Origin of the sequence: Streptomyces boetiae (genome assembly GCF_031845405.1) — a bacterium.
GTDB classification, from domain to species: Bacteria; Actinomycetota; Actinomycetes; order Streptomycetales; family Streptomycetaceae; genus Streptomyces; species Streptomyces boetiae.
The window spans coordinates 56894-263478 of sequence record NZ_JAVREN010000001.1; the positions used below are offsets into that span (position 1 = coordinate 56894).

Annotated in this window: 190 protein-coding genes, 1 tRNA gene, 5 pseudogenes and 1 riboswitch (1 of these 197 cut by a window edge); of the genes and pseudogenes, 93 read left to right on the forward strand and 103 right to left on the reverse strand. The window is 74.7% G+C overall.

Annotation, left to right across the window (positions count from 1 at the left end; all coding sequences use genetic code 11):
- Positions 1-983 carry the 5' portion of an ATP-binding cassette domain-containing protein gene (locus RM780_RS00255; RefSeq protein ID WP_311628496.1) on the reverse strand. Its footprint begins 211 nt before the window's first position, so only the first 983 of its 1194 coding nucleotides appear in the window; its start codon is at positions 981-983; its stop codon lies off the left edge, out of view.
- A gap of 118 nt (positions 984-1101) precedes the next feature.
- Here RM780_RS00255 and RM780_RS00260 point away from each other — a divergent pair, with 118 nt between their 5' ends.
- Together RM780_RS00260 and RM780_RS00265 are read left to right on the forward strand one after the other, a co-directional pair.
- On the forward strand, positions 1102-1932 hold the full coding sequence (locus tag RM780_RS00260; RefSeq protein ID WP_311628313.1) for a TetR/AcrR family transcriptional regulator: 831 nt from the start codon (positions 1102-1104) through the stop codon (positions 1930-1932).
- 181 nt (positions 1933-2113) lie between these two features.
- The gene (locus tag RM780_RS00265; RefSeq protein WP_311628314.1) at positions 2114-3355 is read left to right on the forward strand and encodes a lipase family protein; all 1242 of its coding nucleotides are present in this window, start codon (positions 2114-2116) and stop codon (positions 3353-3355) included.
- 10 nt (positions 3356-3365) lie between these two features.
- Here the strand turns inward: RM780_RS00265 and RM780_RS00270 are convergent, their stop codons facing one another.
- Positions 3366-4043: a TetR/AcrR family transcriptional regulator gene (locus RM780_RS00270; protein WP_311628315.1), complete on the reverse strand. Its 678-nt coding sequence runs from the start codon at positions 4041-4043 to the stop codon at positions 3366-3368.
- Between the two features lie 317 nt (positions 4044-4360).
- Here RM780_RS00270 and RM780_RS00275 point away from each other — a divergent pair, with 317 nt between their 5' ends.
- The gene (locus RM780_RS00275) at positions 4361-4921 is read left to right on the forward strand and encodes a TetR/AcrR family transcriptional regulator (protein ID WP_311628316.1); all 561 of its coding nucleotides are present in this window, start codon (positions 4361-4363) and stop codon (positions 4919-4921) included.
- A gap of 29 nt (positions 4922-4950) precedes the next feature.
- Here RM780_RS00275 and RM780_RS00280 read toward each other — a convergent pair whose 3' ends face one another.
- Genes RM780_RS00280 through RM780_RS00290 form a run of 3 tightly spaced genes read right to left on the reverse strand, consistent with a single transcriptional unit; the run spans position 4951 to position 6926 of the window.
- On the reverse strand, positions 4951-5490 hold the full coding sequence (locus tag RM780_RS00280) for a hypothetical protein (protein WP_311628317.1): 540 nt from the start codon (positions 5488-5490) through the stop codon (positions 4951-4953).
- A gap of 10 nt (positions 5491-5500) precedes the next feature.
- Positions 5501-5797: a hypothetical protein gene (locus RM780_RS00285; protein ID WP_311628318.1), complete on the reverse strand. Its 297-nt coding sequence runs from the start codon at positions 5795-5797 to the stop codon at positions 5501-5503.
- Positions 5798-5852: 55 nt separating this feature from the next.
- Entirely contained in the window at positions 5853-6926 is a 1074-nt protein-coding gene (locus tag RM780_RS00290) for a hypothetical protein (RefSeq protein ID WP_311628319.1), read from the reverse strand.
- A 157-nt stretch (positions 6927-7083) separates the two neighbouring features.
- Between RM780_RS00290 and RM780_RS00295 the strand changes: the two genes are divergently transcribed.
- Positions 7084-7641, forward strand: coding sequence for a hypothetical protein (locus RM780_RS00295; protein ID WP_311628320.1), 558 nt, complete (start codon positions 7084-7086; stop codon positions 7639-7641).
- A gap of 100 nt (positions 7642-7741) precedes the next feature.
- Entirely contained in the window at positions 7742-8740 is a 999-nt protein-coding gene (locus tag RM780_RS00300) for an aldo/keto reductase (protein WP_311628321.1), read from the forward strand.
- Between the two features lie 85 nt (positions 8741-8825).
- Here the strand turns inward: RM780_RS00300 and RM780_RS00305 are convergent, their stop codons facing one another.
- Positions 8826-9899 (reverse strand): alkene reductase, encoded by a 1074-nt coding sequence (locus RM780_RS00305; protein WP_311628322.1) that lies wholly within the window; start codon positions 9897-9899, stop codon positions 8826-8828.
- Positions 9900-10049: 150 nt separating this feature from the next.
- Here RM780_RS00305 and RM780_RS00310 point away from each other — a divergent pair, with 150 nt between their 5' ends.
- A complete protein-coding gene (locus tag RM780_RS00310; RefSeq protein WP_311628323.1) occupies positions 10050-10466 on the forward strand; it encodes a MerR family transcriptional regulator in 417 nt (138 codons plus the stop codon).
- A 193-nt stretch (positions 10467-10659) separates the two neighbouring features.
- Here RM780_RS00310 and RM780_RS00315 read toward each other — a convergent pair whose 3' ends face one another.
- Entirely contained in the window at positions 10660-12009 is a 1350-nt protein-coding gene (locus RM780_RS00315; protein WP_311628324.1) for an MFS transporter, read from the reverse strand.
- Positions 12010-12070: 61 nt separating this feature from the next.
- Positions 12071-12568: a MarR family winged helix-turn-helix transcriptional regulator gene (locus RM780_RS00320; RefSeq protein WP_394812848.1), complete on the reverse strand. Its 498-nt coding sequence runs from the start codon at positions 12566-12568 to the stop codon at positions 12071-12073.
- A gap of 72 nt (positions 12569-12640) precedes the next feature.
- On the opposite strand from RM780_RS00320, the gene RM780_RS00325 reads away from it, so the two are divergent.
- On the forward strand, positions 12641-12925 hold the full coding sequence (locus RM780_RS00325) for a DUF2530 domain-containing protein (protein ID WP_311628326.1): 285 nt from the start codon (positions 12641-12643) through the stop codon (positions 12923-12925).
- A 36-nt stretch (positions 12926-12961) separates the two neighbouring features.
- Here the strand turns inward: RM780_RS00325 and RM780_RS00330 are convergent, their stop codons facing one another.
- The 3 genes from RM780_RS00330 to RM780_RS00340 form a co-directional block, all read right to left on the reverse strand.
- Positions 12962-13756, reverse strand: coding sequence for an endo alpha-1,4 polygalactosaminidase (locus RM780_RS00330; RefSeq protein ID WP_394812849.1), 795 nt, complete (start codon positions 13754-13756; stop codon positions 12962-12964).
- Positions 13744-16866, reverse strand: a complete 3123-nt coding sequence (locus tag RM780_RS00335; protein WP_311628328.1) for a sacsin N-terminal ATP-binding-like domain-containing protein — start codon at positions 16864-16866, stop codon at positions 13744-13746. Before RM780_RS00335 ends, RM780_RS00330 begins: the two co-directional genes overlap by 13 nt.
- A 607-nt stretch (positions 16867-17473) precedes the next feature.
- Positions 17474-18301 (reverse strand): DUF3027 domain-containing protein, encoded by an 828-nt coding sequence (locus RM780_RS00340; protein WP_311628329.1) that lies wholly within the window; start codon positions 18299-18301, stop codon positions 17474-17476.
- Positions 18302-18592: 291 nt separating this feature from the next.
- On the opposite strand from RM780_RS00340, the gene RM780_RS00345 reads away from it, so the two are divergent.
- From RM780_RS00345 to RM780_RS00360, 4 genes are read left to right on the forward strand one after another with little or no spacing between them, the layout of a single operon-like run.
- Positions 18593-20020: an MFS transporter gene (locus RM780_RS00345; RefSeq protein WP_311628330.1), complete on the forward strand. Its 1428-nt coding sequence runs from the start codon at positions 18593-18595 to the stop codon at positions 20018-20020.
- A gap of 27 nt (positions 20021-20047) precedes the next feature.
- Positions 20048-20629, forward strand: a complete 582-nt coding sequence (locus RM780_RS00350; RefSeq protein WP_311628331.1) for a hypothetical protein — start codon at positions 20048-20050, stop codon at positions 20627-20629.
- A gap of 33 nt (positions 20630-20662) precedes the next feature.
- The gene (locus RM780_RS00355) at positions 20663-21478 is read left to right on the forward strand and encodes a futalosine hydrolase (protein WP_311628498.1); all 816 of its coding nucleotides are present in this window, start codon (positions 20663-20665) and stop codon (positions 21476-21478) included.
- A complete protein-coding gene (locus RM780_RS00360) occupies positions 21459-22319 on the forward strand; it encodes a 1,4-dihydroxy-6-naphthoate synthase (RefSeq protein WP_311628332.1) in 861 nt (286 codons plus the stop codon). The genes RM780_RS00355 and RM780_RS00360 overlap by 20 nt, the downstream gene beginning before the upstream one ends.
- 24 nt (positions 22320-22343) lie before the next feature.
- Here the strand turns inward: RM780_RS00360 and RM780_RS00365 are convergent, their stop codons facing one another.
- Complete coding sequence (locus RM780_RS00365) at positions 22344-22727, reverse strand: cold-shock protein (protein ID WP_311628333.1); 384 nt, start codon at positions 22725-22727, stop codon at positions 22344-22346.
- Positions 22728-22926: 199 nt separating this feature from the next.
- Here RM780_RS00365 and RM780_RS00370 point away from each other — a divergent pair, with 199 nt between their 5' ends.
- Positions 22927-23181, forward strand: coding sequence for a hypothetical protein (locus RM780_RS00370; protein WP_311628334.1), 255 nt, complete (start codon positions 22927-22929; stop codon positions 23179-23181).
- Positions 23182-23530: 349 nt separating this feature from the next.
- On the opposite strand, the gene RM780_RS00375 is transcribed toward RM780_RS00370, so the two are convergent.
- A complete protein-coding gene (locus tag RM780_RS00375; RefSeq protein ID WP_311628335.1) occupies positions 23531-24169 on the reverse strand; it encodes an HAD family hydrolase in 639 nt (212 codons plus the stop codon).
- Positions 24170-24256: 87 nt separating this feature from the next.
- On the opposite strand from RM780_RS00375, the gene RM780_RS00380 reads away from it, so the two are divergent.
- From RM780_RS00380 to RM780_RS00390, 3 genes are read left to right on the forward strand one after another with little or no spacing between them, the layout of a single operon-like run.
- Positions 24257-25273 (forward strand): FecCD family ABC transporter permease, encoded by a 1017-nt coding sequence (locus tag RM780_RS00380; RefSeq protein ID WP_311628336.1) that lies wholly within the window; start codon positions 24257-24259, stop codon positions 25271-25273.
- Positions 25270-26364, forward strand: coding sequence for a FecCD family ABC transporter permease (locus tag RM780_RS00385; protein WP_311628337.1), 1095 nt, complete (start codon positions 25270-25272; stop codon positions 26362-26364). The genes RM780_RS00380 and RM780_RS00385 overlap by 4 nt, the downstream gene beginning before the upstream one ends.
- 8 nt (positions 26365-26372) lie before the next feature.
- A complete protein-coding gene (locus RM780_RS00390; RefSeq protein ID WP_311628499.1) occupies positions 26373-27257 on the forward strand; it encodes an ABC transporter ATP-binding protein in 885 nt (294 codons plus the stop codon).
- On the opposite strand, the pseudogene RM780_RS00395 reads toward RM780_RS00390, so the two are convergent.
- A pseudogene (locus RM780_RS00395) lies at positions 27254-28465 on the reverse strand (RNA-guided endonuclease InsQ/TnpB family protein). The gene RM780_RS00390 and the pseudogene RM780_RS00395 overlap by 4 nt on opposite strands.
- 192 nt (positions 28466-28657) lie before the next feature.
- Between RM780_RS00395 and RM780_RS00400 the strand changes: the two are divergent.
- From RM780_RS00400 to RM780_RS00410, 3 genes are all read left to right on the forward strand, one after another.
- The gene (locus RM780_RS00400) at positions 28658-29620 is read left to right on the forward strand and encodes an ABC transporter substrate-binding protein (RefSeq protein ID WP_311628500.1); all 963 of its coding nucleotides are present in this window, start codon (positions 28658-28660) and stop codon (positions 29618-29620) included.
- Between the two features lie 140 nt (positions 29621-29760).
- Positions 29761-34341 carry a DUF6531 domain-containing protein gene (locus tag RM780_RS00405; RefSeq protein ID WP_311628338.1) on the forward strand — a complete coding sequence of 1527 codons (4581 nt, stop codon included), beginning with the start codon at positions 29761-29763 and terminating at the stop codon, positions 34339-34341.
- Positions 34341-34952 carry a hypothetical protein gene (locus RM780_RS00410; RefSeq protein WP_311628339.1) on the forward strand — a complete coding sequence of 204 codons (612 nt, stop codon included), beginning with the start codon at positions 34341-34343 and terminating at the stop codon, positions 34950-34952. The genes RM780_RS00405 and RM780_RS00410 overlap by 1 nt, the downstream gene beginning before the upstream one ends.
- A gap of 25 nt (positions 34953-34977) precedes the next feature.
- Here the strand turns inward: RM780_RS00410 and argS are convergent, their stop codons facing one another.
- The 9 genes and pseudogenes from argS to RM780_RS00455 all read right to left on the reverse strand — a co-directional run bounded on the left by argS (position 34978) and on the right by RM780_RS00455 (position 43047).
- Positions 34978-36777, reverse strand: coding sequence for an arginine--tRNA ligase (gene argS / locus RM780_RS00415; protein ID WP_394812853.1), 1800 nt, complete (start codon positions 36775-36777; stop codon positions 34978-34980).
- Between the two features lie 79 nt (positions 36778-36856).
- Positions 36857-37690 carry an SAM-dependent methyltransferase gene (locus tag RM780_RS00420; protein ID WP_311628341.1) on the reverse strand — a complete coding sequence of 278 codons (834 nt, stop codon included), beginning with the start codon at positions 37688-37690 and terminating at the stop codon, positions 36857-36859.
- A gap of 32 nt (positions 37691-37722) precedes the next feature.
- Positions 37723-37950 carry a hypothetical protein gene (locus RM780_RS00425; RefSeq protein WP_311628342.1) on the reverse strand — a complete coding sequence of 76 codons (228 nt, stop codon included), beginning with the start codon at positions 37948-37950 and terminating at the stop codon, positions 37723-37725.
- A gap of 113 nt (positions 37951-38063) precedes the next feature.
- On the reverse strand, positions 38064-38264 hold the full coding sequence (locus RM780_RS00430; protein WP_311628343.1) for a DUF397 domain-containing protein: 201 nt from the start codon (positions 38262-38264) through the stop codon (positions 38064-38066).
- 199 nt (positions 38265-38463) lie between these two features.
- Positions 38464-38847 (reverse strand): annotated as a pseudogene (locus RM780_RS00435) (AAA family ATPase); the annotation flags it as partial.
- 200 nt (positions 38848-39047) lie between these two features.
- Entirely contained in the window at positions 39048-40388 is a 1341-nt protein-coding gene (locus tag RM780_RS00440; RefSeq protein WP_311628344.1) for a hypothetical protein, read from the reverse strand.
- Between the two features lie 112 nt (positions 40389-40500).
- Positions 40501-40890, reverse strand: coding sequence for a cupin domain-containing protein (locus tag RM780_RS00445; RefSeq protein WP_311628345.1), 390 nt, complete (start codon positions 40888-40890; stop codon positions 40501-40503).
- A gap of 43 nt (positions 40891-40933) precedes the next feature.
- A complete protein-coding gene (locus RM780_RS00450) occupies positions 40934-41830 on the reverse strand; it encodes an SDR family NAD(P)-dependent oxidoreductase (RefSeq protein WP_311628346.1) in 897 nt (298 codons plus the stop codon).
- Positions 41827-43047: an acyl-CoA dehydrogenase family protein gene (locus RM780_RS00455; RefSeq protein ID WP_311628347.1), complete on the reverse strand. Its 1221-nt coding sequence runs from the start codon at positions 43045-43047 to the stop codon at positions 41827-41829. Before RM780_RS00455 ends, RM780_RS00450 begins: the two co-directional genes overlap by 4 nt.
- A gap of 99 nt (positions 43048-43146) precedes the next feature.
- Between RM780_RS00455 and RM780_RS00460 the strand changes: the two genes are divergently transcribed.
- Entirely contained in the window at positions 43147-43797 is a 651-nt protein-coding gene (locus tag RM780_RS00460; protein WP_311628348.1) for a TetR/AcrR family transcriptional regulator, read from the forward strand.
- A 32-nt stretch (positions 43798-43829) separates the two neighbouring features.
- Here the strand turns inward: RM780_RS00460 and pstS (RM780_RS00465) are convergent, their stop codons facing one another.
- From pstS (RM780_RS00465) to RM780_RS00490, 6 genes are all read right to left on the reverse strand, one after another.
- Positions 43830-44972, reverse strand: coding sequence for a phosphate ABC transporter substrate-binding protein PstS (gene pstS, locus RM780_RS00465; protein WP_311628349.1), 1143 nt, complete (start codon positions 44970-44972; stop codon positions 43830-43832).
- A 25-nt stretch (positions 44973-44997) separates the two neighbouring features.
- The gene (gene pstB / locus RM780_RS00470; protein WP_311628350.1) at positions 44998-45777 is read right to left on the reverse strand and encodes a phosphate ABC transporter ATP-binding protein PstB; all 780 of its coding nucleotides are present in this window, start codon (positions 45775-45777) and stop codon (positions 44998-45000) included.
- Between the two features lie 62 nt (positions 45778-45839).
- Positions 45840-46937: a phosphate ABC transporter permease PstA gene (pstA, locus tag RM780_RS00475; RefSeq protein WP_311628351.1), complete on the reverse strand. Its 1098-nt coding sequence runs from the start codon at positions 46935-46937 to the stop codon at positions 45840-45842.
- Complete coding sequence (gene pstC / locus RM780_RS00480) at positions 46937-47890, reverse strand: phosphate ABC transporter permease subunit PstC (protein WP_311628352.1); 954 nt, start codon at positions 47888-47890, stop codon at positions 46937-46939. Before pstC (RM780_RS00480) ends, pstA (RM780_RS00475) begins: the two co-directional genes overlap by 1 nt.
- A gap of 144 nt (positions 47891-48034) precedes the next feature.
- Complete coding sequence (locus RM780_RS00485) at positions 48035-49141, reverse strand: phosphate ABC transporter substrate-binding protein PstS (protein ID WP_311628353.1); 1107 nt, start codon at positions 49139-49141, stop codon at positions 48035-48037.
- A 255-nt stretch (positions 49142-49396) separates the two neighbouring features.
- Positions 49397-50248 (reverse strand): response regulator transcription factor, encoded by an 852-nt coding sequence (locus RM780_RS00490; protein ID WP_311628354.1) that lies wholly within the window; start codon positions 50246-50248, stop codon positions 49397-49399.
- A 311-nt stretch (positions 50249-50559) separates the two neighbouring features.
- Here RM780_RS00490 and RM780_RS00495 point away from each other — a divergent pair, with 311 nt between their 5' ends.
- Positions 50560-51777 carry a hypothetical protein gene (locus RM780_RS00495; protein ID WP_311628355.1) on the forward strand — a complete coding sequence of 406 codons (1218 nt, stop codon included), beginning with the start codon at positions 50560-50562 and terminating at the stop codon, positions 51775-51777.
- Here the strand turns inward: RM780_RS00495 and RM780_RS00500 are convergent.
- Both RM780_RS00500 and RM780_RS00505 read right to left on the reverse strand, forming a co-directional pair.
- A complete protein-coding gene (locus RM780_RS00500; RefSeq protein WP_311628356.1) occupies positions 51738-52100 on the reverse strand; it encodes a DUF397 domain-containing protein in 363 nt (120 codons plus the stop codon). The genes RM780_RS00495 and RM780_RS00500 overlap by 40 nt on opposite strands.
- Positions 52101-52114: 14 nt before the next feature.
- Complete coding sequence (locus RM780_RS00505) at positions 52115-52969, reverse strand: helix-turn-helix domain-containing protein (protein WP_311628357.1); 855 nt, start codon at positions 52967-52969, stop codon at positions 52115-52117.
- Between the two features lie 216 nt (positions 52970-53185).
- On the opposite strand from RM780_RS00505, the gene RM780_RS00510 reads away from it, so the two are divergent.
- The 8 genes from RM780_RS00510 (at position 53186) to RM780_RS00545 (ending at position 63929) form a co-directional block, all read left to right on the forward strand.
- Positions 53186-55714 carry a helicase-associated domain-containing protein gene (locus RM780_RS00510; protein WP_311628358.1) on the forward strand — a complete coding sequence of 843 codons (2529 nt, stop codon included), beginning with the start codon at positions 53186-53188 and terminating at the stop codon, positions 55712-55714.
- Positions 55715-55777: 63 nt separating this feature from the next.
- On the forward strand, positions 55778-56683 hold the full coding sequence (locus tag RM780_RS00515) for an aminoglycoside phosphotransferase family protein (RefSeq protein WP_311628359.1): 906 nt from the start codon (positions 55778-55780) through the stop codon (positions 56681-56683).
- A 101-nt stretch (positions 56684-56784) separates the two neighbouring features.
- Complete coding sequence (locus RM780_RS00520) at positions 56785-58452, forward strand: DNA repair helicase XPB (RefSeq protein ID WP_311628360.1); 1668 nt, start codon at positions 56785-56787, stop codon at positions 58450-58452.
- 179 nt (positions 58453-58631) lie between these two features.
- Positions 58632-60755: a HelD family protein gene (locus tag RM780_RS00525; RefSeq protein WP_311628361.1), complete on the forward strand. Its 2124-nt coding sequence runs from the start codon at positions 58632-58634 to the stop codon at positions 60753-60755.
- Positions 60756-61067: 312 nt separating this feature from the next.
- Positions 61068-61733, forward strand: coding sequence for an HD domain-containing protein (locus RM780_RS00530; protein WP_311628362.1), 666 nt, complete (start codon positions 61068-61070; stop codon positions 61731-61733).
- Between the two features lie 89 nt (positions 61734-61822).
- Positions 61823-62482: a class I SAM-dependent methyltransferase gene (locus RM780_RS00535; protein ID WP_311628363.1), complete on the forward strand. Its 660-nt coding sequence runs from the start codon at positions 61823-61825 to the stop codon at positions 62480-62482.
- Positions 62483-62514: 32 nt separating this feature from the next.
- Positions 62515-62928 carry a MerR family transcriptional regulator gene (locus RM780_RS00540; protein ID WP_311628364.1) on the forward strand — a complete coding sequence of 138 codons (414 nt, stop codon included), beginning with the start codon at positions 62515-62517 and terminating at the stop codon, positions 62926-62928.
- Positions 62929-63017: 89 nt separating this feature from the next.
- Complete coding sequence (locus RM780_RS00545; protein WP_311628365.1) at positions 63018-63929, forward strand: alpha/beta fold hydrolase; 912 nt, start codon at positions 63018-63020, stop codon at positions 63927-63929.
- Here the strand turns inward: RM780_RS00545 and RM780_RS00550 are convergent.
- The 8 genes from RM780_RS00550 to RM780_RS00585 all read right to left on the reverse strand — a co-directional run bounded on the left by RM780_RS00550 (position 63835) and on the right by RM780_RS00585 (position 72658).
- Positions 63835-64398: a dihydrofolate reductase family protein gene (locus tag RM780_RS00550; RefSeq protein WP_311628366.1), complete on the reverse strand. Its 564-nt coding sequence runs from the start codon at positions 64396-64398 to the stop codon at positions 63835-63837. The genes RM780_RS00545 and RM780_RS00550 overlap by 95 nt on opposite strands.
- A gap of 115 nt (positions 64399-64513) precedes the next feature.
- Entirely contained in the window at positions 64514-65107 is a 594-nt protein-coding gene (locus tag RM780_RS00555; RefSeq protein WP_311628367.1) for a hypothetical protein, read from the reverse strand.
- 303 nt (positions 65108-65410) lie between these two features.
- On the reverse strand, positions 65411-65779 hold the full coding sequence (locus tag RM780_RS00560) for a hypothetical protein (protein WP_311628368.1): 369 nt from the start codon (positions 65777-65779) through the stop codon (positions 65411-65413).
- Between the two features lie 175 nt (positions 65780-65954).
- Positions 65955-66173, reverse strand: coding sequence for a hypothetical protein (locus RM780_RS00565; RefSeq protein WP_311628369.1), 219 nt, complete (start codon positions 66171-66173; stop codon positions 65955-65957).
- Positions 66170-70636 (reverse strand): RHS repeat-associated core domain-containing protein, encoded by a 4467-nt coding sequence (locus tag RM780_RS00570; RefSeq protein ID WP_311628370.1) that lies wholly within the window; start codon positions 70634-70636, stop codon positions 66170-66172. Before RM780_RS00570 ends, RM780_RS00565 begins: the two co-directional genes overlap by 4 nt.
- Before the next feature lie 92 nt (positions 70637-70728).
- Positions 70729-71541, reverse strand: a complete 813-nt coding sequence (locus RM780_RS00575; RefSeq protein WP_311628371.1) for an SAM-dependent methyltransferase — start codon at positions 71539-71541, stop codon at positions 70729-70731.
- 41 nt (positions 71542-71582) lie between these two features.
- Positions 71583-71843 (reverse strand): DUF397 domain-containing protein, encoded by a 261-nt coding sequence (locus RM780_RS00580; protein ID WP_311628372.1) that lies wholly within the window; start codon positions 71841-71843, stop codon positions 71583-71585.
- Positions 71840-72658 (reverse strand): helix-turn-helix domain-containing protein, encoded by an 819-nt coding sequence (locus RM780_RS00585; protein ID WP_311628373.1) that lies wholly within the window; start codon positions 72656-72658, stop codon positions 71840-71842. The genes RM780_RS00580 and RM780_RS00585 overlap by 4 nt, the downstream gene beginning before the upstream one ends.
- A gap of 242 nt (positions 72659-72900) precedes the next feature.
- Between RM780_RS00585 and RM780_RS00590 the strand changes: the two genes are divergently transcribed.
- Positions 72901-73230, forward strand: coding sequence for a hypothetical protein (locus tag RM780_RS00590; RefSeq protein ID WP_311628374.1), 330 nt, complete (start codon positions 72901-72903; stop codon positions 73228-73230).
- On the forward strand, positions 73227-73478 hold the full coding sequence (locus tag RM780_RS00595) for a hypothetical protein (protein WP_311628375.1): 252 nt from the start codon (positions 73227-73229) through the stop codon (positions 73476-73478). The genes RM780_RS00590 and RM780_RS00595 overlap by 4 nt, the downstream gene beginning before the upstream one ends.
- Positions 73479-73490: 12 nt before the next feature.
- Here the strand turns inward: RM780_RS00595 and RM780_RS00600 are convergent, their stop codons facing one another.
- Complete coding sequence (locus tag RM780_RS00600) at positions 73491-73757, reverse strand: DUF4031 domain-containing protein (protein ID WP_311628376.1); 267 nt, start codon at positions 73755-73757, stop codon at positions 73491-73493.
- The gene (locus RM780_RS00605) at positions 73754-74128 is read right to left on the reverse strand and encodes a hypothetical protein (protein ID WP_311628377.1); all 375 of its coding nucleotides are present in this window, start codon (positions 74126-74128) and stop codon (positions 73754-73756) included. The genes RM780_RS00600 and RM780_RS00605 overlap by 4 nt, the downstream gene beginning before the upstream one ends.
- A gap of 99 nt (positions 74129-74227) precedes the next feature.
- Between RM780_RS00605 and RM780_RS00610 the strand changes: the two genes are divergently transcribed.
- Positions 74228-75172, forward strand: a complete 945-nt coding sequence (locus RM780_RS00610; RefSeq protein ID WP_311628378.1) for a MurR/RpiR family transcriptional regulator — start codon at positions 74228-74230, stop codon at positions 75170-75172.
- Positions 75173-75229: 57 nt separating this feature from the next.
- Entirely contained in the window at positions 75230-76153 is a 924-nt protein-coding gene (gene murQ, locus RM780_RS00615) for an N-acetylmuramic acid 6-phosphate etherase (RefSeq protein ID WP_311628379.1), read from the forward strand.
- Positions 76154-76938: 785 nt separating this feature from the next.
- Here the strand turns inward: murQ and groL are convergent.
- From groL to thrC, 4 genes are all read right to left on the reverse strand, one after another.
- The gene (gene groL, locus RM780_RS00620; protein ID WP_311628380.1) at positions 76939-78567 is read right to left on the reverse strand and encodes a chaperonin GroEL; all 1629 of its coding nucleotides are present in this window, start codon (positions 78565-78567) and stop codon (positions 76939-76941) included.
- 1240 nt (positions 78568-79807) lie between these two features.
- Entirely contained in the window at positions 79808-80011 is a 204-nt protein-coding gene (locus RM780_RS00625; protein ID WP_004986573.1) for a cold-shock protein, read from the reverse strand.
- Positions 80012-80449: 438 nt separating this feature from the next.
- Entirely contained in the window at positions 80450-80725 is a 276-nt protein-coding gene (locus RM780_RS00630; protein ID WP_311628381.1) for a MoaD/ThiS family protein, read from the reverse strand.
- Positions 80722-82056 carry a threonine synthase gene (thrC, locus tag RM780_RS00635; RefSeq protein ID WP_311628382.1) on the reverse strand — a complete coding sequence of 445 codons (1335 nt, stop codon included), beginning with the start codon at positions 82054-82056 and terminating at the stop codon, positions 80722-80724. The genes RM780_RS00630 and thrC overlap by 4 nt, the downstream gene beginning before the upstream one ends.
- 17 nt (positions 82057-82073) lie before the next feature.
- Positions 82074-82217: riboswitch (SAM riboswitch) on the reverse strand.
- A gap of 310 nt (positions 82218-82527) precedes the next feature.
- On the opposite strand from thrC, the gene RM780_RS00640 reads away from it, so the two are divergent.
- The 3 genes from RM780_RS00640 (at position 82528) to RM780_RS00650 (ending at position 86226) form a co-directional block, all read left to right on the forward strand.
- The gene (locus RM780_RS00640; RefSeq protein WP_311628383.1) at positions 82528-83493 is read left to right on the forward strand and encodes a glucosyl-3-phosphoglycerate synthase; all 966 of its coding nucleotides are present in this window, start codon (positions 82528-82530) and stop codon (positions 83491-83493) included.
- Positions 83494-84056: 563 nt separating this feature from the next.
- Positions 84057-85529, forward strand: a complete 1473-nt coding sequence (locus RM780_RS00645) for an alpha,alpha-trehalose-phosphate synthase (UDP-forming) (protein WP_311628384.1) — start codon at positions 84057-84059, stop codon at positions 85527-85529.
- A gap of 4 nt (positions 85530-85533) precedes the next feature.
- Positions 85534-86226, forward strand: a complete 693-nt coding sequence (locus RM780_RS00650; protein ID WP_311628385.1) for an RraA family protein — start codon at positions 85534-85536, stop codon at positions 86224-86226.
- Positions 86227-86654: 428 nt separating this feature from the next.
- Here RM780_RS00650 and RM780_RS00655 read toward each other — a convergent pair whose 3' ends face one another.
- The 3 genes from RM780_RS00655 to RM780_RS00665 all read right to left on the reverse strand — a co-directional run bounded on the left by RM780_RS00655 (position 86655) and on the right by RM780_RS00665 (position 89140).
- Positions 86655-87881: a serine hydrolase domain-containing protein gene (locus tag RM780_RS00655; RefSeq protein WP_311628386.1), complete on the reverse strand. Its 1227-nt coding sequence runs from the start codon at positions 87879-87881 to the stop codon at positions 86655-86657.
- Between the two features lie 130 nt (positions 87882-88011).
- Positions 88012-88863, reverse strand: coding sequence for a trehalose-phosphatase (otsB, locus tag RM780_RS00660; protein ID WP_311628387.1), 852 nt, complete (start codon positions 88861-88863; stop codon positions 88012-88014).
- Between the two features lie 4 nt (positions 88864-88867).
- The gene (locus RM780_RS00665) at positions 88868-89140 is read right to left on the reverse strand and encodes a DUF3263 domain-containing protein (RefSeq protein ID WP_311628388.1); all 273 of its coding nucleotides are present in this window, start codon (positions 89138-89140) and stop codon (positions 88868-88870) included.
- Between the two features lie 443 nt (positions 89141-89583).
- Here RM780_RS00665 and RM780_RS00670 point away from each other — a divergent pair, with 443 nt between their 5' ends.
- Together RM780_RS00670 and nagA are read left to right on the forward strand one after the other, a co-directional pair.
- Positions 89584-90573 carry an ROK family protein gene (locus tag RM780_RS00670; RefSeq protein ID WP_311628389.1) on the forward strand — a complete coding sequence of 330 codons (990 nt, stop codon included), beginning with the start codon at positions 89584-89586 and terminating at the stop codon, positions 90571-90573.
- 65 nt (positions 90574-90638) lie between these two features.
- Positions 90639-91766, forward strand: a complete 1128-nt coding sequence (gene nagA, locus RM780_RS00675; protein ID WP_311628501.1) for an N-acetylglucosamine-6-phosphate deacetylase — start codon at positions 90639-90641, stop codon at positions 91764-91766.
- A gap of 24 nt (positions 91767-91790) precedes the next feature.
- Here the strand turns inward: nagA and RM780_RS00680 are convergent, their stop codons facing one another.
- Both RM780_RS00680 and cdgB read right to left on the reverse strand, forming a co-directional pair.
- Complete coding sequence (locus RM780_RS00680; RefSeq protein WP_311628390.1) at positions 91791-92729, reverse strand: carbohydrate-binding protein; 939 nt, start codon at positions 92727-92729, stop codon at positions 91791-91793.
- A 104-nt stretch (positions 92730-92833) separates the two neighbouring features.
- Positions 92834-94444 (reverse strand): diguanylate cyclase CdgB, encoded by a 1611-nt coding sequence (gene cdgB, locus RM780_RS00685; RefSeq protein WP_311628391.1) that lies wholly within the window; start codon positions 94442-94444, stop codon positions 92834-92836.
- 213 nt (positions 94445-94657) lie between these two features.
- Between cdgB and RM780_RS00690 the strand changes: the two genes are divergently transcribed.
- Positions 94658-95221 (forward strand): flavin reductase family protein, encoded by a 564-nt coding sequence (locus RM780_RS00690; protein WP_311628392.1) that lies wholly within the window; start codon positions 94658-94660, stop codon positions 95219-95221.
- Positions 95222-95333: 112 nt separating this feature from the next.
- Here the strand turns inward: RM780_RS00690 and arfB are convergent, their stop codons facing one another.
- On the reverse strand, positions 95334-95777 hold the full coding sequence (gene arfB / locus RM780_RS00695) for an alternative ribosome rescue aminoacyl-tRNA hydrolase ArfB (RefSeq protein WP_311628393.1): 444 nt from the start codon (positions 95775-95777) through the stop codon (positions 95334-95336).
- A gap of 147 nt (positions 95778-95924) precedes the next feature.
- Between arfB and RM780_RS00700 the strand changes: the two genes are divergently transcribed.
- Both RM780_RS00700 and RM780_RS00705 read left to right on the forward strand, forming a co-directional pair.
- Positions 95925-96500 (forward strand): TerD family protein, encoded by a 576-nt coding sequence (locus tag RM780_RS00700; protein ID WP_311628394.1) that lies wholly within the window; start codon positions 95925-95927, stop codon positions 96498-96500.
- A 149-nt stretch (positions 96501-96649) separates the two neighbouring features.
- Positions 96650-97474 carry an SDR family NAD(P)-dependent oxidoreductase gene (locus RM780_RS00705; RefSeq protein ID WP_311628395.1) on the forward strand — a complete coding sequence of 275 codons (825 nt, stop codon included), beginning with the start codon at positions 96650-96652 and terminating at the stop codon, positions 97472-97474.
- A gap of 237 nt (positions 97475-97711) precedes the next feature.
- On the opposite strand, the gene RM780_RS00710 is transcribed toward RM780_RS00705, so the two are convergent.
- On the reverse strand, positions 97712-98404 hold the full coding sequence (locus tag RM780_RS00710) for a pentapeptide repeat-containing protein (RefSeq protein WP_311628396.1): 693 nt from the start codon (positions 98402-98404) through the stop codon (positions 97712-97714).
- Positions 98405-98537: 133 nt separating this feature from the next.
- Here RM780_RS00710 and RM780_RS00715 point away from each other — a divergent pair, with 133 nt between their 5' ends.
- Positions 98538-99542 (forward strand): zinc-binding dehydrogenase, encoded by a 1005-nt coding sequence (locus RM780_RS00715; protein ID WP_311628397.1) that lies wholly within the window; start codon positions 98538-98540, stop codon positions 99540-99542.
- Positions 99543-99634: 92 nt separating this feature from the next.
- On the opposite strand, the gene RM780_RS00720 is transcribed toward RM780_RS00715, so the two are convergent.
- Positions 99635-99711 (reverse strand) — tRNA-Thr (locus RM780_RS00720).
- 283 nt (positions 99712-99994) lie between these two features.
- Here RM780_RS00720 and RM780_RS00725 point away from each other — a divergent pair.
- From RM780_RS00725 to RM780_RS00735, 3 genes are all read left to right on the forward strand, one after another.
- Positions 99995-101131: an ABC transporter ATP-binding protein gene (locus RM780_RS00725; RefSeq protein WP_311628398.1), complete on the forward strand. Its 1137-nt coding sequence runs from the start codon at positions 99995-99997 to the stop codon at positions 101129-101131.
- Positions 101132-101344: 213 nt separating this feature from the next.
- A complete protein-coding gene (locus RM780_RS00730; protein WP_311628399.1) occupies positions 101345-101746 on the forward strand; it encodes a hypothetical protein in 402 nt (133 codons plus the stop codon).
- An 84-nt stretch (positions 101747-101830) separates the two neighbouring features.
- Positions 101831-102562: a nucleotidyltransferase family protein gene (locus RM780_RS00735; RefSeq protein ID WP_311628400.1), complete on the forward strand. Its 732-nt coding sequence runs from the start codon at positions 101831-101833 to the stop codon at positions 102560-102562.
- A gap of 695 nt (positions 102563-103257) precedes the next feature.
- On the opposite strand, the gene RM780_RS00740 is transcribed toward RM780_RS00735, so the two are convergent.
- The 6 genes from RM780_RS00740 to RM780_RS00765 form a co-directional block, all read right to left on the reverse strand.
- Complete coding sequence (locus tag RM780_RS00740) at positions 103258-104841, reverse strand: DoxX family membrane protein (RefSeq protein WP_311628401.1); 1584 nt, start codon at positions 104839-104841, stop codon at positions 103258-103260.
- Positions 104842-104968: 127 nt separating this feature from the next.
- The gene (rlmB, locus tag RM780_RS00745; RefSeq protein ID WP_311628402.1) at positions 104969-105925 is read right to left on the reverse strand and encodes a 23S rRNA (guanosine(2251)-2'-O)-methyltransferase RlmB; all 957 of its coding nucleotides are present in this window, start codon (positions 105923-105925) and stop codon (positions 104969-104971) included.
- A 19-nt stretch (positions 105926-105944) separates the two neighbouring features.
- Positions 105945-107339, reverse strand: a complete 1395-nt coding sequence (gene cysS, locus RM780_RS00750) for a cysteine--tRNA ligase (protein ID WP_311628403.1) — start codon at positions 107337-107339, stop codon at positions 105945-105947.
- Positions 107340-107414: 75 nt separating this feature from the next.
- Positions 107415-107942 carry a 2-C-methyl-D-erythritol 2,4-cyclodiphosphate synthase gene (gene ispF / locus RM780_RS00755; RefSeq protein ID WP_311628404.1) on the reverse strand — a complete coding sequence of 176 codons (528 nt, stop codon included), beginning with the start codon at positions 107940-107942 and terminating at the stop codon, positions 107415-107417.
- Positions 107932-108726, reverse strand: a complete 795-nt coding sequence (gene ispD / locus RM780_RS00760) for a 2-C-methyl-D-erythritol 4-phosphate cytidylyltransferase (RefSeq protein WP_311628405.1) — start codon at positions 108724-108726, stop codon at positions 107932-107934. The genes ispF and ispD overlap by 11 nt, the downstream gene beginning before the upstream one ends.
- Before the next feature lie 326 nt (positions 108727-109052).
- Positions 109053-109535, reverse strand: coding sequence for a CarD family transcriptional regulator (locus tag RM780_RS00765; RefSeq protein WP_049563928.1), 483 nt, complete (start codon positions 109533-109535; stop codon positions 109053-109055).
- Between the two features lie 406 nt (positions 109536-109941).
- Here RM780_RS00765 and RM780_RS00770 point away from each other — a divergent pair, with 406 nt between their 5' ends.
- Positions 109942-110742, forward strand: a complete 801-nt coding sequence (locus RM780_RS00770) for a DUF461 domain-containing protein (protein WP_311628406.1) — start codon at positions 109942-109944, stop codon at positions 110740-110742.
- A gap of 616 nt (positions 110743-111358) precedes the next feature.
- Here the strand turns inward: RM780_RS00770 and RM780_RS00775 are convergent.
- Positions 111359-112039 carry a response regulator transcription factor gene (locus RM780_RS00775; RefSeq protein WP_311628407.1) on the reverse strand — a complete coding sequence of 227 codons (681 nt, stop codon included), beginning with the start codon at positions 112037-112039 and terminating at the stop codon, positions 111359-111361.
- A complete protein-coding gene (locus RM780_RS00780) occupies positions 112036-113349 on the reverse strand; it encodes a sensor histidine kinase (RefSeq protein ID WP_311628408.1) in 1314 nt (437 codons plus the stop codon). The genes RM780_RS00775 and RM780_RS00780 overlap by 4 nt, the downstream gene beginning before the upstream one ends.
- A 180-nt stretch (positions 113350-113529) precedes the next feature.
- Between RM780_RS00780 and phoU the strand changes: the two genes are divergently transcribed.
- Together phoU and RM780_RS00790 are read left to right on the forward strand one after the other, a co-directional pair.
- Complete coding sequence (gene phoU, locus RM780_RS00785; protein WP_311628409.1) at positions 113530-114204, forward strand: phosphate signaling complex protein PhoU; 675 nt, start codon at positions 113530-113532, stop codon at positions 114202-114204.
- 136 nt (positions 114205-114340) lie between these two features.
- Entirely contained in the window at positions 114341-114496 is a 156-nt protein-coding gene (locus tag RM780_RS00790; protein ID WP_311628410.1) for a hypothetical protein, read from the forward strand.
- A gap of 79 nt (positions 114497-114575) precedes the next feature.
- Here the strand turns inward: RM780_RS00790 and RM780_RS00795 are convergent, their stop codons facing one another.
- Together RM780_RS00795 and RM780_RS00800 are read right to left on the reverse strand one after the other, a co-directional pair.
- Entirely contained in the window at positions 114576-115862 is a 1287-nt protein-coding gene (locus RM780_RS00795; RefSeq protein WP_311628411.1) for a sensor histidine kinase, read from the reverse strand.
- A 61-nt stretch (positions 115863-115923) separates the two neighbouring features.
- On the reverse strand, positions 115924-116682 hold the full coding sequence (locus RM780_RS00800; protein WP_311628412.1) for a phosphoglyceromutase: 759 nt from the start codon (positions 116680-116682) through the stop codon (positions 115924-115926).
- Between the two features lie 74 nt (positions 116683-116756).
- Here RM780_RS00800 and RM780_RS00805 point away from each other — a divergent pair, with 74 nt between their 5' ends.
- A complete protein-coding gene (locus RM780_RS00805; protein ID WP_311628413.1) occupies positions 116757-119453 on the forward strand; it encodes a SpoIIE family protein phosphatase in 2697 nt (898 codons plus the stop codon).
- A gap of 453 nt (positions 119454-119906) precedes the next feature.
- Here RM780_RS00805 and RM780_RS00810 read toward each other — a convergent pair whose 3' ends face one another.
- Positions 119907-120431 carry a type III secretion system chaperone family protein gene (locus RM780_RS00810; protein ID WP_311628414.1) on the reverse strand — a complete coding sequence of 175 codons (525 nt, stop codon included), beginning with the start codon at positions 120429-120431 and terminating at the stop codon, positions 119907-119909.
- A complete protein-coding gene (gene mshA / locus RM780_RS00815) occupies positions 120424-121683 on the reverse strand; it encodes a D-inositol-3-phosphate glycosyltransferase (protein WP_394812854.1) in 1260 nt (419 codons plus the stop codon). Before mshA ends, RM780_RS00810 begins: the two co-directional genes overlap by 8 nt.
- A gap of 311 nt (positions 121684-121994) precedes the next feature.
- On the opposite strand from mshA, the gene RM780_RS00820 reads away from it, so the two are divergent.
- Positions 121995-122726 carry a class I SAM-dependent methyltransferase gene (locus tag RM780_RS00820; protein WP_311628502.1) on the forward strand — a complete coding sequence of 244 codons (732 nt, stop codon included), beginning with the start codon at positions 121995-121997 and terminating at the stop codon, positions 122724-122726.
- A 62-nt stretch (positions 122727-122788) separates the two neighbouring features.
- On the opposite strand, the gene RM780_RS00825 is transcribed toward RM780_RS00820, so the two are convergent.
- The 3 genes and pseudogenes from RM780_RS00825 to RM780_RS27785 all read right to left on the reverse strand — a co-directional run.
- The gene (locus RM780_RS00825; RefSeq protein WP_311628416.1) at positions 122789-123259 is read right to left on the reverse strand and encodes an NUDIX hydrolase; all 471 of its coding nucleotides are present in this window, start codon (positions 123257-123259) and stop codon (positions 122789-122791) included.
- Between the two features lie 592 nt (positions 123260-123851).
- Positions 123852-126074 carry an RNA degradosome polyphosphate kinase gene (locus RM780_RS00830; RefSeq protein WP_311628417.1) on the reverse strand — a complete coding sequence of 741 codons (2223 nt, stop codon included), beginning with the start codon at positions 126072-126074 and terminating at the stop codon, positions 123852-123854.
- 51 nt (positions 126075-126125) lie between these two features.
- Positions 126126-126305 (reverse strand): annotated as a pseudogene (locus tag RM780_RS27785) (transposase); the annotation flags it as partial.
- 159 nt (positions 126306-126464) lie between these two features.
- On the opposite strand from RM780_RS27785, the gene RM780_RS00835 reads away from it, so the two are divergent.
- The 6 genes from RM780_RS00835 (at position 126465) to RM780_RS00860 (ending at position 134722) form a co-directional block, all read left to right on the forward strand.
- A complete protein-coding gene (locus RM780_RS00835) occupies positions 126465-127055 on the forward strand; it encodes a hypothetical protein (protein ID WP_311628418.1) in 591 nt (196 codons plus the stop codon).
- A 6-nt stretch (positions 127056-127061) separates the two neighbouring features.
- Positions 127062-131726 carry a putative T7SS-secreted protein gene (locus tag RM780_RS00840; protein ID WP_311628419.1) on the forward strand — a complete coding sequence of 1555 codons (4665 nt, stop codon included), beginning with the start codon at positions 127062-127064 and terminating at the stop codon, positions 131724-131726.
- Entirely contained in the window at positions 131723-132220 is a 498-nt protein-coding gene (locus tag RM780_RS00845; RefSeq protein ID WP_311628420.1) for a hypothetical protein, read from the forward strand. The genes RM780_RS00840 and RM780_RS00845 overlap by 4 nt, the downstream gene beginning before the upstream one ends.
- 53 nt (positions 132221-132273) lie before the next feature.
- The gene (locus tag RM780_RS00850) at positions 132274-132462 is read left to right on the forward strand and encodes a hypothetical protein (RefSeq protein ID WP_311628421.1); all 189 of its coding nucleotides are present in this window, start codon (positions 132274-132276) and stop codon (positions 132460-132462) included.
- 136 nt (positions 132463-132598) lie between these two features.
- Entirely contained in the window at positions 132599-133552 is a 954-nt protein-coding gene (locus RM780_RS00855; protein ID WP_311628422.1) for an esterase/lipase family protein, read from the forward strand.
- A gap of 312 nt (positions 133553-133864) precedes the next feature.
- The gene (locus tag RM780_RS00860) at positions 133865-134722 is read left to right on the forward strand and encodes a DUF3800 domain-containing protein (RefSeq protein ID WP_311628423.1); all 858 of its coding nucleotides are present in this window, start codon (positions 133865-133867) and stop codon (positions 134720-134722) included.
- A gap of 82 nt (positions 134723-134804) precedes the next feature.
- Here the strand turns inward: RM780_RS00860 and mshD are convergent, their stop codons facing one another.
- Positions 134805-135707 (reverse strand): mycothiol synthase, encoded by a 903-nt coding sequence (gene mshD / locus RM780_RS00865; RefSeq protein WP_311628424.1) that lies wholly within the window; start codon positions 135705-135707, stop codon positions 134805-134807.
- Between the two features lie 128 nt (positions 135708-135835).
- Between mshD and RM780_RS00870 the strand changes: the two genes are divergently transcribed.
- A complete protein-coding gene (locus RM780_RS00870) occupies positions 135836-136072 on the forward strand; it encodes a type II toxin-antitoxin system VapB family antitoxin (RefSeq protein WP_311628425.1) in 237 nt (78 codons plus the stop codon).
- Positions 136069-136485: a PIN domain nuclease gene (locus RM780_RS00875; protein ID WP_311628426.1), complete on the forward strand. Its 417-nt coding sequence runs from the start codon at positions 136069-136071 to the stop codon at positions 136483-136485. Before RM780_RS00870 ends, RM780_RS00875 begins: the two co-directional genes overlap by 4 nt.
- Before the next feature lie 50 nt (positions 136486-136535).
- Here the strand turns inward: RM780_RS00875 and RM780_RS00880 are convergent, their stop codons facing one another.
- The gene (locus RM780_RS00880) at positions 136536-136850 is read right to left on the reverse strand and encodes a hypothetical protein (protein ID WP_311628427.1); all 315 of its coding nucleotides are present in this window, start codon (positions 136848-136850) and stop codon (positions 136536-136538) included.
- Between the two features lie 397 nt (positions 136851-137247).
- Positions 137248-137304 (reverse strand): annotated as a pseudogene (locus RM780_RS27790) (hypothetical protein); the annotation flags it as partial.
- Between the two features lie 160 nt (positions 137305-137464).
- On the opposite strand from RM780_RS27790, the gene RM780_RS00885 reads away from it, so the two are divergent.
- From RM780_RS00885 to RM780_RS00895, 3 genes are all read left to right on the forward strand, one after another.
- On the forward strand, positions 137465-137935 hold the full coding sequence (locus RM780_RS00885) for a DUF5753 domain-containing protein (protein WP_311628428.1): 471 nt from the start codon (positions 137465-137467) through the stop codon (positions 137933-137935).
- A complete protein-coding gene (locus RM780_RS00890) occupies positions 137919-138203 on the forward strand; it encodes a DUF397 domain-containing protein (protein ID WP_311628429.1) in 285 nt (94 codons plus the stop codon). Before RM780_RS00885 ends, RM780_RS00890 begins: the two co-directional genes overlap by 17 nt.
- 184 nt (positions 138204-138387) lie before the next feature.
- Positions 138388-138711: a DUF4333 domain-containing protein gene (locus RM780_RS00895; RefSeq protein ID WP_311628430.1), complete on the forward strand. Its 324-nt coding sequence runs from the start codon at positions 138388-138390 to the stop codon at positions 138709-138711.
- Positions 138712-138773: 62 nt separating this feature from the next.
- Here the strand turns inward: RM780_RS00895 and RM780_RS00900 are convergent, their stop codons facing one another.
- From RM780_RS00900 to RM780_RS00915, 4 genes are all read right to left on the reverse strand, one after another.
- Complete coding sequence (locus RM780_RS00900; RefSeq protein WP_311628431.1) at positions 138774-139208, reverse strand: DUF7919 family protein; 435 nt, start codon at positions 139206-139208, stop codon at positions 138774-138776.
- 15 nt (positions 139209-139223) lie between these two features.
- Complete coding sequence (locus RM780_RS00905; RefSeq protein ID WP_311628432.1) at positions 139224-139847, reverse strand: hypothetical protein; 624 nt, start codon at positions 139845-139847, stop codon at positions 139224-139226.
- The gene (locus RM780_RS00910) at positions 139848-142748 is read right to left on the reverse strand and encodes an RHS repeat-associated core domain-containing protein (RefSeq protein ID WP_311628433.1); all 2901 of its coding nucleotides are present in this window, start codon (positions 142746-142748) and stop codon (positions 139848-139850) included.
- A gap of 85 nt (positions 142749-142833) precedes the next feature.
- Complete coding sequence (locus RM780_RS00915) at positions 142834-144036, reverse strand: DUF6531 domain-containing protein (RefSeq protein ID WP_311628434.1); 1203 nt, start codon at positions 144034-144036, stop codon at positions 142834-142836.
- 266 nt (positions 144037-144302) lie between these two features.
- On the opposite strand from RM780_RS00915, the gene RM780_RS00920 reads away from it, so the two are divergent.
- Positions 144303-146108: a bifunctional metallophosphatase/5'-nucleotidase gene (locus RM780_RS00920; protein WP_311628435.1), complete on the forward strand. Its 1806-nt coding sequence runs from the start codon at positions 144303-144305 to the stop codon at positions 146106-146108.
- Between the two features lie 95 nt (positions 146109-146203).
- Here the strand turns inward: RM780_RS00920 and RM780_RS00925 are convergent, their stop codons facing one another.
- Complete coding sequence (locus RM780_RS00925; RefSeq protein WP_311628436.1) at positions 146204-146986, reverse strand: 4'-phosphopantetheinyl transferase family protein; 783 nt, start codon at positions 146984-146986, stop codon at positions 146204-146206.
- Positions 146983-147852: a metallophosphoesterase family protein gene (locus RM780_RS00930; protein WP_311628437.1), complete on the reverse strand. Its 870-nt coding sequence runs from the start codon at positions 147850-147852 to the stop codon at positions 146983-146985. Before RM780_RS00930 ends, RM780_RS00925 begins: the two co-directional genes overlap by 4 nt.
- A gap of 79 nt (positions 147853-147931) precedes the next feature.
- Between RM780_RS00930 and soxR the strand changes: the two genes are divergently transcribed.
- Entirely contained in the window at positions 147932-148513 is a 582-nt protein-coding gene (gene soxR, locus RM780_RS00935; RefSeq protein WP_311628438.1) for a redox-sensitive transcriptional activator SoxR, read from the forward strand.
- Between the two features lie 33 nt (positions 148514-148546).
- Here the strand turns inward: soxR and RM780_RS00940 are convergent, their stop codons facing one another.
- The 6 genes from RM780_RS00940 to RM780_RS00965 all read right to left on the reverse strand — a co-directional run bounded on the left by RM780_RS00940 (position 148547) and on the right by RM780_RS00965 (position 157549).
- On the reverse strand, positions 148547-151453 hold the full coding sequence (locus tag RM780_RS00940; RefSeq protein ID WP_311628439.1) for a SpoIIE family protein phosphatase: 2907 nt from the start codon (positions 151451-151453) through the stop codon (positions 148547-148549).
- A 262-nt stretch (positions 151454-151715) separates the two neighbouring features.
- Positions 151716-153161, reverse strand: coding sequence for a HAMP domain-containing sensor histidine kinase (locus RM780_RS00945; RefSeq protein ID WP_311628440.1), 1446 nt, complete (start codon positions 153159-153161; stop codon positions 151716-151718).
- Positions 153158-153940: a response regulator transcription factor gene (locus tag RM780_RS00950; RefSeq protein ID WP_311628441.1), complete on the reverse strand. Its 783-nt coding sequence runs from the start codon at positions 153938-153940 to the stop codon at positions 153158-153160. Before RM780_RS00950 ends, RM780_RS00945 begins: the two co-directional genes overlap by 4 nt.
- A 27-nt stretch (positions 153941-153967) precedes the next feature.
- The gene (locus tag RM780_RS00955; protein ID WP_311628442.1) at positions 153968-155047 is read right to left on the reverse strand and encodes a S1C family serine protease; all 1080 of its coding nucleotides are present in this window, start codon (positions 155045-155047) and stop codon (positions 153968-153970) included.
- 549 nt (positions 155048-155596) lie between these two features.
- Positions 155597-156622 (reverse strand): LacI family DNA-binding transcriptional regulator, encoded by a 1026-nt coding sequence (locus RM780_RS00960; RefSeq protein WP_311628443.1) that lies wholly within the window; start codon positions 156620-156622, stop codon positions 155597-155599.
- Between the two features lie 168 nt (positions 156623-156790).
- Entirely contained in the window at positions 156791-157549 is a 759-nt protein-coding gene (locus RM780_RS00965; protein ID WP_311628444.1) for a winged helix-turn-helix transcriptional regulator, read from the reverse strand.
- 326 nt (positions 157550-157875) lie between these two features.
- On the opposite strand from RM780_RS00965, the gene RM780_RS00970 reads away from it, so the two are divergent.
- The 5 genes from RM780_RS00970 (at position 157876) to RM780_RS00990 (ending at position 161607) form a co-directional block, all read left to right on the forward strand.
- On the forward strand, positions 157876-158142 hold the full coding sequence (locus RM780_RS00970; protein ID WP_311628445.1) for a MoaD/ThiS family protein: 267 nt from the start codon (positions 157876-157878) through the stop codon (positions 158140-158142).
- Positions 158139-158933 (forward strand): hypothetical protein, encoded by a 795-nt coding sequence (locus RM780_RS00975; protein WP_311628446.1) that lies wholly within the window; start codon positions 158139-158141, stop codon positions 158931-158933. Before RM780_RS00970 ends, RM780_RS00975 begins: the two co-directional genes overlap by 4 nt.
- Before the next feature lie 407 nt (positions 158934-159340).
- Positions 159341-160063, forward strand: coding sequence for an LmeA family phospholipid-binding protein (locus tag RM780_RS00980; protein WP_311628447.1), 723 nt, complete (start codon positions 159341-159343; stop codon positions 160061-160063).
- A gap of 374 nt (positions 160064-160437) precedes the next feature.
- The gene (locus RM780_RS00985; RefSeq protein ID WP_311628448.1) at positions 160438-161277 is read left to right on the forward strand and encodes a sulfurtransferase; all 840 of its coding nucleotides are present in this window, start codon (positions 160438-160440) and stop codon (positions 161275-161277) included.
- Between the two features lie 45 nt (positions 161278-161322).
- A complete protein-coding gene (locus tag RM780_RS00990) occupies positions 161323-161607 on the forward strand; it encodes a DUF1416 domain-containing protein (protein ID WP_311628449.1) in 285 nt (94 codons plus the stop codon).
- Between the two features lie 157 nt (positions 161608-161764).
- Here RM780_RS00990 and RM780_RS00995 read toward each other — a convergent pair whose 3' ends face one another.
- Positions 161765-162127: a DsrE family protein gene (locus RM780_RS00995; RefSeq protein WP_311628450.1), complete on the reverse strand. Its 363-nt coding sequence runs from the start codon at positions 162125-162127 to the stop codon at positions 161765-161767.
- A gap of 435 nt (positions 162128-162562) precedes the next feature.
- Between RM780_RS00995 and RM780_RS01000 the strand changes: the two genes are divergently transcribed.
- From RM780_RS01000 to RM780_RS01010, 3 genes are all read left to right on the forward strand, one after another.
- A complete protein-coding gene (locus RM780_RS01000) occupies positions 162563-163141 on the forward strand; it encodes an FABP family protein (protein WP_311628451.1) in 579 nt (192 codons plus the stop codon).
- Between the two features lie 76 nt (positions 163142-163217).
- Positions 163218-163937 carry a response regulator transcription factor gene (locus RM780_RS01005; RefSeq protein WP_311628452.1) on the forward strand — a complete coding sequence of 240 codons (720 nt, stop codon included), beginning with the start codon at positions 163218-163220 and terminating at the stop codon, positions 163935-163937.
- Positions 163934-165334, forward strand: a complete 1401-nt coding sequence (locus tag RM780_RS01010; protein WP_311628453.1) for a sensor histidine kinase — start codon at positions 163934-163936, stop codon at positions 165332-165334. Before RM780_RS01005 ends, RM780_RS01010 begins: the two co-directional genes overlap by 4 nt.
- Positions 165335-165554: 220 nt before the next feature.
- On the opposite strand, the gene RM780_RS01015 is transcribed toward RM780_RS01010, so the two are convergent.
- Positions 165555-166313, reverse strand: a complete 759-nt coding sequence (locus RM780_RS01015) for an SDR family oxidoreductase (protein WP_311628454.1) — start codon at positions 166311-166313, stop codon at positions 165555-165557.
- Positions 166314-166419: 106 nt separating this feature from the next.
- Between RM780_RS01015 and RM780_RS01020 the strand changes: the two genes are divergently transcribed.
- The 6 genes from RM780_RS01020 (at position 166420) to ygfZ (ending at position 171617) form a co-directional block, all read left to right on the forward strand.
- Positions 166420-166995 carry a hypothetical protein gene (locus RM780_RS01020; protein WP_311628455.1) on the forward strand — a complete coding sequence of 192 codons (576 nt, stop codon included), beginning with the start codon at positions 166420-166422 and terminating at the stop codon, positions 166993-166995.
- On the forward strand, positions 166992-168065 hold the full coding sequence (locus RM780_RS01025; protein WP_311628456.1) for a peptidoglycan-binding domain-containing protein: 1074 nt from the start codon (positions 166992-166994) through the stop codon (positions 168063-168065). Before RM780_RS01020 ends, RM780_RS01025 begins: the two co-directional genes overlap by 4 nt.
- A complete protein-coding gene (locus RM780_RS01030; RefSeq protein WP_394812850.1) occupies positions 168062-168820 on the forward strand; it encodes an ABC transporter ATP-binding protein in 759 nt (252 codons plus the stop codon). Before RM780_RS01025 ends, RM780_RS01030 begins: the two co-directional genes overlap by 4 nt.
- On the forward strand, positions 168817-170043 hold the full coding sequence (locus RM780_RS01035; protein ID WP_311628457.1) for an ABC transporter permease: 1227 nt from the start codon (positions 168817-168819) through the stop codon (positions 170041-170043). The genes RM780_RS01030 and RM780_RS01035 overlap by 4 nt, the downstream gene beginning before the upstream one ends.
- A 98-nt stretch (positions 170044-170141) precedes the next feature.
- Positions 170142-170624, forward strand: a complete 483-nt coding sequence (locus RM780_RS01040) for a Fur family transcriptional regulator (protein WP_311628458.1) — start codon at positions 170142-170144, stop codon at positions 170622-170624.
- A gap of 9 nt (positions 170625-170633) precedes the next feature.
- On the forward strand, positions 170634-171617 hold the full coding sequence (gene ygfZ / locus RM780_RS01045) for a CAF17-like 4Fe-4S cluster assembly/insertion protein YgfZ (protein ID WP_311628459.1): 984 nt from the start codon (positions 170634-170636) through the stop codon (positions 171615-171617).
- A gap of 408 nt (positions 171618-172025) precedes the next feature.
- On the opposite strand, the gene RM780_RS01050 is transcribed toward ygfZ, so the two are convergent.
- Positions 172026-173477 (reverse strand): cation:dicarboxylate symporter family transporter, encoded by a 1452-nt coding sequence (locus tag RM780_RS01050; RefSeq protein ID WP_311628460.1) that lies wholly within the window; start codon positions 173475-173477, stop codon positions 172026-172028.
- Positions 173478-173712: 235 nt separating this feature from the next.
- Here RM780_RS01050 and RM780_RS01055 point away from each other — a divergent pair, with 235 nt between their 5' ends.
- Positions 173713-174669 carry an alpha/beta hydrolase gene (locus RM780_RS01055; RefSeq protein WP_311628461.1) on the forward strand — a complete coding sequence of 319 codons (957 nt, stop codon included), beginning with the start codon at positions 173713-173715 and terminating at the stop codon, positions 174667-174669.
- Between the two features lie 19 nt (positions 174670-174688).
- On the opposite strand, the gene RM780_RS01060 is transcribed toward RM780_RS01055, so the two are convergent.
- Positions 174689-175174, reverse strand: coding sequence for a D-aminoacyl-tRNA deacylase (locus tag RM780_RS01060; RefSeq protein WP_311628462.1), 486 nt, complete (start codon positions 175172-175174; stop codon positions 174689-174691).
- Between the two features lie 153 nt (positions 175175-175327).
- Between RM780_RS01060 and RM780_RS01065 the strand changes: the two genes are divergently transcribed.
- The 3 genes from RM780_RS01065 (at position 175328) to RM780_RS01075 (ending at position 178365) form a co-directional block, all read left to right on the forward strand.
- Positions 175328-175969: an RsiG family protein gene (locus tag RM780_RS01065; RefSeq protein ID WP_311628463.1), complete on the forward strand. Its 642-nt coding sequence runs from the start codon at positions 175328-175330 to the stop codon at positions 175967-175969.
- A gap of 53 nt (positions 175970-176022) precedes the next feature.
- Complete coding sequence (locus RM780_RS01070) at positions 176023-176997, forward strand: asparaginase (RefSeq protein ID WP_311628464.1); 975 nt, start codon at positions 176023-176025, stop codon at positions 176995-176997.
- Between the two features lie 102 nt (positions 176998-177099).
- Positions 177100-178365, forward strand: a complete 1266-nt coding sequence (locus RM780_RS01075; protein WP_311628465.1) for a GNAT family N-acetyltransferase — start codon at positions 177100-177102, stop codon at positions 178363-178365.
- Between the two features lie 130 nt (positions 178366-178495).
- Here the strand turns inward: RM780_RS01075 and RM780_RS01080 are convergent, their stop codons facing one another.
- Positions 178496-178681 (reverse strand): hypothetical protein, encoded by a 186-nt coding sequence (locus RM780_RS01080; protein WP_311628466.1) that lies wholly within the window; start codon positions 178679-178681, stop codon positions 178496-178498.
- A gap of 173 nt (positions 178682-178854) precedes the next feature.
- On the opposite strand from RM780_RS01080, the gene RM780_RS01085 reads away from it, so the two are divergent.
- The 3 genes and pseudogenes from RM780_RS01085 to RM780_RS01095 all read left to right on the forward strand — a co-directional run.
- Positions 178855-179757, forward strand: coding sequence for a winged helix-turn-helix domain-containing protein (locus RM780_RS01085; RefSeq protein ID WP_311628467.1), 903 nt, complete (start codon positions 178855-178857; stop codon positions 179755-179757).
- Positions 179758-180450: an HAD family hydrolase gene (locus RM780_RS01090; RefSeq protein WP_311628468.1), complete on the forward strand. Its 693-nt coding sequence runs from the start codon at positions 179758-179760 to the stop codon at positions 180448-180450. It abuts the gene before it with no gap.
- 294 nt (positions 180451-180744) lie between these two features.
- Positions 180745-181299: pseudogene (locus tag RM780_RS01095) on the forward strand (phosphotransferase family protein); the annotation flags it as partial.
- Between the two features lie 280 nt (positions 181300-181579).
- Here RM780_RS01095 and RM780_RS01100 read toward each other — a convergent pair.
- The 3 genes from RM780_RS01100 to RM780_RS01110 form a co-directional block, all read right to left on the reverse strand.
- Positions 181580-183862, reverse strand: a complete 2283-nt coding sequence (locus RM780_RS01100) for an MMPL family transporter (protein ID WP_311628469.1) — start codon at positions 183860-183862, stop codon at positions 181580-181582.
- A gap of 173 nt (positions 183863-184035) precedes the next feature.
- Positions 184036-184725 (reverse strand): response regulator transcription factor, encoded by a 690-nt coding sequence (locus RM780_RS01105; protein ID WP_311628470.1) that lies wholly within the window; start codon positions 184723-184725, stop codon positions 184036-184038.
- A 49-nt stretch (positions 184726-184774) separates the two neighbouring features.
- Positions 184775-185938 carry a sensor histidine kinase gene (locus tag RM780_RS01110; RefSeq protein ID WP_311628471.1) on the reverse strand — a complete coding sequence of 388 codons (1164 nt, stop codon included), beginning with the start codon at positions 185936-185938 and terminating at the stop codon, positions 184775-184777.
- Between the two features lie 66 nt (positions 185939-186004).
- Between RM780_RS01110 and RM780_RS01115 the strand changes: the two genes are divergently transcribed.
- Positions 186005-186421 (forward strand): ankyrin repeat domain-containing protein, encoded by a 417-nt coding sequence (locus RM780_RS01115; RefSeq protein ID WP_311628472.1) that lies wholly within the window; start codon positions 186005-186007, stop codon positions 186419-186421.
- Between the two features lie 27 nt (positions 186422-186448).
- Here the strand turns inward: RM780_RS01115 and RM780_RS01120 are convergent, their stop codons facing one another.
- Together RM780_RS01120 and RM780_RS01125 are read right to left on the reverse strand one after the other, a co-directional pair.
- Positions 186449-187723 carry an amidohydrolase family protein gene (locus tag RM780_RS01120; RefSeq protein WP_394812851.1) on the reverse strand — a complete coding sequence of 425 codons (1275 nt, stop codon included), beginning with the start codon at positions 187721-187723 and terminating at the stop codon, positions 186449-186451.
- 242 nt (positions 187724-187965) lie between these two features.
- Positions 187966-189294 (reverse strand): glutamine synthetase family protein, encoded by a 1329-nt coding sequence (locus RM780_RS01125; RefSeq protein WP_311628473.1) that lies wholly within the window; start codon positions 189292-189294, stop codon positions 187966-187968.
- A 307-nt stretch (positions 189295-189601) separates the two neighbouring features.
- Between RM780_RS01125 and RM780_RS01130 the strand changes: the two genes are divergently transcribed.
- Positions 189602-191515, forward strand: a complete 1914-nt coding sequence (locus RM780_RS01130) for an FAD-dependent monooxygenase (RefSeq protein WP_311628474.1) — start codon at positions 189602-189604, stop codon at positions 191513-191515.
- A gap of 42 nt (positions 191516-191557) precedes the next feature.
- On the opposite strand, the gene RM780_RS01135 is transcribed toward RM780_RS01130, so the two are convergent.
- Both RM780_RS01135 and RM780_RS01140 read right to left on the reverse strand, forming a co-directional pair.
- Positions 191558-191812 (reverse strand): hypothetical protein, encoded by a 255-nt coding sequence (locus tag RM780_RS01135; protein ID WP_311628475.1) that lies wholly within the window; start codon positions 191810-191812, stop codon positions 191558-191560.
- Positions 191809-191964 (reverse strand): hypothetical protein, encoded by a 156-nt coding sequence (locus tag RM780_RS01140; RefSeq protein WP_311628476.1) that lies wholly within the window; start codon positions 191962-191964, stop codon positions 191809-191811. The genes RM780_RS01135 and RM780_RS01140 overlap by 4 nt, the downstream gene beginning before the upstream one ends.
- Positions 191965-192068: 104 nt before the next feature.
- On the opposite strand from RM780_RS01140, the gene RM780_RS01145 reads away from it, so the two are divergent.
- Entirely contained in the window at positions 192069-192692 is a 624-nt protein-coding gene (locus RM780_RS01145) for a TetR/AcrR family transcriptional regulator (RefSeq protein WP_311628477.1), read from the forward strand.
- A gap of 22 nt (positions 192693-192714) precedes the next feature.
- Here RM780_RS01145 and RM780_RS01150 read toward each other — a convergent pair whose 3' ends face one another.
- A complete protein-coding gene (locus tag RM780_RS01150) occupies positions 192715-194361 on the reverse strand; it encodes a phosphatase PAP2 family protein (RefSeq protein WP_311628478.1) in 1647 nt (548 codons plus the stop codon).
- A 459-nt stretch (positions 194362-194820) separates the two neighbouring features.
- Between RM780_RS01150 and RM780_RS01155 the strand changes: the two genes are divergently transcribed.
- From RM780_RS01155 to RM780_RS01175, 5 genes are all read left to right on the forward strand, one after another.
- A complete protein-coding gene (locus RM780_RS01155; RefSeq protein ID WP_311628479.1) occupies positions 194821-195255 on the forward strand; it encodes a helix-turn-helix domain-containing protein in 435 nt (144 codons plus the stop codon).
- A complete protein-coding gene (locus tag RM780_RS01160; RefSeq protein ID WP_311628480.1) occupies positions 195255-195851 on the forward strand; it encodes a hypothetical protein in 597 nt (198 codons plus the stop codon). The genes RM780_RS01155 and RM780_RS01160 overlap by 1 nt, the downstream gene beginning before the upstream one ends.
- A gap of 134 nt (positions 195852-195985) precedes the next feature.
- A complete protein-coding gene (locus tag RM780_RS01165; RefSeq protein WP_311628505.1) occupies positions 195986-196333 on the forward strand; it encodes a DUF2516 family protein in 348 nt (115 codons plus the stop codon).
- A gap of 137 nt (positions 196334-196470) precedes the next feature.
- Positions 196471-197091, forward strand: a complete 621-nt coding sequence (locus tag RM780_RS01170; RefSeq protein ID WP_311628506.1) for a DUF47 domain-containing protein — start codon at positions 196471-196473, stop codon at positions 197089-197091.
- 7 nt (positions 197092-197098) lie between these two features.
- Entirely contained in the window at positions 197099-198115 is a 1017-nt protein-coding gene (locus RM780_RS01175) for an inorganic phosphate transporter (RefSeq protein WP_311628481.1), read from the forward strand.
- Positions 198116-198131: 16 nt separating this feature from the next.
- Here the strand turns inward: RM780_RS01175 and pstB (RM780_RS01180) are convergent, their stop codons facing one another.
- Genes pstB (RM780_RS01180) through pstS (RM780_RS01195) form a run of 4 tightly spaced genes read right to left on the reverse strand, consistent with a single transcriptional unit; the run spans position 198132 to position 202160 of the window.
- Entirely contained in the window at positions 198132-198911 is a 780-nt protein-coding gene (pstB, locus tag RM780_RS01180; protein WP_311628482.1) for a phosphate ABC transporter ATP-binding protein PstB, read from the reverse strand.
- Between the two features lie 44 nt (positions 198912-198955).
- The gene (gene pstA / locus RM780_RS01185) at positions 198956-199990 is read right to left on the reverse strand and encodes a phosphate ABC transporter permease PstA (RefSeq protein WP_311628483.1); all 1035 of its coding nucleotides are present in this window, start codon (positions 199988-199990) and stop codon (positions 198956-198958) included.
- Positions 199987-201015, reverse strand: a complete 1029-nt coding sequence (pstC, locus tag RM780_RS01190; protein ID WP_311628484.1) for a phosphate ABC transporter permease subunit PstC — start codon at positions 201013-201015, stop codon at positions 199987-199989. The genes pstA (RM780_RS01185) and pstC (RM780_RS01190) overlap by 4 nt, the downstream gene beginning before the upstream one ends.
- Positions 201016-201038: 23 nt before the next feature.
- Positions 201039-202160, reverse strand: coding sequence for a phosphate ABC transporter substrate-binding protein PstS (gene pstS / locus RM780_RS01195; protein WP_311628485.1), 1122 nt, complete (start codon positions 202158-202160; stop codon positions 201039-201041).
- Between the two features lie 205 nt (positions 202161-202365).
- Here pstS (RM780_RS01195) and RM780_RS01200 point away from each other — a divergent pair, with 205 nt between their 5' ends.
- Positions 202366-202731, forward strand: a complete 366-nt coding sequence (locus RM780_RS01200; RefSeq protein WP_311628486.1) for a metal-sensitive transcriptional regulator — start codon at positions 202366-202368, stop codon at positions 202729-202731.
- Positions 202732-203317: 586 nt separating this feature from the next.
- Here RM780_RS01200 and RM780_RS01205 read toward each other — a convergent pair.
- The gene (locus tag RM780_RS01205) at positions 203318-204202 is read right to left on the reverse strand and encodes a hypothetical protein (protein ID WP_311628487.1); all 885 of its coding nucleotides are present in this window, start codon (positions 204200-204202) and stop codon (positions 203318-203320) included.
- A 125-nt stretch (positions 204203-204327) separates the two neighbouring features.
- On the opposite strand from RM780_RS01205, the gene RM780_RS01210 reads away from it, so the two are divergent.
- Positions 204328-204513, forward strand: a complete 186-nt coding sequence (locus RM780_RS01210) for a hypothetical protein (protein ID WP_311628488.1) — start codon at positions 204328-204330, stop codon at positions 204511-204513.
- 45 nt (positions 204514-204558) lie between these two features.
- Here RM780_RS01210 and RM780_RS01215 read toward each other — a convergent pair whose 3' ends face one another.
- Positions 204559-205218: a phosphatase PAP2 family protein gene (locus tag RM780_RS01215; protein WP_311628489.1), complete on the reverse strand. Its 660-nt coding sequence runs from the start codon at positions 205216-205218 to the stop codon at positions 204559-204561.
- Between the two features lie 238 nt (positions 205219-205456).
- Complete coding sequence (locus RM780_RS01220) at positions 205457-206461, reverse strand: C40 family peptidase (RefSeq protein WP_311628490.1); 1005 nt, start codon at positions 206459-206461, stop codon at positions 205457-205459.
- Positions 206462-206585 lie beyond the last annotated feature (124 nt).

Sequence of the window (206585 nt, forward strand, 5' to 3'; positions counted from 1 at the left end):
TTGCGGTGCCGGCCGCGCGGGTCGACGGGCGGGGGCTTGGGCACGGCCCGGCCGGTCAGCCGCAGGAAGACCTCGTCCATGGTGGGCCGGCGCAGGCCGATGTCCGCGACGCTCGCGCCGGCTTCCTGGAGGCGGCGCGCGACCTCGGTGAGCGCGCTCACGCCGTCGCTGACCGGCGCGTGCACGCGCAGCGCCTCCTCGTCCACCACCGGGGCGACCCCGCGCGCCACCGCCCCCACGGCCGCGACGGTGGCCGGCAGGTGGGCCGGCTCGTGCAGAACGACCTCCACGCGGTCGCCGCCGACCGCGCGCTTGAGCCCGGCCGGGGTGTCCTCGGTGATCTTGCGGCCCTGGTCGATGACGACGATCCGGTCGGAGAGGCGGTCGGCCTCGTCCAGGTAGTGGGTGGTGAGGAGCACGGTCGTGCCCTGGTCGGTGAGCCCGCGCACCACCTCCCAGACCTCCGCGCGGGCGCGCGGGTCCAGGCCGGTGGTCGGCTCGTCGAGGAAGAGCACCTCGGGGGCCAGGATCATCGCGGCGGCCAGGTCGAGCCGCCGCCGCATGCCGCCGCTGAAGCCCTTGACCTGCTTGTCCGCCGCAGCGGTGAGGCTGAAGCGGGCCAGCAGCTCGTCCGCCCGCCGCCGGGCCGTCGCGTGGTCGAGGTGGAAGAGCCGCCCGAAGAGGCAGAGGTTCTGGCGGGCGGTCAGGATCTCGTCCACGGCCGGGTGCTGCCCGGCCAGGCCGATCCGCCGGCGCACCGCGCGGGGCTGGGTGCGCACGTCGCAGCCGGCCACCTCGGCGCGGCCCCGGTCGGCGCGCAGGAGGGTGGACAGGATGCGGACCGAGGTGCTCTTGCCCGCGCCGTTCGGCCCGAGCACGCCGCAGACCGTGCCGCGCGGCACGGCGAGGTCGAGGCCGTCGAGGGCCGCCGTGTCGCCGAAGCGCTTGCGCAGGCCCTCGGTGATCACCGAGTACTCCGCCATGTCGTCCGCCGCCTCCCCAGCAACCGAGTACGATGTACTCACCTTAGCGTACGGCGTACCCAGTAAAAGTGTTCCCCTGCTCACCCCGGGACCTGGAACGAGACGGAGGGACCCCGGCATGACGAACCCGCCCGCCGGCCGCCACCGCAGCGACATCGGCCGCAGCCTGGAGCTGATGTGGCGGGGCCCCGAGCGGTCGGGCCGGGGCCCGAAGCCGGCGCTCACGCTGGAGGGGATCGTCGGCGCGGCCGTTCACCTGGCCGACCGGGAGGGCCTGGCGGCCCTGTCGATGCGCCGGGTCGCGGCCGAGCTGGGCGTGGGCACGATGTCGCTCTACCGGTACGTCCCCGGCAAGGGCGAGCTGCTCGACCTGATGGTGGACCACGTCTCGGGGCCCCCGGCCGAGGTCCGCGCCGCCCGGGAACAACGCGAGGGGCGGGCCGGGAAGGACTGGCGGGCCGTGCTCCAGCTGATCGGCGAGACGACCTACCGCCTCTACCGCGCCCACCCCTGGCTCCTCCAGGTCAACCAGTCCCGCCCGCTGCTGGGCCCCAACACCCTCCTCGGCCTGGACTTCGCGCTCGGCGCCCTGGACGGCCTGGGCCTGGGCAGCCGGGAGCGGATCAGCGTGATCATGACGCTTGACTCGTTCATCACGGGGATCGCGCGCCAGCACGTCCTCAGCCGCCTGGCCGCGGAGGAGACCGGCATCAGCGACGAGGACTTCTGGGCCGCTCAGGTTCCCCTGATGGAGTCCGCGATGGCCTCCGGCGCCTACCCGCACGTCTTCTCCCTCACGGAGGACGCCTTCTCGGTGGCCGAGGAGGACATGCTCCGCTTCGGCCTGACCCGCATCCTGGACGGCATCGAGACCTTCCTCGGGAACGCGGCGGCCGAACGCCAGGCGTCCGGGCCCGAAGCGGGGGCGGGCGTGCGCGCCCGCGGATGAACGCGGCGGGGCGGAGTTCCGCCGGGTGAGCAAAGAACCGGGCCGTGGCACGGGGGCGTTGACAGCCCGGGAGGCGGGGGCCAGTCTTTTCGCTCACCATGGAGGGAAATATCGCCGGCGCACCCCCGTCCGGCCCCCTCCGCTCTCGGCTCTCGTCGGCGGCTGAGCAAGGAGTGTGCGGATGTCCGGAGTGATACGGCGCGGCCTGGCCGCCACCCTGGCCTCGGTCTGCGTCGCGGCGGGGGCGGTGGTGGCCGTGGCCGTCGCCGGTCCGGCGGCCGGCGCGGCCGGGGACTTCTACCAGCCGCCCGCGCCCCTCCCGGCCGGGCGGGACGGCGATGTGATCCGGTCCGAGCCCGTCTCCTACGTGGACGGCGGCGCCCAGGCCACCCGCGTCATGTACCTCTCCCGGGACATCGACGGCGCCCCCGTCCCCGTGACCGGCACCGTCCTGGTCCCGGACGAGCCGTGGCCAGGGCCGGGACCGCGGCCCATCGTCGCCTACGGCTCCGCCACCGTCGGCGCCGGCGACGAGTGCGCGCTCTCCCGCACCATGGCCGGCGAGGGCCGCTCCGACGCCCTGGCCATCCAGCGCGGCGTCTTCGTCAACCCCCTCCTAGAGCGCGGCTTCGCCGTCGCGCAGACCGACTTCCAGGGCAGCGGCACCCCGGGCGACCCCACCTTCATGGCCCGGCTCCCCCAGGCCCGCGCCATGCTGGACGTCCTCCGCGCGGCCCAGCGCCTGCCCGGGGCCGGCCTGGCGGACGACGGCCCGGTGGGCATCACCGGCTATTCACAGAGCGGCGGCGCCTCCGCCGCAGCCGCGGAGCTGGCCCCCGACTACGCCCCCGAACTGGACCTGCGCGGCGTGTACGTCGGCGCCGCGCCCACGGACATCACCGAGGTGGCCCGGAAGACCGACGGCGGCTACGCCGGCGGCATCCTCTCCCTCGCCCTCCTCGGCGCCAACGCCGCCTATCCGGAACTGGACGTGGACGGCAGCCTGCTCAACGACCGCGGCCGGGGCATCCTCGACAGCGTCCGCGGCCTGTGCACGATGGAGATCGGCTTCCGCTACCCCTTCCTGCGCACCTCGTCGATCACCGCCGACGGCCGCCCCCTCGCCGACCACCTCACCGCGGGGCCGTTCCGCAGGCTCGCCGACGAACAGCGCATCGGCACCCTCACGCCGGACGCTCCGGTCCTCATCGAGCACCCCCTCACCGACGACCTGGTCCCCTACCGGCTCGGCACGCGGCTGGCCCGGGACTGGTGCGCGCGGGGCAGCACCGTCGAGTTCCGGACGCTGCACACCTTCCCCTTCGTGCTCTCCCACGTCGCGGCGACCGGGGACGCCGCCGAGCACTCGGGCGCCTGGCTCGCGGACCGGTTCGCCGGCCGCACGCCCCGCAGCACCTGCTGACCGGCCCCGTTCACCCGGCGGCGCCGGGCCGGAGCCTGGCGAGGGCGTCGGGTGCCTCGACGGCCAGCCGGATCAGGCCGCCCGCGGTGAACTCGGTGAGGAGGTTGATCACATCCTCGTCCTCCGGCCTGGCGCCGGGCCACTTCAGCTTGACCGCCGCGTCGGTCATGGCGGAGTACAGGGCCATGAGGAGGACGTCGACCCGGCCGATGTCGATGCCCGCCTCGGCCCAGCGCCGGCGGCTGGCCGCGCCGACCGCCTCGGCGTAGCGCCCGCGGAGGTACTCGGAGACCGGGTGGCCCAGCTCCTCCGCCAGCTCCCCGATCGCCCGGGCCTCAGGGTTCTCCGCGAGGAACCTGAACAGCCAGCGATAGCCGTTGCGGACCCAGTCGGTGAGCTCCATCTCCCGGTCGTCGGCGAAGGCTTCGCCGATCGCCCGGTCCGCCCGCTCGCGCAGGTCCTCCAGCACGTGGCCGAACAACGCCCGCTTATCGCCGAACTGCTCGTAGACCGACCGCCGTGACACCCCGGCGTCGCGGGCGATGCCCTCCACGCTCGCCTGCATGCCGTGGACGGCGAACGCCCGGCGCGCCGCCGCCAGGACCCGGACGCGGAACTCCTCGGCCGGGAGGTTGCGCGGCCGGCCGCGCCCGCGTGGGCCCGCGGCCGGCGTCGGTCCGGTGGGCATGGGCTCAGTTCTACCACCCGTCTCTCCCGCCGGCCGGGGAGAGCGGTCCGCGGACCTTGGCCCGCGGCCGGGAATCGCGGGCGGGGGACGGGCCGGGGTCCGGCGTGGTCTCATCTGCGGGCCGAGTCGTCGGAACGAGCCCAGCGCGGTCACCGTCAGCACGCGGCGCGGGTGGGGAGAGAAGGGCGCGGAACCGGAGCGCCGCTCCGGACCCTGCGGGGCACCACCCTACGGAGCACTGCTCCGATTGATCGGGGCCCGGCGGGGCAGGGGCCCGGGGCACGCATCGAGAAGGACCGACACCGGGAGGACCGCACATGCCGGACGCGGGCACGGAGCTGCGCGCCGACGCGCGGCGCAACCGCCAGACGCTGCTGGACGTCGCGCGGCGCGTCATCGCCGAGCAGGGCACCGACGTGTCCCTGCGCGAGGTGGCCCGGCGCGCCGGGGTGGGCATCGGCACCCTCTACCGGCACTTCCCCAGCCGGGAGGCGCTGCTGGAGGCCGCCCTCCAGGAGGGCCTGGACGCGCTGCGCGCCGAGGCCGAGGCCGCGCTGGACGCGCCGGACCCCGCCCGCGCCCTGTCCGACTGGCTGGAGCGCTTCTCGCTGCGCTCCAGCGCCTGGTGCGCAGTCCCCGGCACGGTGCTGAACGCCATGGAGAACGCCGACTCCGAGGTGCACGCCGCCTCCGCCGCGATGGCCGCCTCGCTCGGCCGGCTGCTGGCCCGCGCGCAGGAGGCGGGCGCGGTCCGCGCGGACGTGGACGCCGAGGACCTGCTCACCGCCGCCAAGGCCGTGGGCTGGCTCGCGGAGTGCGCCCCGCCCGAACGCACGGCCCGGGTGATGGCGGTCCTGCGCGACGGGCTGGCAACCTGAACGTCCCGCGCAGGGAGGGTCGTTGCGGCTCAGGTGGTGCGCAGCACCTCGCGCGCCACCTGGATGAACCGCTCGAACGCCTCCCAGTACGGCCCGTAGCACTCCTGGAACTCCCGCTCCGCGGCGGCCAGTTCCTCGCCCGTGACCGCGTCGTCGGCCAGGGCCCGCAGCGCCACCCAGAACGACCGCGCGTGCTCCCGCAGTTCGCGCGCCGCCTCCGCGGCCTGCGGCGGGCCCTCCAGGTCGATCAGCCGCACGCAGCGCCGGAAGCGCGCGTACTCCTGGCGTTCGCGGATCAGCAGCTCCTTGCGCGCCGCGCGCCGCTCCCCCGGGTCCTGAAGCTTCAGCGTGTCCGAGACGACCCAGTAGAACTCGGCCATCTCATGCACCCGTTCGATCAGGTCCAGGTAGGCGGTGCGGCGGCTGTCGCGCTGCTCCGAGCGCCGCTGGGTGTCGGCCGCCGCGTTCGCCTGGATGCGCGCGGCCCGGGCGTTGCCCCGGTTGGTGACCCAGCTCGCCAGGATGGCGGTGGCCCCGGTGAGGGCGGCGACCCAGACCGCGGTGTCCACCGGCCGCCCGTCAGCCGCGGCGCCGGGTGGCGACCGTGACGCAGGCGCCCGCGAGCAGGGCGAGCGCCGCCAGCAGGGCGAACGCCGGGAGCGCCGCCGGCAGGCCCGTGTCCGCCAGCTCGGGGCGGGGCGCGGGCGCGAACTCGGGGCTCGCCTCCGGCACTTCGGGGGCCCCTACGCGGAACTCCGCGTGGTGGGAGGCCGGGAGCGATGGCCCGGGCAGCGAGTCTGCGCGCGCCACGGCCGCGGGCAGCAGCACGAGCGGCAGCGCCAGGGCGCCGGTGGCCAGACGGCGGGCGTACGTCATGGGTCACCTCGGGGCGGTAACGGGCGGGGCGGCGTAGCGCGTTGCCCGAAGCATGTCACGAGGACCGGCGCCGCCGCAGGGAACGGGCCCCGAGTACCACGACAGCGGCAAGTATCACAGCGGTGGTGACGGTGACCGAGACGCCGCCCTCCCCGTCCCCGCCCCCGTCGCCGCTCCCGGCCTCCGCGCGGTCCCGGCCCTCCCGGCCGTCCTCCCGCCCCGGCGGCGTCTCCTCCGCCGCCTCGTCCTCGGCGGCCACCGAATCGGGCCGCGTCTGCCCCGTCAGCGGCGCCGGCTCGACCTCGCTGCCCGCCCCCTCGCCGCCGAAGAGCAGCGTCCGCCCGTCCGGGGAGAACGCCACAGCCTCGCCCTGCGTCGGCCCGCGCGGCACGATCCGCTGCGCCAGCGGCTCCGGATCCTCGCCGTCCCCGCGCCACCGGTACATCTGCGTGGTGAAGTACCCGCGCAGCATCAGCCGGGAGCCGTCCGGGGAGAACGCCCCGTCGGTGACCCAGAGGTCGATGTCCGCGACCGGCTCGAAGACGTTCACGCCGGAGGCCGACAGCTCCTCGGGCCCGGCGTACAGCGCGCCGGTGCCGTCGTCCTGCTTATCGGCGATCCAGACCCGGCCGGTCCCGGGGTGGACCATCAGCGCCTCGGCGTCGCGCGGGCCGTCGGCGTAGCGCACCGTGAACACCTCGGGCGTCACCGTGGCGTCGGCCAGCTCCTCCGGCTCGGGCAGCCGGTAGATCCACACCTCCGGCCACTCCACCCCGTCGTTGTCCCCGATGTCCCCGACGTACAGCGCCCCGTCAGGCCCCCGCGATATCGCCTCCATGTCGCGGCCGGTCACCCCGGCCAGCGTCACGGTGGCCACGGTCTCGCCGGTCGCGCTGTCCACGGCGTAGAGGTTGGGGGCCACGTCCTGGTCGTTGTGCGTCCAGTACACCCCCGGGTGCAGCCCGCTCGCGACCAGGCCGCTGGCCTCCGTGATCCGCGGATCGCTGATCGTGAACTCCTCCGGCGCGCCGCCCTCCTCCTGCTCCTGGGAAACGGCCGCGGCGGGCGCGGCGAGACACAGGGCGGCGGCGGCACCCACGGCGGCGGAGAGGAACGAACGCGACGGCATGCGGACAAGCCTGCCACTGCCCCGGTCACGATCCGCTGACGGCCATGGTCTTCCTGAGCCCGCGGCACGGCCGTTTCGCGAAGATATATCCGCCATTGGGCACAAAGCAGTCACGCGTGTTGCGGCCGGTAACCGCCCGTCCCTAGGTTCTCGCGGCATGAGTGACTTCGGACAAACCCCGCAGCAGCCGGGCCAGGCGCCCGGCTTCCCGCCCCCGCCCCCGGCCCCGGCCGGGCCCGGCGCCGGCATCAGCCAGCAGCTCCGCACCCTCCTGATCGTCGGCCTGGCGGGCTCCGCCCTGGCGTTCCTGGGCACCTTCCTGCCCTGGATCACGGCGGAGGCCCCGGAGGACCTGGGCGGCGGGTCGGATTCCGCCAACGGCATGGTGGGCGACGGCGTCTTCACGCTGATCGCCGCGATCCTGGCCGTGGCCCTGTTCGCCGCCGCCTTCCAGCAGAAGAAGATCGTCCTCGCCGCCGCGGCCGGCATCCCGGCCCTCATCGGCGCGATCTTCGCGTTCCTCAACGTCTTCGACCCCGAGCGGCTGGCCCGCGCGGACCTGGAGGACCAGGGCGCGACCTCCGAGCAGATCGACATGGCCCTGGAGGTGTTCGACCTCTCCTCCGGCATCGGCATCTACCTGGTGACCCTCGGCTTCCTCGCCGCCCTGGTCGCCGCCGCCCTCGCGGGCCTGCGCGCCCGCGCCGGCCAGTGACCCTTCCGTTACGGGGGAACACACAAAGAGCGGCCGCCACGTCCCCGGACGCGGCGGCCGCTCTTGCCTGGAGCGGGCTCCAGGGCGTTGGCTGGGCGGCATGAAATACACGCAGCTGGGACGTACGGGGCTCAAGGTCAGCCGGCTGGTCCTGGGGACCATGAACTTCGGGCCGCAGACGGACGAGGCGGACTCGCACGCGATCATGGACGCGGCGCTGGAGGCGGGGGTCAACTTCTTCGACACCGCCAACGTCTACGGCTGGGGCCCGGACAAGGGGCGCACCGAGGAGATCATCGGGAGCTGGTTCGCGCAGGGCGGCGGGCGGCGCGAGAAGGTCGTGCTGGCCACCAAGGTCTACGGCTCGATGGGCCCCGACGGCGAGCGGACCTGGCCGAACTTCGACCGGCTGTCGGCGCTCAACATCCGCCGCGCCGTGGACGCCAGCCTCCGGCGGCTGCGCACGGACCACATCGACCTCTACCAGTTCCACCACGTGGACCGCCGCACCCCGTGGGAGGAGATCTGGCAGGCCATCGAGGTGCTGGTGCAGCAGGGCAAGATCCTCTACGCGGGGTCGAGCAACTTCGCCGGCTGGCACATCGCCCGGGCCAACGAGACCGCCGCGCGCCGCGGCTCCCTGGGCCTGGTCAGCGAGCAGTGCCTCTACAACCTCGCCGAGCGCCGCGCCGAGATGGAGGTCATCCCGGCTGCCGAGGGCTACGGCCTGGGCGTGATCCCGTGGTCGCCGCTGCACGGCGGCCTGCTGGGCGGCGCGATCCGCAAGGAGCGGGAGGGCGGCGGCTCCCGCAGCACCTCCGGGCGTTCCGCCGACGCGCTGGCCAACAGCTCGCTGCGGGCGCAGGTGCAGGCGTACGAGGACCTGCTGGACAAGCACGGCCTGGCCCCCGGCGAGGCCGCCCTGGCGTGGCTGCTGACCCGGCCCGGCGTCACCGGGCCGATCGTCGGCCCGCGGGTGGCCGAGCAGTTGGAGTCGGCGGTGCGGGCGGTGGACCTGGAGCTGAGCGCGGAGGTGCTGGCGGGGCTGGAGGAGATCTTCCCGGGCCCGGGCGCCTCGCCGGAGGCTTTCGCCTGGTAACGCCCGTGGCCGGGCGGCGTCGCGCGCTCCGGGGTGCGGCGCCGCCCGGTCGAGTCGGGTCCGGTCCGGCCGGGTCCCATCCGGCTCAGGCCGTGTACTGGTACGCCGGGTACGTCAGGTACCCCGCGTCGCCGCCCTGGAAGTACGTGGCCTCGTCGGCGGGGGCCAGCGGCAGGCCGGTGCGCAGGCGCTCGACCAGGTCGGGGTTGGCGATGAACGCCCGGCCGAAGCTGATGAGTTCGGCGCCCAGGCCCAGCCAGTGGCCGGCCTCGGCCCGCCCGGTCTGCTTGGGCCCCTGCGGGAGCGTCGGGTTCATGATGAGGGTGCCCGGCCACGCCCGGCGCAGCCCGATCAGCACCTCCTCCTCCGCCGTGGCCTCCAGGTGGACGTAGGCCAGGCCGAGCCGGGCCAGCTCGCGCAGCAACTCCCCGTAGAGCGCCGGGACTTCGCGGTCCTCCACCCCCCAGAACGCCGCGCCGGGGGAGAGGCGGATGCCGGTCCGGTCCGCGCCGACGGCCTCGACGGTCGCCTCGGCGGCCTCGACGGCGAAGCGGACGCGGTTGGCGATCGAGCCGCCGTAGCGGTCGGTGCGCAGGTTGGCGTTGGAGGAAAGGAACTGCGAGATCAAGTAGCCGTTGGCGCCGTGCAGTTCGACGCCGTCGAAGCCCGCGTCGAGGGCGCGGCGGGCCGCCTCGGCGTACGAGCGGGCGTGCTCGGGCACCTCGGCCGTCTCCAGCGCGCGCGGCACCGGCGCCGGCTGGGGCCCGGTGGGGGTGAACACCTCCCCGGCGGCGGCGACCGCCGAGGGCCCGACCGGCTGGAGCCCGTTGGTGTCGGGGTGGGAGACGCGCCCGCCGTGCATGAGCTGGGCGAAGATGCGGCCACCGTTGGCGTGCACGGCGGCGGTCACCGGGCGCCAGGAGGCGGCCTGCTCGTCGGTGTGCAGGCCGGGCGTTCCGGGGTTGGACTGCCCGATCAGGCTGGGCTGCACGCCCTCGGAGACGAGCAGGCCGGCCGTCGCCCGCTGGGCGTAGTAGGCGGCCATCGAGGGGGTGGCCAGGCCGCCGGGGGCTGCCCGCACACGCGTCATCGGGGCCATGACCACCCGGTTGGGCAGGGTCAGGTCCCCGAGCCGGTGGCTGTCGAAAAGCGTCGTCACGTCGGACTCCCTCGTGGAGCGGAGCGCCCGGCTTCCGGGCACGAGAGGTACGCTAAAACCTGACATCCACGTCAGGGGCAAGTTCAGGCCCCCGCGATGTGGCACGGATCACGGCGCCGATCACGGCGCGCATCACGGACAGGGAGTCGCATGCGCATCGGTGAGCTGGCCGCGCGGACCGGCGCCAGCGTCCGTTCCCTGCGGTACTACGAGGAGCAGGGCCTGCTGCGCAGCACCCGCAGCGCGGGCGGGCAGCGGCACTACACGGACGCCGAGGCCGAGCGGGTCGCGTTCCTGCGGCGGCTGTACGCGGCGGGCCTCTCCAGCAGCACCATCGCCGAGCTGCTGCCCTGCGTGGAGGCGCCCAGCGAGGAGAACGCCGAGCTGTCGCTGCTGCGGATGGTGCGCGAGCGCGAGCGCCTCTCCGCGCACATCGCGGACCTGCTCCACACCCGCGACGCCCTCGACGCGGTCATCGCCGCCGCCCGCGCCTACCGCGAGGACCTGCGCACCGGCACCCTGGCCCCGGACGACGCGCCGCGCTGCGAGCGCGCTCCCGCCTCCTAGCCGAAGGCCGCCGCCAGGGCGACCACGGCCAGGAGCAGCAGGAGGGCGGCGCTGACGATCCGCGCGCGGGTCTTGGCGTTCACGCGGACCACGGTACGCCCGGCGCCGCGGACGCTCCCACGCCGGGCGTTCCTCCACCGGCCGCCCCCGGCGTGCCCACGCGCGCTCCCACGCCGCGCTCCCCCGGGCGTGCTCACGCCGGGGCCGTCAGCTCCTCCGGGTCGCGGGGGACGAGGGCCACGCCGCGGCGGCCGGCCCGCAGGCTGATGCGCAGGCGCAGGCCGCCGATCCTGGCCAGGACCAGGGCGACGGCGACCGAGGCCGCCGCGCAGATCGCGCCGCCGGCCAGCAGGCCGGTCCGGGCGCCGAACTCGTCCGAGAGCCAGCCCATCAGCGGGCCGCCGAAGGGCGTTCCCCCGACGAAGACCATCATCATCAGGCTGACCACCCGGCCCCGCATCGCCGGGTCGCTGGCGAGCTGCACCCCGGCGTTCACCGTCACCTGGAACGTCATCGCGACCACGCCGACCACCGGCATCAGCGCCGCGAAGACCAGGAAGGCGGGCGCCAGCGCCGCCACCATCAGCAGCGCGCCGAACAGGGCCGCCGCCGCGACCGTGAACCGCAGCCGCCGGCTGCCGCGCCGGGCCGCGATCAGCGCGCCGGTCACCGAGCCGACCGCCATCAGCGAGGTGAGCAGGCCGTAGGTGCCGGCGTCGGCGTGGAAGACCTGGTCGGTGAAGGCGACCAGCCAGATCGGGAAGTTGTAGCCGAACGTCCCCACGAACCCGATCAGCGTGATCGGCCACAGCAGCTCGGGGCGGCTGCCGACGTACCGCAGGCCCTCGCGGAGCTGCCCCTTGGCGCGCGGCGCGCGCTCGGCCGGGGTCAGCTCGGCGGTGCGCATCATCAGCAGGCCGAGCACGGGGGCGAGGAAGGACAGGCCGTTGTAGAGGAACGCCCAGCCGCTGCCCACGGTGGTGATCACCACGCCGGCGACGGCGGGGCCGACCAGGCGGGCGGACTGGAAGTTGGCGGAGTTCAGCGAGACGGCGTTGCGCAGCAGGCGCGGGCCGACGATCTCGGAGACGAAGGTCTGGCGGGCGGGGTTGTCGACGACCGTGGCCAGGCCGACGGCCAGGGCGAGGGCGTAGACGTGGTAGACGTTCACCGCGCCGCTGAGGGTGAGCGCGGCGAGGGCGAGGCCCGTCAGGCCCAGGACGGACTGGGTGGCCAGCAGCAGGCGGCGCTTGTCGAAGCGGTCGGCCAGGACGCCGCCGTAGAGGCCGAAGAGCAGCATCGGCAGGAACTGCATCGCGGTGGTCACGCCGACGGCGGCGGCCGAGCCCGTCAGCTCGTGCACCAGCCAGTCCTGGGCGATGCGCTGCATCCAGGTGCCGGTGTTCGATATCGCGGAACCCACGTAATGGATGCGGTAGTTGCGGACGCGGAGGGAGGCGAAGGTGGAGACGCGGGGGCTGGTCGTCGCGGTCGTCGTGGTCTGGGATGCGGGTGCGGAGTCTCCTCCGGGTCCCGGACTCACCGTGTAAACCTCCTTCGTGCGGTGGTGGCGGGGCGGGGCGTGGGGCCGCGGGGCGCGGCCCTCACAGGTGGGCCAGCTTGTGCAGGATCGGGGCGGCGGCGCGCAGGGTGGCCCACTCGTCCTCGTCCAGGCCCTCGGCCAGCTCGGCCAGCCAGGCGTTGCGCTTGCCGCGGCTGGCCTTCAGCATCGCCTCGGCCTGGTCGGTGGCGGCCACGAGCTTCTGGCGCCGGTCGTCGGGGTGCGGCCGGAGCGCGACCAGGCCGCGCTCCTGGAGCAGCGTGATGATGCGGGTCATGGAGGGCGGCTGGACGTGCTCCTTGCGGGCCAGCTCGCCGGGGGTCATGGCGCCGCAGCGGTCCAGCGTTCCCAGAGCCGAGAGCTCGGAGAGCGTCAGGGTGCGGTCGACGCTGAGGTGGCGCATGCGGCGGTTGAGGCGCTGGGCGGCGACGCGCAGCGTGTTCACCGCGGCGGCGTCCTCGGGGCCGTCCAGGGTCGCGTGGGGCTTGGGCACCGGCTCACTCTCTCGGGCTCTGGGGCTTCTGTCTGCGGGCTCACTCATTAGCTTGCCTAACGAAAGAGTACGACGCCAGGGGCGCGCCGCGCATTTCCGTACCGCGAGTAGGGTGGGCGCGTGCGCTGGGGAGACTGGACAAGCGGCAAGCGGGAGGCACCCGAGCCCCTGGAGGGCAACGTGGTCGCCACCATCCTCGTCGGCGTCCTGACCTGGGGCGTCCTCTTCGTCGCCCAGGTCCCCTTCTACGGCTGGTACGCCGACCACGGCCATGAGTGGTGGATCTGGACCTGCCTGGCCGGCTCCGTCTGCGGCCTCCCGGGCCTGTGGTACGTCCGCCGCCGCGACGCGGCGATCAGGGCCGCGCGGACGACGGAGCCGGACGACGGCCCCGCGGCGGACTGACGCACGCGGGCCGTCCCGCGCGGCCCGCGCGCCTCGTCACGGGCAGGGGTCGCGCCAGGCGTCCAGGGAGAGGCGTTTGGTCATGGAGCTCAGGCCCAGGGCGGTCGTTTCGGCGCAGTAGTCCTCGGGGGCCAGGGCGTATTCCGCGTGGAAGACGGCCTTGCCGGCCTCGATGAAGGGGGTGAGGCGGTCGCACTCGCCGAACTCGGCGCATTCCTCGTTGACGGCGAAGTCGAAGTCGTCGACGAGCTCGGGGATTTGGGGGAGGTCGTTCTTCAGGCCGACGGAGAGGCCGCGCTCGTGGGCGAGGTCGGCGATCATGCGGTTGTAGGCGAGCTGGTCCCCGGCGGTGAGCGGGAAGCCGGTGTCGTTGAGATAGCCGTCGAGGAGGTCGGGTTCGACCGCGTCGAAGCCCTTGTCGCGGCACAGGTCCATGCGGGCGGCCATCAGCGGGCGGAGGGTGTCCAGGGCGCGGATGTCGAGCCAGCGTTCGCCCTCCCAGCCGTTGCCCTCGCCGCGCAGCTCCCCGGGGAAGGCATCGGCGTCGGGGCGGAAGTCCTCCCAGGCGCCGGCGTTGATGTAGCAGATGACGCGGACGCCGCGCTCGTGGAGGGCGGCGACGTCCTCGGCGGTGGACTCGAAGCCGTCGATGTCGTAGACGGGAACGTCCACGGTGAGGTCCAGGCGGCCGGAGAGCTGCCACTGCCAGGGCGTTCCCGGCCCGGGGACCCACAGAGCGGCCGGGGATTCCGGCGTGGAGCCCGAGCAGGCCGCGAGCAGGAGGCAGGCCAGGGCCGCCGCCCCCGCGCGGGCGCGGCTCAGTCGAACCACCGCTCCGTCTCCAGCTCCTCCGCCCGCTCCGGGTCCTCCAGCAGCGCCGCCAGCTCGAAGCGGCGCGGCCACTGCCCCGCCGCCCAGGCCAGCCCGGCGGCCAGGCCCTCGACCGTGGCGGCGTGCAGCGTGCCGTCCGGGGTGAGCCGCCAGTCCAGCTCCACGCCGTCCACGATCAGCTCGTCGTGCTCGCGGTAGGTGCCGGGAACGTCCGGCCCCAGCAGGTCCCGGGCGGCCTCGGGCACGTCGCGGGCAACGCCCTCGGCGGCGGGAACGGCCGGAAGCGCGGCGCTCAGCGGGCGCACGTCCAGGACGGCGGCCAGCGCGGCGGCCCGGGCGGGCGGGACGGGCAGCAGGGGAAGGCCGGCGGCCAGCGGCAGCAGGTCGGGGGTGTCCGCGACCAGGGCCTCGGAGGCGTCCACCACGGCCGGGGCGCCGTCCCGGACGGCGCGCAGCGCCTCGGGCAGGGTGACGGCCTCGGGGTCGAGGCCGGCCAGCAGGGCGTACAGGCCGTGCAACTGGGCCGGGGTGACCGGGCGTCCGGGGTCCGCGAGGCGGGCCAGGAGGTCGGCGGCCCCGCCCGGCTCGGCCAGCAGGGCGCGGGCGGTGGTGCGCACGCCCAGGGCGTGCAGCACCTCCTCGTCGGCCTCGGCGGTGTCGGCCTCCTCGTAGAGCCCGGCCAGCAGCGGGTCGCCGCCGGCCGAGCGCAGGCCCGCCGGGCGGCGCCCGCCCAGCACGGGGGCGCCGCGCAGCCACCAGGCGGTGTAGGGGCGGGCGCGTTCGAGGGTGCCGTCGGGCATCCGCACGCGCAGCGGCGTGGTCAGGGCCTGCCGGAACGGGGGCCGGGAGAGCAGTTCGAGGGCCAGAGGCCACTGGTCGTCGTCGACGAGTTCGAGGTCGCGGACGGCGAGGAGCTGCGGCGCCACGGGGGGCAGGGAGGCGGGCGGCAGGGCGTCGAGCACGTCCTCGCACCACACGTCCACCACGTCCAGCAGGCCGACGTCGTCGGGCTCGGCCCAGTCCGCGTCTCCCGGCTCCAACTGGTCGGGGTCCAGGACGACATCCTCGGCCGCTATCAACGCGAAGTCGGCCTGCACGCCGACGGCGGTCAGCGCCGCCTCGCCCCAGCGCTCGGCCAGCTCCCCGTCGCAGGCGGCGAGTTCGCCCTCCCGGATGACCCGCTGGAACAGGCTTCCGGGGTAGACCAGTTCGCCCGCGGGGGTGAGGTCGCCGTCCTCGTCGGGCAGGCCCAGGGCGGCCAGCCACGGCTCCTCGCCGGGCGCCAGCTCGGCGTCCCGGGCCAGGGCGAGGACCGTCTCGGCCAGCTCCTCGGGCGGCACGGCCTCCTCGTCCCAGACCTCCGGGTCGGCGGAGGCCGCCACCGCGGCGCGGACCTGCGGGGTGGACAGGACGGCGCGCGGGGTGGCCGGGGCGGCGCCCAGCTTCTCCAGCAGCGGGTGCGCGGCCTCGGGGTGGGCCACCTTCAGGCCGAGCCGGGCCAGCCCGGCGGGGTCGGTGCCCGGCAGGGGCAGCAGCACGCGGCGCGGCCCGAGGGTGGTGCGCCCGTCGCCGGTGGCCAGGGGCACGGGAAGGCCGGTCAGCAGCTCGGGGTCCACGCCGGCCAGCGACTCGTACAGGCGGTGCCACCAGGAGGGCGGGCGTTCCACCCCGGCCAGGCGGTCGATGATCTCGCCCAGCGAGACCCGCTCGACCTCCAGCACCCGCAGCTCGGCGCGGCGCTCCAGGCCGGCGGGCAGCAGCGCGGGGACGAGGTCGGCCAGCACGGTCAGGGTCTCGCCCCCCGCGCCCTCGACCAGCTCGGCCTCGCTGGGCCGCAGCGGGACCGGCACCTCGGCGGCGCTGGGCAGGAACGCGGCGGCCGGCAGCCGCCGCAGCACCGCCTCCCGCAGCCGGGCGTCGAGTTCGCCCCGCCCGAGGGGGCCGGGGACCAGGCCGAGGGAGTCGGCGGTGACCGGACGCCAGTCGGCCAGCAGCGCGGCGTAGGCGTCGGCGGCCCGGCCGAGCAGGAAGTCGGTGAGCGGGCCGGGCGCGACGTGCCGCCGCGTGGGGTCGAGGGGGAACGCCGCGATCAGCAGCGCGGGCAGGCCCAGCGCGTCGTCGGTGGGCGTGGGGGCGTGCACGACGGGGGCGCTCGTGGGCGGCACGGGCGAGCCCTCGGCGTCCACGGGAACGGCCCAGGTGACGGACCAGTGGCGGCGTTCCCGCTCCTCCAGCGGGCGGTCCTGGAGGAGCTCGGGGTCCGCCAGGCCGCTGTCGGTGGCCACGCGCCAGCGGGTGGAGCGCACCGCGCTCCCGGCCGGGCCCGGCTCCTCGGTGATCTGGGTGTACGGGCCGAACTGGCGGCGGGTGAGGGTGCGCGAGCCGCCCGGGGTGACGACGGTGACATCGGCCAGGCCGGGCAGGGTCAGCAGCAGCGTGTCGTCCACGGCGTCGAGGAGGCGGGTGACCAGGTCCTCGGCGGCGGCGTCGCGCAACGGCAGGGTGACGGCGGTGTCGTAGCCCTCTGGCACGGGCGGCGGCCCGGGGTGGGGCAGGGGCAGGCGCAGCAGCGGGACGGCGTGCCGCCCCCCGGCCCTGCGGTCCAGCTCGGCGGCCAGGCGCGGGCTGTCCCCGGCGGCGGCGCGGGCCAGCTCGGCGGCCTCGGCCAGCGACCAGCGCACGGCCCCGGCGGCGCCGGCGATCGCGGGGGCGTCGGAGACGGCCAGGACGGCGGCGAACCCGACGCCGAAGCGGCCCACGGACGCGCCGGCCGCGGGGTCTGCGTCGTCGCGCTTGGCGGAGGCGCGCAGGGTGGACAGCGACTCGACGCCGACGGCGTCCAGCGGGGCGCCGGTGTTGGCGGCGGTGAGGACGCCGTCGCGCAACGACAGCAGCAGCCGGCCGGGGTGCCCCGCGCGGGCGGCGGCGTCGGCGGCGTTCTGCGCCAGCTCGGTGACCACGCGGTCGCGGTACCCGCCTCTGGCCAGGTCCTCCTCGGCGTTGGCGTCCTCACGGAAACGGGCCGCGGAGGCGGCCCAGGCGTCGAGCACACCCCGCCGCAGCCGGTCGGTCTCGAAGGGCTCGCCACGGGCCCCGGTGTCGGTCGTCACGCATGCGACAGTACCGCCCCGGCGGGCCCCCGGCGGGCCCCACCGGGCGCTTGCGGAACGGCCCCCTCAACGCCCCTGGCGGGCGCGGCCCTTCCCCGTGCCGGACCCCGCTTCCCACCGAAGTGCGGCCTCAGCCACGGACGTTGACGACGCACTCCACCGAACGCTGCCTACGGGCACGCACCGACGCCACGACGGCCCCGGCCGTTCGGAAAACAGCCGGGCCACGGCACTCGGCCCGAAGCCCCCGCGCAACGGCCGACCTCGGGCATCCGCGCGGCGGCCCGCCGCGGGCGCAGACGCACCGCGCCCTGCCCGGGAACGCCGACTCGCGGCCCCCGCGCAGCGGCCCGCCGGAGGCGTTCGCGGAACGGCCGACCCGCAGCCCTCGCGCAGCGACCCGCCGCAGGCGTACGCGGAACGACCCGGATTGTGGGCGCCACGCCCGACCCGGGGCGTTGACCAACCGCGCCGCCCCCGGCCGTTGGCAAACGGCCGTCGCGCGACGGCCCGCCGCAGGCGTTCGCGGGACGCTCCGCCCGGGGCGTTCACCCGACGGCCGCCCCGGCGAGCGTGCCGCCTCAGCCGCGCAGCGAAACGCGGAGCGTTACAGCGGGTCCGCGCCCATGTGGTCGATGACCGGGGAAGGGGGGGTGGGCGCGGGCGGGGAGACGGCGGCCTCGGAGTGGCCGCCGCAGCCGTAGCGGAGGGAGACGACGTGGCCGTCGGCCGGGGAGTAGACGTTGGCGCAGACGCCGAAGGCCTGGCGCAGCGAACCGGCCATCGGCAGGAGGAAGCCGCAGCTTACGCAGTTCGCGGGGGCGGCGGCGGCCATGGGGGTCTCGGGGCCGAACGCCTCGTCCCAGCGGTCCGCGGCCTCGCTCAGCCCGTACCAGGACAGCACCCGGCGCCGGCCCATGCCCGGGTCCGCGACCACGTCGGCCACCTCGCCACGGTCGCCGGCCTCCCGCTCGGGCGCGTCCGCGACGAAGCCGGGCTCCAGGCGCGGGTCGTCGCCCTCGATGGGCAGCAGGTCGCCGGGCCCCAGGTCGCCGGGCCGCAGGCGCTCGCTCCAGGGCACCCACTCCGGCGCCAGCAGCGCCTCCGGCCCGGGGGTCAGCGCGACCTCGTCCACCGTGACGTAGCGGGCGCGGGCGGCGCGGGCGACGGTGACGCCCCAGCGCCAGCCGGGGTAGCCGGGCAGCTCGCTGGCGAAGAAGTGGGTGACCACCCGGTCGCCCTCGGCCACGGCCCCCAGGTAGGGCCCGAGCGGCTGGGGGTGCGCCACCTCGGCGGCGACCTCCCGGGCGAGCTGGACCGCGTCGGCGCACAGCCGGTCGGGGGTCCGGCTGCGCGCGGCGGTCGCGGTGGCCGTCGCCGTGCCCGCGGTCGCGGTGGACGCGGCGGCGTCGCTGCCGGCACTCCCTGCATTCATGACGAACTCACTCCTACGCCGTTGTGCGTGCGGGGCGCCCGGGAGCGGACTTCAGCCGACGGAGCGGACACCGGGACCGCTGCGACGCCGCGCTGTACGTAGGCAAGGCGCACCGTCCGCCCACGCTACCGCACGTGCCGCCGGCACGCGCACGTGCTCCCCATGCCGGGGAAGCCCGCGCGAGCACGCGCGGAAGAAGCGCGGAAGAAGCCCGGAAGGAACCGCGTAAAGGCGGTAAACGGGCGGTGAGAACCGGCGGTCCGGCCGGGCCCCGGCCTTAGGCTGGCAGCCGTGGCTGCTGGCGGTTCGTCCTCCGACATCGGGACTACGAGGGCTGAGGGCCGCGCGGGCCGCGCCGCCCGCGCCGTCCGTGCGGCGGCTCGCGCCCTGCCGGTGGTGCCCAGGGCCCTCGCCCGCCGCGTCCGCCGCGCCACGCATGCGCACGGCGCCGGCGAATCGGGCCTGTCCAAGCTGATCGAGCTGCACGCGGTGCACTCCGCGGGCGACATGCTGGTGACGATGGCCCTGGCCTCCACCATCTTCTTCTCCGTGCCCACGGACGAGGCCCGCGGCCGGGTCGCGCTGTATCTGGCCGTCACCATGGCCCCGTTCGTGATCCTCGCCCCGGTCATCGGGCCGCTGCTGGACCGCGTGCCGCACGGGCGGCGGGCGGCGATGGCGGTGGCGCTGCTGGCCCGCGGCGGCTTGGCGCTGGTGATCGCGGGCGCGGTGGTGGGCGGCGGCCTGGGCCTCTACCCGGCGGCGCTGGGCGTGATGGTCTGCTCCAAGGCGTACAACATCGTGCGCGCCGCCGTGGTCCCCCGCCTGCTCCCCGCGCGCGGCATCTCGCTGGTGAAGGCGAACGCCCGCATCACGCTGACCGGCCTCATCGCGGCGGGCGCGGTCGCGCCCATCGGCCTGGCCCTGAACGCCATCGGCGAGCGGTGGCCGCTGTACGGGGCCTGCGCGCTGACGGTCGTGGGCGCGTTCCTCTCCTTCCGGCTGCCCGGCCAGGTGGACCTCGCCGGCGGCGAGCGCACGATGCACCTGGCCGAACTCGCGGAGGCGCGCGCCGCGCTGGCCTGGGAGCGGGAGGAGGGGCACGGCGGCGGGGGCGTGCGCGGGGTGATGCGCGGCCTGGGAACGCCCGTGCTGAAGGCGCTGTTCGCGAACGCGGGGCTGCGGGCGCTGTCGGGCTTCCTGCTGTTCTTCATGGCCTTCCTGCTGCGCAACGAACCGCTGCCCGGCCTGACCGCGGCCTTCTCGCTGGGCCTGGTGGGCCTGGCGGCCGGGGCGGGCAACGGCCTGGGCAACCTGCTGGGCAACTGGCTGCGCGCCCGCGCCCCCGAGCTGATCCTGCTGGCGGTGCTCGCGGTGGCGCTGACCACGGCGACGGCCGCGGCCGTGTCGTACCTCGCCGTTACGGTGGTACTGGTGTGCGCGGCGGCCGGGATCTGCCAGGCCCTGGGCAAGCTGTCGCTGGACGCGATGATCCAGCGGGACGTTCCCGAGGTGGTGCGCACCTCGGCGTTCGCGCGCTCGGAGACCTCGCTCCAGCTCGCCTGGGTGGCGGGCGGCGGGGTGGGCATCATCCTGCCGCTGGACGGGCCGCTGGGGATGCGGGTGGCCGCCGCCGTGGTCCTGCTGGGCACGGCGGCCTCGGTGCGCGGGCTGCTGGGCGGGGCCAGGCGCGGCACGCCGCACCCCCGCGTCCGGTGACCACCGCGGGCGCGTTAACCTGCCCGCATGACTGCGATCTCCATGGGCCGCCGGGTCCTCCGCACCGCGCTGGCCGCGGGCGCCGCCGGGGCGGCGCTGGTGGCGCTGACGGGGTGCGAGCGCCCCGCGCCCAACGCCCACTTCACGCTGGGGTCGCACACGACCTCCCGCGAGCCGGTGGAGAACTGCCACGCCGAGCACGGCGACGGCGCGCTGGGCGCCGAGCGGGTGCAGGAGTGCATCGAGAACACCGAGGACGTCGTGGCGTTCACGGCCGGGCACGGCGACACCCTGCGGGTGGGCGTGGACCCGGAGGTGGCCGAGGACGGCTGGCTGCTGTTCTACAACGGTGTCCTCTACGACTCGACGCCCTTCACCAGCACCTACCAGACCTTCGAGGTCGACGAGCTGTACGCGGCCTTCGACGAGCGCAACCCCAACCCCGGCGCGCTGCCGGAGCGGCAGGAGATGCGGCTGCTGGTCGCGCAGGTCAACGACGAGTACGACCGCGAGTCGATCTGGTCCTCGGAGTCCGACGAGCAGTACCGGGAGCGGATGTTCGGCTCCTTCGAGGGCGTGTGGAATGTGGACCTGGAGCCCGAGGACTGACGCCCTCCGAGGACTGAGGACATAGCCCTGGACCTGACCGGCACGAGACGCGTTCTGGTGGTCACCGCCGTCCCGCCCGAGCGGGACGCGGTGGTCCTGTCCGCGGGCGCGGCGCCCGAGCCGCTGCCGCTGCTGGACCACCTGGTCCTGCACCGGGTCCGGCCGCCGGGCCGGGGCGGGAACGGGCCGGGCGGGCTGCTGGTGGACACGCTCGCGGCGGGCGTGGGGCCCGCCGCCGCGGCGGCAGGGACCTCGGCTGTGCTGGCGCTGGCGCCGGGGGCGTACGAGGTGGTGATCTCGGCGGGGATCGCGGGCGGGTTCGCGCCGGCGGTGGCCGTGGGGGGCACGGTGGTGGCCTCCGCGATCGTGGCCGCCGACCTGGGGGGCCAGACCGCCGAGGGGTTCACGGACGTGGCGCAGATGGGCGTCGGGGTGGTGGCGCACCGGCCGCCCCCGGGCCTGGCGCGGGCGCTGGCCGAGGCGGCGGGCGCGGTCCTGGCGCCGGTGCTGACCGTCTCCACCGTGACCGGCACGGCGCCGCGCGCGGAGGAGCTGGCCGGGCGGCACGCGGGCGCGGCGGCGGAGGCGATGGAGGGCTTCGGGGTGGCAACGGCCGCCGCCCTGTTCGGGGTTCCGGCGCTGGAGGTGCGCACGGTGTCCAACGCGGTGGGCCCGCGCGACCGGGCCGCCTGGCGCATCCCGGAGGCGCTGCGGGCGCTGACGGACGCCTTCGCCGCGATCTGGCCGGTGCTGGACGGGCGGCAGGTGATGGACGTGCGGGAGGCGCGGGACGTGCCGGACGTGCGGGACGACGACAGCGGGAGGAATCGTGGCGGACGCGTTCCCTGAGGCGGGCGGCGGGGCGTTGAGCATCGCCTATTCGCCCTGTCCCAACGACACCTTCGTCTTTCACGCCTGGGCCCACGGGCTGGTGCCGGGCGCCCCGGCGGTGGACGTGACGTTCGCGGACATCGACGTCACCAACGGCCTGGCGGAGCGCGGCGAGGGCGACATCCTCAAGGTCTCCTACGCCGTGCTGCCCTGGGTGCTGGAGGAGTACGCGCTGCTGCCCTGCGGCGGGGCGCTGGGGCGCGGGTGCGGGCCGCTGGTGCTCACCCGCGAGGCCGGGACCCCTGCCGGTCTGGCCGGCCGCACCGTTGCCGTTCCCTCCGAACGGTCCACCGCCTACCTGCTGTTCCGGCTGTGGGCGGCCGAGGCCGTGCCCGGCGGGGTGGGCCAGATCGTGGTGCTGCCCTTCCACGAGATCATGCCGGCGGTGCGCGACGGCCGGGTGGACGCGGGCCTGGTGATCCACGAGGCGCGGTTCACCTTCCACCGCTACGGGCTCCAACGCCTCGCGGACCTGGGCGAGTTCTGGGAGGCGAGCACCGGGCACCCCATCCCGCTGGGCGCGATCATCGCGCGGCGCTCGCTGGGCGAGGAGCGGCTGCGCACGATCACGGAGGCCATCCGCGCCTCGGTGCGGCGGGCCTGGGCCGACCCGGCGGCGAGCGGGGCGTACGTGCGGGAGCACGCGCAGGAGATGGACGAGGCCGTCGCCGAGGCGCACATCGGCCTGTACGTCAACGAGTTCACCGAGGACCTGGGCAGGGCCGGGCACGCGGCGGTCCGGGAGCTGCTGGAGCGCGCCGCGCGGGCGGGCCTGGTGCCCGCCGCTCCGGGGCTGTGAGCGGGCCGGGCGGGCGGGCCCTCCTCAGACGTCGAGCTGGTCGGCCACCGCGCGCAGCATGCCGGCGATCTTCCGGCCGCTGACGCGGTCGGGGTAACGGCCGCGCTCAAGCTGCTGGGAGACGCCGTCGAGGAGGGTGGTGAGGTCCTGGACGATGGAGGCCAGCTCGTCGGGCTTGCGCCGCTGGGCGGCGGCCACCGAGGGCATCGGGTCGAGCAGGGTCACGGACAGCGCCTGGTCGCCGCGCTGTCCGGCGACGACGCCGAACTCCACGCGCTGGCCGGGCCGCAGGGTGTCCAGGCCGTTGGGCAGGGCCGAGGAGTGCACGAAGACGTCGCCGCCGTCGTCGCGGGAGAGGAAGCCGAAGCCCTTCTCGCTGTTGAACCACTTGACCTTGCCGGTAGGCACGTGTCCTCGTCCTCGCGCTCGACTGGCCGCCCGCCGGCCAGTGCTGCCGTCCTTGATTCCATACCGAAGCGGCGGGCCGCGCGGACCCGCCACCTCCCAGGCTAATCGCCCCCGGCCCGGTGACAAGATGGCGCCGGGCCGTTTCGGAGGATGACTGCCCCGCCCTCCGGTGACTATGCGCTCGTGGGACGCTGGTGACATGAGTGACAGTGAGCTGCTCCCCGGACCCGGCGACCGGCTGGTCCGGGCCGGGGGCGTGATCTTCGCCGTGGGCGCGGTGGCGACCGTGATCACGGTGGTCCCCCTGCTGATCGGGGCCGACCCGCTGCCCACCGCGGCCTACCTCGTCTCCATGCTGATGGGCCTCGGGTTCGCGGTGGCGGCGGCGGGCCTGCTGCGCTCGATGGCCCACCAGCGGGCGTTGGCCCGCCCGGCCGCGAGGGACGAGGCGTAGCCCTGGCCGGGCGGCCGTAGCAGCGTTGCCCTGCGGGCGGCTTTTCCCGGCGGCCTGCCCCGTAGGCGGCTTGCCCTGCGGGCCGCTTGCCCTGCGGGCCGCTTGCCTCGCAGACGGCTTGCCCTCCGGGCCGCCTGCCCTGCGGGCGGCCTGCCTCGCAGGCGGCTTGCCCTGCGGGCGGCCTGCCCCGGAGGCGGCTTGCCCTCCGGGCCGCTTGCCCCGCAGGCGGCCTGCCCCGCGGGCAGGCGGTCCCCGCCGGGCCGTGACGGGCGACTCCTTGAGGACGTACGGCGTCCGTGGGTGCCCCGCGGCCGGTGGCGCGCGGCCCGGCCCGGCGGGAGCAGGGGCCTCAGGCCGCCCCGACGTGAGCGTCCAGCCAGGCCGGGAAGGCCGTGAGGTCCGGCAGGACCGCCTCGGCGCCGGCCTCGGCCAGGGCGGCGGCGTCGCAGGGGCCCGTGGCGACGGCGACGGAGAGGGCGTTCGCGGCGTGGGCGCCCCGGACGTCCGCGGTGTGGTCCCCGACGTAGACCGTCGCGCCGTGCGTGCGCAGCGCGCCCGCCTTGGCCTCGGCCCACAGGTCCCCGATCACCGCGTCCGCGTCCAGGCCGAGGTGGGCGACGTGGCGCTTGGCGTTCTCCTCGTACTTGGCGGTGACCACGATGGCCCGCCCGCCGTGCGCGTGGACGGCGGCGATGGCCTCCCGGGCGCCGGGGAGGGCGGGAACGGCGTCGATGGCGCGCGTGACGTAGATCTCGCGGTAGCGGGCGGCGACGGCCGCGATCCGCTCCGCGGGGAACCAGTGCGCCAGCTCCTCCTCCAGCGGCGGGCCGAGCCGGCTGACGGCCAGGTCCGCGTCGATGAACGACCCGGTCTCCTCCGAGAGTTGGCGGTAGGAGGCGTGGATGCCCGGCCGGGAGTCGATCAGGGTCATGTCGAGATCGAAGCCGACGGTGAGGCGGCGAAGGGGCGTGTTCAGGGAAGGCGGCATACCGGTAGTGTGCCCCCAGCACATGACCCGGCTTAGGGTCGCCTAACCTAACCACCGGCCCCGCCCCGCCCGTTTCCGGAGAACGCCATGCCCGCCACCGCCCGCCCGCTCGCGCCCACGGCCCGGGCCGGGTGGCTGCTGGCGGCGGTGGTGACGGTGGGGCTCGCGATGCTGCTGAGCCTCGCGGTGGGCAGCCGTTCCCTCGCCCCGGACGTGGTGTGGCGGGCGCTGTTCGAGGGCGGGAGCGGCCCGGACGTGGAGGTGGTGCGGGAGATGCGGCTGCCGCGCACCGCGCTGGGCCTGATGGTCGGCGCCGCGCTGGGCATGGCCGGGGCGGTGATGCAGGGCCTGACCCGCAACCCCATCGCGGAGCCCGGCATCCTCGGCGTCAGCCAGGGCGCGGCCGTGGCCGTGGTGCTGGCCATCGCCTTCGCCGGGGCCACGGCCCTGGAGACCTTCGTCTGGTACGCCTTCGCGGGCGCCACGCTGGCCGCCGTCGCCGTCTACGCCGTCTCCGCGCGCGGCCGGGGCGGGGCCACGCCCGTGAAGCTGGCCCTGGCCGGGGCGGCGATCAACGCCCTGCTGGTCTCGGTCACCACGGGCGTTCTCACCACCCGCTCCTCCACGCTCGACCAGTTCCGGTTCTGGAACATCGGCTCCCTCTCCGGCCGGGACGCCGGGATCGCCGAGCGGATCTGGCCGTTCCTGCTCGCCGGAACGCTGCTGGTGGCCGCCGCCGCGCGCGGCCTGGACGCCCTGGCGCTGGGCGAGGACGTGGCCCGCGGCCTGGGGCAGAACGTCGCGCTGGTGCGCATCCTCGGCGGCCTGGGGGCGGCCGTGCTGACCGGCGCGGGGGTGGCCGCCGCCGGGCCCATCGCGTTCGTCGGGCTCGCCGTGCCGCACCTGGCCCGCCCGCTGGTCGGCGGCGGGCACCGGCTGCTGCTGCCGATGGCCGCGCTGCTGGGCGCGGCCGTGCTGCTGATCGCGGACGTGGTGGGCCGGGTCCTCTTCCCGCCCTCGGAGGTGCCGGCCGGGGTGATGACCGCGCTGATCGGCGTGCCGTTCCTGGTCGCGCTGGTGCGGCGGACGGCGGTGCGGGCGTGAGCGCCCCGCCCCGCGAGGCCGTCCCTCGCGAGGCCGCCCCGGTGCCGGCCGCCGCCGGGTACGCCTTGGCGCGGCGCGGCAGGGCCTCGTTCCTCGTGCACCGCAGGGCCGTGGTGGCCGGCGCCGCGCTGGCGGTCGCCCTGGCCGTGGCCTGCCTGGCGGCGCTGTGCCTGGGCGAGACGTTCGTGCCGCCCGGCCAGGCGCTGCCCGTGGTCTTCGGCGGGCCCTCCGAGCACTCCTTCGTCGTCGGCACGCTGCGGCTGCCGCGCCTGACCACCGGGCTGCTGGTCGGCGCGGCGCTGGGCGTGGCCGGGGCGCTGATCCAGACCGTGGCCCGCAACCCGCTGGCCAGCCCCGACATCATCGGCGTGACGCACGGCGCGGCGGCGGTGACCGTGGGCGCGATGACCTACGGCGTGGCCACGGCCTCCGTGCTGCCGTACTGGTCGGTGGCCGGGGGCCTGGCCGCCTCCGTGCTGGTCTACGTCTTCGCCTGGCGCGGCGGGCTGCACGCCACCCGCTTCGTGCTGATCGGGATCGGTTTCGCCGTCGCGCTGCGCTCGGTGACGCAACTGTTCCTGACCGAGGGCGAGTACCTGGTGGCGCAGCAGGCCACCGTGTGGATGACCGGCTCCCTCAACGGCCGCGGCTACGCGGAGGCCGAGCCGCTGGCCTGGGCGCTGCTGCTGTTGCTGCCCGGGGTGCTGTGGGCGGCGCGCGCGCAGCGGCAGGTGTCGCTGGACGACGACACGGCCCTGGCGCTGGGCGTGCGTCTCGGCCGCGTCCGGCTCGGCCTGGCGACGCTGGGCGTGCTGCTGGCGGCCGTTGCCACGGGCGCGGCCGGGCCGGTGGACTTCGTCGCGCTGCTCGCGCCCCAGATCGCCCGGCGCCTGACCCGCACCGCGCAGATCCCGCTGCTGTGCTCGGCGCTGGCCGGGGCGTTCATCACCGTGCTGGCCGACGTGCTGGCGCGCACCCTCTTCTCCCCCACCGAGCTGCCGGTGGGGGTGGTGACGGCCGCGGTGGGCGCGCCCTACCTGCTGTGGCTGATCGTCAGCAGCCGCACCCCCCAGGGAGGCCGGACCCCGTGACCGACGACGTGCGCGAAGCGCCGCGCGAGGGCGTTCCCGAGGCGGGTCCCGCTGGTGGCCACCGCCTGGCCGCCCGCGCCCTGACCCTGGGCTACGACGAGGCGAACCCCGTCGTCGACGGCCTCGACCTGGACGTTCCCGACGGCGAGGTCACCGTCATCGTCGGCCCCAACGCCTGCGGCAAGTCCACGACCCTGCGCGCCCTGGGCCGGCTGATGAGGCCGCGCGGCGGCGCGGTGCTGCTGGACGGGCGCGAGCTGGCCACGCTGCCCACCCGCCGCATCGCGCAGGTGATCGGGCTGCTGCCGCAGTCCCCCTCCGCGCCGGAGTCGGTCACGGTCGCGGACCTGGTCGCGCGCGGGCGGCAGCCGCACCAGCGGTGGTGGCAGCAGTGGTCGGAGGCGGACGAGCGGGCCGTGCGCGAGGCGATGGAGCTGACGGACGTGGCGGATCTGGCCGCCCGGCCGGTGGACGCCCTCTCCGGCGGGCAGCGGCAGCGGGTGTGGATCGCGATGGCGCTGGCCCAGGAGACCGACCTGCTGCTGCTGGACGAGCCCACCACCTACCTGGACATCGCCCACCAGATCGACGTCCTGGACCTGATCCGGCGCCTGGAGCGCACCGTCGTGACCGTGCTGCACGACCTCAACCAGGCCGCCCGCTACGCCGATCACCTCGTCGCGATGCGCGAGGGGCGGATCGTGGCGCGCGGCCGGCCGGAGGACGTGGTCACCGCCGAGACGGTCCGGGAGGTCTTCGGCCTCGCGGCCCGCGTCGTGCCCGACCCGGTCACCGGCTCGCCCCTCGTCGTCCCCGAGGCACCCGTCCCGGGCCGCGGCACCCCTCGTTCCACCGGAAAGGCAACGCCCGCTTGGCTTCCTCCCCCGCCTTAAGGGCGAGGGGTTCCAGCGGTCGCCCGCTGGGTTTCCTGCTTCGTCGACGACTGCCCCGTCCGGGAGGACTCCCGTTGAGGTCTTACACCGCCTCCACAGGCCGAGACGGCCAGCCCGGCCGCCTTGACGGTGCGTGCCGCGTTCACGTCGCGGTCATGCGTGGTGCCTCAGTCCTCGCACGTCCATGTGCGGACGTTCAGGGGCAGCTTCTCGCGGGCCGTGCCGCAGTTCCCGCACAGCTTGCTGCTGGGGAAGGAGCGGTCGGTCACGACGAGTTCGCGCCCGTACCAGGTGCACTTGTACTCCAGCATGGAGCGCAGTTCCGTCCAGGCCGCATCGGAGATGGCGCGCGCGAGCTTGCCGTTCTTGAGCAGGTTGCGGACGGTCAGGTCCTCGATCACGACCGTTTGATTCTCACGGACGAGACGAGTCGACAGCTTGTGCAGGAAGTCCCGGCGCCGGTCAGCGATCCGCGCGTAAATCCTGGCAACGCGGCGGCGGGCCTTCTCCCGGTTCGCCGAGCCCTTCGCCTTCCGCGACAGCGCCCGCTGCGCCTTCGCCAGCCGGGCGCGGTCACGCCGCTCGTGCCGGGGGTTGGTGATCTTCTCCCCGGTGGACAGCGTGACGAGGGAGGTGGTCCCGGCGTCGATGCCGACCGCGTCTGTCGTAGCGGGTGCCGGGGCGATGGTGTCCTCGCACAGCATCGAGACGAACCAGCGCCCGGCGCTGTCGCGGGACACGGTCACGGTCACGGGCTGCGCCCCCTTGGGGAGGGGACGCGACCAGCGGATGTCCAGCGGCGCGGACATCTTCGCCAGCGTGAGCTTCCCGTTGCGCCAGGTGAAGGCGCTGCGGGTGTACTCGGCCGACACGCGGGACTTCTTCCGCGACTTGTAGTGCGGGTACTTCGCGTGCCCGGCGAAGAAGTTCCCGAACGCGGTTTGAAGGTGGCGCAGCGCCTGCTGGAGTGGGACCGAGGACACCTCCGCCAGGAAAGCCAATTCCCCGGTCTTCTTTCACTCCGTCAGCGCGGCGGAGGACTGCACGTAGGAGATGCGGCGCCGCTCGCCGTACCAGGCCCGCGTGCGCTCCTCCAGCGCCTTGTCGTACACCAGCCGGACGCAGCCGAACGTACGCGACAGCTCAGCCGCCTGCTCGTCCGTGGGGTGAAAGCGGTACCGGAAAGCCCGCCTGACCTGCTGCATCACACCTCACACATTATCAACTTCCCTGTGAGCGACGGGACCGAAGGGTCGTCGGGAGACGGTCTGCCAGGAGACAAACCGGCTCTCCCGGCCCTGCCCCCAGGAGCCCGTTTCTCCCCCGCAAGCGGGAGGTACCCGCGCCCCGGCCCAGAGCGCCGGGGGTATTCACGAAGGAGCCCGAGTATGGACACCCGTATGAGCCGCCGCACGCGCCTGGCCCCCGCCGCCCTGCTGCTCGCCTCCGCCCTCGCCCTGACCGCGACCGCCTGCGGCAGCGACTCCGAAGGCTCCGACGGGGGCGGCGGTGAGACGAGAACCGTGGAGACGGCCATGGGCCCCGTCGAGGTGCCCGTGGACCCGCAGCGCGTCGTCGTGCTGGACACCGGCGAGCTGGACTCCGCCCTCACCCTGGGCATCACCCCGGTCGGCGCGGCCGAGACCGACACGGGCGTGATGGGTCTCAACTACCTTCCCCAGGACCGGCTGGCGGAGATCGAGAACGTCGGCGTCATCGCCCAGCCGAACCTGGAGGCGATCCACGAGCTGGACCCCGACCTGATCCTCAGCAGCCGCATCCGCAACGAGCAGCAGTACGACGAGCTGTCCGAGATCGCGCCCACCGTGCTGACCGAGACCACCGGCGCCCCCTGGCGGGAGAACTTCCTCGTCCACGCCGAGGCCCTGGGCCGCACCGAGGAGGCCGAGGCGGTCGTCGCGGAGTACGAGGAGCGCGTCGCCGAGGTGACCGAGGCCCTGGGCGGCGCGGAGGCGGCCTCCGGGACCGAGGTCAGCGCGCTGCGCTTCATCGAGGGCGGCAACACCCGCCTCTACGGCCGCGAGAGCTACATCGGCACCATCCTGGAGGACGTGGGCGTCGGCCGCCCGGCCGTGGTGGAGGAGGCCGAGGACGGCTTCGCGGTGGAGATCAGCCCCGAGCAGGTGGACCGCGCCGACGGCGACGTCATCTTCTACAGCTCCTACGGCTCCCCCGAGGCGTCCGGCGAGGAGGCCGCGGTCGGCGGCCCGCTGTGGGACGACCTGACGGCCGTTCAGGAGGACCGCGCCTTCCACGTGAACGACCAGCTGTGGTTCATGGGCATCGGCTACACCGCCGCCGGCCTGATCCTGGACGAGCTGGAGGCCAACCTCACCCGGTGACACGAGAGTTGACGGCCGTTGCACTGCACGCCGACGCGGCGCGCCCCGGACCCGGGGCGCGCCGCGCGCCGTTGCGCCTGCACACGCCCGGGGCGTAGCGTCGTCCCCGGTAGCGGAGTCGTCACTCTGGGGGGAGCCGCGTGTCGCGTCCGTCCGACTGGTCGCCCGTGGACATGGACCGGGACCCCACGCCGGGAGACCCCGAGGAGATCCGGCAACTCGCCACGGAGCTCCAGGAGTTCGCCGACGACGTCGGGGAGGCGCTGGGCCGCGTCCGGGGGATGGCCTCCGACCGGGCCGTGCAGGAGTGGTCGGGGTTGTCGGCGGACACCTTCCGGGCCGAGTTCGACGGGGTGCCGGAGAACCTGGACAAGCTCCAGCGCTCCTACGACCTGGCGGCCGACGCCCTCGCGGCGTACTGGCCCGAACTCCAGAACGCCCAGGGCATGGCCGACCGGGCCCTCCAGCGGGCCGTCGAGGCGCAGGCCGCGCTCGCCTCCGCGCAGACCGAGCTCACCGACGCGCAAGGCTGGGTGTCCCGGGCGGGCGACGAGGCCGAGCGCCTCCAGGACGAGCGGAGCAGCGGCGACGGGGATGGCGGGGACGCCCCCGAGCCGCCGGACGAGAACCAGGTCCGCCAGGCCGTCCGCGACCACCAGGCCGCGCAGGAGGCCGCCTCCGCCGCCCGGTCCCGCGTGGACAGCGCCGAGTCCGAGCTGTCGGCCGCCCGCGAACTCGCCCGCCAGGCACAGGAGATGCGCGAGGAGGCCGCCCGCCTCTGCGCCCAGGGCCTGGAGGAGGCCTCCGACGCGGGCATCCAGAACCGCAGTTGGTGGGAGCGGCTGCTGGACTTCCTCGCGGACGCCTGGGACGCCATCGTCGCCGTCTGCAAGGTGATCGTCGCCGTGCTCGGCGTCGTCGCCCTGATCATCGGCGGGCCTTTGGCCTTCGTGGTGCTGGCGGCGGCCGTGGTCGTGCTCGCGGACACCCTCATCGAGTACGCCAACGGCCGCGGCAGCCTGCTCGACGTGGCCTTCGCGGCGCTGGACTGCATCCCGGGGATGCGCGGCCTCACCACGCTGGGCGGCCTGGCCCGGGGCCTGCGCGGGGGCCTGTCGGCCGCCCGCACCGGCCTGCGGGGCATCGCCCAGGGCGTTCGCGGACTGGGGCAGAACATCCGCCGGATGGGCCGCGACGTCCGGGGCCTGTCCCTGTGCGGGGACCCGGTGGACATGGCCACGGGCGAGCTGGTCGTCTCCGCCACCGACGTGGACCTGCCCGGCGTGCTGCCCCTGATCCTGGAGCGCCACCACCGCACGGGCGTCCGAACGGGCCTGCTCTTCGGGCCCAGTTGGGCCTCCACCCTCGACCAGCGGCTGGTCCTGGCGGAGCACGGCGTCGAGCTGTTCACCGCCGACGGCCGGGTGCTGCACTACCCCGTGCCGCTGGCCGAGGGCGGCGGCGTGCTGCCCGTGGAGGGGCCGCACTGGCCGCTGGCCTGGGACGGCGGCCCGGGCGGCGAACTGGCCGTGCGCCAGGGCGACTCGGGCCTCACCCTCCGCTTCCGCCCGGTGCCCGGCCGCCCGGCCTCCACGCTCCCCCTGGCCGCGATCAGCGACCGCAACGGCAACGCCGTCACCCTCGTCCACGGCCCCGACGGCCTGCCCGCCGAGGTCGTTCACGACGGCGGCTACCGGATCGGCCTCGCCACTACTTCCGAGGGCCGCATCACGGCCCTGCGCCTGCTCAGCGACCCCGGACAGCCCACGCTGCTGCGCTTCGGCTACGACGAGCGCGGCAACCTCGCCGAGGTCGTCAACTCCTCGGGCGAGCCCTTGCGTTTCGCCTACGACGCCCGGCACCGGATCACCGGCTGGGAGGACCGCAACGGCTCCTGGTACCGGTACGTCTACGACGAGGAGGGCCGCTGCGTCGCCACCCAGGGCGCCGGCGGGGTCCTCGACTACGCCTTCGCCTACGCGGCCGACCCCGCCACCGGCGGGCCCGTCACCACCGCCGCCGACTCCCTGGGCCACACCCGGACCTTCCGCTTCAACGACTGCTACCAGTTGGTGGAGGAGACCGACCCCCTCGGCCACGCCGTCCGCCAGGAGTGGGACCGGCGCGACCTCCTCCTCGCCCACACCGACGAACTCGGCCGCACCACCCGCCTGGAGTGGGACGAGGCGGGCCGCCTCACCGCCGTCACGCTTCCCGACGGCTCCACCACCCGCGCCCGCTACGACGAGTCGGGCCTGCCCGTGGAGGTCACCGACTTCGCCGGGGCGGTGCGGCGGCAGGAGTGGGACGAGCGCGGCAACTGCACGGCCCTGACCGAACCCACCGGCGCCACCACGCGGTTCACCCACGACCCCACCGGCGCCCTGGCCACGCTCACCGACGCCACGGGCGCCGTGCAGCGGTTCACCAACAACGCCGCCGGGCTGCCCGTGCGCTCCCTCGATCCCGTGGGCGCCGAAGTCCTGCTGGAGTACGACGCGTTCGGCCGCGTCACCGCCGAGACCGACCCGCTGGGCGGCACCACCCGCCTCACGTGGAGCGTCGAGGGCCGGATGCTCTCGCGCACCCTCCCCGACGGCTCCGCCGAGAGCTGGACCTACGACGCCGAGGGCAACCGCCTCACCCACACCGACCCACTCGGCCGCACCACCGCCTGGGAGTACGCCCCCTTCGATCAGGTGACCGCCCGCACCACGCCCGACGGGGCCCGCCTCACCTTCGCCCACGACACCGAGCTGCGCCTGACCGGCGTCACCAACGCCGAGGGCGCGACGTGGACCTACACCCTGGACGCGGCCGGGCAGCCCGTCGCCGAGACCGACTTCGACGGCCGCACCCTGGCCTACGCCTACGACGCCGCCGGGCAGTTGACGCGGCGGGTCAACGCTCTGGGCCAGACCGTGGAGTTCGCCTACGACGCCGCCGGGCGCCAGGTCCGCAAGTCCGTGGACGGCCAGGTCACCGTCTTCACCCACGACCCCGCCGGGCGCCTGCTGACGGCCGAGGGCCCGGGGGTCAGCCTCGCCCTCGCCTACGACGCCGCCGGGAACACGACCGCCGAGACGATCAACGGCCGCACGCTGCACACCACTTACGACCTGCTGGGCCGCCCGGCCGGTCGCACCACCCCCGCCGGGGTCGCCGCCTCCTACGCCTACGACGCGGCCGGCCGCCGCACCGCGCTCGCCTTCGCCGGGCGCACCCTGACCTCCACCTGGGACGCCTCGGGCCGCGAGACGCGCCGCGAACTGGGCCCCGGCGGGCCGGTCCTGGCCCACTCCTGGGACGCCGCCGACCGCCTCACCGCCCAGACCGCCACGATGCCCGGCGCCGAACGACCGGCCCTGGGGCGGACGTTCGACCTCCGGGCGGACGGCAGCCTCGCCACCGTCGAGGACCGCCGCACCGGCCGCCGCTCCTACGAGGCCGACGCGGCCGGGCGCGTCACGGGCGTCCGCGCCGCCGACTGGAGCGAGTCCTACGCCTGGGACGCCTCGGGCAACCAGACTGCCGCCGCCTGGCCCGAGGACCGCCCCGAGCCCTCGGCCCGGGGCTCACGGACGTACGAGGGCACCCGCGTCACCCGCGCCGGCGCCGTCAGCTACGCCTACGACGCGGCCGGGCGCGTGGTGCTGCGCCGCCGGGCCCGCCTCTCCCGCAAGCCCGAGGTCTGGCGTTACACCTGGGACGCCGAGGACCGGCTGACCTCGGTCACCACCCCCGACGGCACCCGCTGGCGTTACCTCTACGACGCCTTCGGCCGCCGCGTGGCCAAGCAGCGCCTCGCCCCGGACGGCGAAACCGTCGCGGAGCAGACGGAGTTCACCTGGGACGGCATCCACCTGGTGGAGCAGACCACCACGGTCGCCGGGCAGCCCGAGGCGGTCACCCTCACCTGGGAGCGCGAGGAGACCCGCCCGCTGGCCCAGGCCGAGCGCCGCTCCCTGGCCGACGCGCCCCAACAGGTCGTGGATCAGCGGTTCTTCGCCATCGTCACCGACCTCGTCGGCACCCCCACCGAACTCCTCGCCGAGGACGGCTCGATCGCCTGGCACGCCGCCGGAGCCACCCTGTGGGGCCTGATCCCCCCGCCCCCGAGCGCCGCCGCGCACACCCCCCTGCGCTTCCCCGGCCAGTACGCGGACGAGGAGACCCGGCTCCACTACAACCTCCTGCGCCACTACGACCCGCTCACCGCCCGGTACGTCACCCCCGACCCGCTCGGCCTGGACGCCGGCCCCAACGCCCGTGCGTACGTGCCCGATCCGCTGTTCTGGATCGACTACCTCGGCCTGCTCACCTGCGCCCAGCACGCCGCCCGGCTGCGCCGCAACCTGGCCCGCGCCGGCCGCCCCGTGGGCCCCGGCCAGGCCGCCGCCCACATCGTTCCCACCGGCTTCAACCGGGGCGGCGCCCCGGCCATGCGGCGCCTGCTCCAGCGCTACGGCGTGGACATCAACGACGCGGCCAACGGCATCCCGCTCGGCCACCCCACCCCGCACAACTTCACCCACCGCAACGCCTACCTGGGCCGGCTCGACGCCCGGCTCCAGCAGGTCGTGCAGAACGGCATCAACCAGGGCCTCGGGCGCGGCGCCATCCGCCAGTCCCTGCGCCGCGAGCTGCGCAGCATCGGCCGCCAGATCGAACGCGAGCTGTCCACGGGCGCGCCGGGCCCCGGCGCATACTGGACGGCGTGATGAGCGCGCCTCCCGACCTGCCCCCCAACCGGCACCCGGCCGCCGTGTACCGGCTGCTGCCGAGCCTGCTCGACGAGGGCCTGACGCTGCGCCTGGACGACCTCGCCCTGCGCGCGATCGGCCGCTGGCAGATGACGGGCTCCCCCGCCGACCGCCCCACCGCGGTCACCGCCCGCTGGCGCGACGGCTCCGGCGAGCCCAAGTCCCCCTTCCCCTCCGCCTACACGGGCGCCCCCGTGCTGCGCCGCGACCTGGCCGACCTCCTCGGCCCCGGCCTGACGGCCGCCGGCGACCTCCTCCCCGTCGACACCGGCGACCCGGCCGACGACTACGTCCTCCTCCTGGTCACCGAGATCGCCGACTGCCTCGACCAGCGCCGCTCCTCCAAGCCCCGCCGGGCCACCGGCGAGATCAAACAGTCCGTCTTCCTCCCCGACGCCCTCCCCACCACCCTTGCGGCCTTCCGCGTCCCCCAATTCCCCACCGGCGTCTACTGGAACGCCTGGTCCACCCACCGCCTCACCGACCACCTCGGCCCCACCCTCGAACCCCGCCTCTGCTGGTCCGAGGACCCCGCCCTGAAGCCCCACCCGGACCCGTGGGGCTTCTGAGCCCGCGCCCCCGGCCGGTCTGCCGTCACATACGTTCGAGTGCGGCGATGCCGAGCAGGTCCAGTCCTTGGGCGAGCGTGGCCCGCGTCAGGTCGCACAGGGCCAGCCGGTTGTCGCGGATCTCCGGGGCCACGTCCTCCCTCAGGACGGGGCAGGACTCGTAGAACGCCGTGAACGCCCGCGCGAGGCCGTAGAGGTAGCCCGCGAGCTGATGCGGTTCGAGAGCCACGGCCACGGCGTCGAGGGTGGCGCCGAACTCGTCCAGCGCCAGGCCGAGCGCGTGCTCCTCGGGCTCCAGGGCCGGGCCGGCATCGCCGGTGCCGAAGCGACCACGCCCGAGGCCGGCCGCCTCGGCCTTGCGGAGGATCGAGGCGATCCGGGTGTGCGTGTACTGGAGGTACACCCCCGTCTGCCCGTTGAAGCTGAGCATGCGGGTGACGTCGAAGGAGTAGTCCTTCGTACGGGAGGTGGACAGCTCGGCGTACTTCACGGCACCCACGGCGGCGAAGTGGGCGACGCTCTCCAATTCGTCGCGGGAGAGGTCCGGGTCCTTCTCGGCGATGACCTCCCGGGCCCGGTTCAGGGCGTCGTCCAGAAGATCCGCGAGACGCACGGTGCCGCCGGAGCGCGTCTTGAACGGCCGGCCGTCCGGGCCGTTGATGGTGCCGTTCGCCGCGTGGACAGCCTCGATCCCGTCCGTGAGCCAGCCCGCGCGGCGGGCCGTGCGGAAGATCATGGCGAAGTGCTGCGACTGACGGGCGTCCACCACATAGATCAGCCGCGTGCCGCCGAACTCCCGGATGCTGTGGCGGATCGTCGCCAAGTCCGTGGCGGCGTAGCCGAACCCGCCGTCGCTCTTCTGCACCAGCAGGGGAACGGGCCTGTCCTCGGGTCCGAGGATGTCCTCGAAGAAGACGGCCTTCGCTCCCTCACTGTCCTCCAGGACTCCCTTGTCGCGGAGTTCGTCCACGACCTCGTGGAGCCAGGGGTTGTAGAACGACTCCCCCAGCACGTCGTCGCGGGTGAGCAGCACGCCGAGGCGCTCGTAGATCTGCTGGAACGCCCCCTCGGACTCCGCCACGATCTCCCGCCACGCCCCGACGGTTTCCTCGTCGCCGGACTGGAGGGCGACAACGCGCCGCTGCGCGCGTTCCTTGAAGGCCGGGTCGGCGTCGAACTCCCGCCGGGCCGCGCGGTAGAGGGCGTCCAGGGCCGACACGGCGCCGCCCGTCCGGCTCCCTTCTCCCTCCTGCCGCACCTCCTTGTCACGCCAGGCGGCCTCGGGGTGCTCGAAGAGGTACTGGATCAACATGCCGAACTGGGTGCCCCAGTCGCCGACATGGTTCTGCCGGACGACGCGCGCCCCGAGGAAGCTCAGGGTCCGGGCCAGCGCGTCGCCAATGAGGGTGGAGCGCAGGTGCCCGACGTGCATCTCCTTCGCGACGTTCGGGCCCGAGTAGTCGATGACGGCCGTCTGGCCCGCCTGCGAGAGGGGGACGCCGAGCCGGGCGTCCTCGTAGCGTGCGGCGAGGCGGCCCAGCAGCGCCGGGCCGGAGAGGGTGACATTGAGAAAACCGGGCCCGGACACCTCAACGGAGGCGATCCACGGCCGGCCGGTCAGCTCCTCCCGCAGCGCGGTGGCGAGTTCGCGGGGGTTGCGGCCCAGCCGCTTGGCGAGCGAGAGAGCGACGTTGGCCTGGTAGTCGGCGTGCTCGGACCGCCGCACGAGCGGGTCCTCGGAGGCCAGTTCCGGCGACACCACCGCGCTCAAGGCCGCCCGCACGGCCTCCCCCACCTCGGCGGCCAGCGACCGCATCTGCTCCACCATTCCTCTCGCAACTCCCGTCCGGCTTCGCGCTGCCCACGTGCCGTGCCATTGTGACAGGCCGTCAGCCATGCGAATGTCAGGCCGGGTCGATCAGGCCGTGGAGGTGATCGGCTCGGGTCACGGCACGGGCCAACTCCTGGTCGGCGACCGCCTGCCGGGCCGCGGGCGGCACGTAGAGGATGTGCTGGGAGGTCGCGATCTCGGCCAGCCTGCCCAGTTCCCCGAGCCGGACCTCGGCCAGCCGACTGCGGGTGATCGGCAAGGAAGCGCTGTGCACCAGGACGGCGACGTGATCGGGCGGGTAGAACCGCAGCAGGTACTCCTGCAAGCGGCTGAATCGCTCGGGCCGGTTCTTGCGGGTGGAGTACAGCGCGGTCTCCACGGTGTTCACCTGCCAGAGGAACAGGGGCACCGAGGGACTGAGCGGGTAGCGGCGCAACAGCAGGCTCGTCGCCTCGAACATCAGCGCGCCGTCCGGCCCGGGGTCGAAGCCGATATCGGCCCAGACGGTGTCCAGGGACGAGACACCCGGGACTCGGTTCACCGGGATGCCCCGGCTGACCGCCTCCTTGAGGATCAACTGGGTCGGGGTCACCAGGACCAGGGGATGCCCGGAGGTGACGAACGCGGCGTGCCTGCCCCCGTCCCGAACCGCGGCTGCGACGACCGCGGCGGCCACCTCCGTGTAAGTCTCGCTACGGGGCTTGTCCTCCGCGTACGCGGCCGAGAGGTCGATGACTTCCGTGCCGTAGCGCTTCCGGAGCGAGTCGAGGACGAGGCTCTGGCCGTGGAGGACCAGGAGCGTGTGCGCGTCTCCGAGAACGGCATCGGCCTCCCGGGTCATCTGCATGAGGCTGACGGTGCCGATGCCGACCACGGAGATCCGCGCCCGGCTGGTGCCCTGGGGCACGTGCGTATCCCTTCGCCGGTCGCGGCGCGGGCTCAGTGGGAGCCGTCGTCGCCGTAGGTGCCCTGCTCACGGATGTGGAAGTACCGGGTGTCGCCAAGAAGCACGTAGATCGCGTCCTCGTCACCCTCCCGCACGGCGCGCAGCTCCTCGGGAGTCAGGTCGTACCCGTCGAGCACGCTGAGATCGCCGTCGAGGACGGCCGTACGGAAGGGGAGGTCTTCGTTGCTGCGGTCGAGAATCTCGCGGAGTTCCAGGGACATGGCCGGGTCCGTTTCTCTCGGGGTACACCGAAGGTCCGCCGGGAACTACGCGCGAAGGTAGACCAGTTGAGGCCATTCCCGGCCCTCTGACCTGCGAGGGCGCCGGGATTCCCTCAGAGGCGGCCGGCGCGCACGCCTTCCACGAAGGCTGCCCAGGACGTTCCCGGGAAGACGTACGCGCCCAGCTCCGGGCGCTTGCTGTCGCGGACCGCGATGCGGCCGGGCTCCCTGGGCTGGAACTCGACGCAGTCGTTGCCGACCGAGCTGCTGTAGGAGGACTTCACCCAGCGGTCCTCAGGGAGGCCGTGTCGCATCGCGGTGCTCTCAGTTCACTCGAAGGATCTCAAGATCTCGGCGATCAAATCCCGGGAGTCCTCCGTCGACAGCGCCTGATCCCGCAGCTGGTCGGATGAACGCCGGAACGGCTCCACATCATAGTCCTCCTCCAGGAACAGCCTGCCGCGAGGTCAGCCAGAGCGGGGTGGGGTGGGGACTGCCGAAAAGGGCGGCGGTGCCACGGCCGGCCCGCACCAGGCGCACGGCCCAGTCGGGCGGGGCCATCGGCACGCCCTGTTCGGCGGGGTCGTCCCCGACGATGGGCAGTCCCGAGAAGTCGGAGGGCTCGTGCACGCTGGCGATCACGGTGGTCAGCGGCAGGCCGAGGGTGGCGGCGAGGTGGTGCAGGGCGGCGGTCTTGCCGATGCCCGGCTCGCCCCACAGCAGGACGGGCAGGTCGGCGGCCACGGCCAGCGTCAGCGCCTCCAGCCGCGGGTCGCTGCGCGGCTCGGTCCGGCTCTCCCGCAGCAGGGTCAACAGCTCGTCGGCGACGGCGAGTTGAGGGGCGTTGTCCGAAACGGCGGGACGGGCGGAGCGGGTGGGGCGGGTGGGTGCGGTCATGAGGCGATCACCTTGGTGTGGTCTCGGGCGCGGGCGTCGGCCGCGCCGTGGGCGGAATGCGGAGCGAGGGTCCGGCGAACGGCCGCCGGGCGCGGCGGAATTGGGGGGCGGGGGCCTGAGCCCCGCCCCAGGGCGGCGGGCTCGCGCGCGGGCGCGCGGGTCGGCGGACGCCGGTGTGCCGGGCGCTCCCGGCACGCGCGTCAGCGCCTGGAGGCGTGCCGGGGGTGCGTGCGGTAGTCGGTGCGCGGGCGCGCGTGGAAGGGGGGCGGACCGGGGCGGACCGGGCCCGTGAGGCCCGTGCGGTAGACGCCGTAGGCGACGCGGCGGTGGGCCGCCGTTTCCAGGGCCTCGCGCAGCGGGCCCTCGCGGAGCGCCGCGGCGGGGCCGAGCAGGTCCTCGACAAGGGCCAGGGCGCCCGCCACGTCGCCGTGGCCCAGGCGTTCGCGGACGCCGTCCAGGCTCTCGGGCCTGCGGTGGGCCTCGTCCACGGCCCACAGGCAGGGCAGCGGCGGGCCGCCGAGCGCGGCCAGCAGCTCCTCGCGCCGGATCTCCTCCGGGTCGTGGTCGAGCGCGGTCAGCACGCCGCCGGACAGGCCGATCCGGTGCTCGGCCCCGCGGCAGTTCACCAGGCGGGCCTCCCCCGCCGCCGGGCCGTGTGCGGGGAACGCCCCGGGCGGCGCGCCGTCCGGGAGCAGCGCCTCGGCGACCAGCGGGTGCAGCAGGCCGGGCCCGATCGCCCCGGCGCGCAGCAGCTCCAGGTCGGGCAGCGTCCAGGTCGCGGCGTCGGGCAGGACGGGCAGCGCGCGGAGGTCCCGCGGCGCGGGGGTGACCCGGGCGCCGCCCTCGCCGTCCGGGTGGAGGAGCAGCCGGTGCCGGCCGGCGCGCACGGCCACGGGCCCGGCGGAACGCCCCTCGGCGCGCAGCAGGATCGCGGCCTCGGCGGCCCACCGGTCCAGGGCCAGGCCCCCGTGCCCGCCGCCGGGCGGCCGGTCGGCGCCCGAGCGGGCGCGCAGCTCCCCGGCCCGGCGGGCGTCCCAGAGGTGGCGGTGAAGGTCGAGGCGGAAGCGCCGCCGCGGGCGGGGGTGCGGGTGAAGCCCGGCGCACTCCGCCGGGCGGCGGGGGTCCCACAGGGCGAGGCTGATCCGCTGGCCCGCGCCGGCCCAGGCGGGCGGGGTCCGGACGATCAGCAACAGCGGGCGTTCACCGCCCGGCCCCTCGCCGTCGTAGCGGGCCAGCGTGGCGGTCAGGCCGGGGCGCAGCAACCCGTCGGGGGCGATGCGGGGCAGGTGCCAGCGCAGCAGGTCGGGGGCCAAGTGCCGCAGGTCCGCGCGGAGTTGGTCCGCGAGGTCCCGGCCGTGGGCGCGGGCGACGAGGCGCGGCCGGAGGTCGGTGTCGACGCCCGCGGCAGCGCAGGCTCCGGCCCAGTCCCCGGCGCGGCGGCGGGCGGTGGCGGCCTTGATCATGGAGGGCGGCACGGCGTACCGGCGCACGCGCAGCCAGAGGGAAAGGCGGGGTTCTACCGTCGCGTCGTGAGGGGCCATCAGCACTCACCTGGCGCGGACGGGACCCCCAATCCGACAAGAGTAGGAAGCGTCATCACGCCGGAGCGTACCCCGCCCTCCCCCGGGCCGGCCAGGGGGAGGGCGCTGCGGGTCACCAGCGGCCGGTCTCGGACCTGGCCTCGTCCGGGCTGTCAACGGGCCACGGCGGCACGGTCGCCGCGACCACCCGCAGGCCCTGAACTCCCGCCCGGAACTGGAAGGTGGTGCCCAGCGGGATGGTCAGGCAGACTCCCGGCTCCAGCGCGGTGACCTCTTCGCGGCCGTCCTGGCTGCGCCACATCTCGCCCGCCCCCGAGACCACGAACCAGATCTCCTCGACGGTGGCGTGCGAGACCGCCTTCGCGGTCTGCCCCGGCGTCAGCTCGAACTGGGCGAAGCTCGCCGCCCCGGGGAGCACGCACAGCGGTCGCACCGCCGAGCCGTCCGGCGCGGTGACCTCGGGAGCCTGGTCCAGCCGTATGGTCGTGAAGGGTTCGCTCATGAGCCCCACGATAGGGAACGCGGCAGCGCGCCCCGACGGGGCGTCAGGAGTGGCGTCCCGAGTGGCGTTCGAGCCCGGTGCGCATGCGGTGGGCGGCCTTGGAGACCTGGCGCTTGAAGAGGGCGCGGGCGTAGCGCTTGGCCCACCAGGCGACCTTCTCCTCGCGGTGGAGCAGGAGGAGGAACGTCCCGCGGCGCACGGCCTCGTGGACGCGCTCGGCCAGGTGCTCGGGGGTGGTCTTGCCGTTGGCGATCAGCTTGGCGGAGACCTCGGCGAGGGCGGGGTCGGGGCTGCGGAAGCTGGAGGCGAGGTTGGTGGGAACGAAGCCGGGGCAGACGACGGTGGTGCCGATGCCCCAGGGCTCCAGCTCGAAGCGCAGCGTCTCGGAGAGGGCGACGACGCCGGCCTTGGTGACGTTGTAGTTGGCCATGAAGGGCGGGTTGATCAGCCCGGCCATCGAGGCGATGTTGACGATGTGGCCGCTGCCCTGGCGCTTGAGGAGCGGGACGAACGTGCGGCAGCCGCGGACGACGGCGAGCAGGTTGATCCCGGTGATCCACTCCCAGTCGGACTCGGGGATCGCCTCGATGCGTCCGGCGGCCGAGACCCCGGCGTTGTTGATCAGGATGTCCAGGCCGTCCCACTCGGCCTCCACCCAGGCGCGGGCCTCCTGCCAGGCGGCCTCGGAGCGCACGTCCAGAGGGAGGAAGACGGCCGAGCCGCCCCAGGGGGTGGGGGCGGCCTTGCCCTCGGTGGCGCTTCCGGCCGGGAGGCCGCTCAGCTCGGCCGCGGCGGCCAGTCCGGCCTCGGCGGCGATGTCGGCGAGAACGACCCGGGCGCCGGCGGCGGCGAACCGGGCGGCCATCGCGCGGCCCAGGCCCGAGGCGGCGCCGGTGATCAGCACGCGCGGGTGCGCGGGGGCGTTCGCGGGGGCGTTCATCGTGACATCCCGTACTTCGCCAGCTCCAGGCGGGCCACCACGCCGCGGTGGACCTCGTCGGGGCCGTCGGCCAGGCGCAGCGCGCGGGCGGAGGTCCAGGCGGCGGCCAGGGGGTAGTCGTCGGAGAGGCCGGCGCCGCCGTGCATCTGCATGGCCATGTCCACGACGTTCTGGGCCATGGTGGGGACGAGCACCTTGATCTGGGAGACCTGGGAGAGCGCGCCGAGGATGCCCTGGGTGTCCAGCAGCCAGGCGGCGTGCAGGACGAGGAGGCGGGCGGAGTCGATGGCGATGCGGGCCTCGGCGATCCGCTCGCGGTTGCCGCCGAGGTTGACCAGGGGCTTGCGGAACGCCACGCGCTCCACGCCGCGGCGGCAGGCCAGCTCCAGCGCGGACTCGGCCAGGCCGATCAGGCGCATGCAGTGGTGGACGCGGCCGGGGCCCAGCCGGCCCTGGCCGATCTCGAAGCCGCGCCCGGGGCCGCCGACGATCGCGGACAGCGGCAGGCGGACGTTGTCGAAGCGCACCTCGCCGTGGCCGTAGGGCTCGTCGTGGCGGCCCATGACGGGGAGCATCCGCTCGACGGTGACGCCGGGGGCGTCCATGGGGATGGCGACGATGGAGTGCTGGCGGTGGCGGTCGGCCTCGGGGTCGGTCAGGCCGAGGAAGAGGGTCACGGCGCAGCGGGGGTGGCCGACGCCGGTGGAGAACCACTTGCGGCCGTTGACGATCACCTCCTCGCCCTCGACGACGGCGGTGGCCGCCATGTTGGTGGCGTCGGAGGAGGCGACCTCGGGCTCGGTCATGCAGAACGCGGAGCGGATCTCGCCCTCCAGCAGGGGCCGCAGCCAGCGCTGCTTCTGCTCCTCGGAGCCGTACTTGTGGAGCACCTCCATGTTGCCGGTGTCGGGGGCGTTGCAGTTGAAGATCTCGGGGGCGATGAAGGAGCGGCCCATGGCCTCGGCGAGGGGGGCGTAGTCGACGTTCGTCAGGCCGGCGCCGTGCTCCTCGTCGGGGAGGAAGAGGTTCCACAGGCCGGCGGCGCGGGCCTTGGCCTTCAGCTCGTCGATGACGGGCAGCACCTGCCAGCGCTCGGCGGGCGGCAGGCCGTGCAGTTCGCGGAGGTAGCCCTCCTCGACGGGGGTGATCTCCTTCGCCATGAAGTCGGTCACCCGTTCGAGGTACTCCTGTGCCTTCGCGGACGGTGCGAAGTCCATGGGAACGTCCCTTCCCTTGAGCGTTGCTCAACGCTTTGCTGCTGCCGCAGGCTAGCCGATCGTTGAGCGTTGCTCAATAAGCTCTCCTACAATGGCCCGGTGACCCAGCTCTCCGGGGACGAGCGCCCCGACGACCGGACGGCGGCCCCCGCCCGGCTCAGCGGCGCCGACCGGCGCCGCCAGCTCATCGGCATCGGCCTGCGCATGCTCACGAAGCGGCCGATCCACGAACTCGTGCTGGACGAGGTGGCGGCCGAGGCCGGCATCTCGCGGGGGCTGCTCTTCCACTACTTCCCGACCAAGAGCGACTACTACGCGGCCGTGGTGCGGGCCGCCGCGCGGCGGCTGGTGCGGGCGACCGAGCCGCGGGCGGACGCGCCGCCGGGCGAGCAGCTGGTCGAAGTCCTGGACACCTTCGTGGCCTTCCTCGAACGCCGCCGCGACCTGTATCTGGCGCTCTTCCGGGGAGCCTCGGGCGGGGCGGACTACCTCGTGGAGATCTACGACCGCACGCGCGACGTCTTCACGGAGCGGACGATCACGGGGCTGGGGCCGGTGGAGGTGACGCCGGAGCTGACGCTGGTGGTCCGCGGCTGGTTCAGCTTCGTGGAGGACGTGGCCCTGACCTGGGCCCAGGACCGCCCCTTCCCCCGCGAGGACCTGCTGCGCCTCCTGGCGGACGCGCTCCCGGCCCTCCTGATCACGGCGGGCCATCCGGAGGCGGCACGGGCGGCGACCCGGCCGGCGTAGAGCTGCGCCGGCCGGGCCGGGGCCCGCGGTGGCTAGCCGCTCGCGTTGATGCGGGTGATCTCCTCGATGACGCGGGTCTTGAGGGCGCGGCCCATGGGCGCGTAGCCGAGGGCCGCGGCGGACTGGTCGGCGGTGGCGTCGCTGAGGGTCCAGGTCCAGAAGTCGCGCAGGAGCGCGGCCGTGTCCTCGTCGTAGCCGCACTCGTAGGCGAAGATCCAGTTGGCCCCGGTGATGGGGTAGCCGTCGCCGCCGATGCCGTCGATCGCGAACTGGAAGTCGTCGGGGATCTCGGCCTCCTCGGAGGCCGCGGTGGTCGCGGCCAGGGTGGGCGCGACGGGGGTGTCGTCGGCGTTGACCACCCGGGCGGTGGCCAGGTTGTTGCTCAGCGCGTAGGACTGGTTGACGTAGCCGAGGCCGCCTGGGTTGTCGCGGACGGTGCGGGTGACGCCCTCGTTGCCGTCGCCGCCGCGGGTGTCCTCGTGCCAGGCGATGTCCGTGCCGGCGGAGTAGTTCTCGGCCCAGGAGGGGACCTCGGTGGTCAGGTAGTGGGTGAAGACGAAGGTGGTGCCCGAGCCGTCGGAGCGGTGGACGGGGACGATCTCCTCGCCCGGCAGGGCCAGATCGGGGTTGAGTTCGGCGATGGCGGGGTCGTCGTACCGGGTGATGCTCCGGTCGTAGATGCCCGCGATGACCTCGGGGGTCAGGATGAGGCCGTCGAGGGCCTCGTCGTTCATCGCGATGACGACGGCGCCGAAGATGACGGGGAACTGCACGGCCGGGCAGCCGCGCACGTCCGCGGCCACCTCCAGCTCGCTCTCCTCCAGGTACCGCTCGGAGGACCCGAAGTCCACCGTCCCGGCGAGAAATTGCTCGATGCCGCCGCCGGAGCCGACGGCCTGGTAGTCGATGCCGGCGCCGGTCTCGACGTGCTCGCCGTAGTACGTCATCCACTCGGCGAACAGCGGCTCGGGGAACGTCGCCCCGGCCCCCGTCAGCCGGCCGTCGAGCGACCCCCGCGAGACGGAGCCCCCGTCGTTCCCGGCCAGGCCGCAGCCCGTCGCGGCGGCGAGCAGCGCGAGCGCCGCGGCGAGCGGGGCCAGGGGACGGAGGGGACGGGGGAGGGGGAGGACCGCCGCCGCGCGGGGCGCGGCGGCGTGGGTCAGCCTGATGCGCATGGTGCTGGTCCCGGTGCTGCGCGTCTCAGCCGAAGCGGCCGGACACGTAGTCCTCGGTGGCCTGGTTGGCCGGGTTGGTGAAGATCTTCGTGGTGTCATCGATCTCCACCAGACCGCCCGGCTCGCCGATGGCCTTGAGGTTGAAGAAGCCGGTGACATCGCTGACCCGCTGCGCCTGCTGCATGTTGTGGGTCACGATGACGATCGTGTACTGGGCCTTCAGCTCCAGGATCAGGTCCTCGATGGCCTGGGTGGAGATGGGGTCCAGGGCGGAGCAGGGCTCGTCCATCAGCAGAACGTCCGGCGCGACCGCGATCGCGCGGGCGATGCACAGGCGCTGCTGCTGGCCGCCGGAGAGGCCAGAACCCGGGCGCTTGAGGCGGTCCTTGACCTCGTCCCAGAGGTTGGCCGAGCGCAGGGAACGCTCCACCAGGGCGTCGAGGTCGGCCCGCTTCATGCGCTTGTTGTTCAGCTTCACGCCCGCCGCGACGTTGTCGTAGATCGACATCGTCGGGAAGGGGTTGGGCCGCTGGAAGACCATGCCGATGTGGCGGCGGACGCCGACCGGGTCGACGTTGGCGCCGTAGAGGTCCTGCTGGTCCATCAGGACCTTGCCCTCGACGCGGGCGCCCGGGACCAGCTCGTGCATGCGGTTGAGGGTGCGCAGGAACGTCGACTTGCCGCAGCCGGAGGGGCCGATGAGGGCCGTGACCGACTTCGGCTGGATCGTCATCGAGACGCCCTGCACGGCGAGGAACTTGTCGTAGAAGATATCGAGGCCCTTGACCTCGATGCGCTTGGCCACTGTGCTGCTTCCTTACCTTGGGGGACCTGGTGTGCGGAGACCCGGTCGGTGCTGTCGTGCGCTCAGGCGCGGGTCTTGGGGGCGAAGAGGCGGGCGACGAGGCGGGCGACGAGGTTGAGCACCATCACGATGATGATGAGCATCAGCGCGGCCGACCACGCCAGATCGATGGCGTCCTGCCCGTCCAGGCCCGGCGAACGGTAGAGCGAGTACGTGAACACCGGCAGGGTCGCCATCCGGTCGTTGAAGGCGTCGAAGTTGTCCCCGTCCGTCATGCCCACGGCCAGCAGCAGCGGCGCGGTCTCGCCGATGACGCGGGCGATGGCCAGCGTGACGCCGGAGGCTATGCCCGCCAGCGCGGTGGGCAGCACGACCTTCAGGATGGTGCGCCACTTCGGCACGGCCAGCGCGTAGGAGGCCTCGCGCAGCTCGTTGGGAACGATCTTGAGCATCTCCTCGGTGGCCCGCACCACGATCGGGATCATCAGCACGCTCAGCGCGATCGACCCCATGAAGCCCATCCGGGTGCCGGGGCCGTACAGGGTCTCGAAGAGCGCGACGACGAACAGGCCCGCCACGATGGACGGGATGCCGGTCATGACGTCCACGAAGAAGGTGATGGACCGCGCCAGCCTGCCCCGGCCGTACTCGATCAGGTAGATGGCCGTCATGATGCCGATCGGCACCGACATCAGGGCGGCGATGCCCGTGACGATCAGGGTGCCGAAGATGGCGTGGTGGGCGCCGGCCTCGGTGATGTCGACGCCGATCGTCGAGTTGTTGAAGAAGTCGGCGTCCAGCCGGTGACGGCCCAGGTCGACCACGGTCCACAGCACCGAGACCAGCGGCAGCATCGCCAGCAGGAAGGCGCCGGTGACCACGGCCGTGACGAACCGGTCGAACGACTTGCGCGCGCCCTCGACCGCCCGCGACCAGGCGGTGATCGCCACGGCGTAGCCGAGCGCGGCCAGCACCCCGGCGGCCACCGGCCCGAGGCCGGCGAACTGCTGGAGCCCGACGCCGATGACGACGAAGGCCAGCAGGGTGAACGGGGCCGCGCGGCGCGGCAGGGAGGCATGCGTCAGCGGGACCTCGGCGATCGTCTCCCCCGGGTCGCCGTCCCCGGACTTGCTGAGCTGGGTGGGGGTGGGCGTGGACATCAGTTGGCTCCCGAGAAGTCGCGACGGCGGTTGATCACCGCGCGGGCGGCCATGTTGATGACCAGCGTGACGGCGAAGAGGACGAGGCCGGAGGCGATCAGCGCGTTGATCCGCATCCCCGAGGACTCGGGGAAGGTCAGCGCGATGTTGGCGGCGATGGTGGAGGGGTTCTCGCGGCTGATCAGGTCGAACGACACCACGCCCGCCGTCGCCGAGAGCACGATCGCGACCGCCATGGTCTCGCCCAGCGCCCGGCCCAGGCCGAGCATGCAGCCGCCGACGATGGAGGAGCGGCCGAAGGGCAGGACGGCCATCCGGATCATCTCCCAGCGGGTGGCACCCAGCGCCAGGGACGCCTCCTCGTGCAGCCGGGGCGTCTGGAGGAACGCCTCGCGGATGACAGCCGTTGCGATGGGGAGGATCATCACGGCGAGCACGATGCAGGCCACCAGCATGGTGCGGCCGGTGGCCGAGGCCGGGCCGTCGAATATCGGGATGAAGCCGAGGTTGTCCGCCAGCCATTCGGTGGGGCCGATGGTCGCGGGCGCCAGCTCCGCGGCGCCCCACAGGCCGAAGATGATGCTGGGAACTGCCGCCAGCAGGTCGATGACGTAGCCCAGGGCCGTGGCGAGCCGGCGCGGCGCGTAGTGCGTGATGAACAGCGCGATCGCCACGGCCAGTGGCGCCGCGATCACCAGAGCGAAGAAGGCGGACAGCAGCGTGCCGAAGAGCACCGGCCAGATGTAGACGACCAGGCCGTCCTGGTCCGGCAGGCGCAGCTCCTCGGGGGAGGCCCAGAGCGCCGGCCACGCCTCCGCGACGAGGAACGCGGCCACGCCGGCGAGGATGATCAGGATCAGCACGCCCGCGCCGGTGGCGGAGCCCGAGAAGACGCGGTCCCCCAGCCGCTGCGGCGCTCCCCGGGTGCGCGTGTTCTCGGTGGTGGGAGGCACTTGTTACCTCTCCCTCTGTTCGTGTGCGGATGTGGGGTGTGGGTGGGGCGGAACGGGGAGTTCCGGTGAATCCGGCCCGGCACGCCCTCGGTCCGGGCGGCCGTCAGAGGCCGCCCGGACCGGGCCGAGCACGGGGGCCGAGCGTCAGCCGGCGGCGCCGATGGCGTCGACGGCGGGCTGGAACAGCTCGCGCAGGGTGTCGGAGAGCGGGGCGGAGCCGGCGCTCTCGGCGGCTGCCGCCTGGCCCTCCTCGCTGAGCATGTAGTCGAAGTAGGCGCGGACCCGCTCGGCGGTCTCGGCGTCGTCGTAGGTGGTGCAGGCCAGGTTGTAGGAGACCAGGACGATCGGGTACGTGCCCGCCTCGGTGGTGTCCCGGGCCAGGTCGTAGGCGAAGTCGAACTCGCCGCGGCCCTCGACGCGCTCCGAGACCTCGAGGACGGCGGCGGCGGCCTCCGGGGAGTACTCGACGAACTCCTCGCCGACACCGACGGCCACGGTGCCGAAGTCAGCGGCGCGGCTGGCGTCCAGGTAGCCGATGGTGCCCTCGCCGGCGCCGATGGCGTCCACCACGCCGGAGGTCTGGGCGGCGGCCTCGCCGCCGGAGACCGGCCAGTCGCCGCTGACCTCGTGCGGCCAGTCCTCGGGGGCGGTGGCCGCCAGGTACTCGACGAAGTTCTCGGTGGTGCCGGACTCGTCGGAGCGATTCACCGGGGTGATCGCGAGGTCGGGCAGCTCGACGTCCGGGTTGTCGGCGGCGATGGCCTCGTCGTTCCAGTTGGTGATCTGCTGGTTGAAGATCCGCGCGATCGTGGAGGGGCTCAGGTTGAGCGAGTCGATGCCCTCCAGGTTGAAGGCCACGGCGATCGGGGAGACGTAGAGCGGGAGCTCCACCAGCTCGCCGCAGTTCTCCACCGACCTGCTCAGTTCGCCTTCCTCGTCGTCCAGGTAGGCGTCGGTGCCGGCGTAGTCCACGGCGCCGGCGGCGAACTGCTCACGGCCGCCGCCGGAGCCGGTGGCGTCGTAGTTGATCGTCACGTCGGGGTTCTGCTCGCGGAAACCCTCACGGAAGGCCTGCTGGGCGGCCTCCTGCGCAGAGGAACCGGCGCCGTTCAGGGTGCCGGACAGGCTCGGGCCGTCGGTCCCGCCGTTGCCGCCGTTCCCGCCGTCCTCGTTGTCGCTGCTGCAGGCCGTGATCAGGGCCAGGGCGGACACCGCGGCTATCGCGGCGGACTTGGCGCGCCAGTTGCGCATGGCCGTTGCTCCTTGTTCAAAGCCCAGCCGGGCCCCGGCCGGGGGTGTAGATGACTTGAACGTCTCGGGGAGAACGTAGGAGTGGGCGGCGAAGCGGCGAGGGCCAGAAAGTGAACAGAAAGATAGGTTCGGCGGAACCGGCAGTTTCACAAACAGTGCCGGAATCGTTAAGGAACGGCTCTCGCACCGTGACCCGGAACGCAGGGTGCCCGGCGGACTCCGCCGGGCACCGATGCGGGCTCTGATCGGGCCTGATCAGCTACCGGGCGGTACGAGGCGGTAGCCGACGCCTCTGACCGTCTGGATGATCTCGGGGTGGTGCGGGTCGTCACCCAGCCGCTCGCGCAGGCGCCGAATGTGAACGGTGATGGTGTTCGACCGGCGCGCCCCCTCGCCCCACAGCTCGGCGCGGATGCGGTCGCGGGTGATCACCTTTTCCGCGTTCAGCATCAGCAGGTGCAGGAGCTGGAACTCGCGCAGCGGCAGCCGGGCCGTGGGCACCCCGTGCATCCGCACCTCGTAGGTGGAGGGGTCCAGCGTCAGCGGGCCGCAGACCAGCGGCTGGTCCCAGCCGCGGCCACCCCGGTCGGCGAGGCTGAGGAGCTGGGCCACCTCGCGGGGGCGGTAGGGGCGGGCGACGCACGCGCTGGCCCCGGCCGCGAGGGCCGGGCCGACCTGGGCGGTGTCCTCCGGGCCCACGCCCAGCACGACGGGGATGGACAGCCGGCGGCGGACCAGGCGCAGCACGGTGGCGCCGTCGATCACGGGCAGGTCGGCGGAGACCAGCAGCACGTCGGGCTTGCGCAGGCCCGCCTCCAGCAGGGCGGCGGCGCCGTCGGCGCAGTGGACCACAGACACCTGGTACTTGGCGAGCTGGGCCGTCAGCCCCTGCCGGATGCGTTCGTCCGCGTCGGCCAGGAGCACGACGGGGTTCGAGCCGAGGGGGATGCGGGGGGACTGGCCGGCCTGCCGGGGCGGGGCGTCCGCGTCGGCCGCCTCCGCGGCCTCCCGGTCCGCCTCGGCGGAGAACACGGGCGGTCCCGCCGGCGTCCGCACCGCCGGGCTCGCCGCGCTCGTCGGCTGCGTCGCGCTCACCCAGGCGCCCATGGCACTCTCCCTCGCTGTCGATGCCGGCAGTGAAGTTGCATGTCGTCAGGCAGTCGCCATGGTCCGGCTCCCGGGGGCGTGGGGGGCTGGTCTCGGCTGGATCTCGTGTCTCCGGCAGGGACGTTCACCATCAAAGAAGGCGCGGGTAGCGCGTTGTGCGGCGTTCGGTGAACCCTCGATGAACAACGGCGTTCCCTCAGGTTCCGCCGCCGGTACGAACGGTGGCGGGGCGCCCGTCCGGGGGATTTCAGTAGCATCGGGTGGCGGGGTTCTCGGAGTTCTCCGCCGGGCGCGGACGCAGGGGCAGTGGCGTGGGAATCGAAGGCGAGCAGCTCGTTTATGACTACCTGAGCCGGGTCGGGGATCTGGCGCACGGGACGAGCCTGTCGGCGGCGGAGCGGGCGGGCCTGGTGAACCGCCTGCGCGACCAGATCGGGCGGGAGCGCGCGGCGGCCGGCGGGGCGGAGAGCCCGGCGGCGGTGAAGCGGATCCTGGGGCGGATGGGCAGGCCGGAGGACGTGGTGGCCGCTGCGGCGGACGGGCCGGCGGCCCCGGCGCCCGCCCCGGCGCGACCCGCTCCCCCGGCGCCCCGGCGCGCGGGGCGGGGCGCACGGCCCGGCGCGCGGCAGGTGAACGACAGCGGCGGCGCGGGACGCAGGATCGTGGCCTTCGGCAAGGGCGGGGCGGACGGGCCCTCGGTGCCGGTGCCGCCGCCGCGGACCCCGGCGGACGCGGCGGGGCCGGCGGCCGGTCCCGCGGGTCCCACGGCCGGGGCGGACGTTGGCGGGAACGCCGGCGCGAGCGCCCCGGGGAACGCCGGTGGCGCGGGCTTCGGCCCCGGTGGCGCGGGCCCCGGCGCCGGGGGGCGGCGCCCGGTCCCGGACGAGGACGCGTGGCCGGACGGGCCGATCGGCCGCTTCGTGGGCGGGATCGAGATCCCGGAGCTGCTGCGCCCGCCCACGGAGCGGGAGCTGGAGGAGGCCGAGGCCGCGGAGGCGGCCGGCGAGGAGGCGGCCCCGGCCGGGCCCGCCACGGACGTGGACGAGGCCGCCGACGGAGCCGGGGCCGCGCCCGGCCGGGGTGCGCGCGGCCGGGCTGCGCGCGGCCGGGGCGCGGGCGCCGGGGCGCGCAAGCCCTCGCGCGGGCGGCGGGTGGCCAAGGCCGCGCTGACCGGGCGCCGGATCGGCGGCCCGGTGGAGCTGCTGGGCGTCCTGGTGCTGCTGGCCGGCGTGGTGGTCGGCCAGATCGTGATCCTCGCGCTGGGCTGGGTGATCGCCTGGTGGTCGCCGCGGCTGAGCCGGCGCGAGGCGAAGTGGGCGTCGTTCGGCATGCCGGGCGTGGTCGTGGGCGGCTGGCTGCTGTGGCTGATGGCGCGCGCGGGCGGGTACTGGGGCGAGCCGCTGGCGGACGGGCAGGCGGAGGACCTGTTCGCCGATCACCTGCCGTGGCTGGTGCGCGGTGCCGCGCTGGCGAGCGCGGCCTTCCTGCTCTACCGGGCCCGGCGCCACCGGCCCCCGGCGGAGGGGTGAGGGCGTTCATCCCGGCCACCGTCCCGCTCCTCCCGCCGTTCACCGGCCGGCGGGGCCAGGCCCTGTCCGGCCAGGCGGTCGAAGCGGCCGGACTTCACGCCGCCGAGCAGCGCGGCCAGCCGCCGGCGGCTGGTGGCGACCACCGACAGCGGCGCGTCGCTCTCCCGCAGCAGCAGGCCGCCGGAGCGGCCGTGGGCCAGTTCCACGCAGTTGTCGGTGCCCCCGGAGAAGGAGGACCGCTGCCACCCCGGCGGCACCAGCGGCGCGGCCGGCGGGGTCGTCTCGATCGTCTGGATCGTTCGTACGGTGAGCGCGGTGCTCATCGTCACCCCTCTTGTCACAGCTCCCGGGCGATGTGGTGGATGATCTGGCGGGACTCCTCCGGGTTCAGGGACACCTTGGCGGCACGACTGAAGTAGACCCGGTAGGCGGACAGTTCGGCCTCGGCGTCCAGGAACCCGCCGCCCCAGATGCCGTCGATCTGCACGGTGTCCAGCTGGGGAACGACGCCGGTGGCGTACAGGACCGGCTGGGTGGCCTCGAAGTAGTCCTCGTTGGTGAACGGAATCACCCGGACGCTGACCCCGGGCCCCTCCGAGGCGTTCATCAGGAACTCGAGCTGGCGGCGGACCGTGGCGCGCCCGCCGAAGCGCATCCGCAGCGCCGCCTCGTGGACGAAGACGTCGAAGGGCGGCGGATTGTCCCCCTCCAGGACAACCTTCCGCCGCATCCGGAACTCGGTGCGGGTCTCGATCTCCTCGGCCGGCAGCTCGGGAACGACGCCGCGGAACAGCGCGCGGGCGTATTCCTCGGTCTGGAGCAGCCCCGGCACGGAGACCGTCTGCATGATCTGCATGGCCACGGCGTGGTGCTCAAGTTCCGCCACATTGAGAGGGCCGGGAGCAAGGATGCCACGGTACTCGTCCCACCAGTACTGCCCGCGGTGCTCCCGGGCGATGGCGCAGAGGGCGTCGAGCAGGGAGTGGTCGGAGCAGGAGTAGAACGTGGCCAGCTTGCGGATGCGCTCCTCGCTGACGCCGATCCGCCCGGACTCTATGTGGCTGATCTTGCCCTGGTCGGTACCGAGCATTCCGGCGGCCTCCCGGGCCGTCCTGCCCGCCCGCTCCCGCAGTTTCCGCAACTCCGCACCCAGGCGGGCCTGTCGGGCGGTCGGATTCTCCCTCGGCGGCATCGTCTATCCGGTCCTTCCGTCGGCTAGACCGAGAGTCTGCCGCCCCCTCACCCCCCGAGTCCACTCGTGCACAGACCCATCCCTTCGCACATATGCCACGGTGCATAGATGCCCCTGCTGTGCGGCCGATCGTTGTGCGCAATTCAGCACGCCTTCGAACGTCCGTGACGTCCCGTCCCGTGCGCCGGCCCCCGCCGTGCCGGTAGCGTGAGGAGGATGACCGGTTCCAGTCCGCGCACCCTCGCCGACGAGCTGCGGTCCCGCTCCGACGCGGAGCTGGCCGGGCTGCTGCGCGCCCGGCCCGACCTGCTCTCCCCCCTGCCCGGCGACCTCTCCCAGCTCGCCACCCGGGCCGGGACCCGCGCCTCCGTGCTGCGGGCCCTGGACCGCCTGGACACCTTCGCACTCCAGACCGCCGAGGCCCTGGCCGTGGCCGAGAGCCCCTGCCCGCTGCCCGCGCTGGCCGCCCTGCTGCCCGGCGGGGAGGAACGCCTGCCGGCGGCCGTGGACACCCTGCGCGCCCGCGCCCTGCTGTGGGGCGGGCCCGAGGCGCTGCGGCTGGTGCGCACGGCCCGCGAGCTGCTGGCCCCGGCCGCCGCCCGCCGCCGCGGCCCCGACGGCGCCGGCCCGGCCGTTGCCCCGGGCCCGGCCGTCGCCCCCGGCTCCACCGGCCTGGGCCCCGCCCTGGCCGACGCCGCCGCCGGGATCTCCCCCAGCCGCATCCAGGAGCTGCTGGCCCACGCCGGGCTGCCGCCCACCGGCGACCCGGTCTCCGCGCTGGCCGCGCTTGCGGGCCTGTTCTCCGACCCCGCTCGGATGAACGCCCTGCTGGCGGAAGCGCCCGAGGGCGCCCGCGCCGCGCTGGACCGGCTCACCTGGGGCCCGCCCTACGGCGAGATCGGCGCCGCTCCGGGGGCGCACCTGCGCTGGCTGCTGGACCGCGGCCTGCTGGTGCGCACCGCGCCGGGGACGGTCGTTCTCCCGCGCGAGGCGGCGCTGCACCTGCGCGGCGGCCGGGCGCACCGCGAGCTGCGGCCCTACCCGCCGGAGGTGTGCGGGCGGGCCGTGGACCCGGCCGCCGCGGACGCCGCCGCGGCCGGGGCCGCGCTGACCGCCGCCACGGTCGTGGAGGAGCTGCTGGCCGACTGGGGCCGGGAGCGACCGCCCGTGCTGCGGGCCGGCGGGCTGGCCGTGCGCGACCTCAAGCGGCTGGCCCACACGCTGGACGTGGCCGAGCCCGAGGCCGCGTTCTGGCTCGAACTCACTTACGCGGCGGGCCTGTTGGCCGCCGACGGCGAGGCGGACGAGCGGTACGCGCCCACCCCCGCCGCCGACGACTGGCTCGCACGGCCGGTGCAGGAGCGCTGGGCGGCCCTGGCCGCCGCGTGGCTGGCCACCACCCGCGTCCCCGGCCTGGTCGGCACCCGCGACGCGAAGGCCCGCGTGCTGGCCGCCCTCGGCCCCGGCCTGGACCGGGGCCCGGCGGCGGAGCTGCGCCTGGAGGTCCTGCGGATCGTGTCGGGGGCCGCGCCCCCGGCCGGGCCCTGGAGCGACGAGCCCGCCGCGACCGGGTTCACCGGATGGGCCGGCGCCGAAGGGGGCGACGCCGTTACCGCCGCCGATCCCGAGGCCGTGCGGGCGCGGCTGGCCTGGGAGCTGCCGCGGCGGCTCGCGCCCGAGGCGCGGGACGCGCTGTGCCGGGCCGCGCTGCACGAGGCGGAGCTGCTGGGCGTGACCGGCCGTGGCGCGCCGGCCTCGTTCGCCCGCGCGCTGCTGGAGCCCGCGCTGGCCGGGAAGGGGCCCGGCGACCCGGCCGCAGCCGCCGCCGCGCTGGGGCCGCTGCTGCCCGCGCCCGTGGACCACGTGCTGCTCCAGGCCGACCTGACCGCCGTCGCCCCCGGCCCGCTGACCCGCGACCTGCGCGCGGCCATGGCCCTGGCCGCCGACGTGGAGTCCACCGGCGGCGCCACCGTCTACCGGTTCACCCCCGCCTCCGTGCGGCGCGCCCTGGACGCCGGGCGCACCCCCGAGGAGCTGCACGCCTTCCTGGCCTCCGCCTCCCGCACGCCCGTGCCGCAGCCCCTGTCCTACCTGGTGGACGACGTGGCCCGGCGCCACGGAACGCTCCGGGTCGGCGCCGCCGCCGGGTACCTGCGCTGCGAGGACGAGGCGCTGCTCAGCCAGCTCTTCGCCGACCGCAGGGCGGCCGGGCTGCGGCTGCGGCGGCTCGCCCCGACCGTGGCGATCAGCGACGTCCCGCCCGAGATCCTGCTCGAACGGCTGCGCGGCCTGGGCCTGGCCCCCGCCGCCGAGTCCGCCGAGGGCGCGGTGGTCACCCTGCCCCCGGCGGCCGGACGCACCCCGCCCCGCTCCGCCCCCGCGCCCGCCCCCGACGGCCCGCCGCCGGCCGAGCCGGGCCTGCTGGACGCGGCCGTGCGCGCCATCCGCGCCGGGGACCACGCGGCGGCCGGGGCCGAACGCGCCCGCGCCGCCCGCGTTCCCGAGCCCAGCGGCCCCCCGCCGCGCACCCCGGCCGCCGAGACCCTGGCCGCGCTGCGCCGGGCCGCCGCGGCGGGAACGCCCGTGCGCATCGGCTACGTCGGCTCGGACGGGGTCGCGGACCTGCGCGTCCTGACCCCGGTGCGGGTGGAGGCCGGCCTGGTCACCGCCTTCGACCACACGGCCGACGAGGTGCGCACCTACCCGCTGCACCGGATCACCGGCAGCGCCCCGGCCGCTCCCTGACGCTGTCCCTCCGGCGGGAAAACCGGTGGCGCACCACCCCGAGCCCCCGCACGCTGGACCACCGTGATCACCGTCCCGGCCGGACTGGCCGCCTACCACGAGCAGTTCAACGGCGAGGCCGGCCGCGCCTGGACCGCCGCCCTGCCCGCCCTGGCCGAACGCATGCTTCAACGCTGGGAGTTGCGGCCCACCGGCCCCGGCCGCCACGGCATGGTGGCGCTCGTCCTGCCGGTGGAGCGCGCCGACGGCAGCCCCGCCGCCCTCAAGCTCCAGCCCGTGGACGAGGAGAACGAGTCCGAGGCCCCCGCGCTGCGGGCGTACGCCGGTCGCGGGGCCGTGCGCCTCCTGGACCACGACCCGGCCACCGGCTCGCTGCTGCTCGAAGCCCTGCACCCCGACCGTTCCCTGAACGACATCCCCGACGTGCACGCCGCGCTCGGCGTGCTCACGGGCCTGCTCGGCCGCCTGGCCGCCACCCCGCCGCCGCCCGGCCAGCGCCACCTGCGGGACGTCGCCGCCGCCATGCTGGCCCAGGTCCCGCAGGCCCTTCCCCAGCTCTCCGAGGGCGACCGGCGGGTGCTCGACGCCTGCGCCGGGGCCACCCGCGAGGTGCTGCCCGAGCCCGGCGGCAGCCTGCTGCACTGGGACCTGCACTACGAGAACGTCCTCGCGCCCCTGCCCGGCTCCGCGCGCGAGGAGCCGTGGCTGGCCATCGACCCCAAGCCCCTGACGGGCGACGTCGGCTTCGACCTGCTCCCCGCCCTCGACAACCGCTTCCTGGCCGACCCCGCCGACGTCCTGCGCCGCTTCGACACGATGACCGACCTGCTCTCCCTGGACCGCCCCCGCGCCCGCAACTGGACCCTGGCCCGCATCCTGCAAAACACCCTCTGGTCCATCGAGGACGGCGACCCGCCCCTGCCCCCCGACCAGCTCCTCATCGCGGAAACGCTCCTCACCCGGCGCTGACGGCCCACTGTCGGCCCGGTGGTGCACACTGGAGCTTTGGCCGGGCGGCGGCACATGCGGCGGCGCATGCGGCGGCGTGTGGGAGTGAAGGGGGAGGCGGCGTGGACGGACCGCTGATCGTGCAGAGCGACAAGACGCTGCTGCTGGAGATCGACCACGAGCGGGCGGAGGCGTGCCGGCGGGCCATCGCGCCGTTCGCGGAGCTGGAGCGGGCGCCGGAGCACATCCACACCTACCGGGTCACGCCGCTGGGGCTGTGGAACGCGCGGGCGGCCGGGCACGACGCCGAGCAGGTCGTGGACGCGCTGGTGACGTACTCGCGCTACCCCGTGCCGCAGTCCCTGCTGGTGGACGTGGCCGAGACGATGGCCCGCTACGGCCGGCTGACCCTCTCCAAGCACCCCGCCCACGGCCTGGTGCTCCAGACCACGGACCGGGCCGTGCTGGAGGAGGTGCTGCGCTCCAAGCGGATCAAGCCGCTGGTGGGGGCGCGGCTCGACCCCGACACCGTGCTGGTGCACCCCTCCGAGCGCGGGCAGATCAAGCAGGCCCTGCTGAAGCTGGGCTGGCCCGCCGAGGACCTGGCCGGATACGTGGACGGCGAGGCGCACCCCATCGACCTGCGGCAGGACGGCTGGGCGCTGCGGCCCTACCAGGAGCACGCGGTGGAGGGCTTCTGGCACGGCGGCTCGGGCGTGGTCGTGCTGCCCTGCGGCGCGGGCAAGACGCTGGTCGGCGCGGGCGCGATGGCCCGCGCCCGCAGCACCACGCTGATCCTGGTGACGAACACGGTCTCGGCCCGCCAGTGGAAGGCCGAGCTGGTGCGCCGCACCTCGCTGACCGAGGACGAGATCGGCGAGTACAGCGGCACCCGCAAGGAGATCCGCCCGGTCACCATCGCGACCTACCAGGTGCTGACCACCCGCAGGAAGGGCGTCTACCCGCACCTGGAGCTGTTCGACTCCCGCGACTGGGGCCTGATCATCTACGACGAGGTGCACCTGCTGCCCGCGCCGGTCTTCAAGTTCACCGCCGACCTCCAGGCCCGCCGCCGCCTGGGCCTCACGGCCACGCTGGTGCGCGAGGACGGCCGCGAGTCGGACGTCTTCTCGCTGATCGGGCCCAAGCGGTTCGACGCGCCGTGGAAGGAGATCGAGTCCCAGGGGTACATCGCGCCCGCCGACTGCGTCGAGGTCCGCGTGGACCTGAGCGAGTCCGAGCGGATGGCGTACGCGATGGCCGAGCCCGAGGAGCGGTACCGGTTCTGCGCCACCACGGACGCCAAGCGGCGGATCACCGAGCGCCTGGTGCGCCGCCACGCGGGCGAGCAGACCCTGGTCATCGGGCAGTACATCGACCAGCTCGACGAGCTGGGCGAGCTGCTGGGCGCCCCCGTGATCAAGGGCGAGACGAGCAACGCCCAGCGCGAGCGCCTGTTCGACGCCTTCCGCGCCGGGGAGGTGCGGGTCCTGGTCGTCTCCAAGGTGGCGAACTTCTCCGTGGACCTCCCCGAGGCCACGGTCGCCATCCAGGTCTCGGGAACGTTCGGCTCCCGGCAGGAGGAGGCCCAGCGCCTGGGCCGGGTGCTGCGGCCGAAGGCGGACGGGCACGAGGCCCGGTTCTACTCGGTGGTCGCCCGCGACACGGTGGACCAGGACTTCGCGGCGCACCGGCAGCGTTTCCTGGCCGAGCAGGGCTACGCGTACCGGATCGTGGACGCGAGCGAGCTGACGGCGGACGCGGGGGACGCGGAGCGCGACGGGGTCTGAGCCGCCGGGGCTTTCGAGGGGCAACGGCCGGGGCCGGGGAAATCGGTTTGCGCGCGCCACGGCGGCGCGTCTAGGGTCACCGGTCTGCCTCCGCCCCCGGCCCTCGCCGGGAGGACGGAGCCGGCCGGACGGCACCGGCCGGCGCCCCCACCCCCGACTGTCCCGACGGAGGCTTCGCCGTGCCCGCCGCCCATCCGCCCTCCCCCGCCGACTCGCCTCTGGACGCCGAACGCGCCCACCTCGCCTCCTCCCGGGCCGCCCTGCGCGCCATGCGGGCCGAGGCCGAGGCCCTGGACATCTCGGACGTCACGGCGAACTGGGTGAACGCCGAGGTGCTGCGCTCCGAGATCGAGCTGCGCGTCAAGGCCCTGGCGGACCTGGCCGGAACCCCGCTGTTCTTCGGCCGCCTCGACCTGGAGGCCCCCGAGGACGGAAAGGCCGAGGACGGGGAGCGCGAGGACGACGGCCGCCGCTTCTACATCGGCCGCCGCCACGTCCACGACGCCGCCGGGGACCCCATGGTCATCGACTGGCGCGCCCCCGTCTCGCAGCCGTTCTACCGCGCCTCCCGGCAGGACCCGCAGGGCGTGGAGCTGCGCCGCCGCTTCGGCTACGAGGGCGGCGAGCTGACCGCGTACGAGGACGAGCGCCTTAGCGGGCCCGGCTCGGAGGAGGACGGGGAGGGGACCGGCGAGGCCGCCGGGGCCCTGCTGCGCCGCGAGATCGAACGCCCCCGCGTCGGCCCGATGCGGGACATCGTCGCCACCATCCAGCCCGAGCAGGACGAGATCGTGCGCGCCGCGCTCGGCGGCACGGTGTGCGTCCAGGGCGCGCCCGGCACCGGCAAGACGGCCGTCGGTCTGCACCGGGTGGCGTACCTGCTGTACGCCCACCGGGAGCGGCTGGCCCGGGGCGGCACGCTGGTGATCGGGCCGAACCGCTCCTTCCTGCGCTACATCGAGCAGGTGCTCCCGGCGCTGGGCGAGCTGGCGGTGCGGCAGACCACGGTGGATGAGCTGGTGGCCGAGGGCCTGGAGATCCGGGGCGAGGACTCCCCCGCCGCCGCGCTGGTCAAGGGCGACGCGCGGATGGCCGAGGTGCTGCGGCGCGCGGTGCGCGCGGGCGTGCGCGTGCCCGGCGAGGACCCTGGGGCCGCCGCCGAGGGCGTCACGGTGGTGCGCGGCTCGCGCAGGTGGCGCGTTCCGGTCCACGAACTGGGCGAGATCGTGCGGGAGTTGCTGGGCCGGGGTCTGCGGTACGGGTCGGCGCGGGAGGCGCTGCCGCAGCGGATCGCGCACGCGGTGCTGGTGCGGATGGAGGCGGCGGGCGAGGCCCCCGACGACCGGACGCAGAACGCCGTGGCCCGCACCCCGGCCGTGAAGGCGGCGGTCAAGGAGATCTGGCCGCCGGTGGACCCGGCGCGGCTGGTGCTGCGGCTGCTGTCGGACGCGGAGTTCCTGGCGGCCTGCGCCGAGGGCGTTCTCACGCCGCAGGAGCAGGCGGCGATCCTGCTGGAACGGCCGCCGCGCGGCGTGAAGGCGGCCCGATGGTCGCCCGCCGACGCCGTTCTCATCGACGAGGCGCGGGACTTGGTGGAACGCACGGGGTCGCTGGGGCACGTGGTGCTGGACGAGGCGCAGGACCTCTCGCCGATGCAGTACCGGGCGGTGGGGCGCCGCTGCTCGACCGGCTCGGCGACGGTGCTGGGCGACATTGCGCAGGGCACCACGCCCTGGGCGACGGCCGACTGGGCGACGGCCCTGGGACACCTGGGCAAGCCGGAGGCGGAGGTCGCGGAGCTGACCCGGGGGTTCCGCGTGCCGGGCGAGGTGATCGCCTACGCCTCGCGGCTGCTGCCCGCCATCGCCCCCGGCCTGGCCCCGGCCACCTCGGTGCGGGCCTCGGCGGGCGCGCTGCGGGTGCGGGCGGTCGAGCCGGAGGAGCGGGAAGCGGCGGTGGTCGCGGCCTGCCGGGAGGCCCTTGCGGGCGAGGGCTCGGTCGGCCTGATCGCGGCCGGGGACCGGGTGCCCGCGCTGGCGGCGGCCCTGGACGCGGCGGGCCTGGGCCACCTCTCCCCCGGCGAGGAGACCTCGGGCGCGGCCCGCCTGACGCTGGTGCCGGCGGCCCTGGCCAAGGGCCTGGAGTACGACCACGTGATCCTGGACGAGCCGACCGCCGTGGTAGCCGCCGAACCGGACGAACGCACGGGCCTGCGCCGCCTGTACGTGACGCTCACGCGCGCGGTCTCGGGGCTGACCGTCGTCCACGCGGAGCGCTTGCCGCTCGCCTTGACCGGGCGCTGAGCGGTGGGGCCGCCGACCGCCGGCGCCCGCCACGGGCGTGATGCCCGCCACGGGCGTTGAACGACCGGCGCGGCGCCGGGGCCGGTCCACTCTGCGGCGCCGGGTGCCACGGCGTCCCGCTCCGGGGCGGGACGCCCGCGGCGGGCGAGCCGCAGTGCGGGGCCGGGCGTTGACCGAGGCCGTTGACCGGCCCTGGGCACGCGGCCCTCGACACGCTCATCACGGGACTGGCCGCGCGGCGCCCCCGGGCCGCGCCGCCGGGCCGCGCGCCGCCGGCCCGCGCACCGCCGGGCCGGGTGCCACGATGGGTACATGAGCACGACGGGCGGGACGGGCGGCAGCGGCGGCACGGGCGGCACCGGCGAGGAGGAGCTGCTGAGGCGCTTCCTGGCGCTGCCGGGGCCGGGCGTGACGGCGGTGGCCGGGCAGGAGCTGGTCACCCGCTGGGCGGAGCCGCACCGCAGGTACCACACGACGGCCCACCTGCGGGCCGTGCTCGACCGGCTGGCCGAGCCGGGCCTGCGGGCGGCGGCGGCCGACCCGGCGGCCGTGGAGCTGGCCGCGTGGTTCCACGACGCGGTCTACGACCCCACGGCTACGTCCGGGGACAACGAGGAGCGCTCGGCCGTCCTCGCCGAACGGCTGCTGGCCGGGGACCCGCGCCGCGAGGAGGTGGCGCGGCTGGTCCGCCTCACCGCGGGCCACGACCCGGCCGAGGACGACGCGAACGGCGCGGCCCTGTGCGACGCGGACCTCGCCGTGCTGGCCGGAACGCCCGAGCAGTACGCGGCCTACGCGGCGGCCGTGCGGCAGGAGTACGGCTTCGTCCCGGACGAGGCGTTCCGGGAGGGGCGGGCGGCGGTGCTGCGCGGGCTGCTCGCCCAGCCCCGCCTCTTCCGCACGGCGTACGGGGCGGAGCGGTGGGAGGCGGCGGCCCGGTTCAACGCCCGGGGCGAGCTGCGGCTGCTCACGGCCTGACGGCTCGCGTTCCCGGCCGGTTGACTTCAGGTCGGCCTGAAGGCGCACGGTGGGGTTCTCGCGCACCGGCCAACGCCAGGAGGTACCCCATGTCCGACCACGCCCACAGCCCCGCGGGGAACACGCGCCACTCGCGCCTGGGCGGCCTGCTGCACCGGGCCGTTCACCGCCGGGAGGACGCGCAGACGTTCAACGCCCCGGGCAGCGAGACCTACGACCGGCACACGCGCCGCTCGCTGCGCGGCCTCTACCGCCGCGTCGCCCGGGAGGCCGCGGCGGCGGCCCCGGCGGACGGCGCGGTGCTGGACGTCGGCACCGGGCCCGGCCGCCTGCTGCACGCCCTGGCCGCCCAGCGCGCGGACCTCGCGCTGACCGGCGTGGACGTCGCGCCCGACATGACCGCGCTGGCCCGGCGGCTGGCCGGGGAGGCCGGGCTGGGCGGGCGGCTCGACTTCCGGACGGGGGACGTGGCCGTGCTGCCCTGCGAGGACGCCTCCGCCGACCTGGTCGTCTCGACGCTGAGCATGCACCACTGGCCCGATCTCCCGGCCGCCGCACGGGAGCTGGCGCGGGTGCTGCGGCCCGGCGGGCACCTGCTGATCGTGGACTTCCGCTTCGCCCCGCTGCGGGCCGGCCTGGAGGCGCTGCGCGCGCAGCCGGCGTTCGCCCACGGGCGGGCGGTGCGCTCGCCCGTGCGGGGCGGGCTGCCGCTGTTCGCGCGGGTCCAGGCGTGGACGCCCTCGGCTTGACGCGGGCGTGCGCCCCGCGCCTGAATGGGCGCGTGGACGAGCGGGAACTGACCATCGGCGAGCTGGCCGGACGTTTCGGCCTGGCCACGCACGTGCTCCGGCACTGGGAGGACGTTGGGCTGCTTCAGCCCTCCCGGCGCGTCGGCGGGCAGCGGCGGTACGACGGCCGGCACCTGGTGGACGTGGCGATGATCCTGCTGGGCAAGGACAGCGGCCTGAGCCTCGCGCAACTGCGCGAGATGCGGTCCTCGCCGGAACGCGCCGGGCGCCACGCCGTGCTCCGCGCCCACCGCGACGCCCTGCGCCGGCGCATCGCCGCGGCCCGCGCCCAACTCGACCTGGTCGAACACGCCTTGGAGTGCGAGGCCGAGGACTACCGCGCCTGCCCCGCCTTCCTCGCCAAGGCGGACGCGTACCTCCCGCCCCCGCCCGCCGACAGGCCCTGACGGGCGGGGGCGGGAGCCCGGCGGGGGCGGGAGCACGGCGGGGGCCCGGGGGCGCCGGGTCCGCGGCGCCGATCTCTTACGGTGAAGCCATGCCGAACGATCCCGCCCCGGCGCCCCCCACGCGCTCCCACCTCACCACCCCGGACCGGCGCCGCCTGTCCTATCTCGACTTCGGCCCCGCCACGGGTCGGCCGCTCCTCGCCCTGCACGGGCACCTCGGCGAGGGCGCGGAGTTCGCGGGGCTCGCCGCCGCGCTGCGGCCGGACGGCTGGCGGGTGCTCGCCCCCGATCAGCGGGGCCACGGGGACTCCGACCGGGCGGAGCGGTACGACCGGCAGGGCTATCTCGACGACCTCCGTCTCCTGCTCACCCACCTCGGCCTCGACGGGCGCCCCCTGCCCGTCCTCGGGCACTCCCTCGGCGCCGTCAACGCCTACCACCTGGCCGCGGAGCACCCCGGCGCCGTCGGCGCCCTCGTCAACCTCGACGGACCCGCGTCCCTACCCGTCGTCGACCCCGCCCCGCTGTCGTTCCTCCTCGGCCTGCCCTACACCGCCCCCACGCGCGAGGAACTCCTGCGCGCCTGCGGCCCGTTGGCCCCCCTGCTGGAGAACGGCCTGCGCCCGCACGGCGACGGCTGGCGGCTGGGGTGCCACCCCGAGGACATGGCCGACTCGGACGCCCGCGTCCTCGGCGACCACTGGCCCCAGTGGCTGGCCTCCGACTGCCCCGCCCTGCTCCTCCACGGCACCGCCAGCGCCGTCCTGCCCACCCCCCAGGCCCGCGAGATGGCCTCCCGCCGCCCCCGCACCACCCTGGTCGAACTCGACGCCGACCACTGGGTCCACCTGCGCAGGCCGGAGGAATCGGCCGACGCGATCCGCCGCTTCCTCCGGCTCCGGGCGCTCAGCGCTTCGTCTCGTACCGGGTCAGCAGCACGCCGTCGGGAAACGTCCGGGTCTCCGCCAGGCTCAGGTTCACCCAGCTGTCCAGGGCGGTGAAGAACGGCGTGCCGCCGCCCACCAGCACCGGATGGGTGACGAGCACGTACTCGTCGATCAGCCCGGCCCGCATGGCCGCACCGGCGAGGGTGGCACCGCAGATGTCCATGGGGCCGCCGTCCCCGGCCTTGAGCCTGGTGATCTCGGTGACCGCGTCGCCGGTGACCAGGCGGGCGTTCCAGTCGACCGGCCTGGTCGTGGAGGAGAAGACCACCTTCGGCATGTCCCGCCAGCGGCCGGCGTACTCGACCGTCGCCGGGGTGGCATCCGGCTGCTGATCGGCCGTCGGCCAGTGGGAGCTCATCGTCTCCCACAGCCTGCGCCCGTACAGCGCCAGGTCAGTGGCGTGCACCCGGTCGGACCACCACTGGAACAGCTCGTCGCTCGGCACGCTCCAGTCGAGGTCGTCGCCGGGCGCGGCGATGTAGCCGTCCAGGCTCGTGTTCATGGCGAAGGTCAGTTTGCGCACGGCCTCAGCCTCTCGTGAGCCGGTGCGCGACGTACAGCCCCGTACGGTGCCCGCGCGGGGAGGTGCGCGGACTCGGGCCGCCGGGCGGGGAGGACCGGCGGACGGGGGTGGGGGGTCAGTCCTCCTCGGCGACCTGGACCGTGACCGGCTCGCCGCAGGTGAAGCCGTCCGAGTTCGGGCCCGCGTCGCGGCACGCGGCGACCTCCACGCTGTCCAGCGGGGCCGAGGCGCCCAGCGAGTCCTGGGCGATCCGGAAGGCGATGAACCCGCTCGGGTCCATGGACGCCGGCTGGAGCCGGACCGTGGCGGAGTCCGCCGCCTGCCCGCCGCCGAGGGCGGTGACCTGGAGGAACGACAGCTCCGGACCCCAACTCCGGGGACAGGCCGCCGAGTCGGCCTCCGCGCCGAGCAGGACCAGCAGCCCGGCGCGGCGCGCGGTGCCGCCGTCGGAGACGTCCTGGAACGTCACGGTGCCCTGGGCGGCGGTGGTGACGGCGCAGCCGTCCTGCGTCTCGTGGTTCACGGAGAACGAACGCTCCGCGTCGGCCGCCGTCTCGGCCGCGGCGGTGGGAACGGCCGCGGCCAGGCCGAGGACGGCGGCAGCGGCGCCACCCGCCGCGACGGCGCCCAGCACGGAGCCGGGCACCCGGCGGGAACGACGGGGCGAACGGGGGAAACGGGCGGGGGGGCTGGTCAGCTCGGCCGGCATCGGCACTCCTTCGCGCTCGGGACGTGGGGGCTCCCGGTTCGCTGCGATGCTCCGCGCCCGCCGCGAGGGGCGTCAACCCGCGGACTCAGGACTTGTCAAGCGCTGAGTCCACGGGACTCATCCCCCAACAGCCCACCCGGCGCACGCCCCACCCCACACGCCCACCCCAGCGACAACGCGCCGCACAGACGCGCGTGCGCGCGGTCACGCTCCGCCCGGAGCCCGGAGCCCGGCATCCGGCGCCGGGCATGCGCGAGGGCAGGAGCACCGACTCCTTCCGCTCCTTGGCTTCCGCGAGGGCCGTCATGCCAACACGTTGATGTTCTCCGCCGGCGGCAGGGACGTGGGGGCGTCCGCTCCGTACCAGGCGTATTCGAGGCCGGCGAGCCTGCCCCGGTCGACCCAGACGAGGATCTCGCCGACGAGTTCCCCGGTGTCGTCGACCACTGTCGCCTCCACCGGGGCAACGCCGGAAACCAGGTCAGCCTTCGCCGTATCCTCCGGAACCCTCAGATCGACGCTGACCGATCCGTCTCCCCAGAGGGAGACGACTTCCGCCTCGCCCACTTGACTGCGAAGCTCCGCGGAGCCGGGAAAATCCGCGCCCAGGATGCATTCGAGGACCTCCTTCTCGCCATGGTTGAGAGGTCTCGGAGGAATCTGGACTGCCATGACTCGGAGCGTAGCGTTCTCACCGTCGATGACGCGCCCGATGCTGTACAGCACCGGGCGTCAGCCCGCGTCGAGGGAGAGTTCGATTGGTCGGATCCACGGTAGCGGGGTCGCCCCGTGGGGCCATCCGTTCCCCCGTGGGCCGGGGGGACTTGGTGACGAGTGTCCAACCGGGTCACTCCTCCCATTCGATCACCCACCGCGACTCCTCGAAGAACTGCTCGAGTGAGGCGTAGTCTTCGACCCAGGAGTCCCCACTGCCCTCGCGGAATTCGCGATCGCTGGCCGTGAGGATGAGGAAGCTGGGCGGATCGTCCGGCAACTCTTCGACTTTTACATAACTTCCCAGCTCATGGCCCGAGACAATCCGCCCGACGATTCCTCTCTTGATCACGGAGCACCACCCTCTGGCCTTCGCGGATCGACGAGAGGCACATGATTGTTCACGAACGGCCTCTTGTCTCCCGGGTTCCTGAACATCTCGAAATGTACGTGGGGTACGTCAGGCCAGTGATTCCCTTGCAGAGAGTCCTGATCCATGCGGAATTGGCGCAGCCCATCAGCACTGCGGAACACTCCTCGGTTCTGGCCAAGTTCCCGATAGCCGTCACCGAGGAAGTCTATGCCTCCCTGAAGCGCCTCATCAGCCGTCATGGGGTGCTGGCTGACCATGCTCCCCGCGCCCTGTCTCGTCTCGGTGATGGCAGGATGCTCGCAAGCCATCAGCCCGAGCGGGTCCAACCAGGTGTGCGGGTTGTGGACGTAGGCCATGGGGTTGGGCGCGGGAGCCAGGCCCATCGGGTCGGGCGAGAGGTAGCGAGCCGTCTCCGGGCTGTAATAGCGATGGTAGTTGTAGTGCAGGCCCGATTCGGGATCGTAGTACTGCCCCGGGAACCGGAGAGGCGTGAAAGTGGAGGCCTCCTTCGCCCACGCTGTGATGCCCCATAGCGTCGAGCGGCGACGCCAGGCGATTTCCCCCTGCTCGCTGATCAACTCCGTTGGGGTACCAATGACGTCGGTGACAATACTGAAGAAGCGCCGGTCAATCTCCTCCTGGGTGCACGGGCGCACAAGCCGTTCTATTTGCGTCAGCGTCCGCAAGCCGTCGTGGTCCCAAGTAAGCGCTACCACGGGATGTTCCGGGGCGCGAGTGATCAACTGCTCGACAAGCGCCGTTCCGTCCCAGATGAAATCGATGCGCTCGACAACGTGTCCACTACCGTCGTCGGCCAGTCGCTCCTTGGCTATCCTGCGGCCCAGCCCATCGTAGCGATAACGCCACTCCGCGCCGTCAGGGGTGACAACGGACGACAGGCGGTCTTCCGCGTCCCAGACATAGCGCCAGATGTCCGGCCTTCTCGACAGACGAGAGCGCCGCCGAACAGTAACGCGCCCGGCATTGTCGTGCTCGTACCGGACCTGCCCCGCCCGGGTGAGAAGCGTGCCGTCGTACGTGCGGTCGCCTCGTGCGTCAGCGTAACCCTGACGAGTCGGCCACTCGGCCGACATCTGGTTGCCCGACTCATCGTAGGTGTAGTGCTCGGTCCACTCACCATCCCGGACGGCGGTCACGCGGCCCGCCGGATCAAGATCCAGAACGCACGGGCCACCCGGAGTGATCACGGAGGCGAGGTACCCGTCCGGACGGTAGTCATAGACCCGCGCGTACGCGCTCGCCGACGCCGGAGTGACCGCCTGCCCGGCAAGGCGACCGGAGGGCGTCCAGGACTGCGTCAGGGTCAGGCTGTCAGCGACTCGGCGCGACGTCTCGCGGCCGACCGGGTCCCATTCGAACGCTACGGTCTGCCCGGACGTCGTCAGCATCGTCGGGCGGCCGGCCGCGTCGAATTCCCACATGCTGATCGCTCCGCTGGGCGTGACCCGGCGCACACGTCGGCCAGCGGCGTCGTAATCGTGGCGAAGGACCCGCCCGTTGCAGGACTCCGAGAGCACGCGTCCGACTGCGTCGTACTCCAGGACCACATGGGCGTCCGGGCTGTCGGCCGTTGTCAGCCGGCCCAGCGCGTCGTAGGCATACGAGGTCAGGATCCCGTCGGCTCGCTTCTCGACAACCCGTCCGGAGGGATCGCGACGGTAATGCGTTGTCTGTCCGAGCGGGTTGGTTCGGGCCGTGACCCGGCCGACGGCATCCCTCTCGTATGTGAAGCGCCGACCGTCGAAGTTTGTTTCGGTGACCAGTCGGCCGACGGGGTCGTATGTGTAATCCCAACTGAGTCCCTGGGAATCGGTCACTCTGCGGACCCGAAGGGCGCCGTCGTAGGTGAACGTCTGACGCCGACCTCCCGGGTCGGTGCGTGCCACGAGCGTGTCGAACGGGCCGTACTCATAGATCGTCCGGCTGCCGTTGGCATCGGAGTGGAGAACGCAGTTGCCTTCGCCGTCATAGCGCCACGTCTCCTCAGCTCCCTCAGGGCTGAGTCTGCGGACCATGCGCCCTGCCCCGTCCCACCAGGTGCGTGTCGTCGCTCCGTCCGGGGCCGTCAACGCCGTCTCGCGGCCGAAGGCATCCACCTCGCGCACCGTCCGGTTGCCGAGGGGATCGATCATCTCCACGGGCACTCCGGCCGCGTTGCACTGAATCCGGGTGACTGATCCGTCGGGAAGAATCAGCGCCCTGAGCCCTCCGAACTGGTCGTAGGCAAAGCGCCTTGTCTCCCCGATCGGGTCGGTGACCGCTGCGCAGTTCCCGCGTTCGTCCCAGGAGTATCGGATCGTCGAACCGTCGGGGAACTGGACAGCGACGGGCTGGTAGGACTCGTTGTAGTCGTAACAGGTCACGCCACCGTCGGGATGCAGGACCGAAAGGGGCTGGCCGACAGCGTTGTTGATGAAACGCGTCGTGTGGCCGAGGGCGTCCGTCTGAGCGGTGATGTGGTGGTGGTCGTCGTACTCGGTGCGGGTGGTGTGGCCGAGGGGGTCGGTCTCGGCGATGACGTCGCTGCGGTCGTTGATGACGTAGCGGGTGGTGGCGCCTTGGGCGGTGGTGAGGGTGGTGATGCGGGCGTCGGGCCAGGCGGGGTCGGTGGCGTTGTAGGTGAGGGTGTTGGTGAAGTGACCGGCCTGGCCGCCCTGGGCGGTGCACCGGTGCTGGTCGTCGTAGGCGTAGGTGTAGCTGTGGCCGTTGGTGTCGGTCCAGGAGGTGATGTTGCCGTGGGTGTCGTAGGCGAGGTGGAGGGGGCGGCCGGAGGAGTTGGTGATCTCGGTGAGGTTGCCGTCGGTGTAGCCGTAGGTCTTGATGGGGGTCTCGCCGGTGGGCTCGGTGAGGGCGAGGGCGGTGACGCGGTGGCCGTCGGTGGTGATGGCCAGGCGGTAGCCGCCGGAGTGGCGCAGGGCGGTGGGGGCGGCCCATTCGTCGTAGTCGATCTCGATGGTGTTGCCGTTGCGGTCGGATATCCGCAGCAGGAGGCACAGGCCGGTGTTGGTGGGCGGGGAGAAGTGCCGGGTGTGGCCGGTGATCGGGTCGGTGAGCGCGTAGCCATCCTCCTCGCCGGTCAGGCGGGTGAGGGGCCAGCGGGGGCCCGCATCCGGCAGGACCGGCCCACCGTCCTCGCCTGGGTGGGGGTAGGTCAGGAGCATGCCGTCGTCGGTGACCATGACGATGCCGCGCTCGTCAACTTCCAGGCGCTGGTCGAGGGTTGAGCACCAGGAGGGGCCGAACCAGAATCCGGCATTGAAGCCGGACTCCGCCCGGCGGATGAAGGTGAGGGGCAGTGTGCCGGGGAGGGTGACGTCCGTCTGCGGCAGGAACATCCGGCCCGTGGCCATGTCGACCGGGTCGGAATCGCCCCTGCGGATGAGGCTGCGCATCCGGTCGTAGGTGCCCTGGACGGCGTCATCCACCGCCGTGCGGGCCCGGCCGGCCAGGCGGCGCATCCCGCCCGCCATGCCCCGGAGGCCGGTGCGGGCTGCGGCCATGGCTCCTCGGGCGCCGCGGGCGAGGCCGCCGAGGGTGGTGAGGCCGCGCATGCCCGGGATGCAGTCCAAAGATGCGAAGGCTACGTCCCAGAGGGATGCTCGGCCGTTGGCGTAGTCGATGAGGGTGTCGGCGAGGACGACGAGGGCTGCGGCGAGGACGACCCAGGCGAGGGGGCCGCCGATGATCATGACGACGATGCCGAGGACGGCGACGATGGCCCGGCAGACGGAGACGATGGTGTCCCAGTTGTCCACCACCCAGTCGATGGCGCGTTCCCACCACCGGCGGTTCTGGATGCCGGCGTCGGAGGCCTCGTCGATGCCCTGGGCGCAGGTGCGGGCCGCCTCCTCCCGCATCTCCAGGGCCTGGCGGGCCAGTTCGCGGGCCGCCGACAGCTCGGCCTCGGCGTTGTCCACACGCGACTGGGCGGAGGAGGCGGCCTCCTGCGCGGCCTGGTGATCGCGGACGGCCTGGCGGACCTGGGTCTCGTCGGGGGGTTCGGGCGCCTCCGAGTCCTCTTGGAGGCGTTCGGCCTCGTCCCCGGCCCGGGAGACCCAGGACTGGGCGTCGGAAAGGTCGGTCTGGGCGGAGGACAGGGCGGCTTGGGCGTCGATGGCGCGCTGGAGGGCGCGGTCCGCCATGCCCTGGGCCGTCTGGAGTTCCGGCCAGTACCGGGCCAGCGCGTCCGCGGCCATGTCGTACGAGCGCTGGAGCTTGTCGAGGTTGCCCGGGACGCCGTCGAACTCCGCGCGGAAGGCTTCCGCGGATAAGCCTGCCCACTCCTGGACAGCGCGGTCCGAGGCCATCCCCCGGATACGGCCCAGCGCCTCGCCCACGTCGTCCGCGAACTCCTGTAGCTCTTCGGAGAGTTGGCGGATCTCCTCCGGGTCGCCGGGCGTCGGGTCCCGGTCCAAGTCCACCGGCGACCAATCAGACGGACGCGACATCGTGGCCCCCCCACGAGTGACTACTCAGATACGCAAACGAAACTACCGGAGGCTCGGCCCGCGCATCAGGGTTTGCGGCCCACGCCGCAGAACATCGCGACCTCTGGGCCGGGTTCGCCGTCCGGGCGCCAGTGGGTGCAGGAGACGATGCCCGGGGGGAGGAGGTCGAGGCCGGTGAAGAAGCCGGAGATGGCGGAGGGGGTGCGCTGCTTCAGCTTAGGTGTGCCGACCTCGTTCCAGCTCGTCACGGCCGCGTCCATGTCCTCCCAGCCCGGTCCCGTCACCGTGTGGGAGAGGATCAGGTGGCTGCCCGGCGCCAGGCCGTTCATCAGGCGGCGGATGATGCCGTATGCCTCCGCGTCGTCGGCGGTGAACATCATCACGCTCAGGAGGAGTACGGCCACCGGGCGGGTCAGATCGAGCGTGCGGGACGCGGCGCGCAGCACCGCCTCCGGGTCGTGCAGGTCGCCGGTCACGTAGGCCGTGGCGCCTTCCGGCGTGCTGGTGAGCAGGGGTCCGGACTGGGCCAGGACCAGCGGGTCGTTGTCCACGTACACGACGCGGGCCTCGGGCGCGGCGCGCTGGGCCACCTGGTGCGTGTTGTCGGCGGTCGGCAGGCCGGCGCCGATGTCGAGGAACTGCCGCACGCCGCCGCCCACGGCGAGGCGGACGGCGCGGCCGAGGAACGCCCGGTTGGCGCGGGCGTAGTCGGATATGCCCGGGTACATCGAACGGACCCGCTCGCCGGCCTCGCGGTCGGCCGGGTAGTGGTCCTCGCCGCCCAGCCAGTAGTTCCACACCCGGGGCGAGTGCGGAACGGCCGGGTCAACGCCGGGCGGCGGCGCGGAAACACCCTGCTGCGGGCGAAAGTTGGACATTCCCCGAGGGTACGGGAGGAGTCCGGAACCGGACCCCGGGACTACAGCTCCCCGCGTCGCACGGCGGTGAGGAAGCCCGCCCAGTCGGCGGCCGGGAAGACCAGCGCCGGGCCGATGTTCTTGCTGTCCCGGACCGGGACGGCCCCCGGAACGCCCAGCCGGATCTCAACGCAGTCGCCGCCGTTGGGGCTGCTATAGCTGCTCTTCCGCCACGTGCCGACCTCCACGCAGTCACCGCCATTGGGACCGCTGTAGCTGCTCTTGCGCCAGGTAAGGACGAGCAGCTCGTTCAGGAGGGTCATCGGTCAAACTCCTTGAGAAGCGAACGGATCAGGTCGGCGGACCCCTCCGGCGAGAGGGCCACGGCTTTGAGCAGATCATAGGCGTGTTCGGCCGCCGCTACCTCGCGTGATTCGAGCGCAAACCTGCCCTGTGAGAAGCCGTCCACGTGGAGCACGTCCGGCCCCTCCTCGAAGCTCAGGAGACTGAAGGAACCGTCGAGCCCGGGGTGGGTGGTCACAGTCCGGGGGACGACCTGGATCACCGTGCGAGGGTGCTCCCCCGCTTCGAGGAGGCGGGCGAGCTGGGCGCGGAACACGGCTTCCCCGCCGATCGCGCGGTGAAGGACGTTCTCGTCCAGGACAAACCATGCGCGCGGCGGGATCTCCCGGTCGAAGACCTCCTGTCGCGTCATGCGGGCCGCCACGAGGTCATCGAGATTGTCCGGCCGTCCCGCACTCAGAACCGCCCGCGCGTAGTCCTCGGTCTGGAGGAGTCCCGGGATGACCTGGCCAGCGAACGCCCGCATCTTCGTCGCGTCGCGCTCAAGCTGGACATACGGCAGGAACCACGACGGGTACGCGTACCGCAGCACCAGCGGATGCAGGCGGCCGAAGTGGCCGCCCGTGTCGAAGGCCAAGTCGAGGTCGCGGGCCAGGTCTTCGGACGGGACGCGCTTCGCCGACTCGATGTAGCTGATCATCGCCTGGGTCGTGTGCGCGCGCTTGGCCGTCTCGCCCTGAGATGCCTTCGCCTCCAGCCGGATACGCCGCAGTTCGCTGCCGAAGAACGCCAAAAGGCTGGACGTCGGGTCCGGAAGCTCCGCCTCCACGCTCATGTTCTCGACTCCTCTCCATGACTGAGCGGCCGTTATAACGCTCTGTCATGACGCGTAAGCAGTTATGCCGTTGCCCCTGGTGAGCGTACGCGCGGAGGACAACCCTTGGCGTACGGACGGCTACTGACCGCTCGAACAGGTGACGAGGCGGCGCGCGGTGACCCAACGGGTTCGTACCCCTCTCGCCGGTCGCGAAGCCCCCGGGGCTTTGCGCGCGGTGCCGCACAAGGGAGGAATGACAGGTGACGGAACGAACGAGTCCGGCGGCGACGGCCGAACCGGGGGTGGCGCGGCTGCTGCCATGGCCGGGGGAGGACGGCGGCCCGGCCTACCTGACGCCGTGCGGAGGGGACGGGCGGCTGGCGGCGCTGGCCGATGAGGTGGAGCGGGCGCAACTGGCCTCGGGGGCCGAGGTGGCGTGCTGTGCCCGGCCGTTGATCGTGGAACCGGAGGTCACCGTGCGGGAGTTGCGGTGGACCGCGCTGCGGCTGCTCGAATGCCTGCTGGACGCCCTGCGGGTGGCGGAGAGCCGGGGCGCGCGCCTGACCGGCGAGGCGGTGGGGCGGGGATGAACGACCGCGTCGCCATGGGCGTTACCGTGGATTCCCAGACGATCCGGGTGGGCGATCAACTGTTCCTGGGCGGGCAGGCGTTCACCGTCTCGGACATGAGCGTGGTGCCCCGGGGCGGGCGGCGGCTCGAGTTCGCCAGCGGGGAGTCGTTCACCATGCGGGCGCACACCGTCCTCTACGCCACCCGCTCGGTCCGGCCGACGCCCGACGCCACCGGGGCCCGGTCGGGACGGCCACGCCCGCGTTGACCCCGAACGCCCTTATGACGGCCGGTGCTTGGGGCGGCGCAGGCCGGCCGTGGTGAGGCGGCGCAGGAGTTCCTTGCTGCCGACCTCGACCGCGCCGAGGGCGACCGCGTCGGCGTAACGCTCGGCCGGGATGTCATAGTGGTCGCGCTCGAAGGCGCGGGGCGGGGAGCCCAGGCGGGCCGCGAAGGCGTGCAGCTCCTCGAAGGACTCGTCGCTGATCAGGTGGGACCACAGCCGCCCGTGGCCGGGCCAGGTGGGCGGGTCGATGTAGACGGTCACCCGGAGGCCCCCGCGAGCGAGCCGACCGGAGCGAGGACGTTGCCCGTGACGCCGCACACCCAGTGCGGGTCCTCGCCCAGCTCGGGCTCGACGTCGAGCTGGTGCGGCTCGGTGCCCGCCTCCGGGACGCAGACCCGGCACAGCGGCCAGCGGCCGACGCGGGCCAGCAGCGCGTCCTGCATGTCCTGGGCGAGCAGGCCCGCGACGTAGGCGGCGCCCTCCGGCCACTGCGCGCACCACCAGCGGCGGTGCGCCACGGCCTCCTCCAGCAGCGAGACCTCCTCCGGCCCGGCCACCCCGCCGGCCGCGAGGTCCGCGAGCACCAGGGCCCGCGCCCGGTGGATGGCCTCTTCCGAAGTCGGGTGCTCCATGCCGACCATTGGACCAGACCCACCCGACGCGAGGCCGCCCGCCCGGCGGCGCTTGACGGCACCCTCGCCCGAAAATAAGTTTCAGCCGTGAGGAGTCCGATGAAGGAAAATGTCACCCGGCGGGCCGGAAGACCCCGGCCCGTCGCCGTGGCGCCCCCGCCCACACCGCCGGAGCCGGGGGCCCTGGCCGCGAAGGTGCGCACCCTGGCGCCTTCCATGACCCGCTCCATGCAGCGCGTGGCCGAGACCGTGGCCGGGGACCCGGCCGGGTGCGCCGCCCTCACCGTCACCGGCCTCGCGGAGCGCACCGGCACCAGCGAGGCCACCGTCGTGCGCACCGCCCGCCTCCTCGGCTATCCCGGTTACCGGGACCTGCGGCTGGCCCTGGCCGGTCTCGCGGCGCAGCTCGCCTCCGGCGCCGCCCCGGCCGTTACGGCGGACATAGCCGTGGACGACTCGCTGGCCGACGTGGTCGCCAAGCTGACGCAGGACGAGCGGCAGGCCCTCGCGGACACCGCCGCCGGTCTCGATCTGCGCCAGCTCGAGGCGGCCGTGGCCGCGCTGACAGCCGCGCGCCGGATCGACGTGTACGGGGTCGGGGCCTCCTCGCTCGTCGCGCAGGATTTGGCGCAGAAGCTGCTGCGCATCGGCCTGGTCGCCCACGCGCACGCGGATCCGCACCTGGCGGTCACCGGGGCCGTTCAGCTACGGGCCGGGGACGTGGCCCTGGCCGTGACGCACTCCGGGCGGACCGTGGACGTGATCGAGCCGCTGCGGGCGGCGTTCGACCGGGGGGCGACGACCGTGGCCGTCACGGGGCGCCCGGACGGGGAGGTCACGCGGTACGCGGACCACGTCCTGACCACGTCCACGGCCCGCGAGAGCGAGCTGCGGCCGGCCGCGATGTCCAGCCGGGCCAGTCAACTGCTGGTCGTGGACTGCCTGTTCATCGGGGTGGCGCAGCGGACGTACGCCTCGGCCGCGCCCGCCCTGCACGCCAGCTACGAGGCGCTGGCGCACCGGCACGCGCCTCGTCGGCGCTGATCCGTTCCTTCCTTTTCCGCTGTCTGCTGTCCGCCAGAGCCTTCTGAGAGCCGCCGCATGACCACCGAATCCGCTTCCGGCGCGCTGGACGCGCTGGCCACCGAGGCGTACCGGCCCGAGCTGGCCGAGATCGACCGGCGTTCCACGCTGGAGATCGCCCGCGCCATGAACGCCGAGGACGCGGCCGTTCCCGGGGCCGTGGCCCGTGAGCTGCCCCGGATCGCCGCCGCGATCGACGCGGCGGCGGCCCGGCTGGCGGAGGGCGGTCGGCTGCTCTACGTGGGGGCGGGGACGCCGGGGCGGCTGGGGGTGCTGGACGCGAGCGAGTGCCCGCCGACGTTCAACACGGCGCCCGGGGAGGTGCTGGGGCTGATCGCGGGCGGGCCCGCCGCGCTGGTCTCCGCCGTGGAGGGGGCGGAGGACAGCGGGGAGCTGGCCGCCTCGGACCTGGACGCGCACGGGGTCACTTCGGCGGACGTGGTCGTGGGGGTCTCGGCGTCGGGGCGCACGCCGTACGCGGTGGGGGCGGTGCGTCACGCTCGCGCGCTGGGGGCGTTGACCATCGGGGTGGCGTGCAACGCGGGGTCGCCGCTGGCGGCTGCCGCCGAGCACGGCATCGAGGTGGTGACGGGGCCGGAGCTGATCGCCGGCTCGACGCGGCTGAAGGCGGGCACGGCGCAGAAGCTCGTCCTCAACATGATCTCCACGATCAGCATGATCCGGCTGGGGAAGACGTACGGGAACCTGATGGTGGACGTGCGGGCCTCGAACGAGAAGCTGCGCGCTCGCGCGCGGCGGATCGTGCGGCTGGCGACGGGGGCGCCGGATGAGGCGGTTGAGGCGGCGCTGAAGTCCACGGGCGGGGAGGTGAAGAACGCGATTCTCACGATCCTCGGGGACGTCTCGGCGGCGACGGCTGAACGGTTGCTCGCGGAAAGCGACGGGCATCTGCGGGGCGCGCTGCGGGCGGCGGCGGAATGAGATTCCTCACGCGGGGGGCCGGTTTGAATTCCCTGGTGCCGCAGATTTAACACGGCCAGAACATGGCGTTTCCCGGCGGGACTTGGGGCGGCGGAAAGGCGCTTGTCGCGGCGGCCTTGGCCACGCGGAAATCCGCGCTGACGCGGCGCCCGGCCGGGTCCCCGAGGACGGCGGGGCGGGGCCCCGCGCCCCCGGCGTGCGGTCCCGGCCCCGCCGGGCGTTGCGGCACGCTGCGGCGGCCACGGCGGGCCCCGTGCCCGACGCCGGGGGCGGCGCGTTCCCCAATTCCGCCGTGCCGCACGGCGGCGCGCGCCGCAGCGGACGGCTCGGACGGCCGACCGGCCGTCGTGCGCCCTGCGGGGGCGCTCAGCGCCGGGGCGCGGCGGCGGCGAGTGGGGCGGCGCCCCGCGCCCCCGGGCGAGCGGCCCGGGTTCCCGCTGGGCGTTGCGGCACCGCTCGCCCGGCGGGAAGCGTGGCCGTTGTCGGCGGTCTGCGGCCGTCTGGGGCCCGCGCCCCCGGGGGCCGGTGGGCGGCGGAGCCGCACGGAGCGCGCCGCGAGTGGGCGCCGGGCCAGGCGCACCCAGCGGGAACGCGTCCGGGGCCGGAGCGGCGACCCGCTTCCGGCCCGCCGCGCGGCGGCGCGCACCGGGGGCGGGGGGACGCAGGCGCAAGCCCCCGTCGGGCGTGCGGGCCCGACGGGGGCGGGGCATGGCGAAGGGCGGCACCCCGGAGGGGGTGCCGCCCTTGGCTACGGCCTGGGGCCGTGGGCTGCTGATCCGGTGGGATCAGAAGTCCATGCCGCCGCCCATGCCGCCGGAGGGGTCCGCGGCGCCGGCCGCGGCCTTCTCGGGCTTGTCGGCGATGACGGCCTCGGTGGTGAGGAAGAGCGCCGCGATGGAGGCGGCGTTCTGAAGCGCGGAGCGGGTGACCTTGGTCGGGTCGGGGATGCCGGCCGCGAGCAGGTCGACGTACTCGCCGGTGGCCGCGTTCAGGCCGTGGCCCTGGGGAAGGCTGCGGACCTTCTCCACCACCACGCCGCCCTCCAGGCCGGCGTTGATCGCGATCTGCTTCAGCGGGGCCTCCAGGGCCAGCTTGACCGCGGCGGCGCCGGTGGCCTCGTCGCCCTCCAGGTCCAGCTTCTCCAGGGCGGAGGCCGCCTGGAGCAGGGCCACGCCACCGCCAGCGACGATGCCCTCCTCGACGGCCGCCTTGGCGTTGCGCACCGCGTCCTCGATGCGGTGCTTGCGCTCCTTCAGCTCCACCTCGGTGGCGGCGCCGGCCTTGATGACGGCCACGCCGCCGGCCAGCTTCGCCAGGCGCTCCTGGAGCTTCTCGCGGTCGTAGTCCGAGTCGGAGGACTCGATCTCGGCGCGGATCTGGTTGACCCGGCCCTGGACCTGGTCGCTGGAGCCGGCGCCGTCGACGATGGTGGTCTCGTCCTTGGTGATGACCACCTTGCGGGCGCGGCCCAGCAGGTCGAGCGTGGCGTTCTCCAGCTTGAGGCCGACCTCCTCGGAGATGACCTGGCCGCCGGTCAGCACGGCGATGTCGCCGAGCATGGCCTTGCGGCGGTCGCCGAAGCCGGGGGCCTTGACGGCCACGGACTTGAAGGTGCCGCGGATCTTGTTGACCACCAGGGTGGACAGGGCCTCGCCCTCGACGTCCTCGGCGATGATCAGCAGGGGCTTGCCCGACTGCATGACCTTCTCCAGCAGGGGCAGCAGGTCCTTCACGCTGCTGACCTTGGAGTTCACGATGAGGATGTAGGGGTCCTCGAGCTCGGCCTCCATGCGCTCCATGTCGGTGGCGAAGTACCCCGAGATGTAGCCCTTGTCGAAGCGCATGCCCTCGGTGAGCTCCAGCTCCAGACCGAAGGTCTGGGACTCCTCGACGGTGATGACGCCTTCCTTGCCGACCTTGTCCATGGCCTCGGCGATCAGCTCGCCGATCTGGGGGTCGCCCGCGGAGATGGACGCGGTGGAGGCGATCTGCTCCTTGGTCTCGACCTCCTTGGCCTGGCTCAGCAGGGCCTCGGAGACCTTCTCGACGGCCGCCTCGATGCCGCGCTTGAGCGCCATCGGGTTCGCGCCGGCGGCGACGTTGCGCAGGCCCTCGCGGACCAGCGCCTGCGCCAGAACGGTCGCCGTGGTCGTGCCGTCGCCGGCCACGTCGTCCGTCTTCTTGGCTACTTCCTTGACCAGCTCGGCGCCGATCTTCTCGTAGGAGTCCTCGAGCTCGATCTCCTTGGCGATCGACACGCCGTCGTTGGTGATGGTGGGGGCGCCCCACTTCTTCTCGAGCACGACGTTCCGGCCCTTGGGGCCGAGCGTGACCTTGACGGCGTCGGCGAGCTGGTTCATCCCGCGCTCAAGGCCGCGCCGCGCCTCCTCGTTGAACGCGATGATCTTGGCCATGTGAAGTGGTCCTCCCAGGACTGGGGTGGATTGCTCCGGACCGCGCTGGCGCCCGCGACGGACGGCCCTGCGGCCCGGCGGTTCATTGCTCCCGCCGGGCCCGTGGACCTCACCGAACCGGTCCTTGCTTTTGTCACTCTCACCTTCAGAGTGCTAACGCCATGATTAGCACTCTCCCCCTCCGAGTGCAAGCGTTGGGCGGCGGGGCGCCCGGTGGGGGCGGCGGGGGCGCTGCCGCTGCGCGGGGCTCGCGCGGCGCGGCGCGGCGCCGGGAGCGGACGGCTGTGAGGTGCGAGGGGGCGGTCCGCGAGGGGGCGCGGCCAGCCTCCTGCGCCCGCGCGGGGGCGGGACTGCGGCCGGGCCCGGCCCGCTGCTGAGGCGCTGCGGGCCGGCCCGCAGCGGCGCGTGAGTTGTGGGCAGGCCCCCGCGCAGCGCGGAGCGCGGGCGGCACGCCGCCCGGTGCGGGACCGTGGCCGGGCGCGGTGGGCGGAGCGCGGTGAGCCGAGCGCGGTGAGCGGTGAGCAGTGGGCGGTGAGCGGTGAGCGGTGAGCGGTGAGCGGTGAGCGGCTGCGAGCCGGCGGGCGCGGAGCCGGCCGCGGCAGGGCCGCGCGGCATCGGACCGTGGGCAGGCCCCCGCGCAGCGCGGAGCGCGGGCGGCCCGTGCGCGCCGCGGGACCGTGGGCGGGCCCGCACCGTCGGGCGGCGGCTGCGGCGGGCCGCGCGCGAGCGCGGAGCGGCTACGCCAGGGCCGCGTGGGGCGGGACCACGTGGGCGGGCTCGCCCCGTTGGGGGCCGCTGCGGCAAGGCCGCGTGGCGCGGGAATACGGGCGCCACCCCGCGTGGGGCGGGAATGCGGGCGACGCCCCGCGGGGCGCGGGAGCGCGGGCAGCGCCGGGCGGGGCCGGGACGCGGCAACCCCCCGTGTGGGGCGGCAATGCGGGCAACGCCCCGCCTGGCGCGGGAGCGCGGGCAGCGCCGGGCGGGGCCGGGACGCGGCAACCCCCCGTGTGGGGCGGCAATGCGGGCAACGCCCCGCGGGGCGCGGGAGCGCGGGCAGCGCCGGGCGGGGCCGGGACGCGGCAACCCCCCGTGTGGCGCGGGAGCCGCGTGGCGCGGGAGCGCGGGCGGCGCCGGGCGGGGCCGGGGCGCGGCAACGGCCCGAGCGGAGCGGGGATGCGGGCGGGCCCGCACCCGACGGAGGGTGCGGGCCCGCGCGGCAGGCTGCGGTGCGGTCGGCGTTTCAGGCGGTGACCCGGACCATGTCGGCCTGGGGGCCCTTCTGCCCCTGAGAGATCTCGAACTCGACCCGCTGCCCCTCTTCCAGGGTGCGGTAGCCGTCCATCTGGATCGCGCTGTAGTGGACGAACACGTCCGCACCACCGTCTACCGCGATGAAGCCGTAGCCCTTCTCCGCGTTGAACCACTTGACGGTGCCCTGAGCCATTCCTAACTCCCCATTTTGCTGGCCCTTTCACGAGACCGCACTTCGCGGGCCCGGGTCAGACCTCTCAGACCCCACCCCCGGGCGGACGGGGGGTGTGCGCCGGAACGCGTCGACCGACGCTGAATGTATCTGCACGGACGCCCAGTGCAACAGGCCATTCGGGAGGGAATTCTTGGCGACCCAGAACGGGCAAATAACGCAAAGTGTATGAAAGTTGAATCTTTCTCACGGCCCCAAACGCGCCAACCAGACAATTGGTACAGCGTTTCTCAGCACATTCTTAGCGCGATGTGTCGTGAATTCATATGCGCGTGGCAACCGCCGGGGTGAGACCACGGCCACTCTAGCGCCCCGCGCACGTGCATCCGCCCCGAACCGGAACGATCGGTTCGGGGCGGAGCGACGGATGTCGTGAAGGCGTGTGGACGTGACGCGGACTCAGCCGCCCGCCACCGCCGGGATGATCGAGACGCCGGCCCCGTCGGGGGTCGCGGTCCCCAGGCCCTCGGCGAAACGGACGTCGTCGTCGTTGACGTAGACGTTCACGAAGCGGCGCAGCTTGCCGTCCTCGTCGAGCACCCGCGCGGCGATGCCCTGGTGCTGCCGGTCCAGGTCGGCCAGGACCTCGCCGAGGGTCGTCCCCTCGGCCGTGACCTCGGAGGCGCCGCCGGTGTACGTGCGCAGGATGGTCGGGATTCGGACAGTTACGCTCATGATGCGAGGCCAGCCTCTCGGAACGAGTCCAGGTTCGGACGGATGATCGCGGACGGACCGGCGGTGGGCGCCACCGCGTCCAGGGTCTTGAGGCCGTCGCCGGTGTTCAGCACGACGGTGGTCTTCGCGGGGTCCAGGGCCCCGGAGGCGATCAGCTTCCGCGTCACGCCCACCGTCACCCCTCCCGCGGTCTCCGCGAACACGCCCTCGGTGCGGGCCAGCAGGTGGATCGCGTCCACGATCTCGGGGTCGGTGACGTCCTCCACGGCGCCGCCGGTGCGGCGGGCGATGTCCAGGACGTAGGGGCCGTCCGCCGGGTTGCCGATCGCCAGGGACTTGGCGATGGTGTCCGGCCGCACGGGGCGCACCACGTCGTGCCCGGCGCGGAACGCCTGGGAGACGGGCGAGCAGCCCTCGGCCTGGGCGCCGAAGATCCGGTAGGGCTTCTCGGGCACCAGGCCGAGCGCGATCAGCTCCTTGAGCCCCTTGTCGATCTTCGTGAGCTGGGAGCCGGAGGCGATCGGGACCACGAGCTGGTCGGGCAGCTCCCAGCCGAGCTGCTCGCAGATCTCGTAGGCCAGGGTCTTGGAGCCCTCGGCGTAGTACGGGCGGAGGTTGACGTTCACGAACCCCCAGCCCTCGCCGGCCGGGTCGCCGATCAGCTCGCTGCAGAAGCGGTTGACGTCGTCGTAGGTGCCCTCGATGCCGACGACGTCGCCGCCGTAGACGGAGGCCATGACGACCTTGCCCTGCTCCAGGTCGTGCGGGATGAAGACGCAGGAGCGCAGGCCCGCGCGGGCCGCGGCGGCGCCCACCGCGCCGGCGAGGTTGCCGGTGGAGGAGCAGGAGAGGGTGGTGAAGCCGAAGGCGCGGGCGGCCTCGACGGCGCAGGCCACGACCCGGTCCTTGAAGGAGTGGGTGGGGTTGCCCGAGTCGTCCTTGACGAACAGGCCGCCGGTGACGCCGAGTTCGGCGGCCAGGCGGTCGGCGCGGACCAGCGGGGTCCAGCCGGGGTTGAGGTTCGGCTTGGCGGCCACGTCGGCGGGCACGGGCAGCAGCGGGGCGTAACGCCACACGCTCGCCGGGCCGGCCTCGATGCGGCGGCGCAGGGCCTCGGGGTCGCCCGCGGGGAGGTCGTAAGCGATCTCCAGCGGGCCGAAACAGGACGCACAGGCGAATATCGGACTCAGCGGGTAACGCTCCCCGCACTCCCTGCACGAGAGGGCGGCGGCGGGTCCGAGGTCGACGCCGGCGGTACCCGGGGTGTTCCCGGATGCGGTGGTCGCGGTGCGTGCGGAGTCGGACGCGGACTGCGTGGACAGCACAGACATGGGTGGCGAGGCCCCTCTCCTCATCTTCCCCGCGACGCCTCTCGCCGCGGGACGGAATTGGCACCTTCCCCACCGGGAGCCTCGCGCGACGTGCGGCGAGTGCCGGCGGAAGGGTTGCCGGGGCTTCAACGGGCCGTTCCCTCTGCCCCTCTGGATGAGCTGTATGCGGTTGTGGAGCGCCGGTCCTGATATGCGGAGGACACCTGCGCTGTTCGAGACTGTAACGGACGCCCCCCACAATGGCCCGGGCCGTCCGATCCGCGAGACGCCACGAGATGCCACGAGACTCCACGAGAGAGCGGATAGAGAGAAGAACGAGCGGGAACTCGTCACAACCGTCACAAACGACTCATCCGAGAGGTCGGAAGTATCCCGAAAAAACGTGGCAACGGTGGGTTCGGACTGCGCCAAGAAGGGGCAGATACGGCCATACGGAGTAATCGTGGCCGAACGCGAACAGGAGCGACATTCGTGCTGGAAGAGGCAGAGGAGTGGCTGAGCCGCCGGTCCTGGGACGCCGCTGACCGCTCGCTGCCGCAGCTGTTGAGCGCGAAGCGAGCAGCAGGCGCGGCTGGCAGCATCAGCGTGGTTCTCCCCGCGCTGAACGAGGAGGCGACCGTCGGCGCCATCGTGGAAGCGCTCCGGCGCGACCTGATGGAAGACGTGCCACTGATCGATGAACTGATGGTGGTGGACTCCGGGTCCACCGACCGCACCTCCGAGGTGGCCGCCGCGGCGGGCGCCAAGGTCGTCCACCGCGACGAGATCCTGCCCAGAGTGCCCACGGCACCCGGCAAGGGGGAGGTGCTCTGGCGCTCACTGCTGGCAACGAGCGGCGAGATCGTCTGCTTCGTGGACGCCGACCTGCGGGAGTTCGACTCCAGATTCGTCTCCGGCATCCTCGGGCCCCTGCTCACCGAGCCGAGCGTGCAACTGGTCAAGGCCATGTACGACCGACCGCTCGGCGACAACCCCGGCGGGGCCCGCCAGGGGGGCCGGGTCACCGAGCTGGTCGCCCGCCCGCTGCTGAACCTGCACTGGCCGCAGCTGGCCGGCGTGGTCCAGCCCCTGGGCGGCGAGTACGCCGCGCGCCGGTCGTTGCTCGAACGGCTGCCGTTCCCGGTCGGGTACGGCGTGGAGCTGGGCATGCTCATCGACACGCTGAACCTGGCGGGGCTCGACGCGCTGGGGCAGGTGGATGTGGGCGTGCGCAAGCACCGGCACCAGGACGGCCAGGCCCTGGGGCGGATGGCCGCCGCGATCCTGCGCACCGCGCAGGTCCGGCTCCCCGGCTCGGTCCTGCCGAACCGCCTGGGCCTGACCCAGTTCCAGCGCACCGACGACGGAGGCTTCACGCCCCAGACCCACCCCATCGACGCGGAGGAGCGCCCCCCGATGAACAGCATCCCGGAGTACGCGGCCCGCAGGGCGGCGTAGCCGACTGCCCGGCCTGGGGCCCCGGGGCGCTCGCCGCCCCGGGGCCTTGGCGTGTGCGTTCGCCTTGCGGCGGGCGTTCCACGGCCGGCGCGCGGTGCGCGTTCGCCTGCGGCGAGCGCCGGGGCCGCGGCGGCGCCGGGTCGCCTGCGGCGGGCGGCTCTGCGGGGCCCGGCTGCGCCGGCGCCCGCGGGAGCCCCGGGGGCGCGGGGCGATCGCCTGCGACGTTCCCCGGCGACGCCCCGGGGCGCGGCGCACGCCTGCGGCCGGCGTTGCGGCGAGCGGGGGTGGGCCCGTGCCTCAAAGGTGTCGGGTGCGCCGGAGGCGGGGCCGGGTGCGGATGCGCGCAGGCGGCCCCGCCTCCGGCCGGGCAACGCCCGCCGCGGGCGTAGTCCCAAGCTCCGGCGCGCGTGCCCGCCGCAGGCGTGCTGCCGAGGGCCACCACCGACGCCCGGCCGCGGGCGGTGCGCACGGAGTGTCATCGTCCGGGACCGCGTGGGTGATGGGGGCGGCGCGTGTGAGGGGGCACACGTTTCCCGGGGGGAGGGGTTGGCTAGCCTCCGGCCGTGAGTGACGCTGGAAGTACCGAGGTGCTGGTCGCGTCGAATCGCGGGCCGGTGAGTTACGCGGTCGGCGCGGACGGGGTGCTGAGTGCCCGGCGCGGCGGCGGGGGGCTCGTGTCCGGGCTGAGCGCGCTGGGCGAGGGCGCGGGGACCTGGGTGTGCGCGGCCCTCGGGGAGGGCGACCGGGAGGCGGCGCGGCGCGCCGGGCCCGGCGGGCGCCTGGATGCGGCGGACACCGGGGGGCAGGCCGTGCGGATGCTGGACATCCCGGCCGCCACCTTCGACGCCGCCTACAACGGCATCGCCAACTCCGTGCTGTGGTTCGTCCACCACCTGCTGTACCAGACGCCCTTCGAGCCCGTCTTCGACGCGGCCTTCGAGGAGCGCTGGGCCGCGTACGAGGCGTACAACGCCGCCTTCGCGGACGCGCTGGCCGAGGAGGCCGGGCCCGGGGCGGCCGTTCTCGTGCAGGACTACCACCTCGCGCTGGTGCCCGGGCTGCTGCGCGAGCGCCGCCCCGACCTGCGCATCGGCCACTTCTCGCACACCCCGTGGGCGCCGCCGGAGCTGTTCCGGGTGCTGCCCGACCGGGTCGCGCGGCAGGTGCTGCTCGGCATCCTGGGCGCGGACCGGGCCGCCTTCCTGACCGAACGCTGGGCGCGGGCGTTCGCGGCCTGCTGCGCCGACGTGCTGGGCGCGGACGTTTCCCCGGCGGGCGCCTCCGCCGCGGGAGCCTCCGCGGCGGGCGCCGTCGCGCACGCCGGGCGCACGACCCGGCTCGGCGTGCACGGGCTCGGCGCGGACGCGGACTTCCTGCGGGAGCGGGCGTTCCGCCCGGACGTGGACGAGCGGCTGGCCGCGCTGCGCGAGCAGGTCGGGGACCGGCGGACCGTGGTCCGGGTGGACCGCACCGAGCTGTCGAAGAACATCGTGCGCGGCCTGCTGGCGTTCCGGCGCCTGCTCACCGACCGGCCGCAGTGGCGCGGCCGGGTGGTGCACGTGGCGTTCGCCTACCCCTCGCGGCAGGACCTGGCGGTCTACCGGGACTACACCGCGGAGGTCTCGCGGGTCGCGGCGGAGATCAACGAGGAGTTCGGGGCCGAGGGCTGGACGCCGGTGGTCCTGCACGTGAAGGACGACTTCGCGCGCTCGCTGGCCGCCTACCGGATGGCGGACGTCGCCCTGGTCAACCCCATCAGGGACGGGATGAACCTGGTCGCCAAGGAGGTCCCGGTGGTCTCCGAGCGCGGCTGCGCGCTGGTGCTCTCGCGGGAGGCGGGGGCGGCGGCGGAGCTGGGCGAGGACGCGCTGCTGGTCAACCCCTACGACATCGCGGGGACGGCGGAGGCGCTGCACCGGGCGCTGTCGATGGCGCCGGAGGAGCGGGCGGGGCGGTCCAAGCGGCTGGCGGAGGCGGCGACGGCGCTGCCGCCCCGGGCGTGGTTCCTTGACCAGCTCGCGGCGCTGGGCGGCTGAGGCCGTGCCGGCTGACTTCGCGGGGCTGTCCACGGCGCTGGTGGCCGACGCGTGCGTGCGGCTGGGCGTTGAGCTGCGGGCGGCGCCGGCCGGGATCGTTCCCGTGACGGCCGGGCAGCGGCTGGCGGGGCGGGCGCTGCCGGCGCGGCACTACGGGAGCGTGGACGTCTTCCTGGAGGCTTTCGGCGCGGCCGGGCCGGGCGACGTGCTCGTGGTGGACAACGGCGGGCGGACGGACGAGGCGTGCGTCGGGGACCTCGCGGTGCTGGAGGCCGGGGCGGCGGGGGTCGCGGGGCTGGTGATCTGGGGGCTGCACCGGGACACGCGGGAGCTTTCGGAGATCGGGCTGCCGGTCTTCAGCTACGGGGCGCTTCCGGCGGGGCCGGTGCGGGTGGACCCGGCCGAGCCGGAGGCGCTGGTCAGCGCGCGCTTCGGGCCGCATGTGGTGACGGCGGACGACGTGGTGTTCGGGGACGACGACGGGGTGCTGTTCGTGGCGGCGGAGCAGGCCTCGGAGGTGCTGGACGCCGCCGCGGGCATCCACGCGACGGAGCGGGAGCAGGCCCGCCGCATCCTCGCCGGGGAGACGCTGCGGGTGCAGACGTCCTTCGACGCGTACCTGGCACGGCGCGCGGCGGACCCGTCGTACACCTTCCGCCGCCACTTGCGCCGCATCGGCGGGGCGATCGAGGAGTAGGTGCCGGGCTGGCGGGTCGGCCACGGCTCGCGCCGGAACCCGGGCGACGCCCGGACGGCCAGGGCGCGGGGCGCCGAGCGGCCACGGAACGGCCGCGGCAGCGGCGGTGCGCTGGGCCCCCGCCCTGCAACGGCCACGCCGCGCGCCGCGATGCCGGGCGGCTCCCGGCTCGCGCCGGGGCGCCGGGCGATGCCCGCGCGTCCGGGCCGCTACGAGGGAAAGGCCGCGGCGGCGGTGGGCCGGGCCACTGCCGTGCGATGGCCCCGGCTCGGGCCGGGCGCCAGGCGGCGGCCGGGGGCGGCGGAGCGCCGGGGCCCTGCCGTGCGCCGGATGGCGGCTACGCGCCTGGCGGCAGCCGCACGGCGGGCGGCGGAGGGGTCGGCCGGGGCGGCGGTCCGCAGGGGGGACCGGGCCCCGGAGGGGCTCGGTCAGTCGCAGAGGGCGTTCTCGATGAGGTCGTAGGTGGCCTCGTTCTGGGCGTGCTGGCGGCCGGGGGCGCCGATGCGGTAGGTGAAGACGGCCGCGGCGGCGGAGCGGGTCGCGTCGGGGGTGACGGCCGTTTCGGAGATCGTTCCGAAGGAGCTGCCGCCGTGGAACCACAGGCCGTCGGGGCAGCCGGGGGCCGGGCGCCAGGCGAGGCCGAGGCCGTAGCGGGAGCCGGGGCGGGAGGCGAAGTCCTCGGCGGGGACGGTGCGCTGCATCTCGGCCAGCAGGTCCGGGGCGAGCAGCCGGCCGCCGAGGAGGGCGCGCAGGAAGGTGTTCATGTCGCCGGTGGTGCTGATGATGCCGCCGTCCGCCCAGCCGCCGGTGGCCACCGTGGTGTCGGTCAGGTCCTCGCGGCCGGGGAACTGGGTCCACGCGGGCGCGGTCGGCTGCGGCACGTAGGCGGAGGTGCCGGGGGTGAGGGTGCGGGCGAGGCCGAGGGGTTCGATGATCCGCTCGTGGACCTCCCGCTCCCAGGTGTGGCCGGTGGCCGCCTCGATGATCATCCCGGCGAGGACGTAGTTGGTGTTGGAGTACGCCCAGCGGGTCTCGTCCGGGGCGGGGAGCCAGCCGGGGCGCCGGGTCATGGCGAGGGCGACCTGCTCGGCGGGCGTGCGGACGCGGAAGCGTTCGGCGCGGTAGGCCTCGGGGGTGAGGGCGTCGGGGTCCTCGAAGAGGACGTCGGTGTAGTTGGGCAGGCCGCTGGTGTGCTGGAGGAGGTGGCGCAGGGTGATCCGGCTGCCGTCGTTGCCCTGGCCGCTCACGAGGCCGGGCAGCCACTCCTCGACGGTGTCGGAGAGGCTGAGCGTTCCCTCCCCGACGAGCTGGAGGGCGACGACGGCGGTGAACGTCTTCGTGTCGCTGCCGATGCGGTAGTAGGAGTCGTACGGGGCCGGGGTGTCCTGCGTGCCGGCGCGGGCGCGGGAGCCGCGGCCGTTCTCCTGGGCGGTCTCGGCGAGGACGGCGGTGGCGCCGGTGCGCTCCACGGCGCGGGCGTCGCGGGCGAGCTGCCCTCCCCCGTCCCCGCGTGCGGCGGGCGCGGCCGGGGCGACCTGCGCTCCCGGTCCGACGCCGAGGAGCGTCGCCGTGCCGACCGCCCCGACGCCCGCCAGGGCCAGGGCCAGCCGCGTCCATCCCGTCCGTCCGCCCTTGCCTGCGAAAAGCAGCTTCATGACAGCAGACGGTAGGCAACGCGGGCCCCCTTCGGCCATCCGGCCGCCCGGTGTCCGGGGGGTGGGGCCAGCCCCACCATCTCGACGGCGGCGGGCGGGCGTTGGGGCGGGCGTTGGGGCGGCTTCGGGCTCAGGCGGGCGGGAGGCGGTCGGCGAGGGCGGCGAGGAGGGCGGCGACGCCCTCGGGGCCGTCGACGGTGAGGTCGGTGGCGGCGGCCAGCTCCGCGACCTCGGCGCTGCCGCTGCACACGCGCAGGCCGGCGACGCCCGCGTCGCGCAGCTTGGCCACGGCCTCGAACGCGGCGAGGTCGCCGAGGTCGTCGCCCGCGTACAGCACCGCCTCGGCGCCGGTCTCCCGGGCCAGGTCGGTCAGGGCGCGGCCCTTGTCCATGCCGGGTGGGCGCAGCTCCAGGACGAGGCGGCCGGGCTCCAGGGCGAGGCGGTGGCGGGCGGCGAGGTCGGCCAGGGGGTTGCGCAGGGCGGCGAACGCGCCGGAGGGGTCCTCGGCCCGGCGCGTGTGGACGGCCAGCGCGCCGCCCTTGTCCTCGATGGTCGCGCCGGTGCCGTCCACGAGGGCGGGCAGCTCCTCGCGGGCGGCGGCGACGCCGGGGTGCGGCGGGGGGCGGTGGAGGCGGCCGGTGGCGGCGTCCCAGCGCTCCGCGCCGTAGGCGCCGAGCACGACGAGGCCGGAGAGCTCCGGGTGGCCGGCGAAGCCGCCGAGGCGGGCGGCCACCTCGGCGGAACGGCCGGTGATCACGGCCAGGGCGGCGACCCGCCCGGCGAGGCGGCGCAGGGCGGGCTGGGCGTCGGGGTGGGGGCGGGACTGCTCGGGGTCGGGGACGATCGGCGCGAGGGTGCCGTCGAAGTCGAGGGCGATCAGGGCACGGCCGGGGCGGGCCAGGAGCGCGGCGAGGCCGGCGCGGCCGGTGTCGGTGGCGGGCTCGGGGAGCCGGGGCGGCGGCGCTGAGGAAGGCATGAACATGACCTTACGCTGTGCGCCCGCGGCGCTGCGCTTCGCGTCGCCGGCGCAGGCGGTTGACCGTCACCGGGTCGTGGGCAAGGGCGCGCGGGTCGTCGAGCAGGGCGTTCAGGAGCTGGTAGTACCGGGTCGGGGAGATGCCGAGGCGCTCGCGTATCGCCCGCTCCTTGGCCCCCGCCGCGCCCCAGGACCGCCGCTCGACCCCCAGCACGGCCCGCTCCCGTTCCGAGAGCTCCCCTCCGCCGGCCGGCTCCCCCTGACTGCCTTGCTGTGCGTCCACGAGGCCGAGTGTAGGAGCCGCCACTGACAACGGCCGGACGGCCGGCCGCCCCCAGGCGGGCGCGGCGGGCGCGGCGCGGTTCGCGCCTCCGGCGCGCGGCGGATCGCCAGCGTCGGCTCGTCGCCTGCCCGCACCCTGCCGTGGGCGCCGGGTCGGCACGGCACGCGCCGGGCGCGTGGGGGCGCCGGGACCGGGCGGCCGTCCGGGGGCCATCGGTGCGCCGCGCGGGTCGCCTCCCGGCGCTTCGGACGACCGCCCCCGGAGACGGCCCGGGCCCCGCGCCGCCCCGGCCCGCGCGGCGCGCGATACGCCCGGCGCGTGGGAGTGCCGGGGGCGGGCGGCCGGCGTCGCGGGGCTTGTGTGCGGCCGTGGGCGCCGCTTGCGCGCGGCTCGCGCGGTAGTGGACTAGACCTCTTGGGCGTGTTCGGGTGAGACTGGCGGCTGTGAGTGGCCAGGAACCTCAGGAGAGTGCCCACGTGCTCGCCCTCGACGTGGGTGGGACCGTGCTCAAGGGCGCGCTGATCGGGGCGGATCGCCGCCCGCTGCACCAGGCCCGCAGGGCCACGCCGCCGGCCGACGGGCCCGGCGGGCCCGGCGCGCTGGTGGACGCGGCGCTGGAGTTCGCGGCCGAGTTGGGGGCCCTGGGCGCCGAGCGCCTGGGCCGCGCCCCGGCCGCCGCCGGGATCGTCGTGCCCGGCGTCGTGGACGAGCGGGAGGGGATCGCGGTCTGGTCGGCGAACCTCGGCCTGCGGGACGTTCCCCTGCGCCGCCTCGCGGCCGAACGGCTCGGCGGCATCCCGGTGCGCGTGGGGCACGACGTGCGCGCGGGCGGGCTGGCCGAGGGCCGGCTCGGGGCGGGCGCTGGTCTTGAGCGCTTCCTGTTCGTGGCGCTGGGCACCGGCATCGCGGGCGCCATCGGCATCGAGGGCCGGGCCGAGCCGGGCGCGAACGGCGCCGCCGGCGAGATCGGCCACGTGATCGTGCGGCCCGGCGGCGCCCGGTGCGGCTGCGGCCAGGCCGGCTGCCTGGAGACGGTGGCCTCGGCCGCCGCGGTCGGCCGTGCCTGGGCCGCCGTCTCCGGCACGCCGGGCGCGACCGCCGCGGACGCGGTGGCCGCCGTGCAGGCCGGGGACGCGCGGGCCGCGGCGCTGTGGCGGGAGGCCGTGGAGGGCCTGGCGGACGGGCTGCTGACGGCCGTCCGGCTGCTGGACCCGGCCGCGATCGTGCTGGGCGGCGGGCTCGCGGGGGCGGGCGAGACGCTGCTCGCGCCGCTGCGCGCCGCGCTGGCCGCCAAGGTCACCTTCCAGCGGATGCCCCGGCTGCTGCCCGCCGCCCTCGGCGACGGGGCCGGCTGCCTGGGCGCCGCGCTGCTGGCCTGGGACCTGCTCGCGCCTCCGGCGCCCCGGCCCCGACTCGCGGAGGCGACCCCGTGAGCCCCGCGCGCCAGGCCCGGACAACGGACGCCCCCGGCGCCGCGGGCGTCACCGGGCAGGGGCTCGTGCTCGCGGGAGCCCGCGTGGTACGGCCCGGCGGGGTGGTGGACGGCGGGCGGGTGGTCGTGCGGGACGGGCGGTTCGCGGCCGAGGCGGCGCGGGACGGCGGCGCGGCAACGCTCGACCTGGCCGGGCACTGGGTGCTGCCCGGGTTCGTGGACCTGCACGTCCACGGCGGCGGAGGCGCGTCGTTCTCCGCCGGAACGCCCGAGGAGGCGCTGCGCGTCATCGCCACGCACCGGCGGCACGGCACGACCACGATGGTGGCCTCCCTGGTCACCGGCGAGCTGGGCGAGCTGGCCGCGCAGGCGGGCGTTCTGGCGGAGCTGGTGCAGCAGGGCGAGCTGGCGGGACTGCACTTCGAGGGACCGTTCATCGCCGCGGCCCGCTGCGGGGCGCACGACCGCTCGCTGCTGCGCGAGCCGGACCCGGCGGCCGTGCGCAAGCTGCTGGAGGCGGCGCGCGGCACCGCGCGCATGATGACCCTGGCGCCCGAGCTGCCCGGCGGCATCGAGGCGGTGCGGCTGCTGCGCGAGCACGGCGTGCTGGCGGCCGTCGGCCACACGGACGCGACGTACGAGGTGACCCGGCGGGCCATCGAGGCGGGCGCGGCCGTGGCCACGCACCTGTTCAACGCCATGCCGCCGCTCGCCCACCGCTCCCCCGGCCCGATCGCCGCGCTGCTGGAGGACGAGCGCGTGGCGATCGAGCTGATCAACGACGGCACGCACCTGCACCCGTCCGTGCTGCGGATGGCCTTCCGCACCGCCGGGGCCGGGCGCGTGGCCCTGATCACGGACGCGATGGGCGCAGCCGGGATGGGCGACGGGCGCTACCCGCTGGGGCCGCTGACCGTGGAGGTCGCGGACGGCGTGGCCCGCCTGGACGGCGGCGGGGCGATCGCCGGGTCGACGCTCACGCTGGACCGGGCGCTGCGGCGGGCCGTGACGGTGGACGGGCTGCCGGTGACGGAGGCCGCGCGGGCGCTGTCGGGGACTCCGGCGCGGCTGCTGGGGGTGGACGGGCGGGTCGGGTCCATCGAGGAGGGCAAGGACGCGGACCTGGTGGTGCTGGACGCGGACTTCGTGCTGCGCGGGGTGATGCGCCGGGGCGCGTGGGTGGTGCGCCCCTGAGGCGCGGGGGCCCCCGCGCGGCCGTTACAGCGGCGCCGCGTCGCCGTCCGCCACGATCCCGATGTAGTCGATGATCACGTCGCAGGCGCTGGTGCAGGTGTACTGGACCGTGTTCTGTCCGGCCTGGAGGTCCACCAGGTTCCAGGTGCTGGTCCAGCTCCCGTCCCACTCCTGGCTCGCGGAGTTGAAGTTCCGCATGTTGACCGGGTCCTCGCGGGGCGTGCCGTTGACGGAGAAGCTCATGCCCTGGCCGTCCGTGATCACCGAGTACCCGGTGTAGAGCCGGTACTGGCCGGCCTCCTCCACGTCGAACGTCCAGGTGACGGTGGAGTTCGGCGCGCCCTGTATCGCGATGTAGGAGCCGTCCTCGGAGCGCGCGCCGCCGATGCCGGAGGTGCGGGAGGCGCCGTTGGCGAGCTCGAGCGAGGTCAGGTCCGCGACGGGCAGCTCGCCGGGGGGGGTCTCGTCGGTCGGCTCCTGCGAGGGCTCCTCGCCGCCGTCCGGCTCGTCGTCTCCGCCGTCCGTCGGGGTGCCGGTGCCCTGGCCGCCGGCGTTGGGCTCCTCCTCGCCGCCGCTGAAGACGATGGCCGCGCCGACGCCGAGCACCACGGCCAGCACGACCGCGAGCGCGCCGATCAGCAGGCCGTTGCGCCGGGGGTCGGCGGGGGCGGAGCGCCGGCGGGGCTGGCCGGGCCGGTGCGGCGGCGGGGCGCCCACCTGGGTCTCGGGGGCGGCGTAGTGCGCGTCGGGGGCCCTGCGGGCCGCGGGCGAGGCCTGGGTGCCCTGAACGCCCTGCGCGCCGCCGAAGGTGCGCTCGCCCACGGGGCGGACGTGGTGGTAGGAGGCGGGCCGCGGGGCCGGCTGCGCCGACGTCGCCCCGCCCTGGCCGCCCTCGGGGCGGTAGAGGTAGGCGAAGGGGTCCTCGTCCTCGCCGTTCCCGGACGTGCGCGCTCCCCCGTCCATCGCTCCCGCTCCCAACCTGTTCCCTCGCTGCCTGCCATGGCGTACGGCGGCGAGCCTACCCCGTTCGGGGGATGCAACCCGACCGATCCGGACGGGCGCCCCCGTCAGCCCGCGCGGCGCCGGCCCTGCGAGCGCGAGCGCTTCTCGATGTACATCCGCTGGTCGGCGGACTCCAGCACCTGCTCGGTGGTCATGCCGCAGGCGGCCCAGCCGATGCCGAAACTGGCCCCCACCCGCACCGAGCGGCCCTCCACCCGGATCGGCGGGATGATGCCGTTCCGCAGCCGGACGGCCAGGTCGGAGGCCTCGGCCGGGCCCAGGCCCTCCGCGAGGACCACGAACTCGTCGCCGCCGAGCCGGGCGACCGTGTCCCGGTCCCGGACGCCCTGTTCCAGCCGGCGGGCGACCTCCACCAGCACCGCGTCGCCGCAGACGTGGCCGAAGCGGTCGTTGATCGACTTGAAGCCGTCCAGGTCGCAGAACAGCACCGCCAGGCCCTTGCCGTCCCCGCCGGGCGCCTCGGGCAGCAGCACGTGTTCGTGGTGGTCGTAGACGGGCGGGGGCGGCGTGCCCAGGCCCTCGAACGCGTCGGTGGCCGCGCCGCGGGCGGCGGCGGCCGGGGAGCCGAACCGGTCGGGGGTGACGTCGCAGATGCGGCTGCCCAGGCGGGCGCGCAGCTCGGCGCTGTTGGGCAGGCCGGTGAGGGAGTCGTGGCTGGCGCGGTGGGCCAGGGCCAGCTCGTGGCGCTTGCGCTCCTCGATGTCCTCGACGTGGGTGAGCTGCACCTGCGGGCCGTCGGCGGCGTCGGCGACCACGGAGTTGCGCAGGGAGACCCAGACGTAGGAGCCGTCGCGGCGGGCCAGCCGCAGCTCGGCCCGGCCGCCCTCGGCGGAGGTGCGCAGCAGCACGCCGGTGTCCTCGGGGTGCACGAGGTCGGCGAAGCTGTAGCGGCGCAGGACGGAGCCGGGGCGGCCCAGGAGTCGGCACAGCGCGTCGTTGACCTTGATCAGCCGGCCGTGGTTCTCGCCGCCGACCTCCGCGATGGCCATGCCGCTGGGGGCGTATTCGAACGCCTGCCGGAAGCTCTCCTCGCTGGCGCGCAGGGCCTGCTGCTCACGTTCGAGGCGTACCAGGGCCCGCTGCATGTTGCCGCGCAGGCGGGCGTTGGAGACGGCTATCGCGGCCTGGGAGGCGTAGAGCTGGAGGGCCTCGCAGCCCCAGGGGCCCGGCCGCTTGCCGTTGCGGGGCTTGTCGACCTCGAGAACGGCCAGAAGTTCGCCGTCGGAGGCGTACATCGGCGCGAAGAGGCGGTCCATGGGGTGCCACTCGTCGGGGTAACGCGGGGCCGGGCCGGTGGTGTGCCACTGCGGGACGTCGTCGTGGTCGAGCACCCAGCCCTCGGTGTAGGGGATGAAGCGCAGCTCGCCCCAGCGTTCGCCCATGCTCAGGCGGCGTTCCCAGGAGTCGCGCGAGCCGGTGCGGCCGGCGATGGCGGCCTCGGCCTTCTCACTTCCGGCCACGGCGGCCACCAGCAGATCGCCGTCGGATCTGACCAGGTTGACGGCGGCGATCTCGAAGCCGAGGGCCGCGACGGCCCCGTTGGCGATGGTCTGGAGGGTGTCGGCCATACTGCGGGCGGTGTTGAGTTGAGCGACGACCTGGTGCAGCTCCCGCAGCGAGGCGAGGCGCACGTACGGCTCCGTCTCCGTTTCCATCACTCCCCCGGCGCGAAATGCACGTGCAGATACACAGGCCACTGAATCACAGGGCGCTGCCCACTAGGTACACAGGGTCAGCAATTAGTTGCCACCTGTGACTCATGTCACACAGTGAATGTGGTCGGTCGCGGGACGTAGGACGTTCCGCGCCCGGAGTCTGGTTCCCAGGTCCGATGCGTGCGGCCGGAGGGGGCGGTTAGCGTTGCCGGCGTGTCCCTACCCACTCGGCCCGCCGCGCAACAGAACTCACCCGTACCTCATTCTGAAGGAGTGGTGAGCGAGCAGGAATTCCGTGGCGCGATGGGCCGTCTTGCGGCGGGCGTGGTTCTGGTGTCCGCGCACGACGAGGAGGACGGCCCCTACGGCGCCCCGGCCGGGATGACGGCAACGGCCTTCCTGTCCGTGTCGCTCGACCCGCCGCTGGTGCTGGTGAGCGTCCGCACCGGCTCGCGGATGGACGAGTTGCTGGAACGCTCGCCGCTGTGGGCCGCCTCGCTGCTGGGCGAGGACCAGCGGGCCCTGGCGGCGCGGTTCGCGATGAAGGGGCGGCTGAGCGACCGTCTGCTCTTCCAGGACGTGCCGCACGTGGTGGGCGAGGCGAGCGGGGCGCCGCTGATCAAGGGGGCGCTGGCCACGGTGGAGTGCCGCACGGAGCAACGGATGGAGGCCGGGGACCACACGCTGGTCATAGGCCGGGTGCTCGCGGCCGGACTGCCGCAGGCGGAGGGCGGACCGCTGCTGTACTACCGCTCGGCGTACCGGCGCCTGGGCTGAAGGCCCGCGCGCGGCGGGGGCGTTGGTCCTGACAACGCCCGCGGCGGGCGTTGGCGCGCCGAACGGCCGTACTCGCCGCGGGCGTTGAACCCTCGCGCTCCGGGCCCCGGGCTCAGTCCCAGCGCTCGCCGCCACGGCCGCGGCTGCGCTTGAGCTCGGCGCGGTGGCGCTTCTCGCGGAGGCGGCGCTCCGTCACGCCGCGGGGCACGCGGCGCTCGCGCCGGGCGCGGGGCGGTGGGGCGGTCGCCTCGGCCAGCAGGGCGGCCATCCGGCGCGCGGCCGTTTCCCGGTTCCGCCACTGCGAGCGGTGTTCGCTCGCCCGGACCGTCAGCACGCCGTCCGTCAGCCGCCCGCCCAGCCGCTCCAGCGCGCGCTCCTTCCACACCGGGGGCAGGGCGCGCGTGGCGGCCAGGTCGAAGAGGGCCTCGGCCTGGGTGTCGGTGGTGTTGACGTGCTGCCCGCCGGGCCCGGAGGAGCGGGAGAAACGCCAGCGCAGCTCGGGCTCCGGGAGGCAGACCGAGCCGCGGATCACATACGGTCCGGACATGCGTTCCATGGTCCTCCGGACGGGCGCAGCCCGCACGCTGGTTTTTCGCGGAAACCGCGGCGGAACCGGGCGACCCCCTGACATCGTTGGGGACAGTGAGAGTAACGTCATCGCAAAGGCGACGCTGAGCGACACGGAAAGTAAGGGGATTTCTCCATGGGTGTGAGCCTCTCCAAGGGCGGCAACGTCTCTCTGAGCAAGGAGGCACCCGGGCTGACCGCCGTCACGGTCGGCCTCGGCTGGGACGTCCGCTCCACCACGGGCGCGGATTTCGACCTGGACGCCAGCGCCCTCGGTGTGAACTCCGCAGGCAAGGTCGTCAGCGACCAGTTCTTCATCTTCTACAACAACCTGACCTCCCCGGACGGCAGCATCCAGCACACCGGGGACAACCTGACCGGTGAGGGTGAGGGCGACGACGAGCAGATCAACATCAACCTCGCCGGCCTCCCGGCCGAGGTCGACAAGGTCGTCTTCCCGGTCTCCATCCACGACGCCGCCAACCGCGGGCAGAACTTCGGCCAGGTGCGCAACGCCTTCATCCGCGTGCTGAACCAGGCCGGCGGCGCCGAGATCGCCCGGTACGACCTCACCGAGGACGCCTCCACCGAGACGGCCATGGTCTTCGGCGAGATCTACCGCCACGGCTCCGAGTGGAAGTTCCGCGCCGTGGGCCAGGGCTACGCCTCGGGCCTCGCCGGCATCGCGCAGGACTTCGGCGTCAACGTCTGAAGCCTTCCGCGCCTCCGGGCCGGCGCCCCGACCTTCCGCGGTCGGGCGCCGGCCCGGCGCCGTTCCCGGCCCGCTGCCGGCCGTTTCCCCGCCGCCCGTCACGCCGGGGCACGATTGCGGGACGCCGCGTCTCGAATTAGGCTGCGGGTATGCGGACGATCCTGATCACGGGCTCAACTGACGGTCTGGGACGGTACCTTGCCCTGCGGCTCGCGGAGGCGGGCGAGCGGGTGATCGTGCACGGGCGCAGCGCGGAGCGCGCGGGCGAGGTGGTGGCGGAGATCCGGGAGGCGACGGGCGCGGAGGACCGCGCGGAGGCGGTGCTGGCCGACCTGTCCTCGCTGCGCGAGGCGGACCGGCTCGCGGACGAGGTTCTGGCGCGGCACGGCCGCCTGGACGCCCTGGTGAACAACGCCGGCCTGGGCGCCGGGCCGCCCGGCGCGGGCCGCGAGGAGAGCCCTGACGGCATCGAGCTGCGCTTCGCGGTCAACTACCTGGCCGGCTACCGGCTGGTCTCGCGGCTGCGCGGCCTGCTGGAGGAGACAGGCACGCCCGAGGCACCGGCCCGGATCGTGAACGTCGCCTCCGCGGGACAGCAGCCGGTGGACTACGCCGACCCCATGCTGGAGCGCTCCTACGACGGCCGCCGGGCGTACTCCCAGAGCAAGCTCGCCCAGATCATGCACGCCTTCGACCTCGCCGCGGAGCTGCCGCCGCAGGTCCTCGCCAACGCCCTGCACCCGGCGACGTACATGGACACCACGATGGTCCGCGAGTGGGGCGTCTCCCCGTGGAACACCGTGGAGACCGGCGGCCGGGCCACCTTGCGCCTGATCAGCGGCGAGAACGTCGGCACCGGCCAGTACTTCGACGGCGAACGCCCCACCCGCGCCCGCGAGGAGGCCTACGACGCCGACGCCCGCCGGCGCCTGCGCGATCTCTCCGACACGCTGATCGCCAAGGCCCTCGGCTAGCCCCTGCCGGGGGCTGCCCCGCGACGAGCCGCACCCCGCCCGTCGCCTGCCGGCACGGCCGCGAGCACCGCGGCGCGGAGTCGCCAGACGACGAGGGCAGGGGCCACGGGCCCGGCCGGCGGCTCCGCCGCTCGGACCGGCCGGACGGCTCCGCGCCGCCCCGGGTGCCGCGACGGGCCCGGCCGGTCGGACAAGACAGCCCCGCGCCGCCGGGAGGGCCCCGGCGGACCCGCCCGGTCAGTTCGACACGCGCACCCCCAGGCGGGCCGCCAGGCGGGGGGCCAGGTCGAGGAGTTGGGCGGGGGTGATGACCGCGCCGGAGAGGCGGTCCTCGCCCCGGGCGATGTCCAGGGTCGCGGCGCCGCGCAGGTCCACGTCGCGCAGCGTCGCGCCCGTCAGGTCCGCGCCGCGCAGCTCGCAGCCGGCGAAGGAGACGCGGTCCAGCCGCGCCCCCGCGAGGTCCGGCTCCACCAGGACGCAGCCCTCGAAGATCACGTCCGTCAGCCGGGCCTGCCGCAGGTTCAGGAAGTCGACCTTGCCGCCGGTCACCCGCACCCGTGTGAGCACCGCCCCGCCGAGCTGCGTGCCGCCCAGCCGCGCGTCGGTCAGGGCGACGTCCCGCAGCTCGGCGTCCGCCAGGTCCGTGCCCACGCCCCGCACGCCCGTCAGCTCGCTGTCGAGGAGGCGGGCGCGGCCCAGCCGTATGCCGTCCAGGCCGCAGCGGCGCAGCGCGCAGTCCAGAAAGGTCGCCCCCCGCCCGTCCTGCCCCGCCAGGTCGAGGCCGTCGAAGACCACCCCGTCGTAGTCCCCCTCCGCCGCCACCGCGCGCCCGCCGAAGGGCCGCAGCGGCGGCAGCGCGATCTCCGGGGCCCGCGGGGGCCGCACCACCTCGCCGCCCGCACCCTCGCGGGCCCTCTTCCGTTCCGCCATGACCTCCATCCTGCCGGGCGCCACTGACAACTCGGTCGGCCCTTCGGCACCGGCCCTTGACCTCAAGGGCGGTTGAAGTCGGAGGCTGGGAGACACCGCCGCCCGGCGGTGGCAGAGCCCAGAGGAGAACGCCATGCACGCCATCCGCCTGCACGCCTTCGGACCGCCGGAGAACCTGATCCCGGAGGAGGTGCCCGACCCCGAGCCCGGCACCGGAGAGGTGCGGATCGCCGTGGCCGCCGCGGGCGTTCACCTCGTGGACACCGCGCTGCGCGCCGGGCCCGTGGGCGGCCGTTTCCCCGCCCCCGAGCTGCCGACCATCCCGGGCCGCGAGGTCGCCGGGGTCGTGGAGGCGCTGGGTCCCGGCGCGGACCCGTCCTGGCTGGGCCGCCGCGTCGTCGCCCACCTGGGCATGGTCCCCGGCGGCTACGCCGAGCTGGCCGTCACCACCCCCGACCGCCTCCACCCGCTGCCCGAGACGCTGGCCCCCGACCGGGCCGTGGCCATGGTCGGCACCGGCCGGATGACGATGGGCATCCTGCGGTTCGCCGAGCTGGGCCCCGGCGACACGGTCCTCGTGCTCGCCGCGGCCGGGGGCATCGGCGCGCTGCTCGTGCAGTACGCCCGCCACCGCGGCGCCCGGGTGATCGGCGCGGCGGGCGGCCCGGCCAAGCAGGCCGCCGTCCGCGACCTGGGCGCCGACCTGGCCGTCGACTACAACGAGCCCGGCTGGGACGACCGCGTCCGCGCGGCCTACGGGGACCGGCCCGTCACCTGGGTCTTCGAGGGCGTCGGCGGCGAACGCGGCGTGGCCGCCATCCGCCTGCTGGCCCCCGGCGGCACCCACCTCACCTACGGCTACGCCTCCACGGGCCTGGGCTCGGGCGAGGCGGCCTCGCTGCCCGAGGAGGAGCTGAAGGCGCGGGAGGTCGTCTCCCAGCCCGTGCTCGGCGAGCCGCTGTTCGCCCGGATCGGGGGCGTGGAGAACCTGCGCGTGCTGGAGGAGGAGGCCCTGGCCCTGGCGGGCGAGGGAACGCTGGTCCCCCTGGTGCACCGCTTCCCGCTGGCCGAGGCGGGCCGGGCGCACCACGCGCTGGAGACCCGCGCCACCATCGGGAAGGTGGTGCTGGTGCCCTGACGCGCGGGCCGGCACCGGGCCGGCAGCGGCGACAGGCGCGCGGCTCCCGGGGGGGCCGGGTCGGTTGCCCGCCCCCCCCGGCGCCCCCCCGCTGGAGCCGCCTGTCGGACTCGAACCGACGACCTGCTGTTTACAAGACAGCTGCTCTGGCCAACTGAGCTAAGGCGGCAGGCATTTCCCCCGACACGCCCGGACGGCCCGGGCGGTGCGGGCCGCTCCAGCCTACACGGGGCGATCACCGGGACGGCCGGTCCGCTGATCAGGGCCCTCCCCGCCCACCCGGGGCTCTCCCGGTCCGGTAACGACGCCGCGATGAGCATTTTTGCGCACCGGGTGCTTACTTTGCCCGCCGATTCGAGTTAAGTTCACTCCGCGTCCATAAAACATGGCCGTAACACCTTCCTACTCGGATCGTCCGGCACGTTCCTGCCGGTAGAAGGAGACAACTCGACATGGCTACGGTCACCTATGACAAGGCGACCCGGGTCTACCCGGGTGCCGACAAGCCCGCCGTCGACCAGCTCGACATCCAGATCGCGGACGGGGAATTCCTCGTCCTGGTCGGCCCCTCCGGCTGCGGCAAGTCCACGTCCCTGCGGATGCTCGCCGGCCTGGAGGACGTCAACGACGGCGCCATCCACATCGGTGACCGCGACGTCACCCACCTCCCGCCCAAGGACCGGGACATCGCCATGGTGTTCCAGAACTACGCGCTCTACCCGCACATGACCGTTGCCCAGAACATGGGCTTCGCGCTCAAGATCGCCGGCGTGAACAAGGCGGACATCCGCACCAAGGTCGAAGAGGCCGCCAAGATCCTCGACCTCACGGAATTCCTGGACCGCAAGCCCAAGGCCCTCTCCGGCGGCCAGCGGCAGCGCGTCGCCATGGGCCGGGCCATCGTCCGCGAGCCCCAGGTCTTCCTGATGGACGAGCCGCTGTCCAACCTCGACGCCAAGCTCCGCGTCCAGACCCGCACCCAGATCGCCGGCCTCCAGCGCCGCCTGGGCGTCACCACGGTCTACGTCACCCACGACCAGGTCGAGGCCATGACCATGGGCGACCGGGTCGCGGTCCTCAAGGACGGCCTGCTCCAGCAGATCGACACCCCGCGCCACATGTACGACAAGCCGGCCAACCTCTTCGTCGCCGGGTTCATCGGCTCCCCCGCGATGAACCTCATCGAGGTCCCCATCGCGGACGGCGGCGTGAAGTTCGGCAACAGCGTGGTCCCCGTCGAGCGCACCGCGCTCAGCGGCGCCCAGAACAAGGGCGACACCACCGTGGTCGTCGGCTGCCGCCCCGAGCACTTCGCCATCGTCACCGAGGGCGGCGAGTCCGGCGCCACGCTGGAGAAGGCCGACCAGGGCGCCGAGCACGGCGTGGCCGTCCTGGTCAACGTCGTGGAGGAGACCGGCGCGGACGCCTACGTCTACGGCACCGCGCAGCTCGACGGCGAGGCCAAGGACCTGGTCATCCGCGTGGACAGCCGGCACGTCCCGGGCAAGGGCGAGACGGTGCACGTGGTTCCGCGCCCCGGCGAGACCCACGTCTTCGCCGCCGGCACGGGCGAGCGCCTGAGCGACTGACCCCGCCCCGGGCGTTCCCCCGGGACACCTCCCGCGCGCGAAGGGTCCGGGTTTTCCGCACACACGGCGGAGACCCGGCCCTGTGCGCGTCAACGCGCGCACCCGATTCCGAGTCCGGCGTCACCCACGCGAGTGGCGGAATGTCACTGAATCGCTACCCCTCGCTACGATGCGATCCAGCTTCCACCTCACCGTCTCGCGAGGGAACCAGCAGTGAATCAGGCACTCCGTCACATCGGCAGAAGTCTCGCCATCGCGCTCCCGGTCGTCCTGGTCCTCTCCGGGACACTCGCCGTGGCCCGCGTCCCCTGGGCCGGCTCCTCCTCGGACACGCAGCTACTCACGGCCTCCGCCGAGGAGCGGCAGCAGGCGCCGGAGGACCTGCTGCGCGACCGGCTGATCCTCACCCTCCGCCAGGAGGACCCCAGCGCCGCGCTCACCGGCCTCCAGGAGGCCGTCACCAACGACCCCTCGCTCGCCCCGCACTGCGCCGGGATCGCCCGCGCCCTGGGCCGGGCCGCCGTGGAGAAGTACGGCAGCGCGCGGCGGGCCCAGCAGCACGCCCGCCCGGTCTGCGACACGTCCTTCGCGGCGGGCGTCGCCCAGACGGGCTGACGCGTCCCGCGCCGGGCGTGTCCGGCCCGGCGTTCCCCGGCCTGACCGGGGACGTTCCGCCGGACACGCCCTAGGCTGCGGGGCATGACGCATGCCCCGCACGACGTTCCGCACCCCACGCAGGCCGTGGTCCTGGCAGGTGGCCAGGGCTCGCGGCTGCGGCCCTATACCGACGACCGCCCCAAGCCGATGGTGGAGATCCCCGGCACCGGGGTGCCGATCATCGGGCACCAGCTCACCTGGCTGGCCGCCGAGGGCGTCACCGACGCGGTCATCTCCTGCGGCCACCTCGCGGAGGTGCTGAGGGACTGGCTGGACGCGGCGGAGCTGCCGCTGCGGGTCAGCACGGTCGTGGAGAGCGAGCCGCTGGGACGGGGCGGCGGCCTGAAGTACGCGGCGGCGGCCCTTCCCCGGCCGCACGAGCCGTGGTTCGCCACGAACGGGGACATCTGGACGCGCTTCTCGCTCCGCGAGATGTCCGCCTTCCACGCCGAGCGCGACGCGCTCGCGACGCTGGCGCTGGCGCGGCCACGCATCCCGTGGGGGGCCGTGGACACTGACGAGTTCGGCCACGTCCTGGACTTCATCGAGGCGCCGCCGTCGCCGTACCTGATCAACGCGGGCGTCTACGTCTTCGCGGCCGAGTTCACGAAGCTCCTCCCCGACCGGGGCGACCACGAACGCGCGACCTTCCCCCGCCTCGCCCGCGAGCGCCTCCTCGCCGGCTTCCCCATTCCGCAGGGCGCGTACTGGCGCGCCATCGACACGGCCAAAGACCTCCGCGAGGCAGCCCGCGAACTGAACGCCGAGCGGTAGCCCTTGCCGGGCCCGTCCCGGCCACGGTGCGGGCGCGGACCGCGCCGGTCCCCGAGCGGCCTCCCGCCGCGAGCCGCGGCGCGGCGGGGCCGCGAGCGGCGCCGCAGGCTTCACGGCCGCGCCGGACCCCGACGGTCTTCGGCCGCGCGTGCCTCGGTGCGGCGCCGCCCTCGTGGAGCGGCGCCACTCGCCGCGCCCGTCGGCTCGGCCGAGGGCCGGTGACCCGCCGCCACGCGCGGTCGGGCGTTGGACGTTCTCGCTGCCGGAGCTGCGACGGCCGTGAGCACAGCGCGGCGCCGGGCGCTGCGTGTGCGCCGGCCGCGCCGGGCAGCGAAGCTTGGGGGCTTTCCTTCCGGGGACGACGGCCCCGGTGCGCGTCGCTGGCGCCTCGCGTGGCGGGCCACCAGGCTGCGCCCGAAGGCACGGCCGAAGGCCGGTGATCCGCCGCCGTGCGCGGCCGGGGCGTTGAACGTCCCGCTGCTGCGACGGCCCTCGGCCGCGGCCCTGGGCAACCGCCGCGCGGGCGCGGACCGCGCCGTGTGCCCTGCGCCCGGGGGCCGCCCGGCCGCGCCGAAAGGGCGCCGTGACCGGAGCCTTTGCCGCGAGGCCCGGCGCAGCCGGGGGTGCGCCGGGCCTCGGGGGGCCGGGGGCGGTGGTGCGCCGTCCGCGGAAGGACTAGTCGCCGAGGAGGGCGCCTAACCGAGCAGCCCGCCGATGGGGCTGAGGCCGCTCCGATCACCTCCGTCGTCGGCGGGGGGGGTTTCTGGGGCGGGTTCGGCCGCGTCGCCCGTGCCGCCGCCGCCCGTCGCGGGGTCGGCGGGGGCCGGTTCGGGGTCGGACTGGGGCGGGGCGGCGGGCTGCTGGGGGGCGGGGACGGTCTGCTCGGCGGCGGGCGCGCCGCTGTCCTGCGGGCCCTGGGTCGCCGCGCCGGGCTCCGAGCCCGGCTCCTCGCCGGCCGTCGGGCCCTCGCCCCGCTCGGCCTCCTCCGGGGAGGCGGAGCCGTCCGCACCGGCCGGGCCGGGCCGCTCCCGGCCGTTGTCCCCGGCCTCGTCCTCCTCCTCCGTGCGGCCCTCGCCGGGGAGCTGCTGCCCGGGAAGGTGGTTGCGTGGCGGCTCGCCCGGCTCCGGCACGGTGGCGAACTCCGAGGAGCGCACCGCCCCACCGAGCAGCGAGCCCAGCAGCAGCGCGGAGCCCAGCAGCAGCAGGGCGATGAGACCGCCGCGCCGCACGACGCGGCGGCGCAGGTCGCCCAGCGGGGCGCGCGGCCCGAGCCGCCGCCACGCCTCGCCCGCCAGGCGGGCGTCCAGCGAGTACACCGGGGCGCCGGCGATCAGCAGGGGGGACCAGGCGGCGCACAGGAAGATGTCGGGCGTGTCGTACGCGGGGCCGTTGCTCCAGCCGACCGTGACGAGCAGCGCCAGGGACAGCAGCGCGCCGAGCCCGGCCGCCAGCCGCTGCCACAGCCCGAAGACGGTCAGCACGCCGACGATGATCTGGGTGAACGCCACGGTCAGCCCGGCGCCCACCGGGTGGGCCAGGGCCCAGCCGTGCAGGGGGGCGGCCAGGGACCAGGGTTCGAGGCCGTCGAGCCAGGTGTAGAGCGAGCCGCGACGGCCGCCGTCGAAGTACACCGGGTCGGTGAGCTTGCCCATGCCGGCGTAGATCGCCATGAAGCCCAGGACCAGGCGCAGCGGCAGGAGCACCAGGCCGAGGCTGAGCTGGCGGGAGCTCTGGTGGTACCGCCGGGCGCGGTCCCGGCCGCGGGCGTGGGACGGGCCGGTGCCCTCGCGGTCCTCCTCGCCGGCGTCGCCCACGTCACCGAGGTCGTCCGCGTCGCCGATCGGGGGAACGGGCGGCAGCAGCCGGGTGCGGTCGGCGCCGCCGGCGACCTCGGGGGGCCGCGGACCGCGCGGGGCGACGACGGGGGCGGTCGCGGAGGAGGAGACCCGCGGCAGGACGCGGGTGGCGCCGGCGCCCGCCGGGGTGGGAGAGGCGTGGCCGGCCGCCCGGACGGCCTGGAGCAGCGCCCCGGCCGCGAGGTCGCCCGGGGCGCTGCGGCCGGTCCACACCACCGGCCGGCGGCGGCCGGGAGCGGCGGGCACGCGCGGCAGCGGGGCGGTCTCGTCGACCAGGATGCTGACCGGGGGCGGGGTGGGAAGCCGTACCCGGAAACTGGCGTGGTTCACGATGACCTGGGCCGGGTCGCACGGCACCTTGACCGTGCTGAGCACCGGCTCGTCCCTCGGCAGGCCGCGGTGTGTTCTGGTGTCCACACTCATCTAACCGAGTGACGCAGGTTTAAGACACTGCCTCGAGCACCCCAAAGTGTGTCCGAGACCCGTCAATCCCGGCCCGCCGGACGAGAATCTCCGCCCGACGGACGAGCCCGCGCCCGGGGCCCGCCGCTCAGGCCCCCGGCGCCCGGCGCCGCGACGCCTCCCACAGCACGATCCCGGCGGCCACCCCGGCGTTCAGCGACTCGGCCGTGCCCGGCATCGGGATGCGCACGCGGATGTCGCAGGTCTCCCCGACCAGCCGCGACAGGCCCTTGCCCTCGCTGCCGACGACCAGGACCACGGGACCGGCCAGGGCGTCCAGTTCGGACAGCTCGGCCTCGCCGTCCGCGGCCAGGCCCACGACGGTCAGGCCCGCCTTCTGGTAGGCGGTCAGCGCGCGGGTGAGGTTGGTGGCGCGCGCGACGGGCGTGTGCGCCGCCGTGCCGGCGGAGGTCTTCCACGCGCCCGCGGTCATCCCGGCCGAGCGCCGCTCGGGAACGACCACGCCGTGCCCGCCGAAGGCCGCGGCGGAACGCACTACCGCGCCGAGGTTGCGCGGGTCGGTCACGCCGTCGAGGGCCACGATCAGGGGGGCCTCGTCCGCGTCGAAGGCGGCGGACGCGAGGTCGTCGGGGTGCGCGTACTCGTACGGCGGGACCTGGAGGACCAGGCCCTGGTGGTTCAGCCCGTTGGTGATGCGGTCCAGCTCGGCGCGCGGGGCCTCGGCGAGGTGGACGCCGCCGCGGTCCACGGCGAGCTTGACGGCCTCGGTGACCCGGTCGTCCGTGTCGAGGAACTGCTGCACGTACAGCCCCGTGGCCGGGACGCCGGCGCGCAGCGCCTCCAGCACGGGGTTGCGCCCGACGACCAGCTCGGCCGGGGCCTTGCCCCCGCGGCGGGGGGCCTGCTGCTTGCGGGCGCGGGCCGCCGCGGCGGCGGCGCGCTGCTTGGGGTGGCCCGTGCGCATCTCGGCGGGCGGGGTGGGGCCCTTGCCCTTCAGACCGCGGCGGCGCTGGCCCCCGCTGCCGATCTGGGGGCCCTTCTTGTTGCTCTGGCGGCGGCCTGGCCGCGGGCTGTTGCCTGGCATCGGTGAACGCCCGTCCTTGTCAGTTCAGTTCCCAACGGGGGCCGTTGGGGGTGTCCTCGATCACCAGGCCGGCGGCGGTCAGCTCGTCGCGGATGGCGTCGGCGGTGGCGTAGTCCTTGCGTTCGCGGGCGGCCTGGCGCTGGGTCAGGACGAGGCCGACGAGGGCGTCGACCACCCCGGTCAGCTCCTCGCCGCGCCCGGCGTCGCCGCCGGCCCACTGGGGGGAGAGCGGGTCGAGGCCGAGCACGCCCAGCATGGCCCGGACCTGCCCGGCCAGCGCGGCGACCGACTCCTTGTCGCCCTCGGCCAGCGCGGCGTTGCCCTGGCGGACGGTGGTGTGGACGGCGGCCAGGGCCTGCGGAACGCCCAGGTCCTCGTCCATGGCGGCGGCGAAGTCCTCGGGAACGTCCGCCGCGGGCGCGATCTCGCCGGCCTGCTCGGTGGCGCGCTGAAGGAAGCCCTCGATGCGCGCGAACCCGGCCTCGGCCTCGGCGACGGCCGCCTCGCTGTACTCGATGGTGGAGCGGTAGTGCGGGGTGCCCAGGTAGTACCGCAGGACGATGGGGCGCCAGCGCTTGACCATCTCGCCGACCAGCACCGAGTTGCCCAGGGACTTGCTCATCTTCTCGCCCTGCATGGTGACCCAGGCGTTGTGCAGCCAGTACTGCGCGAACTCGTCGCCCGCGGCCCGGGACTGGGCGATCTCGTTCTCGTGGTGGGGGAAGATCAGGTCGATGCCGCCGCCGTGGATGTCGAAGGCGGGGCCCAGGTACTTGTGGGCCATGGCGGAGCACTCCAGGTGCCAACCGGGGCGGCCACGGCCCCAGGGCGTCTCCCAGCTGGGCTCGCCGGGCTTGGCCGCCTTCCACAGCGCGAAGTCGCGCGGGTCGCGCTTTCCCGTCTCGCTCTCGCCGGCGGGCTGGAGCAGGTGGCCGAGGTCCTGGTTCGACAGGGCCAGGTAGCCGGGGAAGCTGCGGACGTCGAAGTAGACGTTGCCGTCGGCGGCGTAGGCGTGGCCGCGTTCGATCAGCGTGCGCATCATCGCGATCATCTCGGGCACGTGCCCGGTCGCGCGCGGCTGGTAGGTGGGCGGGAGGCAGCCGAGGGCGTCGTACGCCTCGTCGAACGCCCGCTCGTTGCCGAAGCCCACGGCCCACCAGGGGGTGCCCAGCTCCGCGCTCTTGGCGATGATCTTGTCGTCGATGTCCGTGACGTTCCGCACGAACGTCACGGAGTAGCCCCGGTGGGTCAGCCAGCGGCGCAGGATGTCGAAGTTGAGCCCGGAGCGGACGTGGCCGATGTGCGGGGCGGCCTGCACGGTGGCACCGCAGAGGTAGATCGAGACACAGCCCGGCACGAGCGGGGCGAAGTCGCGGATCTTCCTGGCGCTGGTGTCGTACAGACGAAGGCTCACGCGTCAAGAGTAGTGGGCCTGGGAAGGCCGCGTGCCCACGGCCCGGGCGGCGCTGCCCCCCGGCGTGGGCGCGCGTTATGGCCCGGCGGCGCGGGGCAGGACGAGGGCCGTGGCGACGGCGGCCAGGCCCTCGCCGCGGCCGGTCAGGCCCAGGCCGTCGGTGGTGGTGCCGGAGACGGAGACGGGGGCGCCGCCGAGCGCGGCGGACAGCGCCCGCTGGGCCTCCGCGCGGCGGGAGCCGATCCGGGGGCGGACGCCGATGACCTGGATGGCGACGTTGCCGATCTCGAATCCGGCGGCGCGCACGATGCGGGCGGTCTCGGCCAGCAGGGCGGCCCCCGAGGCGCCCGACCACTCGGGGCGGTCGGTGCCGAAGTGCTCGCCGAGGTCGCCGGTGCCGGAGGCGGAGAACAGCGCGTCGCAGGCGGCGTGCGCGGCCACATCGCCGTCGGAGTGCCCGGCCAGGCCGAAGGAGGCGTCCGGCCAGTGCAGGCCCGCACACCACAGGGGGCGGCCGGCCTCGAAGGCGTGGACGTCGGTGCCGACGCCGACCCGGGGCAGGGAGGGGGTTCCCGGGCCGGGCGCCCGGGGGTCAGAAGCCATCGTTGAGCCTCCGGCGGGCGAGCACGGCCTCGGCGAGGACGAGGTCCAGGGGGCGGGTGACCTTGAACGCCTCCTCGTGCCCGGGGACGAGGACCACGGGCACGCCGAGGCGCTCGACCAGGGCGGCATCGTCGGTGGCGCCGGTGGCGCCGGTGGCATCGGCGTGCAGCTCGTGCGCCTTGGCCAGCGTGGCGCGATCGAAGCCCTGCGGTGTCTGGACCGCTCGCAGCAGGGAACGGTCGGGCGTGCCGACGACCGGCTCCGGCCCGCCGGGGAGCCGGCCTTCGGGAGCGGGGCCGACCTGCTTGACCGTGTCGGTGACCGGCAGGGCGGGAACGACCGCGGGCGCGCCGGCGCGGACGGCGGCCACGACGGCGTCCACGGTGTCGACGGGCACCAGCGGGCGGGCGGCGTCGTGCACCAGGACCACCTCGATGGACTCGGGCACGGCGGCCAGGCCGAGGCGGACCGACTCCTGGCGGGTGGCGCCGCCGGGGACGACCATCTGTTCGACCGGGGGCGGGGCGGGCTGCTGGTCGAGCAGCGCGCGGACGGCCTCCGTCCGGTCGGGCGGGGCGACCACCACGACCAGGCCGATAGCGCGGGCCCGTGCCAGGGCGCGGACCGCGTGGACCAGCAGGGGGGTGCCGTTGAGGGGGCGCAGCGCCTTGGGCGTGCCGGGCCCGAGCCGCACGCCGCTGCCCGCCGCCGGGACGATGGCGGCGGCGATCGCGGGCCGGCCGGCGTGGGGGGAACCGCGGAAGTGCGGTGTGGTGTCTGTCATTTGAGGACCGGTGCAGGTTTGTTTGCAGGGGGGTGGTGGGTATGGCCTGAGCGTGCCGGGCACCAGCCGATCGGACCCTTCCGTGACAGGCCGGTCGAGCGGGCTTCACGGTCCCGGCACACCTTTCCGGGAACGATCCGTACATGCCACAGCGCCCGTCCGGCATGGGGGAATGCCTTCGGGCGCTGCGGCACGTCAGTCGCTGGCAATGTCGCTGGCGTTCAGTGTGAGGTCCGCGTGATGTCCGGCCGGGTGAGCCCGGCCGCTCGTCCAGCGGTGTGGTGTCCGGTGTGCCCGCGATGACGCGGGGCCGTGAAGTGCGCCGGTCAGGAGGCGAGGACCTCGTCGAGGAGCGACTCCGCCTTGTCCTCGTTGGTGGCCTCAGCGAGGGCCAGCTCGCTGACGAGGATCTGCCGCGCCTTGGCGAGCATGCGCTTCTCGCCGGCGGACAGGCCGCGCTCGCGCTCGCGGCGCCACAGGTCGCGCACGACCTCGGCGACCTTGATGACGTCGCCGGACGCCAGCTTCTCCAGATTTGCCTTGTAGCGCCGGGACCAGTTCGTCGGCTCCTCGGCGTACGGTGCGCGCAGGACCTCGAAGACCCGGTCCAGACCGTCCTGCCCGACCACGTCGCGCACGCCCACCAGCTCGGCGTTCTCCGCCGGGACGCGCACTTCCAGGTCACCCTGGGCGACCTTCAGCACCAAGTACGTCTTGTCCACGCCCTTGATCTGGCGCGTTTCGATAGCCTCGATCAGCGCGGCCCCGTGATGGGGATAGACCACGGTGTCGCCAACCTTGAACGTCATGTGACAGGTACCCCTTCCGTGGCTCTCCATGCTAACACGGGAAGACAGCCCTTTGAATGACGTTTTCGCAGGTCAGACCACATCTCGGGGGTTGACAAGGGCGGGCGCGGCATGCTTCGGCCCCCCGCGGGGGGCGGGTATCCGCAGGTGGGAGCGGGGTTGGCGGGGCCGGGAAGTTCGCCGACCGGGGCGCGGCGGAGCAGAAGAAAGTTCGGTCGATCAGGGAAAGGCGTCCGATTTGTCATGGTTGACAGAAAGGGTTCGGGTGCCTGTTTCAGGCTCGAAAGAATTGATCATTTGAATTCGTAGTCGGCCCGGTGTCGTTCCAGTGTCGTTCCAGGTCGTTTCGAGCCGCCGGTGGGGCCCGGTGCGGGGGCCCGCGGGGGGCCTCGGTACCCTGAGCCTCGTGATCAGCAGCCTTCGACGCGGCGGGGCCGCCGCCATCTTCGCGCTCTCCCTCGGCGCGGCGACCGCAGCGTGCGGCGCCGGTCAGGATGCCGAGACCGGCCAGATCCGGCCGGACAACGCCAACGCCCAGGTCGACGACATCCGGGTGCAGAACGTCAACGTCATCCTGACGGACGGCACCGAGGGTCCGGGCGCGGTCAGCGCCCGGCTGTTCAACAACGGCCGCGAGGACCAGACGCTGGAGTCGGTCACGCTGCCCGGCTCGGGGGCCCGGCTGGAGCTGACTCCCGCGGAGGGCGAGACCGAGGTCGTCGTCCCGGCCGGCGGGGAGCTGGCCCTGGGCGGCGAGGGCAACGCCACGGCGCTCCTGGAGGACCCGGCCGCGGCCGAGGTGGCCCTCGGCAACGCGCAGCAGCTCGTCTTCACCCTCAGCGACACGGGCCAGATCGAGCTCTTCGCCCGCGTGGTCGAGGCCACGGGCGCCTTCGAGTACTACGCGGACTGGGCCCCGCCGCGGGCCGAGGAGCCGGCGGAGCCCGCCGAACCGGGCTCCGAGGAGACCGGGGAGCCGGGCGAGGCCGGGGAGCCGGGCGAGGCCGGGGAGCCGGGCGAGACCGGCGGCGCGGGTGAGACCGGCGGAACCGCCGGGGACACGTCCGGGACCGGGGACGACGAGGCCGCGGCCGGCGAGGGCGCCACCACCGGCGACACCGGCACGGGCGGCGAGACCCAGGGCCCGGGCGGCACCGCGGAAGCCGAGGGCACGGCCACGACCGAGGGCCTCGGCACCGAGGACTAGCAGGACCCAGACCTCTGAGGAGACGGCCCGGCCCCCAGTGGGGGCCGGGCCGTCCGCATCCCGGCGCGGAATCCGCGCCGGGAGCGCGAAGAGGCCCCGGGCCCTACAACGCCTGGGTGCTCGTGCCTCCGGCACGGAGCCGTGGCCGACGCGCCGCCCAGGGCACGGGGACACGCCCGGGCCGAAGCCCCGGCCCACGGCGGAGGCCGCCCCGCCTCGTGCCTGGCACATAGCCGGGACCGGAGGCCCATGCCGGGCGCAGCCCGGATGACGGCCAGCCCGTGCCCCGGGCCGGAGGCCGATACCGGACGCAGCCCAGGTGACGGCCAGCCCGTGCCCCGGGCCGGAGGCCGATACCGGACGCAGCCCAGGTGACGGCCAGCCCGTGCCCCGGGCCGAAAGCCGATACCGGACGCAGCCCAGGTGACGGCCAGCCCGTGCCCCGGGCCGGAGGCCCATGCCGGGCGCAGCCCGGATGACGGCGGGCCCGTCCCCCGGGGCGGGCGGAGCCCGGGGGCAGAGGACGAAGGGCCGACCCCCGGCAGGGGGTCGGCCCGTGGTACACGCCTGCGGGCGGCCGGGAGGGGGGTCCCGGCGGTCCGCGGGGGCGTACCGGTCAGGGCTCGAACTTGTAGCCGAGGCCGCGGACCGTGACCAGGTAGCGGGGGGCGCCCGGGTCCGGCTCGATCTTGGCGCGCAGGCGCTTGACGTGGACGTCCAGCGTCTTGGTGTCGCCGACGTAGTCCGCGCCCCAGACCCGGTCGATGAGCTGCATCCGGGTCAGGACGCGCCCGGCGTTGCGCAGCAGCATGGCGAGCAGGTCGAACTCCTTCAGCGGGAGGTCGACCTTGCGCCCGGCGACGGTGACGACGTGGCGGTCCACGTCCATCCGCACCGGCCCGGCCTCCAGCGCGGCCGGGCTCTCCTCCTCGGACTCCCCGCGGCGCCGCAGCACCGCGCGGATGCGGGCGACCAGCTCCCGCGAGGAGAACGGCTTGGTCACGTAGTCGTCGGCCCCTATCTCCAGGCCGACGACCTTGTCGATCTCGCTGTCCTTGGCGGTCACCATGATGACCGGGACGTTGGAACGGCCGCGGAGCTGGCGGCAGACCTCCGTGCCGGGCAGCCCCGGCAGCATGAGGTCGAGCAGGACGAGGTCGGCGCCATTGCGCTCGAACTCGTCCAGCCCTTCGGGGCCGGTGGCCGCGATGGCGACCTCGAAGCCCTCCTTGCGGAGCATGTACGACAGGGCGTCGCTGAACGACTCCTCGTCCTCGACGACGAGCACTCGGGTCACGGGAGGACCTCCCGGGCAGGATCGTTGGTGCGGGTGGGGTGGTGCTGCGGCTCGGGCTCGCCGACGGCATCGGCGAACTCGGCCGGTTCATGGAGGGTGCCCCCCAGGCGCTCGCGCTTGCTGCGCGCCGCGAGGTGGCGTTCCCGGGCGCTGCCGGGTTCCGGCAGGCGCAGGGTGAAGGTGGAGCCCTGTCCCTCGGCGCTCCAGACCTGGACCTCCCCGCCGTGCGAGGCGGCCACGTGCTTGACGATGGCCAGGCCCAGGCCGGTGCCCCCGGTGGCGCGGGACCGGGCGGGGTCCACGCGGTAGAAGCGCTCGAAGACGCGCTCGCGGTCCATCTCGGGGATGCCGATGCCCTGGTCGGTGACGGCGATCTCGACGATGTCGCCGCCCTGGACGGGGACGCGGGAGCCGGAGATGGCCACCCGGGTGTGCGGGGGGCTGTAGTTGACGGCGTTCTCCACCAGGTTGCCGAGCGCGGCGGCGAGCTGCGCGCGGTTTCCCCACACCGAGAGGTCGTCGGTGCCGCCGGAGGCGATGGTGATGTGCTTGAACGCGGCCTGCTGGCGGCAGCGGTCCATCGCCTCGACGACCAGGTCCTCCACCGGCACCATCTCGGCGCCGGCAAGCATGTCGTTGTCCTGGACCCGGGAGAGGTCGATCAGCTCCTGGATGAGGTTGGTCAGGCGGGTGGCCTCGTTCTGCATCCGGCCGGCGAAGCGGGTCACGGCCTCGGGGTCCTCGGCGGCGTCGAGCACCGCCTCGGAGAGCAGGGACAGGGCGCCGGCCGGGGTCTTCAGCTCGTGGCTGACGTTGGCGACGAAGTCGCGGCGGACGGCCTCGATGCGGCGGGCCTCGGTCAGGTCCTCGACCAGCAGCAGCACCAGGCGGGAGCCCAGGGGCGCGGAGCGGGCGGAGACCGCCAGCACGTCGGCGCGGCCCAGGCCGCGCCCGCGGCGGGGCAGGTCCAGCTCGACCTCGCGGATCTCGCCGTCCTTGCGGGTGTCGCGGGCCATGCTCAGCATCGGCTCGACGGCCAGCCGGCCGCCGCGCACCAGTCCGAGGGCGTAGGCGGCGGAGCTGGCCTTGACCACGCCGTCGCCCTCGTCGAGGACGACCGCGGAGGAGCGCAGCACCGACAGGACGGTGTCCACGCCAGGCGGCAGGGCCGGGTCCGAGGGGCTCTGCGGCCCCGGGCGGAGGGGACGCGTACGCTCGCGTTCGCTGAGGCGGAATGCCAGCATGGCAACGACGCCGGTGCACACCCCGGCTATCGCTGCCACTGCGGCGACTGCCGCGTTCACGTCCATATCCTCAGGTTATGCGGGGCTTGCCCGCAGGCCACAGGTGTGACTGAAGATGCTCGTCCGGCCGCCCGAGATTGTTCACCTTGACGACAGCGACGCTTCACTTGACCGGGCGGAACCGGCCGCTTTGTGGACGATGCTTGGGACGACGCACGACGGCGGCGAAGGGAAGAGGAACGGTCAATGCGTGACGCGTATCACGAAGAGCTGGACGCCATCAGCGACAGCCTGGTGGAGATGGCCCGGTTCGTGGGCTCGGCGATAGGCCGGGCGACGACGGCGATGCTGGACGCCGACCTGAAGCTGGCGGAGAGCGTGATCGCCGCCGACGACAAGGTCGACGAGATGCAGCGCGACCTGGAGAACAGCGCAATTGCGCTGCTGGCCCGGCAGCAGCCGGTGGCCACGGATCTGCGGATCGTCGTGACCTCGCTGCGGATGAGCGCGGACCTGGAGCGCTGCGGGGACCTGGCGCAGCACGTGGCCAAGGTGGCGCGGCTGCGGTTCCCGGACTCGGCGGTGCCGCGGGACCTGTCCGCGACGATCCTGGAGATGGGGCAGCTCGCGCAGCGGCTGATGGCCAAGGCCACCGAGGTGCTGATCACCAAGGACGTGGACCTGGCGATGCAGCTTGAGCAGGACGACGACGAGATGGACTCGCTGCACCGGACGCTGTTCGGTCACCTGCTGGACGACCGGTGGCGGCACGGCATCGAGACGGCCGTGGACGTGACGCTGCTGGGGCGCTACTACGAGCGGTTCGCCGACCACGCGGTGTCGATCGCCCGCCGGGTGGTCTTCCTGGTGACGGGCGAGCACGCCGACGAGTTCTCGCCGGAGCCGGAGGCGACGGTCTGAGGCTCGTCGGCCGGCGTGGGCGGGGCGGGCGTTCCCGCGCTTGCGCCCGCGCGCCGGTCACGCGCCCGTTGACGGGCACGGGCCGCGCGGGCGCAATGGCGGGGACAGATTCCCGTTGCCGGAGAAGGGATTCCTCATGACCGCCTCACCCTCCCCGACGCCCCAGCCCGCCTCGTCCGCTCCCGCGCCGGTGCGCCGGCCGCTGCCGCTGCTCGGCGCCTGCGGCTGCGGCTCCGGCTGCTCCTGCGGCTGCCAGTCCGGCGGCGCCTGCCAGTGCGGCGGCGCCTGCTGAGGCCGTTCTCCTCGTGGCCCGGGAGCGTCCGCCTGTGGACGCTCCCGGGCCACGGGCGTTGCCGGACGTCAGCCCAGCGCTAGCCCGCCAGGGCCGGGGGCGGCGGGGCCCACGGCAGGTGGGCGACCAGTTCGAACGCGGCGTCCGCGGGGCCGTGGCGGAGTGTGCCGCCGTCCAGGGCCGTGCGTTCCTCCAGGCCGGCCAGGCCCGCGCCGGCGCCGGGGATGCCGGCGGGGGTGGCGCCGGTGGGGAGGGGGTTGCGGACCGAGACGGTCAGGCCGTCGCCGGGGGCGCCGGCCAGGGAGACGGTGACGGGCGCGCCGGGGGCGTGCTTGCGGGCGTTGGTCAGGCCCTCCTGGACCACGCGGTACGCGGTGCGCTGCACGGGCCCGCGCAGGGCCGAGGCCGCGGCGGCGTCGTAGGCGCGGGTGAGGGTGACGCGCTGCCCCGCGCGTTCGGCGTCGGCGATCAGGCGCCCGATGTCCTCGATCCCCGCGCCCCGGCCCTCGCCCGCGTCCGGGGAGCCGCGCAGCACGGTGAGGACCTCGCGCAGCTCCTCCAGTGCCTGGTGCGCGGTGTCCCGGATGGTCTGCGCGGTCTCCCCGATCTCGGCCGGGGTCAGGGGAGCCGCGGCGGCGGTGGCCGAGGTGGTGCGGTAGGCAAGGGCCCCGGCGTGGACGGACAGGAGCGAGATCCGGTGGGCCAGCACGTCGTGCATCTCGCGGGCGATGGCCTCCCGCTCGGCGCGCCGGGCGTCGGCCAGCCTGCGGGCGTGGTCGGCGCGCTCACGGCGGGCGTCCTCCCGCAGCCGGACGACGAGCTGGCGCCGCACCCGCATGCCCGCGCCGCAGGCCAGGAAGAAGAGGTAGTACGCGAGGACGAAGCCCGCGGCCACCCAGCCGCCCTCGTGCGGGACGGTGTAGAGCAGCGTGTAGGGAACGATCGCCGCCAGGTGCCCGGCCGTCACCAGCGCCGCGGTGCGCCAGGGCAGGCGCAGGCCGAGGTTGAGGATGGCCACCGTCAGCGCGCCGAAGACGCTGGAGGTGCAGGCGCCCGCGGGGATGAGCGCGACGGCCAGCAGCAGGGGGAAGCGGCGGCGCCACCACAGGGCCAGGCAGGCGAGCAGGCCGAGCCAGGGGTCGAGGGCGACCATCCAGCGCGGGAGGTAGTCGGCCTGGCCGACCCAGGCCGCCAGCAGGGCCCACACGCCCAGGGCGGCCAGGAAGAGGAGGACGTCGACCAGCCAGTCGCGGCCGGTGCGGCGGCGGGAGCGCCCGCCGCCGCCGTCCAGCAGGTCGCCCGGGAGCAGCCAGCGGTGCTCCCAGGATTCGCGCGCGTGCCCCGCCCCGGCCCCCGTGTCGGTCATGAACGCCAAGAGTACGGGGCTGGGTGGGTGGGAGAAGAGGGGCCGTGGGGGGGCGGGCGCGCTACTTCTTGCCCTGGTTGGCGACCGCCTGGATCGCGGCGCGGGCGGCCTCGGGGTCGAGGTAGCGGCCACCGGGGGTCAGGGGCCGGTAGTCGGCGTCCAGCTCGTAGAGCAGGGGGATGCCGGTGGGGATGTTGAGGCCGACGATGTCGGCGTCGGAGACGCCGTCCAGGTGCTTGACCAGGGCGCGCAGGCTGTTGCCGTGCGCGGCGACCAGGACGGTCCGGCCGGCGGTCAGGTCGGGGACGATGCTGTCGTACCAGTACGGCAGCATCCGGAGCACCACGTCCTTGAGGCACTCGGTGCGCGGCAGCAGCTCGCTGGGGATGAGCGCATAGCGCGGGTCGCCGCTCTGGGACCACTCGGCGCCGTCGGCCAGCTCCGGCGGCGGCACGTCGTAGGAGCGGCGCCACTGGGTGAACTGCTCCTCGCCGAACTCCGCCAGCGTGGCCGCCTTGTCCTTGCCCTGGAGCGCGCCGTAGTGGCGCTCGTTCAGCCGCCAGCTACGGTGGACCGGGATCCAGGCGCGGTCGGCGGCGTCCAGGGCGATGTTGGCGGTGCGGATGGCGCGCCTGAGGGTGGAGGTGTGGAGAACGTCCGGCAGCAGCCCGGCGTCCTTGAGCAGCTCGCCGCCGCGGACCGCCTCCCGCTCGCCCTTGTCGGTCAGGTTGACGTCCACCCAGCCGGTGAAGAGGTTCTTCGCGTTCCACTCGCTCTCGCCGTGGCGGAGCAGGATCAGCTTGTTCGGTGCGTCGGCCATGTGCCCGAGATTAGAGGAGCCAAGCGGCCCCGGCCGATGCGCCCCCGCCTTCCCTCGTGGTGCAGAGTGGAGTAATGCGGGCATTTCGCCTCTTCGACGGGAAGCGGCTGCGGCGGCTCGCCCGCAGCGTGGTCGGCCAGATGTTCCTCCTCCAGGCCGCCCTGATCACGCTGCTGGTGGCCGCCGCCGTCCTCGCGCTCGCGCTTCACACCCGCAAGGACGAGACGGAGGCAGCGTTCGGCCGCGCCCTGTCCGTGGCCGTCTCCTTCGCCGAGGCGCCCGGTCTCCGCGAGGCCCTGCGAGAGCCCGACCCCACGGCCGAGCTCCAGCCCCGCGCCGAGGCCGTGCGCCGGCAGACCGGCGTGGACGTGGTCGTCGTCATGGACCGCGAGGGCATCCGCTTCACCCACCCGGAGACCGCGCGGATCGGGAAGCGGTGGATCGGCTCGCTGCGGGAGGCCCAGCGCGGCGGGGTCGTGCGGGAGTCGGTGGACGACCCGATGGGGCGCGCCCACCAGGTGGTGGTGCCCGTCCGCGACCCGGACGGGACGGTCGTGGGCCTGGTCGGGGTGGCCGTCGCCACCGAGCGCGTGGACCTGCTCGTCTCCGAGGAGATGCCGCTGCCGCTGGCCACCGGCGCCCTCGCCCTGCTGCTGGCCCTGGGCTGCTCGGCCCTCCTGGGGCGGCGGCTGCTGCGGCAGACCCGGGGCGTCGGGCCCGCCGAGGTCACCCGGATGTTCGAACGCCGCGACGCGGTCCTGCGGGCGGTGCGCGAAGGCGTGGTGATCCTCGACGGACGGAACGGGATGATCATGGCCAACGAGGAGGCCCGGCGCCTGGTCCCGAACCTGCCCCCGGACGGCTCCCGACGGCACGTCGGCGCCCTGGGCCTGGACCCGGCCACCACCCGCCTGCTGGCCACCTCCGACCGGGAGATGACCGACGAGGTCCACCTGTGCGGCGGGCGGCTGCTGACCGTCAACCACCGGCTGATCGGCCGGGACGGCTCGGCCCCGCCCTCCAGCGTCACCACCATCCGCGACGTCACCGAGATGCACGCCCTCTCCGACCGCGCCGAGGCCGCCCAGCGGCGCCTCCAGATGCTCTACCGCGCCAGCGTCCGGATCGGCACCACGCTGGACGTGCGGCGCACCGCCGAGGAGCTGGCCGCGGTGGCCGTGCCCGACCTCGCCGACGCGGTGACCGTGGACCTCTCCGAGGAGGTGCTGCGCGGGGCCGAGATGCCCGGCGGCGTGATCCGGCTGCGCCGCATCGCGCTGGAGAGCGTGGGCGGCGACACGCTGCTGCACCCCCTGGGCACCCTGCTGCACATCGACCCCGCCCAGCCCCGGGTGCGGGAGCTGCGCGGGGGGCAGCCGATGCTGGAGACGGACCTGGCCGGCACCACCTGGTGGCGGGTCCAGAGCGAGGAGCACGCCCAGCGCCTGGTGGACGGCGGCTACCACTCCCTGATCAGCGCGCCCCTGCACGCCCGCGGCGTGGTCCTGGGCGTGGTGAACCTCTGGCGCAGGCAGCGGGCCGAGCAGTTCGACTCCGACGACCTGTCGCTGGCCGCCGAGCTGGCCAGCCGCACCGCCGTCAACATCGACAACGCCCGCCGCTTCTCCCGCGAGCACGAGATGGCCGCCACCCTCCAGCGCAGCCTGCTGCCCAGCGCGCTGCCCGAGCAGAGCGCCGTCCACGCCGCCTACCGCTACCGGCCGGCCGCCGCGGTGGGCGGCGACTTCTTCGACATCATCCCGCTCTCCGGCGCCCGGGTGGCCCTCGTCGTGGGCGACGTGGTCGGGCACGGGCTGCACGCCGCCGTCACCATGGGCCGGCTGCGCACGGCCGTGCACAACTTCGCCGCCCTCGACCTGCCGCCCGACGAGCTGCTGGGCCGCCTGGACGAGCTGGCCGACCGCATCGACCGGGAGAGCGCCGACCAGCACGTCGGGGAGTGGTCCGGGATGGGCGCGCTGGGGTCGTTCACCGGCGCCACCTGCCTGTACGCCGTCTACGACCCCGTCGAGGGCCGCTGCACCGTGGCACGGGCCGGGCACCTGCCGCCCGCGCTGGTCTTCCCCGACGGGCGGGTGGAATTCCCCGAGCTGCCCGGGCAGCCGCCGCTGGGCGTGGGCGGGATGCCGTTCCAGACCGGGGAGCTGAACCTGCCCGAGGGCACCCGTCTGGTGCTCTACACCGACGGGCTGGTCGAGGCCAGGAACCGCGACATCGACGTCGGGTTCGACCTGCTGCACGCCGCCCTTGCCGACTCCCCCGGCGGCGACCCCGAGGCCACCTGCGACACCGTGCTGGAGCGGCTGCTGCCCGAACGGCCCAACGACGACGTCGCGCTGCTGGTGGCCCGCACCCGCGTGATGGCGCCCTGGCAGGTGGCGAGCTGGGAGGTCCCGGCCACGCCGGCCTCGGTCACCCGGGTCCGCCGCGAGGCCGCCCGCCGGCTGGCCGAGTGGGGCATGGAGGACGCCTCGTTCGTCACCGAGCTGATCCTGACCGAGCTGATCACCAACGCCGTCCGCCACGCCGAGGGCCCCGCGCGGGTCCGGCTGCTGCGGGACCGGACCCTGATCTGCGAGGTCGCCGACTCCAGCAGCACCTCCCCGCACCTGCGTTACGCCTCGGAGACGGACGAGGGGGGCCGCGGCCTCTTCCTGGTGGCGAAGTACGCCGACCGCTGGGGCACGCGCTACACGGCGACCGGCAAGATCATCTGGGCGGAACAGCGGCTGCCTCGCCGGCACGGCTGAGGCCGACGACGGCGCGCGGGCGCTCGCGCGGGGGCGGCGGGGCGGGCGCGCTCCGCGCGGGCCGGGTGGGCGCGGCCCGTGGACGGCGCCGCCGCTGCCCTCGGCCTTGCCACGGGCCCGCGCGTGCGGGCCAACGCCCGTGGCCGGCGCCGCCGCCGAGCCGTGGCGCGGGCCCGGCGCGCCGCTCGGCGGCGGCTTTCCGGAGAACGCCGGGTGCTGCGGCCGGTGCCGGCCTGGCTGCCGGCCCGGGCTCGGACCCGGCCCCCGGCTCCGAGGACCCGGGAGGCCCCCAGCCGTGCGCTCACCACAGCGGCGCTCAGCAGTTGACGCGGTCCGCGCGAGAGCGGGTGCACACCACCGCCCCCGCGCCACCGAGGCAGCCGTGCTCCAGGGCCACACCGCAGGCGCGCTCGGCGCCAGAGCGGTGCACACCGCCACCGCCCGCTGCGGGGTTCAGGCTTGGCGCGGGCCCGTGCCGGCGCGGTCCGCGCCCGTGAGGTGGGCGAAGGCGTCGAGGTTGCGGGTGGATTCGCCGCGGGAGGTGCGCCAGGCGTACTCGCGGCGGATGGCCGTGGCGAAGCCCAGCTCCAGCAACGTGTTGAAGGGGCCGTCGGCGTTCTCCAGCACCGTGCCCAGCAGCCGGTCGATCTCCTCCGCGGTCACCGAGGCCAGCGGCAGGCGCCCGGCCAGGTAGATGTCGCCGAGCCGGTCCATGGCGTACGCGACCCCGTACAGCCGCGTGTTCCGCTCCAGCAGCCAGCGCATGACCGCCTCGTGGTTCTCGTCCGGGCGGCGGACGACGAAGGCGTTGACCGACAGCGCGTGCCGGCCGACCACCAGCGAGCAGGTGGTGGACAGCTTCCGCGTCCCCGGCAGCTTCACCACGTAGTGGCCCGGGTCCGGGGACTCCCACTCGGCGCCGAGCGTGTCGAGCGCCTCCTCGATGACCTGCTCGATGCCCTGCCGCGGATCAGCCATAGTTCGATCGTAGGCCCCGGGTCACGAACCGGTGCGCCTGGATGGCCTCTTCGTAGACCGCCAGCGTGCGCGCGGCCGTCGCCTCCCAGCCGAAGCCCCTCGCGTGCCGCGCCGCGGCCTCCCCCAGCCCGGCCGCCAGCTCCGGCCGCGCGGCCAGCCGCGCCAGCGCCCGCGCGTAGTCGGCCGGGTCGTGGCCGTGGATCAGGAACCCGGTCTCCCCGTCCCGCACCACCACCGGCAGGCCGCCGACCGCGGCGGCCACCACGGGCGTTCCGCACGCCTGCGCCTCGGCCGCGACCAGGCCGAAGGACTCGCTGTAGGAGGGCATCACCAGCACGCTGGCCGCCCGGTACCAGTCGGCCAGCCCGTGCTGGGCCACGGGCGGGCGGAAGCGCACCACGTCCGCGATGCCCAGGCGCGCCGCGAGCTTCTGGAGCCGCTCGGGCCGGGCCAGCCCGGTGCCGCTGGGCCCGCCGACCACCGGCACGATCAGCCGCCCGCGCAGCGCCGGGTCCGCGTCCAGCAGCTCCCGCACCGCGTGCAGCAGGATGTCGGGGCCCTTCAACGGCTGGATGCGCCCCGCGAACAACGGCACGAAGGCATCCGGCGGCAGCCCCAGGCGTTCGCGCGCCGCGGCCCGGCCGTCCCCCGGCCGGAACGTCCCGAGGTTCACGCCCGGGTGCACCACGGCCGTGCGCAGCGGGTCGGCCTCGTAGTGGCGGGCGAGGTCGGCGGCCTCCTCGGCGGTGTTCGCGATCAGCCGGTCGGCGGCGCGAACGATCTGCTCCTCGCCGATCTCGCGCGCGGCGGGCTCGGGGGTGTCCCCGGCGGCCAGCGAGGCGTTCTTCACCCGGGCCATGGTGTGCATCGCGTGCACCAGGGGAACGCCCCAGCGCTCCGCGACCAGCCAGCCCACGTGCCCGGAGAGCCAGTAGTGGGTGTGCACCACGTCGTAGTGGCCGGGCCCCGCGCCCGCCCACGCCTGCATCACGCCGTGCGTGAAGGGGCACAACTGCGCCGGCAGCTCCTCCTTGCTCAGCCCCTCGTACGGCCCCGCGTCCACGTGCCGCACGAGAACGCCCGGGGCCAGCCCGACCTCGGGGGCCAGGGCGCCGGACGTGGCGCGGGTGAAGATCTCCACCTCGATGCCCAGCGCGGCGAGCTGCCGGGACAGCTCCACGATGTAGACGTTCATGCCGCCGGCGTCGCCGGTGCCCGGCTGGTCGAGCGGCGAGGTGTGCACGCTGAGCATGGCGACCCGGCGGACCCGGCGGCTGTAGCGCACCCACGCCTCCCGACGACGAGCGGACGAGCAACGGACTCGGAACGGCCCGGGGCCCTGTACGGCTCCTCTGCGGCTCCTGTACGGGGACGGCCCTTCCCCGCGTTCCCCGGGTCCTCCGTGGGCAACCCTGCTCCCGGCGCGCTTGTTCCCGATCTGCACATCCTCTTTCGGCCTGGGCTCGGCCGTTTTCTCCGCGGGGGTACGCTCCCCCGGTGGTGGCTGAGGGCGCCGAGGGGCGGGTGACGCGGGGGACGACCGCCCCGAACCGGCTGCGCCGGATGGACCGCTGGATCGCCCACGCGCTGGCCGTTCCTCTGCGCCGGGCGCCTGCGCCGCCGCTGGCCGTGGACCTGGGCTTCGGCGCCGCGCCCTGGACCACCGTGGAGCTGGCGCGCCGGCTGCGCGGGGCGCGGGCGGACGTGCGGGTGGCGGGCGTCGAGATCGACCCGGCGCGGGTCGCGGCGGCGCTGCCGCGCGAGGAGCCGGGGCTGCGCTTCGTGCGCGGCGGCTTCGGCCTGGGCGCGGAGCTGACGGGGGAACGCCCGCTGCTGATCCGGGCCGCGAACGTGCTGCGCCAGTACCCCGAGGAGGCCGTGCCCGGCGCGTGGGAGCGGCTGTGCGCCCGGCTGGACCCGGAGGGCGGGCTGCTGGTGGAGGGCACGTGCGACGAGATCGGCCGCCGCCACGTGTGGGTGGCGCTGGGCCCCGAGGGGCCCCGGACGGTGACCTTCGCCGCGCGGCTGGCGACCCTGTCCGCCCCCTCCGACCTGGCCGAACGGCTGCCCAAGGCGCTGATCCACCGCAACGTCCCCGGCGAGGCGGTCCACGCCTTCCTCCGCGACTTCGACCGCGCCTGGGCCTCGGCCGCGCCCTACGCGCCCCTCGGCGCCCGCCAGCGCTGGCTCCGCGCCGTGGCCGCCCTGGCCACGTCCTGGCCCCTGGCGGACGGCCCGCGCCGGTGGCGCCAGGGCGAGGTCACGCTGCCCTGGGGGGCACTGGCGCCGCGCTGAGCGGCTTCCCGCCGTCTTCCGGCCCGGGCCTTCCCGCCGGGGCACCCGGCTCGGACCCGGGGCTACGCGCGGTCCTCGCCGGCGGGCGTTCCGTCGAGGGCGGCCAGGGCCCGGTCGAGGAGGTCCCGGTTGCCCGGGTGGGTGAGGGTCGCCCTGGCGCGGTCGGGGGGCAGCCAGCGGACCTCGTCCACCTCGTTGTTCCGCGTGAAACGGCCGGCCACGGCCTCGGCGACCCAGTACTGCACCACCTTCCGGTGCCCCCGCGCCAGGTATCGGGCCTCCGGCAGGGCCTCCCCCAGCACGCACTCCATCCCCGTCTCCTCCCGCACCTCCCGCCGCGCGGCCTCGGCCCAGCTCTCCCCCGGGTCCAGCTTCCCCTTCGGATGCGACCAGTCGTCGTACTTCGGCCGATGCACGAGAGCGATCTCCACCCGCCCCCCACCCCCTCGCCGCCACAACACACAGCCTGCGGCCCGCACTTCGTCCCCACCGGCGACGTGGCTCGGGTCCGGCGCCGGCCCCGCCTCCCCCACCGCCCCGCCACCGGGCGCAGCGCCGGAGCCGGCCGAGGGGCCGGAGGCTGCGCTGGTGAAGCTGTCGGGAGCCCTGCGGCCCCCAGCGCCGGGGTCTGCGCCGGAGCTGGGACCGCGCGCAGCGTCAGGCCCAGCCGGAGGGCCGCCCACCGGCCCACCGCCGGGCGTTCCGCCCGAACGGCCGCCGAGCTCCGCGTCCGGCCCGGGCGCGAGGACTCGCCTCCCGCCGGCCGATCCCGAGCCGCGCACGGCGCGGAGGCCGTCCGCCAGGCCCCCACCGGGCCCGGGCGGTCGGGCGCCGCCGGGGGCAGGGCCGGGCGTCCCGCCGGAAGGGGCGTCAGACCAGAGGCCGCGCGCAGCGCCGGGCCCGGGCGGTCGGGCGCCGCCGGGCCCAGCCCCGGGCGTCCCGCCGGAAGGGGCGTCAGACCAGAGGCCGCGCGCAGCGCCGGGCCCGGGCGGTCGGGCGCCGCCGGGCCCAGCCCCGGGCGTCCCGCCGGAAGGGGCGTCAGACCGAAGGCCACGCGCAGCGCCGGGCCCGGGCGGCAGGCCGGCGGGCGGCAGGCCGGTGGGTGGCCGGAGCCGAGCGCAGCGGTCACGCATCGGAGGGGTCCCGGCGCTTGCGGCGGTTGCGGCGGGATTCGATCAGGGACTCCTGGATGTTGCGCAGCGGGCGGCCCTCCGCGTCCTTCGCGTGGCGGGTCCAGCGGCCGTCGCCGTCCAGGTGCCAGGAGGCCGTCGCGTCGGACGTTCCCGTGGCGAGCAGGCGGGTGAGCGCCGAGCGGTGCGCCGGGTCCGCGACCCGGACCAGGACCTCGATGCGCCGGTCGAGATTGCGGTGCATCAGGTCCGCGCTGCCCAGCCAGACCTCGTTCTCGCCCGCGTCGCCGCCGCCCCCGAAGGCGTACAGGCGGGAGTGCTCCAGGAAGCGGCCCAGCACGCTGCGCACCCGGATGTTCTCCGAGAGCCCCGGCACGCCCGGCCGCAGGGTGCAGATGCCGCGCACCCAGACGTCCACGGGAACGCCCGCCCGCGAGGCCCGGTACAGCGCGTCGATGACGGCCTCGTCCACCAGCGAGTTGACCTTGATGCGCACCCGCGCCGGGCGCCCGGCCTTGTGGTGGTCGACCTCGCGGCGGATGCGGCTGATCAGCCCGTCCCGCAGGGAGCGGGGCGCGACGAGGATGCGGCGGTAGTTGTCCCGGCGGGAGTACCCGGAGAGGCTGTTGAACAGGTCGGAGAGGTCCGCGCCCACGTCCGGGTGCGCCGTCAGCAGGCCCAGGTCCTCGTAGACGCGGGCGGTGCGCGGGTGGTAGTTGCCGGTGCCGATGTGGGCGTAGCGACGCAGCTCCTCTCCCTCCTGACGGACGACCAGGGACAGCTTGCAGTGCGTCTTCAGGCCGACCAGGCCGTAGACCACGTGGCAGCCGGCCTCCTCCAGCTTCCTGGCCCACTTGATGTTCGCGTGCTCGTCGAAGCGGGCCTTCAGCTCGACCAGGACCAGCACCTGCTTGCCCGACTCGGCCGCGTCGATCAGCGCCTCCACGATCGGGGAGTCGCCCGAGGTGCGGTACAGCGTCTGCTTGATCGCCAGCACGTCGGGGTCGGCGGCGGCCTGCTCCAGGAAGGTCTGCACGGAGGTGGAGAAGGAGTCGTACGGGTGGTGCAGCAGCACGTCCCGCTCGCGCAGCGCCGCGAAGACGTTCGGCGCGGAGGCGGACTCGACCTCGGCCAGGTCGTGGTGGGTGCCGCCGACGAACTTCGGGTACTTCAGCTCGGGCCGGTCGAGGCCGGCGATCGACCGCAGGCCGGCGAGGTCCAGCGGCCCGGGCAGCGCGAAGACCTCCTCGCGGCTGATCTTCAGCTCGCGCACCAGCCGGTCGAACACCTCCGGGTCGATGGAACGTTCCACCTCCAGGCGGACGGGCGGCCCGAAACGGCGGCGCAGCAGCTCCTTCTCCAGCGCCTGGAGGAGGTTCTCGGTGTCGTCCTCCTCCACCTCCAGGTCCTCGTTGCGCGTGACCCGGAAGACGTGGGTGGTCAGCACCTCCATGCCCCGGAACAGCTCCTCCAGGTGCGCGGCGATGACGTCCTCGACCGGGACGTACCGCTGCGGCGAGGCGACCAGGAAGCGCGGCAGCAGCGGCGGGACCTTCACCCGGGCGAAGTGCTTATGCCCGCTGGCGGGGTTGCGCACCACGACGGCGAGGTTCAGCGAGAGGCCGGATATGTACGGGAAGGGGTGGGCGGGGTCGACGGCCAGGGGGGTGAGCACGGGGAAGATCCGCTTGCGGAAGAACGCCCGCATCTCGGTCTGCTCGGACTCCGTCAGGTCGGGCCAGCGCAGCAGGTGGATGCCCTCGGCGGCCAGCGCCGGGGCGACGTCGCGCTGGTAGCAGGCGGCGTGCCGGGTCATCTGCTCGCGGGCGCGCACCCAGATGTTCTCCAGCACCTCGCTGGGGGTGGCGCCGGTGACGGAGCGGGTGGCCACGCCGGTGGCGATGCGCCGCTTGAGCCCGGCCACGCGCACCATGAAGAACTCGTCGAGGTTGCTCGCGAAGATCGCCAGGAAGTTCGCCCGCTCCAGCAGCGGCGTCTCGGGGTCCTCGGCCAGCTCCAGCACGCGCTCGTTGAACGCCAGCCACGAGCGTTCGCGGTCCAGGAACCGGTCCGCGGGCAGCCCGTCGCCGGGGGGCGGGCCCTGCTCGTCCAGCTCCTCGGCCTCCAGGCCCGCCATGGGCGCCGACTCGGGCTCCCCGGCCTCGCTGGGCTCGGCGGGCTGGGGCACGGCGGCCCTGGTGCGCGTCTCCTGACTCATGCCTCCATTCTCACGCCATCCGGGCGAACGGGGCACGTCAGCCGGGTTAACGGCGTGAAGCCCCGCCTCCTCCCGGTACCGCGCGACCCACCGCCGCAGCGTGCTGGGCGGCACCCCGAACCGCCGCGCCGTCCCGCGCGCCGAGGCCCCCTCCTCCACGACGGCCCGCACGGCCCGCAGCCGCTCCCGCCCGGACAGCCGCCCGTTCCCCGTCCCTCTCGCACCGGTCATGCCACGACGCTACCCGCGGGGACGCCCGGGCAGCGGTCGTGTCCAGGGGGACGGGAGGGGCTTGCGGGGGGCGCTTGCGGGGCGCGGCCCGGCCGGTGGACCCTGGGCCGGGGGCCGGCTCGCGGGCCGGGCGCGCGACGCACGGGAGGGACACGCACGATGAGCGGCGAGGAGCCGGACCTGGCGTTCGACCAGGAGTCGCTGAACCTGATCACGAACGGCCTGCGCTCGGCGATGGACGAGCTGCGGACGGTGGGGGACGCCACCAGCGCGGCGATCGGCGGCGGGTTCCGCGAGATGTCGCTGACCGCCATGGAGGCGGGCAGCCGGGGGGTCGCCGAGGCGTTCGAGGGGTTCTGCGAACGCTGGGAGTGGGGCGTTCGCGCGCTGGTGCAGGACGCGAGCGCGCTGGCGCAGCGGCTGGGCCTGGCGGCCGGGACGCTGTGGGAGGAGGAGCGGTACTGGGCGGACACCCTCGCCGTCACGCTCAACGCGGCGCTGGCGACGGGCAATCCGCACGCCACCGAGGAGGAGGTCGCCGCGCAGGGCCTCGGGGAGATCCTGACCCCGGACGGGGCGGAGTTCGGCGGCGAGTCGTTCCGCGAGGCGGGCGAGGAGATCGCGGGGACGTGGGAGGGCGTGCTGTCGGACCGGGGCCCCGGGACGGACGAGGGCCCCGGGGCGGACGAGGGCCCCGAAGCGGACCCGGACCCCGAAGCGGGCCAGGGCTCCGCGCCCGAGGGGCGGTGAGCGGGGATGGGCCTGGACGACATCGTCAGCGACCTCACCCCCGACTCCGTCGAGAACGTCGTCGAGTCCGGCGTGGAACTCGTCGGCGAGGGCGTCGACGCCGCCTCCGGCTGGACAGCGGACCGGCTGGAGGACGCCGGCCTGGAGAGCGCGGCCGGCTTCGTCCGGGCGGCCGGGGACGCGGTGGCCAACCGCATGGGCGCGGACGTGGACGAGTGGAACCTCGACCAGACCACGGACCCCCGGAAGCTGATCCACGGCAGCGCCGGCAAGCTGCGCTCCACCGCCGCCCACCTCGTCCGGTTCCGCGACGCGTTCACGGCCGTCGGGGACGGGCTGGCCGGGGTGGACTCAGCCGGGCTGCGCGGCGAGACGGCCGACGCCTTCCGGCGGCGGATCGAGGGCGAGCCGCGCAGGTGGTACGACGCGGCGGCGGCCTGCGACCGGGCGGGGCGGGCCCTGGGCGAGTTCGCCGGCACCGTGGAGTGGGCGCAGGAACGCGCGCGGGAGGCGATCGAGCGCTACCGGGCGGCGTCGCGGGCCTCGGAGGAGGCGCGCGAGGCGCACAACGCGGAGGTGGAGCGGTACAACCGGGCGGTCGACGCCCACAACGCCGCCCCCGCCGAGCAGCGGGGGTCCCTTCCGCTGCCGCCCCGGCCGGGGGCGTTCCACGACCCCGGCGTGGCCCGCGCCGAGGAGGCGGCCGAGATCCTGGCCGAGGCCCGGCGGCAGCGGAACGCCGCGGCGGACGCGGCGCGCCGGGAGGTGGCCGCGGCCCGGGAGGCCGCCCCCGCCACGCCCTCCTACGGCGATCAGGTCACCGACGCCGCCACCGAGGGCGTTCTGCACTCGGCGCACGTCACCGCGGGCGTCCTGCGCGGCGGGGCCGGGGTCCTGAACTCCGTCCGGGCGGCCAATCCCCTGGACCCCTACAACCTCACCCACCCGGCGGAGTACCTCACGAATCTCAACAGCACGGGCGCGGGTTTCGTCCAGGCCGCGCGGGACCCGGCGGGCGCGGTGGAGACGGCGCTCGACTCCGCCGGGCGGGACCCGGCCGAGGCGATGGGGCGGGCCGTTCCCGAGGTGCTGGGGAGCCGGGGGCGGGGGGCCCTGCGGCCGGAGGCGCCGGGCGCACCGGACGCACCGGACGTTCCCGGCGACGCTCCCGCCCCCTCCGCGCGCGAGCAGGTCCGCGAGGACGGCCCGCGCGAGCGCGCCACGCCGGACGCCGAGGCGACCACCGGCGGCACGGACCCGGTCAACCTCGCCACCGGCCGGATGTTCCTGGCCCAGGCGGACGTGACGCTCCCCGGCGCGCTGCCGCTGGCGTTCACCCGGCGCGTGGAGTCCGGCTACCGGCTGGGCCGCTGGTTCGGCCCGTCCTGGTCCAGCACGGTGGACCAGCGCCTGGAGATCGACGCGGAGGGCGTCGTCCTGCTGACCGAGGACGGCCTGGTCCTCGCCTATCCGCACCCGGCCCCCGGCGCCCCGTCCCTCCCCGCCTCGGGTCCGGCGCGCCCGCTGGAGCGCACCCCCGAGGGCGACTACCGGCTGACCGACCCGGCCGCCGGCCTCACCTGGCACTTCGACGGCCCGGCGGAGGCCCAGGGGGACGGGCCCCGCGAGGCGCTGCTCGCCGAGATCAGCGACCGCAACGGCCACCGGATCACCGTCGAGTACGACGGCACCACCCCCACCGGCCTCGTCCACTCCGCCGGCTACCGCCTCAGGCTCACCACCGAGGCCGGCCGGGTCACCGCCCTCCACCTGGCCGGCGCCGCCCCCGACGGCTCCGACCAGGAGCTGGTCCGCTTCGGCTACACGGCAGGGAACCTCACCGAGGTGATCAACTCCTCGGGCCGCCCACTGCGTTACACCTACGACGAGCGCGGCCGGGTCACCTCCTGGACCGACACCAACGGCCACCGCTACGCCTACGCCTACGACGGCCTCGACCGCTGCGTGGCCCAGGGCGGCACCGAGGGCCACCTCGCGGCCCGGATCGCCTACGGGGATCCCGACCCCTCCACCGGGCTGCGGGTCACCACCGTCACCACCCCGGAGGGCCACGCCCGGCACTACGCCGTGGACGCCGCCGGCCGCGTCGTCGCCGAGACCGACCCGCTGGGCCACACCACCCGCACCGCCTACGACACGCGCGGCCGGGTCACCGCGCGCACGGACGCGCTCGGCCGCACCACGGCGTTCCACCGCGACGCGCGCGGCGACGTGGTGGCCGTGGTCCGGCCCGACGGCTCGCGTTTCTCGTTCGCGTACAACGACCTGCGCCTGCCGGCGGAGATCGCCGAGCCGGGCGGGGCGGTCTGGCGCCTGGCGTACGACGAGCGGGGCAACCGCACGGCCGTCACCGACCCGGACGGGCACACCACCCGCTACGCCTACGACGCGAACGGCCGCCCGACGGCCGTGACCGACGCCCTGGGCGCGACCACCCGCCTGCGCTGCGACGCCGCCGGCCTGCCCGTGGAGATCACCGACCCGCTCGGCGGGGTCACGGCCTTCCGGCGCGACGCGTTCGGCCGGCCCGTGGAGATCACGGACCCGCTGGGCGGCACCGAGCGCCTGGAGTGGACGGTCGAGGGCCGGCCCGCCCGGCACGTCGCGGCGGACGGCGCCGAGCGGAGCTGGGCCTGGGACGGCGAGGGCAACTGCGTCCGGCACACCGACCCGGTCGGCGGCGTGACGGCCTTCGCGTACGGCCCCTTCGACCTGCCCCTCGCGCGCACCGACCCGGACGGGGCGCGGCACGCGTTCGCCCACGACTCCGAGCTGCGGCTGCGCTCGGTCACCAACCCCCGTGGCCTGACCTGGACTTACGCCTACGACGCGGCCGGCCGCCTGACCTCGGAGACGGACTTCGACGGCCGCACGCTGACGTTCGCCCACGACGCCACCGGCGCCCTCACCGCCCGCACCAACGCCCTGGGCCAGACCGTGGCGTACGAGCGCGACGCGCTGGGCCGCGTCGCCCGCAAGGAGGCCGACGGGCGGGCCACCGTCCATCTCTACGACGCGGCCGGGCGCCTCGCCTCGGCCCTGGGGCCCGACGCCGAACTCCACCTGCGCCGCGACCGGTTGGGCCGGGTGCTGAGCGAGACGGTGGCCGGCAGGGTCCTCTCCCACGCCTACGACCCGCTGGGCCGGCCGGTCTCGCGCACCACGCCGGGCGGCGCCGTCTCCGCCTTCCGCTACGACGCGGCCGGGCGCCGCACCGGCCTGGACGCCTCGGGGCACGCACTGGCCTTCGCCCACGACGCGGCGGGCCGGGAGACGGCGCGCCGGGTCGGCTCCCTGCTGCTCACCCGCGACTGGGACCCGGCCGGCCGCCTGGCCTCCCAGGCCCTCCTCGCCTCCGGCGCCCCCGAGCCGCTGGCCCGCCGCTCCTACACCTACCGGGCGGACGGCCACCTCGCGGCCCTGGAGGACCCGGCGGGCGGGGCGCGCGCCTTCGACCTCGACGCCGTGGGCCGGGTGACGGCCGTGCGCGGCCCCGGCGGCTGGGCCGAGAGCTACGCCTACGACGGCGCCGGGGACCAGACGCACGCCGCGTTCCCGGGCGCGGGCGCGGCGGCCGGGGCGCGCGCCTACGCGGGCACGCGGGTCACCCGGGCCGGCCGGATCCGCTACGCCTACGACGCGGCCGGCCGGATCACCTCGCGCCGCCGCCGTCGCCTCTCGGGCGAGTGGGAGACCTGGCGCTACGCCTGGGACGCGGAGGACCGCCTGACCGCCGTCACCACCCCGGACGGCACGCGCTGGCGCTACCGCTACGACCCGCTCGGCCGCCGCGTCGCCAAGGAGCGGCTGTCGCCCGACGGCTCATCGGCCGTCGAGCGCACGGATTTCACCTGGGACGGGCCGGTACTGGTCGAACAGACCACCGCGGCTCCCGCCTTCCCCGCCCCCGTCACCCTCACCTGGGACCACGACGGCCTCCACCCCATCGCCCAGACGGAGCGCCGCGGCGACACGGACAGCCGGTTCTTCGCCATCGTCACCGACCTCATCGGCACGCCCACCCACCTGGTCGACCCCGCCACCGGCACGGTCGCCTGGCAGTCCCGCACCACCCTCTGGGGCACGACCGCCTGGCCCACCACCAGCACGGCCCACACCCCCCTCCGCTTCCCCGGCCAGTACGCCGACCCCGAATCCGGCCTCCACTACAACCTCCACCGCCACTACGACCCCACGACGGCCCGCTACACCACCCCCGACCCCCTCGGCCTCACCCCGGCCCCGAACCCCGTCGCCTACGTCCACAACCCACTGACGTGGTCGGACCCTTGGGGGCTCGCTCCTTGCCCAACCGGTGACAGGGCCATCGACGAATCGCTGGCACGGATCGACCCCGATAATCTGACGATGACCCGGACCGTGGAGCGCCATCTCGACGATTTCAGCGGAAGGAGGCAATCCGCAGACGGCGGGTACTACACCTTCCGCACGCGCCCCTTCGTTGATTCGCATCAACTCGTCCTCGACATCATGGCCGGAAGTGCGCCGATGCTCGACCCCCGGGGCGTTCCCGGGGCGCTGAGATGGGACACCCCTGGCGCCTTCAACGGCAGATCAGGAAGATGGGAACTGGTCATCGACACGCAAAACAATCGGATCATGCATTTCAATTTCACGAGCGAGAGATGATGACGCTGCGCTTCTCGGCCCAGGAGGGCGGTGCACCGCTCGAAGGGGTACTCACCTACGTACCTCTCGATCACGCCTTCGAATACGAGGCGACCGATCCGCCGGACCTCTACGCTCGCCAGGGGAATGCGGGGGCGGCAAGCCTCACCCGTGACACACTTCAGATCGTCGTGGGCGTCGAGCGCGGGTGCCTGTTGTACGTATGGGGCTATTACCCCCTGGAAGGCTTTGCCGTCACGGGACTCACCGCCCCGCCGTCCACCCCGGGGAGGGTCTTCGCGACCTGCTCCCAAGCGTGGGACGAAAGTGTGGCGACGCGACTGCCCGATGAGGATTGGGCGGATTTCTACGATCCGGAAAGGCGGCTCTTTCTCATCAGCCGCCGCGCAGGAAAGGCGGATCGACACATCCGCATCGCACAGGGAATCACCCTCGGTCTCGGCGGCACGGAACTCGACGAGATCTGGCTGGAGCCGAGGTTCGAAGCTGACTGAGCGACTGCCTCCGCGATCTGAGCTGGCTGCCCTTCGACCACTGCCTGCTCGTCGTGTCGGCGGCGGAGGAGGTTCTGGCCGCGCCGCCGGAGGAGCGGAGGGTGTTCTTCGCCGTGCTGGCGCGCGCCGTCGAGGAGCGGGGGCTCGCGGCCGGCGGGGGCGTGTCGTTCAGCGTTCTGCTCCTGGCGTCCCCCGGGCGCGCGGAGGCGCTGGCCGACGAGGTCGCCCCCCTCCGGGCGTAGCCCCCCGCGCCCGCCGGGCAACTCCCGCGCGGCAAACGGCTCGAACTCGCCGCGAGCGTTTCATGTACAGCGCTGTTCGTCATTGCTACGGTAAGGCTCCCGTAACGCCTCGGATGCGGCATGAGCAGGAGGAGTCTTGCGAAGGTTCGGGATGCGGCGCGCGGTCGTCGCGGTCGTGGTCACAGTGTGTGCGGCGGTGTCCCTCGGGGCCGGCGGAGTGGGGGCCGCCTCGGCGGAGGAGGGCGGGGAGCGGTACCCGGTCGGGGACCTGGGGACCTCCATCAAGAACTTCTTCTTCAGCCCGGACGCGCCCGCCGGGGCGAACGACTGGTCCTGCACGCCCTCCGAGGAGCACCCCGAGCCCGTCGTCATCGTGCACGGGACGACGTCCAACTTCGGCTCGGCCGGGGCGATGATCGCCCCGACGCTGGCCAACGAGGGGTACTGCGTCTACGGGTTCAACTACGGCGCGGTCCCGTACAGCGCCGGCCGCCTCTTCGGGCTCGGCGACATCGAGGAATCGGCCCGCACCATGAGCGCGTTCGTCGACCGGGTGCTGGAGTCCACCGGCGCCGACCGCGTGGACGTGATCGGCGGCTCGCAGGGCGGCATGATGCCGAACTACTACATCAAGCGGCTCGGCGGCGCCGCCCAGGTGCGCACGATGATCGGCCTCGGCCCGACCAACCACGGCACGACGATGAACGGCCTGGTCGAGCTGGGCCGCACCCTGCACGTGCTCGGCCTGGTCAACGACTTCTACCGCCTCATCGGCGCGCCCGCGTACATCCAGCAGGAGGCGGGCTCGGAGTTCCAGGAGGAGCTGTTCGCCGACGGCGACACCGTGCCCGGCGTGCGCTACCTGACCATCGCGACCGCGCACGACACGACGGTCACCCCGGTCACCAACTCCTTCCTGCGCGGCCCCGATTCCACCAACATCCTGCTTCAGGACCTCTGCCCCGACGACCCCGTCAGCCACTCCGGGATGTCCTTCGACGGGCCCATCATGCAGCTCATCCTCAACGAACTCGGCCCGCGCGAGCCGGACTTCCGCCCCGAGTGCGTGAACTACGGCCCCAACGTCTGAGAGGGCCCCGGCTTCGCCCTCGGCCGGACAGGGCCAGCCGTCCCGCGCGGTGACGGCGGACCTCCCCAGGAGGCGGCGTCCGCAGTGCGGGGCCCGCCGCAGGTCGCGTCACGTGGAGCGCGCTTGACAGGAGGTCCAGAGCAGAAAAACACTGGGAGTGCTGGGAGGGCTGCCAACGCGGCACCGAGCAGTGTGTGGGACTGCCAACGCGGTGCCCACGTCGGCTGCCCCGGCACAAGCTCATGAGAGCGGGTCCAGATCCTGGGCCCGCTCTCGCTCTTACTTCGACGGTGGCTTCTCCCCTGCACTGCCTTGGAGCGCCTGTGCATCTTCTTTTCGTGGACGCGTCGGGGCACTCATGGCGGGAGCCACGCCTTTGTTCTCGGCGGCATAGCGATCCATGAACGGGGTGCACGCAGGCTGCACCGCCAGCTCGACAGTGCGGTGATGAAATACACAGCCGGAACCGGAAGAGCAGCCGGGGAATACGAGTTGCACGTCTCCGAGATGCGCAATGCCAAGAAGCCCAAATCCAGCGCTGCCAGCCACCAGAAGGCGAGCGTCTGGGTTGACGTGGAGCGCATGGAGAGACTGCAACTTCTGCGTGATTGTTACGCCATCTTGCGGGACTTTGTGCCGGAGAATCACTCACTACCCATGGCTCTTTTCGGAGTGGCCGTAGATCGGAATTTCCGTCCTTCGTACTCACCGGCACAGCGGGAACAGTTCGCCTACGAGGTTCTCCTCAACAAGTTCGATGTCATGCTGAAGCGCAATAAGCGGGATGGCGATCATGCCGATCTCGGCCTGGTGATCCATGACCGTCGCCTGGTGGCCGAACGTGACATCCAGGACTGGACCAGGGAGTGGCGACGAGCAGCAGGCACCATCGGCCGACTGCGCAACCTTGCAGACGTTCCCTTGTTCGCGGATTCGAAGGCCACCCGACTCATCCAAGTCGCTGACCTGGTTTCCTATGCCATCTGGAGCCACTACTTCCCAGAGGGGAGCAAGGAAGACTGTACGGCTAACCTCTGGGAGGGTTTCGACACGAAGGACGGCAATCGGCATGGAATGGTTCATTACACCCCTTCCTACGGCAGTGGAAGCTGCACCTGCGAGTCCTGCCGACCACGCCTGATGGCCGAGGCAGCCGGCCTGCGGCCGTGACCACGCCGAAGAAGGGCCGGTCGTCCGGCGCATCACCTGTTCCGACCTGAGAAAGGGGCCTGCCCGCGCCAACGGGCGGTACTCAGCCCTCCGTCCGGTACATCAAATCCGTCTCGAACGTCCGGAACCCCAGGCCCTCGTACAGGCGAACGGCCGCCGCGTTGTCCGCGTCCACGTACAGCATCGCCGTGGGCAGGCCGCGGTCCCGGGCGAGGTGGCGCAGGCCGGCGATGGTCAGGGGGCGGGCCAGGCCGCTGCCCTGCGCCTCGGGGGCGACGCCGAGGACGTACACCTCGCCCAGGCCCTCCTTGGCGTGCACCTTCGTCCAGTGGAAACCGAGGACCCGGCCGTCCTCCTCCCGGACGGCGAGGAAGAACCCGGCCGGGTCGAACCACGGCTCGGCCTTGCGCGCGTCCAGGTCCTCCTGGGTGAGCGAGCCCTGCTCGGGGTGGTGCGCGAAGGCAGCGGCGTTCACGGCCAGCCAGGCCGCGTCGTCGCCGCCGGGCACGAAGGTGCGCAGCGCGACGCCCTCGGGCAGCGGCGGCGGATCCAGCGGCAGGCCGCCCAACGGCCGCCGCAACTGCCGCAGTTCGCGGAACAGCGTGAGCCCCAGCGTCTGCGCCAGCCGCCGCGCCGCCGGCCGCGCCCCGTGCGCCCACAGCCGCAGCCGCCGCCCCGACTCCTCCAGCAGCGCCTCGCCGAGCACCCGCCCGTACCGGTTCCCCCGGTGGTCGGGGTGGACCACCAGCTCGCCAGAGGGCGCCTCGACCGGATCGGTCCCGTCCAACTGCGCGTACCCCACCAGCGCGCCCCCGCGCCGCATCAGCACATGCCGAACGCCCGCCCGCGCCCCGCCCCGCAGCAGCAGCCGCCCCTGCTCCGACACCGCGTACTGACCGTCCACGGCCGCCGCGGCCTCGATCAGCCGCAGCACCTCCGGCAGCTCCGCCTCCGTCACCTCGTCCCGCACCACGACGTCACTCATGCGGGGAGCCTAACGCCGGGCGGGGGCGGCGTCGGGCGCCGCCACCCCACAGGCGATATCACCTGGCGAGGCAATGCGATATCGTTGAGGCCCGAAGGGAGCCGGAAGAGGTCGACGGGAGAGTGCCCATGTCTCGTACGGTCATCGATCTCGATGACGAGATCGTGGAAGAGGCCATGCGGTTGTACGGCGTCCGCACCAAGGCCGCGGCCGTGCGTGCGGCCATGGAGGACGCGGTGAAGAGGCGCCTGCGTCAGGAGTTCGCCGATGCGGTGAAGTCCGGGGAGCTCGACTTCGGCGAGATCATCGAGAACAGCGGCCCGGCCGGGTCCCGCGCGCGGGACCGGAGCAGCGACGCGGCGTGAGTGTCTTCCTGGCGGACAAGTCGGCCCTCGCCCGGTGGGGACAGCCGGCCGTGGGGGCCGTGCTCGACGAGCTGAACGACCGCGCGCTCCTTAGCACGTGCGCGGTGGTCGAGTACGAGATGATCTTCAGCGCCCGCACCCAGCAGGATGCCGCACGCATCCGCGTCAGCCTGCGCGGCCTCGACTACGCGCCCTGCAACGACGAGGAGCACGAGCGGGCCCTGTGGCTTCAACGCGAGGCCCTGCGCCGCGGCTTCCACCGGGCGCTCTCGCTCTCCGGTCTGCTGATCGCCGCCGTCGCTGAACGCCATGGACTGACGGTCCTGCACTACGACGGTGACTTCGACATGATCCAGAAAATCACCGGCCAGACCATGCGCTGGGTGATCGCCCCGGGCTCCGCCGACCGGTAGGGCGCGACGCCCCTCATGCCACGAAGCCCGCGCGCGGACCGGGCCGCGCCTCAGCCGGTGCGTGGGCGCGCTCGCCCCGACCGGGCCCCGGTGGCGTCGGGCACGGGGCGGACGGTGCGCGTGGCGTAGAGGACGGTGTGCGCCTTCATGGTGAAGGTCTCGCCGGTCGTGAACTCCAGCCGTCGGCCCCCGCGAAAGAGGGCGGTCATGTCGGCGACGGTGAACGCCTGTCCGGCGAGGAGCAGTTGATCGCCGAGCCGGACGGTACGGGCGTCCACAGTGACGCCGATGGCGACGCGGTCGTTCCTCCCCGCCGGGTCCGGCCGGGGCGGCCGGGCGGCGGGCGTTGACGGGCGGGCGGTCACGGCGGGAGTTCTCCTGAAGGGAAGTGGGCGGTATCCGGTCGGCAGGGGTGGCGGGGTGCGGCGCACGCACGGCTGCGGGCTGGCGCGTCATGTGGTGACGCGCGCCGCCCCTTCGGCGGTGGGGGCCGGCCCGAGGGCGGCGGGGGACGCGGGCGCCGCGGTGCGCGCGAGCGTGGCCCAGGTCGTTTTGCCGACCGGCAGGGAGTCAACGCCCCAGGCGCTGCTGAGCGCTTGGACGATCAGCAGCCCGCGCCCGTGCTCCGCCTCGGCGGGGCGGTCGTCGCGCCCGGGGGTGGTGCCGTCGCCCGCGTCGCGGACGGCGACGCGCAGGTGGGCCGGCGGTGAGGGTGTAAGTGAGCGCCACCCGGCGGTCGTTGCCGGTGGAGCCGTGCCGGACGGCGTTGGTGAGGAGCTCGGAGACGACGAGTTCGAGGTCGTCGGCGAGCTCGGCCACGTGCCACGCGTGGGCGACATGGCGCGAGTGGCGGCGCGCGGCGGGGACGCTCGCGCTGCGTCAGGGATAACGCAGGGTGCGCTGTGTGGGCATGATCCACCCCTTCTGGACGGCGGAGGAGTCCGGCCGGGAGCGCGGGCGCGCCGGGTGATGCCGCGCCATGTCGCCTCGATCACCGCCGAGTTGGGGGGTGCTGCTGCGGATGGAGCGGCAGCGCGTGATGACGCGGCCCATCCAGCCGCCCACGCTCCGGGTGGTGCTGGACGAGGCGGTGCTGCGCCGCCGCATCGGCGGACCGGCCGTGATGGCGGAGCAGTTGCGGCACCTGGCGGAGGCGGCCGAGCTGCCCAACGTCCTGCTGCGGGTGATGCCGTTCACGGCGGGCGAGCATCCGGGCGTGCTGTCCGGGGCGTTCGTGGTCCTGCGCTTCCCGCAGTACGGGGAGGGCCGGAAGAGCGAGCCGCCCACCGTCTACGCCGACGGCTACACGGGCGATCTCTACCGGGACAAGCCGAACGAGGTGGAACGCTACGACACGGCGTTCGAAGGAATCTGGAAGAAATCACTCACCGAGCAGGCGTCGCGGCGCCTGATCACCGACGTGGCAGGGAGTCATGAACAGCAGCATTGACCTGACAGAAGCGGTATGGGTCAAGTCCAGCTACTCAGCAAACAACGGCCAGTGCGTCGAGGTCGCCCGCCTGAGCGGCGCGCGCTGGGCCAAGTCGAGCTACTCGGAAGGCAACGGCCAGTGCGTCGAGGTCGCCCGTCTGGGTGAAACCTCCGTCGCGCTGCGGGACAGCAAGCACGGCGAGGACGGCCCGGTCGTCCTCTTCGGCGGAGCGCCCTGGCGGGCGTTCCTCGCCGCGGCCGGCCCACTGCCCGGCCGGCGGCCGTAGTGCCCCCACGAGCACAAGCGCCCCCGCACCGGCCACGACGGCCGACTGCGGGGGCGCGGTGCTGTCGGCCATGCGCCGGCGGGAAGGTCTCAACCTCATCTCCCTTCGGACACCCCGGAACCGGGCTTGCGCGTCCCCGCGTATCTTCATGCGCGCACGTCAGGATCAGGCAAGGGAGGCCGCGATGCGGCAGGCACGGCGGAGCCGAGCGGTCACGGGAATAGCCCTGGGAGCGCTGTCGCTGCTCCTCGCCACGGGCTGCTCCAGCAGCGACCCCGTCATCGACAGGACCGAGGTCGGCGAGCAGTCGTCCGCGGTCCTGGAGGAGCGGTTCGGCGGGGACATCAATGTGACCTGCCCCGAGGACCTCCCCGCGGAAGTGGGGGCCACCATCCGCTGCGAGGTCACGGGGACCGGCCCGACCTACGGAGCGACCGTCACGGTGACCTCGGTCGACGGGGACGACGCCCAGTGGGACATCGAGGTCGACGACGAGCCCCTGGAGTAAGCGGGCACCGGCCTGATGAGGCACAGCCCGCCATCACCTCCAGAAGCTCACTCCGAGCACCGTCAGCCGGGGGCCGACCCGATGGTCGCCGGGGTCCGGCGGGCCAGGACTGCCTCGACGAAGGGCTCGGGCGGGAGGTAGTGGTGCCGGGTGACGTAGTGGTACACGAGGGTTGGCGCGATCAGCCATTCACCGGCCCGTGAAACCACCCGCACCTCGGCCGTGCCGAGGACCACGGTGCGGCCATCCCCCTCGATGCGGATCGGGAACCGCTGCTCGCCGAGCCGGTGTATGAGTCCGCAGGCGTGCATGCCGCGCGTGACGGCACGTTGCTCATCCCGGCACAGCAGGCCGAGCGCATCGGTGAAGCCCTCCGGTACATCCCCCCTCGGATAGTCGCGCATCGGACTCAGCCAGCCGACGTTCAGTGCCGTGACGCCCGAGGGCAAGGTCTCGGGCAGGTAAACGTAGGGCGAAAGGTCGGCGAAGTAGGTCATGCCACTGTCTTCCGCTCAGTCGGCGTCGCTCAGCAACAGCGCCCCCAGCCGATGCGCATAGTCGCGCCAGCGAGTCCTGGCGTCCTCGGGCACCGCCGGGCCCGATTGAAGGATGCCGGCCAGGCGGGCTACTCGCCAGGCACGGAACGTCGCCGCCGGGGTGGTGATCTCACCGAGCAGCGCGCAGGACACGCGGAGTGCCTCGGCGATCTCCTCGGTCAGGCGAGCCGGGTCGGTGTCCGTCCGGGTGGTCGCGGCGGCCACCAGGGCGTGCAGAAGGGCCACCGACTGCAGGTCCGCGCCCATCGTCACCATGCGCCGGATCACCGCGGGGTCGTCGGCGTCGAAGGGGTAGGGCTCGATGAGGCCCGACCACATCGCGAGGAACGGGGTGGCATCGTGGTCCCGATGCCAGCCCAACTCGTCGACGAGGGCCATCGTCTCGTCGCCGAAGCCGCCAGCCTCCTGGATCAGGCTCAGCAGGCGGTCGAGCTCCGCCCGGCGGGCGGCGGCGAAGTCGCCGACGGATACGGCCGTTTCGCCGACGGCGGCGCCAAGCGTGACGATGCCGCCGAGGGGTCCGAAGATCTCCCGGGCGAGTGAGGTCTCTGATACGGAAGGGTGAGGCTGGTGTGTCACTTAACTCATACTCTCCGGTGCTTGGCCTGGGCCCCTGTTCATCCAGCTCATGAACGCGTCCATGGAACCTCTGACCCCGATGATCCCATCGTTGACCACGGCGAGGTCGGCGGCGTTGTTGACGAACCACTCCGGCTGCTGGTTTCCGGGCGGACCGCCCACCTGCCGGATACGATCGGCGAACACGCTCGGCACCTCCACACGCACCACCTGCCCGCTCTGACCCGCGTACTGCTGGATGGCCCGGGTGAGGTCGTCGGTGAGGTAAAGGCCGGCTTCGGGAGTCGCTCCGCGAACGGCCACGCCGGTCGGTGCGCCGAGTTGGAACGTTGTGCCCCTCAGGTCCTGCGCCCCGTGGTAGAGGACCACCATCTCGTCGTGCGCGGCGAGTCCTAGCGGGTCGGTGTCGCACAACGGGTTGGCCACATAGCCGGCGGCGTCGGGCGCCGGGCCGAGGCCGAGCGGGTCGAGCGTGAGGTAGCGGGCCAACTCGGGGTCGTAATAGCGCTGGTAGTTGTAGTGCAGGCCCGATTCGGCGTCGTAGTACTGGCCCGGAAAGCGCAGCGGCGTCGCGGCTGCGGAGCCGGGGTCGGCCGTGGTGAGACCGTGCACGGTCCTGCTGGCCTGCCAGGCGATCCTGCCCGCTTCGTCGACCAGGCGCGTCGGGGTGCCCACGAGGTCGGTCACGATGGCGTAGAACCGCTGGTCGATTTCGCCCTGCTCCACCTGGGCCAGCGGGATCCGGCCGTCGTAGTCCCAGCTAAGCGTGGTGCCGGGACCGGACTGCTCGACCAGGGTCGTACCGGACCAGGTGAAGGTGGTCTCCTCCGCCACCGAGCCGTCGGCCGCGAGCCGCTGTTTGGCGATGCGGCGCCCGAACGGATCGTAGCGGTAGCGCCATCGTGTGCCGTCGGGGGTGGAGAGGGCGACGAGTCGGTCTTGGGCGTCCCACTCGTAGCGCCAGGTGTCGGGCTTCTTGGACAGACGAGTCTTCTGCCGCAGCACCATGCGGCCGGCGGCGTCGTACTCGTAGCGAACCCGTCCGGCCCGGGTGACGAGGCCGCCCGCGACGGTGCGCTCGCCGCCGGCCTCGCCAGCCGTCGGCCAGTCGGCGGCGACCAGGGTGCCCATCGGGTCGTATGCGTAGCTCTCGCGCCAGGCGCCCGGCGCGTCGCCGGTCTCCGCGAGCCCGGTGATCCGCCCGGCCCCGTCGAGTTCGAACCGCGTGCCGTCGACGCCGGTGAGGATGTGGTCGGCCCGATAGGTGTAGGTCTGCCGCGCCAGGGCGCCCGCGGCCCGGTTGGTCAGGGTCCGCTTGGTCACCCGCCCGGCGGCGTCCCACGCGTCGTCCACCGTGAGCCCCGAAGAGTAGGCGCGCTGGGTCACGTGCCCCGCCGCGTCGTGCTCGAACGTCAGGATGTGTCCAGCCGACAGCAGGGAGCGGAGGCGGCCCGCCTCGTCGTAGGACCAGCCGCTGGTGTGCCCGGACGGGGTGGTTCGGGACACGGGGCGGCCGAGGGCGTCGTAGGTGTAGGCGATGGTGCGGCCGTTGACGGTCTCAAACGTCGGGCGGCCGATCGCGTCGCGCCGCACGACGAGCTCGGCCTCCGGGCTGGTGGCGGTGAGCAGCCGGCCCAGCGCGTCGTAGCCGAGGTGGGTGGTGCGGCCGTCCACGTCGAGGGTGACGGGCTGCCCGAGCGCGTCCAGGGTGTAACCGACCGTCTGCCCTGCAGCGTTGACGCGACCGACGAGTCGACCCGCGGCGTTCAGCCGGTAGTTGACGGTACGGCCGTCGAAGTCGGTCTCCGCGGTCAGGCGACCCGCGGCGTCGTAGGTGTACTCCCACGTGCGGCCGGCGGGGTCGATTACCTGGGTGAGCTGGAGCTCGGTATCGCGCACCAGGGCGTACCGCACACCGTCGGGGCCGGTCTGGGCAATGGGGAGGTCGAAAGGGCCGTACTCGTAGCGGGTGGTGGCGCCGTTCTCGTCGGTATGGCCCAGGCAGTTTCCCTCGGCGTCGTAGCTCCACCGCCGTACCCCGCCGAGCCCGTCGGTCTGGCTGAGCACCCGCCCCTCGACCGTGAACTCCGCGCGCCGCACGGTCCCCCGCGCGTCCACGACCTCCACCGTGCGCCCGAACGCGTCGCGCCGGTACTCGGTAGTCTCGCCCAGCGCGTTGACGAACGCCACTGGCATGCCCGCGGCGTCGCAGAGCACACGTGTCTCGTTGCCTGCCGCATCGGTGGCCGTAACGAGCGCGCCGCGCCGGTCGTAGCCGAGGCGGGTGGTGCCGCCGCCCGGGTCGCGGATGGCGGTGCGATTGCCGGCGCCGTCGTAGGCGTAGGCCCACACGGAACCGTCCGCCTGGACGATCTCCGAGGTCAGCCCGAGATCGTTGTACTCGGCCCGGATCTCCCGACCATCGGGACGCGTGACCACGGTGACGTGCCCGCGATCGTCATAGGCGTAGCGGGTGGTGTGGCCCAACGGGTCGGTGAACGACAACAGCCGGTCGTATCGGTCCCACTCGCGGGTGGACACCTGTCCGAGCGGGTCTGTCTCCGCCACCAGTTGGAAGCAGTCGTTGAAGTGGTAAATGGCCTCCTGGCCGAGGGAGTTGACGGCTGAGGTGCGGAGGTTGTCGGGGTCGTAGCGGTAGTGGTACTCCAGGACACGGTCGGTGCCGGTGGTGAATACGCAGCGACCCTCGGCGTCGTACTCGTAGGCGTACCAGTAGCCGTTGCGGTCCTCCCAGCGGCGCAGCCGGGAGCGGTCGTCATAGAACAGCCTCAGCGGCAGGCCGGACGAGTTGCGGATCTCGGCGAGGAGCCCGGATTCGTCGTAGCCGTAGCCGAGTAGGAGCGGCTGGCCGGGGTGGCTGAGCAGCCGGAGTTCGGTCACTCGGCCGCGCTCCGTGGTGATGCCGATGTGGTAGCCGCCGGAGTGGACGACATCGGTGGGGTCGCCGGCCTCGCTGTACCGGATGTCAACGCGGTTGCCGTTGCGGTCGGTGATGGCGATCAGCGGGAGCTCGCCGCCAGGGCGACTCGGCGCGCACCGAGGTCCGGTGGTGCCGTTCGAGTACTACTGGTAGCACTCCCGGGAGTTGGACGTCCGTGGCGGAAAGCACCATCTCGCCGGTGGCCATGTCGATGGGGTCGCCCCGGGTGACGAGCCCCCGGATGGCGCGCCCCATGCCCCGCATACCCTGGCCGAGTCCACGCACGCCGGCCTCGATGCCACGGAGACCGGTGGTGGCCAACGAGCGCATGCCGCGGGCGAGACCGCCGAGGGTGGTGAGGCCCCGCATGCCCGGGACGCAGTCCAAAGCTGCAAATGCGACGTCCCACAGGGAGGCGCGGCCGTTGGCGTAGTCGATGAGGGTGTCGGCCAGGACGACGAGGGCTGCGGCCAGGACGACCCAGGCGAGGGGGCCGCCGATGATGAGGACGACGATGCCCAGGACGGCGACGATGGCCTGGCAGACGGAGACGATGGTGTCCCAGTTGTCCACGACGAAGTCGATGGCGCGTTCCCACCAGCGGCGGTTCTGGATACCCGCGTCGGAAGCCTCGTCGATGCCGTTCGCGCAGGTGCGGGCGGCCTCCTCCCGCATGTCCAGGGCCTGGCGGGCCAGTTCGCGGGCGGCGGAGAGGTCGGCTTCGGCGTTGTCGACGCGGGACTGGGCCGCGGAGGCGGCCTGCTGGGCGGCCTGGTGATCGCGGACGGCCTGGCGGACCTGGGTTTCGTCCGGGGGCTCCGGGGCCTCCGAGTCGTCGCGCTCTTCCTGGAGGCGCTCGGCCTCATCCCCGGCCCGCGAGACCCAGGACTGGGCGTCCGAGAGGTCGGTCCGGGCGGAGGACAGGGCCGCCTGCGCGTCGAACGCCCGCTGCAACGCCCTGTCCGCCATGCCCTGAGCCGTCTGCAACTCCGGCCAGTAGCGGGCCAGCGCGTCCGCGGCCATGTCGTAGGAACGCTGAAGCTTGTCCAGGTTCCCCGGCACCCCGTCGAACTCCGCGCGGAACGCCTCCGCGGATAAGCCGGCCCACTCCTGCACGGCGCGGTCCGAGGCCATCCCCCGGATACGGCCCAGCGCCTCCCCCACGTCATCCGCGAACTCCTGCAACTCCTCCGCCAGTTCCCGGATCTCCTCCGGATCCCCCGGCGTCGGATCCCGGTCCAGATCCACCGGCGACCAATCAGACGGACGCGACACCGTGGCCCCCCCACGAGTGACTACCCGGATACGCAAACGAAACTACCAGCGGACAGACGAGGCGGGAACGGAGCCCGGCGCCACAGGACCACCACGGCACGGCCGCCCCGGGTGCGGGCGTTACGGGGTGGTTCACCGGGTTGTAACGCGCGACCGGGTGTCGCCTACGCGCGTAGCGGCTAGGGTGCGGGCGGGTCCGGACGAGGGGAGCCGGGCATGGTGGGCGAGGGAGTATCCACATGATGCACGCTCCGGTCCGGCGCAAGCGCCGGCTCCGACTGACCGCGGGGGCCGCGGCGTTGATGGCGGCGTCCGCGGTGGCGATCGCGCTGCCCGCCGCGCAGGCCGCGCCCCAAGGGGGCGGTGCGCACGGCGGCGGGCGGACCGTTGACCTTCAGGTGCTCGCGATCAACGACCTGCACGGGGCGCTGGAGCCGCCCACCGGCTCGGGCGGACGCGTCACCCACGAGCACCCGGACGGCACCACGACCGAACTGACCGCCGGCGGCGTGGAGTACCTGGCCACCGGCCTGCGCGACGCCCGCCGCGGCCACGGCCGGTCCGTGACGGTGGCGGCCGGCGACCTGGTCGGCGCGACCCCGCTGCTGTCCGGCCTCTTCCACGACGAGCCGACCATCGAGGCGCTCAACCAACTGGAGATGGACGTCGCGGGCGTGGGCAACCACGAGTTCGACGAGGGCTGGGAGGAGCTGGTCCGCCTCCAGGAGGGCGGCTGCCACCCGGAGGACGGCTGCTACGTCGAGGGCCGCGAGTTCGGCGGCGCCGACTTCCCCTACCTGGCCGCGAACGTCGTCCACGAGGACACCGGCCGCCCCGTCCTCCCGCCCTACACCGTCCAGGACTTGGGCGGCGGCGTCCGCGTCGGCTTCATCGGCGTCACGCTGGAGGGCACGGCCGGCATCGTCACCCAGGAGGGCATCGAGGGCCTGGAGTTCCGCGACGAGGTCGAGACGATCAACCGCTACACGCGGGAGTTGAGGCGCCGGGGCGTCAACGCCGTCGTCGCCCTGATCCACGAGGGCGGCTACCCGGCCTCCCCCGCCTACAACCACGACTGCGACGCGGGCGGCGCCGCGGGCCTGTCCGGCCCGATCGTGGACATCGCCCGCCGCACCGACGCCGGCGTGGACGCCCTGGTCACCGGCCACACGCACCAGCCGTACGTGTGCACCCTCCCCGACCCGGCGGGCCGCGAGCGGCTGGTCACCTCGGCGGCCTCGAACGGCCGGCTGTTCACCGAGCTGAACATGGAGTACGACCGGCGCACCCGCGACGTCGTGCGCGCCTCCGTCGAGGGCACCAACCGCGTGGTCCACCGCGACCAGCCGGCCGCCCGCGACCTGACCGAGCTGATCGCGTTCTGGAACGCCCTGGCCGCGCCGGTCGCGAACGCGCCGATCGGCTGGATCTCCGAGGACATCCGGGGGCGGGGCGCGGGCACGCCCGAGTTCCCGATGGGCGACCTGATCGCGGACGCGCAACTGGCCCACGCCCGCGAGCTGGACCCGGAGGCCGACCTGGCCCTGATGAACCCCGGCGGCGTCCGCGCCGACCTCACCTACGCGGCCTCGGGGGCCGAGGGCGACGGCGTGGTGACGTATGGGGAGGGCTTCACGGTCCAGCCGTTCTCCAACACGGTCAACCTGCTGAGCCTGACCGGCGAGCAGTTGCTGACCGTGCTGCGCGAGCAGGTCAGCGGCGTGAACGAGGAGGCCCCGAAGATCCTCCAGCCCTCCGCCGGCCTGGCGTACACGCTCGACCTGACCCGGTCGGGCGCGGACCGCGTGGTCGCGGAGTCGGTGACGGTGAACGGCGAGCCGCTGGACCCGGCGGCCACCTACCGGGTCGCGGTCAACTCCTTCCTCGCGGGCGGCGGCGACGGCTTCCCGACGCTGGCCGAGGGCGCGGACCCGCTGGTCGGCAACGACGACATGGCGGTGCTGGCGGCGTACCTGGGGGCCAACTCCTCGGCGCAGGCCCCGCTCGCGGCCCCGGCGGCCGACCGCATCACGATCGTTCAGTAGGAAGAGAGCAGCTAAGGGAAGACAGCACATCGGCCGCCGTGCGGGGAGGGTGAACGCCCCCCGCGCGGCGGCCGTCGCGCGAGCGCTCGGGGCGCTCAGGAGCCGGCGGGCGCCCGGCGCGCGACGGTGATCGCGGTGATCAGCAGGCCGGAGCGCGCCAGCCAGCGCCCGGTGAACGCGTCCAGCCGCTCGCCGTCCACCACGGGCCCGGGCACCAGCAGCGTGGCGGTGAACGTCCCCGCCTCCGGGTCGAAGGCGATCCGGGCCTCCTCGAAGTCCAGCCACTTCCCGGTGAGCGGGAACCACACCTTGTAGACGCTCTCCTTGGCGCTGAAGATCAGCCGCTCCCAGCAGACGCCGGGGCGCCGCGCGGTCAGCCCCGGCAGGGCGGCCCGCTCCTCGGGCAGGGCGATCATGTCCAGGACGCCGGGCTCGCGCAGCGGCTGGTTCGGCTCGGCGTCGATGCCCACGCCCGCGAAGGACCCGGCCCGTGTCACGGCGGCGCCCCGGTAGCCCCGGCAGTGCGTCATCGCGCCCACGAAGCCCCCGGGCCAGGAGGGGGCGCCCCGCTGGCCCGGCAGCAGCGGCACGCGCGGGCCGCCGAGCCGGGCGAGGGCGGTGCGGGCGCACTCCCGGACGGTGGCGAACTCCCGGCGCCGCAGCGACACGGCGCGCGCGATGCGCTCCTCCTCCTCGGGGAAGAGGTACGGCGGCCGGTCCGGGTCGCCCAGGGACTCCACGGCCGCGACCCCGCGCGGCAGCAGGGTGGCGAGCAGCGGCGCGGGGGGGACGTTCACGGCGCCCGTCCCGCCCGGCGCGGCAGGGGTTTCCGAGGGCCCCTCCGTCCCCGCGACGCCCGGGGCGGTCGTCTCGCTCATCGTTCCCCCGCCCGCTCGGCCGGCCGGACCGCGCCGGGCGCGGGGGCCAGCACCTCGACCAGACGGCCCGGCTCGGAGGGGCGCGGCTGCCACTCGCGCGGGTAGCCGAGCGAGACCTCGTGGTGCGGCACGCCGTCCTGGACGATCAGCCGGGGGATGTGCAGGTGGCCGTAGACCACGGCGGCGGCACGGTAGCGCAGGGCCCAGTCCTCGGTCGCCTCCGTGCCGCACCACAGCGCGAACTCCGGGAAGTGCAGGATGCGCGTGGGCTCGCGGATGAACGGCCAGTGCCCCACGAGCACGGTCGGCAGACCCTGCGGCAGCTCGGCGTCCAGGCGGGCCGCCGTGGCGTCGAGGCGGGCCCGGCACCAAGCGTCGATCGAGGGGTACGGGTCGGGCTTGAGCAGGAACTCGTCCGTGCACACCACCCCGGCCCGGCGGGCGGCCTCCAGGCCCTCCTCCTTGGTGCGGGTGCCGGCCGGGAGAAAGGAGTAGTCGTAGAGCAGGAACAGCGGCGCGATCACCGCCGGGCCGCCCTCGCCCTCCCACACGGGGTAGGGGTCCTCGGGGGTGAGGACGCCCAGGCCCCGGCACAGCTCCACCAGGTGCCGGTAGCGCGCCTCGCCCGTCAGGCGTACGGGGTCGGCGGGCGGGGTCCACAGCTCGTGGTTGCCCGGGGCCCAGATCACCTGGGCGAAGCGCTCCGCGAGGAGGGTCAGCGCCCACTCGACGTCGGCGACGGTGTCCCCGACGTCGCCGGCCACCAGCAGCCAGTCCTCCGGGGACGTGGGCCACAGACGTTCGGTGACGCGGCGGTTCTCCTCGTAGCGCACGTGCAGATCGCTGATGGCCAGCAGCTTGCCCACGTCCGGCTCCCTCCGGTGCGGCTGCACACGCTACCGCAGTAATCTCAAGGAATCTTTAAGTATCGCTAGGATGTGGTCCATGGCACTTCAGACCGCCCCTCAGACCACCCCCCAGATCGCGAAAGAGCTCACCATCGGTCAGCTTGCCCAGCGCAGCGGCGTGGCCACCTCCGCGCTGCGCTTCTACGAGGACCAGGGCCTGATCACCAGCCGCCGCACGACGGGCAACCAGCGCCGCTACCGGCGCGACATGCTGCGGCGGGTGGCGTTCATCCGGGTCTCGCAGAACGTCGGGATGCCGCTGAACGCCATCCGCGAGGCCCTCGCCCGCCTCCCCGAGGGCCGCACCCCCACGCGCGAGGACTGGGCCGTCGTCTCCGGCCACTGGCGCCGCGACCTCGACTCCCGCATTCGCCAGCTCCAGCGCCTCCGCGACAACCTCACGGACTGCATCGGCTGCGGCTGCCTCTCCCTGGAGAGCTGCATGCTCGCCAACCCCTACGACATCTGCGGCGAAACGGGCTGCGGCCCGCGTCGGCTGCTGGACGACACGGACACGGACGCCTGCGGCGGGCCGGACACGGAGGCCGCGTGCGCGCCCACAGGGGCGGCGGACCGGCGCGCGGGAACGCCCGCGGGCGCGGGCGCCGCGCCCTGCTGACGCCGACGCCGCGCCGGCCCGGAAGCGGCCGGGTCAGGGCAGGGCGATGGCGGGAATGGACTGTTCCGTCCAGATGACCTTGCCGTCGCCCGTGTAGCGGGTGCCCCAGCGCTCGGCCATGGCGGCGACGAGCTGGAGGCCGCGCCCGCTCTCCTCCATGGCCGAGGGATGGCGGATGTGCGGGGTGGTGAGGCTGGCGTCGGCGACCTCGCAGATGAGGGTGCGGCTGCGCAGCATGCGCAGGTGGACGGGGCCGCTGGCGTGGCGGATGACGTTGCCGACGAGTTCGCTGACGATCAGCTCGGTGGTCATCTCCAGTTCCTCCAGGTCCCAGGCGGCGAGCTGTGCGCGGATGTGCTCGCGTGCACGAGCGGCGGCGGTGGGGTCCTCGGGCAGGGGCCAGTGGGCCATGGCCTCCTCGGACAGGGCGTGGGTGCGGGCGATGAGGAGGGCGGCGTCGTCGGGGGTGGGCTGCTCGTCGGGCAGGAGGGCGGCGGTGACCGCCTCGCAGAGCGCGTCCGGTTCCGGGGCGCCGTCCCGGCTGTCGCGCAGGGCGGCGGCCAGGATCGCGGCCAAGTGGTTCATGCCGTCGTCGATGGCATGGCCGGGGCGTTCGACAAGGCCGTCGGTGTACAGCGCCAGAAGGCTCCCGCCGGGGAGGACCAGCCGGTGGAGGGCGAAGGGAGGCGCGGCGACGCCGAGCGGCGGGTCGGGCGGCCGGTCGAGGGGGGTGACGGTGCCGTCCGGGTGGACGACGGTCGGGGGGAGGTGGCCGGCGTTGGCGTAGAGGAGTTCCCGGCTGGTGGGGTCGTAGACGCCGTACAGGCAGGTGGTGAAGGACTCCTCGCCGAGGTCGGCGACGAGGTCGTTGACGCGGGCCAGGACGTCGTCCGGGGGGAGTTCGAGGTCGGAGAGCGTGCGGACGGCCGTGCGCAGGCGCCCCATGATGGCCGCCTCGGGAAGCCCGTGCCCCATGACGTCGCCGATGACCAGGGCGACGCGGTCGGCCGAGAGAGGGATGAGGTCGTACCAGTCGCCGCCGATGTCGGCGCCGCGGGCGGCGGGCCGGTAGCGGGCGGCGGCGGTCAGGGCGGGCAGCGAGGGCAGGACGCGCGGCAGCAGGACGCGCTGCAGCTCCCGCGCCCGTGCGGTGGCGGAGTCGTAGAGGCCGGCCCGCTCCAGGGCCTGGGCGATCAGGCCGCTGAGGGCGGTGAGGACGGTCCGCTCGTCCTCCACGAAGGGGTGGGGCTCGTCGAAGGCGATGACACACACGCCGAACGGGCGCCCGGAGGCGATCAGGGGCAGGAAGGTCCCGGCCTGCTTGCCGCCCCCGGGGATGAGGTCCGCGGCCTCCGGATGCCGGGCGGTAACCTCGTCCGGCGAGGAGAAGAACTCCGGCGTCCCGGTGCGCAGGGCGTCCCTGGCAACGGCGGCCCGCAGGGGCGTTCCGTGGATCCGGTCCAAAAGCGCCCGCGGATAGCCGGTCGAACCCACCACGTGCAGCCGGTCCTGCTTCAGCTGCGCGACGATCAGTCCCGACGCGCCGAACGGCGGCAGAACGCTCCCGGCGACGGCCGCGACGACCTCGTCGCTGGTGACCGACTCGGCCAGCGCCCGGGTCAGGCCCGCCATCAGCGCGGCGCGCTCGGCGGCTGAGCGCTCGGCGGCCTCCCGACGGCGCCGCTCGCTGATGTCGGTGACGTAGACCGTCAGCCCGTCGGGGATGGGCACGAGCCGCAGGCCGTACCACTGCTCCGCCCCCTGGCCGGGAACGTCGAAGCTGACCGGCGCGCCCCGGTCGACGGCCTCGCGGTACCGCTCCTCGACGCCGGGAACGTCCCGCAGGGCGGGCGCCTCCCACAGGAGTCGGCCGACCATCTCCCGCGAGGCGCCCAGCAGCCGCTCGGCCGCCGCGTTGACGAAGCCGATCCGGCCGTCCCCGCTCACGGACAGGAACCCGTCGCTCATGTGCAGCAGGGCGCGCCCCACGGACTCCAGCGCCGCGTGCGACTGCGTGGTGTTCCAGGCGGTGCCGACCACCCGCGCCGGCTCGCCGCGCTCATCGGTAACGACCCGGCCCTGCACCCGGATCCAGCCGTACGTCCCGTCCGCGCGGCGCATCCGGTGCTCGAAGTCGAACGTCCCCCGACTGCTGAGCGCCCGGTCCATCTCCGCCGTCGTCCAGGGGACGTCCTCCGGGTGCATCGCGTGGCCCCAGGATTCGAGGGTGCCGTCCAGCGCCCGCCGGTCGATGCCGAACGCCTCCAGGAACCGCCGGTCCTTCCGCACGCTGCCCGTGCGCAGGTCCCACTCCCACGGCGCCGACTGGCCGGCCTCGGGCGCCGCCGGGGCGCCGCGCTCCTGCAGGAGCGTCGGGGAGACGCCGGCCGGACCGGCCGGGGCCAGCCGCAGCAGGCCGCCGGCCCGCCGGGCGACCTCCTGGAGGAACGCCCGCTGGCCCCGGTCCGGCACCCGCGAGACCGGGAGCACCACGGACAGCACTCCCAGCGGGCCCTCGGGCCCCGGCAGCGGCGCCGCGGCCATGCCCGCTCCCGCCGGCAGGACCGCGGGCTCCGGCTCGTCCGGCTTCCTCCCGTAGATGAGCCGGGGACGACCGAGGTCCGGCAGGAAGGCGTACGCGTCCTCCTGGATGGCGCGCACCGGGGCCACCGCGCTCTCACCGGAGACGTTCGTCCAGCCGCGCAGGAAGTCGGGGGGCAGCCCGGTGGCCACGACCAGCAGAAGCCCCCTCTCGATCTCCTGGACCAGCGTGTGGGCCATCCCGCCGAGCCCGCCCAGCTCGGCCGTGACGTGCAGCAGCGCCTGCGTCAGCACCTCGACGTCGCCCTGGCCGGCCCTCACGCCCGCCAGCAGGCCGAACCGCTCGGCCCGCACCCGGTCCGGCCCGCCCGGCGGCGCCCCCTCGGGTGCGGCGGTCACGGCCCCTCCGCCCGTCGCGCGCCGTACGGTCCGTCAGGCGCGCGCGCCGTCCGCCAGCCTCGCATACCTACTTATTACTACATCGGCGCACATAGCGCAGGATGACTGCTCTCGTCGGTCCGGTCCGGGTGAACGCGCGCGACGGCGGCGGCCGGGTCCGCGCCGTGCGGGGCGGCGGGCCCACGGCGCAGCCGACGGCCGGACGGCGGCCGTCCGGTCCGGAGGACGCGAGGCCGGTCGGGGAACCCTGGCCCCGGGCCGGTCAGGCGCCCGGGGCCGGCGGGAGGGCCGGGGGCGACAAGGTCCCCGGCGGGGGCTCCGGGGCGCCCGGGAGGCGAAGGGTGGCCGTCGTGCCGCCGTCGGGGGCCGGCTGGAGGGTGATCGTGCCGCCCGTTTCGCGGGCCGTGCGGGCGACGATGGACAGGCCCAGGCCGGAGCCGGGGAGGGCGCGGGCCATGGGGGAGCGCCAGAAGCGTTCGAAGACGTGGGGGAGTTCCTCGGGCGGGATGCCGGGGCCGTGGTCGCGGATGCGCAGCTCGCCGCCGCGGAGCGCGACCTCGACCGGGCCCGCCGCGCCGCCGAACTTGACCGCGTTGTCGAGCAGGTTGACCACCGCCCGCTCCAGCGCGGCCGGCTCGGCACGGACGTACCAGGGCGAGAGGTCCGCCTCCAGGGCCGCCCCCCGGGCCCGCAGCCGGACGCGGGCCACGGCCCGGCCCGCCACCTCGTGCAGAGCGACCACCTCCGCCCCGCGCCCCGCGCCCGCCGCCGCCTCGGGGCGGGACAGCTCCTGGAGGTCCCCGATCAGCGCGCCCAGCTCGCCGAGCTGCGCGGTCAGCGAGGCGAGCAGGTCCCGCCGGTCCTCCGGCGGCAACGGCCGCCCCGTCTCCTCGCTGCGCACCAGCAGCTCGATGTTGGTCCGCAGCGAGGTGAGCGGCGTACGCAGCTCGTGCCCGGCGTCCGCGATCAGCTGCTGCTGGAGCTCGCGCGAGGAGGCGAGCGCGGCGGTCATGGAGTTGAACGAGCGGGACAGGCGCGCGATCTCGTCCTCGTCGTCGCCGGTCACGGGGATCCGGACGCTCAGGTCCTCGGTGCGGGCGATGTGCTCGACGGCCCCGGTGAGGCGGTCCACCGGGCGCAGCCCCGCCCGGGCCAGGCCGACGCCGACCCCGGCGGCCCCCACCACCCCCGCGGCGGCGACCAGGGCCAGGACGAGGGCGAGGGAGCGCAGCGAGTCGTTGATCTCCTCCAGCGGCCTCGCGGTGGTGACGGCGTAGCCGGTGGGGCCGTTGCGGCCGAGGACCGGGCGGGTGATCACGCGGTACGCGGTGCCGTCCTCGGCCGTGGCGTCGTGCAGCGTCTCGCGGACCCGCCCCTGGGCCACCGCGATGTCGGCGTCCGAGACGGAGACCGTCTCCTCCCCGGAGAGCAGGCAGCTTCCCCCCTCCGCGTCCACCCGCTGCACGGGGTACGTGAGGAGCTGCTGCGGCTCGAACGGCCCGCCCCGGCCCGCCGGTTCGACGCAGTTGAGGTCGCCGCGGATCTCGGTCGGGCCGCCGCGCAGCGCCTCGTCCAGCGAGGAGCGCAGCTCGCCGCGGACCACAAGCCAGGCCGCGACGGCGCACACGGCCACCGCGAGCGCCACGGCTGCCGCGGTCAGCAGCGCGAGCCGGCGGCGCAGCGGCAGCGCCCCGAGCCAGACCCTCATCCGCCGCCCTCGGGGGCGCGCAGCGCGTAGCCGACGCCGCGCACGGTGTGCACCAGGCGCGGCTCGCCGCCCGCCTCGGTCTTGCGTCGCAGGTACATGATGTAGACGTCCAGGGAGTTGGAGGCCGGCTCGTAGTCGAAGCCCCACACGGCGCGCAGGATCTGTTCCCGCGTCAGCACCTGGCGGGGGTGGGTCAGGAAGAGTTCGAGCAGCGTGTACTCGGTCCTGGTCAGCTCGACGGGCCGCCCGTCGCGGACCACCTCGCGGGTGGCCGGGTCCATCCGCAGGCCGGCGAACGTCAGCGGCTGCTCGCGTTCCCCGGCCGCGCCGTCCGCGGCGGCGGCGTAGGCGTTGCGCCGCAGCAGGGCCCGCAACCGGGCCAGCAGCTCGTCCAGCTCGAACGGCTTGACCAGATAGTCGTCTGCGCCCGCGTCCAGGCCGGTGACGCGGTCCCCGACCGTGTCGCGGGCGGTCAGCATGAGGATCGGGACGCGCTCGCCCTGGGCGCGCAGCCGGCGGGCGGTGGTCAGGCCGTCCATCCGGGGCATCAGCACGTCCAGCAGGACGACGTCGGGGGCGTAGCCCTCCACGGCGGCGAGCGCGTCCACGCCGTCCACGGCCGTGCGGGTGGCGTAGCCCTCGAACGCCAGACTGCGGCGCAGCGCCTCCCGCACTGCGGGCTCGTCGTCCACGATCAGCACGCGGGCGCCCTCCGGGGCGCCGGGGCGCTCAGCCGCGCCGCTCACGCCGCGGCCCGTTCCGCCGGTCCTCCCGTTCATGGGGGCAGTGTCCCACCGGGGCCTGCCTCACACGCCGCCGCCGGCGCCGTCCAGGCCCGCGTTCTCGGCGGGAGCGGAGCCGCCGCCGCTGCCGTCGCCGCCCGCGCGCAGGTCCTCCAGCACGGCCTGGACGGTGCTCGCGGGGATGGCGAAGCCGAGACCGGCGCTGCCGGAGTCCTGGGAGGCGCTGTACATCGCGGAGTTGATGCCGATGACCTCGCCGGACATGTTCAGCAGCGGGCCGCCGGAGTTGCCGGGGTTGAGGGAGGCGTCGGTCTGGATCGCGCGGTAGGTCGTGGTCTCCGGGCCGACCTGGCCGTTGTACTGGCCGCCGCCGTACTCGAACGGCCAGGGCTGGCCCTGCGGAGGCTGCTGCCCGCCGCTCTCGACGGTGACCTCCCGGTCGAGGGCGGAGACGATGCCGCTGGTGACGGTCCCGGTCAGGCCCTCGGGGGAGCCGATGGCCACGACCTGGTCGCCCACGGAGACCTCGCCGGAGTCCCCGAAGGCGGCGGGGGTCAGGTCGTCCACGCCCTCCACGCGCAGCAGGGCCAGGTCGCTGTCGGGGGCGGTGCCCACGACGGTGGCCTCGGCGGCGCTGCCGTCCGCGAACGTGACGCGCACGGCCCGGGACCCGGCCACGACGTGGTTGTTGGTGAGAATTTCGCCGTCCTCGCTGATCACGACGCCCGAGCCTGTGGAGTTCCCCGCGCTGATCTCGACCACGCTGGGGGCGACCGCCTCGGCGACGGAGGCGACCGTGCCGTCGGTGTCCACGGAGACGGGGCTGCCGGTGGCCGCGCCGCCGCCCGAGCCGCCGTCGCCTCCGCCGGCCGGGCCGTCGAGCAGGGCGGCGGTGGCGCCGCCCCCGACGACCCCCGCGAGCAGCGCCAGCCCCGCCAGGAGCGCGACGGGGCGCCGCGCCCGGCGCTTCCGGTGCGAGGCCCCTGCGGGGGGCTGGATCGGCGGCGGACCGGCCCCGGGCGGGACGTTCCCCGCCGGGAACACGGCCGTCGGCTGAACGGCCTGGGCGGCCCCCGGCGGCGCCGCCGGAGGCGCCGGGTAGTACCCGGGCGGTACGGGACGAGGTGCAGGCTGATCGCTCATGCCACCGAGCGTGCGACCCCAAGATGAGAGTCGCCTGAGCGCGCCCTCAGAATCCGGTGGGTTTCCCGCGCGGGGCCGCCGCCCCGGCGGAACGGGCTGCCGTACGGCGCCCCCCGAGGGCCACGGTCCGGCGAGCCGGACAGGCGCCGCGCCCGAGCGGCGGCACGGCCCGCCACGCACGCGGGCCGCACCCGCACAGGCCACGGCCGGGCAACCGCCGCCCAGCCCGAGCGGAGCAGCACCGCGGCAGCACGGCGGGCCCGGGCAGCGGGCGACACCCGCACAGACCTGCGCCAGGCCACGGCCGCCAGGCATGAGAAGCGCCATGCCCGCACGACGGGCCGGGACGCAGGCCACCAGGTCAGGCGCGGCCGGAAGGCCCGGACCGGTCGGCCGGAGCAGCACCGTGCCCGCGCGGCAGCACGGCGGCCCCGGGCAGCGGGCGACATCCGTACGGGCCACTGCCGGGCAACGGCCGGAAGGCCGGACGCGGGCGCCAGGCCGGCCGAGAACCGCGCGCGGGGCGGAGGCGGGTGGTGTCGGCCGCGCTCAGGACTCGCAGCCGCAGGAGCGGCGGATGCGCAGGGTCACGGGGAATTGGCGGACGCGGTCGCCCGGGGCGGGGGGCGCGCCGTCGGGGTCTCCTATGGCGAGGTCGATCGCGGCGCGGGCCAGGGCCTCGCGGTCGGAGGCGACCGTGGTCAGGGGCGGGTCGGTGAGCGCCGCCTCCTTCACGTCGTCGAAGCCGGCCACGGCCAGCTCCCCTGGCACGTCGATCCGCAGCTCCCGCGCCGCGCGCAGCACCCCGATGGCCTGGTCGTCCGTCGCGCAGACCAGGGCGGGCGGGCGGTCGGGCCCGGCGAGGAGGTCCAGCGCGATGCGGTAGGCGTCGTAGCGGTTGTAGGGGGCCTTGAACAGCCGGCCCTCCGTCGGCAGGCCCGCGTCGGCCATGGCCAGGCGCCAGCCGTTGACGTGGTCGGTGACGGGGTCGCCCAGCTCGGGCGTGGAGTCCACGCCGCCCAGGCAGGCGACGTAGGGGTGGCCGTGCTCCAGCAGGTGGTGCGTGACCCGGCGCGCGCCGTCCACGTCGTCGAGCACCACAGCCACGTCGTCGATCGCCACCGGCCGCCGGTGCAGCAGCACCACGCGCGCGTCCCAGGCGTCGATCTCGGCGGCGGCGTGCTCGCTGGGGCCCTGGCTGATGAGGATCAGGCCGGAGACCCGCATCCCGAGGAACGCCCGCAGGTAGTGCACCTCGCGCTCGTCGAGGTAGTCGGAGTTCCCCACCAGGACCATCTTGCCGCGCTCGGCGGCGGCCTGTTCCACGGCGTGGGCCATCTCCGCGAAGAAGGGCTGCCGCGCGTCGGGGACGATCAGGCCTATGAGGTCCGTGCGCTGGGACGCCATCGCCTGCGCGACCCGGTCCGGCCGGTACCCCAGCTCCTTGATCGCGGCGAGCACCCGCTCGCGTGTGCCCGGGGCCACCGGCCGCGGTCCGTTGTTGATGACATAGCTGACGACGGCGGTCGACGTACCCGCCAGTCGCGCCACGTCGTCGCGCGTCACCTTGGCCACGGGGCGTAGTCTACGCGCGCCGCCCGCCCTCCGGACACGCTGCCCCGCATCACTGCTCGGCACCGCACATCACCTTCTCTTCCCCCGGGGCCCGCCCGCCCCGGGACGCCGCGGCGGTGCGGGGCCGGGAGCCCGGCCGCGCACCGCCGCGGGTTCGATCCGTTCCGGTCAGGCCCTGCGGGCCGCCGCCTCCTTGACGACCTGCTCGGCCTCGCGGGTCACCGCGCGGACGTGCTCGTCCTCGGCCGCCTTCTCCTTCTCGGGCACCACGAAGCGGTAGCCGACGTTCCGCACGGTGCCGATCAGCGACTCGTGCTCGGGGCCGAGCTTGGCGCGCAGCCGGCGGACGTGGACGTCCACGGTCCGGGTGCCGCCGAAGTAGTCGTAGCCCCAGACCTCCTGGAGGAGCTGGGCACGGGTGAAGACGCGGCCCGGGTGCTGCGCGAGGTACTTCAGCAGCTCGAACTCCTTGAACGTCAGGTCCAGGACCCGGCCCTTGAGCTTGGCGCTGTAGGTGGCCTCGTCGACCGAGAGGTCGCCGTTGCGGATCTCCATCGGGCTGTCGTCGGTGGACAGCTGCTGCCGCCCGGTCGCCAGCCGCAGCCGGGCCTCGACCTCGGCGGGGCCCGCGGTGTCCAGGACCACGTCGTCCACGCCCCAGTCGGCGGTGACCGCGGCCAGGCCGCCCTCGGTGACGATGAGCACGAGCGGGCAGCCGGGGCCCGTGGAACGCAGCAGCTGGCACAGCGAGCGGACCTGCGGGAGGTCCTTGCGGCCGTCGATGAGGATGACGTCCGCGCTGGGGGCGTCCACCAGGGCGGGGCCCTCGGCCGGGGCCACGCGCACGTTGTGCAGGAGCAGTTCGAGGGCGGGGAGTACTTGGGAGGACGGCTGAAGGGCGTTGGTCAGGAGAAGCAGCGAGCTCATCGGGGGCGGTTCCTTCCACAGTCCTGGCGCGGGACGAGTTTGAGCGGCTCTGCCCAGAAAGCACAAAAGGACCCGGGATGGCGTCAGCGCCCGGATCCTTCCAACGGCAGCAGCATAACGGAAACAATTCACCTTGGGGACCGTGGCGTATCACACTCTTCTCACGGTCTCGTTCCTGCGATCTTGCCTTCGTGTGTCCGGGTGGGTCCGGCGGCACGGCATGATGGGACCGCTGACGACTGCATACGACGGCATACGACTGCCTGTGACCGCGCGGAACCCGTCCCGGCGGCGCTATCAGGATGACCCGAACGAGCGGAGGGCCGATGGCCAGCGGCACGATCCGGTACTGGGCGGCGGCGAAGGCCGCGGCCGGGACGGCCGAGGAGGCGTACGCGGCGGCCACGTTGGGCGACGCGCTGCGGGAGGCGACGGCCCGGCACGCGGCGCAGCCGGAGTTCGCGCTGGTGCTCAGGCGCTGCTCGTTCCTGGTGGACGGGGAGCAGGTCGGCGCCCGGGGGCACGACTCGGTGGCCCTCTCGGAGGGCGGAACGGTCGAGGTGCTGCCGCCGTTCGCGGGCGGTGCGCGGTGACCCCGCTGGTGTCCGAGCCCCGGCCCGGCGCGTCCTCGGCCGGGCCGCGGCACCGGGCGCGTTCCCCGATCATCCCGCCGGGCATCCGTCCCGCTCTGCTGACGGCCGCGCTCGCCGGGCTGCTGGCGGTGGGCGCCCCGGGCGGGCAGGCCGCGGCGCTGCCCGCGGTGGTGCTGCTCCAGGCGCTGACCGCGGCCGGCTGGTTCCGGCTGAACGGCATGTGGCCGGCCCGGCAGGGCATCGCGCTGGCCTTCGCGGGCGGACTGGCGGCGGACGCGGCGCTGCTGCTGGCCCCGGCGGGGCGGGCGCCGGAGGCGGTGGCCGGGGTGCTCGGAGCGTGGTTCCTGCTGGTGCTGGTCCTCCAGCTCCGGCACCGGGGCTCGGCCGAGGAGCGCCTTGACGCGCTGACGGCCACCTCGGTCGCCACGCTGCTGACGGTGCTGGCCGCCGGGCACCTGGCGACCGTGGACGTGGACGAGACGGCCGTGACGGTGACCGCGGTGGCGGTCGCGGCGGCGGCCGTGGTGCGCGCGGTGCCGCTGCCGCTGGCTCCGGTGTCGGTGGTCCTGGCGCTGGCAGCGGGGACCGGCGCGGGCCTCCTGGCGGCGGGCGACCTGGACACGGGCGCGGCCCTGGCCCTGTCCGCGGCGGGCGCCGGAGCGTCTCTGACGGGCCTGCGCGTGGCCAGCTACGACTTCCCCTCCCGCTTCGTCCACTTCACGGCCGGCGTCTCCCTCCCCCTGACCACCGCCGCCCTCGCGGCGTACCCGCTGGCGCACGCCCTGACCTGAAAACCCCTCGCGCCGGGCGGGCGGGGCAGCGCGTCCGCGCCGTCGCGCCCGGCGCGGCCGGAACCCGGGCACCGTGTGCGGCGTACGCCGGTGCCCGTTGCGTCCGGCGGGCGCCGGTCTTCGCCGGCCGGGGCATTTCCCGGGGCCGACCGGAGCGTTCGGCCGGAGCGTTCGCCCGGGTGCGATGGCGCTGCCGCAAGCGGCGCCGCGCGCACGCAGCCCGTGCAGCGCAGCGCGCGGCGCGGCGGTGTAACGGCCCTGCTGCAAGGCGCGCCCCGGGCGCCCGGCGGGTGGGGCCCGCGGGTTACGCTCGCGACCGGCTCGGGGTGGGTGTCCGGGGGTCTTCCCGGCGCGCCCCGCGCCAACGCACGAACGAGAGCCGGGAACAGCAGGGGGAAACGGGCCCGATGCGCGCACTGCGGATTAGTCTGATCGTCTTCGGCATCCTTCTGGTGCTGGCCGTCGCGGCCGACCGGGTGGCCGTGTGGATCGCCCAGGGCGAGGTGGCCTCCCGGGCCCGGGACTCGCTGGCGCTGGAGGCGGAGCCGGACGTGTCGATCCGCGGCTTCCCCTTCCTGACGCAGGCGGCCGGCGGGAGCCTGAACCGCGTGGACCTCGGGATGGACGACTACGCGGCGGAGGTCGGCGGCCAGTCCCTCACGGTCCAGGAGCTGGACATCGAGCTGAACGACGTGGAGCTGACCGACGGCTACAGCAGCGCCGTCGCGCGGACCGCCGAGGGCGAGGGCCTGGTCGCGTACGAGGCGCTGACCGAGGCGTACGGCCGGCTGCTGGAGGTCGGCGGGACGGGCTTCGGCGTGGAATTCGGGTACGCCCCCGAGGGGCGGCTGTCCGCGACGCTGCAGGCCAGCGTTCTCGGCCAGAGCATCGACCTCGGCGAGGTGGTGGGAGACATCGTGCTGGAGGACGGCGCGATCCGCCTCGAGGTCAACGAGGAGGACATCCCGGACGCGGGCGGCGAGGCCACCCGGGAGGCGATCCGGGAGCAGCTCAACGAGGGGCGGGAGCTGTCGGGGCTGCCCGAGGGCATCACGCTGGAGTCCCTGACGCCGACCGAGGACGGCCTGGCCCTGGCCCTCACCGGCACGGACGTGCGTTTCAACGGCTGAGATCACCCCCGCCCAGGGGCTCCCCGAACGCCCCTCCCGGCCACCCCAGTCCCACATAGCAGCCAAAATCGTCTCACCATACGGAACGCCGGTGACATCGCGGCGCCACGCTCCGTACGATCCCGCCATGACGCGACAGGCTGCGGGTGCCCCCGGGCGGGGACTGACAAGGCGACGGGCGGTGGATCTGTGCCGCGTCGCCGCCATGCTCTGTCGCCGCCCCGGCTGACGGCGACGCCGTCCCCGGTCCCCACCCCCCGTGCGCGCAGCGGCGCCGCCGCCGCGCACGACCGGGCGCGTACCGCACCTCAGGCGCGGGTATCCACGCCCCTTCACGCCCCCTCCCCCGCCAGATCGCCGAAGGAGAACCGAGCATGAGCCGCAGTGACGTCCTGGTGGACGCCGACTGGGTCGAGCAGCACCTCGACGACCCGAAGGTGGTACTCGTCGAGGTCGACGAGGACACCTCCGCCTACGAGAAGAACCACATCCGCAACGCCGTGCGGATCGACTGGAAGAAGGAGCTCCAGGACCCGGTCCGCCGCGACTTCGTCGACCAGGCCGGCTTCGAGGCGCTGCTGTCCGCCAAGGGCATCGGCAACGACGACACGGTCGTCCTCTACGGGGGCAACAACAACTGGTTCGCGTCCTACGCGTACTGGTACTTCAAGCTCTACGGCCACGGCGACGTCCGGCTGCTGGACGGTGGCCGCAAGAAGTGGGAGCTGGACGCCCGCGAGCTGGTCGAGGAGGTCCCGCAGCGGGCCGCGACCGAGTACCGCGCCTCCGGGCAGGACACCTCGATCCGCGCCTTCCGCGACGAGGTCGTGGCGGCCATCGGCACCCAGAACCTGGTCGACGTGCGCTCCCCCGACGAGTTCAGCGGCAAGCTGCTCGCCCCGGCGCACCTCCCGCAGGAGCAGTCCCAGGTCGCGGGCCACGTGCCCTCCGCCCGGAACATCCCGTGGTCGAAGTCGGCCAACGACGACGGCACCTTCCGCTCCGACGAGGAGCTGAAGGAGCTGTACGAGGGCGAGGGCGTGGACCTGTCCAAGGACACCATCGCCTACTGCCGCATCGGTGAGCGCTCGGCGCACACCTGGTTCGTGCTGCACGAGCTGCTGGGCGTTCCGAACGTCAAGAACTACGACGGCTCCTGGACGGAGTACGGCTCCCTGGTGGGCGTGCCCGTCGAGACCGGCCCGGCCAAGTAATCACCCAGAACACGCCCGAACACGAAGGACAGGGAGGCTGCGCCGATGTGCGGAGCGAAGCCCGGCGGCCCGGAAGCCGCCGCCAAGCCCGGTGAGACCACCATCCAGGGGTCCGTGGTCCGGGACGGCGAGCCGGTCACCGGCTACGTCCGCCTGCTGGACAGCACCGGCGAGTTCACCGCCGAGGTGCCCACCTCGGCCAGCGGCCAGTTCCGCTTCTACGCCGCCGAGGGCACCTGGACCGTCCGCGCGCTCGTTCCGGGCGCGACGGCGGACCGCACCGTCGTGGCGCAGCAGGGCGGTCTGACCGAGGTCACCATCGCGGTCTGAGCGCCGCCGGCCCGCGAAGCCCGCACGGGCCTGGGCATCAGCCGGGGCCGCGCCTCCCGTCACCGGGGGGCGCGGCCCCGCGTGGTGCCCCGTTTTCGATGGTTCTGGTGCTTCGTTCGTGCGTCCCGAATCTTGGCGTTCCGTACGTACGTGACGTTCAGTAGACGAGCGCGCGCACGTCGTCGGGCAGGATCTCGGTCACGAAGACCTGGGCCCCGGCGATGCGCACCCCGTCGATCACATCCTCCTCCTTGATCCCCCTCCGGGCGGCGCACTGCGTGCACAGTGTGATGCGCCCGGCGGCCTGGATTCCCTCGATGAGGTCCGGCAGCGGTGCCGCGTGGGGCAGCGAGAACTCCGCCGCCCGCCCGGGGAGCGCGAACCACGCGGACTCCCCGGTCAGCCACAGCGATACCTCCACTCCCCCGGCGGCGGCCACGGCGGCCACCGTGAACGCCTGCGAGCACCGCTCGGGAGCGTCGGCCCCCGCCGTCACCTTGATCACCAGCTTCTTCGCCATGGCGCCACCGTAATCCGGGCGGGCTACAGCAAATCCGCGAGGTTAACGCGTCGTGCCACAGTTGGCGCAAACCCAGTCGCCACGAGGGCCCTGGTGCATCATCGCGCCACAATTTGGACAGTTCATGATCACACCCTTTCCACGCGCTTAGACGCCGCGCAGGCGAAACGCGTTCAGCCGCAGTGATCACAAAACGGTCAAGGCCGCATGCATGTGACCAAGTCGGCGGCCTTGCCACTGGTCAGATGCCCAGACTTGCGAGGACTAGACTCGGTCACGGACGGATTTCCCAACTTCCCGGAGCCACGCCCGGAGCAAGGAGGCCCCTCGTGCTGGAGGGATTCTTCATCACGCTGATGGTCCTGGTCGTCGTCGGCAGCGCCGCCTTCACGGGTCTGGTCGTGAAGAAGCTGTACCAGGGCCAGCGCTGATCCCATGATCGAGATCCCGTCCGACCTGCACCGGGACCTGGTGCCGCTGGCGTTCCTCCTCGGCACCTGGCAGGGCGCCGGCGTGGCCGCGCTGGACACCTTCGGCGAGCCCGGTCAGCAGGCGTGCAACTTCGGTCAGCAGGCCACCTTCTCCCACGACGGCCGCGACTTTCTTGAGTACTCCTCGCACACGTGGCGGCTGGACGCCGACGGCCGGCGCCAGGAGCCGCTGGAGTCGGAGCACGGGTACTGGCGCGTGGGCGCCGACCGCCAGGTCGAGGCGGTGCTCGTGCGCGACCAGGGCGTGGTCGAGGTCTGGTACGGCCGGCTCGCGGAGGGCAAGCCGCAGATCGACCTCGCCACCGACGCGGTCGCCCGCACCTCCGCCAGCCCGCCGTACTCCGGCGGCAAGCGGCTCTACGGGTACGTCAACGGCGACCTGATGTGGGTCGGTGAGAAGGCCACGCCCGACATCCCGCTCCAGCCGTGGATGTCGGCGCAACTGAAGAAGGCCGTCGATCCGAGGGAGTGGGTGGCCGATCTGAAGGACCTGCCGGACGACGGCATCGCGTTCTTCCGCTGAGCGGGGCGGCGGGGCGTTCCGGGCCGCCCCGGGCGTTCTCAGGGAATTCTGAGCTTCGGGGCGTAGACCTGCGGGCGTGACTTCTGCCGACCCCGCCGCCACCCTCCTGGTCGTGGACGACGAGCCGAACATCCGCGACCTGCTGGCCCAGACGTTCCGCCTCACCGGCTTCGCCGTGCGCTGCGCCGACGGCGGGGCCGCCGCCCTGAACGCCGTCCGCACGGCCGCCCCCGACCTGATCGTCCTCGACGTGATGCTGCCCGACCTCGACGGCTTCGAGGTCGCCCGCACCCTGCGCCGCGACGGCTGCCGGGTGCCCGTGCTCTTCCTCACCGCCCGCGACGAGGTCGCGGACCGCATCCGGGGCCTGAGCCTGGGCGGCGACGACTACGTGGCCAAGCCGTTCAGCCTGGAGGAGCTGGTGTTGCGGGTCCGCGCGATCCTGCGCCGCTCCCCCGCCGCCGGCCCCGCCGCGCAGGCGGCCCCGGCCCCCGACCCGGTGCTGCGCTGCGCCGACCTGGAGCTGGACGAGGCCGCGCACCAGGTGCGCCGGGGCGGGGAGCGGATCGAGCTGTCCCCCACCGAGTTCCGGCTGCTCGGCTACCTGCTGCGCAACGCCGGGCGGGTGGTGAGCAAGGCGCAGATCCTGGACCGGGTGTGGTCCTACGACTTCGGCGGGGACGCCCGGATCGTGGAGAGCTACGTCTCCTACCTGCGCCGGAAGATCGACGACGGGCGGGCGCCGCTGATCCACACCGTGCGCGGCGTCGGCTACGTCCTGCGCCCGGCGCCGTGACCCTGCGCACCCGCCTGGTCCTGATCACGGCGGCGCTGAGCGCGCTGGCGCTGGTGGCCGCGAACGCCGCCGGGCTGGTGCTGCTGCGCGGCTACCTGATGGACCAGGTGGACGAGCGGCTGGTCACCGGCCAGGAGGCGGGGACGACGGTCCCGGCGGAGCGGGTGGCGCAACTGCTGGAAGCCACGGCGGTGGGGCAGGCGGCGCTGGGCGGGCGGTTCGGGGACAGCACGCAGGTGTTCGTGCTGGACGGCGAGGGCCGCCTGCTGGCCGCGCAGCCCGGCGAGGAGGCGGCGGCCGGGCCCCGGCTGCCGGAGGCGGGGACGCTGGCGGAACGCGCGGGGCGGACGTTCACCGTGCCCGGCCGGGGCGGGGAGGGGCCGGACTGGCGGCTGAGCGTGCGGGAGACCTCCGACGGCGGGCTGGTGGTGATGGCGGCCTCGCTGGCGCAGGTGGAGCAGACGGTGGGGCGGCTGCTGGCGATCGACGCGGCGGTGCTGGGCGTTGTCCTGCTGCTGCTGGCCCTCGGGGCGGCCTGGCTGATCCGGCTGGGGCTGCGCCCGCTGACGCGGATGGAGGCGACGGCGGCGGCGATCTCCGGCGGGGACTTCGCCCGCCGCGTGCCCTTTGCCGATCCGCGGACCGAGCCGGGGCGGCTGGGGCGGGCGATGAACGCCATGCTGGACCGGGTCGAGCGGGAGATCACTGCGCGGCGGGACTCGGAGCGGCGGCTGCGGCGGTTCCTCTCGGACGCCTCGCACGAGCTGCGGACGCCGCTGACCACGATCCGCGGCTTCGCGGAGCTGAGCCGGCGCGGCGGGGACCCGGCCGGGGCGCTGGCGCGGATCGAGGCGGAGGCGCGGCGGATGGGTGTGCTGGTCACGGACCTGCTGCTGCTGGCCCGGCTGGACGAGCAGCCCGCGCTCTCGCCCCGCCCGCTGGACCTGCGGGAGCCGGCCGCCGACCTGGTGCGGGCCGCCCGTGCCCAGCACCCGGAACGCGCCATCTCGCTGGATGGACCGGGCCCGGCCCTGGCGTTCGGGGACCCGTTGCGGGTGCGGCAGATCCTCAGCAACCTGCTGACCAACGCCCTGCGCCACACGCCGCCGGGCGCGGCGATCGCCGTCCGCACGGCCACGGGCCCGGGAGGAACGGCCGTGGCGGAGGTCGCCGACACGGGCCCCGGCATCCCGCCCGAGCACGCCTCCCGCGTCTTCGACCGCCTCTACCGCGCGGACCCCGCGCGCCCCCACGACGGCGGCACGGGCCTGGGCCTTTCCATCGCCGCCGCCCTGGCCCGGGCCCACGGCGGCACCCTCACCCACGCCCCGGCCGAACCCCACGGCGCGGCCTTCCGCCTGACGCTGCCGCCGCCTCCGCCGTCCTGCTCGCCTTGAGCGGGATCCGCGCCTCGGCGGGGGCTTCCCGGCCGGGGCGCCGGCCCGCTGCGCGAGCGGGCCCGCTTCGGCGGAAGCCGGGCAGCGGAGCCGTCGGCCCACCCCGGGCAGAGCCCGGGAACCGGGCACGCGGCCGACGCCGCGAGGGCACGGACCCGGCGGACGCCGCGCACGCGCCCCGGGCGTGGGCCCACGTCTCCGGGCGGGCCCCAAGTGGGACCTACGGCGTGCGGAGGGCGCCGCCGTCCACGGGGACGGTGAGGCCGGTGAGGTAGGAGGCGGCCGGGGAGAGGAGGAAGGCGGCGGTGCGGCCGAATTCCTCGGGGGTGGCGTAGCGGCGCAGCGGGATCGCCTCCAGGGCGCGGGCGCGGGCCGCCTCGTCGGCGCCGGCGTCGAGCTCGCGCATCCGGTCCGTGGAGACGCGCCCCGGCAGGAGGCCGAAGACGCGGATGCCGGCGGGCCCGAACTCGTCCGCCATGTCCTTGGCGACCATGGCCAGCCCGGGGCGCAGGCCGTTGGAGATGCCGAGGCCCGGGATCGGGGAGCGGGCCGAGGAGGAGAGCACCAGGCCCACCGCGCCCCCCGCCTCGAGGCGCCCGATGACGGTCCTGGCCGTGCGCACCGCGCCGAGGAAGACCGACTCGAACGCCGCCCGCCACTGCTCGTCCCCCGCCGAGGCCGCCGTCCCCGGCGGCGGCCCGCCGACGGAGACCAGCGCGCCGTCCAGCCGCCCGAAGCGTTCCAGCGCCGCGGCCACCAGCCGTTCCGCCGCCTCGGGGTCCCCGAGGTGCGCCACCGCCCCGGCCGCCCGGCCCTCCGCGCCGCCCAGCCGCTCGACCGCCGCGGCCACGTTCCGCTCGTCGCGCGAGGAGATCAGCACCCGGGCGCCGTCCGCGACCAGCGCCTCGGCCGTCGCGAAGCCCAGGCCCTTGCTGCCGCCGGTCACGACGTAGACGCGCTCCGCCAGTCCGAGATCCACTCCACCACGCTCCTCGCTCCGCACCGCAGATGACTGCGCCATACTCCCAGCGGACGTTCAGGCGGCGCGCAGCGGACACCCAGCCGGGGCGCCGAGCATCGCCGCCATGACGACGACACACACCGTCCCCCTCGCGGGGACCGGCCCCCGGCCCGCACGGGCCCGCGGCGCCCTGCTCCTGGCGTTCCTCGCGCTGCTGCTCCTGTCCCTGACCGCCTGCGGAGGCGGCGGCTCGGACGGCGGCGGCGTGGCCTCCGTCGAGGAGGGCGGCACCGGCGGGAGCGGCGCGGAGGAGGACCCGGCGGAGCAGGCGCAGGCGTTCGCCGCGTGCCTGCGGGAGAACGGCCTCGACGTGCCCGACCCGGACCCCGCGACCGGCGAGATCGACTTCGAGCGGGCGGCCCAGGAGGCCGGCGGGCGCGAGGCGCTGATGACGGCGTACGAGGCGTGCCGCGACCTGGCGCCGCCGGACCTCCAGGACCGGCCCGAGCCGGACGAGGAACAGCTCGACGGCATGCGGGATTTCGCCGCCTGCATGCGCGAGAACGGCGTGGACATGCCCGACCCGGGCCCCGAGGGCTTCGGCCCGGACGCCGTGGACCCCTCCGCGCCGGGCTTCGACGCGGCGCTGGACGCCTGCCGGGAGTTCGTCGAGGGCTTCCGTGGGGCTGAGACCCCGTGAGGGCGCGGGGCGCGCTGGCCGCGCTCGGCGCTGTGGCGGTGGCGGGCGCGGCGGCCGTGGCCGCCTCCGGGTTCGGCGGCGGAAGCGCGGAGACCGGCGGGGAGGCGCCCGACGGGCCGCCCGCCACGGCCGAGGTCACCACCGCGACGCTGACCAGGACCGAGGAGGTCACCGGCACGCTCAGCCACGGGGACCCGGTCACCGTGCAGGCCCCGGCTCCGGACGCCCCGGACGGCCCCGGGATGCTGACCTGGCTCCCCGACCCCGGGGACACCGTCTCCCGCGGCGAGCCGCTGTACACGGTCAACGCCCAGCCGGTGCCGTTGCTCTACGGCGCCCAGCCGCTCTACCGCCCGCTGGAGCCGGGCGTGGAGGGCCCGGACGTGGAGCTGCTTGAGGAGAACCTCGCCGCCCTGGGCTACGAGGGCTTCACGGCCGACGCCACCTACAGCCAGGGCACGGCCGAGGCCGTCGCCGCCTGGCAGGAGGACCTGGGCCGTCCCGGGACCGGCGCGGTGCTGCCGGGCGAGGCGGCCGTCGCGGGGGGCGCGGCCCGCGTGCAGGCGCTGCACGCCGCGCCGGGCGCCCCCGCCTCCGGGCCGGTGCTCGACATCACCGGCACCGAGCGGCGGATCGACGTCGCGCTGGAGGCCGGGCTTGAGGACCTGGCCGCCGAGGGCACGGCCGCGACCGTCGGACTCCCGGACGGCACCGAGCTGGAGGCGGAGGTGACGCACGTGGGCGCGGCCACCGCCGCCCCGGGCGGCGAGGCGGACCCCGAGGCCGAGGTGACCATCCCGCTGGAGCTGTCCGTGGCCGACCAGGACGCGCTGGGCACCTACCAGGCCGCCCCCGTGACCGTCCGGCTGACCGCCGAGCGGCGCGAGGACGTGCTGGCCGTGCCGGTGAACGCCCTGGTCGCGCTCCGGGAGGGCGGCTACGGCGTGGAGGTGGCCGAGGGCGGCGGGACGGCGTACGTCCGCGTCGAGACGGGCCTGTTCGCGGACGGGCTGGTGGAGGTCTCCGGCGAGGGCATCGCCGAGGGCACCGTCGTGGGGGTGCCGGAGTGAGCGCGCCCGCCGCGGCCCCCGCCGCGACCGCCCCTGCCCCGGGCGTTGAGCCGCCGCCGGTGGCCGAGCTGATCCGCGCCGGGCGCGCGTACGGCCCGGTGACCGCCCTGGAGGAGGCCACGCTGAGCATCCGGCGCGGCGAGCTCCTCGCCGTCGTCGGCCCCTCCGGCTCCGGCAAGTCCACGCTGCTGAACGTCCTGGGCACCCTGGAACGGCCCACCTCCGGCACGGTGCGCATCGACGGCCACGACGTGGCCGCGCTGCCGGACGGACAGCTCTCCGCGCTGCGGGCGCGGACCATCGGCTTCGTGTTCCAGCAGTTCCACCTGGCGCCGGGCGTTCCCGTGCGGGACAGCGTCGCGGACGGGCTGCTGTACGGCGGCGTGCCGCGCGCCCGGCGCCGGGAACTGGCCGAGGCCGCGCTGCGCCGGGTGGGCCTGGAGCACCGGCTCGGGCACCGGCCGCACGAGCTGTCCGGCGGCGAGAAGCAGCGGTGCGCCATCGCCCGCGCGGTGCTGGCCGACCCCGCGCCGGGCTCGGGCGCGGCGGGCCCCCTGCTGCTGCTCGCCGACGAGCCGACCGGGGCGCTGGACACGGCCTCGGGCGAGCGCGTGATGGAGCTGCTGCGCGAGCTGAACGCCGCCGGGACGGCCGTCGTGGTCATCACCCACGACCGCGACATCGCCGCGACCCTCCCCCGCCGCGTCCGCCTGCGCGACGGGCGGATCACCGAGGACACCGGGGGCGCGTCATGAGCCGGGACAGGGCTCGTGCGGCGGCGCGCCGGGCGCCGAGGCCCGCGCGGCTGCGGCCCGTGGACGTCGCGCGGGTCGGGGCCGCCGGGCTGCGGGCGCGGCCGGTGCGGGTGGTGCTCTCGGCGCTGGGGATCGCCCTGGGGATCGCGGCCATGATCGCCGTGGTCGGGATCTCCTCCTCCAGCCGGGCCGGGCTCGACCGGCAGCTCGACGCCCTGGGCACCAACCTGCTGACCGTCGCCCCCGGCCAGAGCATCGGCGGCGGCGCGGCGGCCCTGCCCGGCACGGCGACCGAGATGATCGGCCGCATTCAGCCGGTGGAGTCGGTCAGCGCGACGGCCCTGCTGGACGCCGGCGTCTACCGCACCGACCGCGTTCCCGAGCCGGAGACCGGCGGGATCGGGGTGTACGCGGCGGACCTGGGCCTGCCCGCGACCGTGGGCGCCGAGGTGGCCGAGGGCGCGTGGCTGAACGAGGCCACCGCCGCCTACCCGGCCGTGGTCCTCGGCGCGGACGCCGCCGCGCGGCTGGGCGTGCACCGGCCGGGGCCGGACGTTCAGGTGTGGCTGGGCGGGCGGTGGTTCACCGTGACCGGGCTGCTGCACCCGGCGCCGCTGGCCCCCGAGCTGGACGCGGCGGCCCTGGTCGGCCGGGCCTACGCCGAGCGCGAGCTGGGCTTCGACGGCTCGCCCACCACCGTCTACGCCCGCGCCGACCCGGCGGCCGTCACGGACGTGCAGGCCGTGCTCGCGGCCACCGCCAACCCGGCCGCGCCCAACGAGGTGGAGGTCTCCCGGCCCTCCGACGCGCTCGCGGCCCAGCAGGCGGCGGACGAGGCGCTGAGCGGGCTGCTGCTGGGCCTGGGCGCGGTGGCCCTGCTGGTGGGCGGGGTCGGGATAGCCAACACGATGGTCATCTCGGTGCTGGAGCGCCGCTCCGAGATCGGGCTGCGCCGCGCGCTGGGCGCCACCCGGGGCCAGATCCGCGCGCAGTTCCTGGCCGAGTCGCTGCTGCTCTCGGCGCTGGGCGGGGCGGGCGGCGTGCTGGCCGGCACCGGCGTCACGGCGGCCTGGGCGGCGGCGCGGGGCTGGCCCGCGCTGGTCCCGGCCTGGTCCACGGCCGGCGGGCTCGCCGCGACGGCCGTGATCGGGGCGCTGGCCGGGTTCTGGCCGGCGGTGCGCGCGGCGCGGCTGTCCCCGGCGCGGGCCCTTACGGCGGTTTGACACCCGAGGGCGCAAGCTGGGAGCGCCTCCTCGCACGGACCCCGTCGCGTCCCCTCGGGCGGGGTCCGTGCCCTCCGGCGCCTCCTACACTGGGGAAGATGGTGAGCACCGACTGGCAGACTGATCTGCGCAAGCGCGGCTACCGGCTGACCCCGCAGCGCCAGCTGGTGCTGGAGGCTGTGGACCGCCTGGAGCACGCCACGCCGGAGGCCATCCTCACCGAGGTACGCCGCACCGCGGGCGGGGTCAACATCTCGACCGTCTACCGCACCCTGGAGCTGCTGGAGGAGCTGGGCCTGGTCTCCCACGCCCACCTCGGCCACGGCGCCCCGACGTACCACCTGGCCGAGCGCCACCACCACCTGCACCTGATGTGCCGGGACTGCGAGACGGTGCTGGAGGCGGACCTGGAGATGGCCGAGCCGTTCGCGGAGCGGCTGCGGCAGCGTTTCGGCTTCGACACCGACCTGCGGCACTTCGCGATCTTCGGCCGCTGCGAGGAGTGCTCGCGCGGCGACCGCGCCGGCCTCGGCGCCGACGAGGCCCCGGCGGCCGGGGGCGAGGGCGGCGGCGCGCCGTAGGCTGGACGCATGTCCCACGCGCCCTACGCGAGTCCGCTGCTGAACCTGCCCGGCGCCGTGGCCGCCGACGCCCCGGACGCCGGGGTCGCCGCGCACTACGGCGATCTCTTCAAGGAGCAGCGGGCGCTGGCCCGCGGCGAGGGCTTCGTCGACCTCTCGCACCGTGACGTGGTGGCCGTCTCGGGGGCCGACCGGCTGGCCTGGCTGCACCTGCTGCTCACCCAGCACGTCACGGAGCTGGAGCCCGGGCGCGCCACCGAGGCGCTGATCCTCAGCGCGCAGGGCCACATCGAGCACGTCCTCTACCTGGTGGACGACGGGGCGACGACCTGGGCGCACACCGAGCCGGGCGCGGCGGCTTCCCTGATCGCGTACCTGGAGAGCATGCGGTTCTTCTACCGGGTCGAGATCGCGGACCGGACCGGCGAGTTCGCCGTGGTGCACCTCCCGGCCGGGTCGATCGCCTCCGTCCCGACGGGGTCGGTGGTGCGCGAGACGCCGCACGGGCGGGACCTGTTCCTGCCGCGGGGCGAGCTGGGGCCGTTCACCGCCGCGCTCGGCGGGCCCCCGGCGGGGGTGCTGGCGTACGAGGCGCTGCGCGTGGAGGCGCACCGGCCGCGGCTGGGCCGGGAGACCGACCACCGCACGATCCCGCACGAGCTGGGCTGGCTGGAGACGGCCGTACACCTGCAGAAGGGGTGCTACCGGGGCCAGGAGACGGTGGCCCGGGTGCACAACCTCGGCCGCCCGCCGCGCCGCCTGGTCTTCCTGCACCTGGACGGCAGCGAGGTCCGCCTCCCCGAGCACGGCGCCCCGGTCCGCCTCGCCTCGGATGGCCCCGAGGCCCGCCCCATCGGCTTCGTCACCACCGCGGCCCGCCACCACGAACTGGGCCCCATCGCCCTGGCCCTGATCAAACGCAACGTCCCCACGGACGCGCCGCTGCTGGCCGACACGACCCCGGCGGCGCAGGAGGTCGTGGTCGCGCCTTAGGGCGCGCCTCGGTCGCCCCGGCACGGCTCCGCGCCGCGACCCGCGTGGGGCGGGCCCTGCGGCGCGCGGGCGCGTACGCGCCGGGGGACGCCCCGGCGCGCGAGCCGGAGGCCCGACGCCTGGCCCCTGCGGCCCCTCCCGAGGGGCCCGCCGGGGCCGGGCCGCAGGCCCGATGCGGACCGGCCGCCGCCGCGTCGGCACGGTCCCGGGGGGACCCGCCCGGGTGCGCCTTCCGGCGCCGGTCCCCGGACCACACGGGTGGCCCGGAGAACCGGCGGCTTCCGTGACGCGGTCCGCTGCGGCGGGTGGCCGGTGCGGTGGCCTGGGCCGGCCTGGCCGTCTCGGCGCAGTGCCGAGGCGCGGCGCGCGCCCGCGCGCCGCGCACGCCCTCCGGGCCGGGGGCCCGGGCTAGCGCTGGGCCGGGAGCACCTCGGCCGGTTCCTCTCCCGAGCCGGGCCCGCCGGGCGGCGGGGTGGCGGGCTCCGGGCGCGGCGCCGGGAGGGCGCCGGACGGCTCCGGGGCCTCGGCCCCGGGCGCGTCCGTCGCGGCCGGGGCCCCGTGGCCGTCCGCCCCCAGCGTGGATTCGTCGAAGGGGAGCGCGCCGCCCAGGACCTCGCGCATGCGGGCGCGGTCGACCTCCTTGGTCCACGTGCCGATGACGACCGTGGCGACCGCGTTGCCCGCGAAATTGGTCAGGGCGCGGGCCTCGCTCATGAAGCGGTCGATGCCGACGATCAGGCCGACGCCGTCGAGGAGTTCGGGCCGGTGGGACTGGAGCCCGCCGGCCAGCGTTGCGAGACCGGCGCCGGTGACCCCGGCCGCGCCCTTGGAGGCGATGATCATGAACGCCAGCAGCGAGACCTGCTCGCCCAGGGACAGCGGATCGCCCATCACCTCCGCGATGAACAGTGAGGCCATGGTGAGGTAGATCGCGGTCCCGTCGAGGTTGAAGGAGTACCCGGTGGGGACCGTGATGCCGACGACCGGCCGGGAGACGCCCGCGTGCTCCATCTTGGCGATCAGGCGCGGCAGGGCCGACTCGGAGGAGGAGGTGGACAGGATCAGCAGGAACTCCCGGCCCAGGTAGCGCAGCAGGGAGAAGATGTTGATCCCGGCGACCACGCGCAGCAGCAGCCCCAGGACGACGAAGACGAAGATCAGGCAGGTCGCGTAGAAGCCGACCATGATGACGGCCAGCGAGCGCAGCGCGTCCGTCCCGGTCTCCCCCACCACCGCGGCGATCGCCCCGAACGCGCCCACCGGCGCGGCCCACATGATCATGCCGAGCACCCGGAAGACCATCCGCTGCACGTGCCCGATGCCCCGCAGCACCGGCTCCCCGGCCGCGCCCATCGCCTGGAGCGCGAAGCCGGCCAGGAGCGCGACGAGCAGGGTCTGGAGAACCTCGCCCTCGGTGAAGGCGGAGACCATGGTGGCCGGGATGATCCCGAGCAGGAAGTCGGTGGTGGACTCGGCCGCTCCCTCGGCCTGTTCGGCGCCCACGCCCCGGGCGTCCTCGGTGAGGTGCAGGCCGGCGCCCGGCTCCAGGATGTTGCCGACGACCAGGCCCACGGCCAGGGCGAGGGTGGACATCACCAGGAAGTAGCCCAGGGCGAGGCCGCCGACGGCGCCGACCTTCGCGGCTTTGCGGACCGATCCGATGCCGAGCACGATCGTGCAGAAGATGACCGGCGAGATCATCATCTTGATCAGGTTGACGAAGCCGGTGCCGAGGGGCCTCAGCTCGGTGCCCACGTCGGGGGCGGCGAGCCCGACCGCGATGCCGGCGACGACCGCCAGGATCACCGCGAGATACAGGTAGTGGGTCCGGTCACGCCGCCGGGCGGACGGTGCAGCCACGGGGTGCCTCCAGGTCGGGTCGGGGGGACGGGCAGGGGCGGGCAGGGCCAACCCCCGAGACTTTCCCCGCCCGTGTGAGTGCCGTCACGCTTGCGTTCATTTCGTTCGCGAAGGCCCGGGGAGGCGGGCATGCGGTCCCGCGAACCGGTTCGGCGTTCGGCATTGTCGACTCGTATTCGGCGATGTAACGTCCGCCCCGCCGGGAACACCGCTACGGGACCAGGGAGGTACCGGCATGAAGCGCCGGACGCTGATCACCGCGACCACCGCGACCACCGCCACCGCGGCCGTTCTCACCACCGGGGCGGGGACGGCCCAGGCCGCGCCCCACACGACGGCCGCCCGCGGCCGGGTGCGCGAGAACCTGCCCATGCGCAGCCGCACGCTGGGCATGGACGTGCTCTACTCCCTGTACCTGCCCCCCGGCTGGAACGCCCGCCGCCGCCACCCCTACCCCGTGCTCTATCTCCTGCACGGCGCCACCGGCCAGAACGACGAGTGGCTGCGGATGGGCAACGCCCGCGAGATCCTGGACCGGGCCATCGCCCGCCGCCGCATCCCCCCGCTGGTCGTCGTCATGCCCGACGGCCGCCGGGACACCTCCCGGCCCTCGGCCGAGCAGCCGCTGGTGTACTGGATGAACGACGCGGACGGCGGCTTCCCGTGGGCCGACATGTTCACCACGGAGTTCCTGCCGTACGTCGAGGACCGCTACCGCGCGGGCGGCGCGGCCGAACGGCGGGGCATCGGCGGCCTGTCCATGGGCGGCTTCGGCTCGCTGTCGTTCGCGATGCGCGCGCCGGGGACGTTCGCCGCCGCGATCGGGCTGAGCGTCGGGCTGCGCACCGACGCCCAGCACGTGGCGCTGGACATGGCGGGCTACAACTGGCGCTTCGGCGCGGCCTTCGGGCGCGACCTGGAGGGCGAGGCCCGGCTGAACGAGCGCTACCTGCACTGGAACCTCTTCCGCGTGCTGGAGCGCACCCCCGCCGCCGAGCTGTCCCGGACCGCCTACTACCTGGACTGCGGCTCCTACGACGAGTTCTTCGAGGCCAACGCCGACCTGCACCTGGCGATGACGGCCAAGGGCCTGGAGCACCGGTTCATGGCCCGCGAGGGGATCCACGAGTGGCAGTACTGGATCGACGGGCTGCCCGGCGGCCTGGACTTCCTGGCCGAGCACCTGGGGTGAGGCGGCGGGGGGCGCGGCGCTAGTCGATCTCCAGCAGCACGGTGAAGGGGCCGTCGTTCGTGAGCGACACGCTCCCCCAGCCTGGCGGCTGGGAGGTACCCCCATGTCGGCGCCGTTGGGGGCACCCCCAGCCGCCAGGCTGGGGGAGGCCGGTGGCCACCTCGGCGCCGAGGGCGCGCAGGTCCGCGCAGACGGCCTCCACCAGCGGCTCGGCCAGCTCGCCGGGCGCCGCGGCCTGCCAGGTCGGGCGCCGGCCCTTGCGCGCGTCACCGTAGAGAGTGAACTGGGAGACGACCAGCAGCGGCGCCCCCACGTCCGAGCAGGACTTCTCGCCCTCAAGCACCCGCAGCGTCCACAGCTTCCGCGCCATCCGCGCGGCGGTCTCGGGCGTGTCCGCGTGCGTGGCGCCCACCAGCACGCACAGGCCCTGGCCCGTGATCTCCCCGACCGTCTCGCCGCCGACGGTGACGGCCGCGCCGTCCACCCGCTGTACCACCGCTCGCATGGCGGCCATTGTGCCGGAACGTTCCCTCCCGGCGACCGGTATCCGGATGGGTGCCACGGCCTGGGCGCGGGGTGGGTACACAGTGACACGATGCGTGGCACGGGGTACGTAGGGCGCCACCGGACCGAAACGGGTACGAGGGGACTAAAGCGCATGAGCACACCGGGTCTCGGCAGGACGGCGCGGACCGGCGCCCAGGGCGCGTGGGAGCGGACCGAGGGCGCGGGCGGGGCCGGCCTGCCCCCCCGGGCGGGCGCCGGGGCGGGGGCCGGGGCGGCTTCCCCGGCCGCGGCGGAGACCGGCGGCCGTTCCTCCCGGGAGCCGGACCTGACCTCCCTCGCGCTGAACGAGGTCCGCGAGCTGCGCCGGGCCGCCGTCCGCGAGGAGGGCGACATCGGCTACGTGCGGCGGCTGCTCCAGGGCCGGATCGACATCCTCCAGGCCGAGGGTCGGCGCCGGGTCACCCCGGACGCCGGGCTGCTGGAGGCCCTGCCCTCGATCCTGGCCGACGGGCCCTCCGCGCAGCGCCCCTCGGCCCGGCACGTGACCGTCACGACCCCGGTCGGGGAGGAGTACCGGCGGCTCGCGGAGGACATGCTCGGGGAGGTCGAGCTGTCCGACCCCAGCGCGCTGACCGACGACGAGCTCCACGACGCGCTGGGCCGGCTGGCCCGCTGCGAGGCGCGGCTGTCGCGGCGGCGGCAGGAGCTGCATCGCACCGCGGACGCCTGCGGGGCGGAGATCGCCCGGCGGTACCGCGAGGGCGAGGCCCAGATCGACGACCTGCTCTCCTGAACGCCCCGGCCGCCCGGCCGGGGGAACGGCCGGCCCCACGGAAGGCGGCGCGCATGTCCGAGACCGCTCCCGGCACTGTTCCCGGCACCGCGCCCCCTTCCGGGGAGGCCCCGCCGGTGCTCGCCGAGGTGGTGAGATCCGGGTTCGTGGAGAGCCGGCACCGGGGCGCGCTCGTGGTGCTGGCGCCCGACGGCTCCCTCGCGCGGGCGCTGGGCGACGTGCGCGCCCCCGTCTTCCCCCGGTCCAGCAATAAGCCGATGCAGGCGGCCGGCGTGCTGCGCGCGGGCCTGGACCTGGCGGGGGAACGCCTGGCGCTGGCCGCGGCCAGCCACGCCGGGGAGCCGTTCCACCGCGAGCTGGTGGCGCGGATGCTGGCCGAGCGCGGGCTGACCGAGGAGGCGCTGGGCTGCCCGGCGGAACGCCCGGGGTTCGGCGAGGGCGAGGGCCCGGCCTCGCGGCTGGCGATGAACTGCTCGGGCAAGCACGCCGCGATGCTCTCGGTCTGCGCCGAACGCGGCTGGCCGCTGGACTCCTACCTCGACCCCGGCCACCCCCTCCAGCGGCTGATCGAGGAGACGGTGACCGAGGCGACCGGCGAGCCGGTGGCGCGCACCGGCGTGGACGGCTGCGGGGCCCCGCTCCCGGCGTACTCGCTGACCGGCCTGGCGCGGGCGTTCCGCTCCCTCGTACTGGCGGAGCCGGGCACGCCCCGGCGGCGGGTGGCGGACGCGATGCGGGCGCACCCCGAGTACGTCGGGGGCACGGGGCGGCCGGACACGCTGCTGATGCGGGCGGTGCCGGGAACGCTCTCCAAGCTGGGCGCGGAGGGGGTGCAGGCGGTGGCGCTGCCGGACGGCCGGGCGCTGGCGTTCAAGATCGAGGACGGGGCGGCACGGGCGCGGCTCGCGGTCCTGGCGGCGGCGCTGCGGGGGCTGGGCGTGGACCCGGCCGCGGTGTCGGCTGCCCTCCCGCCGGAGGTGGTGCTGGGCGCCGGGCTCCCCGTCGGCGAGGTGCGCGCGGCGTTCTGAAACGGCCGGGGCGGGCCGCCTCGCGCCCCCTTCCCCGGGCCCCGTGGGGCCGCGGGAAAACTCCGTGGCCGTCTGTCAGTGGGCGGACGTAGCCTCGAACACATGTCTCTCGACACCCGTTTCGTGGCCGGCGACGACGCCGCCTCCCGCGCCTGGCTCCGCGCCGTGCACCTCGGGTTCCTCAGCCCGCCCGACCTGAGCGACGAAGTGCTGGCGGAGCGGGTCGCGCGCATGGACCTGGGGCGGGCGCAGGGCGCCTTCGACGGGGACCGCTGCGTGGCCACCTTCCGCAGCTTCGACCAGCGGCTGACCGTCCCGGGCGGGGGGACGGTCGCCGCCGACGCCATATCCTCGGTGACCGTCACGGCCACGCACCGGCGGCGCGGGCTGCTGAGCGGGATGATGGCCGCCGACCTGGCCGCCGCCAAGGAGCGCGGCGACGTCGTGGCCACCCTCATCGCCGCCGAGTACCCGATCTACGGCCGCTTCGGCTTCGGCCCGGCCACCACCGCGGTCACCTGGCGCGTGGACGTCACGCGGGCCGGCCTGGACCCGCGCTGGGCCCCGGGCGCGGGCGAAGGAGCGGGGGCCGGGGGGGAGCTGGCCTTCGTGGACGGCGCCGAGGTGCGCAAGGCGGCCCCGGAGATGTACGACCGGTTCCGGCTCGGGCAGGCGGGCGCGATCGACCGCTCGCGGCTCTTCTGGGAGCGGTACACCGGCGAGGTCCGCTGGGACGAGCCCTGGCGCGAGCCGTTCCACGTGCTGCACCGGGACGCGGACGGGGTGCCCCAGGGCCTGGCCACCTTCACGACCGACGACGCGTGGGCCGGGATGCTCCCGAAGAACACCGCGACCGTCGCCGGGCTGACAGCCACTTCCCCGGCCGTCGAGCGGCTGCTGTGGCGGTTCGTGCTCTCGCTGGACTGGGTGACGGGGCTGGTGAGTTCGCGCACCGCGCCGGACGCGCCGCTGCCCGCGGTGCTGCCCGACCCGCGGGCCGCCTCGGTGGAGACCCAGGCCGACTTCCTGTGGCTGCGCCCGCTGGACGTGCCGCGGATGCTGCGGGCCCGGACGTATCCGGCCGCCGGCGAGCTGGCGATCGAGGTGCGCGACCCCCTCGGCCTGGTCTCCGGGCGGTACCTGCTCGCGGCGGGCCCCGAGGGCGCGGACTGCGCCCCGGCCCCGGCCGGGCGGGCCGCCGACCTGACGCTGTCCACGGGCGCCCTGGCCGCGCTCTACCTCGGGGACGTCACGGCCTCCTCGCTGGCGGCCTTCGGCGACCTGGAGGAGCACACGAGTGGGGCGACGGCCCGCGCGGATTCGCTGTTCCACACGGGGCGCCGCCCCTGGTGTCCCGATATCTTCTAGTAGTGCTGCCCGTCGTGCATCGTGTTCTTCCGGTGGTGCGTGTGCCGTCCGTGCTTCCCGTGCCGCGTGCCCGTTCCGCCGCCGCCATGGAGCCCCCCGACTCTTACGACAATCCGAAGATTTTGCGTCGCTAGAAGTTGCTCACCAGCAGCGTCAATAAGACCGTCGCGCCCACGGATGTGCAGGTGCGGTTCCGCCTGCGCATCCCGGTCCGCAGGATCAGCAGGCCGATGAGGCCCGGCAGTCCGAACTGGATCTCCACCGCCCGCTCCACCGCGATGCCGAAGGCAGCCACGGTGATCGTGGAGACGAGCATGACCCCTCCTCACATCGTGGCAACCGGCGCCTTCTGCGCCAAGTTCGCCGAGGTTGCAGAAAGTTGGCTAAGTTGTACGCCAACTATACGCTTGTTTTGCCCACTTGGCGTCGGCTGGGAAACGTCCTCATATCAACGGTCCGTATCTGGCTGAAACTTGTATGGTGAGTGCCGTGAGTCAGGAGCCCGTGCCGGAAGGCGACGAAGATCAACAGGTGGACGGCGGCGAGGGGGAGCGGGGCAGCGAGCCCCCGGGCGACCCACTCACCGCCGACCACATCGCCGGCACGCTTCGGGACCGCATACGCTCGGGGACGCTGCCGCGGAACGCGAGGCTGCCCACCCAGCGGGCCCTGACCGACGAGTTCGGGGTCAACCGCACCACCGTCCGCCAGGCGCTGGCGATCCTGGAGCGGGAGGGCTACCTCAGCGCCCGGGGACGCGGCGCCCCCGCCGTCGTGAGCGCTCCCGCCTCCGACAGCCCCCGCCCGGCCGGGGTGGCGGTGGCGGACCGGATAGCGGTGGCGTTCCAGGCCCAGGACATCACCATCGACGCCTTCTGCCTGACCACCGAGACGCTCAACTCCGCGCTGGCCGCCCCCCTGGTGGCCATCTCCGCCGGGGAGCTGACGCCCAAGTCCATCGCCATCCGCGTCCTGTTGCCCAACCCGGACGCGCCGCTGGCCTACCCCCGGCTGGTCTCCGACCCCTCCGACCGCCGCCCGCTGGCCCGCCTGCGCCAGCTCACCCGCACGTTCTCGACCTCTCTTCGCCACCAGCTGACATCTCTGGCCGAGATGCAGCTGGTTCCTGACGTCCGCGTGGAAATCCGGTCGGTTCCCATTACGCCCGTCCAGAAGCTGTATCTGCTCAACGGGAGAGAGGTTCTGACCGCCTACTACCAGGTCGTTCCCCGCGTGGTCGAATACGAGCGGGAGCAGCTCGAGATCTACGACGTCCTCGGGCTCAGCTCAAAAGTATTCCGGTCTTCCTCGGACACCGCGTTTGTTGAAGAGTCACACCAGTGGTTCGAGTCCCTCTGGTCAACGCTGGCCCAACCGCTCACACTGGGTTAAATGAGGGAACTCATCAGTAATGCCCGCTGTGTTCTCTTCGACTTCGACGGCCCTGTCTGCCGCCTCTTCGCCGTCCACACGGCGGAGAGCATCGCGCACCGGCTCCGCGAGCTGGCCGCCGAACTGTCGGTGACCTCGCTGCTCACCCCGGAGTTACGCGCCTCCCCCGACCCGCACCAGGTGCTGCGCGGCATCGCCCGCCGCAACCCCCCGCCGGGCGTGGTCCACGGCCTGGAGGAGGCCCTCACCCGCGAGGAGGTGTCCGCGGCTGCCAGCGCCCACCCCACCCCGTACGCCGCCGCGCTCATCGCCGCGCTCTCCACCCGCGGCAGACAGGTGGCCATCGCGACCAACAACTCCCCCCGCGCGGCGGACGCCTACCTCCGCCGCCACGACCTGGCCGGCTACGTCGGCGGCCGCGTCCACGGCCGCACCGGGGACGTCGCCCTGCTCAAGCCGCACCCCGACTCGGTGCTGCGGGCCCTGGCCTCCACCGGGGGCGAGCCGCACAGCTCCCTGATGATCGGGGACTCCACCGCCGACCAGGCCGCCGCCCGCGCGGCCGGGGTGCCCTTCCTGGGGTACGCGCCCGACGAGGCCGCCGCGGCGGCCTTCGCGGCGGAGGGCGCGCGCCACGTGGTGCGCTCCCTCGAACAAGTCCTGACCGCCCTCATCGCCCCCACCTTCGGGTGAGCACCCAAGTGAGCCATCGGCAGCGCGGCCCCCGCGGCGTACCGTGTCGCTACTCGTTCACCCACACGCTGCCGGAAGGCCACCACCATGAGCCAGCCGCCGCTGCCCGGGCCCCCAGCGCCCCTGACCACGCTGCGCGGTCACCACCGCGTCTGGCAGATCCTCCAGCCGGGAGGCGACCTCGCCTCCCTCGGCCGCCTCAAGGCGGCCCGGCCCCGACCCGGGGCGTTCCGCTACGACCCGCGCTGCTTCGACAGCGAGGAAGACCTGCTGATCGAGCTGGCGTTACTGGGCATGGAGCGCATCGCGCCCGTCTACCGGCTCGACGAGGGCGACCTGCGTGTGCAGGGCTACATCGAGGGCGAGCCGCTCTCCAGGACCCACCCGCCCGGCACCGCGCTCGATGGCCCGCACCTCGATCAGCTCGTCGCGTTCTTCGGCGCGCTGGCGCAGGTCCGGCCCAGCGCCCTGGCGTTGCTCCACCGCTGCCCGCCGGGGGAACGCCCGCGCTCGGGCCGGGCGTTCCTGCGGCGGCTGGTCCGCTTCACCCGCCGCCACGTGTACGCCGCGCACCGCCCGGCGCTGGGCCGCCTGTTCGCCGGGCTCGGGGTGGACCCCGCGGTCCTCTCCCCCACCGGGCCGCTGGCCCGGGACGCGGCCCTGCTGACCGACCGGCCCTTCTGCCTGCTGCACGGCGACCTGCACCGCGACAACCTCATCGTCGCGGAGGCCGACGGCCGGCTGTGGACCATCGACTGGGAGCTGGCCCTGGTCGGGGACCCGCTCTACGACGTGGCCACCCACCTGCACCTGATGCGCTACCCCCCGGCCCAGGAGCACCGGCTGCTCAGCCGCTGGGCCCGGGAGGTGGAGCGGCACCTGCCCGGCGCCTCCGCAGGGATGTCCCGCGACCTGCCGCGCTACCTGGCCTATAAGCGGGTCCAGTCCGTCTTCACGGACGTCACCCGGCAGGCGTACGCGCTCGCCGCCGCGCCGCCGGGGACGTTCGCGGAGGAGCTGGGCCGCACCGGCGAGCTGGTGGCCGGGGCGCTCAGAAGGGCCGCGCGCACCCTGGGGCTGGGCCGAGTGCCCAGCCCCAGGTCTGTGGAGGCGGCCTACGCGGCCTTCCTCAGATCCGGGCCGAACGGGGGTCCCGCTCCTGGCTCCCCGCCGGGTCCAGGTCAGGGTCCCCCGCCCCGCCCGCCACTGCCGGGGCCGGCTCCGGCGTCTCCAGCCGCACCCGCGGCAGCAGCCGTTCCAGCGGGGCAGGCAGCCACCAGGCCCGGCGGCCCAAGAGTTCCATGGCAGCGGGCACGATCAGACAGCGGATGATCACCGCGTCCACGAAGATCGCCACCGCCATGCCGAAGCCCATCTGCTGGAGCATCCGCTCCGGGCTGAGCATGAACGCGCCGAAGACCACGATCATGATCGCGCCCGCGGCGGTGATCACCGAGCCGGTGTGCCCCAGGCCCTCGCGGACGGCCGCCGAGGCGTTCCCCGTGCGCTCCCACTCCTCGTGGATGCGGGAGACGAGGAAGATCTCGTAGTCCATCGACAGGCCGAAGACGATGGCGAAGATCATCACCGGCAGGAACGCCTCGATGGGCCCGGCCTCGACCAGCCCGAAGGCGCCCTCCTGGAAGACCAGGGTCATCGCGCCGAGCGCGGCGCCGATGCTCAGCAGGTTCAGGAGGGCCGCCTTCAGCGGGATCAGCGCCGAGCGGAAGACGACCGCCAGCAGGAGCAACGACAGCCCGACCACGATCGCGACGAACAGCGGCATGCGTCCGGCGACCGTGTCGGAGTAGTCCTGGGTGGCGGCGGTGGCGCCGCCGACCAGGTAGTCCGCGCCGGTCCGGTCCTCCAGCGCGGGCAGCACCTCGCCGCGCAGCGCGGCCACCAGGTCGGCGGTGGCCTCGTCCTGCGGGGCGGAGTCGGGGAAGGCGATCACGGTGGCCACTCGGCCGTCCCCGGTCAGCACGGGCGGGGTCGCCGCGGCCACGCCGGGGGTCTCCCCCAGCAGGCGGGAGAGGGCGTTGCCGGCCTCCTCGGCGTCCGCGGCTCCTTCGGTCGCGTCCGCGACGACGACCAGCGGGCCGTTGAACCCGGGCCCGAAGCCCTCGGAGAGCAGGTCGTACGCCTCCCGGCTGGTCGAGCCGGCCGGGTCGTTGCCCGCGTCCGCGAAGCCGAGGCGCATGCCCAGCGCCGGGGCGGCCAGCGCGCCCAGCCCCACGACGGCCACCAGCAGCGCGGCCACCGGGCGGCGCTGCACCGCGGCCCCCAGCCGCCGCCACACCGCGCCCTCGGGCCGCTTGCCCTTGGCCGAACGCCGGGCCGCGCGCGCCGTGAACTGGCGCTGGAAGCGGCGGCCGAAGACGCCCAGCAGGGCCGGCAGCAGCGTCAGCGAGGCGATCATCGTCGCCAGCACGGTCAGCGCCACGGACAGCGCGATGCCCTGGAGCGAGCCCAGGCCCAGGGCGACCAGGCCGAGCAGCGCCACGATCACCGTGCAGCCGGCGAAGAACACCGTCCGTCCGGCCGCGTCCAGCGCCCGGGTGGTCGCCCGCTCCGGGCTCGCCCCGGCGATCAGCTCCGAGCGGTAGCGGGCGAAGCTGAGCAGGGCGTAGTCGATGCCGACGCCGAGGCCGACGAGCATCATCGTGTAGGGCGTGTAGTCCGCGATGGTGAAGACGTGCGAGGCCAGCACGATCACGCCGAGCGTGGAGCCGACCGCGAACACCGCGGTGAGGATGGGCAGTCCGGCCGCGATGACCGTGCCGAAGAGGAAGACGAGGATGACCAGCGCGGCCAGCATCCCCATGCCCTCGGCCGCGCCGCCCTCTCCGGCGGCGAGCAGCCGGGCCGCGTCGCCGCCCAGCTCCACCCGCAGCCCGTCCCCGGCCGCCTCCCGCGCGGTCTCGTGGATGCGCTCCACCTCCGGCAGGGTCATCTGCTCGGAGGGGACGTCCAGGACGACGGTGGCGAAGCCGATGGCCCCGCCGGGCGCGACGGCCGAGGCGTCCTCGTAGGGGCTGCGGACCTGCTCGACCCGCGGCAGGCCCGCTACCTCGTCGAGCATGCCCTCGACGCGCTGCCGCACCTCTCCGCCGGCCAGGCCGCCCTCTGCCTCGCTGCGCAGCACGATCTCGACGGTGTCCCCGGCCCGGTCGGAGCCGTGCTCCTCCAGCAGGTCGGCGGCCTCCTGGGACTCGGTGCCCGGCAGCGAGTAGTCCTCCCGGTAGGCGCTGCCCGCGGCGCTCGCCCCGGCCCAGATGGCGACCATGGCCAGCACCCACAGGCCCAGCGTCAGCCGGCGGCGCCGGTAGGAGAAGCGGGCGACGCGGGCGAAGACCCCGCCCCCGCCGTCGTCGTCGGTGGTCCTCGGTATGCCGGTGCCTGTGGCGTTCATCGGCCTTCTCCCGTCGTCTCGCGCGGCTCTCTCCACGCGCACCACGGTCGGCCACCGCCCACCCCCACCACGTCCCCCGCCGGAGGACACCCGCCCTACCCCCCTGGTTGCGCCCGGGCCCCGGCGCGTACCCCCGGGGTTGCGCCGGAACCCCGCGCTCTCCGGGATCTCCCCTAGGGCGTGTCCATCCAGCCCGGGGTGACCAGGCCCGTCTCGTAGGCGGTGATGACCAGTTGGGCCCGGTCGCGGGCGGCGAGCTTGGTCATCACGCGGCTGACGTGGGTCTTGGCCGTGGCGGGGCTGAGGACCAGGCGGCGGGCGATCTCGTCGTTGCTCAGGCCGCCGCCGACCAGGGTCAGCACCTCGCGCTCGCGCTCGGTGAGGGCGTTCAGCCGCGGCGCCGGGTCGGGGCGGCGGACGCGCCCGGCGAACTCCGCGATCAGCCGCCGGGTCACGGCCGGCGCGATCAGCGCGTCCCCGCGGGCGCACACGCGCACCGCGTGCAGCAGCTCCATCGGCTCGGTGTCCTTCACCAGGAACCCCGAGGCCCCGGCGCGCAGCGCCCCGTACACGTAGTCGTCCACGTCGAAGGTCGTCAGGATGACCACCTTCACGGCCGCCAGCGCCTGATCCGCCACGATCCGCCCCGTGGCCGCGAGCCCGTCCTCCTCCGGCATCCGCACGTCCATCAGCACCACGTCCGGCCGCAACGACCGCGCCAGCGCGACGGCCTCGCTGCCCGTGGACGCCTCGCCGACGACCTCGATGTCCTCCTCGTCCTCCAGAATCGACCGGAACCCGGCCCGGACGAGCTTTTGATCGTCCGCGAGAAGCACCCGGATACGCGACGGCTCACCACTCATCCCCCCAGCGTATGCGCCCCCCGCGCGCCCCTGCCGCGCCCCGTACGGGTCAGGCCCGCACCGGCAGGGGCAGGGGCAGGCGGGCCGAGACGTGGAAGCCGTCGGGGGTGGGGGTGGCCGTGAGGTCGCCGCCGAGGGCGCGGGCGCGTTCGGTCATGCCGGTGATGCCGCTGCCGGGGGCGTGGCCGGGGGGCGCGCCGCGGCCGTCGTCGTGGATGTCGACGCGCAGTTCGCCGGGGCGGTACGCCACGCGGATCGTCGCGCTGCGGGCCTGGGCGTGGCGGGTGACGTTGGTCAGGGACTCCTGCACGATCCGGTAGGCCGCCAGCGAGATCTGCGGGGGCACGACGGGCGGCTCGCCGGTGGTCTCGACGCGGACGCGCAGGCCGGTGGCGGCGGCGCGGTCGGCCAGCTCCGCCAGGCGTTCGAGGCCGGCGGGGGCCGGGGCGGTCGGCGCCTCCTCGTCGACCTGGCGCAGCACGCCGAGCGTGGCCCGCAGCTCGCGCAGCGCCTCCTTGCCCGCGTCGCGGACGAACTCCAGCGCGGTGACCAGCTCCTCCGTCTGCCCCGGCCGCTTGGCGCTGCGGTGGAGGGCGGCGGAGGCCTGGACGGTGATCAGCGAGACGTTGTGCCCGAGCACGTCGTGCAGCTCCCGCGCCAGCCGCAGGCGTTCCTCCGTGGCCGACTGGCGCGCGGCGGCCAGCGCGCGCTGCTCGGCCTCGCGCAGGTACGCCTCGCGCACGCGCATCGCCTGGCCGAAGGCGACGACGTTCAGCAGCCAGCCGGTGATCAGGGCGATGGCCATGTTGTCGACCTGGCGCGGGGCGTCCTCCTCGTGCAGCACGAATTCGCCGGTCACGATGACGAGAACGATCCCGGCGACCAGCCCGACGGCCGCGGCCAGGTGCCCGGCGCGGGTGACGGCGTACAGGGCGATGACGAACGCCAGCATCGGCGTCACCCCGTCCACCGAGGACAGCGGGAAGAACACCATCGAGGTCACCAGCACCAGGGCGGCCACGGCCACGGGCCACCGGTGGCGCAGCCCCAGGGCCAGCCAGCCGGCGACCACCAGCCCGCGCCCGAGGACCAGCGCGGGCCAGCCGCCCGTCTCGGGTTCGAAGAGGAGGACGGACGAATCGGCCAGCAATACGGCACCGGTGAGCAGGAAGGTGCGATCCGCCCGGAACTCCTGCGTGATGGCGCGAAACATGCCAATGAGAGTACGTAGTGTGGTGCGAAGCAACACCAGCAAAGGCCAACCCTAAGGACGTCCCCCATGACTGGCCCCGCCCCCCAGAGCAACGAGCCGGCGCACGACCCGGAGGTGCTCCAGCTCGCGTCGCAGATCTTCGATCTGGCCCGGGAGGGGGACGCCGCGGCCGTGGCCGCCTACGTGGACGCGGGCGTTCCGCCGAACCTGAGCAACGACAAGGGGGACACGCTGCTGATGCTGGCGGCCTACCACGGGCACGCGGACACCGTGCGGGTCCTGCTCGACCGGGGCGCGGACGCGGCGCGGGGGAACGACAAGGGCCAGACGCCCATCGCGGGCGCGGTGTTCAAGGGCGCGGCCGAGGTGGTGCGCGTGCTGCTGGAGGCGGGCGCGGACCCGGCGGCCGGGCACCCGTCGGCGATCGACACGGCGCGGATGTTCGGCCGCTCGGAGCTGCTGGACCTCTTCGGCGCGGCCTGAGGTTTCCGGCGCGGCCTGAGCCGGTAGTCAGCCCTCCCGGCCCAGCCGGTAGAGGCGGCGGGCGTTGCCGGAGGCGATGAGGGCGGCGACGCGGGGCGCGTCCGCCGGGGACCAGGCGCCCTCCGCCACGGCCGTTCCGAGCACGCGGCCCAGGGCGTCGCGGAAGAGCCGGCTGCCGACGAGGTACAGCTCCGGCAGGCCGTAGGCGTCCGTGGAGAACAGCAGCTTGCCGAACGGCGTCAGCTCCAGCATCTCGGCCAGCACCGCCTCCGCGCGGGCCCCGGTGTGGGAGAGGGCGAGGCCGACGTCCGCGTAGACGTGCGGGTAGGCGGCGGCCAGGTAGCCGGCCGTGCGGTGGTAGGGGTATCCGTGCAGCAGGACGACGCGGCAGCCGGTGGGGCGCACGGCGCGCAGGAAGTCCGTCAGCAGCGCCGGGTCGGCGTGGTGCAGGCGCAGGTCGGGGTCGCCGAAGCCGGTGTGGAGCTGGAGCGGCAGGCCGGTGCGGGCGGCGGACCACAGCAGGTGCCGCAGCAGCACGGGGTCGGTGAGCCGGGCGCGGTCGCCGCCGCTCAGCCAGCGGTCGGCGGCCGGCCACAGCTCGGCGGGGGCGGGGGGCGCGGGCGCCAGGTGCAGGCCGTGCCGGTAGGCGGCGACGGACTTGAACGCGACGGCGGTGCGGGCCGCTTGGGCCAGCGCCTCGTCCAGCGCGCCGAGGAACGCGTCGGCCGAGTCGGCCGTGGCGGCGGCGCGCTCCGCGAGGGTCTCCAGCCGGACCACCTCCCGGGCCTGGCCGTCCCCGGCGGCGGCCAGCTCCTCGGGCCCGAGCAGGGGTCCGGGCAGGCCGGTGTCCACGAGGAACGCTCCGATGCCGGCCGCGCGCAGCAGCCGGCGGGTGACCTCCGCCGTGCCCAGCGCCCGGCGGCGTGCGAGATACGCCTCGGGCGGCGCGTGCGCGGGCAGCCCGAGCGCGGGCGCGCACCACCGGCGCACGGCGAACCCGAGCTGCGTGTCGAAGTAGCTGGTCCCCGGCGCGGGCGGCGCGTCCGCCTCCGTGAGCAACGCCTCGAACGCCCCCCGCTCCTCCGGCCCTTCGCGCAGCACGCCGTGACAGTGGTGGTCCACGAGGGCGGGCAGATCCAGAGCGGGAACGTCCGGGGCGGCGGCGGACGCGGAAACGGCCGGGACGGCGCCCGGTGGGGCGTTCCCCGGCGCGGCGGCCGAAGCGGGAAGGCCCGGGACGGCGGGGGGACCAGCGTTCCCCGGCGTGCCGGGGGTCGCTTCCGGCGGTGGTGGAACGTCCATGGCGGGCCTCCGCGTTCGTGGGCGGGCGGGGAGCGGCGGGAGCGGGGCGGGCGGGCGTGGTCGCTGGCGCCCGGCGCCGTGAGGCCCCGGGGCCCCGGGGGCCCGGGGGCCCGGGGGCCCGGGGGCCCGGGGGCCCGGGGGCCCGGGGACCCGGGGGCCCGGGGGCCCGGGGACCCGGGGACCCGGCCGGGGCCGTACCCGCGGTGGACGTCCGGTCGAGCCCGGCGCCCCGGGCTCGACCGCTAGTACCGGTCGCGGGTCGCCGCCGCGATGTCCTCGGGGGTCGCCGCCGCGAAGAGGGCGACCTCCGCCTGGCGCACCGCCAGGATCGCGCCGTGCAGCGGCTCCCCGAGCGCGTCCCGGAGCACCCCGGAGCGCTCGAACGCGTCGAGCGCCGCCGGCAGGGTCTCGGGCAGCCGGGGCGGCGGGGCCGTGGTCAGCGCGGCCGGGTCGCCCGCGACCGGCGGCGGCAGGGTGAGGGCGTCCTCCACGCCCGCGAGCCCGGCGGCGATGACGCAGCCGGTGACGAGGTAGGGGTTGGCGGCGGAGTCGAAGCACTTCACCTCGGCGTTCGCCCCGTGGAGGTCGTCGGGGGCGCCCGGCACGAAGCGCAGCGCGGCCTCGCGGTTCTCCAGGCCCCAGCACTGGTAGGCGCCGGCCCAGTGCGAGGGCTTCAGCCGCAGGTAGCTGGCGGGGGTGGGCGCGCCCACGGCGAGCAGCGCGGGCAGCTCGCGCAGCACCCCGGCGAGGAACGCCTCGCACACGCCCGTCATGCCGAAGGGCCCGTCGCCGTCGCGGCAGGCGTTCTTCTCCTCGCGCCACGGACTCAGGTGCAGGTGGCGGCCGTTGCCCACCCCGGCCGGGTCGAGGACCGGCGCGAAGGAGGGCGCGAGGCCGTGGCGGGCGGAGACGGCGCGGATCGTCTCGCGGACCAGCACGGCCAGGTCGGCGGCGGCCACGGGGTCGGCCGGGGCGACGGAGACCTCGAACTGGCCCGGCGCGTACTCGGGGTGGAGCTGGAGGACGTCGACGCCCTGGCCGAGCAGGGCGGAAAGCACCTCGTCGAGGTAGGCGGACAGCTCGACCAGCCGGGCCATGCCGTACGCGGCGGCGGTGGTCGCGGGCGGGCCGCCGGGGCCGCGCGTGATCACCCACTCGGTCTCGAAGCCCATCCGCAGGTCGAGGCCGTGCCGGGAGCGGGCGCGTTCGGCCTGGCGGCGCGCGAACTGCCGCTGGCAGGCGGGGTAGGGGGCGCGGCTCTGCTCGTACCGGTCGGCCGGGGCCCAGGCCCAGCCGGGCTGGGCTGCCAGGGCGGTGAGGCGGCCGAGGTCGGGGACCAGGCGCAGGTCGCCGTCCGGGCCGCCGATGTGGGGGCTGGTGGTCATCGAGTCGTCCACCAGGTAGACGTCGAAGACCGGGGACATGCCCACGCCGCGCTGCACGGCCTGGGCCAGCCGGCCGGCGGGCACGGCCTTCACCCGGGTGAGCCCCGCGTTGTCGACCCAGGTGAGCGCGATTCCGTGAACGCCGGCGGCGGAGAGCCGCGCCGTGGCCTGCTGCGTGGGGTCCATGCGGGAAGCCTTCCCGGGGCGCGGGCACGGTGCAACAGGCCACGCGCGGGCGGGCGCCGCGGGTGTACGCGGCGGGGGCGCGCCGCCGGAGTGCGCCGTGCGCGCCGCGTGCGCCGTGCACGGCCCCGGGCGACCTTGACGGCTGATTCCTCCGGATTGACGATCTCAGCAGTTCACTGGGATGGAACGGGGGAAACGTCGTCCCTGCGCCCGGGTCGTCCGACGGCCCGTGGCCGCCGCGCGCTGCGCACACGCCGCCTTCCCCGCCTCCCCGGTCCGGCCGTCGACCCCTCAGGGAGCTGCACCCATGAACGAGAATCGGCTGAACGCCGCCGTGCGACCGGAGACCCCGCGACCAGCGGCCCCGCGAGCGGGAGAAGGGCCGGCGTCGCGCGTGCCCGTGCTGATCGCCGGCGGGGGCGGCGCGGGCCTGACCGCCGCCGCGCTGCTGAGCCGGATGGGCGTCCCCTCGCTGCTCATCAGCGCGGCGACGACGACCTCCGCGCAGCCCAAGGCGCACCTGCTGAACCAGCGCGCGATGGAGATCCTGCGCGACCTGGGCCTGGCCGACGCGGTGTACGCGGCCTCCACGCCGCCCGAGCAGATGGCGTACTCCGGCTGGTACGTGGGCCTTGCCGGGAGCGGTCCGGACGCGGCGGACCACGGCAGATGCGTGGCGCAGCTTGAGTCCTGGGGCGCGGGCGGCACCTCGCCGGAGTGGCAGGCCGCGAGCCCGGAGCGCCCGGCGAACCTGCCGCAGCACCTGCTGGAGCCCCGACTGCGGGCGCGCGCCGAGGAGTTGGCGCCGTTCGGGCCCGGCTCGGTGCGCTTCGGGCACGAGCTGACGGGCTTCGCGCAGGACGCCTCCGGCGTGACGGCCACGGTGGCGGACCACACGGCGGGGGGCGCGCGTTACCAGGTCCGCGCCCGCTATCTGCTCGCGTGCGACGGGGGGCGCACGGTGGGCCCGGCGCTGGGCGTCGCGCAGGAGGGCCTGCGGGACCTGGCCCGGATGGTCACCTTCCACCTGACCGCCGACCTCAGCCCGTGGCTGCGCGACCCCGAAGTCCTCATCCGCTGGCTGTGGCTGCCCGACCTGGGCACGGGCGGGGTCCTGGTGCCGATGGGGCCGCGCCACTGGGGTCCGCGCTCCGAGGAGTGGGCGTTCCACCTGCACTACGCGGGTGACGACCCGCGCGCCCTGGAGGACGAGGCGGTCCTGGCCGACCTGCGCACGGCGCTCGGGCCCGCGGCCGGGCGGGCGCGCGTGCGCGGGATCGCGCGCTGGTCGCCGCGGGCGACGGTGGCCGAACGCTTCCGCGCGGGCCGGGTGTTCCTGCTCGGCGACGCGGCGCACCGGCACCCGCCCACCGGCGGCCTGGGCCTGACCTCGGCGCTGCACGACGCGCAGAACCTCGCCTGGAAGCTCGCCGCCGTCCTGGCCGGCCACGCGGGCGAGGCCCTGCTGGACAGCTACGAGGCGGAACGGCGGCCGGTGGCGGCGTTCACCGTGCGGCGCGCGCTGGAGAACGCCCTGGGCCAGCTCGCCATCAACGCCCACTTCGCCGCGGACGGCGGGGGCTGGCCACGGGCGCGGCGGCTGGGCAGCGAGGACCCGGCGGACCGGCCGGTGCGGCGGGCGTTCCTGCGCACGGTGGCCGAGCAGTCGATGGAGTTCAACGAGCTGGGCGTGGAGTTCGGCTACACCTACGACGCCGCGGCGGGCGCGGCCGTGGTCCCCGACGGCACCGCGCCCCCGGCCAACCCCGACCCCGTGCGCATACACCAGCCCGCCGCCCGGCCGGGCCACCCGCTGCCGCACGCGTGGCTGACGGACCTCGACGGGCGGCGGCTGCCGCTGGCCCGGCTGATAACGCCCGGCCGCTTCCTGCTGATCGCCGGGGAGGAGGGCCGGGCCTGGTGCGAGGCCGCGCGGCGGGCCGCGGCGGAGGGCTTCCCGCTGGACGCGGTGCGGATCGGGCACGTGGACGGCGACTACCGCGACGTCCGCTCGACGTGGACCCGCTGGCGCGGCCACGGCCCGGCGGGCGCGGTCCTGGTCCGCCCCGACCGCTTCATCGCCTGGCGCGCCCCCGACACGCCCCCGGACCCGGCGGCCCATCTGGCCCGGACCCTCCGCACCCTGCTCGGCGACCCGGCCCCGGACCCCGGCGCCGCCCCGTCCCGCGACCGCAGCGGCCCGTGCCCGGCCCTGCAGTGACCCCGGCCGGGCCTGACTGAACGGGCCGGGCCACCGGCCCGTTCAGGACAGGTGCCAGAAGGCCGTCGAGTCGGCCGCTGCCAGGGAGGCGAAGAGGACGAGATCGGCCACGCCGAGGGCCACGCCGAAGGTGGCGCGGCCCCGGCGGGTGGTCCCGCGCGTCAGGGCGCGGGCGCCGAGGATGACCGCGAGGGGGCCCAGGATGACGTTGAAGACCAGGAGGCCGACCAGGCCGGTGACGAAGGACCAGGCCGCCAGGTCGTCCACGCGCCGGGCCGCGGCGGTCGTCGCGCTCACCACCACCGCCCCCAGCGCCGCTCGCGGACGGCGAAGGCGATCAGCCAGCAGCCGATCACGGCCCCGGCGATCAGCGAGACGGACGGCGGCAGGTGGGCCGCCGCGCCGATGAGGAACCCCAGCACGGCCAGGGCTCCGACAATGAGGATCATGTCCGCACTCCTTCCCACGGGCGCTTGCCACGGGCGTTTCCTACTGGAAGTAGGTTACTACGAGTAGGCTACCGCACGTAGGCTACCGGCGGTAGGTTGCCCCCGTGACAGCGCGGTCGACGACACGAGCGGGGCAGCAGCCCCGGCAGCGGATGAGCAGGGCGGAGCGAGAGCGGCAGATCCTCACCGTCGCCGAGGACCTGTTCGCGGAACGCGGCTACGCCCAGGCCACGATGGACGAGCTGGCCGAGCGGGTCGGGGTCTCCAAGCCGGTGATCTACGACTACTTCGGCTCCAAGGAGGGCCTGCTGCTCGCCCTCCTCACGCGGGTGCGCGGCGAGCTGTACGCCGCCACCCGCCCGGCCCTGGACGCCGCCGCCTCGCCCCGGGAGGGCCTGCGGGCCTCGCTCACCGCGTTCTTTTGCTTCATCGACGGCCACCGCGCGGCCTGGTCGGTCCTCAACCGCGAGTCCGCGCTGGTCGGCGCGGAGGCCCTGGCGGCGGTCGAACGCCTGCGCAGCCAGCAGGCCGAGTTCCTGGGCGCGTTCCTCGTCGGCGCCGGGGCCGCCCCCGACCCGGCCACGGCCGCCGTCTACGCCCAGATCCTCGTCGGCGCGGCCGAGCGCCTCGCGCTGTGGCAGGAGCACCACCCGGCCCTGACGGCCGAGGCCGCCGCCGACCACCTGATGAACGCCCTGTGGAACGGCATGTCGGGGGCCCGGACCTGAGCCCCGCGAGGTACCGGCCCGCTCAGACCCGTTCGGGCTCCCGCTCGTCCGGCCGTTCCGGGCGGCGGCGGCTCGCGGGGGCGGGAGGCGGCGGGGTGGGGGCCGGGCGCAGGGCCTCCGCGTGGGGGCGCAGGCGCAGCGCGCGCCCCACCGCCGAGGAGGCGGCCAGGCCCAGGGCAACGGCCGCCGCCCCGCCGACCGCGTCCAGCAGGTAGTGGTTGGCCGTGCCCATGACCACGAGCGTGGTCGCCAGGGGGTAGGCGAAGCCCGCGAGCCGCAGCCAGCGCCAGGGCGCCAGCCGCCACAGCGTCAGCGCGCACCACAGCGACCAGCCCACGTGCAGCGAGGGCATCGCGGCGTAGGGGTTGGAGATCCCGGTCAGCGCGCCGTAGCGCGGGCTGTCCAGGTCCTGCACGCCGTTGGCGGTGTCGATGTAGCCCAGGCCCGGCATCAGGCGCGGCGGCGCCAGCGGGTAGAGCCAGAAGCCGGCCAGGCCGAACAGCGTGGTGAACGCCAGCCCGCTCCGCGCCGCGCGGTACGCCCCCGGGTGGCGCAGCAGCAGCCAGCCGAGGATCGTCAGCGGCACGGCGAAGTGAAAGGTCGCGTAGTAGAGGTCCATCGCGTCCGCGAGCCAACGCCGCGCCGCCACCGCCTCGTTGAGCCCGCGTTCGACGTCCAGACCCAGGACGCGCTGGAGGCCGAGCACCTGCCGCCCGTGCTCCTCGGCCGTGGCTCGGTCGCCGTCCGCGTGGCCGCGCACCCAGGAGTAGGCCCAGTAGCCGACCCGGATCAGCAGGAGTTCGAGGACCAGGTTGGGGCGGCCGGCGCCGGGCGCGCCCTCGGGCGGACCGGCCTGGGCGCGCGGCAGGAAGGGGACGGCGCAGGCCGCGAGCAGCGCGGCCAGCAGCGGGACGTTCTCCCCGAGCGGGGCCATGACGGCGAGTCGCGGCAGCAGCACGTCCCCGTCCACGCCGACCGCGAGCAGCGCGAACGCCGGCCAGACGTAACGGTCGGCCCGGCGCCGCCCCGCACGGCCGACGGTCGTCAGCGCGATCCAGAGCTGGAGCTGCGGCGGGGCGCCCGGGGCCAGGGCCAGCGCGGCGCAGCCGGTGACGGCGGCGGCGAGAACGGGCTGGCCGTCGGTGAGGTACCGCACGGCCCGGCGCACGGCGAGGGCGCATACGACGGCGGCCAGCGCGAGAAACCCGGCGCGCGCCGGGGTGCCGGTGAGGCCGAGGCGCAGCAGGGCGCCGTGCAGGGACTGGTCCTCGGCCGCGCCGGGCGCGGCGGTGCGGAACCACTCCCCCGCGTCGGCCAGGCCCGGCGCGACGGCCGCCGCCCACACCCCGGCCGCGCCGAGCACCGGCCGCCGGGCGCCGGCCGCGAGCAGCGGCAGCAGCAACAGGAGCAACGGCGGCTCCAGCGCGGCGGCCAGGCCGAGGAGGGCGGCGCCGGCGGCGCGTTCGGCCGCCCGGGGGCGGCCGGTCAGCAGCAGCCCGCCGAGCGCGAGCGCCACGGCGCAGGCGCCCCCGGCCGCGCCGGGCAGCGCCTCCGCGAGCGGCGTCCGCGCGCCGCCCTCCCCCCAGGTCCGCACCACCACGACGCCGCCCACGGCCAGGGGCCATAAGCCCGCCAGGCGCCGCCACTCCCCCACATCCACAGGCCCCACCGCTGCCCCCTTCTCAACCACCCGATGTCGGCCCGGTGAACGTCCGACGGACGGCAACTTACCCCCGCCCCTCCCCCCGCCCGCGAACCCACGGCGCGCGCGTGCGCGCACCGCCCCCCACCACACGCCGAGGCGCACGAGCGACCCCGCCCGCTGGTACGCCCCTCGCGGCTTCGCGGCGGACACCGGCCGGCGTTCGTCCGTCGCGTGCGCGAGGCCGGACGGGGCCGCCCCTTTCGCGGCGGGCAGGGACCGGCGTTCACCGGTATGGGCCGGGCCGGAGGCCACTGCCGCCGGCGGGGGCGCTCGGGCCGCGCCCCCGCCGGGCGCCCGGAGCCGGGCGGCGTGGGGGCCACGGCCAGCCGCCGTGGTCGTGGCCCCGGCCAGGACCGGGCCAACGCGCAAGCGCGCGCAAGCGGAGTGCTTGCTTCTGCTAGCGCGGTGAGGCAGGGTGGGGGCATGGCTTCGCTGGGGGTCGGGAATCTGGGTGAGTTTCTGCGGGAGCAGCGGCGGCAGGCGCGGCTGTCGTTGCGGCAGCTCGCGGAGGCCGCGGGGGTGTCCAATCCGTACCTCAGCCAGATCGAGCGCGGGCTGCGCAAGCCCAGCGCGGAGATCCTCCAGCAGATCGCCAAGGGGCTGCGGATCTCGGCCGAGACGCTCTACGTCCAGGCGGGCATCCTCGACGAGCGCGCGCAGGACGCCGCCGGGGGCGCGGCGGAGCGGGCCGTGCCCGGCGTGCGGGAGGCCGTTCTCGCCGACCCCGGCCTCAGCGGGCAGCACAAGGAGGCGCTGCTGCAGATCTACGACTCGTTCCGCGCCTCGTTCGACAAGACGTCCGAGCAGGCGTCCGAGCAGGCGTCCGACATGGAGAACACGGAGAAGGAGAAGGACTGATGGCCCTCACCGACGAGCTGCGCAAGACCCTGAACAGCGCGACCCCGCTGTACGTCGCCGCCGGCACCGCCGACCTGGCCGCGCAGAAGCTGCGCGAGCTGCCCGCCACGCTGGAGCGGCTGCGGGCCGAGGCGCCCGAGAGGCTGCCGCGGCTGCGCGAGCAGGCGACCAACGTCGCGCTGCAGGGCGTGGGCATAGCGCTGGAGTACGCGGTCCGCGCCCGCGAGACCTACGACGGCCTGGCCGAGCGCGGCAAGACCGTGGTGGAGCGCCGCCGCGGCCCGGCCGGGGAGCAGGAGGAGCAGGAGGAGCGGGAGGAGCGCGAGGAGACGGTGACCGTGGAGCGGGTCGCCCCGGTGCGCGAGCCGTTCACCGAGCCCGAGGAGGCCAAGCCCGCCTCGGAGCGGAAGCAGGCCCCGGCCGCCGAGGCCAAGGCGGAGCCCAAGGCCCGCGCCCCGCGCAAGGCGAGCGCCCCCCGCCGCGCCCCCTCCAAGACCGCGGAGAAGTCCGCGGACAAGAGCGGCGCGGACAAGAGCGGCGCGGACAAGAGCGGCGCGGACAAGAGCGCCGAGAAGAGGACGCCGCCCACCGCCTGACGCGGCCCGGACGGACCGGCCCCGGGCGGAGCCCGCGAGACGCGAGCCATGACGCCCGGGGCTTCCGGCCGGTAGCGTGGAGGGGGACGGTCAGTGTACGGACACGGTCGACACGCGACATGGTGGTGGACAGAGTGCTGCTGGAAGGCTTCAACTCCCTGATGGGCTACCTCTTCCTGGGGCTGCTGCTGCTCAGCGCGTTCGCGCTGGTCCACGCGGCCCTCCAGCGGGAGGACGCGTTCCGGGCCGCGGATAAGCAGACCAAGCCGTTCTGGCTGGTCATCCTGGGGGTGACGGTCGCGGTCCAGCTCATCATTCCGATGCTGATGCTGGTGCTGGCGGGCACCATCGCCACCATCGTCTACCTGGTGGACGTCCGCCCCGCGATCCGCTCCGTGACCGGAGGCGGCCGGCGGGGCGGACGCGGCGGCGGCTGGAGCAGCAGCGACGGCCCTTACGGTCCGTACAACGGCAATCGGTGACGCGTCAGCGGTCCGGCGTCGCCCCCCGGTCATCCGCAGGCGGGAGGCCGAACCCACTGGCAGAGGGTTAGCCGTGGCCGAATTCTGCCCTTAGCATCAGCGGGAACGCCCCACTGATGAACGCCAGAGGAATCGCCGTGCGCTTTCGCCTCACGCCCCGGGAGACCAGCTTCTACGAACTGTTCGCCACCGCAGCCGACAACGTTCTCAGTGGCTCGAAACTGCTGATGGAGCTCCTCGGGGCCGATCCCGCTACGCGCGTCGAGATCGCGGACCGCATGCGGGCCGCCGAACACGCGGGGGACGACGCGACGCACGCGATCTTCCACCAGCTGAACTCGACGTTCGTCACTCCCTTCGACCGGGAGGACATCTACCGCCTGGCCGCCCGCCTGGACGACATCATGGACTTCATGGAGGAGGCCGTCGACCTGGTCGTCCTCTACGAGATCGACGAGCTGCCCAAGGGCGTGGAGCAGCAGATCGAAGTGCTGGGCCGGGCGGCCGAGCTGACGGCCGAGGCCATGCCGAACCTCCGCTCGATGCGGAACCTCAACGAGTACTGGATCGAGGTCAACCGCCTGGAGAACCAGGCCGACCAGATCCACCGCAAGCTCCTGGCCCACCTCTTCAACGGCACGTACGAGGCCATAGAGGTCATGAAGCTGAAGCAGATCGTGGACGTGCTGGAGGAGGCGGCCGACGCCTTCGAGTCGGTGGCCAACACGGTCGAGACCATCGTGGTCAAGGAGTCCTGAGCGCGCCGTGTACACCCTCGCCCTCGGCGCCGTGACCGGCGCCGCGCTCCTGCTCGCCTTCGTCAACGGCTGCCAGGACGCCGGCCGCACGGTGGCCACCTCGGTCGCCACCCGCACCCTCACCCCCCGGATCGCCGTCGCGATGGCCGTGGTGATGAATCTCGCGGGCGCCTTTCTCGGCGAGGAGGTGGCCCGGACGGTCGCCGAGGACCTGGTCACCCTGCCGGGCCCGGGGCAGGAGGGCCGGGCGCTGACGGTGGTCGCCGCGGCGCTGGCCGCCGCGCTGGCGTGGACGGCCGTGGCCCGCTGGGTGCTGCGGCTGCGCCCCGCGGCGACGCACGCGCTGATCGGGGGCGTGGTCGGCGCCGCCTGGGCGGCGGGGGCCGGGGCGCGGGTGCACGGCGAGACGGTGCTGAGAAAGGTGCTGCTGCCCATGCTGCTGGCTCCGGCCCTCGTGCTGGCAGCCGCTTTTTTGTTGATGGTGGGGCTGCTGTGGGCCTTCCGGCGGGCCGCCCCGCAGCGGGCGCAGCGCGGGTTCCGGATGGCGCAGACGGTCTCGGCCGCCGGGCTGTCGCTGGGCCACGGCCTGCAGGACGCGCAGAAGGCGATGGGCGCGGTGGTGCTGGCGCTGGTGGCCGCCGGGGAGGCGGGCGTGGGTGAGGGGGTGCCGCTGTGGGCGCGGATCTCCTGCGCGGCGGCGCTGGCCCTGGGCACGTGGGCGGGCGGGCGGCGGATCACGCGGACGCTGCGCCGCCGGGTGATCGAGCTGGACCCGCCGCGGGGCTTCGCCGCGGAGGCGGCGGCGGCCTCCGTGCTGCTGACGGCCTCCTACCTGGCGCACGCGCCGGTCTCCACCACGCACGTGACCGCGGCCGGCGGCCTGGGCGCGGCGGCGACCCGCCGCCTGAGCGCGGTGCGGTGGGCGGTGGCGCGCAACCTGGCGTTCGGCTGGCTCCTCACCCTCCCGGCAACGGCCGCCCTGGCCGCCGCCGCGTACGCCGCGCTCTCGCTCCTGCCGGGCTGACCGGGGGCGTTCCGCGTCAGCCGAAGCGGCCCGAGATGTAGTCCTCGGTCGCCTGGACCGAGGGGTTGGAGAAGATCTTCTCCGTGTCGTCCACCTCGATCAGCCGGCCCGGCTCGCCGACTGCCGCGAGGTTGAAGAACGCGGTGCGGTCGGAGACGCGGGCGGCCTGCTGCATGTTGTGGGTGACGATGACGATCGTGAAGCGCTCCTTCATCTTGTCGATGAGGTCCTCGATCGCCAGCGTGGAGATGGGGTCCAGCGCGGAGCACGGCTCGTCCATCAGCAGCACCTCCGGCTCGACGGCCGTGGCGCGGGCGATGCACAGGCGCTGCTGCTGGCCGCCGGAGAGGCCGGAGCCGGGCTTGTTCAGGCGGTCCTTGACCTCGTTCCAGAGGTTCGCGCCGCGCAGGTTGCGCTCCACGATCTCGTCCATCTCGGACTTGCGCCTGCGGATGCCGTTCAGCCGCAGGCCGGCCGCGACGTTGTCGTAGATCGACATCGTCGGGAAGGGGTTGGGCCGCTGGAAGACCATGCCGACGGTGCGGCGGACCGAGACCGGGTCCACGCCCGGGGCGTAGAGGTCCTCGTTGTCCAGCAGCACCTTGCCCTCGACCCGGCCGCCCGGGGTGACCTCGTGCATGCGGTTGAGGGTGCGCAGGAAGGTGGACTTGCCGCAGCCGGACGGCCCGATGAAGGCGGTCACGGCGCGCGGCTCCACGAGCAGGCTGATGCCCTCGATCGCCTTGTGGGCGCCGTAGTAGGCGGTCAGTCCGCTGACGTCGATGCGCTTGGCCATGGTGGGTGCTCTTCTTTCTGCTTCGCTCGGCCTGCCGCTGGCGCTCAGCCCTCCGTCTTGGGGGCCTTCCAGCGGGCGATGCCGCGGGCGAGGAGGTTGAGGATCATCACGAACGCGATGAGCACGAGGGCCGCCGCCCAGGCGCGGTCGTACGCCTGCTCGGTTCCGTACCCCCACTGCTCGTAGACGAACAGCGGCAGGGAGGACTGGGCGCCCTCCAGGGCGTTGCCGTTGATCATGTTGTTGCCGAAGACCAGCAGGATGATGGGCGCGGTCTCGCCGGCGATCCGCGCGATGGAGAGCATCACGCCGGTGGTGATGCCGCCGATGGCGGTGGGCAGCACCACCTTCAGGATGGTGCGCCACTGGGGAACGCCCATGGCGAGCGAGGCCTCGCGCAGCTCGTTCGGCACCAGCTTGAGCATCTCCTCGGTGGAGCGCACGACGATCGGCATCATCAGGATGGCCAGCGCGAGGGCCCCGGCCAGGCCCGAGTACCCGAGGTCGAGCATCATGATCCACAGGCTGAGGATGAACAGGCCGGCCACGATCGAGGGGATGCCGGTCATCACGTCCACGAAGAAGGTGATGGCCTTCGCCAGCCGCCCGCGCCCGTACTCCACCAGGTAGACGGCGGTCAGCAGCCCGATGGGGATGGCCAGGACGCAGGCCAGCGCGACCTGCTCCACGGTGCCGAGCAGGGCGTGGTAGATGCCGCCGCCCTCCTGCCAGCTCAGGACGCCGTTCATGGAGTGGGTCAGGAAGTACCAGCTCACGCCGGGGATGCCGCGGGCGACGGTCTCCCCGATCAGGGAGGCCAGCGGCAGCACCGCGACGACGAAGCAGGCCCACACCAGCAGGGAGGCCAGCCGGTCCACGGCGAAGCGTCGGCCCTCGACGCGGGCGGCCAGGCCGAAGGTGGCGGCGACGAAGACGAGGGCGGCGATCAGGCCCCACTGGGCGCGGGACTCCAGGCCCGCGACCAGGCCGACGGCGGTGCCCAGGGCGAGGGAGCCGACGGCGAGGGCCGCCATCGACCAGCGCGGCAGCCGCGGGGGGCGCAGGGTGCTGACGTTCATGCGTTGGCTCCCGAGTACTCGCTGCGGCGGGCGATGATCAGGCGGGCGATGCCGTTGACCACCAGCGTCAGCAGGAAGAGGACCAGGCCGGAGGCGATGAGCGCGTCGCGGCCGGTGGTGCCGGCCTCCTTGAACTGGCTGGCGATGTTCTGCGCGAAGGTGCCGCCGCCGGACTCCAGCAGGCTGGCGTTGATCAGGAAGCTCGGGGACAGCACGGTGGCCACGGCCATCGTCTCGCCGAGGGCCCGGCCCAGGCCGAGCATGGAGGCGCTGATCACGCCGGAGCGGCCGAAGGGGAGGACGGTGGTCCTGATCACCTCCCAGCGGGTGGCGCCCAGGGCCATCGCGGCCTCCTGGTGGGTGCGCGGGGTCTGCCGGAAGACCTCGCGGGTCACGCTGGTGATGATGGGCAGGATCATGATCGCCAGCAGCAGGCCGACGGTCATCAGCGAGCGGGCGGGCGTCCCGTCGTAGGCAAGGACGCCGGTCCAGCCGAAGCAGTCGTCCAGCCATTCGTAGAGCCCGGTCATCCGGGGGACGAGGTACAACGCCCCCCACAGGCCGTAGACGATGCTCGGCACGGCGGCCAGCAGGTCCACGACGTACCCGATGCCGGTGGCCAGGCGGCGCGGGGCGTAGTGGGAGATGAACAGGGCGATGCCGACCGCCACGGGCACGGCCAGGGTCATGGCGATGACCGAGCTGACCACGGTGCCGAAGAGGAGGACGGCGATGCCGAAGCGGGGTGGGTCGGCGTTGGCGTCCCAGGCGAAGGTGGTCAGGAAGTTGCCCTCGTTCTGCCCGAGCGCGACGGCGGCGCGCAGGGCGAGGAAGACGGCGATGGCTGCCATGATCACCAGCAGGGCGATGCCGGAGCCGCGGGAGAGCCCGCTGAAGATCTGGTCGCCGGGGCGGGTGGTGGGCCTGGGGCCGGCCGCAGGCCCGGGCCGGTCGCCGGAATCCCGCGGGGCGCCGGGGACGGGCCCGGCCCCGGCCGCGCCGGAGGCTGATGGTGTCGACGGCATTACCGCTCTCCTGTCAGGGCCGCTCAGGCCATCGCGTCGACACGGCGGCGCACCTGCTCGATGATCTCCCCGGAGATGGGGGCGTAGTCGATCTCCGCGAGGGCGCGCTGCCCCTCCTCCCCTGCCGTGTAGGCGAGGAACGCCCGGGTCAGGCCGAGGGTGGCGGGGTCGTTGCCCCGGTCGCAGACGATCTCGTAGGTGACCAGGACCACGGGGTAGACGCCCTCCTCGCGGGTGGCGTAGTCCAGCTCCAGGGCGAGGTCGCCGCCGGAGCCGGTGACGTCGGCCTGGGCGATGGCGTTGGAGGCGTTCTCCACGGTGGCGGCCACGGGCTCGCTGGCGCCGGTGTCGATGCGGACGGTGTCGATGTCGTTCTGGTGGGCGTAGGACAGCTCGAAGTAGGCGATGGCGCCCTCGTTCTGCTGGACCATGCCGGTCAGCCCCGAGGAGCCGTCCGCGGACTGGCCGCCGTGCCCGCGCCACGCCTTGTCGGGCTCGTAGGGCCACTCACGGGGGGCGGAGGCGTGCAGGTAGGACGTGAAGTTGTCGGTGGTGCCGGAGCCGTCCGAGCGGTGGAAGGGCGTGACGGGCAGGTCGGGCAGGTCGGCGCCGGGGTTGAGGCGGGCGATGGCGGGGTCGTTCCAGCGGCGGATCTCCGAGTCGAAGATCCGGGCCAGGGTGGGGGCGTCCAGCACGAGGTCGTCCACGCCGGGCAGGTGGTAGCCGACGGCGATCGGCCCGGCGACCATCGGGAGGTGGACGGCCCGGCCGCCGTCGCGGCACACCGAGCGGGACTCGTTCACCTCGCCCTCGGAGAGCAGCGAGTCGCTGCCGGCGAAGGCGGTGGTGCCCTGGAGGAACTCCTGCACGCCGGCGCCGGAGCCGGTGGGCTTGTAGTTGATCTGGCTGCCCTCGCAGTTGGCCTGGTAGGTGTTCACCCAGACCTCCATGGCGTTGGCCTGGGCGCTGGAGCCCGAGGCGAGGAGGGTCCCGGCGTCGGGGGCGCAGCGCAGGTTCTCGACGGAGAAGTCGACGGCGCCGGGGAGGCCGGAGTTGTCGTCCGTGCCGCAGGCGGCGAGGCCCGTCAGTGCGGCGAGCAGGAGCAGGGCCCCCGAGGCCCTGGCCGCCTTTCCGCGTGGCTGCACCGTCTTGCCGTCCTTTCCCCGGCCGCGTCCGGCCGTCCGCACTGAACGTAGGTTCATCAGGTGAATCGATACACGAGTATCAGGTGAAGAGAAGATGAATCATCCCGGCCGCGACCGTACCCGGAGGCGCACGATACTGCCCGCCGGTGGCGCCCGTTCGTTACGCTATACCCGACAGGGGTATAAGAGTCCCGGGAGGACCGAAATGACCACAATCGAGACGGTCGCGGCCGAATCGGACGGGCACGGCGCCCGCGAGGCGGCCCACGGCTCGGCGGGCCCGCCGGGGCCGCACGGCTACAGCAAGGACAAGGACTCCCACCTCAAGCGGCTGCGCCGGATCGAGGGCCAGATCCGGGGGCTCCAGCGCATGGTGGAGGAGGACGTCTACTGCATCGACATACTGACGCAGGTCTCCGCCTCCACCAAGGCCCTCCAGTCCTTCGCCCTCCAGCTCCTCCAGGAGCACCTGCGCCACTGCGTGGCCCACGCGGCGGAGAAGGGCGGCCCCGAGATCGACGCGAAGATCGAAGAGGCGACGGCGGCCATCGCCCGCCTCCTGCGCACGTAGCGCCTGCGGCGCGGCGCGGCGCCCGGCGCACCGGCCCGCGCACCGGGGCCTCGGGCCCCGGTCCCCCGGCCCCCGCCACGCACGGACGGGCCGCGCCGACGCCCCGCACGAGCCGCCCCGGCCGGAACGGCCGCCCGCCCCGCCCGATCGAGCCGCGCGCACGCGGAGGCACGGTCCGCCCGGCAGCCCCGAAGGCGTGCCGCCGCGGACACCGCGCCGCAGAGCGGAAGGCGTGCCGCCGCAGGCGCAGCCGCACGGAAACGGACGCATGCCGCCGCGCGCGCACCCGCCCGCGCATCGCGGCCACGGGGCCCTGGCCCGCGGCCGGGGAGGCCGCCGCGCGGGCGCATCGGCCGCGCCGGGACGGCCGGGACCGCCGCCGGCGAGGCGGCGCCGGCAGGCGCCGACGCCGGGAGTGCCCGGTGCGCCGCGCGCAGCGCACCGCGGCCCGGAGGGCGCGTCGCCCGGTACGGCCGAACGCACGGCGCCGCGCGCGACGCACCGCGGAGCAGGGCGTGTGCCGCCGCGCGCGGCGCCGAGCGGCGAGGGCCGCACGCGGGCCGCCTCCCGGCGGCAGCCGCCCGCGTTACGCAACGGCCCCGGCGTAGACGTCGGACGGCTGGGGGAGGGTCACGTCCACCGGCGTGCCGAAGTCGTGCAGGAGCACCGTGGAGGCCACGTCGATCGGGCGGCGGTCGTCGCCGGCGAAGCTGAAGTGGTGGCGGACCTTCCGGGGCAGGCCCTCCGCGTCCACGTAGAGGTCGAACGGCACCCGGCTCTCCGTGAAGCCCCCCAGCGCGGCCGTCAGCTGCCGCCGCGCCTCCGCGTCCGGGGCCGCCCGGGCCGCGTCGCCGATGTCGGTGACCCCCCGGTAGTGCCGCAGGCGCCGCCCGTCCACCTCGGCGAGCCCCAAGTCCTCCGCGCTGCGCACCCCGCGCAGCAGCGCCGCCGCGGTGACCGGGTCGGTCGCGCCGCCCGTGACGAGGTTCCCATCCGGCAGGGCGGCCGTCTCCACCTGCACCCACTTTTCGGGGGGAACGCCGGCGCCGCGGTTCTTCATGTAGAGGCGGCCCGGCGTGAAGACCTCGGTCACCGTCCTGCCCTCCGGCAGCGTCACCCGCAGCTCCCCGACCCGGCCCGCGTAGTCGAAGCCGCCCTCGCCGTGGAGGGTGACGCGGGTCCCGCCGGAGGCCATCTGCATCGCGGTCCTGGCCTGGGAGCTGCCCGCCCCGGCCAGCCGGTCGGCCACCCGCCGCACCGCCTCCCGCGCCTCCTGCCCCTCTTGGGCCCGGGCGTCCCGGCGGACCTCGCCCTCCCCGGGGCCCTCGGCCGCGCCGCCCGCGGCCCCGTCCTCGGCGGCGGCCCCCGTGCCGCTGCATCCGGAGCAGCCCAGGACGGCCGCGAGGCCCAGGGCCAACGCCCCCAGCACGCCCGCCGCCCCGCGGCCCGCGCCGCGCCGCCGCACCGCCATGGTCCCCGACACCCCCACGGCCACGCCCGGTGGCCGTCGTCTCGTGCATCTCCCGGGAAAGCCGCGAATGCGGCGAAAACTCGTACCGCCTAACGAGACCTCGCGACGGCCGTTACGGTGGGGAGGTGCATGATCAGGGTGACGCGACGCCCCCGGACGACCCCCCGGCCTCCCACCGGATCACGCTGACCGAGCGCGGTCCCTTCGTCTCACCGCGCTGCGCCTGCGGCTGGTACGGACCGGCGCGGCGCTCCCGGCCACTGGCCCGCGCCGAGGCCGCCGCCCACCTCACGGACGCCCACGCCGCCTGAGGCGAACGCCGGGGCCCGGCACGGACGTTGACCTCGCGCGACCGCTCAGGCGGCGAGGCCGCGCTCCGGCAGGGGCGGCTTCTCGGCGGAGGGCCGGACCAGCCAGCTCAGGCGGCGGCGGGCGGCGCAGGCCAGGGCCAGCCGCGTCAGGGCGGCCTGGGCCGGCGGGGCGAGCAGCAGGGCGACGGCCGCGCCCAGCGCGAAGCCGCCGAGCACGTCCGAGGGGTAGTGCGCCCCGGCCATCACGCGGGACAGGCCCACGAGCAACGCCAGCCCGAAGGCCGCCGCACCCAGCGCCCGGTGCACCAGGAACAGCGCCACCGCAACCGCCATGGCCACGCCCGCGTGGTCGCTGACGAAGGAGTACCCGCCCGGGGCCGGGCCCAGGACGTGCAGGTCGGGGTGGTCGGCGAACGGCCGGGGCCGGGCGACGAAGCCGCGGATCGGGGCGTTGACCGCGTAGGCGATCCCCGCGGCGAGGAGGGCCCAGGCCACGCCCGCCACGGCCGGGGCCGCGTCGGGGCGGCGGCGCACCCGCAGCCAGGCGGCCAGGATCAGCACGCCCAGCAGGGCGGGCAGCACCGCCTGGCCGGCCAGGGCCACGCCGTCGCCGGCCCAGCCGGGCAGGCGGTCGGCCAGGCCGTTGAGGTCGTGGAGGAGGTCCAGCTCGGCTTCCGGGTTGACGAAACCGTCGGTTCCAGCCATGTGCGCTCGCGGCCCCTTCTCTGCGTGGGGGACCCTGCCGCCGGGGGTGGGGTGGGCAGGGAGGAGAGGCCCCTGTTCCGGTACAGGTAACGCCAGGTACATCCCCGTGGGTGCCGCGCTCCATCGAATGCATGCCGCCCTGTTATCGAACGGATACGCAATTCGGCACAATGGCGCGGAATCGTTCACTTGGGACGCAGGGTGCGTGCGGGACTTGTCACGCCGCTGCGGGGGCGCCTCAGGCCGCTGCGGGGCGCGTGGCTCCGAAGTAGTCCGGGCTGTCGATCGGGTCGAAGCGGACGACGGCGCCCGTGTAGGGGGCGTTGATCATGTAGCCGCCACCGACGTAGATCCCGACGTGGTGGATGCTGCGCGAGTCGTCCAGGTCCCAGGCGAAGAACACCAGGTCGCCCGGCAGGAGTTCGTCGCGGTCCGGGTGCGGTCCCGCCGTCCACTGGTCGTTGGCCACGCGGGGGATGCGGACGTCCATGGCCGCGTACGCGGCGCGGGTCAGGCCCGAGCAGTCGAACTCCCCGCCGTCCTCGGGCGTGCCGTCGCCGCCCCAGCGGTAGGGCGTGCCGAGCTGCTCCTGCGCCCAGTTGACCGCGCCGGCGGCCTGCTCCATGGGCGCCATGACCCGCTGGCGGACCTCGGGGTCCTCGGGCGGGGCGGCGAAGCTGGCCTCGGCGGCGCGGATGATGCGGACGTAGTTGCGCGTCTCCTCGTAGGGCGGGACGCCGCCGTACCGGATGACGGCGTAGGGGCCGGCGTTGTAGGCGGCGAGCATGTTGTCCACCGGGTCGCCGGGGACGTCCTCGACGTAGCCCGCCAGGGAGCAGTCGTAGGAGGCGGCGGAGGGGATGGCGTCCTCGGGGTCCCAGACGTCGGCGCGGCCGTCGCCGTTGGCGTCGATGCCGTGGGTGGCCCAGGTGCTGGGGATGAACTGCGCTATGCCCTGGGCGGCGGCGTGGCTCTGGGCGTCGGCGCGCCAGCCGCTCTCCTGGTTGAGCTGGGCGGCCAGGATCGCGGGCGAGAGGGTGTCGCAGAGGTTGCCCCACCGCTGGACGAGGGCGGCGTACTCGGGGGGGACGGTGTTCGCCGCCAGGCGGCCGCCGCTGCCGTCGGGTCGCCCCGCGCCGCCGAGCAGGCCGGCGGCGGCGCCGTACACGCCGACGAGGAGCAGGGCCATGAAGCAGGCCAGGCCGCCGACGCCGATGCCCGCGGCCAGCAACACCTTCCGCATCCGCCGCCCTCCCCCGCCCGTTCTCCCTCACCGCACGTCGCACCACGCTCCGCGTCCCCGCCCATGGTAGAAGCTCCTCCCCGCGACGCCAGGCCCTCTGGGGGGTCGGGGTGGGGGGCGGCGG

Bases quoted from the DNA above. Each gene is read 5' to 3' on its own strand.
- RM780_RS00260 (WP_311628313.1), top strand. From the start codon at position 1,102: ATGACGAACCCGCCCGCCGGCCGCCACCGCAGCGACATCGGCCGCAGC.
- RM780_RS00265 (WP_311628314.1), top strand. From the start codon at position 2,114: ATGTCCGGAGTGATACGGCGCGGCCTGGCCGCCACCCTGGCCTCGGTC.
- RM780_RS00270 (WP_311628315.1), bottom strand. From the start codon at position 4,043: ATGCCCACCGGACCGACGCCGGCCGCGGGCCCACGCGGGCGCGGCCGG.
- RM780_RS00275 (WP_311628316.1), top strand. From the start codon at position 4,361: ATGCCGGACGCGGGCACGGAGCTGCGCGCCGACGCGCGGCGCAACCGC.
- RM780_RS00285 (WP_311628318.1), bottom strand. From the start codon at position 5,797: ATGACGTACGCCCGCCGTCTGGCCACCGGCGCCCTGGCGCTGCCGCTC.
- RM780_RS00290 (WP_311628319.1), bottom strand. From the start codon at position 6,926: ATGCCGTCGCGTTCGTTCCTCTCCGCCGCCGTGGGTGCCGCCGCCGCC.
- RM780_RS00295 (WP_311628320.1), top strand. From the start codon at position 7,084: ATGAGTGACTTCGGACAAACCCCGCAGCAGCCGGGCCAGGCGCCCGGC.
- RM780_RS00300 (WP_311628321.1), top strand. From the start codon at position 7,742: ATGAAATACACGCAGCTGGGACGTACGGGGCTCAAGGTCAGCCGGCTG.
- RM780_RS00310 (WP_311628323.1), top strand. From the start codon at position 10,050: ATGCGCATCGGTGAGCTGGCCGCGCGGACCGGCGCCAGCGTCCGTTCC.
- RM780_RS00320 (WP_394812848.1), bottom strand. From the start codon at position 12,568: ATGAGTGAGCCCGCAGACAGAAGCCCCAGAGCCCGAGAGAGTGAGCCG.
- RM780_RS00340 (WP_311628329.1), bottom strand. From the start codon at position 18,301: ATGAATGCAGGGAGTGCCGGCAGCGACGCCGCCGCGTCCACCGCGACC.
- RM780_RS00350 (WP_311628331.1), top strand. From the start codon at position 20,048: ATGACTGCGATCTCCATGGGCCGCCGGGTCCTCCGCACCGCGCTGGCC.
- RM780_RS00370 (WP_311628334.1), top strand. From the start codon at position 22,927: ATGAGTGACAGTGAGCTGCTCCCCGGACCCGGCGACCGGCTGGTCCGG.
- RM780_RS00375 (WP_311628335.1), bottom strand. From the start codon at position 24,169: ATGCCGCCTTCCCTGAACACGCCCCTTCGCCGCCTCACCGTCGGCTTC.
- RM780_RS00380 (WP_311628336.1), top strand. From the start codon at position 24,257: ATGCCCGCCACCGCCCGCCCGCTCGCGCCCACGGCCCGGGCCGGGTGG.
- RM780_RS00400 (WP_311628500.1), top strand. From the start codon at position 28,658: ATGAGCCGCCGCACGCGCCTGGCCCCCGCCGCCCTGCTGCTCGCCTCC.
- RM780_RS00410 (WP_311628339.1), top strand. From the start codon at position 34,341: ATGAGCGCGCCTCCCGACCTGCCCCCCAACCGGCACCCGGCCGCCGTG.
- RM780_RS00425 (WP_311628342.1), bottom strand. From the start codon at position 37,950: ATGTCCCTGGAACTCCGCGAGATTCTCGACCGCAGCAACGAAGACCTC.
- RM780_RS00430 (WP_311628343.1), bottom strand. From the start codon at position 38,264: ATGCGACACGGCCTCCCTGAGGACCGCTGGGTGAAGTCCTCCTACAGC.
- RM780_RS00440 (WP_311628344.1), bottom strand. From the start codon at position 40,388: ATGGCCCCTCACGACGCGACGGTAGAACCCCGCCTTTCCCTCTGGCTG.
- RM780_RS00445 (WP_311628345.1), bottom strand. From the start codon at position 40,890: ATGAGCGAACCCTTCACGACCATACGGCTGGACCAGGCTCCCGAGGTC.
- RM780_RS00450 (WP_311628346.1), bottom strand. From the start codon at position 41,830: ATGAACGCCCCCGCGAACGCCCCCGCGCACCCGCGCGTGCTGATCACC.
- RM780_RS00455 (WP_311628347.1), bottom strand. From the start codon at position 43,047: ATGGACTTCGCACCGTCCGCGAAGGCACAGGAGTACCTCGAACGGGTG.
- pstS (WP_311628349.1), bottom strand. From the start codon at position 44,972: ATGCGCATCAGGCTGACCCACGCCGCCGCGCCCCGCGCGGCGGCGGTC.
- pstA (WP_311628351.1), bottom strand. From the start codon at position 46,937: ATGTCCACGCCCACCCCCACCCAGCTCAGCAAGTCCGGGGACGGCGAC.
- RM780_RS00485 (WP_311628353.1), bottom strand. From the start codon at position 49,141: ATGCGCAACTGGCGCGCCAAGTCCGCCGCGATAGCCGCGGTGTCCGCC.
- RM780_RS00490 (WP_311628354.1), bottom strand. From the start codon at position 50,248: ATGGGCGCCTGGGTGAGCGCGACGCAGCCGACGAGCGCGGCGAGCCCG.
- RM780_RS00500 (WP_311628356.1), bottom strand. From the start codon at position 52,100: ATGAGCACCGCGCTCACCGTACGAACGATCCAGACGATCGAGACGACC.
- RM780_RS00505 (WP_311628357.1), bottom strand. From the start codon at position 52,969: ATGCCGCCGAGGGAGAATCCGACCGCCCGACAGGCCCGCCTGGGTGCG.
- RM780_RS00510 (WP_311628358.1), top strand. From the start codon at position 53,186: ATGACCGGTTCCAGTCCGCGCACCCTCGCCGACGAGCTGCGGTCCCGC.
- RM780_RS00530 (WP_311628362.1), top strand. From the start codon at position 61,068: ATGAGCACGACGGGCGGGACGGGCGGCAGCGGCGGCACGGGCGGCACC.
- RM780_RS00535 (WP_311628363.1), top strand. From the start codon at position 61,823: ATGTCCGACCACGCCCACAGCCCCGCGGGGAACACGCGCCACTCGCGC.
- RM780_RS00545 (WP_311628365.1), top strand. From the start codon at position 63,018: ATGCCGAACGATCCCGCCCCGGCGCCCCCCACGCGCTCCCACCTCACC.
- RM780_RS00555 (WP_311628367.1), bottom strand. From the start codon at position 65,107: ATGCCGGCCGAGCTGACCAGCCCCCCCGCCCGTTTCCCCCGTTCGCCC.
- RM780_RS00560 (WP_311628368.1), bottom strand. From the start codon at position 65,779: ATGGCAGTCCAGATTCCTCCGAGACCTCTCAACCATGGCGAGAAGGAG.
- RM780_RS00575 (WP_311628371.1), bottom strand. From the start codon at position 71,541: ATGTCCAACTTTCGCCCGCAGCAGGGTGTTTCCGCGCCGCCGCCCGGC.
- RM780_RS00580 (WP_311628372.1), bottom strand. From the start codon at position 71,843: ATGACCCTCCTGAACGAGCTGCTCGTCCTTACCTGGCGCAAGAGCAGC.
- RM780_RS00585 (WP_311628373.1), bottom strand. From the start codon at position 72,658: ATGAGCGTGGAGGCGGAGCTTCCGGACCCGACGTCCAGCCTTTTGGCG.
- RM780_RS00595 (WP_311628375.1), top strand. From the start codon at position 73,227: ATGAACGACCGCGTCGCCATGGGCGTTACCGTGGATTCCCAGACGATC.
- RM780_RS00605 (WP_311628377.1), bottom strand. From the start codon at position 74,128: ATGGAGCACCCGACTTCGGAAGAGGCCATCCACCGGGCGCGGGCCCTG.
- RM780_RS00610 (WP_311628378.1), top strand. From the start codon at position 74,228: ATGAAGGAAAATGTCACCCGGCGGGCCGGAAGACCCCGGCCCGTCGCC.
- murQ (WP_311628379.1), top strand. From the start codon at position 75,230: ATGACCACCGAATCCGCTTCCGGCGCGCTGGACGCGCTGGCCACCGAG.
- groL (WP_311628380.1), bottom strand. From the start codon at position 78,567: ATGGCCAAGATCATCGCGTTCAACGAGGAGGCGCGGCGCGGCCTTGAG.
- RM780_RS00625 (WP_004986573.1), bottom strand. From the start codon at position 80,011: ATGGCTCAGGGCACCGTCAAGTGGTTCAACGCGGAGAAGGGCTACGGC.
- RM780_RS00630 (WP_311628381.1), bottom strand. From the start codon at position 80,725: ATGAGCGTAACTGTCCGAATCCCGACCATCCTGCGCACGTACACCGGC.
- thrC (WP_311628382.1), bottom strand. From the start codon at position 82,056: ATGTCTGTGCTGTCCACGCAGTCCGCGTCCGACTCCGCACGCACCGCG.
- RM780_RS00655 (WP_311628386.1), bottom strand. From the start codon at position 87,881: ATGAAGCTGCTTTTCGCAGGCAAGGGCGGACGGACGGGATGGACGCGG.
- otsB (WP_311628387.1), bottom strand. From the start codon at position 88,863: ATGTTCATGCCTTCCTCAGCGCCGCCGCCCCGGCTCCCCGAGCCCGCC.
- RM780_RS00680 (WP_311628390.1), bottom strand. From the start codon at position 92,729: ATGGACGGGGGAGCGCGCACGTCCGGGAACGGCGAGGACGAGGACCCC.
- cdgB (WP_311628391.1), bottom strand. From the start codon at position 94,444: ATGGAAACGGAGACGGAGCCGTACGTGCGCCTCGCCTCGCTGCGGGAG.
- arfB (WP_311628393.1), bottom strand. From the start codon at position 95,777: ATGGAACGCATGTCCGGACCGTATGTGATCCGCGGCTCGGTCTGCCTC.
- RM780_RS00700 (WP_311628394.1), top strand. From the start codon at position 95,925: ATGGGTGTGAGCCTCTCCAAGGGCGGCAACGTCTCTCTGAGCAAGGAG.
- RM780_RS00705 (WP_311628395.1), top strand. From the start codon at position 96,650: ATGCGGACGATCCTGATCACGGGCTCAACTGACGGTCTGGGACGGTAC.
- RM780_RS00710 (WP_311628396.1), bottom strand. From the start codon at position 98,404: ATGGCGGAACGGAAGAGGGCCCGCGAGGGTGCGGGCGGCGAGGTGGTG.
- RM780_RS00715 (WP_311628397.1), top strand. From the start codon at position 98,538: ATGCACGCCATCCGCCTGCACGCCTTCGGACCGCCGGAGAACCTGATC.
- RM780_RS00725 (WP_311628398.1), top strand. From the start codon at position 99,995: ATGGCTACGGTCACCTATGACAAGGCGACCCGGGTCTACCCGGGTGCC.
- RM780_RS00735 (WP_311628400.1), top strand. From the start codon at position 101,831: ATGACGCATGCCCCGCACGACGTTCCGCACCCCACGCAGGCCGTGGTC.
- RM780_RS00740 (WP_311628401.1), bottom strand. From the start codon at position 104,841: ATGAGTGTGGACACCAGAACACACCGCGGCCTGCCGAGGGACGAGCCG.
- rlmB (WP_311628402.1), bottom strand. From the start codon at position 105,925: ATGCCAGGCAACAGCCCGCGGCCAGGCCGCCGCCAGAGCAACAAGAAG.
- ispF (WP_311628404.1), bottom strand. From the start codon at position 107,942: ATGGCTTCTGACCCCCGGGCGCCCGGCCCGGGAACCCCCTCCCTGCCC.
- ispD (WP_311628405.1), bottom strand. From the start codon at position 108,726: ATGACAGACACCACACCGCACTTCCGCGGTTCCCCCCACGCCGGCCGG.
- RM780_RS00765 (WP_049563928.1), bottom strand. From the start codon at position 109,535: ATGACGTTCAAGGTTGGCGACACCGTGGTCTATCCCCATCACGGGGCC.
- RM780_RS00780 (WP_311628408.1), bottom strand. From the start codon at position 113,349: ATGGACGTGAACGCGGCAGTCGCCGCAGTGGCAGCGATAGCCGGGGTG.
- phoU (WP_311628409.1), top strand. From the start codon at position 113,530: ATGCGTGACGCGTATCACGAAGAGCTGGACGCCATCAGCGACAGCCTG.
- RM780_RS00790 (WP_311628410.1), top strand. From the start codon at position 114,341: ATGACCGCCTCACCCTCCCCGACGCCCCAGCCCGCCTCGTCCGCTCCC.
- RM780_RS00795 (WP_311628411.1), bottom strand. From the start codon at position 115,862: ATGACCGACACGGGGGCCGGGGCGGGGCACGCGCGCGAATCCTGGGAG.
- RM780_RS00800 (WP_311628412.1), bottom strand. From the start codon at position 116,682: ATGGCCGACGCACCGAACAAGCTGATCCTGCTCCGCCACGGCGAGAGC.
- RM780_RS00805 (WP_311628413.1), top strand. From the start codon at position 116,757: ATGCGGGCATTTCGCCTCTTCGACGGGAAGCGGCTGCGGCGGCTCGCC.
- RM780_RS00810 (WP_311628414.1), bottom strand. From the start codon at position 120,431: ATGGCTGATCCGCGGCAGGGCATCGAGCAGGTCATCGAGGAGGCGCTC.
- mshA (WP_394812854.1), bottom strand. From the start codon at position 121,683: ATGCTCAGCGTGCACACCTCGCCGCTCGACCAGCCGGGCACCGGCGAC.
- RM780_RS00820 (WP_311628502.1), top strand. From the start codon at position 121,995: ATGGACCGCTGGATCGCCCACGCGCTGGCCGTTCCTCTGCGCCGGGCG.
- RM780_RS00830 (WP_311628417.1), bottom strand. From the start codon at position 126,074: ATGAGTCAGGAGACGCGCACCAGGGCCGCCGTGCCCCAGCCCGCCGAG.
- RM780_RS00835 (WP_311628418.1), top strand. From the start codon at position 126,465: ATGAGCGGCGAGGAGCCGGACCTGGCGTTCGACCAGGAGTCGCTGAAC.
- RM780_RS00840 (WP_311628419.1), top strand. From the start codon at position 127,062: ATGGGCCTGGACGACATCGTCAGCGACCTCACCCCCGACTCCGTCGAG.
- RM780_RS00845 (WP_311628420.1), top strand. From the start codon at position 131,723: ATGATGACGCTGCGCTTCTCGGCCCAGGAGGGCGGTGCACCGCTCGAA.
- mshD (WP_311628424.1), bottom strand. From the start codon at position 135,707: ATGAGTGACGTCGTGGTGCGGGACGAGGTGACGGAGGCGGAGCTGCCG.
- RM780_RS00870 (WP_311628425.1), top strand. From the start codon at position 135,836: ATGTCTCGTACGGTCATCGATCTCGATGACGAGATCGTGGAAGAGGCC.
- RM780_RS00885 (WP_311628428.1), top strand. From the start codon at position 137,465: ATGTCGCCTCGATCACCGCCGAGTTGGGGGGTGCTGCTGCGGATGGAG.
- RM780_RS00890 (WP_311628429.1), top strand. From the start codon at position 137,919: ATGAACAGCAGCATTGACCTGACAGAAGCGGTATGGGTCAAGTCCAGC.
- RM780_RS00895 (WP_311628430.1), top strand. From the start codon at position 138,388: ATGCGGCAGGCACGGCGGAGCCGAGCGGTCACGGGAATAGCCCTGGGA.
- RM780_RS00900 (WP_311628431.1), bottom strand. From the start codon at position 139,208: ATGACCTACTTCGCCGACCTTTCGCCCTACGTTTACCTGCCCGAGACC.
- RM780_RS00920 (WP_311628435.1), top strand. From the start codon at position 144,303: ATGATGCACGCTCCGGTCCGGCGCAAGCGCCGGCTCCGACTGACCGCG.
- RM780_RS00925 (WP_311628436.1), bottom strand. From the start codon at position 146,986: ATGAGCGAGACGACCGCCCCGGGCGTCGCGGGGACGGAGGGGCCCTCG.
- soxR (WP_311628438.1), top strand. From the start codon at position 147,932: ATGGCACTTCAGACCGCCCCTCAGACCACCCCCCAGATCGCGAAAGAG.
- RM780_RS00945 (WP_311628440.1), bottom strand. From the start codon at position 153,161: ATGAGGGTCTGGCTCGGGGCGCTGCCGCTGCGCCGCCGGCTCGCGCTG.
- RM780_RS00950 (WP_311628441.1), bottom strand. From the start codon at position 153,940: ATGAACGGGAGGACCGGCGGAACGGGCCGCGGCGTGAGCGGCGCGGCT.
- RM780_RS00955 (WP_311628442.1), bottom strand. From the start codon at position 155,047: ATGAGCGATCAGCCTGCACCTCGTCCCGTACCGCCCGGGTACTACCCG.
- RM780_RS00965 (WP_311628444.1), bottom strand. From the start codon at position 157,549: ATGAGCTCGCTGCTTCTCCTGACCAACGCCCTTCAGCCGTCCTCCCAA.
- RM780_RS00970 (WP_311628445.1), top strand. From the start codon at position 157,876: ATGGCCAGCGGCACGATCCGGTACTGGGCGGCGGCGAAGGCCGCGGCC.
- RM780_RS00980 (WP_311628447.1), top strand. From the start codon at position 159,341: ATGCGCGCACTGCGGATTAGTCTGATCGTCTTCGGCATCCTTCTGGTG.
- RM780_RS00985 (WP_311628448.1), top strand. From the start codon at position 160,438: ATGAGCCGCAGTGACGTCCTGGTGGACGCCGACTGGGTCGAGCAGCAC.
- RM780_RS00990 (WP_311628449.1), top strand. From the start codon at position 161,323: ATGTGCGGAGCGAAGCCCGGCGGCCCGGAAGCCGCCGCCAAGCCCGGT.
- RM780_RS00995 (WP_311628450.1), bottom strand. From the start codon at position 162,127: ATGGCGAAGAAGCTGGTGATCAAGGTGACGGCGGGGGCCGACGCTCCC.
- RM780_RS01000 (WP_311628451.1), top strand. From the start codon at position 162,563: ATGATCGAGATCCCGTCCGACCTGCACCGGGACCTGGTGCCGCTGGCG.
- RM780_RS01020 (WP_311628455.1), top strand. From the start codon at position 166,420: ATGACGACGACACACACCGTCCCCCTCGCGGGGACCGGCCCCCGGCCC.
- RM780_RS01035 (WP_311628457.1), top strand. From the start codon at position 168,817: ATGAGCCGGGACAGGGCTCGTGCGGCGGCGCGCCGGGCGCCGAGGCCC.
- RM780_RS01040 (WP_311628458.1), top strand. From the start codon at position 170,142: ATGGTGAGCACCGACTGGCAGACTGATCTGCGCAAGCGCGGCTACCGG.
- ygfZ (WP_311628459.1), top strand. From the start codon at position 170,634: ATGTCCCACGCGCCCTACGCGAGTCCGCTGCTGAACCTGCCCGGCGCC.
- RM780_RS01055 (WP_311628461.1), top strand. From the start codon at position 173,713: ATGAAGCGCCGGACGCTGATCACCGCGACCACCGCGACCACCGCCACC.
- RM780_RS01060 (WP_311628462.1), bottom strand. From the start codon at position 175,174: ATGCGAGCGGTGGTACAGCGGGTGGACGGCGCGGCCGTCACCGTCGGC.
- RM780_RS01065 (WP_311628463.1), top strand. From the start codon at position 175,328: ATGAGCACACCGGGTCTCGGCAGGACGGCGCGGACCGGCGCCCAGGGC.
- RM780_RS01070 (WP_311628464.1), top strand. From the start codon at position 176,023: ATGTCCGAGACCGCTCCCGGCACTGTTCCCGGCACCGCGCCCCCTTCC.
- RM780_RS01075 (WP_311628465.1), top strand. From the start codon at position 177,100: ATGTCTCTCGACACCCGTTTCGTGGCCGGCGACGACGCCGCCTCCCGC.
- RM780_RS01080 (WP_311628466.1), bottom strand. From the start codon at position 178,681: ATGCTCGTCTCCACGATCACCGTGGCTGCCTTCGGCATCGCGGTGGAG.
- RM780_RS01090 (WP_311628468.1), top strand. From the start codon at position 179,758: ATGAGGGAACTCATCAGTAATGCCCGCTGTGTTCTCTTCGACTTCGAC.
- RM780_RS01100 (WP_311628469.1), bottom strand. From the start codon at position 183,862: ATGAACGCCACAGGCACCGGCATACCGAGGACCACCGACGACGACGGC.
- RM780_RS01105 (WP_311628470.1), bottom strand. From the start codon at position 184,725: ATGAGTGGTGAGCCGTCGCGTATCCGGGTGCTTCTCGCGGACGATCAA.
- RM780_RS01110 (WP_311628471.1), bottom strand. From the start codon at position 185,938: ATGTTTCGCGCCATCACGCAGGAGTTCCGGGCGGATCGCACCTTCCTG.
- RM780_RS01115 (WP_311628472.1), top strand. From the start codon at position 186,005: ATGACTGGCCCCGCCCCCCAGAGCAACGAGCCGGCGCACGACCCGGAG.
- RM780_RS01120 (WP_394812851.1), bottom strand. From the start codon at position 187,723: ATGGACGTTCCACCACCGCCGGAAGCGACCCCCGGCACGCCGGGGAAC.
- RM780_RS01125 (WP_311628473.1), bottom strand. From the start codon at position 189,294: ATGGACCCCACGCAGCAGGCCACGGCGCGGCTCTCCGCCGCCGGCGTT.
- RM780_RS01130 (WP_311628474.1), top strand. From the start codon at position 189,602: ATGAACGAGAATCGGCTGAACGCCGCCGTGCGACCGGAGACCCCGCGA.
- RM780_RS01140 (WP_311628476.1), bottom strand. From the start codon at position 191,964: ATGATCCTCATTGTCGGAGCCCTGGCCGTGCTGGGGTTCCTCATCGGC.
- RM780_RS01155 (WP_311628479.1), top strand. From the start codon at position 194,821: ATGGCTTCGCTGGGGGTCGGGAATCTGGGTGAGTTTCTGCGGGAGCAG.
- RM780_RS01160 (WP_311628480.1), top strand. From the start codon at position 195,255: ATGGCCCTCACCGACGAGCTGCGCAAGACCCTGAACAGCGCGACCCCG.
- pstB (WP_311628482.1), bottom strand. From the start codon at position 198,911: ATGGCCAAGCGCATCGACGTCAGCGGACTGACCGCCTACTACGGCGCC.
- pstA (WP_311628483.1), bottom strand. From the start codon at position 199,990: ATGAACGTCAGCACCCTGCGCCCCCCGCGGCTGCCGCGCTGGTCGATG.
- pstC (WP_311628484.1), bottom strand. From the start codon at position 201,015: ATGCCGTCGACACCATCAGCCTCCGGCGCGGCCGGGGCCGGGCCCGTC.
- RM780_RS01200 (WP_311628486.1), top strand. From the start codon at position 202,366: ATGACCACAATCGAGACGGTCGCGGCCGAATCGGACGGGCACGGCGCC.
- RM780_RS01205 (WP_311628487.1), bottom strand. From the start codon at position 204,202: ATGGCGGTGCGGCGGCGCGGCGCGGGCCGCGGGGCGGCGGGCGTGCTG.
- RM780_RS01215 (WP_311628489.1), bottom strand. From the start codon at position 205,218: ATGGCTGGAACCGACGGTTTCGTCAACCCGGAAGCCGAGCTGGACCTC.
- RM780_RS01220 (WP_311628490.1), bottom strand. From the start codon at position 206,461: ATGCGGAAGGTGTTGCTGGCCGCGGGCATCGGCGTCGGCGGCCTGGCC.